The organism is Microvirga sp. jy35 (assembly GCF_056148915.1).
In genome coordinates, this window is record NZ_JBWBEW010000004.1 from 1 (window position 1) to 222749 (window position 222749).

Sequence of the window (222749 nt, forward strand, 5' to 3'; positions counted from 1 at the left end):
CGCATGCCCCAGCCTTGCATGTACACGGCTCAAAGGGAATCCTCAATCGGACTCTTCTGTCAGGCGGAAACCACTAGCTGTCGAGGGCCTCTCCATTCACGTCGTCACCGGCCTTGTGCCGGTGATCTCGTTTACAACGCCCACTATCCTCCTCCTGAGGAGGTCACTTAAGCGGCCGTCTCGAAGGAGGCTCCAGAGAGCACTGGACAATCCTTCGAGACGCAGCTGCGCTGCTCCTCAGGATGAGGACGAGCCAAGAAGGGCGTGGATGGCCGGCCCAAGGCCGGCCGTGACGAGCTCACTTTCGCTAGCCGATCTCCACCACCACCCGGCCCTTGATGCGCCCGGCGACGATTTCCTTGCCGGCCTCCAGCACCCCATCGAGCGGGATGGTCGAGGTCATGGCGGCGAGCTTGCCGTGATCGAGTTCGCTGGCGATTCGGCTCCAGGCCTCGAGCCGCAGCGCCTTGGGGGCCATCACCGAATCGACCCCGAGCAGGGACACGTTGCGCAGGATGAAGGGCGCGACCGTGGTGGGCAGGTCCATCCCGCCCGCAAGGCCGCAGGCCGCGACCGCGCCGCCGTACTTCGTCATGGACAGGACATTGGCCAGCGTCGTGGAGCCGACCGTGTCGACACCCGCGGCCCAGCGTTCCTTGGCGATGGGCTTGGCGGCTCCGGCGAGTTCGCTGCGGTCGAGGATCTCAGCCGCTCCCAGGCCCTTGAGGTAATCCGCCTCCTCGGGCCGCCCGGTCGAGGCGATCACGTGCCAGCCGGCTTGTGCCAGCAGCGCGACGGCCACCGAGCCCACCCCGCCGACGGCCCCCGTCACGATGGCAGGTCCCCGATCCGGACGCTGGCCGTACCGCTCCAGGGCCATGAGGCAGAGCATCGCCGTATAGCCGGCCGTGCCGACGGCCATCGCCTGCTGCGCAGACAGGCCTTGGGGCAGCGGGATGAGCCAGTCGCCCTTCACGCGCACCCTCTCGGCATAGGCGCCGAGATGCGTTTCCCCTAAGCCCCAGCCGTTGAGGACAACGGCATCGCCGGGCCTGAATTCAGGATTTGTGGAGGCTTCCACAATGCCAGCGAGATCGACGCCGGGGATCATCGGAAAGCGCCGCACTACCGGTGCCTTGCCGGTGAGCGCGAGCCCGTCCTTGTAGTTGAGCGTCGAATGCGACACGCGGACGGTGACATCGCCGTCCATGAGGTTCGCCTCGTCGAACTCACGGATCCCGACACTCTGACCAGCCTCGGCCTTCTCGATGACGACGGCTTTGAATGCGCTCATGCCGATTCCTCCCCGGACCATTTGTGGCGCGGCGGAGGATGAGGGCAAGCAGCGAGGGCTCATCCCTTCGCAGCAGGACGGGGCTTGAAATGCCTCATGCGGCCAACCCGAGCCTCACCCTGAGGAGCGTAGCGCCTCGAAGGACGAGGGGTGTTTTGTTGGATGCTCTTATTCCGCCGGCTGCAGCGCCGGGGCGCGGTCGACCGGCTGCTCCTTGATCGGCAGGTTGATCAGGGCCGAGGCAAGGCCGAGCAGGACGGAGAGCCACCAGACCATGCTGTAGTTGCCGTTGATCTCGTAGAGCAGTCCGCCGAGCCATACGCCGAGGAAGCCGCCGACCTGATGCGAGAAGAACGCGAAGCCGTAGAGCATGGCCATGTAGCGGGTGCCGAACATCAGCATCACCAGGGATGACGTGGGCGGCACGGTGGAGAGCCAGAGCAACCCGATGGAGATGCCGAACAGGATCGACGTGACGGGCGTGGCCGGCACCAGGATGAACGCCGCGATGGCCACCGATCGGCCGAGATAGATCCAGGCCAGCAGCCAGCGCTTCGACATGCGGGTGGAGAGCCAGCCCGACCCCAGCGAGCCCGCCGCATTGGCGAGGCCGATGACCGCGAGGGTCCAGCCGCCGACGGCCGCCGAGAGACCGGCATCCTTCAGGTAGGCCGGCAGGTGCACGGTGATGAAGGCGAGTTGGAACCCGCAGGTGAAGAAGCCGAGCACCAGCAGCACATAGGAGCGGTGCTTGAAGGCTTCTGCCAAGGCCTGACGGATCGACTGGTTGGGGAGCGCAGCCGGCCCGGATTGCGCGGAGTCGCCGGTCGGCCGGGTTGCGAGGGCGAGCGCCAGGGGCATCACGAGCAGGACGCTGCCGGCGAAGACCAGAAGAGTGTGCTGCCAGCCGAAGGAGTCGATCAGCACGTTGCCGATGGGCGGGAACAGGAACTGGCCGAAGGAGCCTGCCGCGGTCCCCGCCCCGAAGGCCATCGGTCGCCACTTCTCCGGCAGGATCTTGCCGAAGGCGCCGAGCACAAGGTTGAAGGAGCAGCCGGAGAGGCCGAAGCCGATGAGCACGCCGGCGCCGATATGCAGGACGCCGGGCGTGGTCGCATAGGCCATAACCACGAGACCGAGCGCATAGAGCAGAGCGCCCACGCAGAGCACCCGGAGTGCCCCGAACCGGTCCGCCACCGCGCCGGCGAAGGGCTGTCCGACGCCCCAGAGGAGGTTCTGGACCGCGATGGCAAAGCCGAAGGTATCGCGGCCCCAGCCGTATTCGGTGATCATCGGCAGCTGGAACAGCCCGGCGGAGGCCCGGGGGCCGAACGTGATCAGGGCGATGAGGCAGCCGCAGACGACGATGATTTCCGGGGAGACACGGGAGCGGGCGGGCGATGCGTGCATGGTCACGGCCTCAAGGGGCAGAACAGGGACGGCACCCTAGCCCAAGTCTTGCATCAGCAGAATTGAAAGTTTGTCGCGTTTGGTATGACGCTTTGTGATGGGTGAGGAGCGGCCCGCAAGCCGGGCCGCTCGCCGAGTGGCCGCCGCTCAGATGACGGCAAAGTCGTCGTATTTGAGGCTCAGGTTCTTCTTGAGCAGAGCGAACTCGACGGCCTGCCCCTTGCCGGAGCCATCGGCATCGTAGGACAGAACCCCCGTCTTCTTGTTGTAGATCAGGTAGTCGTCCTTGTCCTTGGCCTTGTCGCTGGCCTTGAAGAAGGATGACTTGAGCTTGGCCGGGCTCTTCTCCGAGCCCTTGCTCCCGAGCTTCTTGAAGATCTTGTTGTCGAGCCAGATCGTGTCGTCGGCCACCTTGAAGTCGGTGATCGTGTCCTTGTTCGTCCGCTTGTTGGGCGTGGTGTTGAAGACGAAGATGTCGAGGCCGCCCTTGCCGGTGAGCTTGTCGTTGCCGAGCCCGCCATAGAGCTTGTCGTTCGTGTCCTTGCCCACGAGAGTGTTGTTGCCGGCCGTTCCCCGGATCGGGTTGGCCCCGGTGCCGGTGACGACGCCGCCGGAGACCACCTTCACCCCATTGACGTAGACGTTCTCGATGCCGGTGCCGGCATAGTTGAAGGTCGCATAAACGGTGTCGTTGCCGCTCGTATCGACGACCACATCGTTGGCGCCGTCGATGTAGTAGGTGTCGTCGCCGGCTCCGCCCTCGAGCCGGTTGGCGGCGGAATTGCCGATCAGGGTGTCATTGCCGCGTCCGCCGATCGCGTTCTCGATGACGGCGCCGTTGGCGATGGTGAAGCCGCCGGCAACGCCGACCTCTCGCGAGAGGAAGCCGCCCGCATTGGGATCGCCGTTGGCCAGGGTGGCGGCTCGCAAGTCGATCGTCACGCTCTCGGTGGCAGTCTGGCCGCTGATCGTGTCGATGCCGCCCGCATCCCAGATGCAGGACCAGCCGGTAGCCCTGCCAACACCCCATACGCCATTCCAGCTATTCCACGTTGGCAGCTCATAAACATCGCCGGCAGTCGCCGTCGTCATGTTGGCGCCGTAAATCTTCTGCAGCGCGGCAATGTCGAAGGCCCCGAAGGTCTTCATGGAGCCCCATTCGCCCGAGGGCTCTCCTGAGCCCTGATGACTCCAGTTGGACGTCATGACCGTGAACGGCGCCTGATTAAGGCCGAGCGGGCCGGGGCCTCCTCCGCCCGCTCCGGGGAACTCAAGATGGGTCTGCTGTAGGCCGAGCGAGGCCCCGACCATGTTCAGGATCATGGTGAAACCCATCCCGCCCGGATGTGGAACACTCCAGGCCCCTTCATCCCAGGTGTTCAGGTAGAGCCATGATTGATTGCGGTTTGCTGAAAAGCTCTCCTGAGGCGAGTCGGCACTCGCCCAGACTGCACCCCCCTCCCAGTTCTCCAGATCGGTCTTCCAGACGACCAGATTTGCATCGCTTGCGGGTCGGAAACCGTCGCTAAAATCAAGATCGATGTCGAAGTTGACCTGCGCGACCAGACCAGCCTGAGCCAACGCGTTTGCAATGGTAGCCGCATCATCCGACCAGCTGGTGACCGTCCATGTATTGGGTCCAAAATCGTCCTGAAGAAGGTACGGCAATCCATCCGAGCCAATCTTCGGGCCAAGATTGCCGTGATATTCCGTCCACCCTGTTCGATCATGACGATAGCCGAACTCGAAGGTGATAGGCCCGGTGCTCATATCCCAAACCGCACCGCCAGCAATCAACGCATCGACATAGGCGCTGCCATATCCGGAGCCTGGAATTGTGCGAAAACCCGCCATCTTAGTCTCTCAAATCAGTTTCACCTAAGTTTATTATACGTAATTACGTTGCTTTCAAGAGGTGTTCTACGGCACATCTCGCAACAGCTGCAGATTCTCTATGGGTTGATCAGAGCTGCCATTGGGGCAGCGACGGGCGGACGCAAGGCAAGTCCGGCACCCAGCGCAACCGAGCCGTGCCGGGTGGGAGCCTTATCGAAAACGCCTGAATGAGAGCGACTTGTATCCGCGGCTGATCAGGCGCAACCCGTCTAGACCACGAAAAACTCGTTGTGGCTCATGGCCAGGCCCTTCTTGAGGGTCGCGACCTCGACCGGCCTGTACTTGGAGCCGGTGCCGTCCGCATCGTAGAGGAGCAGGCCCTTCTTCGCATCGTAGATGACGCGGTCTTCCTTGTCCTTGGCACGTGAGGCCTTGATGAACATGTCCGGGCTGAACTTCACCGGCTTGTCGTAGGAGCCCCGCCCGAGCTTCGGGAAGGCCTGGTTGTCGAACCAGATCCTGTCGGAGGGAAGGCTGTAGTCGAGGATCTTGTCCTTGTTCGCGACCTTGTCCGGCCTCGCGGCGAACACGAAGGTGTCCCGGCCGGCGCCGCCTCTGAGCACGTCGTTGCCGCCGTCGCCCCACAGGGTGTCGTTTCCCCCATGACCGATCAGCGTATTGGCTGCGGCATTCCCGTAAAGCTTGTCGCCGGAGCGTCCGCCCGTGGCGTTCTCGATCACCACGCCGTTCGCGATCGTGAAGCCGCCGGCGACCCCCGATTCACGCGAGATGAACCCTCCCGCATTGCGGTCCCCAGCCCTCAAGGTCGCAGCCCGCAGATCGATCTGGACCCCGCCCGATGCATTCGCCGCCGTGATCGTGTCCGTCCCGCCCGCATCCCAGATGCAGAACCACCCCCGTTCATCGGTGAACAGGCTCCATGTCGGCAAGGTGTAGATGTCCCTGCCCGTACCCATGGCCATGTTCGGTCCATAGAGGGCCTGCAGGGCCGCGATGTCGAAGGCCCCGAGCCCTGCCTGATTGCCGTGGGTCACGTCGTAGCCGGCCCGGTCCCAGCCCGTATTGTACGACATAACCGTCCAGATTCCCTGGTTCAGGCCGTGGGTTCCGGTCGAGGATCCGTCGGTGACGCCGGGGAACGTCGTTCCCCCCTCGTCCCCGCCATCATGCGGATGCGCCAGCCCCAGGCCATGCCCGAGTTCGTGCAGCACGGTGTTGAGGCCGTCTCCCCCGAAATGCATATTGCTCCAGGAGGGCGTGGAGGGATCGAAATACCCCCAGATCTGATCGCCGCTGGGCAATTCATGGATGCCGAGCGTGCTGTCGCCGATCGCTGTCTTCCACCAGACGATATCGGCCGCGCTCACCGTATCGACGAGCTGGAACCTGAGACCGCAGACGCTCCCGTAGACGGCGGCCGCGTAGTCGAAGACGTTTTTCTCCGCAGCGGTCCAGTTATGCGCCTGGGCCGCGCTGGTGAGGATCTCGCTGGCCCCATGGCGAGCACTGGCGGCGGCGAAGTCGCCGCTCTGGCCGAAATAGACCTTGATCGGCTCTGCGGTCGTGTCCCAGGCCGTTCCGCCCCAGATCAGGGAATCCACAAAGACATTCCCATAGCCGGCGCCCGGCACAGCGTTTCGGATCGTCGCCATCATCCCCTCGTCCCGAGACCGCATCGTCCAGGCGGACCTTCAGTTCCGCTCCGAACGATGCGCCAGCATAAAGCCTACGCATCCAATGGCTCCCAAAAGCGAAAGTCCACTTTCGGGTCCGATGCTCAAGCCTTAAGCTTCTACTACCCTATGACGCTTCTCCTAGTGCCGAAACGCACAAGCGAGGGAATTTCTCAGGTCTGTCCCGGTTTGAGCTTGTAGAAGATGTGTCGGCCGATCACGTCCATCTTCTTCAGGCGACGGGACCAGGAGGGACGAACGTAATCCGCATGGTAGTGGGTCGCGCCACCCACATCGGCCAGATAGGTCCTGCCCTCGAGCACGGCGCTCGCCACCCTGGTCGCCCGCTCCCAGGATTCGGTGTCGCGGATGCGAAGGGATTTGCCTTCGCAGGCGAAGGTGAACTGGCAGGCGAGATGGCGGTGGCGGTTCTGATAGACCACGCCGCAGATGGACGAGGGATAAAGCCCGCTCTTCACGCGGTTCAGGATCACCTGGGCGACCGCCGCCTGCCCTTCCACGGGCTCGCTGCGGGCCTCGAAATAGACCGCCTCGGCAAGGCAGCGCTGCTCCTTGTTCAGGTTGTCTGGATCGATCAGGTCGGCATAGCGCGGGCGGTCGGGATCGTCGCTCTTCGGCAGGATCGTCATCTCGCCCCGGTCGAGACGCGGCGATTGCAGCGAAACGGGAGCGGCCGCGATCTCCATGGGCGTCGCATCCATGGGCGCCGGCGTTGCCGAGGACAGGGTGACGGCCCGCTTGACCATCGGCGTGGTCGGGCTCGCCGAGGCTCCTGTTGAACCTGCCGCCGCGGCCGCCGGAGACTGCACCGAGGTGGCCTGTCGGGTGGTGGCGTATTCAGGCGCCTGCCAGGGCTCGAAAGCCTGCTCCATCTCGAACTCTTCGAGCTGCCCTTCCATGAGAACGGTAGGGGGCAGGAGGTTTTCGTCGCGGCTGTAGAGCAGCCTCGCGCTGCCGGCTTGATTGAGAACCGGGCGCAGCTGCTTGGCGCGGCGCGAGAGAGTCGCATGGGGCGCAACCAGCGGGTTCCCCTTCAGGGAGCGGTCGATGACCGCGTCGGTGGCTGCATGGGCCTTCCGGTCGGCCTTGAGAGGCTCGGAATCGGCTGTCTCATCCGGCAGGTCGTAACGCGGCAGGGAGCGGAGAATGTCGCGCTCGACCCCGAGCCTGCTCCCGGCCATGGAGGCGCCGGTGGGCGGAACGAGGGCGGTGTCGACGAGGCGGGCGGTGGCGCTGCGCGGGGCGAAGCTCACGCCGGAATGGAGGTCGTTGCTGGCCGAGGCGGTGAACGAGATCAGCAGGCCCGTCGCCAGGGCCCAGGGAGCCGTGGTGGCGCAGATCCATTTCACCCGAGATCGACGATACGGAAGACGCACGCGCAACACCCTGCAAAGACTCGACACAATCCGGAGCATCCAGCAGGAGGGCTCCGATGGCTTAAAGTTATCGCGGGTTAAGGTTGATGGGTGGTTAAGACGGAGCCCGACCTAGCGGGACCCGGCTGCGGCAGCCTGACGCTTTCCGGCCAGGCGCCGCAGCGCATCGGCGGTTTCCGCATCGGCCGGAAAGAAGGCCTCGATGGCGAGCTCCGACAGGGTCACGTCCACCGGGGTGCCGAAGATCGTGGTGGTGCTGAAGAGCGTCAGCACGCCCTCCTCCGTGGTGAGCTGCAGGGGCACGATGATCCCGGCATAGTCGTGAACCGCCCTCGGTCCACGGGCCGCAGCATCCGGCGTCGGGTAGGAGCGCAGCTCCTCGATCAGGGCCGCGAGCGTGGCATCGCCGGTCGCATCCACCTGCCGGTGCAGGCGGTGGACGAGATGGTTGCGCCATTCGGTGAAGTTGACGATGCGCCGCGCGAGCCCCGCCGGATGAACGCTCAGGCGCAGCACGTTCACGGGCGGCTTCATCAGCGCCGGATCCACATCGCCGATGAGCGAGACGAGCGCGTCGTTGGCCGAGACCAGCGACCAATGCCGGTCGACGGCCAGTGCCGGATATGGATCGTGCCCTCTCAACACGAGATCGACGGCCTGACGCATGCTCGCCAGCGCCGGATCGTCGAGGGAGCGTTCCGAATAGACCGGCGCGAAACCCGCAGAGACCAGCATGATGTTGCGCTCGCGCAGGGGCATGTCGAGCTTTTCCGCGAGCAGCAGCACCATCTCGCGGCTCGGCTGCGAGCGGCCCGTCTCGAGGAAGCTCAGGTGCCGCGTGGAGATCTCGGCTTCAAGCGCCAGGTCCATCTGGCTCATGCGCCGGCGCTGACGCCACTCGCGCAGGAAATCGCCGAGATGCGGGGTGCTGTTCACGGATTGGGGGCTCGCGGTTCTCATGAGGGGACCATAGCGCGGGGAGAATGCATCTTCCATGACCTCGGAGGTAATCGACGATGCTCCCTTCCGGCGCAATCCTGCATCCACGGTTGAGGCCCTCAGCCGACGAACCACAGGAGACAGCCATGATGAACATCCACTCCTCCCCGCTTCTTCGCCAGGCTCTCGTGGCCGATGCCGCCACCAGCGCCGCCTTCGGCCTGCTGATGCTGATCGGCGCCGGGCCGTTGAGCGGCGTTCTCGGACTGCCCGAGACGCTCCTGCGCATCGCAGGCCTCGTCCTCCTGCCCTATGCGGGCGTCATCGGCTGGCTCGGCGTGCGCGAGACGATCCAGAAGCCTGTCGCCTGGGCGGTGGTGCTGGGCAACGCGCTCTGGGCGGCCGACAGCCTCCTGCTCCTGGCGAGCGGCTGGGTTGCGCCCACGAGCGCGGGCTATGCCTTCGTTATATGCCAAGCGCTGGTGGTGCTGATGTATGCGGAGTTCCAGTATGTGGGCCTGCGCCGGTCAGCGGAAGCCGTGGCGTGAAGCATCGAGCGACCCCTCGTCATCCCGGACGGCGTCAGCCGATCCGGGATGACGCTTTGGTGCCCTACCCCCTTGCGTCCCGCCCATTGAACGGAATCGTCTCGATATCCGCGAGATCCACGGTCTCCAGGCAGCGCACATTGATCGCAGCCGTCGCCTCGCCGGTCGGCTGCTTGCCTTCCCCGAAGGTGGCCGCGCCGCAGGTGGAGCAGAAGCGGTGCTGAATCGTGTGCGTGTTGAAGGTGTAGGTGGCGAGATCCTCCTCGCCGCGGATCACGGTCAGCGCGCTGCGCGGCACGAAGGTGAGGAGATAGCCTTTCCGCCGGCAGATGGAGCAGTTGCACTCGATCACCTGCGCGAGATCCGTCTCGACCTCGTATGCGACCTTCCCGCAATGGCACGAGCCCTTGTGAAGCGCCATTCCTCTCCCCCCTTCGCTGTTATTATGCCATCGCCACCATTGCGGTCACGATGAGGCCCGCGCCGAGAACGGCCACGAAGCGGTCTCCCATGGTGAGCGGCTCCGCCCTGCCCTGCGCGGCCATCTGGCCAATGATCAGATCGAGCACCAGCGACACGGCGAAGGGCCAGGCCGCCGGCGGCACGATCAGCTCCTGCAGATGCGGCCGCGGTGCCACGATGAGGCCGATCACGATGCCGGAAACCAGCACCGCGGCGATGTAGAGCAGGCGCCCGCGCGACAGTGCCATCGGCGTCACGCCTGGCTCGCGGCCTTGCTGCCGAGCGCCGCCTGCGCGGCCGCAAGGCGCGCAATCGGCACGCGGTAAGGCGAGCACGACACGTAGTCGAGCCCCGTCGACTCGCAGAAGTGGATCGACGCCGGATCGCCGCCATGCTCGCCGCAGATCCCGAGCTTGATGTTCGGCCTCGTCTTCTTCCCGCGCTCCACCGCGATCTTCACCAGCTCGCCCACGCCTTCCTGGTCGATGGTGACGAACGGATCGGCAGGCAGCAGGCCCTTCTGCGTGTACGGGCCCAGGAACGAGGCCGCGTCGTCGCGCGAGATGCCGAGCGTGGTCTGCGTCAGGTCGTTGGTGCCGAAGGAGAAGAACTCCGCCGATTCCGCGATCTCGCCGGCCAGCAGGGCCGCGCGGGGCAGCTCGATCATCGTGCCGACCTGATACTCGATGGCGACGCCTCTTTCCGCCTTTACGGCTTCCGCCATGGCGACGATGCGCTCCTTCACCAGATCGAGCTCCGGCTTCGTCATCACGAGCGGCACCATGATCTCTGGAACGACGGGCTGGCCGGTCGTCTTGCCAGCCTCCACCGCCGCCTCGAAGATGGCGCGCGCCTGCATTTCGGCGATCTCAGGGTAAGCCACCGCCAGACGGCAGCCGCGGAAGCCGAGCATCGGGTTGAACTCGTGCAGTTCGCGAGCGCGATGTCTCAGCTTCTCAACGGGCGCGTTCATGGCCTTCGCCACTTCCTGCATCTCGTCTTCCGAATGCGGCAGGAACTCGTGCAGCGGCGGGTCGAGCAGGCGGATCGTGACCGGCAGGCCGCTCATGATCGTGAACAGCTCGGCGAAATCCTTGCGCTGCATGGGCAGCAGCTTGGACAGCGCCGCGCGGCGACCCGCCTCGTCGTCGGAGAGGATCATCTCGCGCACGGCGACGATGCGGTCGCCCTCGAAGAACATGTGCTCGGTGCGGCACAGGCCGATGCCCTCCGCTCCGAACGAGCGGGCGGTCTTGGCGTCGAGCGGCGTCTCCGCATTGGCCCGCACCTTCATGCGGCGCACCTTGTCGGCCCATCCCATGAGGGTGGCGAATTCGCCTGACAGCTCCGGCTGCAGCATCTTCACCTGGCCCAGCAGCACCTGGCCGTTGGAGCCGTCGATGGTGATGATCTCGCCTTTCTTCAGGGTCTGCCCCGCCACCGTGAGCGTCTGGGTTGCATAATCCACGCGGATCTGGCCCGCGCCGGACACGCAGGGCTTGCCCATGCCGCGGGCGACCACCGCCGCGTGGGAGGTCATGCCGCCCCGGGTGGTGAGGATGCCCTCGGCCGCATGCATGCCGTGGATGTCTTCCGGCGATGTTTCGACGCGCACGAGGATGACCTTGTGGCCGGCCTTCTTGGCGGCTTCCGCATCGTCCGAATTGAACACGATCTCGCCCGAGGCCGCGCCCGGCGAGGCCGGCAGGCCCGTGGCCAGGATCTTGCGCTCGGCCTTCGGATCGATGGTGGGATGCAGCAGCTGGTCGAGGGCCGCCGGCTCGACGCGGGTGACTGCCTCTTCCTGGGTGATCAGTCCCTCGCTCGCCAGCTCCACGGCGATGCGGAGCGCGGCTTTAGCAGTGCGCTTGCCGTTGCGGGTCTGGAGCATCCAGAGCTTGCCGGTCTCCACCGTGAATTCCATGTCCTGCATGTCACGGTAGTGCTTTTCCAAAATGCCGTAGATGCGCACGAGCTCGTTGTAGGCATCCGGCATCGCCCGTTCCATGGAGGGCTTGTCGGACCCGGATGCGACACGTGCCTTCTCGGTGATGTCCTGCGGGGTGCGGATGCCCGCCACCACGTCCTCGCCCTGGGCATTGATGAGGAACTCGCCGTAGAGCTCGCTCTCGCCTGTGGAGGGATTGCGGGTGAAGGCCACGCCCGTGGCGGAGGTCTCGCCCATGTTGCCGAACACCATGGCCTGCACGTTCACCGCCGTGCCCCAGCTCGCCGGGATCCCGTGCAGCTCGCGATACTTGATGGCGCGGTTGTTCATCCAGGAGCCGAACACGGCCCCGATGGCGCCCCAGAGCTGCTCCTGCGGCTCCTGCGGGAAGGGCCTGCCCAGCTCCTTCTCGACCAGCGCCTTGTAGCGCGGGAGCAGGGACTTCCAGTCCTGGGCGGTCATGTCCGTGTCGAGGCTGTAGCCCTTGCGGTCCTTGAGCTCGTCGAGGATCTCCTCGAAATGATGGTGCTCGATGCCCAGCACCACGTTGGAATACATGGTGATGAAGCGGCGGTACGAGTCATAGGCGAAGCGCTCGTCGCCGGCCCCCTTGGCCAGCGCCTCAACGGTGACGTCGTTGAGGCCGAGGTTGAGCACCGTGTCCATCATGCCGGGCATGGAGGCGCGGGCGCCGGAGCGGACGGAGACCAGAAGCGGGTTCTCGGCATCGCCGAAGGTGCGGCCCGTGAGGCGGCCAACGTAAGTGAGGGCTTTTTCGACCTGGGTCTTCAGCTCCTCCGGATAGGCGCGGCCATGATCGTAGTAGTAGGTGCAGACTTCGGTCGTGATGGTGAAGCCCGGCGGCACCGGCAATCCTAAGTTGGACATCTCGGCCAGATTGGCGCCCTTGCCGCCCAGCAGGTTCTTCATCCCCGCCTGGCCCTCGGCCTTACCGTCCCCGAAGGTATAGACCCACTGCGTCATCACTCGATCCCTTGGCTTAAGAAACGCCCTGCTGCCGCGCAGGTGTTGGCTTGAAACATGTGGAGCCCAAACGCAAGCTGAACAGCCACGGTTCCGGATTTTTATGGCGGGTAGACCTTAGGGTACCCTTAGGCTCCGCTCTTCCCCGTCATCCCCTGACTTGTTCCGGGGATCCACGTCTTTACCGGCGCTGAAGACGTGGATGGCCGGGACGAGCCCGGCCATGACGATGAGAACAAACAAAAGGCCGGGACATGCCCGGCCTTTCATAATCCTTTATAAGCTTGGTTTCAGACCCGGTAGCGCCCGTTGCGCTTCACGTAGACCGTGGTGCCCACGGGGACGCGCTCGTAGAGGTCGGCCACGTCCTCGTTGAGCATGCGTACGCAGCCGGAGGAGACCTGCTCGCCGATGCTCCAAGGCTCGTTGGTGCCGTGGATGCGGAAGAGCGTGTCGGCGCCGTTCTGGTGCAGGTAGAGGGCGCGGGCGCCCAGCGGGTTGTCGAGGCCGGCTTCCATGTAGCGCGGCAGGTCCGGCTTGATGCCGACCATGGTCCTGGTGGGCGACCAGGCGGGCCAGACGCCCTTGCGGCCGACCGAGGCGACCCCGCGCCAGGAGAAGCCCTGCTTGCCGACGCCCACGCCGTAGCGGATCGCCTTGCCCTCGGGCTGGACGAGATAGAGCATGCGCTCGTCGATATCGACCACGATGGAGCCCGGCTTCTCGGGGCCCTTGTACTCCACCGTCTGGCGGGCGTATTTCGCGTCCATCTTGCGGCGGTCGACCAGCGGAATGTTGTGCGGCTGATCCGGGATCGAGCCCACATACCAGTTGTCGTCGTCCACCGTGGCAACGGGCTGCTGGGCGGTCTGGCAGGCAGCCAGGGGCACGCTCAGGAGAGCGGCGATCAGGAGGCGTCGAATCATCATCGGTCTTCTGAATTGAATCGGTTGCCGCCTACCTAGAGCTCCGAGGCCGCCTTGGCTGTGCCCCTCAGGCAACACCTTAACCTGAATTAACCTGCGGGAGCTGCCCCATGCGCGTGGCGCAACCCTCGCGGTTTGCCAGGGCTTGGTTACCCCTCGATGCGGGAGAAATCCGCCACTGTGCGAGTCGCCTCGCGGATGCTGTTGAGGAGCCGCAGGCGGTTGGCCCGGAGCGCGGGATCCTCCGCATTGACGGTCACCTTGTCGAAGAAGCCGTCCACGGGTTGGCGCAGGCGGGACAGGGCCCGCATCGCCCCCTCGAAGTCCTCCGCCTCAACGGCAGCGGCCGCCTCGCGCTTGGCGCCGTCGAGAACCACGGCCAGCGCCTTCTCCTCGATCTGGCCCTGGTCGTTGACGATCTGGAGATCGGGCGCCTCATTGTAGGCGCGCCCGTCCTTCTTCTCCTCGATACGCAGGATGTTGGCCGCGCGGCGATAGCCCGCGAGCAAATTTTTGCCATCCTCAGTGTCGAGGAAGCGGCCGAGGGCTTCGACGCGGCGGACGATCATGAGCAGATCTGATGAACCGCTGAGAGAAAGTACAGCATCAATTAGATCGTGCCGCGCCCCTTGATCACGCAGAGCAACTTTTAACCTATCTGCAAAGAATTCAAGCAGGTCCTGAGTTTTGAAATACGAGAGATCGGGCTTTTCGGCCGGATCACCAATCTCCGCGAGCTTTGCCTTCGCAGCTTCTAGAGATTTTGGGTCAACAACGAAGATAGCTTCGAGCTTCTGCAGAGCGTTGTAGATAACACCACGCAATTGCAGGTTACTCTTGTTCTCAAGCAAGAGCCTAATCACACCCAATGCCGCCCTACGCAGCGCGTAAGGATCCTTCGACCCCGTCGGCTTCTCGTCGATGGCCCAGAAGCCCACGAGCGTGTCGATCTTGTCGGCGAGCGCGACAGTGACCGATACCGGATCGGTCGGCACGCGGTCTGACGGACCGAGCGGCTTGTAGTGCTCTTCGATGGCAGCCGCGACGGACGCATGCTCGCCCTGCAGCGTCGCGTAGTAGCGGCCCATGACGCCCTGCAACTCGGGAAACTCACCCACCATCTCGGTGACGAGATCGGCCTTGGCGAGACGGGCTGCGCGCTCCGCGAGTTCAGGGTCGGCGCCGACGATGGGAGCGAGCTCTTTGCTGAGCGCCGCGATGCGCTCCACGCGCTCGTATTGCGTGCCGAGCTTCTCGTGGAACACGATGGCTTTCAGCTTCTCCAGCCGGTCTTCCAGCTTCACCTGCTGGTCCGTCTTCCAGAAGAAGTTCGCGTCGGAGAGGCGCGCGCGCACCACGCGCTCGTTGCCGCCGACAATCGTCTTGCCGCCGTCGCTGGCGATGAGGTTGGAGGTCAGCAGGAACTTGTTGGCGAGCTTGCCGGTGTTCGGATCGCGCAGCACGAAGCATTTCTGGTTCGCCCGGATCGTGGTGCGGATCACCTCCGGGGGGATGTCGAGGAAGGCTTCATCGAAGGAGCCCATGAGCACCACGGGCCATTCCACGAGGCCGGCGACCTCTTCCAAGAGTCCCTTGTCCTCGACGAGTTCGAGGCCTTGCGCGAAGGCGAGGTCCTTGGCGTCGTGCAGGATCATGTCCTTGCGGCGGTCCGTGTCGATCACGACCTTCGCGCGCTCCAGGACCGGCGCGTAATCGTCGAAGCGCTTCACGCGGATCTCGTCCGGCGCGAGGAAGCGGTGGCCCTTCGTGACGTCGCCCGATCCGATGCCGTCCACATCGAAACGCACCACCTCCGGGTCCTCGGTCTCGGGGCCGAAGGTGCAGACGATGGAATGGAGCGGACGCACCCAGCGAAGCGAACCGGACTCGCGGGAGGCTGCGCCCCAGCGCATGGATTTCGGCCAGGGGAAGTTCTTGACTATGCCCGGGATGATCTCCGCCAGCACGTCCGAGGTCGAGCGGCCGGGCTTTTCGATCACCGCGACGTAGAACTCGCCCTTCTTCGGATCGCTCTCGATCTTCGCCTGCTCGATGGAGGATAACCCTGCCCCTTTCAGGAAGCCCTGGATCGCCGCATCGGGCGAGCCGACGCGCGGCCCTTTGCGCTCCTCGCGCACGTCCTGCCCCTTCACAGGCAGGCCCGCCACATGCAGCGCCAGCCGCCGCGGCGTCGCGAAGGCCGTGGCGCCCTCGTAGAGGAAGCCGCGCTCCACGAGCGCATCGGTGACGAGCTTCTTCAGATCCTCCGCCGCACGACGCTGCATGCGGGCCGGGATTTCTTCGGAAAAGAGTTCGAGGAGGAGATCGGGCATGGGAGAACTTTTTATCTGAGAGGGAGGGGAACGGGAGGGAGCAGCGATCAGGCCGCCACGCCTCCGCCCTCGGTCTTCAGCCATGCGGCGCCGCAGGCCTTCGCCAGTTCGCGGACGCGCAGGATGTAGCTCTGGCGCTCGGTGACGGAGATCACGCCGCGGGCGTCGAGCAGGTTGAACATGTGGCTGGCCTTGATGCACTGGTCGTAGGCCGGCAGCGCCATCAGGTGGCGCTGGTCGTTGGCGTCGGGCTTCGGCTCGCCGGCTTCCAGGTACTTGCGGCAGGCGGCCTCCGCGTCGCGGAAGTGCCGGAACAGCATCTCCGTGTCGGCATGCTCGAAGTTGTGGCGCGAATATTCCTGCTCGGCCTGCAGGAAGACGTCGCCGTAGGTGACCTTCTCGACGCCCTCGAGGCCGTTGAAGTTGAGGTCGTAGATCGACTCCACGCCCTGCAGGTACATGGCGAGGCGCTCGAGCCCGTAGGTCAGTTCGCCCGCTACCGGCGAGCACTCGAAGCCCGCCACCTGCTGAAAATATGTAAACTGCGACACTTCCATGCCGTCGCACCAGCATTCCCAGCCGAGGCCCCAGGCGCCGAGCGTCGGGCTCTCCCAATCGTCCTCGACGAAGCGGATGTCGTGGAGGGCGGTGTCGATGCCGATGGCCTTAAGCGAGCCGAGATAGAGCTCCTGCAGGTTTGGCGGGTTCGGCTTCAGGATCACCTGGAACTGGTAGTAGTGCTGGAGCCGGTTCGGGTTCTCGCCATAGCGCCCGTCCTTCGGGCGGCGGGAGGGCTGCACATAGGCCGCGCGCCACGATTTGGGGCCGAGCGCCCGCAGGGTCGTGGCCGGATGGAAGGTGCCGGCACCCACCTCCATGTCGTAGGGCTGGAGGATCACGCAGCCCTGTTCGGCCCAGTAGCGCTGAAGCGTGAGGATCAGGCCCTGGAAAGAGCGCGCAGGGTTCATATGCGCGGGTTCGCTCGTCATGTCGGCGTCCGGTTTCATCCAAAAATTTCAGGCGAACCCTTGGGATGACGGGCGCTTCAAGTCAAGCGTCGGGGGGCGCCTGCTGTCATTCCCGGCCGGAGCGGAGGGGAAGGGAATCCATAGCGTAGAGCCTGATCGTGGATCCCCTTCCCTCGCTCCGCTTGGCCTGAGGATGACAACCGCCTCATCATGGCCGTCCCCGGACTTGATCCGGGGATCAGTCCAGGCCATCCCGATGCTGTGAAGCTCCGTGCCTCAATCAGTCGGGATCACCGGCACAAGGCCGGTGATGACGGCGCTCTTACAGCCCCAGCCTGGCCCAGGCGGCTCTTTCCTCGAGGGCGCCGACGATCTCGCCCGGATCGATGAGACTGGATTCGCCGATCGCGCGGCGGCCGAGCAGGCGACCCAGCAGGGGCCGACGGGCGGGCTCGATCATGCGGAACTGCACCTTGTCGCCGAAGCGCTGGCGCATGACGGAGCGGATGTCGCCGAGCCCGTCGACGAGACCGAGATCCACCGCCTCGGCCCCCACCCAGAAGGCTCCAGAGAAGAGATCGTCATAGGAATCGTTGAGCTTTTCGCCCCGACGATCCTTCACGAGATCGGCGAAGATGTCGTGGATCCGGCGCTGGAGGCCTTTCAGGCGCACCACGTCGTCCGGGTTCTCGGGCCGGAACGGGTCGAGCATGGCCTTGCTCTTGCCGGCCGTATGAACCCGCCGCTCAATGCCGATGCGTTCGATGAGCTCATGGAAGCCGAAGCTCGCGGAAACCACCCCGATGGAGCCCACGATGGAGGCCGGATCGGCATAGATCTCGTCTGCCGCGCAGGCGATCATGTAGCCGCCCGACGCCGCCGCGTCCTCCACGAAGGCGATGACGGGAAGCTTCTTCTCCGCGGAAAGACTGCGGATGCGCTTGAAGATCAGGTGAGACTGCGCCGCAGAGCCCCCGGGCGAGTTGATCACGAGGGCCACGGCCTTGGCGCCCGGCACGGAAAAGGCCCGCTCCAGCAGGGGCGCCACGCTCGACATGGCGAGCCCCGATCGAAGCGGCATCACGGCGCCGATGGGGCCGGACAGGCGCACCACCGGCACAACGGGGCTGGAATAGGAGCGGTACTTGGCGGGCAGGAGGAACTGCAGGCGTGCGGGGAGCATGGAGGAGATGGATGTTTGAGCCATGACCCCTATGTAGGGTGCACGGCCCGGCTTCCCAAGATGAACATCCCGTTAGGGAATTTGTCGGCCTCCGTTCAGCTAAGACCCCTTAAAAGATCAGGTATGAAGCACAGCCCTGCCATGACCCCAACCAACCGGCGCCTGGGGCTGTCGAGGAGAGAAAATGCGTAAGCTGTTGTTCGGCCTTCTTGGCTTTGCGACCCTTGGCCTCGGTGCCCTCTCGGCTCAACCGGTCGAGGCCCAGCCCTATTATCGGGACTACGGATATGGCTATCGTCCCGTGGTCGAGCGCCGTTATGTTCGGCCTCGCCCGCGTCCGGTTTTCAGCGTCCAGATCGGCACCCCCTACCGCGCTTATCGCCCCTACCGGGCTTACCGGCCTGCGCCGGTCTATCGTCCGGTCCGCACGGTCCGGCGCTGCTGGGTCGAGCGGCGGAGGGTGTGGACCAATTACGGATGGGTCCGCCGCCCGGTGGAGGTCTGCCGCACGGTGCGCAGACCCGGCCGCTGGTAAGTCTGCCAAGGGCGCCGAAAGGCGCCCTTTCTCATAGGCGGATGGCTTCGCCCCGGTGCAGCGCCTCGGCCTCAGGGGTGAAGCGCCCGTCGGGGCCGTTCAGGACCACCGGCGGCAGGATAGTCAGGGGAGCCCGGCTGCCCTTGATGCCGGACAGCAGGAAGCGGATCGCGGGTCGGTCGGCGGACGGGTGGACGAAGCGAAGCTCCATCCTTCCGAGCCACCTTGCCGAGTGCCTGAGGCACTCGGCCACCCGGTCAGCCCGGTGGATGATCACCAGCCGCCCCTTGGGCTTGAGCAGCCCCGTACAGGCCTTCAGCCAAGCCTCCAGCCCGCCCGCCGGCAGGGCATGGGCCGCCGCCCGGCCCAGATCCGGCGAGATGCGGGCCTGCCCCTCCTCCAGGAAAGGGGGATTGGTCAGGACGAGGTCGGCGCTTTCCGGCTTCAGGCCGGCAGCCTGGCGCGAGGCCTTGTCCAGCACATCGGCGACCACGATGTCTGCCCGAACGTCGTTCTCGCGGCAGTTCCTATGGCAGAGCTCGGCGAGATCAGGATCCTGCTCCACGAAGACGAAGCGCCCTTCCGGCGCCCGGGCAGCTGCCATCAGCCCGACCGCCCCGGTGGCGGCGCCCACATCCACGACCACGTCGCCGGGTTTAACAGGCGCGGAGGCGGCGAGCAGAACGGCATCGGTGCCGGCGCGATGGCCCCTGGCCGGCTGGGCCAGATGCACGCGCCCGCCGAGCAGTAAATCCTGCGTGATTTCAATCATGCCGCAGCTCGGCTCCAAGACCGGCTTCGACAATGAGGCGGCGGGCCTGTGCCGCGTGATCGTCGGGCACCAGGATCCGGCGCGGGAAGGCGCCGATCATGCCTTCCAGGGCGCTCATGTGCCTGTCCGCCACCAGAACCGGGATATTGGCGTTTTCCAATAAGGACTGTAGGAAGCCGACCAGAACGAGATCGCTGCTTCGGACGATTTCGACCATCGGCCTGAGACCCTTTCCTCTGCGGTAAGCGTTTGCATTGCAGCATGGAAAGTGCCATGCCAGTTCATATTCCTACCGGCTTTTCCCGCCGGCAACCCGGGTCGTGAAAGTGGGCGTCGTCGTTCCGTTCGAAGACAAGCATCCCGAGAAGAATGCGAGCATCGAGAAGCTCGTGTCCCTTGTGGCCTCCGACATGGAACGGGTCAATGCGATGATCCTGTCGCGCACGGGATCCGAGGTCACGATGATCCCGGAGGTGGCGAACCACCTCATCTCCTCCGGCGGCAAGCGCCTGCGCCCCATGCTGACGCTCGCGACAGCCGGCCTCTCCGGCTACCAGGGCGACGGGCATGTGAAGCTCGCGGCCTCCGTCGAGTTCATGCACACCGCCACCCTCCTCCACGACGACGTGGTGGACGAGAGCGACATGCGCCGGGGCAAAATCGCCGCCCGAATCAAATGGGGCAACGAGGCGAGCGTGCTGGTCGGCGACTTTCTCCTCGGCCAGGCCTTCCGCATGATGGTGGAAGTGGGGTCTCTCCGGGCCCTCGATATCCTGTCAGCCGCCGCAACGGTAATCGCCGAAGGCGAGGTGATGCAGCTCGCCGCCGCCAAGAACACCGAGACGACGGAAGACGAATACCTCGCCGTGATCCGCGGCAAGACGGCGGAGCTCTTTGCCGCCGCCTGCGAGGTCGGCCCGGTCATCGCCGGACGACCCAAGGCCGAGCAGGCCGCCTGCCGCTCCTACGGCATGAATCTGGGCATCGCGTTCCAGCTCGTGGACGATGCCCTTGATTACGGCGGCAAGGCCGCGAACCTGGGCAAGAACGTCGGCGACGATTTCCGCGAGGGCAAGATCACGCTGCCCGTGGTGCTCTCCTTCCGCCGCGGAACGGATGAGGAGCGCGCCTTCTGGAAGCGGGTGCTCGAGCAGGGCGAGATCGCGGACAAGGACCTCGAACAGGCCATCGCCATCATGCGCCGCCACCGAGCGCTGGAGGACACGGTTGAGCGTGCCCGCCACTACGGCGCCATGGCCCGCGACGCGCTGGCCCTCTTCCCGGCAAGCCCCATGAAGCAGGCGCTGCTCGACGCCGTCGACTTCTGCATCGCCCGTGCTCACTGAGCATAGCAGGTTTGTTCTTTTTACAGAACGAAATGGTTGACGAAAAAATCAAACGGATTAAAACCATTCCTGCCCTGGGGCCGGCTTCGGCTGCCTCAAGGCCGCGGTGATTTGAGACGAGCAGCTTGCGCCGCGTGATCAAACGCTAAAGCGCCACGGGCGAATCATGCCTCGTGGTTCACGAGGATCGACGCATCATGATGCGCATGTGCCCCATCTCTGTCCGATGTCCGTAAGGGCGTACACCGCTCGACATCAGCCATCGCATCACCGCCTGAAAACTCAGAACTCCAGCTCGAACAACCTCACCGGCTTCATGTTGAAGCCGCAACGACCCCTTGTCTGAAAGAGACCTGTCATGTCCGTTTTCAACCGTCGCACCCTTTTGGCAGCTACCGTCGCGCTCGGCGCTTCTTTGACGGCCGCTCTGCCCGCGGCAGCCCAGCAGAAGAGCATCAAGGTCGGCGTCATGTCTGGCGCCGAGGAAGAGGTGGCACAGGTGGTCAAGAAGGTTGCGGCCATGAAAGGTCTGACCGTCGACCTCGTGCCCTTCTCCGACTACGCCCTCGTCAACGAGGCGCTGGAGCGCAAGGACCTCGATGCCAACGCTTTCCAGCACAAGCCCTATCTCGACGCGCAGATTGCCGCCCGCGGCTACAGGATCGCGCCCGTCGGCTACACCTTCGTGCAGCCGATCGGCCTCTATTCCAGCAAGGTGAAGTCGGTCGCCGACCTGCCCAGGGGCGCCAAGATCGGCATTCCGAACGATCCGAGCAATGGCGGCCGCGCGCTCAACCTCCTGGCCGCGCAGGGCGTGATCACGATCAAGGAAGGCCGGGGCCTGTCGCCGAGCCTCCTCGACATCGCCGAAAACCCGAAGGGCGTGAAGTTCTCCGAACTGGACGCGGCGCAGCTGCCCCGCGCCCTGCCGGACCTCGACGCGGCGGTGATCAACACCGATCATGCGCTGAATGCCGGCCTCGACATCCGCCGGGACACGATCGCGGTCGAGAAGCGTGAGGGCAACCCTTACGCCAACTTCGTCGCCGCCCGTCAGGGCGACGCACGTCCGGAGATCAAGACCTTCGTGGAAGCCTACCAGTCTCCCGAGGTCGCGAAATTCCTGGAAGAGCGCTTCAAGGGCGCCATCATCCCGGCTTGGTAAGAACCACTGGCAAACTTTGAATGTCATGGCCGGGCTTGTCCCGGCCATCTCGCTTTTGTGAGGCTGAGCGCTCCATTCCATCGGGATTACCGGCACAAGGCCGGTGATGACGTGGGGAGTTGAGCTATCGCAAGCTCGTTGCCTTCACCCACCAGTCCGGCCGGACATTCTTGACCGCCTTTGCCCCCTCAGCGGCCGCTTCGCAATCGTCGTAGAGCCCGAACACCGTCGCGCCCGAGCCGGACATGCGCGCCAGGCGGCAGCCATCCGTCCCGCGCACGAGGCCGAGCGCTTCGCCGATCACCGGCTGCACCTCGAGCGCGGGCGGCTCGAGATCGTTGCGGGTTTGCTTGAGCAGGGCGAGAAGCGCATCCGGCGACGATGCCTCAGGGGCGGGATGCGCAGCGGCTGTCAGCCCCTGCCCAGGCTGCAGGCCCAGCGCCTTGAACACGCTCGGCGTCTCCACCGGCACGCGCGGATTGACCAGCACGGCGAAGAGGCGCGGCAAGGCCAGCGCGTGCCCCAGCTCCTCCCCTGCCCCGCGCATCATCCGGGCCCTCGGCTCAAGGCACACGGGCACATCGGCGCCGGTAAGCCGGGCGGCCTCCAGCAAGGCCCGATGCGACAGCGGCAGGCCGTTGAGGCGGCCTAAGAGCCTCAGGGCCGCGGCGGCATCGGACGACCCGCCGCCGATCCCGGCCGCCACCGGCAGGCGCTTCGTCAGATGGAAGGTGCCGACCTTCAGGCCGTCCACACGCTCCGCGAGAAGGCGGGCCGCCTTCATGACGAGGTTGTCGGCATGGCTCCCGGCGAGCGGTGCCGTCGGGCCGGCGACCTCCAGGGACAGGGTTTCAGAAGGCTCGAGCCGCAGGTCGTCGCCTGTTCCGGCAAAGGCCACGAGGCTTTCCAGGTCATGGTAGCCATCGGCCCGGCGCCCGAGCACGTGGAGCGTCAGGTTGATCTTGGCGGGTGCGCGGGTGGCAAGCGGCTGGGGCATGGCGCTTCCATGCCCGAGAGCGGCGCGGATGGGAAGAGTGGCCAGTTATGCCCGCTGTCATTTCGGGGCGCCGGAGGCGAGCCCCGAATCCATAACCGCTGACGATGCAGAAAGAGGCGCAACGCTGATCGCTCTTTCTTGAGACGTCGTGTTTATGGATTCCGGGCTCCGCTGCGCGGCCCCGGAATGACAGTGGAAAACAGGCTCAAAAACAGAAATGGCCAGGACGAGCCCGGCCATGACGTAGAAATGTGAGAAGAGCTTACCCGCCGTTCTGCTTCGGCGCTTCCGGCTGAGGCACGGGCACGTTCTCCGCGGCGGTCGGCTTCGGATCCTCTTCGAGACCGTTGTCGATCTTCTTGAGGATCTTCACGAGTTCCTCGTGCTCCGGATCCGAGTTCTTGGCGTGGTCCCACTGGAACTTCGCCTCGAGCTTGCGGCCGACCTTCCAGTAGGCATCGCCCAGGTGGTCGTTGATGGTCGAGTCGCCCGGCTTCAGCTCCACCGCCTTCTCGAGCTCGCGCACGGCGTCCTCGTAGCGGCCCATGCGGTAATAGGCCCAGCCCAGGGAATCGATGATCATGCCGTCGCGGGGAGCGAGCTCGACGGCCTTCGTGAGCATCTTGAAGGCTTCGTCGATATTCATGTTCTGGTCGACCCAGGAATAGGCGAGATAGTTCATCACCTGAGCCCGGGCGGCGTTCAGGTTCTCCGGAACGAGCTCCAGGGCCTTCTTCAGGTCGGCTTCGCCCTTGTCCCACTGCTTGGAGCGCTCATAGGACGAGCCGCGGTAGAAGAACAGGATCCAGTGGCCGCGCTCGGGCTGACCGACGAGATTGATGGCCCTCGTATAGGTCTCGGCCGCTTCCGCGAACTTCTTGCGCGAGCGCTGCACGTTGCCCAGCGCCATGACCACGTCCACGTCCTCGGGGTGCTCCTTCATGAGCTTGTCGAGATGGGTGATGGCATCCTCGCCGCGGCCCATCAGCTCGTAATTGTGCCCGATGGAGATGTCGGCGCTCGTGCGGATCGGCGAGTCCTTGGGAATCCGCGCGAAGATCGCATTGGCGTTGTCGTACTGCTTCAGGCGCTCGTAGACGTCGCCGAGGGTCACGAGGGCCAGCGGGTGATCCGGCTTGAGATCGAGGCCGAGGCGCAGATAGATGATGGCGGTCAGCTCGTCGCCCTGGGAATTGCCCACGACGCCAAGACCGTAGAGCAGCTCCGCCGCGCCGTCCTGCGCGGTGGTGACGAGCGGCATGAGGGGCTTGCCCTCCTCCAGCGCCTTCATGGCGGTGCGCACGATGGGATGGCGCGGAGCCGCCTCGTCGAACGCCTTGTAGACCTTCAGGGCTTCATCCTTGCGGCCCCGCTTGGCCAGGAACCGGCCATAGGCGTCGACCACCTGCAGGGTGTTGCGCTCGCCCTCGTAGGCCGCCTTGAAGCGCTTTTCCGCCTCGGCCGCATTGCCGGTCACGTCGGCGATGAGAGCTGCATGGTATTCGCGGAATTGGTCGAAGGCGCGCTCGTTCTTGAGCTTGTCGACGGTGGCCAGCGCCTGCTTGCCGTCCTTGGAGCCGGCGAAGGTCCACGCGCTCAGAAGCGTTGCCGTGAGGTCCGCCTGGCGGCCGCGGATGCTCTTGGAGAGCCGGGCGCGGGCATCAGCGTATTTCTGGGTCTTGATGGCGCGGACGCTGAGCGCGAACTGCGCGAGGTTGTTCGATCCATCCTGCGCCGAGAGGCGCTCGGCCGCCCGGATCGCGTCCGGCATGGAGCCGTTGGCCAGGAAGGCCACGAAGGCGCGCTCCAGAAGCTCCTGATTGCGGGGATCTTCCTGGATGGCCTGACGGAAGAAGAGCGTCGCAGCCTCCGTGTCCCGCGCCGAACCTGCCACGTAGGCCGACAGGAAATTGCCCTCAAGGCTCTGAGCCGGCTGCAGAATCTCGTCCTCGGCGGCGTTCGCCACGGCTGCAGGGGCGGCCAGCAGGCCGGCAGCCATCAGGATCAGGGCAGACAAGCCCCTGCGGGACTTCAGGTTTTTCAAGGTGGGCACGAAGCGCGGCTCCAATCATCGCGACATCTCTTGAAGTGGAGATGTGCGCCAAATCAGGCCGGAGAATGGCGTCTCCCTCGGAGCGCCGCAAGGGGACAATTGCCGCTGGGGCGTAAAAGCCTCGTGAGAGGGAGGGATGAGCCGGAAAGGGCGAGGCGTCATCCTGGGGCTGCGGAGCAGAGCCCGGATCGTCGGATAGCCTAGCGCAGGAACCCTCCTCCCCCTTGTGGGGAGGAGTTGGAGGTGGGGGTGTTGGCGCTACCTTCTGAAATCTTAGCGCTCACACCCCCACCCTGGCCCTCCCCACAAGGGGGAGGGAAATCGCGCTTTATCCTGCACCCAATCCTGGAACTCCGCTGCGCTGCGTCCGGGATGACCGCGGAAGGGATTGCCCTCACATATTGACGTAGTTCGGCCCGCCGCCGCCCTCGGGCGTCACCCAGTTGATGTTCTGGTTCGGGTCCTTGATGTCGCAGGTTTTGCAGTGGACGCAGTTCTGGGCGTTGATCTGATAGCGCACGCCCCCCTCGCCCTCGACCCACTCGTAGACTCCCGCCGGGCAGTAGCGTTGCGAAGGCCCGCCATAGACGTCGTGCTCGGATCCCTTCTGCAGGCCCATGTCCCTCACCTTCAGGTGGACCGGCTGATCCTCCTCATGGTTGGTGTTGGACAGGAACACCGAGGACAGCTTGTCGAAAGTGAGCACACCGTCGGGCTTGTCGTACCTGATGGGCTTCACCTGAGACAGCGGCAGCAGGCACTCGTGATCGGGCTTGCCGTGGCTCATGGTGCCGAAGGGCGACCAGCCGAAGATCTCGGTGAGCCACATGTCGAGGCCGCCCAAGGCCACGCCGGCCGTGGTGCCGTATTTCGACCAGAGCGGCTTCACGTTGCGCACGCGCTTGAGGTCGTAGCCGATGGGCGAGGAGCGCCAGGCCTCCTCGTAGGACGCCACCTCGTCGTGCGCCCGGCCCGCTTGCAGCGCCGCGAACAGATGATCGGCGCAGAGCATGCCCGACAGGATGGCGTTGTGGCTGCCCTTGATGCGCGGCACGTTCACGAAGCCGGCCGAGTCGCCCACGAGGCAGCCGCCCGGGAACGAGAGACGCGGCACCGACTGCCAGCCACCCTCCATGATGGCGCGCGCCCCATAGCCGATGCGCTTTCCGCCTTCGAACACGTCGCGCACCATCGGGTGGGTCTTGAAGCGCTGGAACTCGTCGAAGGGCGACAGGGTCGGGTTCTTGTAGTTGAGGTGCACCACGAAGCCGACGGACACGAGGTTGTCGTCGAAGTGGTAGAGCCAGGAGCCGCCGCCGGAATTGTTCGGCAGCGGCCAGCCCATGGAGTGGCGCACGAGGCCCGGCTGGAAGTGCTCGGGCTTCACCTGCCACAGCTCCTTGATGCCGATGCCGTACTTCTGGTGGTCCTTGCCCGCATTCAGGCCGAAGCGCTCCACCATCTGCTTGGTGAGCGAGCCCCGCGCGCCCTCGCCGAAGATCGTGTACTTGGCGCGAAGCTCCATGCCGCGGGTGAAGTTGGCGTTGGGCTCACTGTCACGGCTGATGCCCATGTCGCCGGTGGCCACACCCACGACCTTGCCGTCCTCGATCAGCACTTCGGAAGCCGGGAAGCCGGGATAGATCTCGACGCCGAGCTCTTCCGCCTTGCGGCCGAGATAGCGGGCGACATTGCCGAGCGAGCCGATGTAGTTGCCGTGGTTGTTCATGAGCTTGGGCATGAACACGTTGGGCAGCTTCACGCCGCCGGCATGGCCCAGATACATGAACTCGTCGGCCGTGACCTCCGTCTTGAGGGGCCGGTCCGGATCGGAGCGCCAGTCCGGCAGGAGGCCGTCGAGGCCGATCGGGTCGATCACGGCGCCGGACAGGATGTGCGCACCGACCTCCGAGCCCTTCTCCACCACGACCACGGAGATGTCCGCGCCTACCTCGGCGGCCTGCTGCTTGAGCCGGATGGCGGCGCTGAGGCCTGCGGGACCCGCGCCCACGACGACGACGTCGAACTCCATCGATTCACGGGCGGGCAGATCGGCCATGGGCTTTCTCCTGATACGCGGCTTCAGCGCCTGATGAAGCAGACGGTTTACATATGAACAATCCGTCCGAATTCTCAAGCCATTCTAATCCACACACTCCTAGCTTTATTGAAGCACGGCTGAAAGTTCTCTTTCCGCATAAGGTTATGCCGAAATCCGATGATCGCCATCAGGTTTGAGGGGAATCCTTCGGCGTGACCAGGCAGGGCAATCGCCGGGATGGGGTGACCATCCCGAGTTGTTCAACAATGCCGGTAGGTTTACAAAGGAGCATGCAGGACCATCCGTCCAACCATGCGGCGTTCTACGCGCTGTTCGACACCTCCATCTGCCACTGCGGGCTGGCCTGGAACGAGCGTGGCGTGATCGGCTTCCAGCTCCCCGAGGACGATGCATCCAGAACCAGGGGCCGCATCGTCAAGCGCTTTCCCGGGATCGTCGAGGCCCCGCCGCCCCTGAGCAGTCGGGAGATCATCGCCGATGTGACGGCTCTGCTGCGGGGAGAAGCGCGCGATCTGTCCGCCGTGCCGCTAGACATGGAGGGCGTGTCCGACTTCGACCGCCGCGTTTATGAGATCGCCCGCAGCATCCCGCCGGGCCGCGTGGTGACCTACGGTGAAGTTGCATCCCGGCTCGGCATCAACAACGCCAGAGCCATTGGCCAATCTCTTGGGCGCAATCCGTTTGCCGTGATCGTACCCTGCCATCGGGTCGTCGCGGCGGATGGCAGGCTCGGCGGCTTCTCGGCCAATGGCGGCGCCACGACCAAGCGCCGCCTCCTCGCCATCGAAGACGCCAGACGCGACGAGAATCCGACCCTCTTCGACCTCATCTCGTGAGGACCAAGATCACTGGGGTTCTTCGCAAACCTGAGTTGTCCACAGGCCTGGGAATGCTTACATACGGATCATGCAGGATCTCCCTTCCGACCGCGACGCTCTCCAGGCGCTGCTCGACTTCCATGTCGAGGCGGGAGTCGATCTTGCGCTTGACGAAACCCCACACAACCGCTTCGCAGAGCCCAAGGCCGAGGCCGCCAAGCCCCAGTCCCCCAAGGCTCCCCCTGCTCAGCCGGCACCCTCCCCCCGAGCCCTGCCGAAGGCCGCCGCCAGCGCGCCCGAGGAAGTCGCCGGCATGGCCCGCGAGCAGGCACGCCATGCACAATCCCTCGAGGAGCTCGAGGCGATCCTGGCGGGCTTCGACGGCTGTGCCCTGAAGTTTTCAGCCAAAAACCTCGCCTTCGCGGACGGCAACCCGGAAGGTCGGGTGATGCTGGTGGGCGAGGCTCCCGGGGCTGACGAGGACCGGATCGGCAAGCCCTTCATGGGCCGCTCCGGCCAGCTGCTCGACCGCATGCTCGCGACCATCGGGCTCGATCGCACCCAGGTCTACGTAGCCAACATCGTGCCCTGGCGCCCGCCGGGCAACCGTACGCCGACGCCTCAGGAAATCGCGATCTGCAAGCCGTTCATCGCGCGGCAGATCGAGCTGGCGTCGCCGGAATTCCTGCTCTGCCTCGGCGGTCCCGCCGCTCAGAACCTGCTCGGCATCAAGGACGGAATCCTGCGCACCCGCGGCCGCTGGTTTACCTACAAGGCCGAGGATGGGCGCGAGGTCAAAGCCCTGCCGACCCTGCACCCGGCTTATCTCCTGCGCCAGCCGCTGCAGAAGCGCCTCGGCTGGCGGGACTTCCAGGCCCTGCGGCGGGCGCTGGACGGGCGCGAATAAGACACCTTTTCGGAACCGGTTCGTATGGTTACGCCTTAAGATCCTGCGGCACGCGGGCCGCTGCTTGTAGGTGAATCATGCGCTGGCAAGACTTTCGAACCTCGTCCAATGTGGAAGACCGTCGCGGCATCGGCATGGCGGGCGGCGGGGGCCTCGGAATAGGCGCGATGGTGATCCTCGGCCTCGTCGGCTGGGCGCTGGGCATCGATCCCCGCATCCTGATCGGGGGCGCCGAGATGATGACGGGCGGCGGCTCCGGCTACCAGCAGCAACAGCAGCAGGGCCGGCAGGGGGCGCCGCAGGACGAGGCCGGGCGCTTCGCCGCCGCGATCCTCGGCAATACTGAAGACGTGTGGAACACGGTTCTGCCCCAACAGGCCAATCGCCAGTATCAGGCGCCCAAGCTGGTGCTGTTCTCCGGCACCACCCGGTCCGGCTGCGGCGGCGCGCAATCCGCCATGGGGCCGTTCTACTGCCCGCTCGACCAGACCGTCTACATCGACCTGTCCTTCTTCGAGGAGATGAAGAGTCGCTTCCGTGCCGGAGGCGACTTCGCCTATGCTTATGTGCTCGCCCACGAGGTCGGCCACCATGTGGAAAACCAGCTCGGCATCCTGCCGCGCGTGCAGGAGCGCCAGCAGCAGGTCAGCAAAGCAGAAGGCAACCAGCTCTCCGTGCGCGTCGAGCTAATGGCCGACTGTCTCGCCGGAGTCTGGGCCCACCATTCCAACCAGCGCTGGAAGTCGCTGGAGCAGGGCGACATCGAGGAGGCGATCCGAGCGGCAGAGGCCATCGGCGACGACCGGCTGCAGAAGCAGTCACAAGGCCGCGTGGTGCCCGACAGCTTCACCCACGGCTCCTCCGAGCAGCGCATGCGCTGGCTCACGACCGGCTTGAAGAGCGGGACGATCCAATCCTGCGACACGTTCCGGGCCAGTCGGCTCTAAGAGCGCTGAACGGACCTGTCCCTGGATAAAGCCCGAGCCGCGAGGGCAGATGTGAGGATTGCCCTCCACGATGATCTCCTGGGCGATGCGCCTCAGTGGAGGTGAGCCGGGGATGAGAACGGCTTGGTCGCATCCACCACGAACAGCGCGAACTCCTTCAATTCGGCTGGGCCGCTGCTCGACACTTCCATAGGCACGTCGCCTCCATGACCTACCAGGGTTTGGCCGGCTGAGACGCGCGCCACGCCGTGCGGGGTCCGTTGAGTCAGTTCCCCGGCCAGTACGTAGAACGCCTCCGACCCTGGATGGGTATGCACGGACGTGACGCTGCCTGGAGGACCGCCTGCCTCGTTGATGCGGAGAAGATACTCCCCTGCCTTGACCTGAGGGAGCGGCCCGATCTCGGCGACGCGCTTGCCTCCCTTGGAGGCTTCCCCTGCGCGGCCAAGTTCGAAGAGCCAGATCTGACCTGCTGACTCGGCCACCAGTCCCAAGGGACCTGCGGCCGCCTGCGCCTGCTCCTTGCTGTCGAAGGTGTCGATGCGCCAGAACAGATCGCCTGCCGGCAGCTCCGTCACCTTCTTCTCGACCAGGGGCTTGACGGAGAAGGCCTGCTGAGCGGTTGCCAGCGAGGACAGGACGAACAGCCCTGGGACCAATGCTGCGATGAGCTTGCGTTTCGTCATACAACCTCTCCAAAGTTTGGACGTGCCATGGCACGAGTTCACGAAAGCCCCGGCAGGGCTCCGTTCGACTAAGTTGTACGCAATCGTCCGGCCGCGTTGCGGCCACGACCGGATGGCTTTCACGATGCGCCTTTTAAGCCTCGAAATCCAGATGAAATCAGCAGCTGGAGGCTCCGGCCTCTCGCTTCGCTCACGCCAAAATGACAACCCGAGAGTGGCGACCCGGCAGTAAGCCGGGTATGACAGGGACGCTGAATGCTTCTCCGAAGAACAGGCCCTTCTCCATGCCCGGCATCGACGACAGCCTTCCCTTCATCTCCCTCAGCATCGCCGTGCTGACCGTTTCCGACACCCGTTCGCTGGAGGAGGACAAATCCGGCGCCACGCTGGCGGAGCGGATCACGAAGGCGGGACACAGGCTCGCCGACCGCGCCATCGTGACCGACGACGTGGAGGCGATCCGCGGCAGGGTGCAGGGCTGGGTTGCCGATCCGACCATCGACGTGGTCGTCACCACGGGCGGCACGGGCTTTACCGGCCGCGACGTGACGCCGGAAGCCATCGAGCCCCTGTTCGACAAGCGGATGGAAGGCTTTTCCGCTGTCTTCCACCGAATCTCCTACGACAAGATCGGCACCTCGACGATCCAGTCCCGGGCCACCGCCGGCGTGATCGGCACGACCTTCGTGTTCGTTCTGCCGGGCTCGCCCGGCGCCTGCAAGGATGCCTGGGACGGCATTCTGGCCAACCAGCTCGATTACCGGCACCGGCCGTGCAACTTCGTCGAGATCATGCCGCGCCTCGACGAGCACCTGAAGCGAGGCAAGCTGAAGGCCTGAGGCCGAGAGATTTCAGCCTCACACCAGCGGGATGGTCTCTGCGAGCGTCGAGTCGAGAACGAGGTCGTCGCATGCTCCCATGAGCCACAGATGATCGACGGTGAACCGAAGGATCGTCCTGTCCCACCAGCTTTCGATCAGCGAAGCCAGTGCCGCCGCCTCGTCGGCATCGAGATCGTCCGTCAGGTTGTAGAGGCCGACGACATAAAGATCTGTCTCGCGACAGCCCAGACTGCGCTGAATGTGCCGGAAGACGTTCTCGCCCTGTCGGCTTTCGGGATAGGCCCGAAGGTAAAGCCTTCCGCGGTTCACGCTGCCGGAGAACAATCCGCGCAGCTCCACATGGACGGGTCCGATCCCGGCCAGTTCCTGCCGCTGCACGTCCTGGAGCACGGGCGGCTCTCCGGTGGAAAGCGAGCCGCAGATCGTTGCGTGCAGCTTGTCCTTGCGCCTGCCCAGCAGATCCCAGGCGATTTTGCGGGCGAACGGCGCCGCCCTTACGGCCTCGTTCAATTCACGATACGCCGGGGTCCGGAGCAGGAGATCGCCGGAGATCGGCAGCACGAGCGAGAACACCCGCTCATGCCGGCCCATGACGTAGGACGAGCCCTCCCGCATCCTGATCACGCGCGGATGATCCGGCGCGACGAGCGGCAGGTGCGCGAGACGATAGGTTTCATCGAGGGTGAGCCCCTCGCTGGAGGTGAACCGCGTCCGGCTGCGTTCGTAGCCGAGTTCCGCATCCTGGCAGAACACGTTGGCCTGGGTGGAATGATTCATGGATGGCTCAGCCGAAGGCAGGATCGCGCTCGATGGTGGCGGAGAGCCGCACGGGCATGCGGGCCCTCACCTCGTTCATCAGCACACGGCGGTGGACGAGATCGCCGCCGCGCACCTTTGAGCCCGCGAACAGATTGGTGAGTGCACCGCTCATGACGCCCGCCCGTCGACGCCGCATCCGCGCGAGCCCCTGCTCCGGACCGGACAAGGCCACGAATCGGTCGAGCACCCGGATCCAGCCCTCCTGCGGGATGTCGCCGTCGTCGAGGCACAGCAGCCAGTCGCGCCGCGCGGCCCGCGCCCCTTCCGTCCAGGAGCCTGCCGCTGCCGTCACCAGAGTTGCGCCGGCAGCATCCGCCACCTTTGCCAGGGCGTCGTCCGGCCTGTCGGCCAGGATCACGGCGTCGCCGACGAGGCCGGCGGCAACGGCTGGAACGAGGGCGCTCAAGGTGGCGGCCAGCGCCTCAGGCCCGTGGGTCACGCGAACGAGAACGGTAATCATGGGAATACTATAGCCTCTCCTGCCGGGCCCGTCGCCAGGGCATTTCTGACAATCCTGTCTTGATTTTGTTCCCGATTTGTTCTTAAGCTTGCGGCTTCCGACACCAGATTCGCCGAGGCTGCAATGACCGCTCGCGCCAAGGATCAAGCCCATGATCCTGCCCGCTCCAGGCCCGTGAAGCGCACCCCCCTGGAGGCGGCCGAAGCAGCCCGGCGGCGCATGGACGACCCGGCCTACCGGGTCGAGGTGGATCGCCGCCGGGGCCGCGGCGCCTCGGCCAACCCGTCGGGCCGCTACGAACCGGCGCAGCGCGAGGCCTTCGACGACGGCTGGGAGATCGACGAGGAACTTCCGACCCTCCCCACCGAAGTGATCGTCGAGAAGGCGCGCACCATCGTCACCAGGAACGACTCGCCCGACATCCTCTTCGAGAAATCGATCAACCCCTATCGTGGCTGCGAGCACGGCTGCGCCTATTGTTTTGCTCGGCCCACCCACGCCTATCAGGGCCTGTCCTCGGGGCTCGACTTCGAGACCAAGATCTTCGCCAAGCCCAATGCGGCGGAGCTTCTAGAGAAGGAGCTGCAGTCTCCGAAATATCAGCCGACTCCTATAGCCCTTGGCTCCAACACCGATCCCTACCAGCCGGTGGAGCGGCGCTTCCGCATCACGCGCTCGATCCTCGAGGTGCTGAACCGGATGAACCATCCGGTCGCCATCGTGACGAAATCGGCTCTCGTCACCCGAGACATCGATATTCTAGGCCAGATGGCCGCAAGGCAGCTCGCCAAGGTGGCAATCTCCGTCACCACCCTCGACCCGAAGCTCGCTCGCCGCATGGAGCCTCGCGCAGCCACTCCGCTCAAGCGCCTCGAGACGATCCGCAGGCTCACCGAGGCCGGCATTCCCGTGACGGTGCTGGTCGCCCCGATCATTCCGGCCATCAACGATCACGAGATCGAGGCCATCCTGAAAGCCTGCGCGGAGGCGGGCGCCCAGGAGGCCGGCTATGTGCTCCTGCGCCTGCCGCACGACCTCAAGGACCTGATGCGCGACTGGCTCGTCGATCACTACCCGGACAAGCTCAATCACGTCTTCTCGCTGCTGCAGGAGGCCCGCGGCGGCAAGGATTACGACGCCAACTGGAGCACCCGCCAGTCCGGCGTCGGCCCCTATGCCTGGATGCTCGGCCGGAGATTCGAGACGGCGGCCGAGCGGCTGGGGCTCAACAAGCGAAGCCTGCGCCTGCGCACGGACCTGTTCACGGTGCCGCCGAAGGAGACGGGGCAGTTGAGCTTGTTCTAGTCTCCTGCGTCATGGCCGGGCTTGTCCCGGCCATCCACGGTTTTGAGCGGGTTTAAGACGTGGATCCCCGGAACAAGTCCGGGGATGACGGCGCGGGTGTTCACACCGGCGGCATCATGTGCGGATGACAAAGCGGTCGCCTTCCCGCTTTCATCCTGCCCATGACCACCCTGATTCGCGCCTCCAAAACCTCCGGCCTTGGCCTTCAGCGTGAACTGACTGCCCGCGCCGAGGGCTACAGCTGCATCGCAGGCCTCGACGAAGTCGGGCGCGGGCCGCTGGCGGGACCCGTGGTGTCGGCGGCCGTAGTGCTCGATCTCGACAACGTGCCCCAGGGCTTGGCTGACTCGAAGGCGCTCACGGCAGCCAGGCGCGAGGCGCTCTTCGCCGAGATCCTGGCGACGTCGCAGGTGGGAATCGCTTCGGTGTCGCACCAGGAGATCGACACGATCAATATCCGGCAGGCCTCTCTGCTCGCCATGTGCCGGGCGCTCGCGGCGCTCCCCTGCACGCCCGACATCGCCTTCGTCGACGGCAACGATCCCCCTGGCCTCCCCTGCGCGACGGAAGCGATCGTCAAGGGTGATTCGAGCATCGCGTCCATCGCGGCGGCCTCGATCGTGGCGAAAGTGGTCCGCGACCGCATGATGACGAGGCTCGGACAAGCTTATCCTGCCTATGGTTTTGCCAGCAACGCAGGCTACAGCACCAAGGCGCATCTCTCGGCAGTGGCGAGCGAGGGTCCCTGCCCGTTTCATCGATTGAGTTTTTCGCCCCTGCGCCAAGGGTTACTGGATCTGTAACCTCCCTTAACGTTGATTAACGAAAAAAATCAATATTATCAATGCGTAGGCAAGTTTTGCCGATCCAAAATATTTGGATTTCATCGCGTTTGGAAACCTCCTCTTTACCCTATCGCCTCATGATCCTGAGTGTCAGTTGCGTAACCGGTGATCACCCATGGGTACCTCGCGTACCGGGGCTGCCGGCGCCGCCTCCCGGATCCATGTCTCGCGTACCGGGCGGTCTGCGCCGGCACCTCGGACGGGGCGTCAAACGCCCCTCTCCGTTCTGCCGCATTATCTTCCTCTCAATGAGATCCTTCTCGGCGACTGCATCGCCAATCTCGAGAAGCTTCCCCCTGAGAGCGTGGACGTGGTCTTCGCGGATCCGCCCTACAATCTCCAGCTCGAACAGGCGCTCACGCGCCCGGACCAGAGCCTCGTCGACGCCGTCGACGACGACTGGGACAAGTTCGCGAGCTTTGCCGATTACGACGCGTTCACCCGCGCCTGGCTGCTTGCCGTGCGCCGCGTAATGAAGAAGAACGCGACCCTGTGGGTCATCGGCTCCTATCACAACATCTTCCGCGTGGGCTCGGCCCTGCAGGATCTGAACTTCTGGATCCTGAACGACATCGTTTGGCGCAAGGCCAATCCGATGCCGAACTTCAAGGGCCGCCGCTTCACCAACGCGCACGAGACCATGATCTGGGCCTCGAAAAGCGCGGAATCGAAGGGCTACACCTTCCACTACGATGCGCTGAAAGCCGGCAACGAAGACGTGCAGATGCGCTCGGACTGGTTCATCCCGATCTGCACCGGCGACGAGCGCCTGAAGGACGGGAACGGCCGCAAGGTGCACCCGACGCAGAAGCCCGAGGCGCTGCTCGCCCGCATCCTGCTCTCCTCGTCCAATCCTGGCGATGTGGTGCTCGATCCCTTTTTCGGCTCCGGCACCACGGGTGCGGTCGCCAAGATGCTCGGGCGCAACTTCATCGGCCTCGAGCGCGATTCGACCTATGCCAAGGCGGCCCGCAAGCGAATCGAGGCGGTCGAGCCGCTCTCCGATGTGTCGATTGCGGCGGCCCCCGAGAAGCGCACGGAAGTGCGCGTGCCCTTCCTCTCCATCATCGAAGCCGGGCACGTGAAGGCCGGTGAGACCCTGGTGGACGAGCGCCGGCGCCACAAGGCCGTGGTGCGGGCGGACGGGACGCTGGCGCTTGGCGCCATCGTCGGCTCGATCCACAAGATCGGCGCGCTGACGCAAGGGTTCCCCTCCTGTAACGGCTGGACCTTCTGGAACGTGGAACGGGGCGGCAAGCTGGTCTCCATCGACGAGTTCCGCGCAAAGGTTCGGGCGGACATGGCGGCCTGAGGCCACCTGCGACATCGCAAAGCTGTGAAAGGGCCAGCCGCGTGCTGGCCCTTTTCGTTTGCTGCACTAAGCTTTTCGTCACAGAGGCGTCATCCAACACCGCTAGCGCGGGACAGCCTTACCGAAGAGAGGGACTGCCCCGTGTCCATGAAGCGCATTCTTCTTCCCCTTCTTGCAACCCTCGTGCCTGCCTTCGCGCAGGCGCAAGGCGCATCCGGCAATCTCGTGCTCTATACGAGCCAGCCCAATACCGACGCGCAGCAGACCATCGACGCCTTCAAGGCGAAGCATCCGGGGGTCAACGTCACGTTCGTCCGCGACGGCACGCCGAAGATCCTCGCCAAGCTCAGCGCCGAGTTCGAGGCCGGCCAGCCCCAGGCCGACGTGCTGCTGATCGCCGACAGCGTCACCATGGAGGGCCTCAAGAAGGAGGACCGCCTGCTCGCGCATGAGAAGGCGGATACTTCAGCCTATCCGGCCGGCACGCACGACCCCAAAAAGTTCTGGTTCGCCACCAAGCTGATCACCACAGGCATCGCCTACAACACGAAGGCTGCCTTCAAGCCGACCTCCTGGCTCGATCTCACGAAGCCCGAGGTCAAGGGCCAGCTCGTCATGCCGAGCCCCCTCACCTCGGGCGCCGCCCTCATCCACGCCGCGACGCTCACAGGCACCATCGAGGGCGGCTGGGACTACTACGAGGCGTTGAAGAGCAACGAGGCGGTTGCCGGCGGCGGCAACGGCGACGTGCTCAAGCAGGTGGCCGGCGGCCAGAAGCTCTACGGCGTCGTCGTCGACTACATGCCGATCCGCGAGAAGGCCAAGGGCGCGCCGATCGAGTTCGTGTTCCCGAAGGAAGGCGTCTCGGCGGTGTCGGAGCCGGTTGCCATCCTCAAGACCACCAAGAATCCCGAAGCCGCGCGCGCCTTCGTGGACTTCCTGCTCTCGAAGGAGGGGCAGGAGCTGGCGCTGAAGCAGGGTTACATCGCAGCGCACCCAGCCGTCGGGCTGCCGGCAGGCTATCCGCCGCGCGAGCAGATCAAGGTCATGGGCTTCGATGCCGCCAAGGCGCTTGCCGACGAGACCAAGAACAAGGCGGCCTTCGCCGACATCTTCGGCCAGTGAGACACCGCGAACACGCCAAGTCGTTCCTGGAGCGGGGAGGCCTCAGTCTTCTCGCTCCCATCGCTTTGGCGGTCGTGATGTTCGACCTGCTGCCCGCAGGCCGCCTGCTGCTGACGGCTCTTGCGCCCGGCGGGGTGTTCGATCCGGACAAGGCGCTCTCGGCGCTCGTCAGCCGCTCGGCCATCCGGGCCACCTGGGCCACGCTCGACACGGCCTTCTTCTCCACCCTGCTGGCGCTGCCCCTCGGCACGCTCATGGCGCTCGTGCTGGGCATCACCGACATCCGCAGGCGTCAGGTCGCGTCGTTCCTGTTCGTGCTGTCGCTGATGATCTCGCCCCAGGTGATCGCGCTCGCCTTCCTGCACCTCGCAGGCCCCGCCTCGCCGATCCTCAACACCCTGGGCCTGGCGCCGGAGGCGGGCAGCGCCAATCCGATGTTCGGCCGCCTCGGCATCATTCTCGTGATGGGGCTGCACCACGCGCCCCTCGTCTATGTGATCATGAGCGCGGGCCTGAAGCGCATTCCGCTCGCCGTGGTCGAGGCGGCGCGCATGGACGGCTCGCCGCCGCTCAGGATCGTGACAGATCATCTCCTGCCGCTGCTGCGGCCGCATCTCATGAGCGCGGGCCTGCTCGCCTTCGTGGCAGGCATCGGCAATTTCGGCATTCCGGCTCTTCTCGGCGCGCCGGTAAACTATCTCACCCTTCCCGTGCTCATCTATCGCCGCCTGTCGAGCTTCGGCACGGGCATCCTCGGTGACGTCGCGGCGCTCGGCCTGCTCGTCGCGGTCATCGCCATCCTATGCGTCGCGGCAAGCCAGTTCCTGACGCGCCGGGGCGAGGTACTGCTGGAAGAGGATGCCCCGCTCCAGCCCTTCTGGACGCTGGAGCGCGCAAGACCGGCGGCCGAGATCGCCGTTGCCCTGGTGATCGCCGTCACGCTCATCCTGCCGATGCTGTCGCTCTTCGTCGCGGCCCTCGTGCCGTCCTACGGCATGTCGCTGACGTTTTCGACGATCACCCTCGACAACTTCGTCGAGGTGCTGGCGCGGCAGGACGTCACCATCCGGGCTTTCGTCAATTCGCTCCTCTATGCAGGGGGCGCGGCCTGCCTGCTCGCGGTGTTCTCGATCCCGCTGGCCTACGGCCTCGTGAGGCTGATGGGACCGGCGAGGATCCTGGTGACGGCCGTTCTCGAAATCTCCTATGTGCTGCCCGGCATCGTGCTGGCCATCGCCTGCATCCTGCTGTTCCTGAAGCCGCTGCCGATCATAGGCGTGTCGCTTTATGGCACGCCGTGGATCATCGTCTTCGCCTATCTCGCCCGCTTTCTGGCCGTGGTGCTCAAGCCCGTTCTCGCAGGCATGATCCAGGTCGACTTGGCGCAGGAGGAGGCCGCGGCCCTTGACGGAGCACGGATCATGCGTCGCCTCATGGACGTGATCCTGCCCTCGCTTCTTCCAGCCGCAGTGGCCGGCGGCCTGATGGCGTTCCTGCTCGCCTTCAGCGAGCTCACCGTCTCGGCCCTGCTCTGGTCCGCCGGCACGGAGACCATCGGCGTGGTGCTCTACAACCTCGAGGAGGCCGGCCTCGCGAGCCAGGCCTCGGCCGTCGCGATCGTCATCGTCGCCGTCGTGACGCTTGCCATGCTGGCGCTGAATGCGCTCGCCCGGTACCTGCCCGCCGGCACCTTGCCCTGGCACTGCGAGGGGGAAGGCGCGGCGTCGTCAAGATATGAACAGGCTCGTGCTCTCCCGAGCGCTCGAAGGCTCGAACGGTCGCAGCCGAGACCCGTTCTCGGAACCTGAGCGTTGCCGCTTCACGCCGTGCGGCCTGCCGATCAGGCCATGGGATAGGCTTCCTGCTCATTCCGATGGGAGGGGGCGTTTTACGGTTGATGGCTTCCCGCCGCCATGAACACAATGTCACCATGAGAATCGCCGTTATCGCTGATATCCACGGCAACATCCTCGCACTGGAGGCTGTTCTGGCCGATTTTTCCAGGGAAAAGCCTGATCTGTTCGTCGATCTCGGCGACTGTGTGTCAGGGCCGCTCTGGCCCCGCGAAACGATCGAGCGTCTTGCCGATCTGAAAGCCTTGACGGTCAGAGGCAATCACGACAGGCAAGTCTCGACCCTGGCGGCAGAGGAGATGGGTGATTCGGATCGATATGCCTATGGAGAGCTTGACCCGGGGCAGATGGAGCATCTCAAGGCACTGCCCGCGAGCCTTCGAGTGACCCCAGACATACTGGCCTTCCATGCAAGACCTGATAGAGACGATCTTTATCTGATCGATACCATCGCCGAGAGGCGCCTCGCCCGTGCCGGCCTCGATGACATCGAGGAGCGTCTCGGCGGAGCGACCGCGCGGATCGTCCTGTGCGGCCACAGCCACAGACCCGACGCGGTTCGACTCCGCAACGGCAGCCTGATCGTCAATCCCGGCAGCGTCGGCTGCCCGGCCTACGACGACCCATCGCCTCCGGCTCATGTCTCGGAGTCAGGAACGCCGCATGCCCGCTACGCGATCATCGACATTCGCTCGAACGCCGAGGTCAGCATCGCGTTCAAGGCGCTGGATTACCGACATGAGACCGCAGCCAGACGCGCCGAGGGCAACGGCAGGCCGGAATGGGCCCATGCGCTTCGAACGGGATCGATGCCGCCTTTCCCTTGAGATGCGGCTCCGCTGCCGGTTCAGCGTGGTCGGCATGATGCCGACCACGTGACCTCATGTGTAAGGCTTATGCCCGCAGCGACAGCCACTGCAGCAGTTCCGCATCGAACAGAGCGCTCTCCTCGAACGGGGGCGTGTGCCCGCTCTTCTCGAATACGCGTACGGTCAGGTCCTTGAAGCGCTCCCGGTATGGAGCCCATGTGGAATAGGGTGCGACGAGGTAGTCGTATCGCCCGAGAGCGAGGAAGACCGGCACGTCGAGATGCTCCAGGCCTTTCGCGACATCGATGTCGCGAAAGGCCTCGCCCCAGAGGTGGTCGAATACCGGCATGTTCACGTGCACGCCCTCCCACAAGGGCGCGGCGTCGAAGGTGTGATCGTACCAGCTTCGCGCGCCCATCCTCACGCAGAAGGTGACGAAGCGTCTGTCGGGCGCGGCTTCGATCTCCGCCGGGAGCCCGGCGAGGTCGGCATCAAGCCTCGCCTTGCGCTCGGGGCAGACGGACTCCTGCCAGTATTGCTCCGTCGCCGCTTGATGCGCAGCGCTGTGGCTCGGGCCGGTGGCGATCATCACCACATGGGACACATGCTGCGGGTAGCGCTTGGCATATTCCAGCGCCATGTATCCATGGCCGGAATGGCCGACGATGATCACCTTCTCCAAGTTGAGATGCCGCCGCACGAGATCGATGTCGCCGAGCACGACATCCAGCGTGTAATCGGAGGCTGTGTATGCGCCCGTCGGCTGCGCGAAGCCGCGATGATCGGCGAAGACGAGCTTCATGAAGCGGCGCAAATTCCGCGAGATGACCCGCGGGTAATAGACCGCGCTTCCGATCACGAAAGCGAGGGTTCCCTCGCCCTCGATGGAATAGGCCAGTTCGAACGGGCCCGTTTGAATGGTTCCGCGCACGACGGCGCGATTGCTGTCAGACATGATGGTTCCTTCATCCATGCGTCATGATCCGGCCGAAACGGATGTTTCGGCGTAAAACCGGTCGTGGCTCCTTGGCCACTATGTTTTGTCGGATCGCGTCGCTAACGGATGAGGCGCATGGCGGATGTCCTTCGAGGGAAAGGCGGCTCTTTTCGCTCAAACGGAAGGGTTTGTGAAGACCCTGCCCCTCCTTCAGAACTGGACAGGTCTCCCACGCGCCTGACGGGCTGCGGGGCAGCGGCATATGAGCGATGGTGCGGCTTGTCCCCAGGCTGGAACATTCCCCTATGCCTAACCCGGTTCAGCGCTTTAGCATCCTCACATGGCTCCTTCGTCTCTCGATCCCTTTCGTCTCGCCTTCACCGAACCGTCCTGGGACGATCTTCGGATCTTTCTCGCCGTGGTGGCTCATGGATCGATGAACAGCGCCGCCAAGGCGCTGGGCCAGAGCCAGCCGACCATCGCGCGGCGCATCAAGGTGCTGGAGGAAACCTTCGGGCTCACCCTCTTCCAGCGCGGCCCCAACAATCTCGAACTGACGGAAGCGGGACACGCCGTTCTCGACGCGGCTGCTCCCATGGGCGAGGCGGCCGCCATCGTGTCCCGCACGGCCGCGGCCTACCGGCCCGACCCCGATGCTCCCGTGCGGGTGACGGCCACCGCCTCGGTCACCATGTTCCTGTCGCTCCATTCTGCGGAACTGCACGAGGCCGCAGCCCCGGTGGAGATCGCCTACATCCCGACCAGGCAGCGGCTCGATCTCGCCTCGGGCGAAGCCGATATCGGCCTGCGCATGCGCACCCTGCCGGAGGGCACGGACGATTTGGTGGCGCGCAAGATCGGCCAGATCGCGTTTGCCATCTATGCCCGAACGGAAAACCCCGCAGCCGTCATCGCGCCGCCGGAGGATCCGACCCTCTCGCGGCAGGCGGCGTATGTGGCCGAGTTCGCGCAAGGGCGCACCATCGCGGCCCGCATCGGCGACATGCCGATCCGCTACCAGGCGGCAAAATCGGGATTGGGCGCGGCCTTCCTCCCCTGCTGGCTCGGCGATTCGGACCCGGATCTCGTCCAGGTGATGAAGCCCGAGGGTGACCTGATCGAGGACGTCTTCCTCGTCATGCACCGCCGCAGCCGGAACCGGCCTAACGTAGGGCGAGTGGCCAATGCGCTGGCAGCGCTGTTCAAGCGCAATCACAAGGCGCTTGTGGGCGGGTGAAGTTCATCAAGTAAATTAGGACCTCCTCAGGATGAGGCTGTGGGTGAGCCTTGCGGGTGGCCTAGGTGCTCTTTGCCTGCTTCTGCCTCGACGCTTTCACATTCGCGCCCGGCAAATCGCCGAGCGCATGCGCGAGCACCTTCTTCATGGCGCCGGGCAGGGCCTCCTCGTGCAGCTGGAGGCGCGGGGTCCAGCGCATGTCGTCCGGCGCGGGCGTGCCCTTGGGGACCTTGGCAAAGAGCACTGTCAGTTCGAGGGGGAAATGGGTGAAGACATGGCGCACCGTGCCCGGCAGGCGCTGCCAGCGCGCCTCGATGGGAGCGTCGAGCACGGCGCGGGAGGGCTGATAATCCGGCACCCATTCGCTCGTCGGCGGCTCGACCATGCCGCCGAGAAGCCCCTGCGGCGGGCGGGTGCGGAGCAGGATCGTGTCGTCGGCGCGCAGCACCACGAAGGCCGCTCCCTTGCGCAGCTGACCGGTCTCCTTCTTCTGCTTTTTCGGAAAGCTCTCCTGCAGCCCCTCGGCGCGGGCGCGGCAGGGCTTCATCCAGGGGCACAGCGCGCAGGCGGGGCGCTTGGGCGTGCAGATGGTGGCGCCGAGATCCATCACGGCTTGAGCGAAGTCGCCCGGACGGTCCTCCGGCACCAGGGCCTCTGTGAGGCTCCGAATCAGGGGCTTGGCCTTCGGCAGCGGCTCCTCGACCATGAAGACACGGGACATGACCCGCTCCACATTGCCGTCCACCGCCGCGGCCTTCTCGTCGAAGGCGATGGCCGCCACGGCCGCGGCCGTATAGGCCCCGATGCCGGGAAGCTTCAGGAGTTGGGCTTCCGTCGGTGGGAAGCGCCCGCCGTGCTTGTCCACAACCGCCTTGGCGCAGGCATGGAGATTGCGGGCGCGGGAGTAGTAGCCGAGGCCGGCCCAGGCATGCATCACGGCGTCGGAGGGAGCCTCGGCCAAGGCCTCCACGGTCGGGAAGCGCTCCAAGAAGTTCAGGTAATAGGGTTTGACCGCCGCCACCGTGGTCTGCTGGAGCATGACCTCGGAAAGCCAGACGCGGTAAGGGTTTGCGGTCTCGCCCGCCCTGGCACGCCACGGCAAGTCGCGCCGGTGACGGTCGTACCAGACGAGGAGATCCTGCGGGTCGGGCTTGGTCGCGCTCGAAGCGGGCGTTAACATGTCACGTGGAATAACGGTCCTGATCGCATATTCCAACGCGGCTTTTGGACATTCAACATGAGACGACCGCGGCCCCTTGCCCGCCCCCTCGCCGAGTTTCTCGACGTCTGCCTGTCCCCAAGCCTGGCGGCGCAGGGCTTTGCCACGTCGGACATCATCATGGCCTGGCCCGAGATCGTCGGCGAGCGTCTGGCCGCCTTCACCCAGCCCCTCAAGATCGAGTGGAAGCGCAAAGCCCCCCATGCGGATCCGGAAACGCGGCCGGACCCCGCCACCCTGGTCATTCGGGTGGAGAGCGCCTTCGCCCTCGAGCTCCAGCACATGGCGCCCACCATCATCGACCGGGTGAACACCTATTACGGCTGGCGCTGCATCGGAAAGATCGTCCTGAAACAAGGACCCGTGCGGCGGGTTGAGAAGAAGCGCCCGGCCCCTCCCGTCCTCACCCCTGCGGACCGGGAGAAGGTCGACAGGGCCGTGGAGCCCATCGAGGAGGAGCACTTGAAGGCGGCTCTCGACCGGCTGGGGCAGGCGATCGTCAGCTCCGGTTCACGCACGAAAGCGTGACATGGGAGCGCTTGCCTCACAGGCCAAGGCATTCTACCGCAGAACGAAATCTCTTCAGGAGTTCCCTCACGATGATCACCCGGCGTCAGACGCTTCAGCTTCTCGGAACCGCAGCCGTCACGGCGTACCTCGCCGCGAGCCTGCCGGCCTTCGCCCAGAACGTGTCCGCATCCGATCTCGCGGTCCAGGGGCCCCTCGGCGACGTGGCCTTAGGCCCGGAAAACGCCAAGGTGACGATCATCGAGTACGCTTCGCTCACCTGCTCCCACTGCGCCAACTTCCACAAGACCACCTGGCCGGAGCTGAAGAAGCGCTACATCGACACCGGCAAGGTCCGCTTCGTCCTGCGCGAGTTCCCCCTCGACCCGCTCGCCACCGCCGGCTTCATGCTCGCCCGCTGCGACGGCGCCGACAAGTATTACCCGATCACGGACCTGCTGTTCGAGCAGCAGCGGAACTGGGCTTTCACCGACAAGCCCCTGGACGCCCTGCGCGGCCTGATGCGCCAAGCCGGTTTTTCACAGGAAAAATTTGACGCTTGCCTCAAGGACCAGAAACTATATGACGCAGTCAACGCGGTGAAGAACCGGGGTATGGAGCAGTTCCGTGTGGACTCCACGCCGACTTTCTTCATCAATGGTCAGCGTCATCCTGGAAGCCTGTCGATCGATGAGATTGAAAAGGTCATCAAGCCGATTCTCGGAGAGTAAGCTCCGCCACCCTGCTCTGACTGAGCAGGACGGGAAGGCGCGTCCATGAAGCTGACGCGCCTTCGCATTGCAGGCTTCAAGACCTTCGTCGAGCCCACCGACTTCCTGATCGAGCCGGGGCTGACCGGCGTCGTGGGCCCCAACGGCTGCGGCAAATCCAATCTCGTGGAGGCCCTGCGCTGGGTCATGGGGGAGAACTCCTTCAAGAACATGCGCGCCACGGGCATGGACGACGTCATCTTCTCCGGCTCCGGCGGCCGGCCCGCCCGCAACTGGGCCGAGGTGATGCTCACCATCGACAATGCGGAGCGCACGGCGCCCGCCGCCTTCAACGACAGCGATCTTCTGGAAATCTCGCGCAAGATCGAGCGCGAGGAAGGCTCGACCTACCGGGTCAACGGCAAGGAAGTGCGGGCCCGCGACGTGCAGATCCTGTTCGCGGATGCCGCGACCGGGTCCCGCTCGCCGGCCCTCGTCCGCCAGGGCCAGATCAGCGAGATCATCTCGGCCAAGCCCCAGGCCCGCCGCCGCATCCTGGAGGATGCCGCGGGCATCGCGGGTCTCCATGCCCGCCGCCACGAGGCCGAGCTGCGGCTGAAGGCCGCCGAGGACAACCTCGTCCGGGTCGAGGACGTGATCCGCGAGCTGGAAAGCCAGATCGAAAGCCTGAAGCGCCAGGGCCGTCAGGCCTCCCGCTACAAGAACCTCTCCGCCGAGATCCGCCGGCTCGAGGCCCTGATGTACGCCATCAGCTTCTCGGAGGCGCGCGAGCAGGCGGCCACTGCCGAACGCCAGGTCACTGAGGCCCTCAAGGCCGTGGCCGACGCCACCGAGGAGCAGACCCGCGCGGCAACCGCCCAGGCTGTCGCTGCCCATGCCCTGCCAGGCCTGCGCCAGGAAGAGGCTGCGGCAGCCGCCGCCCTGCAGCGCCTGACCCACGCCCGCAACGAGCTCGAATCGGAAGAGCGCCGCTCCAAGGAGCGCGTGACGGAGCTCGAACGCCATATCGGCGATCTCAACCGCGACATCGCCCGCGAGGCCGCCCAGCGCACGGACGCCGAGGCTACCATCGGGCGCCTCCAGTCCGAAGCCGCCGAGATCGCGCTGACCACAGACGGGGCCGACGATGCCCGCGCCGAGGCCGATGAACGCCTTCACAGCGCCGAGGCGGAGCTGCACGAGGCCGAGGCAGCCCTAGGGGCGCTACAAGCCCAGACCTCCGACCTCAACGCCCGCCGCGCCGCCCTGGAGCGCGCCGTGCGCGAGGAGATGGAGCGCGCTGCCCGGTTCCGATCCGAGAAGGAGCGGCTTGAGCGTGAGATCGCAGCCCTCTCCGGCTCGACCGAGGACGGCCCCTCGCTGGACGATCTTCGCGAGGAGATGGCGATCGCCGAGGAGAGCGCCCAATCGGCCGAAGAGGCTGTGATCGAGGCGCGCGAGACCCTTTCATCGGCGCGCGAGGCCGAGAACCGCCTGCGCCAGCCTCTGAATGAGGCCGAGCGCAAGGCGCAGCGGCTCGAGACCGAGGCGCTGACGCTCGCCAAGCTCGTCACCTCCGCCACCGGCGACCTCTGGCCCCCGGCCCTCGACCAGATCACGGTCGACAAGGGCTACGAGACGGCCCTGGGCGCAGCGCTGGGCGACGACCTCGAAGCCTCGACCAATCCTTCGGCCCCCGCTCACTGGGAAATGACCGGTGCCGGCGAGGGCGACCCCTCCCTGCCGGAAGGCGTCCGTTCGCTGGCCGATCTCGCCCGCGCTCCGGCCGAGCTGCAGCGCCGCCTGCGCCAGATCGGCGTGGTCGGCCGCGCCGACGGACTTCGCCTGCGCGCGCTCCTCAAGCCCGGCCAGCGGCTGGTCTCCCAGGAGGGCGACGTATGGCGCTGGGACGGTTTTACCAATGCGGCGGAAGCGCCCTCCCCGGCTGCCCGGCGCCTCGCCGAGAAGAACCGCCTCGGCGATCTGGAGCGTGAAGCGGCGGCAGCCCGCGAGCAGGCCGAACACCTGCGGCATGAGGCGGAAACGGCCATCGAGGCCGTCCGCCGGGCTGCTTCCCACGAGATGCAGGCCATCGAGGCCGCCCGCCAGGCCCGTCAGGCCCTCGACGCCGCCCGGACCCGATTGACGGCCGCAGAGCGCAAGGAGGCCGAACTGGGCCAGCGCCGCTCCGCCCTGCAGGAAGGCCTGACCCGCCTCGGGGAGAGCGAGGCGGAAGCCCTGGAGCGCGTGCAGGACGCTGAAGGCGCCCTGCAGGACCTCGCCCCCGCGCCGGATCTGGAAAGCCGCCTGCTCGAGGAGCGCACCCGCGTGGCCGAGCGCCGGGCCGCGGCCTCCGAGGCGCGGGCTGCCCTGCAGTCGCTCATGCACGAGGCCGAGCTGCGCCGCCGCCGGCAGGATGCGCTTGCGGCCGATATCCGCCTGTGGACGGAGCGCGCCGCCCGGGCGGCCAGGGCCTTCGAGGATCTGGGCGAGCGTTTGGAGCGGGCGCAGGACGAGCACCAGCGCCTGCTGGAGGCTCCCGACACCTATCTCCAGCGCCGCCGCGCGCTCATCAGTGAGGTCGAGGAGGCCGAGGCGAAGCGCAAGGAAGCCGCCGACCGCCTCGCCGATGCGGAAACGGGTCTCGCCGAGTCGGATCGCACCGCCCGTGCCGCCCTTGAGGCGCTGTCGGCTGCCCGCGAATCCCGCGCAGGCTCGCAGGCCAGGCACGAAGCCGCCGTGGCGCGCCTCGCCGAGATCACCCGCACCATCGCGGAAAATCTGGAGACGACCCCGGCCGGTCTCATCGAACTCGCGGGCCTGAAGGAGGCTACCGAGCTTCCGCCGCATGGGGAGATCGAGTCCAAGCTCCACTCCCTCAAGCACGACCGGGAGCGCCTGGGCGCCGTAAACCTGCGTGCCGACGAGGAGCTCTCCGAGCTTGAGGCCAAGCACAACAGCATCGCGGGCGAACGGGACGACCTTGTCGAGGCCATCAAGCGCCTGCGCCAGGCCATCGGCAGCCTCAACCGCGAGGGCCGCGAGCGGCTGCTCGCCGCCTTCGACGTGGTGAACGACCATTTCAAGCGCCTCTTCAGCACCCTGTTCGGCGGCGGCACGGCGGAGCTGACCCTGGTCGATTCGGACGATCCGCTCGAGGCCGGCCTCGAAATCCTCGCCCGCCCTCCCGGCAAGAAGCCCCAGAGCATGACCCTGCTCTCCGGCGGCGAGCAGGCGCTCACCGCCACGGCGCTGATCTTCGCCGTGTTCCTCACGAATCCCTCGCCGATCTGCGTGCTCGACGAGGTGGACGCCCCCCTCGACGACGCCAATGTGGAGCGCTACTGCGCCCTGCTCGAGGACATGGCCCGCCAGACCGAGACCCGGTTCGTGGTGATCACCCACAACCCCATCACCATGGCCCGGATGGACCGCCTGTTCGGCGTCACCATGGCGGAGCGCGGCGTCTCGCAGCTGGTCTCCGTCGACCTGCAGAGCGCCGAGCGCATTCTTGAGGTAGCCTAGCGCATCGTGCGGACCCAGCGGGCCGCGCCAGCGAAAAGTGGTCCCGGTTTTCCGCTCCGAACGATGCGCCAGCTAAGGAAAAAGGCATCGGATGGATCCCAAAAGTGGATTCCACTTTTGGGTCTGATGCCGTAAGGTTTTCAGGCTCTGCCACGCTTCGGCCCCAAAAACATGTGCGCTTTCCGCCTCAGCCTGCGCTGAACCAATCATAATATAGCAATATCAATTACTTAGTTCTTTTCAGACGGTTCTTGACAGGGGGGACCCCCGCTCATATGGTGCGCCCGGCTTTCGGGGCTGGTTTCCAGGCATTTTCCCGCAACGCTTCACAGGAGATCGCAATGGCGGACCCTCACGAGCGGAACGGTGAAAATGAGCGGAAACCGAGCAGCGCCGATGATGCCGACCTGTCAGCGAGACTGAAGTCACTCGATGCGCGGATCTCTCAAGCATCCGTTCAGCGAGCCGAGTCGGAACCTCGCGCCCGTCCGACGTCCAACTCCACTGCTCTTGGCCAAGCCTTCAGGCTCTCGGCCGAATTCGTTGCAGGAGTTGCTGCCGGCGGGATCCTGGGTTGGATCGTCGACTACCTGTTCGGATCTTCCCCTTGGGGTCTGATCGTTTGTCTGATACTCGGCTTCTGCGCCGGGATGCTCAATCTGATGCGAGCAGCCGGGGTGGTCAAACCCGCCCGGCATGACGACAAGCGGTGACGGACTGAGACTTCGAACGCCGAACGGCATTGGCAACAGCGAACTTTTGAGAGCGGATCATGGCGAGCCCGATCGAACAATTCCAGATCAAGCCCATTATTCCGGTCATCAACTTCACCAATTCGTCGCTGTTCATGATCGGCGCCGCCGCCGTGATCGTTGGCGGTCTCCTGTACGCCACCCGCAAGCGCGCCGTCGTTCCGGGCCGCGCCCAGTCGGTTGCCGAGGTCCTGCACGATTTCGTCGCGAACACCTTGGTCGATGCGACCGGCAAGGAGGGAATGAAGTTCTTCCCCCTCGTCTTCTCGCTCTTCATGTTCGTGCTGACGGCCAATCTTCTCGGCATGATCCCGGGCTTCTTCACGGTTACCAGCCACATCATCGTCACCTTCGCGCTCGCCATGCTGGTGATCGGCACCGTGGTGATCTATGGCTTCGTCAAGCATGGCACCCACTTCCTCGGCCTCTTCGTGCCGTCGGGCGTGCCGGTCTGGCTTCTGCCCTTCATCGTGGTGATCGAGCTCATCTCCTTCCTGTCGCGCCCGATCTCGCTGTCCCTGCGTCTCTTCGCGAACATGCTCGCGGGACACATCGCGCTGAAGGTTTTCGCAGGCTTCGTGGTCAGCCTCCTGGCGGCCGGCGGCGCCCTGACGATCCTCGCTCCGCTGCCGCTCCTCATGGCGGTTGCTCTCATGGCGCTCGAGTTCCTCGTCGCCGCCCTGCAGGCCTACGTCTTTACGGTGTTGACCTGCATCTACCTGAACGACGCGCTGCACCCGGGCCACTAGGTCTGCGCTGAGTTAACCTTCCCTCCCGATCACGTTATTCCCAAGGAGATCACAATGGATCCGGTTGCTTTCAAGTTCCTCGGCGCGGGCCTCGCCTGCATCGGCATGGGTCTCGCCGCCATGGGCGTCGGCAACATCTTCGGCAACTTCCTCTCGGGCGCCCTGCGCAACCCGTCGGCGGCCGACAGCCAGTTCGCCCGCGCCTTCATCGGTGCGGCGCTCGCGGAAGGTCTCGGCATCTTCTGCCTCGTCGTCGCTCTCGTTCTGCTCTTCACCTAATCTCAAAACGGTGATCGGGAGGCTGAGGCGCGCTCATGCGCTTCGCCTCGACAGGGGTGACGGCGGATTGAACCGCCGTCATTCATGTTTCCGGCGCATCGTGCGGAAAAGTGGTTCCGGTTTTCCGTCTTCGACGATGCGCCAGTCCAGGGATTAAGCATCGGCTGAATCCCGAAAGTGCATTCCACTTTTGGGCCGGTGCTAGGAACGTTCTTTAGGATCTGCTCATGGCTCAGGCTCAGACGACCAACGCCACAACAGAGGCCCACGGCGGCGCTCACGACGATGTCGGGTTTCCGCCCTTCGCGAGCGAAACATTCGGTGGTCAGCTCCTGTGGCTCGCCATCACCTTCGTGGTGCTCTACACCCTGCTTTCACGACTGGTCCTGCCGCGCCTGAGCGGAATCATCGAAAACCGCCGCGCGATGATCGCCAGCGATCTCGACGATGCGGCTGCCATGAAATCCCGCGCGGAAGAAGCAGGCTCCGCTTACGAGAAGTCGCTTGCCGAGGCGAAGACCCGCGCTCAGGTTCTGGCTCAGGAAACCCGCGCGAAGCTCTCCGCCGAGAGCGATGCCAAGCGCAAGTCCCTCGAGGCCGACCTCAACCAGCGCCTCGCAGAGGCCGAGGCCACCATCTCGGCCAAGAAGGACGAGGCCATGAGCCACGTGAACGCCATCGCCCGCGACACGGCGTCCGCCATCATCGAGCGCCTCACCGGCAAGGTTCCGGCCCCGCAGAAGGTCGAAGCCGCTCTCAACCAGATCAAGGCCTGATCGGGAGATCCGCATGTTAGAGAACACCAATTTCTGGGTTGCGGTCGCCTTCTTCATCTTCTGGGGCCTGATGTTCTATCTGGGCGTCCCGGGCATGGTGATGAACCAGCTCGACTCCCGCGGCAAGCGTATTGCCGACGAACTGGCCGAGGCCAAGCGCCTTCGCCAGGATGCCGAACGGCTCCTCAAGGAGTACGAGTCCAAGCGCGCCGCCGCCGAGCGCGAGGCCGCCGAGATCGTCTCCAATGCGCGCACCGAGGCCGAGCGCCTTGCCGCCGAGGCGCAGGAGAAGATGACCGACTTCGTGAAGCGCCGCACCGCGACCGCCGAAGCGAAGATCGCCCAGGCCGAGGCCCAGGCCTCGGCGGAGGTTCGCGCCGCCGCCGTCGACGCCGCCATCAAGGCTTCCGAGCGCGTCCTGCGCGACGAGATCACCGGCGCCACCGCCGCCTCCCTCGTCACGTCGAGCCTTAATGACGTGCGCACGAAGCTGCAGTGAGGCTTTTCGCATAAAGAGACTTTGCAAAGGCCGCCCTTCAAGGCGGCCTTTTTGCTGGAGGCAAGCCCATGCTGCTGATCTTCGACTGCGACGGCGTGTTGGTCGATTCGGAGGCGCTCGCCTGCGAGATCGATGCCCAGATCCTCACCCAGATCGGGCTGCCCTATTCGGCGGAAGACATCGCACGCAAGTTCGTCGGGGTCAGCTTCAAGGACATGGTGACACGCCTCGAGGCGGAGCACGGCTGCGTGCTTCCGGCCGATCTCGGCGCACAGCTGGACAGCGCCCTTTTCGCGAAGTTCGAAACGGACCTGAAGCCGATTGAGGGCATCCGCGAGGCCATCCTCTCGCTCCCCTACCCGCGCTGCGTGGCCTCCTCCTCCACGCCAGAACGAATCGCCCTGTCGCTGCGCATCACAGGCCTGGCGGATCTGTTCGATCACGTCTTCAGCGCCACACAGGTCGCGCGGGGCAAACCGGCGCCGGATTTGTTCCTCCATGCCGCAAAGAACATGAATGCCAATCCGCAGGATTGCATCGTGATCGAGGATTCAGCGGCTGGGGTTCAGGGGGCGCTTGCCGCCGGCATGCGCGTGATCGGCTTTGTCGGTGGAGCACATTGTGGGCCAGAGCATGCGGAGAAGCTAAGGCAGGCTGGTGCATCTGTGGTGATCGAAAGGATGGTGGAGCTGACCGGCGCTGTGCAGACTCCTAGATAATAAAATAATGATCCCAGACGGCGACAGCCGTCCGGGATCTGATGCAGGATTAGGCGCTCTCTTACCTCGCGATCCCAGATCTTCGCTACGCTCCGTCCTGGATGACGAATCTACTTAGGATGAAAAGAGAATGCCCGGCACTTGGCCGGGCATTTGCAGTTTGTGGCGCCTTACTCCGCCGCTTCCGCCACCGGCGCGGGCGGCGTCCACTTGAGCACCGGGCTGCGCGCGGCGCGGGTCTCGTCGAGGCGGCGGCGCGGGGCATGGTAGGGGGCGCCGGTGAAGCGCTCCTTGTCGCCGTTCTTGGCGGCCATGGCGAGGTCGCGCAGCATCGCGACGAAGAGGTCCAGCGACGCCTTCGATTCGGACTCCGTCGGCTCGATCAGCATGGCGCCATGCACCACCAGCGGGAAGTACATGGTCATCGGGTGGTAGCCCTCGTCGATCATGGCCTTGGCCACGTCCAGGGTAGTCACGCCCGTGTCCTTGAGCCACGCGTCGTCGAAGAGCACCTCGTGCATGCAGGGCTTGTTGCCGAAGGGCAGCGACATCAGGTCGGCGAGGCCCGCGCGGATGTAGTTGGCGTTGAGCACCGCATCCTCGGAGGCCTGCTTCATGCCGTCCGAACCATGCGAGAGCATGTATGACAGGGCCCGCACATACATGCCCATCTGGCCGTGGAAGGCCGTCATGCGGCCGAAGGGCTTCTCTGCAGCGTCAGATGCCTGCTCCACCAGCTCGAAGCCGTCCTGGCCGGCCCGAACGAACGGCACCGGGGCAAACGGCGCGAGGCGTGCTGACAGCACCACCGGGCCTGAGCCCGGACCGCCGCCGCCGTGCGGCGTCGAGAAGGTTTTGTGCAGGTTGATGTGCATGGCATCGACGCCGAGATCCCCAGGCTTCGCCTTGCCCACGATGGCGTTGAAGTTGGCGCCGTCGCAGTAGAAATAGGCGCCTGCGTCATGGATCGCCTTGGCGATCTCCGCCACCTGGGGCTCGAAGAGCCCGCAGGTGTTGGGGTTCGTGAGCATGATCGCCGCGACGTCGGGGCCGAGGCGCTCCTTCACGTCCTCCACGTGCACCCAGCCGTCCTCGCGGGCGGGCACCGGCTTCACCTTGAAGCCGATCAGCGCCGCGGTGGCCGGGTTCGTGCCGTGCGCCGAATCGGGCACGAGCACCACGTTGCGGGTCGCGCCCTCGCCCTTCGCCTCGATGGCGGCCTTGATCGCCATCATGCCGCAGAGCTCGCCATGGGCACCCGCCTTCGGCGAGAGCGCCACGGCGGTCATGTTGGTGAGCGTGATCAGATAGCGTCCGAGCTCGTCCATGAGCTCCAGGGCTCCCTGCACGGTGGAGACCGGCTGCAGCGGATGCACGTCGGAGAAGCCCGGCAGGCGCGCCATGCGCTCGTTGAGGCGCGCATTGTGCTTCATGGTGCAGGAGCCGAGCGGGAAGAGGCCCGTGTCGATGCCGTAGTTCTGCTGGCTGAGGCGCACGTAATGGCGCATGGTCTCAGGCTCGGAGAGGCCCGGCAGACCAATGGGCTCCTTGCGCTCAAGCCCGCCAAGGCGTGGCTTGAAATCCTCCGGCTCGTCGAGATCGACGCCGGTGGTGTCGTAGCGCCCGATCTCGAACAGCAGCGGCTCGATCTGCGCCAGCGCCTTGTTGCCGGTGAAGGTCGGGTGAGCCTCGGCGGCCGAGCCGGTAGCGCGGCTGGCATCGCCCTGCAGGCGAGCGGCCTGATTGCCCATGCCGGCGGCCGGATCGGACACGCCGTGAGCCTGAGGAGCGGAGGGGCGTCCCTGGCGGTTCAACATCACAGAACCTCCTTCAAGGCGGCACAGAAGGCCGCGCGGTCATCATCGGTGTTCACTTCGGTGGAAGCGACGAGCAGCAGGTTGTCGAGGCCGGCGCCAGGCAGGAGGCGCGACACGGGTACGCCGCCGAGCACACCCTTCTCGACAAGACGCTCCAGCACTTCGGCCGCAGGCTTTGAGAGCTTCACGGTGAATTCGTTGAAGAATGTCTCGTTGAGCACCTCGACGCCCGTCACGGAGGCCAGCTGATCCGCCAGCTTCACCGCGTTGGCATGGTTGATGCGGGCGAGGCGCGAGAGGCCCGCTTCGCCGAGCAGCGTCATGTGAATGGTGAAGGCGAGCGAGCAGAGACCCGAATTGGTGCAGATGTTCGAGGTTGCCTTGTCGCGGCGGATATGCTGCTCACGGGTCGAGAGCGTCAGCACGAAGCCGCGATTGCCGTCCGCATCCACCGTCTCGCCGCAGAGGCGGCCCGGCATCTGGCGGAGGAACTTCGACTGGGTGGCAAAGAGGCCCACATAAGGCCCGCCGAAATTCAGCGCATTGCCGATGGACTGACCCTCGCCCACCACGATGTCGGCGCCCATGCTGCCGGGAGACTTGAGCAGACCGAGCGACACGACCTCCGTGAACACGGCAATCAGAAGAACGCCGTGCTGGTGCGCCTTGTCGGCAATGGGCTTCAGGTCGCGCACGTTGCCGAACACGTCCGGCGACTGCACGACCACGCAGGACACGCTGTCGTCGATCCGGGACAGGATGTCCTCGGTGCCTCCCACGTCGGGCGCCATGGTGACGACGTCATCGCTCGACATCTCGGAGAGCGTCCTCACTACATCGGCGTAATGCGGATGCAGGCCGCCCGAGAGCACCGCCTTGCGGCGCTTGGTGACGCGATGCGCCATGAGCACCGCCTCGCCCGTGCCGGTGGAGCCGTCATACATGGAGGCGTTCGCCACCTCCATGCCGGTGAGCGCGGCAACTTGAGTCTGGAACTCGAAGAGGTACTGCAGCGTCCCTTGAGCGATCTCCGGCTGATACGGGGTGTAGCTCGTCAGGAACTCGGACCGCTGGATCAGGTGATCGACGGTTGCGGGCACGTGGTGCTTGTAGGCGCCCGCACCGACGAAGAATGGTACGCTCGAGGCGGAGATGTTCTTCACGGACATGCGGGAGAGGATGCGCTCCACGTCCAGTTCGCCCTTGCGGCGCGGCAGGTCCACCGGCTCCTTCAGGAGCAGGCTCTTCGGCACGTCGGCGAAAAGCTCATCGACGTGGTTGACCCCGATCCGTGCGAGCATCTCGCTGCGATCGGTGTCGGACAAAGGCAAATAACGCATCGCGAAAGAACCTTGTTTGTTAATGCGAGGGAATGCCCGCCACCACGATCTCCGTGAGCACGGAGTTGGCGATGAAGCATTCCTTATGGGCGAGGTGGTGCATGTCGACGATCTGCTCGGGCGTCGGAACCTTGTCGCCGGAGAATTCAATATGGGGGTCCAGGGTGACCTTGGAAACGAAGAGCTTGCCGTTCCCGTTCTTCGTCATGATTCCGAGCGCCTTGTCTTCATACGAATCGACGACAAAGCGCTTCTTGGCGGCGATCGACAGGAAGGTGAGCATATGGCAGCTCGACACGGCCGCCACGAAAGCCTCTTCCGGATCGACCGCATCCTCCCGTGAGAGGGGCAAGGGCACGACGGAGGGCGATGCGGAGCCAGGAACCTCAATGCCACCATCGAAGGACCACGTATGGCCGCGGCTGTAGCGGTTGTCGGAGAAGCTCTCGTCCTCTCCCCGCGTCCAGCGTATCGTCGCCCTGTATTCGTGCGTCATGGCCGTACCTGACTTAGAATGTCCAACTGAGCCTCACCCTGAGGAGGACCGTCAGGTCCGTCTCGAAGGGCGATGCGCCTCCAGTGCCCTCTGGAACCTCCATCGAGACGCCCACTGCATGGGCTCCTCAGGATGAGGGCAGAGGTTTGTTGACCGCCCGACCTTACGAGATCGACTTCACGAATTCCCCGTACTGCTCTTCGGTCATGAGGCCGTCGAGCTCGCTCTCGTTCGTGAGACGGATCTTCATGAACCAGCCGCGGCCGGCCGGGTCCTCGTTGACGGTGCCGGGAGACGCCTCGAGCTCGCTGTTGACCTCTACCACCTCGCCGGAGACGGGCGCATAGACTTCGCTTGCCGCCTTCACGCTCTCGACGACGGCCGCCTCGTCGCCCTTCGACAGGGTCTTGCCGACGCTGGGCAGCTCTACGAACACCACATCGCCGAGCTGGCCCTGAGCATAATCGGAGATGCCGACGATACCGGCATCGCCCTCGACGCGGATGTATTCGTGATCCTTGGTGTAGCGCGTGGTCATGATGAATTCCCTCTTGATAGTGATGTCAGCGCTTGTAGCGATGGGGAGCGAACGGCATGGCTGCAACCTTGGCCGGCAGCGGCTTGCCGCGAACGATGAGATGCAGGTCCGTGCCGGCGGCGGAGACGTCCTTGGCCACATACCCCATGGCGACCGGACCGTTGACCGTGGGGCCGAAGCCGCCGGAGGTGACGATGCCGACCTCGCGCCCGTCAGGGGTGGTGATGACGCTGCCTTCACGGGCAGGCGCGCGGCCCTCCGGCCTGATGCCGACGCGAACGCGCGAAGCACCGTCCTTGATCTCGCGCTGAACGCGCGCGGCGCCCGGAAAACCACCTTCCTCGCGGCGGCGCTTCTGGATCGACCAGATCAGGCCCGCCTCGATGGGCGATGTCGTGGTGTCGATGTCGTGGCCGTAGAGGCACAGGCCCGCTTCGAGACGCAGCGAATCGCGGGCGCCGAGGCCGATGGCCTTCACCTCCGGATCGGCGAGGAGCGCACGCCAGAGCTTCGCCGCATCCTCGGCCTTGCAGGAAATCTCGAAACCGTCCTCGCCCGTGTAGCCCGAGCGGGACACATGGCACCAGATGCCGTCGATCTGCACGTCGGCCGACATCATGAAGGAGAGCGCCGCGGCTTCAGGGGTAAGCTTCGCCAGAACGGCTTCCGCCGAGGGCCCCTGCAGGGCCATCAGGCCGAGCTCGTCCTTGCGGTTCAGGCTCACGCCCTTCGGCAGGCGAGCCTGGATGTGAGCGTAGTCCTGCTCCTTCATGGAGGCGTTCACGACGAGATAGAGCCAGCCCTCATGACCGGGAGCGCCGACGCGGGTCACCATCAGGTCGTCGAGAATGCCGCCGTCATCGGCCAGAAGCTGCGAATAGCGCTGCTGGTTCGGCTTGAGATTCACGACATCGGCCGGAATCAAGGCCTCGAGCGCCCTGGCGACGGTCTCGTGACTCTTGTCCTCGGCCACGAGGAAGGCCTGGCCCATATGGGAGACGTCGAACAGGCCCGCATGCTCGCGGGTCCAGTTGTGCTCTGCCATGATGCCGGTGGGGTACTGCACCGGCATGTCGTAGCCGGCGAACGGCACCATGCGGGCGCCAAGCGCCACATGCTCCGCGTGGAGCGGGGTTTTCAGGAGCGGCTCGTCGCTGTGCGCTGGCTCGGCCATCGGTGTCCCTCAAAGGTGCGCGTTCCATCGAGCCTTGCGGCCCGTTGCTCTGCGCCCCCTCTGTCCCGAGACCTGAGAGATTTCCCTTCAGCCGTCGAAGGCCGAGGTTACGCCCGTCGGTGGGCGACGCTTTCAAACGTCGCCGCTTTCCAGAGTGCCAGCTCCCGCGCGGTCCTTTGGCCTGAGCGTTTCCGGGGCGGTTGCGCCTTCGGCGCCGGACTGTCGTCCGGTCTCTTCCGCGGGGATCATCGGCTGGCCTAAGCTCTGAAGAGGAATTAGCCTCCTGTCAACAAAGCAGGACGGGCCTGTTCACCCTTTAATTGACGCCGGGCCCCTCAGGCTCCATCTTAAGGGCCATCTGTCACAGAAGGGGAGAAGCGCGGCCTGATCCGGTCAGCAGCTCCACGCATCGTTGCTCGAACTGATCATCGCTATCGCTCTCGTCGCCCTCAACGGCGTCTTCGCTCTTTCCGAACTTGCCATCGTGTCCGCCCGCCGGCCTCGCCTCAAGGCCATGGCCGAACAGGGCCGCTCGGGCGCCAGCACGGCCCTCACCCTCATGGAGGATTCGGGCCGCTTCCTCTCGACGGTCCAGATCGGCATCACCCTGGTGGGCATCCTGGCCGGCGCCTTTTCGGGCGCGGCGCTGGGCGGCAGGCTGACGGAGATTTTCCTGGCCCAGGGCATGCCTGAGGGCGCAGCGCGCCCCCTCGGCTACGGCATCGTCATCGGCATCATCACCTACCTGTCCATCGTGATCGGCGAGCTCGTGCCCAAGCAGCTGGCCCTGCGCCACCCGGAGGGCATCGCCTGTGCCATGGCACCGATGATGCTGGTCGTGTCGAAGGTCGCGGCCCCGGCCGTCTGGCTTCTGAATGCCTCCACCACCATGATCTTCAGCCTCTTCGGAACCAAGTCCGACGATTCCTCGACCGTCACCGAAGAGGAGATCAAGATGCTCGTGGGCGAGGCCGAGAGCGCCGGTGTGATCGAGGAGGAGGAGCGCCGCATGATCTCGGGCGTGCTGCGCCTCGGCGACCGGACGGTGCGCGGCCTCATGACGCCCCGGACGGACGTGGACTGGATCGATACCGAGGATGACGAAGACACGATCCGTGCCCTGCTGATCGAGACCCCGCATTCGCGCCTGCCGGTAAGCGAGGGCACCCCCGACAACGTGATCGGCGTGGTTCAGTCGCGGGAGCTTCTGGCCGCCATGCTGTCCGGCCAGCCCCTCGACATTCGCAGGCACCTGCAGCAGGCGCCGGTCATTCCGGACACCCTCTACGCCCTGGACGCCTTGGCAATCCTGAGGGACGCTGAAGTCCCCATGGCCCTGGTCCACGACGAATATGGCCATTTCGAAGGGGTCGTGACCCCGGCCGATGCCCTGGAGGCCATCGTCGGCGCCTTCCGGTCCGACGGCGAGGCACCAGAGCCCGATGCCGTCCGACGAGAGGATGGCTCCTGGCTGCTCGCCGGCTCCATGCCGGTGGACGAAATGGCCGAGATCCTCGGCGTGACCCTGCCCGAGACCCGGAGCTATCACACGGTGGGCGGCCTGGTCATCAGCGAGCTGCAGCACCTGCCGACCACGGGCGAACACGTGGAGACCCTCGGCTGGCGCTTCGAGGTCATCGATCTCGACGAGCGCCGGATCGACAAGGTGCTGGCTGCCCCGCTCAACCAGAGAGCGGGCGCCGCCGTTCTATACTGAGGCTTATCCGCGACGTCCTGCGGCTGAGCGGGCGCCGAGGCCGACCTCGATCTCGAAGCTGTCGACGGAAACCGCGGGAACCACGATGCCCTCCTCGACGATGGAGACGGTCGTCTGGGTCTGTCCGGCCGGGATCGCAGCCGCCACCCGGCGGGAGCGATTGGCGAAGACGGTCGAGCCGTCCTTGACGATGATCTGAACCGGAACGTCATAGCGGCCCGCCGATCCGCCGGTGCCGAGGAGCGCCCTGGCCTCGACGCCGACCCTCACCAGGGTGGTGCCGTCCGGCTGGCCGACGCATTCGCGGGCCAGATCGCCCAGGGCGATCTGGCTGCGGATGGAGCCCGCATCGCCGCCGCGGGCCTGAATGACCGCGCCGCCATCCATGACCTCCACGGTCGGGCAATACACGTCGCGGGTCTCGGCAGCCTGGCGCGGCGTCTGGGTCGTCCCTGCCGTGAGCAGCATGTCGCCCACGCCGAAGCCGCCCTCGCCCGGCGCTCCGCAGCCGGCCAAGCTCGAAACCCCGAGCACAACGAAGGCCCATCCGGCCCTGCGGTTCAATCCCTTGTTCATCACTGTCCCCCACCCTCTCTTCATTAATTACGGAAGGGCATCGAACCCGGCCGCGAACCCGTTCAGGGACACGGGAATCCCGATCCCCTCCTCGGGCGTCTGGAAGACGATGAAGGTGGCCTGCTGGCCGGTCTTCATCTGGTTGATCAGGTTGTCCTCCATCACCACCTCGGCAACGCAGCCCGATGCCAGGCAGCGCACGAACCCGGCGCGGCCGATATCCGTCTGGTCGATCTTCAGGCCAAGCCCCGAGGGCAGCAGAATACCCAGAGGCGCCACCACGCGCAGGAGGCGGCTTTTGCCATCAGCGGTTTTCAACATGATAATGACGAGGGTGACGTTGGGGCGATCCTCCGCAACAACGTTCTGCACAAGAGCGCATTGCTCGGCGGTCGCTCCGGCCGGAGTCTCGCAGCGCATCTGCCAGTCGCCGAAGGTGTTCTTGACCATGCCCTGAGCGCCGGCGCCGCTGGCGCCGAGCAGGGCTGCAAGTCCCAGGAAAGCTGCCGCGCCGTGGCGAACCCATTGCGATGCGCCCATCGGTTTCTCCATTCCGTAAGCCCCTGTCAAAGGGTCGCGGCGTGCCGCCGCTCCGATCCAACTTTGGCCGTTGGGACCATGGCAGGGGGCGCGATGTCAAGCGAGAGGGGCGATTTGAAGGGGCGAAAAGCTCTTTGGCGGTTATGACGCATAAATTGCGACGTCTGCACCGTTGCGCTTGGGACAATCCTGTGGTCTTTGACGCAGATCAAAGGTGATGGCGCAAGCCGGGCGCCGACATTCGCACGCCCGCGCCTTCCCCGATGCTTTCATGGCCCTGGGCCATCACATCTTTAGGAGCTTTGGAACGCCGATGCGGATCGAGACTGGACGTCGATCGGTGACCGCCCTCTCCACGGCAGCGGTCGCACTTGTGTTGGGCATAAGTGAGGCGTGGGCGGCCGCCGGGCAGCCCTCCCCTTGGGAAACCGGCATGCAGGAGATGGTGACCGAGTTGGGACAGAGCGTGTCCAACTTCCACACCTACCTTACTTGGCTTATGGCCGCGATCTGCCTCTTCGTGCTGGCGCTGCTCCTTGTGATCGTTGCCCGCTTCAACGAGAACAAGAACCCGGTTCCCTCGAAGACCACCCACAACACCTTGCTCGAAGTGGCTTGGACCATCGTCCCGGTCCTGATCCTCGTGGTGATCGCCATCCCGTCCTTCCGCCTCCTGCGCGAGCAGCTCGTGCCGCCGCAGGCCGATCTTGTGGTGAAGGTGACCGGCTATTCCTGGTACTGGGGCTACGAATACCCGGCCGATCAGGGCGGCGGCTTCAAGTTCGACTCGAACATGGTCACCGAGGATAGCGCCCGTAAGCCGGATCAGCCACGCCTGCTGGGAGCCGACAACGCGATGGTCGTGCCGGTGGGCAAGGTGGTTCGCGTTCAGGTCACCTCGGCCGACGTGATGCACTCCTTCACGGTGCCGTCCTTCTACTTCAAGGTCGACGCCATCCCCGGCCGCCTGAATGAAGTCTGGTTCAAGGCCGAGAAAGAAGGCGTGTATTTCGGCCAGTGCTCGGAGCTCTGCGGCAACGGCCATCCCTATATGCCCATCGAAGTCCGCGTCGTGAGCGAGCAGCAATATGCCGCTTGGCTGACCGAGGCGAAGCAGCGTTATGCTTCCACGGACAGCCCGGCTCCGACCAAGTTCGCGACCGCTCAATAATCTGAAAAGGACCACAGAGGTCTCATCATGGCACATGCAGCTGATGCCGCTCACGCGGATCACCACGATCACCTTCCGAGCTTCTGGCGTCGGTGGTTCTATTCCACGAACCACAAGGACATCGGCACGCTCTACATGATTTTCGGCTTCACGGCGGGTATCGTCGGCGGCCTTCTGTCCATCGGCATGCGTCTAGAGCTCCAGGAGCCTGGCCTTCAGTTCTTCTCGAACCCGCAAGCCTTCAACGTCTTCGTGACCGGCCACGGCCTCATCATGGTGTTCTTCATGGTGATGCCCACGCTGATCGGCGGCTTCGGCAACTGGTTCATTCCGCTCATGATCGGCGCGCCCGACATGGCCTTCCCGCGGATGAACAACATCTCGTTCTGGCTCACGGTCTCGGCCTTCGCCCTGATGCTCTGCTCGCTCTTCGTCGAGGGCGCTCCGGGCTCGCTCGGCTTCGGTGGCGGCTGGACCGTGTATCCGCCGCTCTCGACCGTCGGCCATCCGGGCCCCGCGCTCGACTTCGGCATCTTCGCCCTGCACCTCGCCGGTGCGGCGTCGATCCTCGGCGCGATCAACTTCATCACCACGATCCTCAACATGCGCGCTCCGGGCATGACGCTGCACAAGATGCCGCTGTTTGCCTGGTCCATGCTGGTGACCGCGTTCCTGCTGCTCCTCTCGCTGCCTGTTCTCGCGGGCGCGATCACGATGCTGCTCACCGACCGCAACTTCGGAACAACCTTCTTCGACCCGTCGGGCGGCGGCGATCCGGTGCTCTACCAGCACCTGTTCTGGTTCTTCGGCCACCCCGAAGTGTACATCATGATCCTGCCGGCCTTCGGCATCGTGTCCCACATCATCTCCACCTTCTCCAAGAAGCCGATCTTCGGCTATCTCGGCATGGCCTACGCCATGGTGGCGATCGGCGTGGTCGGCTTCGTCGTGTGGGCGCACCACATGTACACCGTCGGCCTCTCGCTTCAGACCCAGGCCTACTTCGTGTTCGCCACCATGGTGATCGCGGTTCCCACGGGGGTGAAGATCTTCTCGTGGATCGCCACCATGTGGGGCGGCTCCATCCGCTTCACGGCGGCCATGCAGTGGGCGGTGGGCTTCGTGTTCCTGTTCACGGTCGGCGGTGTCACCGGCGTCGTGCTGGCGAATGCTCCCGTCGACCGCTACATGCACGACACCTACTACGTGGTGGCCCACTTCCACTACGTGCTGTCGCTCGGCGCGGTCTTCGTGATCTTCGCCGGCATGTACTACTGGTTCCCGAAGATCACCGGCTACGTGATGCCCGAGTGGATCGGCAAGCTGCACTTCTGGGTCGCCTTCATCGGCTCCAACGTGCTGTTCTTCCCGATGCACTTCCTCGGCCTCTCCGGCATGCCGCGCCGCTATGCGGATTATCCGGACGCCTTCGCGGGCTGGAACATGGTGTCGTCGATCGGCGCCTACGTGTTCTTCGCCGGCCTGTTCATCTTCATGTTCGGCGTGGTCTATGCCTTCATCCGCAAGGAAAAGGCTGCCGCGAATCCGTGGGGTGAAGGGGCGACGACACTGGAATGGACCCTGTCCTCTCCGCCTCCGTACCACCAGTTCGAGACCCTGCCCCGCGTCATCGATACGGGCCACTGAAATCACCCGAGTGGGCGGCGTCACGCCGCCCGCTCCTCCCCAGAGGGCTTGGATCTCACAAGCCTTCCGGCGAGGAGCCGACCATCCGGAGGCACTTCTGGCCTCGTCACGGCATTTCGGAATTTTGCGATGAGCACCATGTCGAACAGTCTGGCCGAAACCCAAGTCGAGAGTCTTGCGACCGCAGGCATGTCTCAGGGCGACGTGTCCGACTTCTTCGCCCTGTTGAAGCCGCGGGTGATGTTTCTCGTCGTCTTCACGGCGCTCGTCGGCATGGTCGTGAGCCCGTCAGATGTCCATCCGATCGTGGCCTTCGTGTCGCTCCTGATGATCGCCGTCGGCGGCGGCGCCTCCGGGTGCCTGAACATGTGGTGGGATGCGGATATCGACGCAGTCATGACCCGCACCCGCAAGCGCCCGATCCCCGCCGGCAAGATCCAGCCCGGTGAAGCCCTGGCCTTCGGCGTGACGCTCTCCGTCGGCTCGGTCATCATCCTGGGTCTCGTCAGCAACTGGCTTGCCGCCGGCCTGCTCGCCTTCACGATCTTCTTCTACGTGGTGGTCTATTCCATGTGGCTGAAGCGCACGACGCCGCAGAACATCGTCATCGGCGGTGCGGCGGGGGCCCTCCCCCCGATCGTCGCTCAGGCCGCCGTTACGGGCCACGTGGCCTTGGACAGCGTGATCCTGTTCGCCATCATCTTCATTTGGACGCCGCCGCACTTCTGGGCGCTCGCCCTCGTGAAGTCCGGCGATTACGAGCGCGCCGGCATTCCCATGATGCCGAATGTGGCCGGTCCCGACGCCACCCGGTTCCAGATCCTCGCCTACACGATCCTCCTGGCCCCCCTGGGGATGGCTCCGGTGGCCTTAGGGTTCGGCGGCCTGGCTTACGCCATCATCTCGCTCATCGGCGGCTTCGGCATGCTGGCGCTCGCCGTGCAGGTGTACCGCCTGCGCCAGGGCGAGCCTGCCATGCGCGTGGCCCAGCAGCTCTTCGGCTTCTCGATCCTCTATCTCTTCCTCCTCTTCGCGACCCTGCTGGTGGAGCACGGGTTCGGCTTCTTCCGGCCGGTGTTCGGATAATTCCATGGCGGATCGCAAGACGCACCAGAGCCTGACCCCCGAGGAACAGAAGCGGCGACGTAAGCGTTCGCTTGCCCTGGCGCTTACGCTCGGGGTCCTCGTGCTGCTGTTCTACGTGGTCACGATCGCGAAGCTCGGACCGGGCGTCCTGCAGCGCCCCATGTGAGGTTTGGACATGGTTGAGAATCCACACATCCAACGCAAGATGCACCGCACGGCCTTCGCCTGCGTCGGCATCGTCGTGGGCATGGTCGGCCTCGCCTATGCGTCCGTTCCCCTCTACGACCTCTTCTGCAAGGTCACGGGCTTCGGCGGCACCCCGATAGCCGTCGACGGCAATGGCTCGCAGGTGATCAACCGGACGATCTCCGTCCGCTTCGACTCCAATGTGGCGCCCGGGCTGAACTGGCGCTTCTCGCCGGAAACGCCCGAGGTGACGGTCAAGCTCGGCGAGACCACGACGGTTCTCTACAAGGTCACCAACAGGGGCGACAAGCCGAGCACGGGCATTGCCACCTACAACGTGCAGCCCGACCTTGCCGGCACCTACTTCTCCAAGCTCGAATGCTTCTGCTTCACCGAGCAGACCCTGCAGCCGGGCGAGACCCTGGAATCCGCGGTCGTTTTCTACGTCGATCCCCGCCTGATGGAGGATCGCGACGTGAAGGACCTTACATCCATCACCCTCTCCTACACCTACTTCCCCTCCAAAGGGGGCAAGCCGGTAGCGGAAGTGACATCCTCCACCACACCCATCTCTCAATAAGACACGTGACAAGCTGGGCGGAAACGTCATAAAGCGAGTTCACCTTCGAGGCACGGAGACGACACGAAATGGCCGAGGCCCACGCCAAGAACCACGACTACCACATCCTTGAACCGAGCCCGTGGCCGCTCATCGGCGCGGTCAGCGCGTTCCTGCTGACCTCCGGGTTCGTGACCTGGTGGAAGGACATCGCCATCGCCGGAATGCACCTTGGTCCCATCGTCTTCGGCCTGGGCATCATCGGCGTTCTCTACACCATGCTGGCCTGGTGGACAGATGTGGTGAAGGAGGCCAATACCGGCTCGCACACCCGCGTGGTCCAGCTTCACCACCGCTACGGCATGATCATGTTCATCGCCTCCGAGGTGATGTTCTTCGCCGCCTGGTTCTGGGCTTATTTCGATGCGGCCCTCTATGCGGGCGACCCGCAGCTCTACTCCCGCGTCGAGGCACTCGGCGGCGTCTGGCCCCCTAAGGGCATCGAGACCTTCGATCCCTGGCATCTGCCGCTTCTCAACACCCTGATCCTTCTCACCTCCGGCACCACGGTCACCTGGGCGCACCACGCGCTCCTGCACAACGACCGCCAGGGGCTGAAGATGGGCCTGTGGCTCACGGTGATCCTCGGCTTCGTCTTCACCTGCGTGCAGGCCTACGAGTACAGCCACGCGGCCTTCGGCTTCAGCGGCAACATCTACGGCGCCACCTTCTTCATGGCGACGGGCTTCCACGGCGCGCACGTGGTCATCGGCACGATCTTCCTGGCCATCTGCCTGCTGCGCGCCTATCGCGGCGACTTCACGCCCCAGCAGCATCTCGGCTTCGAGTTCGCCGCCTGGTACTGGCACTTCGTCGACGTGGTGTGGCTCTTCCTCTTCGCCGCCATCTATGTGTGGGGCTACGGCGGAAGCGGGGCTGGGCACTAAGCCACACGTAGACCCGTAGACCGATAAATCGGCAGGGGGCGGCTTCACGGCCGCCCTTCGCATTTGGCGGCTCCGTCACCATCTGTCGGTCAGCCCTACCGGCCAAATCTGGAGAAAAGCCGTGGCTCATGATCCGTCCGCCCCCTCGCCCATCACCACCGGCCTCAAAGGGCTCTGCCCCCGCTGCGGCAAGGGGCATGTGTTCGACGGTTTCCTCAAGGTCCAGCCGAAATGCGAGGTCTGCGGCCTCGACCTTGCCTTTAGCGACACGGGTGATGGCCCGGCGTTCTTCGTCATGTCCTTCGTCGGCATCTTTGTCGTGGCCCTCGCCCTTTGGGTCGAGTTCACCTACGAGCCGCCGATCTGGCTCCATCTCGTCATGTGGACGGTTCTGAGCATCGTCCTGAGCCTCCTCCTGGTGAGGCCGCTCAAGGGCGTACTGATGAACCTGCAATACCACCACAAGGCCGAGGAAGGACGCTTCGAGAAGTGACCGCCTCCCGCCTGCACAAGGGCCGGTCCCTCCTCCTCCCGGGCCTCGCTACCCTGATCGCCCTTGCCCTCCTGATCGGCCTTGGCACCTGGCAGCTCCAGCGCAAGGCCTGGAAGGACGACCTGATCGCGCAGATCGAGACCCGCGCCTATGCCGATCCCGGCGCCATCCTGCCGGAAGCGGATTGGCCCACCTGGCGCGCCGATCAGGACGAGTTCCGGAAAGTGCGAGTGACCGGCACGTTCCTACATGAGTTCGAAGCCCCGGTCTATGGCCTCGCCCGCGGCGAGCGGCAGGGAGCGCCGATCCAGGGCTATTACCTGATCACGCCTCTCAGGCTCACGTCAGGCGCCATCGTGATGGTCAACCGCGGCTTCGTGCCGACGGACCTGCGCGATCCGTCGCGCCGCCCCGGGAGCCAGCCGGCGGGCGAGGTCACCGTTACAGGCCTCGTCCGGGCGCCGGAAATCCGAAATCCGTTCACGCCCAACGACGAGCCCGCCCGCAACCAATGGTTCGCCCGCGACCCTCAGGCAATGGCCGCGGCGCACGACCTCGAGCGGGTTGCCCCGTTCCTGATCGACGCCGATGCGAGTCCCAATCCAGGCGGCTGGCCCCGGGGGGGACAGACGCCGCTGACCCTGCCGAACAACCACCTGCAGTACGCCATCACCTGGTACGGCATTGCCCTGACCCTGATCGGGGTCTTCACGGCCTTTGCCTGGCGGCGCCTGAAGGAGCCGGGCTCAGACGAGCTGAAACTGGAAGAATAGGCCGAAGCCGAGAATGACGAGGCCGGCGCTGACGACCTTGGCGACGAACAGCCATTTGAGGAGCGCCTCGTTCTCCGCCCGGCGCTCCGCCTTCTCGGCACGGCTCATCGTCTCCTGCGCCTTGAACTGCTCGGCATAGAGCGAGGTTGTCATGGTGTGGCCCACGGCGCCGTCCTTCTCCAGCTCGATGCGCTGGGCCATGACGCCGATGATGAGGCCGAGAACGCCCAGGCCGATGAAGCCCGCAAGCAGGAACGACCCCACCACCACGCCTGCCAGCACACCCACCAGGATGGGGAGCAGGATCCAGTCGATCCGTGTCATGCGCATGAACCCGGCCCTCTCTGCGGAAGGCGAGCTTGGCTTTCGATCCTGCCTATTATACCATGTTTCACATGTTCGCGCTTCTTACGACCGTAACCCATCTCACCATGCGCCTTGCAGGGCGCACGGGAGAGGCTTTGCGCGTCTAGACGAGCATCGAGCATATCCCGAAGCCCTGCGGAGACGAGCAGGGCTTCACAAAGGTTCCGTTCGCCTCCGCCTTAATCCAAGGAGAGCGATATGAGCCTGCAACCCGAAGTTCACCCACCCAGTCCTGCCGACGACATCGTCATCCGAGCGGCGCGACCAGGCGACTGCGAAGGCATCGCGGCCCTGGGCAACATGCCCGTCTATCGCTGGGGCACCCTGCGCCTGCCCCACCAGACGCCTGAGGCCACCCGGAAATGGCTCGAGGGCATAAACCCGGCCAACAATGTCAGTCTCGTGGTCGAGCGGGCTGGGCAGATCATCGGCAACGGCGGCTTCGAGCGGCACCAGGGACGGCGCTCCCACGTGGCCTATCTCGGCATGGGCCTGCACGACGATTTCCACGGCCGCGGCATCGGCTCACGGCTGCTGCGCGAACTCATCATGATCGCCGACGACTGGCTGAACCTTCGCCGCATCGAACTGACCGTCTATGTGGACAACGCGCCGGCCATCGCCCTCTACAAGCGCAACGGTTTCGAAATCGAGGGCACCCACAGGGATTTCGCCTTCCGGGGCGGCGCCTTCGTCGATGCCTATGTGATGGCCCGGATAAAACCATGACCTCTGCGACCGGATGCGGCTTGCCGTGTCCGGTCCATATCCATAAAGCATCTTCCGGCGAAGTGGATGCCGGTTCGCCGATGAGAAGATGCGACCAATGACCCATTATAGCGGTTTGCAATTTCAAAATGATTGCAAACCGCTCTAATGTCCGGCCGAATTTCCAGGAGATCGACATTGCTCCATGTCTCGACCCGGGGGGAAGCCCCTGCGCTCGGTTTCGCTGATGCCCTGCTGACCGGCCTCGCCCGGGACGGCGGCCTCTACCTGCCGGAAAGCTGGCCGGTCCTGACGGCTGAGACGATCCGCGGCTTTGCCGGCAAGCCCTACGCCGAGGTGGCGAAAGCCGTGCTCGGGCCTCTGGTCGACGGCGACATCCCCGAGGCTGCGCTCGGCCGCATGATCGACGAATCCTACGCCTCCTTCCGCCACGCGGCCGTCTGCCCGCTGACCCAGATCGGCGACAATCTCTTCGTGCTCGAGCTCTTCCACGGTCCGACGCTCGCGTTCAAGGACGTGGCGATGCAGCTGCTCGGGCGCCTCATGGACCACGTGCTCAAGGCTCGCGGAGCGCGAGCCACCATCGTGGGCGCGACCTCCGGCGACACCGGCAGCGCGGCCGTGGAGGCCTTCAAGGGCCTCGACCAGGTCGACATCTTCATCCTCTACCCGCATGGCCGCGTGTCGGACGTGCAGCGCCGGCAGATGACGGCGGTGGCCTCGCCCAACGTTCATGCGCTCGCGGTCGAGGGCACCTTCGACGATTGCCAGAATATGGTGAAGGGTCTGTTCAACCATGCCCGCTTCCGCGACGAGCTGCAGCTCTCGGGGGTGAACTCCATCAACTGGGCCCGCGTGGCGGCGCAGGTCGTCTACTACTTCACCGCCGCCGTGGCGCTGGGCTCCCCTCACCGCCCGGTCTCGTTCTCCGTGCCCACGGGCAATTTCGGCGACATCCTGGCCGGCTGGGTCGCCAAGCGCATGGGCCTGCCGATCGACCGGCTGATGATCGGCACCAATGCCAACGACATCCTGGCACGCACGCTCGGCTCCGGCTCATATGAAATCAAGGGCGTGCATCCCACGACCTCGCCCTCCATGGACATCCAGATCTCGTCCAATTTCGAGCGGCTGCTGTTCGAATCCTACGGCCGCAACGGCGAGGCGATCCGCCGCCTCATGGCTAGCCTCCACCAGTCCCGCGCCTTCCTGATCGACGCGGAGCCGCTCGCCCGCATTCGCGAGGAGTTTGGAGCTCACGCCGTCGACGAGGACAGCGTCATGGCGGAAATGGCCGAGACCTATCGCAGCACCGGCATTGTGCTCGATCCGCACAGCGCCGTCGGGACCTGCGCCGGTCGCACCTTGCTCGAAGACAATCCTGAAGTGCCCGTAGTGGCTCTCTCCACCGCCCATCCGGCAAAATTCCCCGACGCGGTTGAGCGCGCGACGGGGGTTCGCCCCGCACTTCCGCCGCACATGGCTGATCTGATGACCCGCAAGGAGAGCTTCACAATTCTTCCCAACGACCAAGCTGCGGTCGAGCGCTTCATCCGCGAGCGCGCGCGGGCGGTCAAAGGCGCAGCCGCATGAACCAGCACTTCGTCCGAGAGAAGCGGATCGACATCACCACCCTGCCCAACGGCCTGATGGTCGCCACCGAGCGGATGCCCGAGATCGCCACCGCGACGCTCGGCGTCTGGGTCGGCACCGGCTCGCGTCACGAAGAGCCGCATGAGCATGGCCTGTCGCATCTCATCGAGCACATGGCGTTCAAGGGCACGGCCCGGCGCTCCGCCCGCCAGATCGCCGAGGACATCGAGAATGTGGGCGGCGACATCAATGCCGCCACCAGCGTCGAATACACGAGCTACACGGCGCGCGTTCTCGGCGAGAACGTGGATGTCGCCCTTGACGTGCTCGGCGACATCCTCATCCACTCGGCTTTCGACGCAGGCGAACTCGCCCGCGAGAAGGGCGTGATCCTGCAGGAATACGCCGCCGTCGAAGATACCCCTGACGACCTCATCTACGACGCCTTCATGGAAACCGCCTTTGCGGGTCAGGCCGTCGGCCGCCCGATCCTCGGCACGCCGGAGACCATCAAGAGCTTCGACGAAGCGACGATCCGCGCCTTCCTGGCGCGGGAGTATTCACCCGGCAAGATGGTGCTGGCCGCGGCCGGCGACGTGGAGCATGCCCAAATCGTCGACTTGGCCGAGCGGCTGTTCGGGGCCATGCCGGCCGTCGAGGCGCGGCAGCCGGAGGGTGGCCGCTATACCGGTGGCGAGCGGCGCATCCCCCGCAAGCTCGAGCAGGCCAATCTGGTGCTCGGCCTGCCCGGGCTCTCGTTCAAGGATCCCAATTATTACGCCGCCCATCTCTTCGCCCATATGCTGGGCGGCGGCCTGACCTCGCGGCTCTGGCACGAGGTGCGTGAAACTCGGGGCCTTGCCTATTCCATCGATTCCTTCCACTGGCCCTTTTCCGATTGCGGCCTCTTCGGCATAGGCGCCGGAACGGCGGGATCGGACGTGCGGGAACTTATGGACGTGACGCTCGACTGCATGGTTCAAGCCACGAAGGATATCAGCGAGGTCGAGTTGATCCGCGCCAAGGCGCAGATGAAGGTGGCCCTGCTCACGGCCCTGGAGACACCGGGTGGGCGCATCGAGCGCGTGGCCCGTCAGCTCCTGTCCTGGGGCCGGTTGGTCGGCAGCGAGGAAATCGTCCGGAAGGTCGACGCCCTCGAGGTGGAGCATGTGCGCGAGGCTGGCCATACTCTGTTGCAGGGTGCGCCCACACTGGCGGCCATCGGACCCATCAAGGCGCTCCCTCCGCTGGAGAGCATTGCCTCGGGGCTGCGGGGCTGATCTTTCTGCCGGATCTGCCCCAGGGGCATGCCAGATTGTCCTCAATCCCGCCGCAAACGGGCCCCATGGCCCGTTCTAAGAACAACAATGAGTCCTGCGGACAAGTGGGGGCCTTTTCGGGGCCCGCCTTGCTCTCAAGCCTCCTGACCGGTACCAATTCCTTTCCATTGTCCTAGTACCGGACGAAAGACCGAAGCATTGCGGATCGTATCTTTCGCCATAACCCTTCTTTTGGCGACATTCCTGGGGCTCGCCTCGCCGACATCCGGCTGGGCCGTCGAATCCGTGCGCGTCGACCCCAAGATGAAGGCCATCGACCTCACCCCGGCCATCGAGCGCTACAACTCGGACGGGGACGAGATCCGCATTTCCACGGCGCCCGGGCGTGACGGGATCGTCCGCCGCATCGCCGTGAAGGCGCGCGAGGCTGGCACCCGGCCGGACTGGATGGTCTTCGCGCTCACCAACGACACCGACGAGCAGATCGAGCGTCTCCTGGTCGCTCCGCATTTCCGCCTCACGGGATCCGGCGTGACCTGGCCCGATCTCGGCGCCACCCGCATCGCGGCAATCACCGCGAGCCAAGGCATCCGGCCCGAACGCGACGACAGCGAGGATGCCGATCTCTTCCTCATCACTCTCGACCCCGGCACCACCGTCACCTTCGTGGCGGAGCTGCGCTCCGACAACCTGCCCCAGGTTCATCTGTGGGATGCGGACGCCTATAAGGACCGGGTCAACGGCCTGACCCTCTACAAGGGCATCATCATCGGCATCGCGGGCCTGCTCGCCCTCTTCCTCACCATCGTGTTCGTGGTGAAGGGCGCACTGATCTTCCCGGCGGCCGCGGCGCTTGCCTGGGCGGTGCTCGCCTATGCCTGCATCGATTTCGGCTTCTTCCAGCGCGTCTTCCCGATTACCGAAGCCACCGAGCAGATCTACCGTGCCGGCGCTGAGGCGGTGCTCGCGGCAACGCTCCTGGTCTTCCTCTTCGCCTATCTCAACCTCAACCGCTGGCACGTGCGCTACAGCCACGTCACCGGATTCTGGCTCCTGTTCCTCGGGGGGCTGGTGGCGCTTGCCATCGTCGATCCTCCTGTCGCCTCGGGGGTGGCCCGCATGTCGATTGCGGCGGTGGCCGGCATCGGTTTCGTTCTCGTGATCCATCTGGCGACGCACGGATATGACCGCGCCGTAATGCTCGTCCCGACCTGGCTGCTCCTAGTGGCCTGGGTCACGGCGGCAAGCTTCACCGTCGTGGGCCAGCTTTCCTCCGATCTCGTTCCCCCGGCCCTCGTCGGCGGCCTCGTCCTAGTGGTCATGCTGATCGGCTTCACGGTCATGCAGCATGCCTTCGCCGGCGGCGCCTTCGCCCGCGGCTTCGTCAACGACACGGAACGCCGGGCGCTGGCGCTCACGGGAGCCGGCGACATCGTGTTCGACTGGGACGTGGTTTCGGACAACATCTTCGTCAGCCCCGAAGTCGAGCACCAGCTCGGGCTCAAGCGCGGCTCGCTGGAGGGCCCGGCCTCGGCCTGGCTCGACCTGATTCATCCCTTCGACAAGGACCGGTACCGGCTTGCTCTCGATGCGGTCATCGAGCAGCGGCGCGGCCGCCTGACCCAGGATTTCCGCCTGCGCTCGTCCACTGGCGCGCACCATTGGTTCCGCCTCAGGGCACGCCCGGTGATCGGCTCGGACGGCGAGGTGCTGCGCATCGTCGGCACGCTCTCGGACGTCATGGAGAGCAAGACGGCAGAGGAGCGCCTGCTGCACGACGCCGTGCACGACAACCTGACGAGCCTGCCGAACCGGCAGCTCTTCTATGACAGGCTGGAAGCGGCTTTGACTTTCGCCAGCCAGGACGAGGCCTTGCGCCCGACCGTCGTTGTCATCGACATCGACAAGCTGAAGGACGCCAATGCCACGGCCGGATATGCGGCGGGCGACTCGATCCTCCTGACCCTGTCCCGGCGCCTGAGCCGCCTGCTGAAACCACAGGACACGCTGGCGCGCATCTCGGGCGACGAGTTCGCCATCATCCTGCTCTCCGAGCGGGAAACCGACCGCATCATCTCCTTCGCCGACATGGTTCGGCGCGTGGTGACGACACCGTTCACCTATTCCGAGCGGGAGTTTTTCCTCACCGCTTCCATCGGCATTGCGCTTCACGATCCGCAGATCGCCGCGCGACGCGAGGAAGTGCTGCGGAACGCCGAAATTGCCATGGCCCATGCGCGGCGCAACGGCGGCGACCGGATCGAGGTCTTCCGCCCCACCATGCGCTCCGACCGCAGCGATCACTTCACCATGGAGACCGATCTTCGCCATGCCCTCGAGCGGGGCGAGATGAAGGTGCTGTTCAAGCCGATCGTGCGTCTCGAAGACCGGACCATCGCAGGCTTCGAGTCGATGCTCCGCTGGGATCACCCGCGGCTCGGACGCGTCGGACCAGAGGACTTCATGTCGATTGCCGAGGAAACCGGTCTTATCGTCAAGCTGAGCGTCTTCCTGCTCGAGCAGACGGGCCGCGAGCTCGCGGCCTGGCAGAATGCGCTCGAAGTCGATCCGCCGATCTTCGCCAGCGTGAACATGTCGAGCCACCACCTGCTGCGGCATGACCTGTTGCAGGACGTCAAGACGGTGATCGCCCGCTCGGGCGTCATTCCCGGCACGCTCAAGATCGAGATGACGGAAAGTCTCGTGATGGAGAACCCGGAATACTCGGCCCAGATGCTCTCGCGCCTGCGCGATCTCGGCGCCGGCCTGTCGCTCGACGATTTCGGAACGGGCTATTCCGCCCTCGCCTACCTGCAGCGCTTCCCGTTCGATACGATCAAGGTTGACGAGTCCTTCGTGCGCCAGATGGCGGCCGGCAGGCCCGTTATCTTGCGCTCCATCGTCAAGATGGCGCACGAACTCGGCATGGAGATCGTGGCCGAGGGCGCGGAGAGCGAATCCGAGGCGATCGAGCTCTACCAGCTCGGCTGCGAGTACGCGCAGGGTCCCGTCTTCGGCGAGCCCATGTCGACGCTCCAGGCGCGTCAGCTCGTGGGGGCTGCTCCCGCGGCGGCCTGATCAGTCCGCCGCGCCCGATCAGGCGTGGCCGGCTTCCATGGAGAGCATGGCCGGCTCGATCCCGATGCGCCGCAAGGCCATCTCGTAGCGCAGGTCCGCCGCCGTATTGAACACGAGCTCCGCGTCGGCCGGGGTGTTGAGCCAGCCATTGGCCTGCATCTCCATCTCCAGCTGGCCCGCGCCCCAGCCGGCATAACCGAGCGCCAGCACCGCGTTCTCGGGACCGCGACCGGCCGCGATGGCGCGCAGGATGTCGATGGTGGCCGTCAGGCAGATGCCGTCGTCGATGGGCAGCGTCGACTGGGTGAGGTGGAAGTCCGGGGAATGGAGAACGAAGCCGCGGCTCGTTTCCACCGGCCCGCCCATGAGCACCTGCATGGACCCGACCTTCTGCGGCAGGCGGATGCGCTCCACCTCGGGTACGATCTCAAGCTGGACCAGCAGATCGGGCATGGTCACATTGGCTGCGGGCCGGTTGAGGATGATGCCCATCGCTCCTTCGGCCGAATGGGCGCAAATGAAGATAACGGCCCTGGCGAAACGTTCGTCCATCATCCCCGGCATCGCCACGAGAAGCTGCCCGTCGAGAGAAGTTAATTCAGTGCCATACGGTGAAAGGTGAGAGCCCATATCCTACAATCTACCTTGCCGGGCCAGCCGCCCGATCACAGGATCGTGGATGGCAGACCCGAGAATAAACGCATAAGGGAAGTGCCTCAGGGAGGCGTCAGTTCCATGGCATCCATGTTCCGCGCCGCTTCGGTTGCGTTTTTTTTGATCCTGTCCTTTGCCGCCGTCGCGCAACCTGCCAAGCCCTCCGCCTCGACCCAAGGGTTCCATTCCCGGGCCCGCCTGATCGCAGGCGGCGAGATGGGAGAGCACTGGCTCGCCGGGATCGAGATCAGCCTCGACCAGGGTTTCAAGACCTATTGGCGCAATCCGGGCGATTCAGGCCTGCCGCCCCGCTTCGACTGGTCCGGATCGGAGAACGTGGCCAGCGCCGAAGTCCGGTGGCCGGCCCCCAAGCGGCATGTGGATGCGGCAGGGGTGGCCTATGTCTACGGCAAGCAGGCGGTGCTTCCCGTCCTCGTGAAGGCCAAGGACCCAGGCAAGCCCGTCAAGCTCGTCCTGGCCCTGGACTACGGCGTCTGCAAGGACATCTGCATCCCGGCGCATGCGGATCTCACCCTGGATCTCACCGGCGCCGTTCCAGAGCGCAAGGCCATCGAGGCGGCTTTGGCCAAGGTTCCTCTCCTTCAGGCCCTGGGCGACCAGGCGGACCTGTCGGTGGTCTCCGTTACCCCCCTTGCCCAGGACAAGCCGGCCTTTGCGATCACGATCCGCGCGCCGTCCGGCACGAAGCCCGCTCTTTTCCCCGAGGGGCCGGAGAACTGGTTCCTCTCGGCCTCCCATCCTGCCGACGGCGACCGCTTCACCATCACGGTCGAGGAAAAGCCCAGGGACGCATCGGGCCCGGTTCCCCTGCGCCTGACGCTGGTGGCTGGAGACAGGGCCATCGAGACGGAAGTGAGCCTCGACGCGAGCGGCCAGCCGCGCTAGGGATACAGCATTCAACGGTATAGCTTTGGAGAACCGCCCATGCCCATTCAGGTCGGAGAACGCCTGCCCCAGGTTACCTTCCGCGTCATGACCCCCGACGGACCCGTGGCGAAGACCACGGACGATCTCTTCAAGGGCCGCAAGGTGGTTCTCGTCGCCGTGCCTGGCGCCTTCACTCCCACCTGCCACCGCAACCACCTCCCGGGCTACGTGCAGAGGAGGGACGAGATCCTGTCCAAGGGCATCGACGCGATCCTCGTGACCGCGGTCAACGACGTGTTCGTGCTGGAGGCTTGGGGCAAGTCGACCGGCGCCGAGGGCATCGAGTTCATCTCCGACGGCAATGCGGATTTCGCCAAGGCCATCGGCCTCTCCATGGACGGTGCGGGCTTTGGCCTCGGTACCCGCTCCCAGCGCTATTCCATGGTGGCCGAGGACGGCGTGGTGAAGGCCCTGAACGTGGAGGATGCCCCCTCCAAAGCGCAGCATTCCGGCGCCGAGAACCTCCTGAAGGATCTCTGATCTTCTCAAGGCTCTGCTGGAATAATGATCTGCGTCATCACCGGCCTCGTGCCGGTGATCCCGATGCGAAAGACGCTGCGCTTCTCGTAATCGGGATGGCCGGGGCAAGCCCGGCCACGACATGGGGAGTTTGTCCCAGAAGGTCAAAAGCCGGCTCTTCGGCCCTGCTTCTTGAACGGCTGCATAGCAGCAACCGCCAGTTCGTCGACGCGGATGTTGATCGGATCGTCCGCATGGCCCTTGACCCAGTGCCAGGCGACGTCGTGGCGGGAGGCTGCCTCGTCCAGCTCCCGCCAGAGATCCTCGTTCTTCACCGGCTTGTTGTCGGCGGTGCGCCAGCCGCGCCGCTTCCAGTTGTGCATCCATTGGGTGATGCCCTGGCGGACGTACTGAGAATCCGTGAACAGGTCGACCGCGCAGGAGCGCTTGAGGGCATTGAGTCCCTCGATGGCGGCGCGGATTTCCATGCGGTTGTTGGTGGTGTGCGCCTCCCCGCCGGAAACCTCCTTCTCACGTCCATTGAAGAACAGGATCGCGCCCCAGCCGCCCGGCCCGGGATTTCCCGAGCAGGCGCCGTCCGTGTAGATCAGCACGCGTTCGGACCCGCTCATGCCTCAAGCCCATATTCGCGCGCGTGCTTCACATGCCGGTGGAAGTTGAGCTTGCGGTCGTATTCCAGCGGATCCTTGGGCTTCACCAGCGCGCCCGGCGGCACGTTGAGCCAGTCCACCAGCCGGGTCAGCATGAAGCGCATGGCCGAGCCCCGGCAGAGAATCGGCAGCGCCTCGATCTCGTCCGCGTCGAGGCGCCGGACGGCCTGGTAGCCCGCCAGCATCGCCTGGCCCTTGGTGAGGTTGAACGAGCCATCGATCTCGAAGCACCAGGCATTGAGGCAGATGGCAACATCGTACGCGAAGGCATCCGTGCAGGCGAAATAGAAGTCGATGAGGCCTGAGACCTCGGAGCCGATGAAGAACACATTGTCGGTGAAGAGATCGGCATGGATGATGCCAGTGGGCAGGCCACGCGGCCAAGAGTCCTCCAGGCTCGCCAGTTCCCGCCGCGTCCTCTGGCTGAGGCCCGCAGACACGGTGTCGGCTTGAGCCTCGGCCTGGGCGAAAAGCGGCGCCCAGGCCTCCAGCGACAGCGCATTGGGCCGGTGCATGGAAAAATCCTGGCCCGCCAGGTGCAGCTTCGCCAGTGCGCCCCCAAGGGCTCCGCAATGCTGGGCCTTGGGACGACGCACCGCGATGCCTTCGAGGAAGGTAATGATCACGGCGGGCCGCCCGGCGACTCTCCCCAAAGGCTCGCCCCTCCGGTTGTTCACCGGCAGAGGGCAGTTCAGCCCCTTGCGGGCCAGATGCTGCATCAGGCCGAGGAAGAAGGGCAGATCAGCCTCCCGCACCCGCTTCTCGTAGAGGGTCAGGATGTAGGAGCCTTGGGTCGTGTGGAGGAAATAATTGGTGTTCTCCACACCCTCGGCGATGCCCTTGTAGGAGAGCACGGTGCCGATGTCGTAGGTGTCGAGGAACGCCGACAGCTCCTCGTCGCTGACTTCCGTATAAACCGCCACCGTTTACTCCGCCGCCTGCTCACGCAACTCGCGCGGCAAAGGAAAGAACACGCTCTCGTCCGCCGTGGACACGCTCTGGACCGAGACCGCGTAGCGCTCGGCGAAGGCGTCGATGATCTCCTCCACCAGAATCTCGGGCGCCGAAGCTCCCGCCGTGATGCCGAGACTTCGGATGCTGCCGAACAGCGACCAGTCGATATCCTCCGCCCGCAGGATCAGGCGGACGACGGGGCAGCCTTCCCGCTCCGCGACCTCGCGCAGGCGCTGGGAGTTGGACGAATTGGGCGAGCCCACCACGATCATGGCGTCGACCTGCGGCGCCACCCGCTTGACCGCGCCCTGGCGGTTGGTGGTGGCGTAGCAGATGTCTTCCTTGTGCGGCCCGACGATGGTGGGGAAGCGCGCCCTGAGGGCATCCACCATGTCCTGCGTGTCGTCGACGGACAGGGTCGTCTGCGTCACGAAGGCCAGATTGTCGGGATTGGCCGGCTCGAGCCTGGCGATGTCGTCGACGGTCTCGACCAGGGTGACGGCCCCTTCGGGCAGCTGGCCCATGGTGCCAACGACCTCGGGATGGCCGGTATGGCCGATCAGGAGGATGTGGCGGCCCCGCTTGTGATGGACCTGCGCCTCGCGATGAACCTTTGTCACCAGCGGACAGGTGGCGTCGATGGCGAAGAGATTGCGGGCCTGGGCCGCCGCCGGCACCGACTTGGCAACCCCGTGGGCGGAGAAGATGACCGGCGCCTGGGTTTCGGGCACCTCGTCGAGTTCCCGAACGAAGATGGCGCCCTTCCGCTTCAGGTTTTCCACCACGTATTTGTTGTGCACGATCTCATGGCGCACATAGACCGGCGCTCCATGGATCGCGAGCGCCTTCTCGACGGCATCGATGGCACGGACGACCCCGGCGCAGAAGCCGCGCGGGGCACAGAGCAGAATGTCGAGGGGTGGCTTCGTCATGATGAGGCGATGTGGCGAGACGAGACCCTTCCTGTCAAGCGGGAGCGACGCTTATTCGCGGCGGGGACAACACCCGCCACGTCATGGCCGGACTTGTTCCGGCCATCCACGTCTTCGGAACCACGGCGGCGCAAAGACGTGGATCTCCAGGACAAGCTCGGGGATGACGGAGAGGTGAAGACGGAGCATCACCGAACTTGTGCGATGAGGCACGAAACGGGCGACTTCCTTTAAGAAACGCTCGCGCCCGCGCCGAAGAATCCCTACAACGGTGCAACTATCCCTCATTCTCCCTGATCCTCATGGCCTCAACCGCATCCCACGTCAGCTTTCTTCCTCCCATCCTGACCTTCTGCGGGGCGGCGGTCGTGGCCGTGCCGGTGTTCCGGCTCATCGGCTTGAGCGCGGTGCTCGGCTATCTGGCCGCCGGCGTGGCCATCGGGCCATCGGGCCTCAGCATGGTGGAGGATCCGCAGACGATCGCGACGGTGGCCGAGCTTGGAGTGGTGCTTCTGCTCTTCATCATCGGGCTCGAGCTCAAGCTGTCCCATCTCTGGGAAATGAAGCGGGACATTTTCGGGCTCGGCTTTGCTCAGCTGGCCATCACAGCCATTCTCCTCGGTTCTGCGGCCATGACCGTCGGCTTCTCGCCGCCTGCCTCCTTTGTCACGGGGGTGGCCCTGGCGCTCTCGGCGACCGCCATCGCTCTCCAGATGCTTGGGGAACGCAACGATCTGCCGACGCCGTATGGCCAGCGCTCCTTTGCAATCCTGCTGTTTCAGGACTTGTCCGTCGTTCCGCTCCTGGCGATTCTGCCACTGCTTGCCTCGCGGGTTGGGGACCAGGGGTCTCTTGCGGACAGCCTTCTAGCGGTTGGCGAGGCGCTTCTCGGGATCGCGGCGGTTGTGCTGATCGGCCGCTATGGGCTCAACCCCTTCTTCCGGATCCTCGCTCGGAGCGGCGCCCGCGAAGTGATGACCGCTTCAGCGCTGCTGGTGGTCCTCGGCGCAGCCCTTCTCATGCAGGAGGTCGGCCTGTCCATGGCCATGGGCGCCTTCCTGGCCGGGCTTCTTCTGGCGGAGTCCAATTTCCGTCACCAGCTGGAGGCCGATATCGAGCCGTTCCGCGGCATGCTGCTGGGACTCTTCTTCATGAGCGTAGGCATGTCGATCGACCTTGCCCTCGTCCGGGAGCAGTGGGTGATGCTCGCCCTTGCAGCGCCTGTCATCCTCGTCGGCAAGACCCTGATCGTTGCCGTCCTGTCGCGGCTGTTCGGCGCAAGCTGGCGCGACGGATTGCGCTCGGGAACGCTTCTCTGCACGGCCGGCGAGTTCGCGTTCGTGCTGATCCCGGTCGCGGCGGGCCTGGGCATCATGGCACCGGCGGAGGCACAGCCGCTCACGGCGCTGGCCGCCATCACCATGCTGCTGGGGCCTCTTCTGTCGACATTGGTCGAGAGGCTTCTCAAGAACCATCGTGGGAGCGCCGACGAACCGGACCTGCACGGGCTCCATGCCCCCGAGGGCGAACTCGAAAGCCGCGTCCTGGTGATCGGCTTCGGCCGCTTCGGCCAGATCGTGAACCAGGTCCTCTTGGCCCAGGGCATTCAGGCTACGGTGATCGACAGGGATGTGGAGCGCATCCGCGATGCGGGACGCTTCGGGCTTCAGGTCTATTACGGCGACGGAACCCGCCTCGACGTGCTCCGCGCAGCAGGCGCCGAGAAGGCCGAGATGATCTGCATCTGCATCGACGATCAGGAAGCGATGATGAAGATCATCGAGATCATCCACGAGAATTTCCAGAACGCCCGCAGCTTCGTGCGCGCCTTCGACCGCATTCATGCAATCGAGCTCATGAACCGGGATGTCGATTATCAGATCCGTGAGGTCTTCGAATCCGCCATCGTGTTCGGGCGTGCCGCGCTCGAGGAGCTCGGAACGGATCCCGGCACGGCCGCCGCTGTTGCCAACGATGTCCGCAAGCGCGACATTGCCCGCCTCGTTCTGCAAAAAGAGGTTGGTGCCATGGGTGGGGCGGAACTCGTGGTGGGTTCCAAGATTACCCCCGAGCCGCTCATGGCCCCCGCCGGCAAGGCGAGGGCTCTCAGCCCTGAGACACGCGACATCCTCGGCGAAGGGGTTATTTGATGGACGCAAGCCCTTCGACGGAAGAGCTCGGCCGGAAGGCCGATACGCCGCGCTTTGTCGCCGGTTCCACCATGCGTCATGTGCTCGTCATGACGGGAACGGGAGCGGCTGGCCTCGTGGCCATCTTCATCGTCGATCTGGTGTCGCTTCTCTACATCTCCTGGCTCGATGATCCGAGCATGACCGCGGGCGTCGGCCTCGCTACCGTCGTCATGTTCTTCACGATCTCGATCAATGTGGGCCTCATGATCCCTGTCGGAGCGCTCGTCTCGCGCGCGCTGGGGGCGCGAAGGCCGGATGATGCGCGCCGTCTGGCGACCTCTTGCAGCATCCTCATGACGGTGATCGCCGCTGCGATCAGCGTGGCCGTGCTGCTCATGCTCCCGATCATCCTCAAGGGTTTGGGTGCTCACGACAGAACTTACGATGTCGCTCTCAGCTTTCTCTGGATCGCGCTGCCGACCAATGCGGTGATGGCGCTCGGCATGGGGCTCTCGACTGTCCTGCGCGCGGCCGGCGATGCCAAGCGGAGCATGTATGCCACGCTGTCCGTCGCCGTCGTCACGGTCGCTCTCGACCCGATCCTGATCTTCGGCCTCGACATGCAGTCGGACGGCGCAGCCATAACGGTCAGCATCGCGCGGTTCGTCACCGCCTATGTGAGTTTCCGGTATGTGACGCGTATCCATAATCTGCTGGCCCTCCCCACCTGGAAGGGATTGCGGCACGATGCGCGCCCTTTCCTGGCCATCGCGATTCCGGCTATTCTGACCAACATCGCGGCCCCGGCGGCGAATGCCTTCTTCACAGGCGTCGTGGCCCGGTTCGGGGACGAGATCATCGCGGCCTCTGCCATCATCGATCGGGTCACGCCGGTTGCCTTCGCCGGGCTGTTCGCGCTCGCCGCCGCCATCGGTCCCGTACTGGGACAGAACTGGGGTGCGCAGCGCTACGATCGGATGAAGCAGATCCTGAAGGATGCCCTCACCGTCACGGTCATCTATGTGGCTTGCGTCTGGTTGATCCTGTTTCTGGTGCAGGTGCCGCTGACCCGGGCCTTCAATGCTCCCGAGCAGACGGCCGAGCTCGTGCAGTTCTTCTGCCAGCTCAGCGGCTTCATCTGGCTGTTCATCGGGCTCGTCCTGGTGTCGAACGCCTCCTTCAACAATCTGGGCTATCCCCTGCTGTCGACCTTCTTCAACTGGGGCCGTGCCACCCTCGGCATGATCCCGTTCGCCTATTTCGGCGCTCAGGTCGCGGGCCCCAAGGGAGCGCTCGTCGGGATCGGACTCGGCTCCGTTGCGTTTGGTATTGCGGCCATCATTACGGCGTTCTGGACAATCCGACGCTTGGAGAGGCAAGCTGTTCCGGCCGCTTGACCGTCAGACGCGGGCCATTTTTGCGAGGAGGCTGCGATGTTCAACTGGTTCGATCTGATGCGCCAGGCCCAGACCAGCGCAGCCCTGGATGCGCTCGCGCGGCAATTCAACCTTTCCGGCGATCAGCCCCAGAGAACCATGGCGGCCTTCATGCCGGCCTTCGCCATGGGGCTCCAGCACGCCATGACGTCGAGCGATCCGACCCGCGTGCTTCAATCCATGATGGGAGGGGGGTACCAGAACTTCTGGCAGGCTTCAGTCAATCCCTTCACCCCCCAGGCCGAACAGGAAGGCCGCAGGCTGCTCGATCAACTCTTCGGCTCCGACGAGGTGAGCCGACGCGTGGCGCACCAGGCCGCCGGCTACGCAGGCATCAATGCCGACACCATGCAGCAATTGCTGCCGGTGCTCGCCGGAATCCTGGCAGGCGGCACATCCCAGTGGATGATGGCTCATACGCAGGCATTCCAGAATTTTGCGCCCGCAAAGGACAATCAGCAGGCTCCGGCAGGAACGGCCAATCCGTGGGCCGATCTCTGGACGAACTGGATGGAGGCCGCGTCTCCCGAGAAGAAGCCGGCCAACCCCTTCGAGGAGATGTTCGCAGGCTTCTTCCAGATGCCTCCTCCGGCAGAACCGCCGAAACCGGAGCCACAATCGTCATCCACATCCCTCGATGAGATGATGGAGAAAGGACGCGAGATGCAGATGCAGTATCTCGCGTCCCTTCAATCAATCTTCTCTAGCGCCGATAAGAGTGGCGGCGACAAAACTTAGGCGCAGCGTTTGGCCAGCGGCACCATCGGCACGACCGGACGAACAGGCCTTACAGAACGATCAAGTCGTTCACTGCGCGAGTGTCTCTCGGCGCTTCGAACCAACACCCAGGACGGGTTCCGCAGAAGCGGCTCGGAGAGAGCGCACGACACGTCGCTGCGGGTGAGCCCGATGTCCTTGAGCATTCGGTCGTCGAACTCGGCGAGATGCCTGATCTCGCCGCGGTGCCGGAGGGCTCTGGAAAGGTCCGCGAGCGAACGAACGAACTGCCCCAGAGAGGTCATGCCGGTGATGGTCATTCTGGCTGGTATCGACTTGTTCATCGCTGTTCTCCTTGCTCTCACTCTCGATTTTTCGGCTTTGGGAGACGAGTGGTAGTCTTCCAGTGGCCTGCCGGTGACTTTCTGAGAGCAACTGCCAGTGATCTCTCAGCTAAGTCATTGATGTTGATGCGCTTTCATTTTCATGTGGTCGTTTTTACCAAATCTCTTTCATCACTTGAAACGATTGTTTGAGATATGTATCATCAACGCGATTGATGATGAGGTTCGCGCCATGCACCTGCTCGACATTGACCAGCTGAGAACGTTCGTCGCCATTGCCGATACTGGGTCGTTCACCCGCGCGGCGGAGATCGTGCACAAGACGCAGAGCGCGGTGTCCATGCAGATGAAGCGGCTGGAGGACCGGGTCGGCAAGGCGATCTTCGAGCGCGACGGGCGCCTGTCGAAGCTCACCGACGAGGGCGAGCGCCTGCTGGACTACGCCCGCCGGATCGTGCGGCTCAACGCCGAGTGCATCGCGTCCTTCAACGACAACGAGCTCACCGGCCGCGTCCGCCTCGGCCTGCCCGACGATTATGCCGACCGCTACCTGCCGGAGATCTTGGCCCGCTTCTCGCGCTCCAACCCGAAGGCCGAGGTGACGGTGATGTGCGAGCCCACGCACAACCTGATCGAGCGCATCCAGCACGGGGACATCGATCTGGCGATCATCACCCATGTGGACCGGCGCGGCCCGTCCGAGATCGTGCGCATCGAGCAGCTCCTGTGGGTCACGTCATCGCGCCACGGGGTGCACGAGGAGACGCCGATCCCCCTGGCGCTCGGGCGCCCCAACTGCGACTGGCGCCACTCGGCCACGGAAGCGCTCGAGAGCGCCGACCGGCCCTTCCGCATCGCCTATGTGAGCTGGCATTCCACGGCTGTCGGCGCGGCCGTGCTGGCGGGCCTTGCGGTCTCCGTGCTGCCGGAGAGCGCCGTGCGCCCCGGCATGCGGATCTTGGGTCCGTCCGACGGCTTCCCGGCCCTGCCCTCATGCAAGATCGGCCTCATCCGCGCCCGCGGCGAGGAGAACCCGCTGGCGGATGCGCTGGGCTTCCACATCAAGCAGTCGCTGGACAACCTGGGCTCCACCCGGACGGTGCAGCCGATCGCGGCCGAATAGCGCGCTGTCCGGCGAAGTGGGTACCGGTTCGCCGATAAGACAACGCGCCAGCAAAAATCGTTACTTGACGGCCGGCCGCCGCAGCACGAGCACGTTGCCCACAAGCGCCAGCACGACGCCGATCATAGCGAGCGGCGTCCACACATAGCCCTCGATCAAGGTCGAGACGGTGAGCGCCACGATGGGAAACAGCACCGTGGCGTAGCCCGCCCGCGCGGCCCCGAGCCGCCGCAGCAGGGTCAGGTACGACATGAAGGCCAGGACCGACGCGCCGATGGACAGATAGAGCAGCGAGCCCACGTACTTCAAAGTCGGCTCGATGATGAAGGCGTTGCCGCGCAGCAGGTTCAGGGCCAGCAGCACCGCGCAGCCATAGGTCATGCCCCAGGCGGTGGCGGAGAGCAGCGGCACGCCCCGGCGCTGCACCACCGTCGAGATCATGTTGCCCGAGCAGAAGAACAGGGTGCCCATCACGCAGAGCGCCAGACCCTTCAGCGCCGCCGCGTTGAAGCCGGCGCCCGTGATTTCCGGCCAGAACAGGAACACGATTCCCGCCACCCCGATCACGCCGCCCAGCGCCACCCTGGCCTCCGGCCGCTGCCGGAAGATCACGAAGCCGAGCACCAGGTTGAACACGGAGGCCAGCGAGAACACCACCGAGAGCAGGCCGGACGGGATGCTCAAGCCCCCGTAATAGAACGAGATGAAGTTGAACGAGAACAGGCAGCACCCCACCGCGGCAAAGCGCAGGTGATCGGCCATCGCGAAGCGCACCCTGTGGCCCGTGGCCAGCACCCAGGCCCACATGAGAACGGCCGCCAGCAGGAAGCGCCACAGCACCGACATCTCCGGCGCCACGACGCCGAGCTGCGCCCGGATCCCGATCCAGCTCACGCCCCACAGGGACACGGTGGCGGCGTAGAGCCCGAGGGTCGACCCGTCGATCCGGTTCAGGCTCTGGGCGGGCATGGCGGCGGTGGCGTGGCTCATGGATCTCGTCCTCTTGGGACGATCCGAATACGCCCGACGAGGCATCAGGACAAATGATGATATCTGATCGTTTTCCGTTGGAACGGTGATGGAACACGCCGACTCCGGGCTCCCGCCCTGGAACGCCCTTGGAACGCTCCTGGAACAAACCCTGGAACAGCCTGGAACAGCGTTCCAAGCCGTTACATCCCCAAGGGCAACCTCATGAACCTTGACAATCATCCCATGAACGACATAATGTTCTTCTTTTGTTCCAATTTGAAGAAGCCATTGCGATGCCGTTTTTGCCCTCTGCCCCTCTCCAGGCCCTGCCCTCCGGCCAGAACCCCGCCTCCGCCGGGTCGGGTGCCGCCGCACGGGAGCCGGGGCGGCTGCGCGACAAGCTGAGCCCCGAACAGGTGGCCCGGATGCGGGAGCTGGTGGAGGGCACCGACTGGCCCTACCGGCGCATCGCCGGAGAGCTCGGCCTCTCCATCGCCACCGTGTCCCGCTATGTGGCGGAAGGCGGCTGGCAGCGGCCGCCGGCCCAAGGGCCTTCTCATGCGCCCTCCCCAACGGCTACGGCCCGATCCCGGCAGCGGCTCACCCAGACCCTCTGGCGGCTGGCGGAGCGCCATGCGGAGGAGCTGGAGGACCAGCCGCTGGCCGTGACAGGCCGCGCCCTCCAGCCGCTCGCCCGCCTCACCCGGACGCTGGGCGAGATGGACAAGCACGCCCACCCGCCCTCAGCCCAGGGCAATACGAGATCGACAACCAGCCCCGCCGCAGCCTCCACGAGCTGCGCGACGAGCTCGTGGCCCATCTGGAGCGCGTCGAGCGCGAGGAGCGGGAATACGATGAGCGCTATCGATGGACGTTTGAGAATGGGGCAGGGATTTGAGGGAAGCTTAATGGGCGCAGGACAAAGGTGCCCCGGCCAAAAGGCCGAGGCACCCTGCTGGTCATAGGACCGCTAGATCACGAAGAAATCGCTCGCCGTGATGCTGGTCCTGTTGGTCAGTGTTGCAAACAGCGTCTGGTTGTCCCGAGTCCCGCCATCGGCATCAAAGAACAGGTTGCCTGTGCTCTGATCATAGACGATCCGGTCATCGGCCTCCGCGGCGGCGCTCGTGAGCGCAAACGCGTTGGCGCTCAGGGCACCATCCGTCAGCCCGACGAAGACAGTATTGTCGAGTCGCAGCGTATCGTCACTGGAGCGGAAGTCCCGGATCCTGTCGACATTGGCTGTCGGGTCAAGAGAAGCGTTGAAGATGAAGGCGTCATCGCCTGTTCCTCCGGTGAGCACGTCATTTCCGCCGCCGCCAATGAACGTGTCGTCGCCGCGACTGCCGCTGAGGCTGTCGCTGCCGGCACCACCCACCAGGAAGTCGTCGTCTCGCCCGCCTGTCACCCGGTCATTGCCCATGCCGGCGTTGAAGTAGTAGGCGTCGCCCGACTGAACGGCCTTGAGATTGTCAGCGCTTCTGGTGCCAAGGCTCACAACGTCGAACTGATCGCCCCGGGCTGCGCCCGAGACGAGGTCGCGTACGTCAAAGGTCAGTCCGGACCTCGCCGCATCGAACGTTATGCCTTCATCGTCGAAGCGGCTGATGGCGCCAACGAGATCGCCGGCACTATTCTCGGATTGGAGGCGAACCGCGAGGCCGCCATCCTGATTGGTCATCGTACCGGCATCAGTCGCCGTTCCATTGCCCACCTCCGCGCTTGTAAAGGTGAGACGAACCTGCCGCGCCGAGGAAGCGGTGACGCTGACAATGTCGGAGCCCGAACCGAGGTTGACGACATCCGATCCACCCGTCGAGACATTGAAGAAGGCGCGGTCGTTGCCCGTGCCGCCGAAGAGATGGTCATGACCCGATCCGCCGGACAATTCGTCATTGCCCGATCCGCCGACAAGATGGTCCTTGCCTGAGTTGCCGAACAGCCTGTCATGGCCCGAGCCGCCATCGAGGTAGTCGTCGCCGGAGCCGCCGTACAGCACGTCGCGGCCTGAGCCGCCGCTCAGGTAGTCATCACCCGCTCTACCGGACAAGACATCGTGACCGCCACGGCCTTGGAGGTTGTCGGCATTCCCCGTGCCGCGAAGCACATCGTTTCCGCCATCTCCAACAACAGCTTTGCGAACCTGAAGTGAGACCGAATCTTGAAACAACGCGAGGGCGCTGTTGTAGGAGAGTTCCCGGATCTCGCCGGAGGCAATCGGCAGTACGATCTTGTATTCCGCCGTCCCATTCACCTCGCCAGCCGTGCCCTGGCCGTGCCCTGCGAGAACCGACTTGCCGTGCAGAACGATCTCCCGCCTGTTGAGCGAAACGTCGTCCAACAACTTTGCGAGTTCCCCATTTCGTGCATCGGACAGGTCGTAGGTTTGGGAGAACAGGAACGAGGTACCAGTAGGGTTAGGGAAGCCTGAGTCGTCACCAGGAGGGGACGTGAGGTTGAGAAGAACAGGGCCGTAGGTGTCCAGCCCCTCCGCCAGTTCGATAAACCCATCCCGGTCATCGTCCTGAGCCAGCGTCGGCACGGTCGCGTTACTTCCATCCACAAACCCGTGAATGTGCTGCAGATGGGCTTTGCCGGCCTCGACGCCCCTTGCAGCCGTGATGACCGTGAGGCGGTCGCCCTTGAGCAGGAGCAGAGCCCCGCCTTCAGCCTCGGAATTGTTAAGCTCGTTCAAGTCCGCGAAGAACACGCGGTCTGCCCCGGCAAAGGCCTGAAGGGCGGCATTGAGGTTGGCGCTGTTCAGGTCCAGCGAACTGTGCGATCCGCTGGCTGCGCCAGAAGACAGTCCGCCGTGTCCCGTATGGTTTTGCTCAGTCATCGATGACTCCCATGGTTGGTAGCGAGTGAGCTTCAGGGGAGTGGCGTGGCCGTGGCCCTCAGACAGCCGCACGCAAGACAAGGAAGAAGCCCGCATTCACCCTGAGCAGTCGCTACACGGCAAATCAGCGATTGGATGCAGATTGCTCAAAATAATCTGATAAATATCCGCTAAGCTTAGCGTTTTTATATTTATCACTGGTGCTATTAATTTTGATTATCGACGAAATAACTGATGATATATTTTTGGTTAAGCTTGGTTTATTTATAACTTTACATCCGGCACCAGGAATCCATACACACAGTTTGATAGCACAGCAACTTATGCGCGAGTGTTTAAGCTTACACCTCTTAGGATGCTTCCGTAATTGAATATCCGAAGCCGATAAACAGGCACCATGGTCTAGCGAGGGGACATGAGATGACCCTTACGCTCTGTACCCTCCCTTGGTCCCTTAGATCCGTTCAGAATTGGTTCGCCTCATGTAACCCTGCGAAAAGCAGAACAGGCATAGGACTGCGGCTCTACTTCTAGTTCTCCCACCCCTGTGGATACATGTGAATAAACCCACTCATCGGCGGATATTCTGAGCTTCCTTTACGGAATCCACACCCAGCCAGCCGCCGATTGACGCCGCCTGCGTCCATGCTCTCCCTTTTTGTTCTCAAATCAGGGAGAGCAGAAGGTGCTGGCAGGCGTCGGTGACGGCGGGACGGTGTGCGTTCCGGTGATCGGTCATGGTGTGTGCGCGGGCTTCCCCTCCCCGGCCCAGGACGATGTGGAGGGCAACGTGGAGCTTCCACACTGGATGGCGCCCAGGCCAGCCTTCCGCCGGTCGATGCGGCAACGAGGTTCGAGCGGATCGACCCATGGGAAGGGTCTCGTCTCGAGCCACGCTGTTCACCTGACCGCGTCAGCGCTCGTCAAAGACCCTGCCGGTCACGGTGGGGTGCGTATCCGCGCCCCGTTCGGCCGTAATCCGGCACATCAGGTTCCCGGTTCTTCCTCTCGCCGTGGATCAGCCAGGCCAGTGCGTATCCGGCCGCTGCTGCCATGAACAGCGCGAGCAAGGGGTTTCCTGTCACCTGCTGCGTCACGGCTTGCTGGCCCTGGCGAACGTACCGCTCTGCCTCCGGGTATCGTTCGCGGGCCTGTCGGGCGTATTGCTCGCCGCGATCGTACATGTCGCGGGCAACGCCTGACGCTTGATCCGAGACCTCGTGCAGGGCGTCCCGCACCTGATTCAACATATGCTCGGTCGAGGCCTGGGGCGCATCGCCGGGTTGGTCGCCCGCCGCCGGGCGGCTGGGTTTCCCCTCGGGCTCGGGGCCTTTGGTGATGGTCACGGAGACGGGATCGCTCGTGGGAAAGGTCTCCTCGATGGCGTGGTCGAGCCTTGCATCGAGGTTTGCCTTCGAGTTCTCGGCGAGATCGTTGTCCAAGGGTTGCTGTGCAGATCTGTTCCCCTGACTTTCAGGAGCGGATGGGCTGCCGGCATGAGGGGGGTTCGCCATGTGAGTTCTCCACGGCGCTCCGGGTGGGCCCGTCGCGAACCGTCCTCCTTGTAACGCCAAGGCTGCAAAGGCTGTTCCGGCCCTGCTCGATGCGTGCAAGCAGCCTTAACCGAACGCGGCGTCCGCCCGGCGGGCCGCGGCCGGGATCGGCGTTGACCTGTCCCCTTCCGCGCCATGTAAACGCAACGTCCATCAGGGAAGGGATGAAATCCATGGCCGGCAAAGCGCGCACCCGACCCTCGTTCAAGAAGAATACCCGCCGCTACAAGGCGGTGGTCGCCCCGGCCAAGGTGCTCAAAGGACAGAGGAACCTCACGAAGAAACGCCGCTACGCCAGCCGCCACGGCTAGCTGAACGACAGGCACGGGAAGGATAGCGGGTCGCCCCGCCTCTTCAGGAACCGAGGCCATCGGCCAGGCCTCGGGCTGCCCCTTCAACCCGGCGGCAACAGCAGGCGTGGCGAAAGCTCATCGCTCTACTTCTAGTTCCCCCAACCCTGTGGATACATGTGAATAAGCCCCCTCGTCTGCGGATATTCTGAGCTTCCCTTACGGAATCCGCGTCCGGCCAGCCGCCGCCGATTGACGCCGCCTGCGTCAATATGTTCCCTCTTTGTTCTCAACTCAGGGAGAGCAGAAGGTGCTGGCAGGCGTCGGTGGCGGCGGGACGGTGAGCGTTCCGGTGATCGGTCATGTTTTGTGCGCGGGCTTCCCCTCCCCGGCCCAGGACTATGTGGAGGGCAACGTGGAGCTGCCGCGCTGGATGGCGCCCAATCCGGCCTTCACGTTTCTCTTCAAGGTGGGCGGCCACTCGATGATCAAGGCGCGGATCTTTCCTGGCGACCTGCTCATCGTCGACCGCAGCATCACGCCGGGAAACCGCCACATCGTCGTGGTGGACATCGACGGGGAGCGCAGCGTCAAGCGCCTGCTGCTGAAGGGCGGGCGCGTCAGGTTCGCGTTCGAGAACGACGACTTCCCGTCCTTCCCCATGGCGGAGCACACGGAGTATCTGGTCTTCGGGGTCGCCACGGGCATCTACCGCCGTCTCACCGAGGCCAAGCCCGAAGCCAAGCACGAGGGCCGGCGATGACCTTCGCGCTGATCGACGGCAATTCGTTCTACTGCTCGTGCGAGCGGGTGTTCGATCCGAAGCTCGAGGGCCGGCCGGTGATCGTCCTGTCCAACAACGACGGATGCGCCGTCGCCCGCACCGCGGAGGCGAAGGCCCTGGGCATCCGCATGGGAGAGCCGTTCTTCAAGATCCGCGACCTGTGCCGGCGGGAGAATGTGGCGGTCTTCTCCTCCAACTACACGCTCTACGGCGACATGAGCTGGCGCATGAACGAGGTCTATCGCCGCTTCACGCCGAACGTGGAGGTCTATTCCATCGACGAGAGCTTTCTGGATGTCTCCGGGTTCGACCGTCGCGATCTTGCGGCCTACGCCCGCGACCTGCGCGCGACCGTGCGGCAATGGGTGGGCATCCCGACCTGCGTGGGCATCGGCCCCACGAAGACGCTGGCGAAGCTCGCCAACCGGATCGCCAAAGGCATTCCGGAACTGGGCGGCGTGTGCGATCTCACCAACGAGGAGATCCGGGCCCATTGGCTGGTGCGCATGCCGGTGTCGGACGTGTGGGGAATCGGCAGGGCGTCGGCCGCAAAGCTCGAACGCCTGGGGCTGGAGAGCGTGGCGGACCTCATGGCCATGGACCTGCGCCAGGCGCGCCAGCTCCTGACCGTCACGGGCGAGCGCATCGTGCATGAGCTGCGGGGCGTGTCCTGCATGCCCCTGGAGCTCGTGCCGCCGCAGCAGAAGGGCTGCGCGGTCACGCGCATGTTCGCGGGGCGCATCACTGAGTTGCCCATGATGCTGGAGGCGGTCTCCACCCATGCGAGCCGCTTGGGGGAAAAGCTGCGTAGGCAGGGCCTCGGCACCGCGCACGTGACGGTCTTCTACCACACCTCCGCCCATGACGCCGACCAGCCGCAGCGGAGCGTCTCGACCACCGTGCAGCTGATCGAGGCCACCAACGACACCACGGTCCTGGTCAAGGCGGCCGAGGCGGGCGCGCGGCAGATCTGGCGCGACGGCTACCGCTACTCCAAGGCGGGGGTGGTAACCGTCGATCTCGTCGCTATGGACCGGGCGCCGCGCGCCCTCTTCGGGGGCTTCGATCGCGAGAAAGGAGACAGGCTCATGACCGCCATGGACGCGGCCAACGCCCGCTTCGGCCGGGGCACCGTCACCCTGGCGGCGGCCGGCATCAGGAAGCCGTGGGAGACGAAGTTCGAGAAGCGCTCACCGCGCTACACCACGCGCCTGAGCGATCTCCCCAGCCTGTAGAAAGGCCATACAGCGGCCCGTTTCCCCAGGGCGATCGTCACCGCCAGCCCATCGCCGGGGCGACATGCTTCAGGATGGCCTCGATCACATGGGCGTTGTAGGCGACGCCGAGCTGGTTCGGCACGGTGAGAAGCAGCGTGTCGGCTTCCGCAATCGCCTCGTCGCCTTTCAGCTCCTCCACGAGCCTGTCAGGCTCCGCCGCGTAGGAGCGGCCGAAGATCGCGCGCATGTTGTCGATGACGCCGATCTGGTCGTCGTCCTTGCCGCGTCCGAAATAGGCGCGGTCGCGGTCGTCTATGAGCGCGAAGATGGAGCGCGAGACCGAGACGCGCGGCTCGCGGGTATGGCCGGCCTCCTTCCAGGCCTCCCTGTAGCGGCGGATCTGCCGGGCCTGCTGCACATGGAAGGGCTCGCCCGACTCATCCTCCTTCAGGGTCGAGCTCTGGAGGTTCATGCCCTGCTGCGCGGCCCACATGGCCGTGGCGTCGGACGCGGAGCCCCACCAGATGCGCTCGCGCAGGCCTTCCGAATGCGGCTCGAGGCGAAGCAGGCCGGGCGGGTTGGGAAACATCGGGCGCGGGTTCGGCTGGGCAAAACCCTCGCCGCTGAGCACGCGGAGAAACACCTCCGTGTGCTGGCGCGCCATGTCGGCATCGCTCTGGCCCTCCTCCGGCGCGTAGCCGAAATAGCGCCAGCCGTCGATCACCTGCTCGGGCGAGCCGCGGCTGATGCCGAGCTGGAGGCGTCCGCCGCCGATCAGATCGGCCGCGCCGGCGTCCTCGGCCATGTAGAGCGGGTTCTCGTAGCGCATGTCGATGACGGCGGTGCCGATCTCGATGCGGCTGGTCTTCGCCCCGATGGCCGCCAGCAGCGGGAACGGCGAGGCGAGCTGGCGGGCGAAGTGGTGGACGCGAAAGTAAGCGCCGTCCGCGCCGAGCTCCTCGGCCGCCACCGCAAGGTCGATGGACTGGAGGAGCGTGTCGCGGGCCGAGCGGGTCTGCGATCCGGGCGAAGGCGACCAGTGCCCGAACGAGAGAAAGCCGATCTTCTTCATGAGGCGGTTCCTGTGCAAAGGCCTTCAGCCGGATCGACGCGTGAGCTGGCGGACGGGCTGTTCGCGATCAGGACCTCGTACGCCCGCCGCCGTGGCAGATCAACCGTCCGAGCAATCCGCCCTTACCGCAGCCAGGCAGGCGGCTCCTGTTGCGCCTTGCCGCTGCAGGCGGCCTCCACGCACGCGGCCATGCTGCCGAACCGGACCCCGCGTCCGACGAGGCCCGGCGCATAATGCGCGTACTTGCCGGAGTTGGTCATCAGCGTCCGGACCTCTGGGGGGATCACCGGCTCGCCGAGCATGCACCAGCATGTATCCGTCACGAACTGAACGCCGAAGGCTTCGGCCTCGGCCACATGCCCGGCCCGTGAGGCCGCCTCAAACACGGCCCGGCCGCAGGTCACGACCAGCGCAACGTCCGCGGACTTGGTTCGCCCCCGCACGAGCGCGGCCAGGCGAGCGCACTCGCTCAGGGAGAAGTGCGGATTGCCGAGGCTGACAAGCCCGACCTCCGGCAAGGCTGCCGTGTTCAGAGCCTCCCAGGCCTGCCGCAACGCGCTCAATGCGATGCGCATCTGGCGCTCCGGCTTTTGCCCGTCCGCCTCCGGGGTGATCCCGGCGATGTGAAACATCGGTGCGGCGGCAACCGTGGCAAAGGCTGCGCCAAAAGCCTTCAACGCGTCCGGCCCTGCGGCGCTCGTCTCAAGCCCGCGGATCAGAGGGATCTCGGTGCCGCAGACGGAGCCGCAGCAATAGCCGAGCAGCGGCCAGAAGCTGTCGTCGGTTCCTGCGGGCATTTCGACATCCAGGGCGAGCGTCGCCCGCCGTCCGGCATCGCGGTGGCAGCCCGCCAGCGGGGCACGCCCGGTCACGGCCATGCAGATGTCCAGGTAGTCCGGGTATTTCATCGTCCGGGCGCCGAGCACGCTGTTGGCATAGACCACCGCGTTCGACTCCGCCCAGCCCACCTGCTCGCCGAATTTCGGAGCGGTCTCGAGCAGGTACGGCGCACAGGTGAAGCTGGGCTCGGCGCCCATGGCAAGATAGGCGTCCGCCAGGGCGCTCGCCGGATTTCCCAAGTCGTCTGCCACGCCCTGTGCACGCCAGCGGCGCTTGTCCACCGAGATGGCGTTGAGGGTCGTCGGCACCCGCACGCGCGCTCCCCACGCGACCAGCATCTGCGCAAAGCGCAAGCTTGCCGGCCCGGTGTAGATGCAGCCGTCGACGTGCACCTGGGAGACATCCATGAAGGCCTCGGCCTCCTGAACGGCGGCCATGCGGAGCAGCAGGCGCATCGCAACCTGCGCCGCCTTGCCGTGCTGGCCCGAAAGGAACGCCTGGTCGATCGCATCCAATCGGACCGGCGTGTCCTCGTTGCCCCCATGCTGTGCCTGGCCGGGCTGCCAATCCTCGGCAGGCGGCTCATGGAGAAGCTGAAGACTGCCTTCTGCCACTCTGGCGTACCGGTACTCACCGATGTGTGCGAACACCTCCCGGTCCACCCGCAGCACCGGGATCGACCGGTCGAAGACCACCTCGGCGACCATTGCACCGAGGGTGAGGATCTCTTCGCGCTCGCAGATGACGATGGCCGCCGGCGCATGGCCGTTCAGGATCAGTTCGAGCAGCACGCCGCTTCCGGAGCAGGATCCACGGCCGCTCGGGATCGCGAGCACCCGCCCGGCCAGGCTCTGGTTGCGCAAGGGATGATGCTGATCGATGACGATCCCCGTTTGAGGATCCACGCCGCCCCAGAAGCTGAGACCCACCTCCGCGCCGAGCAGTTCACCCCCTGCTTCACCCGCTACCAATGTTCTGCCGTAACTTGTGAGATTCACGCGGTCGCTCCTGGCTCGACGGGATGTTCAGGCCGAAGCCTTTGTCCTGCGATCCGATACCTTGTGCAAGGCCGGTCCGGGCCGACAGCATGGCCCGGCACCTCGACGCCGACGGCTGGTGGTTTCTCCCCTACCGGGGCTGGTGGCACGCGGCGAACGGCAACATGGCCCAGACGCTCCCGCAGGCGGCGCGCATGAGGAGGCGGAAAAGTGGACCCGGTTTTCCGCACGATGCTCCAAGCGGCAAAAAGCGCGCACTCTTCGTACGATTTTACACTCTTCGTACGATTTCATGGGCCAAGAGGGACTTCTGGGCGTATGGTCTTTCATAGCCTGCTGGTTGATCCGGGCGTAGGCCATTGAGAGACACAATCGCGCTCCCGCCCCAACCGAGGGCGAGCCATGTCTCATCCCCCATTGCCTGTGATCCGCAACCGCCTGCTCCGGGCGCTCTCCCCGGACGATCTGGAGCGGCTCCAGCCCTTCCTTGAACCGGCGCCCCTGAACCGCCCGGATGTGCTGGTGGAGCCCAGCATCCCCATCGAGCACGTCTATTTCGTCGAGCAGGGTATCTGCTCCGTCATTGCCATCTCCCAGGACAACAAGCAGATCGAGGTCTCAAGCGTGGGCCGGGAGGGGCTGGTGGGCGTATCGGTCGTCCATGGCCTGGACAGCTCCATCCACCGGACCTTCGTTCAGGTGGCCGGATCGGCCCTGCGCATGAGGGCCCAGGATCTGCGGGAGGCGATAGAGTGCAGCCTGACGCTGCGCAAGCTGCTGACGCTCTACGCCCACACGGTCTGGATCCAGACTGCCCATACGGCTCTGGCCAACGGCCGCTTCACCACCAACGAGCGCCTGGCCCGGTGGCTCCTCATGAGCCACGATCGCCTGGACGGTGACGAGGTGCCGCTCACCCACGAATATCTCGCACTCATGCTGGGCGTCCGGCGGGCCGGGGTCACCGTGGGGCTGCAGATCCTCGAAGGGGAGCGCATGATCAAGGGGACCCGCGGCCTGATCCGGGTGCTCGATCGGGCCAAGCTCGAAGAGCGTGCCGGCGGCAGCTACGGCATGCCCGAGGCTGAATACCGGAGGGTCATCGAGACCAGGGCCGGGGCGACTTGAAGCCCGTTCCGCGTGAGGAGCGACACGCAGTTCGTGGACCGTTGTCTCACATGAGGGCGCGAGCCGTCCGGCGCACCGTCATGGCGACGTCCACGGTGAGGAGCAGGAAGCCATCCGCATCCCGGACCCGCACGCTGACTTTGGGTGCGCGACCCTCGGGCAGGACGTCATGGCCGATCTCGACCGCCGAGCGGGCGGCGTGATATTCGGCGACCGCCAGACTCTCGTAATCGATGCCCACATCGTCCCGGGTGAAATCGTCCCCGATGGATACGTCAAGGTAGAACCGAGGCAATGCAACTTCTCATGTTCTGGTCGATCATCAACAAGGGGAAGAGCCGCGCCCGGTCTTTCGATCGACCGTGTGCGCGACGCTTCGGTCCGTATTTTGCCCCTACGGAGTTCGCACCATATCGGTCTAAGAATAGGCACTCAATGTAGGAAAGAGGTCCATTCGAGAACCGTACCATACCGTACAATTTATCGACATGAAGGCGTGACAGAGGGCGTTCCTTGTGAATATATGATGTTCATCGGATCTCTTTATTTGCCCCTACGGATCCGACAACTTGAAGCGCCCTCTTCGGATGGGCGATTTTTTCTTGAAAACTCTACCTTATATTAGACCTACTTATGTCGTTTTCCGGAAATTACTAAGATTTTTGTCTCGAGCGGCGGGCGCGGACCGGTTCATCGTCATGAACCATTTGAGGCTTCCGGCTCGGGTTCGGTTCCGACAAACCCGACAAACTTATCGAGCGGTCAGGGGCGAACACCAGCAGGGTCCGGTCATGGCCCGTTCCCGGCCTGAATCCGACGGCACCGACAAGCCTGCTCCGCGTTGGTTGATCATGACGAATCCGCTCAAGCTCGTATCCGCGCCGTCCGAGGCTCCCCCCGGGGTGGTGGCCTCCGCCGTCTATGCCGGGGGCCGGCGCGTGGCCGAAATCCCCATCGGGGATGCCGGCGAATGGTCGAGGAAGCCCGGCCATGTGGTCTGGATCGGCCTGCATGAGCCAGGCCTCGATCTCCTGCGCCAGGTTCAGCGGGAGTTCAACCTGCATGACCTCTCCATCGAGGATGCGCTCAAGGCCCATCAGCGGCCCAAGCTCGAGCAATACGGCGAGGCGCTGTTCGTCGTTGCGCGCACGGCCCAGATGCTCGACGGGCGCATCACCTTCGGCGAGACGCACCTGTTCGTCGGGCAGGGCTACGTGGTCTCGGTCCGCCACGGCGCCTCGACGTCCTACACGCCGGTGCGCGAGCGCTGCGAGGCGGACCAGAAGGCGCTCTCGGAAGGGGAAGACTTCATCCTCTATGCCATCCTCGACTTCATCGTCGACAACTACATGCCGGTGATCGAGACGATCCAGGCGGAGGTGGAGGCGATCGAGGACTGCATCCTGGCCGAGACCGCATCCTCGACCCAGGTGCCGCGCCTCTACCAGCTCCGCCGGGACCTGCTGCGCCTGCGCAACGCCGCCGTGCCCCTGGTGGAAGTCTGCCGCCGCCTCGAACAGCCGGGGCTGCCGGGGGTCGACCCTGCCATGTTCCCCCTGTTCCGCGACGTGTCCGACCATATCCGCCGGGTGCAGGAGGAGATCGAATCCTTACGCGAGGTGCTGGCCTTCGCGTTCGAGACCAGCCTGATGACGGGCCAAGCGCAGCAGACCGAGATCACGCGCAAGCTCGCCGCCTGGGCCGCCATCCTGGCGGTGCCGACGGCGGTGGCCGGGATCTACGGCATGAACTTCGAGCATATGCCGGAACTGGAGTGGCAATACGGCTATGCCCTCATTCTGGCCATGATCCTCGCGGCGTGCGGCTGGCTGTACTGGCGCTTCCGCCGGAACCGATGGCTCTGACGGATCGGGGATCGCGAGGGGATCCGAGGAAGAGCCCTAAGGCGCGACCTCGCGTTCCGCGGCGGCCCTGAGGACCGAGACGAGCTCGTCCTGGTTGAACGGCTTCTGGAGGAAGGCGAGCGGCCCGGTTGCCTCAGCGGCCAGACGGGTCAGCGGTTCGCCCGAACCGGAAATGAACAGGTACGGGATGGCGCGCTCGCGCGCCGCGTGGGCGACATCGATCCCGGTCATGGGGCCCTTCAGCTTGATGTCCAGGATGGCGAGGTCGACCCGGTCCCGCTCCAGGGACTGGAGCGCCTTCTCGCCGGTCGCGGCGAAGCCCGCCACTTCGTGGCCGGCCTCCTCGAGCACATCGGCGATGTAATCCGCCACGAGAGCTTCGTCCTCGACGATGAGAACACGCAGCCTCCCGCTCAGAGTGGAACGCTGATCCGGCATAGGGCTCCCGCTTCGCCTCGCTCGAACGACACCTCACCCTCCATCTGGTCCGTCAGCCGTCGGATGAGGCGCATTCCGACGCCGGACGCCACAGACAGATCCAAATCCTCAGGGTATCCCGCACCGTCGTCGGCGATGGTCAGAACCGCCCGATCCGCTGACGCTTCGAGGGTCACCGACAACTGCCCGGTGCGATCATCCGGAAATGCATGCTTCAGGGAATTGGTGAGAACTTCATTGGCAATGAGCCCGAACGGCACGGCCAAGTCAACCGGCAACTCCAACGCTTCCAGCCGAAGAGCCAGTCGAACGCGCCCGCCTGACAGCCCGGCCAGGCTCCCGGAAAGCCGATCGACGAAGGCTGCAAAGTCCACCCGGCGAAAGTCCTCCGAACGGTAGAACTCCTCCTGGAGGGCGCTCAGCGCCTGGATGCGCCGCTGAAGGTCCGCGAGCTGCTCCCGGTCGCTCTCGTTCGTGATCGCCTTCCCGGTCATGCGCAGGAGGCTGATCACGATCTGAAGGTTGTTGTGCAGCCGGTGGTACAGCTCCTTGAGAACCAGGTCGCGGTTCTTGCTCAGCTCGAGCAGCTCCCGCCTGCGGTCATGGGCCGAGCGAACCGCCATGGCGAGGCGGCGAAGCTGCTTGGACCCCTTGACCACGTAGTCGTCGAAGCCGTGCTTGAGAGCCTGAACCGCCAGCTCCTCGTTGCCGGTGCCCGTGAACATGACCGTGCAGCAGAAGGGATTGACCGCCTTGACCTTGTCGAAAACCGCGATCCCGTCCGACCAGCGCAGGTCGTAATCGGTGACCAGGATGTCGGGTGCCTGCTCCCGCAGGATGTCGTCGAGCCCGTTCAGATCGGGGGCCTCTCGGACGTCGGCGTCGGGGAACTCCTGGGCGACGGCCCGAATTGCCAGCACACGGGTATCGGGGTCGTCGTCGACAAAGAGGATGAGCATGGGACCATTCAGGCAAGAAACGACGGATGAACTGGTGCACGAGGCCGCAAAGGCAACGAACGGGAAGCTCCGTTGATCCTGTCCGCCGATAGCCCAAGGGCACGAGCGGCCGTCGAGACCCCGCCGGCGCATGACCCTGGTACGTCGGGACCTTCCCGCATGAGGCTGTTTCCCGGCTCTGCGGCCCTTGCGGTTGCCGGGGCGCTGCTGGTGGCCAGCGCGATCACGCTGAACGTGTTTCTCCTGAGCCTGTCGGAGGCCCGAGCCCTGGTTCTGCGCGCGAGCTCCATCCTCCAGGGGGTGGCCGAACTGCACGTGGACGTTCGCGCCGCCGAGACGGGCCAGAGGGGCTACATCCTCACCGGGGAACGCCGCTACCTTGCTCCCTACGAGCAGGCGATCGGACGTGTCTGGAGCAGCTTCCAGCAGCTGGAGCGCGGTGTGCTGGATCCAGAGCAGGTGAACCGCCTTCGCCGTCTTCGCCCTCTCGTCCAGGCAAAGCTGGACGAGCTCGCCCGAACGGTCGAGCTTCGGCAGCGCAGCTTCGAGGAGGCCCTGGCATTGGTCCGGACGGATGAAGGGCAGAGGCTGATGGAGGAGATCGACGCTGCCATCGTGGCGTTCGAGCATGCCGAGCGGGACATCATGGTCTCCCGCACCCAGCGCCTGGAGCAACAGGCCGTCTGGACCAGCCGGGTCGCCGCGCTCACAGGCATCCTGGCGCTGGTCAGCACCATCCTCGGCGTGATCTGGATCGCACGCCAGCGCGCCAACGCCCGGCTCCTGAATGCGGAGCGAGGCTTCCGGCAGAACCTCGAACGGCAGGTCGAGGAGCGCACCCTCCAGCTCACCCAGGTCAACCGGGAGCTCGATGCCTTCGCCTACACGATCTCCCACGACCTGAGGGCGCCGCTGCGCGCCATGCACGGCTATGCCGACGCCCTCGTGGAGGATTACGGCCCGGTCCTGCCGCAGGAGGGTCATCGCTTCGCGGGTCGCATCGTTGCCGCGGCCGATCGCATGGAAGAACTGATCCGGGACATCCTCACCTACAGCCGTCTGGCCCGGGAGGAGGTGAGCGTGCGCCCGGTTGCCCTCAAGACCACGGTGGAAAGGGTGATCGCCGATGCGGAGCTGCAGATTCGGGAGAAGAAGGCGGTGGTAGAGGTGAAGCATCCGCTGCCCGACGTCATGGCTCATCCGCCCACGCTCGTTCAGGCCGCGGCGAATCTGCTGTCGAATGCCATCAAGTTCGTCCCGCTGGAGCGGACACCCCGGATATGCATCAGGGCCGAAGAGCGGGACGGGCGGGTGCGGCTCTGGGTCGAGGACAACGGCATCGGCATCGATCCCGCCCATCAGGAGCGCGTGTTCCAGCCTTTCCAGCGTCTCCATGGCGTGGAAAGCTACGCGGGGACGGGGATCGGCCTGGCCATCGTCAGCAGAAGCCTTGAACGCATGGACGGCCACAGCGGCGTGATCTCACATCCAGGAGAGGGAAGCCGCTTCTGGATCGAGCTCAGGTCGGCACGGAAGGAGAGGCCGGAATGAACCCTACCGACGACCTGATCCTGATCGTCGAGGACAATCCCGACGACCGGGACCTGCTCGCCCGGGCCTTTCGGAAGGCGAAGGTGGAGACCCCCCTCCATTTCGTGGTGGACGGCGACGAAGCGCTGGCGTTTCTCGATGGAGCCGGCAGCGTTCCGGACCGGCCGCGCCCGGTGGTCGTTCTCCTGGATCTCAAGCTTCCCCGCCGATCCGGCTTCGAGGTGCTCGAGTGGATCAAGGGGCACCCGATCCTTCGGGGCGTTCCCGTGATCATCCTGACCTCCTCGCGGGAGAACATCGATCTCAAGCGGGCCTATGATCTCGGGGCGAACTCGTACCTGGTGAAGCCGGCGCGCCCGGATGAGCTGTTGCGCATGGTCGAGCAGATCGATGCCTATTGGCTGGGCCTCAACGAGACCTTTCGAGCAGCCATATGAAGGATCGGTGTCGTCGCCGCGCATCGATGGTTTTCCCGCACCGGGATGACGAAGGCTCGTCGGGCCGGTGACCGTCGCGGATCCCACCCACTCGAGCATCGCCCATCGCCCGTGAATTTGACCCGGGGCCGATCCTCGTTGATATCTTGGCGGCGAACATTCGCATCAGTGATATGTGAGTCGGCGCGGCGCCGAATGGTCGGCGTGCGCGGCCGGTCCGTTGACAAGGAAATGGGCCCGTCTAATTAAAGGGCCTGCATAGCAAAGCTGGCGCCCGCTGCCGTCAGCAGGTGGCACCCATTCACACCATCTGCCTGGTCTTTGGCCTCCACGGAGATCTCATGTCTGCCGTTCTCAAACGTAACAACATCAAGGTTCTGGGGCGCGGCCAGCAGCCCATGATCTTCGCCCATGGCTATGGCTGCGATCAGAACATGTGGCGCTTCATCACGCCGGCCTTCGAGGACAGGTACAAGATCGTTCTCTTCGATCATGTCGGGCATGGGCAGTCGGATGCCGCCGCCTTCGACCAGGCGAAGTACGCCTCGCTCGACGGCTATGCCGACGACGTGCTGGCGATCTGCCGGGAACTGGACCTGAAGGATGTGATCTTCGTCGGCCACTCGGTCAGCGCCATGATCGGAGCACTCGCGGCCATCAAGGAGCCGGATCGGTTCGACCGGCTGGTCCTGATCGGCCCCTCGCCGCGCTACATCAACGACGGCGATTATGTCGGCGGGTTCAAGCAGGAGGACATCGAGGGCCTGCTCGACTTCCTCGACAGCAACCATCTCGGCTGGTCGAGCACCATGGCTCCGGTGATCATGGGCAACCCGGAGCGCCCGGAGCTTGGCGAGGAACTGACCAACAGCTTCTGCCGCACCGACCCGGACATTGCCAAGCACTTCGCCCGCGTGACGTTCCTCTCGGACAATCGGGCCGATCTGCCCGGCGTGAAGACCAGGGCGCTCATTCTCCAGTGCTCTCAGGATGCCATTGCTCCCGAGTCCGTCGGGCGCTACATGCACCAGAACCTTCCGGGCAGCGCGTTCGTTCAACTCAGGGCCACGGGGCACTGCCCGAACCTGAGTGCGCCTGAGGAGACCATCGCGGCCATGGAAGCGTTCCTGGGCGATCCGGCTCCGGCAAAGGCTGTCGCATAGTGAAGATGGACCTAGGGTCGCTGATCGAAACGGCTGAGGAACTCTACGAGGGCGCCCCCTGCGGCTACCTGTCGACCCTGCCGGACGGCACGGTCATCAGAGCCAACCAGACATTTCTGACCTGGATCGGCATGGACCGGCAGGACCTCGTCGGCAACAAGTGCTTCCAGGATTTCCTGAGCGTCGGCGCCAAGATCTTCTACGACACGCACCTGACGCCGCTCCTGCGGATGCAGGGCTTCGTGAACGAGATCGCCTTCGATCTGGCCTGCGCCGATGGACGTCCCCTGCCGGTTCTGGCCAACATGGTCCAGAAGCGGGATGCGAACGGCCGCCCGCTGGTTCACCGCATCACCCTCTTCAATGCCGCCGACCGGCGCAAGTACGAGCGCGAGCTGCTCCTCGCCCGTCAGAAGGCCGAGCGGGCGACCGAGGAGCTCAGGCGCCTGAACGAGACCCTCGAGGAGCGCGTAACCCAGGAGGTCGCCGAGCGCCTGAAGGCCGAGGAGGCCCTGCGGCAGGCCCAGAAGATGGAGGCCATCGGCCAGCTCACCGGCGGCATCGCCCACGACTTCAACAACCTGCTCACCATCATCGTCGGCAACATCGAGCTCCTCCAGCGCCGCCTGCCCGAGGGGTCCGACCGCCTCCAGCGGGCCGCCACGCACGCCATGGAGGCGACGCGCCGCGCCGCCACCCTGACCCAGCGGCTGCTGGCCTTCTCCCGGCGCCAGCCGCTCGATCCCAAGCCCATCGACGTCAACAAGCTCGTCTCCGGCATGTCGGACCTCCTGCGGCGGACGCTCGGCGAAGTGGTGGTGCTGGAGACGGTTCTCGGCGGCGGTCTCTGGCGCTCCCAGGCGGACCCGAACCAGCTGGAAAACGCGATCCTCAACCTGGCGGTGAACGCCCGCGATGCCATGCCGGAGGGCGGCAGGCTCACCATCGAGACGGCCAATGCCCGTCTGGACGAGGCCTATGTGGAGGCACTGGCCGAGCCGGTGCCGCCCGGGCAGTACGTGCTCGTGGCCGTTTCCGACACCGGCACCGGCATGGACAAGGCCACGATGGAGAAGGTGTTCGAGCCGTTCTTCACCACCAAGGAAGCCGGCAAGGGAACGGGGCTGGGCCTGAGCCAGGTCTACGGCTTCGTCCGGCAGTCCAATGGCCATGTTAGGATCTACAGCGAGCTGGGCGAAGGAACGACGATCAAGATCTACCTGCCCCGCCTGATCGGCTCCGATGAGGAGCCTGCCGAACTGCCGGCAAAGGCCCCCGCCATGGTGCGAGGTGCCGGCGAGACCATTCTGGTCGTGGAGGATGAGCCTGATCTGCGCACCTACACCACCGAGGCCCTGCGGGATCTCGGATACCGGGTCCTTGAGGCCGGCGACGGTCGGGGGGCTCTGGAGATCGTCGAGCGGCATCCGGAGATCCAGCTCCTCTTCACCGATGTCGTTCTGGCCGGCGGGATGAACGGGCGCGCGCTCTCGGATGAGGTGTCCCGGCGCAGGCCGGGGCTGCCGGTTCTGTTCACGACGGGCTACACCTCGAACGCCATCGTCCACCACGGTCGCCTCGACCCCGGGATGCATCTGATCGGAAAGCCCTTCACCTATGCGGAGCTGGCCGCCAAGGTGCGCCGCATGCTCGATGGGGATCAGGTGTAATCGCCGCTGGCCTGCGCGCCAGCGCTTGGACTTGCCGGTCGACAGAGGTCGCGGCGGAGCTCTCTTCCTCAAAGCCGTTCGATGCGGCGGGCCTCTCGGTGAGAGGCCCGGCGCCCCTCACCGCCTTTTCATGACCACATAGAGACCCGGCACCGGACGGCCTGCTTCGAGCCGGATGGTGCTCTCCATGGTCTCCAGGACGACGAAGTCGGTGGCCCTTGTCTTAAGATGGTCGAGGGAGTGGGCAAAACGGCCGGAGGGCTGCAGGGTGAAGCCGTCTCCTGCGGCAAGCTCAATGCTCAAGGCGAAGAGTCCTCCCGGCGCCAGGGCGCCGGCGGCGGCGCGCATCAGGGGCTTGAGATCGCCGAAATAGATCAGCGAATCCGCCGCGAAGATGAGATCGAAGCGGTGGGGTGTGGCCTCCAGATAAGCGACCGCCTCCGCCTTGACGAGTTCGGTGTATGGGCCGCGCTTTTGCGCCTGTGCCAGCATCCCCGAGGACAGATCGACCCCGATCAGGTCCGCGCCGAGCGCTTGCAGTTCCGCGGCCGCGAGACCCGTGCCGCAGCCCAGATCGAGCATGCGCGCGAAGCCGGTCCGGTGCCCGGCCACGAGTTTGGCTATCTCGCGCGGGGCATTGTACTGCAGGGTCTCGACGAGCCTGCTGTCGAACTGGGGCGCGAACTGATCGAAGGTGTGTTCGATATAGTCCGTGGGAGCGGCATCCATGCTCCGCCCGAGGACGGCGTCGAGGAGATAGCGCCGGACCGGATCGTCGGGTTGCTCGGCAAGCCGCATCCGGCCGATCTCAGTGGCGGCTTCCAGATGGCCGGATGCGCTGAGCACGGAAAAAGCGTCGCGCGCGATGATGTCGAGATCCTCGCGGTCCTCGCCGGCGATGGCCGCGTAGTCGCGAAGGGCTTCCTGCACGCGGCCTTCGATCATGGCCTGGAACGTCAGGGCGCGGGCCCGCTTCTGCCGGGTCGGCGGATCGAGCTCCAGGGTGAGCCGGGCGGCCTCGTCGAAGGCGTGCGCGCAAGCAGCGAAATCGCACGCGATGAAGGACAGGTGGCCGAGGGCGAAATGCGCCAGGCCGTTGACGGGATCGAGCGCCACGGAGGTGCGCACGGCAGCCAGCGCCTCCTGGTAGTGCTTCTTCCTGAACAGCAGCAGGCCGAGCCCGAGATGGGCCGCGGGCGCCTTCGGGTCGAGGGCGACCGTGCGCCGATAGGCGTCCTCCGCCATCTCGGCATCGTCGAGCCGGTCGGCGATGCTGGCAAGGGCCTGCCAGGACGGGGCGCTGTGCGGATCGAGCTCCAGGGACGTCCGGATCGCCGTCAGGGCCTGCTCGTCGCGGTCCGAGGCGCTGTAGACGCTCGCCAGATCGCGCCAGAGGTCGGGATCCTCGGGGGCAAGAGAGAGCGCGGCCTCGAAGGTCCGGCCGGCCGTCTCGAACCGCCCGTTCTCCCAGTGCATGAGACCAAGCTTTCGCAGAGCCGGGGCCGGATGCCCGAACCGATCGACGATCCGGCCGAAATCCGGCAGGCTCGCCTGCAGGCTGGCCACCAGGGCCATGGTGACGCCGACGTCGGGAAGGTGGATGTTCGTCATGGTCAGGATCCGCATGCCTCGTGTGCCTGAAGTCAGGTCACCTGGTGCAGGGATACACGCGTTAGCTTTGCTGAGCCTTGCCGGGCCCCGGAGCGATGCCGTCGAGCAGGAAGTCGAGGCCCTTCCTGAAGGCGCCGTCCCAGTCATCGTCCAGCAGAAGACGGGAGCGCTCGATGGTCGGATAGCGTTGGCTGAGGTCCGTCAGACGGCGCTGAGCGGCGGCCCTGTCGTCGTCCGAGAGGTCGAAACTTCCCCGGGTGACGGTGGCGCCCATCACATGGTTCCAGAGCGACCATATTCCGGCGTTCAGATCCGCGTCCGCGACACCGGCTCCGGACAGGGTCCTGCCCAGCAGCTCCAGGCGGCCGAGGATGTTCGGGCCGAGCGCCCGGCGCGGCAGCAGCGATGCCGACCAGGGATGGCGCAGCATGCAGGCGCGCCAGTCCTCGAGCATATGGACGACGTCCGCGCGCCAGTCTTCGACCCCGGCTGTTCGCTGCGGCCCACGGTATTCGAGAACCGAGTCGAGCGCGAGATCGAAGACTTCCTCCTTGCCGTCCACGTGCCAGTACAGGCTCATCGCCCCTGAGCCCAGCCGGTCGGCCAGCCGGCGCATCGTCAATCCGTCGATCCCTTGGGTGTCCAGCAGTTCCACCGCGGTCGCCACGATGCGGTCCAGGGAGAGGGACGGTGCACCGGCCGGCTCCTGCACGGATGTCGGGGACGCCCCTGTCCGTCGAGATCCCCTGCTCCCGGGGCTGCTGCGTCTGTCTGCCATCCGTCTTTTCCTGCCGATCGGAACGCCGATCTATGCCGACGACGCGGGGAATGTCGATCCTGGACGATTGACTCGTACAGCGTACGATGGCATCTCGTCGTACAGCGTACGAGTCAATCGTATGCAGCACGGGTGAAAGGTCAATCCTGCCGGCCGCAAGGGTCCTTTGCTCCCGGTCGTCGGAGACGGGAGACGATCATGTCACGCGCCATCAAACATCTGCTCATCGGAGGGTTCATCATCATGACCATGGGAGTTTCCAAGGGGGCGGCAGCGGACGAGAGCGCTCGCAAGCTGACCATCGTCAATCCGAAAAACCTCTACGATCCGTCGCCGAACGGCTACAGCACGGCGGTGATCGTGCCCGCCGGAGCCAGAGTGGCCTATATCTCGGGCCAAGGCGGCCAGGACGGCACGGGAGGCCTGTCGCCCGACTTCGCCGTCCAGGTCGAGCAGGCCTATGCAAACCTGCGCAAAGCCATCGAGGCGCTCGGGGCAAGGCCGGATCAGGTCGCCAAGCTCACGGTGTTCGTGGTCGACCACGACATGTCCAAGCTCGAGGTGCTGACCAGGACCGTCAAGGCCATGTTCGGCGAGGCGCTGCCGGCCCAGACCCTGGTTCCCGTCCCCAAGCTCGCCATCGACCCCATGCTGTTCGAGGTCGAAGCCGTGGTCGTTCTGGAATAGGGGGCGGCAGAGCCAGGCTGCTCGGTTGCCGAATCCACGCGAGGGCGTGTAAGGACCTGCCCTTGCCAAGCTGAGAGTCGGTTCATGCAAGAACAGGCAGCCGTCGAAAACCAGCCGCTCGCGGGACGTCGCGAGTGGATCGGGCTCTGCGTTCTGTCGATCGCCTGCCTGATCTACTCGATGGACCTGTCCGTTCTCTTTCTGGCGATGCCCGCCATCGTGGCGGATCTCGATCCATCGGCATCGGAACTGCTCTGGATCAACGACATCTACGGCTTCATGGTCGCGGGCTTCCTCGTGACCATGGGCACCCTCGGCGACCGGATCGGCCGCAGGCGCGTGCTGCTCATCGGGGCCTTCGCTTTCGGTCTGGCCTCCGCGCTCGCGGCGTTTTCAGGCACGGCGCAGCAGCTCATCATTGCGCGCGCGCTGCTAGGCGTCGCCGGCGCGACGATCGCGCCGTCGACCCTGTCCCTGGTGGTCAATCTGTTTCAGAACGAGTCTGAGCGGAACCGGGCGATCGGCATCTGGGGCACCGCCTTCGCCTTGGGCGGGCTCGTGGGGCCTCTCATCGGCGGGGTGCTGCTGCAATACTTCCACTGGGGATCGGTGTTTCTGATCAACATCCCCATCATGCTCGCCCTGCTGATCATCGCGCCTTTCCTGCTGCCGGAATACAGGAACGAGGGCGGCGAGAGGCTCGATCTCATCAGCGTGGCGTTGTCGCTCGGGACCGTGCTGCCGATCATCTACGGCTTCAAGCACATGGCCGCGGACGGCTTCGCGCCGCGCCAGCTGGTGGCTATCGCGGCCGGACTGCTGGTCGGCGTGGTGTTCGTGCGCCGACAGAAAAGCCTCGCGCATCCGCTGATCGACCTGCGCCTGTTCCGCATCCCCGCATTCACCGCCTCGCTGATCGTCAATCTGGCCGGCATGTTCTTCGTGTTCGGCGTGTTCCTGTTCCAGAACCTGTTCCTGCAACTGGTTCTCGGCCTGTCGCCCCTCGAGGCGGCCTTGTGGTCCGTGCCGTCCGCCCTCGTGTTCACCATCATGTCGTTGCAGGCTTACCGGCTCACGAACCGGCTCGGGCCGGTCAAGACCGTCCTCCTCGGCCTCGTCGTCAATGCCGCCGGCGTCTCCGCGATGGCAGCCGCCGCCTATGCCGAGAGCCTGGTCGGCGTCCTTGGCGCGAGCATGCTGGTCGGTCTCGGCTTCGTGCCGGTCGTCCTCACCACGACGGGCCTGATCGTCGGGACCGCGCCGCCGGAGCAGGCAGGCTCCGCCTCCGCCATCTCCGAGACGAGCGCGGAGTTCGGCGGAGCGCTCGGCGTCGCACTGCTCGGAAGCCTCGGGACCCTCGTCTACCGCATGACGATGGACGGGGTGGACCTGAGCGGACTGAACGCCGCTCAGCAGCTCGCCGTCTCCACCACGCTCGCCGGAGCGGTCGAGACCGCCAAGGCCATGGGCCAGACCGCACCGGCATGGCTGGAAGCGGCACGCAGCGGCTTCTCGCTGGGCTTTGCGACGTGCTGCGCCCTCGCGGCGGTCACGCTGCTCGGCCTGGCGGTTCTTGCGCGCAAGATCTATTCCAGCGCTCATATCGATGAGAAAGCGGCGATGCCTCATTAGGGGAGTTCACGACGGATGCCATTCCGACGGCAATTCCGGGGATGATCCGGAACTGATCGCGCCCGGCCTGATTGGCCTCTCACCACTCAAGCTTCAGGGACACCCATGCCACGCTACTTCTTCAACGTGCATATCGGCGGGGACGCCCTCCCCGATCCCGAGGGGCAGGATCTGCGCGATGCGGATCAGGCCTGGGAGGTGGCCAAGGCGATGGCGCAGAACCTGATGAGCACCGAGTTCGAGCAGCCGGTCAACTGGGCCTCGTCGCATATCGAGGTGAAGGACGATCTGGATGAGATCGTGCTGGAATTTCCCTTCCTCGAGGCTGTTCAACTCAACCAACGGTCCCACTGAGGGGTTCGGGCAGCCCGTGAATGCCCGGGGCCGGACGGAGAGGCACACCCGCCCCTGCCCGCCGGGAACGCGAGCTGGCCTTTACACGGCTGCACTGTCCGTCCCATCCTGACCCGAAGCGGACAGCGACGCTCCCGGTCTGCTGCCTGCGATGAACGCCCGCGAGAACCGGCCCTGTCCGGCGTGGAGACATGCGGTCCGCTGCCTCCGTGGGAACGGCTGTGTGGAGAGGCCCGAACATCGGCTTCAGAGCGAAAGGAGCACGCAATGGCAAAGAACACCATCTGCCTCTGGTACGACAAGGACGCCGAGACTGCCGCCCGGTTCTATGCCGAGACCTTTCCCGACAGCGCGGTGCATGCGGTGCACCGCGCCCCCGGCGACTATCCGGCCGGCAAGGAGGGCGACGTGCTGACGGTGGATTTCACCGTTGCGGGCATTGCCTGTCTCGGCCTCAACGGAGGCCCCGCGTTCAAGCACACGGAAGCCTTCTCGTTCCAGATCGCCACCGACGATCAGGAGGAGACCGACCGCTACTGGAATGCCATCGTGGGCAACGGCGGCCAGGAGAGCGCGTGCGGCTGGTGCAAGGACAGGTGGGGCGTGTCCTGGCAGATCACCCCGCGCGTGCTGACGGAGGCGCTGGCGGCCGGCGGCACTGAGGCCAAGCGCGCGTTCGATGCGATGATGGACATGACCAAGATCGACGTCGCGGCAATCGAGGCCGCGCGGCGCGGCTGATGCTCCCTGGGGTATGGCGGCACAAGCGCCGCCATACCGGCCGGATCAGCAACCTGAATCTGCGACGCCCGATCGGCCGGTTACGTGCTCTTGAGCGCGCCGTTCATCCCCTTGGGATAGAAGCCGCCACTATCCGCGCCCGCCTTGTCGGTGAGGCAGACGATGCGGAGCACCTTCTGAGGCGTCCGGCGGAAAACCATGCCGTCCGGCGTTGCGGGAACGATGTTGGCTTTGCCGTTGCGCTCGATGCCCTGATCCTTGTCGCCGGAGCCGTCGAGCCTGTTGCAGGCTGCCAGGAGTTCAATGCGCGACGGGTTCGGCAGCGCCTGACCCCTGTCGTGGCGATACGTCCTGGCGGCACGACTTTTCGGCCGACGGCACGCGGGAGCCTCGGACCTTCAGAACGAGGATGACCATGCTCAGGACCAACCCGAGCGCACTGAAGACCAGGATCGGCAGAGAGCCGAGGGCAAAGCCGTAGACGGTCCAGAGCAGGAGTCCCAAGATGCGCACCGCGAACATGCGCAGCGAAATGGCCGCCACATCGCCGGTGCGGCAGCATTTCACGACCTGCGGCACGAGACTGTAGAGGCCGATGCAGCCTGCCGCAACGCCGAGCAGGGTGGAGAGGGTTGCCTGCATGGTCAGCGCGCTCCTGCGGATCTGAGGCTCCGCAGCTTCAGGGTCAGAATGGTGCCCGCGAAGACGACGTTGATCACGTTGAACAGGACGACCGGCACGCTGGCGATCATCAGCCCGTGTCCGATCCAGAGGCCGTATGCGATGAGCGAGGCCACGTACATGCGCTTCGAGATCGCCTCGGTGTCGCCCTCTCGCCAGGCCTTGAGCACCTGCGGCACGAAGCTGAGGCTGGTGCACAGCCCCGCCGCAAGGCCCAGCACCGTCAGCCACCACGTCTGCATGTCCCGCTCCTGTCACATGAGCGTCATCAACCGGCTCGCGGGAGGCATGTTCCGGCGCGGGCGCTCATGACGCACCGACATGGGTGTCGCGGACACAGGAATGCCATTCGGAACTTACGCTCAGCCCCCCGGTTCACCCAGGCGCCCCTTTTCACGATCCAAGACGCCGCTCTGAAAGAATGTTCGCGCGCATTCCCTTGAGGCGTCGCCTGATGGAGGCCTATATGCGGAAAGCCCTCATACTAGCAGCGGGACTGGCCCTGATAGGAACGTCGGCCTGGAGCCAGAGCCCCTCGCGGGACGACGACGATGACCGCCAGGGGCGGTGGTACGACAGCCGCGACGGATGGGATGGGCACAGGGATCGCGGCGACGACCGGGGCGACCGTCGCCGGCGCGCCATGCGTGACGACGATGACGATCGTCGTGGCGGCAGCGCTCATTTCTTCGTGCGGAGCGGTGATACGCAGCTTCGCGTCGTCTGCAGCGACCGGGAATCGACGCAGGCCTGCGTCGACGCGGCCCTCCGGATGTTCGATCGGGTGCAATCGCAGCCTCGCGCGGCAACGAGCGCGCCCTCGCCGACTCCGGCAACACCCCAGTAGGATCTCAAGGCCGGCGGTCGCCCTCGACCACCGGCCTCAACGGGCTACTCTTCGCAAACCCGGTACCGCCGGACGATGATTTCGCCGAAACGGTTCCGCTCCCGCCGGGTCTCGTAATAGCAGTCGCGATCCCGCCGAACCCTGTCACGCTCCCAACCGCGATCGCGATCGCGGTCCCGCCAGTCTCTGTTGCGCTCCCAGCCACGATCGCGGTCCTGCCAATCGCGGCCATTATCCCAGTCGCGATCCATCCTGGGCTGCGCGGCAACACCCGTGGCGAGGCTGCTGGCGAGAATGCATCCTGCAAGAACAGCCGATAAGCGTCTAAGCTTCGTCATGGCCAACCTCGACCTCCTCATGAACATGGAGGTCAACAGAGATGATCAGGTCTCGTTCCTGTGGCGCCCGACCTGCCTGCCCGGCTCCCTTGGAACGGCGGCGGCCTTCCCGGTTTGGCACAGACCCGCCATGTCGGATATCCTGCAGGGCGCGAACGAGGTTCATTCGCACAAGCCTCCGAAGCAACAGCCCATGGGGAGAGAGACATGTCGAGACCACCAGGAGGACGCAGGCCCACGGATCCCCTGAGGGCGGCCGAAGCTGCCTTCAAGAAGGTTACGACCAAGCCCATCGAGGGACCGTCGCAGGCTCCGTCCATCCCTGGCGTGAAGGAGAGCGTCACCCTGCGGATCGACCAGGATGTGCTCGAACATTTCCAGCAGGATGGTCCGGGATGGCAGGACCGCATCAACGCGGCCCTGCGGAAGGCGGCCGGCAAGTAGGAGATGGGCCCGGGGCCGGCTCAGGGCATCTGCATGAACAACGCCGCCTTGACCAGGCGGTCGGGACCGAGATCCTCCTGCGCATCGAGAGCCAGGAGTTCCGCCAGGCGGGTGCGGGCGCGGTTGATGCGGCTCTTGATCGTGCCGAGATTGGTGCCGCAGATCTGCGCCGCCTCCTCGTAGGACACGCCTTCCGCGCCCACCAGCAGCAGCGCCTCGCGCTGCTCGACGCTGAGCTTGGCGAGAGCCACCTGCATGTCGGAGAAGTCCAGGCGCGCGCCCTGCTCCGGCATGACCGCGAGCTTGCCGGCGAGCGCTCCCTCCGGATCGTCCACCTCCCGGCGGCTGCGGCGCATGTCCGTATAGAACTGGTTGCGCAGGATGGTGAAGAGCCAGGCCTGCATGCTCGTGCCGGGCTGGAACTTGTCGAGGTTCTCGAGCCCGCGCAGAAGCGCCGCCTGCACCAGGTCGTCGGCATAGGTGACGTTGCCGGTGAGCGAGATGGCGAAGGCGCGCAGGTGCGGAATGGCGGAGAGCATCGCCTGACGGACCGGATCCTCACTCGCCATCTTGGTCGCTCCGTCTCCCGTCCAGTTGCGCGAGGAGCTGAGCGAAGCGATCGGGCACCGGCTCGCTCATCAATTGGGCGTAATAGGCCTGGAGCTGCTCGCCCAGGAAGCTCGCCACATGGGGCGGCAGGGTCGGTTCCGGACCAGGATCACTGTTGAGGTTCAGAAGGTCCTCAAGGGCCTCCGGCTCTGACAGAACGGTGCCATTGTTGAGTTTGTTCGTGGACACGCCCGCTTCTCCAGACACAGCCAGGATGCCCTGCTCGCCGGGTGCGTGCGGGGACACCCTCTGCCTTATCCGACCCGAGGAGGGCTGCCATTAACCTAAGCTAACCCTAGCCCTACAGGAGCGGCAGGAACCCCTCTGCCACAACTTCAAGGTGCTTTCGGCCTGGCCTTGCGCCATTGGACATGGGGTTGGTATCAGCTGGACATGGGGCTGGCAGCAGCCAAGGTCCTTGCCTTTCGCGACCTGTCACCCATAACGCTACAGTCGGCACAACAAAGGCTGGATCATGCCCCGCTCCCGAGACGCTTTCCCGGTGGCTCCGTCCCACCCGGGATGGATTCTGCGCGACCGGGTTCTGCCCGGCCTCGGCCTCTCCGTCAGCCAAGCCGCCCGCGAGCTTCGCATCGCCCGCCAGACGCTCCACAGGATTCTTGCCGGCAAGGCGGCGGTCAGCCCGGACATGGCGACCCGCCTCGCCCGCCTCTCGGGCACGACGCCCAGCTTCTGGCTCGAGCGGCAGCAGCAGCACGACCTGTGGCATGCGGAGCAGGCGCTCACAGGGGTCCTTCGGCTGATCCCGACCCACACGCTTCCGGCCGCTCTGCAGGCCGAGATCGGACTTCATCATGACTGCTAAACCTCAACCCGCTCCGAAAGCCCGGACCGGGGTCGAGGGCCTGGACGACATCCTCGTCGGAGGCCTGTCGCCCGGCCACGTCTATCTGCTGGAGGGCAGCCCCGGCACCGGCAAGACCACAATCGCCCTCCAGTTCCTGCTCGACGGGGCCAAGGCCGGAGAGACCGGGCTCTACGTCACCATGTCGGAGACGGAAGCCGAGCTGCGCGACGGCGCGGCATCGCACGGCTGGAGCCTCGGCGACAGCGTTCACGTGTATGAGCTCGTTCCGCCTGAGAACCTGCTCGACGACGAGCACCAGCAGAGCCTGCTCTACTCGTCCGATCTCGAACTCGGCGAAACCACCAGGGCCGTGTTCGCCGCCATCGACAGGACGAAACCGGTCCGCATCGTGATCGACAGCCTGTCGGAGATCCGCCTTCTGGCGCAGAGCTCCCTGCGCTATCGCCGCCAGATCCTGGCCATGAAGCACTACTTCGCGCGCCAGGGCGCGACGGTTCTCCTGCTCGACGACCTGACCACGGACACCAACGACAAGACGGTTCACAGCCTCGCCCACGGGGTGATCCGCCTGGAGGGGCTGACGCCCAATTACGGCGCCGAGCGTCGCCGCCTGCGGGTGATCAAGTATCGCGGCCAGTCGTTCCGGGGTGGGTTCCACGACTACATCATCGTCGAAGGAGGCGTTCAGGTGTTTCCGCGCCTGGTCTCCGGCGAGCACAAGACGGGCTTTGCCCGCAACGTTCTCACGAGCGGGGTGGCCGAACTCGACGCGCTCCTCGGCGGCGGCATCGAGCAGGGCTCGAGCACGCTGGTGATGGGGCCGGCCGGCACAGGCAAGTCCCTCCTGACGGTGCAGTTCGCCATCTCGGCGGCCGCGCGGGGCGAGAAGGCGGCCCTGTTCATCTTCGACGAGGAGCTCGGTCTGCTGATCGACCGATGCAAGCTGGTCGGCATCGATCTGAAGGCGCTGTGCGATTCCGGCAACCTGTTCATCGAACAGGTCGACGCCGCCGAACTCTCACCTGGCGAATTCACCGACCGGGTGCGCACCAAGATCCACCGCTACGGCGTGAAGACGGTGGTGATCGACGGCCTCAACGGCTATCAGGCCGCCATGCCGGAGGAGCAGTTTCTGACCCTCCACATCCACGAGCTGCTGCAATACCTGAACCGGCAGGGCGTCTCGACCTTCCTGACGGTCGCGCAGCACGGTCTCGTGGGCGACATGAAGTCCCCGGTCGATGTGACCTACCTGGCCGACACCGTGATCCTGCTGCGCTACTTCGAGGCCTTCGGTCAGGTCCGCCGGGCGATCTCGATCGTCAAGAAGCGGTTCGGGTCGCACGAGAACACGATCCGCGAGATGCGCATCACCAACCGGGGCATTTCCCTCGGCGAACCTCTGGAGGGCTTCCAGGGCATCCTGCGCGGGACCCCGGTCTTCACCGACGGCGACCGCGCGCAGCTTCTCAAAGACCGCTGAGGATGAGCGACGTTCTTCACTCACATTCGGAGCGTGCGATCATCCTGGCGCCTCATGGGCGGGATGCGATGATCGCCGCAGACATTCTGAGAAGCGCGGGGATCACGTCGGAGATCTGCCTCGACATGGCGGCGCTCGTGCGCGAGATCGCGCAGGGCGCGGGTTTCGCACTCGTCACCGACGAGGCGCTGCGCACCGCGGACCTGAAGGATCTCTCCCACTGGCTGTCGGATCAGCCCGCGTGGTCGGATTTCGCCTTCGTGCTCCTCACCCTTCGCGGCGGGGGCATCGAGCGCAATCCGGCCCTGGCGCGTCTCTCCGAGGTCCTCGGCAACGTCGTGTTCCTGGAGCGCCCCTTCCACCCGGGCACGCTCGTGAGCGTCGCCCGGTCAGCCCTGCGCGGGCGGCGCAGGCAGTACGATGCCCGCGCCAGGCTCGATGATCTGCATCGAGGCGAGGAGCGCCTGAGGGCCGCTCTCGACAAGGAGAAGCGCGCCGCCGAGCACCAGCGGCTGCTCATCGACGAGTTGAACCACCGGGTGAAGAACACCCTGGCGACGGTGCAATCCATCTCGGCCCAGACCTTGCGCACGTCGGACACGAAAGAGGACGCGCGCGATGCCCTGGAAAGGCGGCTTCTCGCCCTCTCCCGGGCGCACGACGTGCTCACCCGTGAAAGCTGGGATGGAGCCGACCTGGTGGAGGTCATCGAGAAGGCTCTCGAGCCCTATCAAACCTCCGGCGAGAACCGGTTCCGCATCACCGGTCCCCATGTGCGCGTGACGCCCCGCATGTCGCTCGCGCTGGCCATGGCGATGCACGAACTGGCCACCAACGCGGTGAAGTACGGGGCGCTGGCGAACAAGACCGGCACCATCGATGTGTCGTGGAGCGTGAGCAACGGCACCGCACCGCCCAGGCTGTCCCTGCGCTGGACGGAGGTCGGCGGGCCGCCGGTGGTCGCTCCTCGCCGGCGGGGCTTCGGCTCCCGGCTGATCGAGCGCAGCCTGGCCAACGATCTCGATGGCCAGGTGGAGATCGCATTCGCTCCCACGGGGGTCGTCTGTAGGGTCGATGCTCCCGTCGCCTAAAGCATCGGACCCAAAAGTGGATTTGCACTTTTGGGAGCCATCCGATGCTTCATCCCTTATGAGAGCATCGTCTCAGGCGGAAAACCGGATCCACTTTTCCGAACGATGCTCTAACCTGCCGCAGGGAATACAGCCGCCGGCCCGGTGCCCCTCGCCTTCCCCGGCGGCAATCTGCCCCGAGGGCATCCTGCGCTCATGCGGCTGAACCGGCGACGCGTGTCCGGGCCGCTCGCCAGGACCACTGACCGGTCATGAGGTTCGAGGGCCGGAGAGCGGGTTCGACGAGCCCTGCGCCGCACCGGACGGCCCGGGTTCGGCTTTTTTCCCTAAAGGAAGCCCGGTCCGGGCAAAAGTTAACGGAATAACCACACCTCCGGGCAGATTGTGGCGCAGATCGTCGCTCACAGGCCTAATCGAAACCCGTTGTGCCCGCCTCCCTGATCATCATCCTCGGCCTCGTTCTCGCAACGGCTCTCATCGTCGGCATCGTGCTTCTCCTGGTGCGGGGCTACACCGACGATCTCGCGCGCGCAGAGGGCGATCTGGCGAACCTCGCGCTGGCTCTTCAGGAGCGGACGGACGGCATCTTCCAGTCCATCGAGGGCGTTCTGCGCGACCTGGTCGACCGCATCCCGCAGGCGAGCCTCCGCGCGGGGGAGTTCGACGGCTTTGCCGCGTCGCAGGCCACGAAGGCCGTTCTGGTCGGGGCGTCCTGCGCCCTGCCCCAGATCGTGCGCATCGATCTCGTCAACGCCCGGGGGCGGCTCGTCGGCACCTCGAACCCGCGCCCGATGTCCGATCCCATCTATCTTTCGGGTACATCCTATCACCAGGCCCTCACGGCGGATCCGACGCTCACCTCGTACCTGAGCGAGCCCATGCGGATCCGGGCTACCGGCAAGAAGGTTCTGTCGCTCGCGCGCAGGATCAACGACACCGAAGGCAACCTCCTCGGCATCGTCGTCTCCACCATCGACCTCAGCCATTTCGAGGCGCTCTACAAGGAGCATCTCAAGAAGCCCTCGTCGGCGGTCACGCTCTACCGGCGCGACGGCATCGTTCTGGCGCAGATGCCGAACTCCGAACGGGCGCTCGGCCGCAGGATCTGGAAGCCCGACACCCCGCTGCAGCGGATGATCGCGAAAAACAGCCCGACGCTCATTCGCGACGTGAGCTGGATCGACCGGCAGGAGCGGCTGTTCGCGCTTCATCCGCTCGCGCATTATCCGGGGGGCATCGCCGTCAGCCGCACCGTGGCGGAGCTCATGGCCGGACAGCGCCTCGAGGCGCGGGTGATCGGGCTCATCGCCTATCTCATGGGCGTGGCGGTCGACACCGCCAGCCTGATGGGCTTAAGGCATGTGAGAACCGGCATCCTGAGGGCCGCAAGCGAGAGCTACCTGTCGCGCCACGATGTCCTGACCAGGCTTCCCAACAGGCCGTTCTTCATCGAGGAGCTGAAGCGGACCACTCTCGCCTCGCAGCGATCCGGCACGGATTTCGCCCTGCATCTCCTCGATCTCAACCGGTTCAAGGACGTCAACGACAATCACGGCCATGGCGCGGGAGACGAGATCATCCAGACCGTAGCGCGCCGCCTGCGCGAGCGTCTGCGAAAGAGCGACTTCATCGCCCGCATCGGCGGCGACGAATTCGCCATCATTCAAAGACCGGTCAGGGGCCGGCAGCAGGTCACGGATCTGGTCACGGCCATCCAGGCCGCGATGAAGATTCCCTGCACGGCCGGCAACACGGAGATCGATGTCGGGCTCTCCGCCGGCATCGCGATCGCCTCCTCCGACGGCAAGACATCGACGGAACTGCTGCGATCGGCCGATGTCGCGCTCTACGCGGCAAAGTCCGACCCCGACAGCAGCTACCGGTTCTACGACCCGAACATCCAGGATTCCCGCGCGGAACGCCGCGCCCTCGAGGGAGCCCTGAAGAGCGCCCTCGACAACCGGGAGTTCGAGCTGTTCTACCAGCCGATTCTCGATCTGGCGACGAACCGGATGTGGGGCTGCGAGGCCCTGGTGCGCTGGAAGCATGCGACGAAGGGGATGATCCCGCCCCTGCAGTTCATTCCCACCGCGGAAGACTCGGGCCTCATCGCTCCGATCGGCGACTGGATCCTCGAGGAGGCCTGCGCGACGGCCATGACCTGGGATCTCCCGCTGAAGGTCGCGGTCAACCTCTCCCCGGTGCAGTTCAAGCGCCGGGACGTTTTCGCCAGCGTCACGAAGGCCCTGACCCTCTCCGGCATGCCGGCTCACCGCCTCGTCCTGGAGATCACGGAATCCGTCAAGCTCACCGAGGAAGCGACCGCGGCGCTCAGGCGGCTGAAGGGCCTGGGGGTGGGGATCTCCCTCGACGATTTCGGCACGGGCTATGCGTCGATGAGCTATCTCAGGAGCTTTCCGTTCGACAAGATCAAGATCGATCAGTCGTTCGTGCGCGGCATGATCGAATCGGCGGGCAGCCGTGCGATCATCAAGGCCACGATCGGCCTCGCCAACGACCTGAAGATGAGCACGACGGCCGAAGGCGTCGAAACGCACGAGCAGCTCAATGCCCTGCGCATGGCCGGGGCCTCGCAGGCCCAGGGCTACCTGATCGCCAAGCCGATGCCGCGCGACGCCATCGCGGCTTTCATCGCGGAAACCCAAGGCCCTCCGCAGCCAATGCGGGCCATCGCCTGAACCTGCGCGCCCGGCAGCAGGCCTCGCTCAGGCGGCCTGCGGCCATGAGTGCCGCCTCTCGGCCTCGAGGAGTTGCTCGGCCCTGCGGGTGAATTCGTTGCCGGGCAGTCCCGGCTGGATCGGATCGAGATAGGACACCGAGATGGTCCCTCCCCTCTTGACGGACTGGTCCAGCCCCCAGAAATGGCCGGAATTCAGAGCGACGGGAAGGACCACACGGTCGAGCTTCGCGTAGAGAAGCTCGACGCCGCGCTTGAACGCGATGGGCTCGGACACGGACTTGCGGGTGCCCTCCGGGAAGATCAGAACGGAACGCCCCTGGGCGAGGGCAGCCCGACTCTCGTCCACCATTTTCCGAACCGCCTTCGAGCCGCTCTCCCGGTCGATCAGGATCATCGGCGACTTGCGCAGGAACCACGAGAAGATCGGGATGGTCAGCAGCTCCTGCTTCGCCACGATGGCCACATCCGGGAAAAGCGCCAGGAAGGCCAGGGTCTCCCAGGTCGATTGATGATTGGCGATGATCAGGCAGGGCTCGTCGGGGATGTTGTGAAGCCCGCGCTCCGCATAGGTCAGGCCGACGATCCGGCTCAGGCCCGCCAGGATGCCGCGCGCCCAAAGGCGCGATGCCAGGCGCACGCCGCGCTCGGGAGAGCCGCACAGCCACAGCACGGCCAGAACAGGCGCGAAGAGGCCGGTCCAGAGGGCCAGATAGACGTCGAAGAGTTTGGAGCGGAGGAGCTGCATGACAATGAGATGCTTCAGGTGAAACGGTGCTCGATCCGCGCCACGATCGGCCGCGATGCCGGATCGACTGTCGATGAAAGACGAAGCGGCGCGTGATTCATCATGCGCCGCCTGGGAACCTGACAAAGGCGCCTTGCGCCTGAAAGCGGAGCATCGGACCGAAAGTGCAAATCCACCCTCGGGCCCGATGCGGTCGGCTTTACTCTGCGGCCTCTGGGCGAGGCGCCGCGCTTGGAGCCGCCATCGGGCGACGAGCGCCGGCAGCGCCGGGACGGGGCTTCGGCTTGGGAGCCGCAATCAGCCCTTCCCGGATCGCCTGCTTGCGGGCGGCCTTGCGACCGCGCCGGACGGCTTCGGCCTTCTCGCGGGTCTTCCGCTCCGAAGGCTTCTCGTAGGCTTTACGCGCCTTCATTTCGCGGAAGATGCCTTCGCGCTGCATCTTCTTCTTGAGCACCCTGAGGGCTTGATCGACGTTGTTGTCGCGCACCAGAACCTGCAATGGATGTCCTCTCTTATATGTTGGTGTGTTGCTCCGCCCCGGCCTGCGCCTGGCGGATTGATAAACGAGGAGTTCGAGGCACGGGCGCCTAGGCGCTCCGAATTTCGCCCTCGCGGACGGCCCTCTCGATCACGCCCGACTTGATCCGGTACGACACTTCGCCGGTCTGATCGGCCGGCATGAGCCGTACAACCTCATAGACGTTGCCGGAACTCGTCCGTGTATCGGAAAATCCGGGCTGTGTCAGCCGAACCATCTGTCGAACTTTGAACTTGTGAGACATCGCTTGATCTCCTCCTTGTTTCAGCCGGATCGGACGCGATCGTCAGGATGCGCCGGGCCGAGCCGCTACTTGCGGGCCTTGCGGGCCGCATAGCGGGCATCGCGGGCCGCCTTGCGCTCGACCTCGAGCCTTGCGTCGTCCGCGACCTTCTCGGCAGCCATCCGCTCGTTCTGCTCCGCTTGAAGCTTGTCCTGCTCCGCCTGCTCGGCCGCGCGGGCTTCGCGCTCGGCCGCCATGCGGGCATCATCGGCGAGACGCTGGGCCTCGCGCTCAGCCAACCGGGCCTCGCGCGCGGCGCTCACCGAGGCCCGAGCAGCCCGTCGCTCAGCAACCGCCGGGTCGTCAGGTCCCGGGCGCTGCCGGAACTTTGCCGCCATGGCCTGCTTCGCGTTCTTGGCCGCACTGAGCCGCTCGCCGAAATTCTGATGCTTCATTCCGCTCATTGATCCTGTCTGCCGTCTCGTTCAACCGAGGCCGATTACCGAACGCGCCGGATGCTGGCGATGTCGCCGCCCGGGAGAGTGCCCTGTTCCTGCTGGGCTCGCGCGATCAGCCCGACAGCGCGGGGATCGCTGGCTTTCCCGGGGTTGTCGACCCAGAGATAGGCCCTGCGGGCATCGGAATAATCCACCACGAACATCACGGATTTCGCAGGAGAGGCTTTTCGAAAGGTATTCATCGCGTCCTCGCCGGTATCGCCATCGGAAGATGGCGTTTCACAAAGCAGAAGCCGCCCCACGGGGGGCGGCTTCATATTCATCAGGCGCTGTGTGACGCGCCCGTCATTCTCAGGCCGTCTGGATGTTGTTGACGGCGACCTTGCCGGAACGGCGGTCCTCGGCGGTGTCGAAGGAGACCTTCTGGCCTTCGCGCAGGCCGCGGATGCCGGCACGCTCGAGAGCCGTGGCGTGGACGAACACGTCCTTCTCGCCATTGTCCGGCTGGATGAAGCCGAAGCCTTTTTGATCGTTGTAGAACTTAACGGTGCCCGTCATCATGGCAGTATTCCTTGAGTGTATGCATCAGTGCACGTAAGCCAAGGGCACGTGCGAAAGCACGACCTCAGGCTCGGGTTCGTCGAAGTTTGGGAAGAGCGTCTGAACGTGCGCCTGGCATGCCAAGGCGTAACGGCCCAATTGTCCGGCCAAATGTCGATAGGCTTCATATAGAGCTCACTTGCGGCCAATACAAGGCCGTCCTGCGAGAGAATTTCGCCGCCCGGAATAATCCTGATCTTCGAAGAGGCCACGCTTTTCTTGGAAAACGTCACTTGGCCATAGTTCGGCGATGTTCATTACTTTTCGGAGCCGGTCGACCTTGTCCGGTACTGCAAAGTTTTATCTTGCCATGAGCTGGCGAATGCCCCATATTGGTCTTACCCAACCGAGATGTTCGGCCTGCTCTCCCTAGCTCGTGATCGAGCCGCCGAGCCCGCTTACCGTTCCCATCGTTTGTTACCCCAGCCCCTTCGGGCGGAATCGTGCCTGTCGCTGCATTGCGCCGACGGCCCTACTCACAACTATGCTGCCCGGGCTTCATCCGGTGCGGCCACAGGTTTATCATGTCGACTGCCATTCACTCTCAGAATTCGAAAAAGTCCCCCCAGCATGCCAAGGCTCTCCTGCAGGCCAAGTCTGCGCCGAAGCCGCAATCATCCGGCCTGTCCCGGGAGGAAATCCGCCAGATCGTCCTCGAGATGATCGGCTGATCGCCCGGCTCCCAGGCATCGGAAGCGGGCCGTCCATAAGGTTCCCGCTCTAAACATGAGGCCGCCCGCCTTAAAGGAGAGCCGGCCCTGAAGGCCGGTTTGTGTATTCCACCGCCATGTGCCCTACATAACCCGGAAGCGAGCGTATCTGGGGAATGAGGTTGCCGTGAGAGTTATCGTCTGTGGTGCCGGACAGGTCGGCTCGACTATAGCCCGGCATCTCGCCTCCGAGGGCATCGACGTGACGGTGGTGGACATCTCACCCGATCAGGCCAGACGGGCGGACGAGAGCTACGACGTCCGCGGCATGGTCGGCCATGCCTCTCATCCCGAAGTTCTCGAGCGGGCGGGCGCGCGGGATGCGGACATGCTCATCGCTGTGACCCAGTCCGACGAGATCAACATGGTCGCCTGCCAGGTGGCCTATTCCCTGTTCAATGTTCGCCGGCGCATCGCCCGTGTCCGCCATCATGGCTATCTGGAGCCGATCTGGAAGGGTCTCTACGCCTCCGACCAGCTTCCCATCGACGTGATCATCTCGCCCGAGGTGGAGGTCGCCAACGGCATCGTGCGGCGCCTCAGGACGCCCGGCGCCTTCGATACCGTGCCGCTGGCCGACGGCCGGATCCAGCTTCTGGGCGTCCACTGCAACACGGGCTCATGCTCCCTGGTAGGGCGGCGGATGAGGGAGCTCGCCACCTCCGGCGGCTCCGGAATTGTCGTGGGCGTCATCGTGCGCAACGGTCAGGCCTTCGTGCCGCGGGCCGAGGATCAGGTGCAGCAGGGCGACGACGTCTACGTCATCACGGAGACCGCCCGCGTGGATAATGTCATGGCCTTCCTGGGCCACGAGGAGCAGGTCGCCCGCCGCATCGTGATCGTGGGCGGCGGCAATGTCGGCTTCAACCTGGCAACCAGGATCGCCCGCCATGCTCCGTATGTCTCGCTGAAGATGGTCGAGCATTCACGGGAGCGGGCCGAGTACATCTCCCGCGAGCTCCGCGATTCCGCCGTGGTGATCCAGGGCGATGCGCTCGACAAGGAGGTGCTGCTCGAGGCCAATGTCCAGAGCGCCGAGACGATCATCGCCGTGACCAACGACGACGAGACTAACATCTTCGCCTCCGTGCTCGCCAAGCGCGAGGGCTGCACGCGGGCCATCACTCTGGTGAACAAGACCTCCTACGAGCACGTGCTGCCGGCGCTGGGCATCGATGCGGTCGTGAGCCCGAGCGCCATCACCATCTCGACTATCCTGCGCCATGTGCGCCACCGCTCGATCTCCGCCCTCTATACGCTCCGCGAGGATTTCGGCGAGGTGATCCAGGCGACGGCTCAGGAAGGCTCCCGGCTGGTGAAGGGCACCCTGCGCGAAGCCGGCATGCCCGACGGCATGCTGATCGGTGCCATCGTCCGCAACGGCGAGGTGATCATTCCGACCAGTTCGTCCCGGGTGCATCCCGGCGACAGCATCATCGCCGTGGTGGCCTACCGGGCCCTGCGCAAAGCGGAGGCGATCCTGGCCGGTCCGTCGACCGGTACAGGAAACTAGGGCCGACCGATGCGCGAGAGATCGTTTCCGGGCGGTTGGGCCCCACCCTACATCCGTCCGGTCCTTCACCTGACAGGGCGCATGCTCCTTGCGCTTGCGGCGGCCATGCTGCTGCCCGCAGGGGTGGATGCCCTCACGGGCGATCCGGACTGGAGAGCCTTTCTCATCGGCAGCTTCATCACCTTCGCCTGCGCCGCAGCACTGACCCACGTGACCCGCTGCCGGCTGTCCGGGGGGCTGACCCTGCGCCAGGCTTTTCTCCTCACGCCGGTCGCCTGGACGACCATTGCCCTGTTCGGGGCCATCCCCCTCTACATTTCCGATTACGCCCAGCTGAGGGACCACTTCACCAACGCATTCTTCGAGTCCGTATCCGGCCTGACGACGACCGGCGCCACGGTCATCGTCGGTCTCGACGACGCTCCCAAAGGGATTCTTCTCTGGCGGGCGCTCCTGCAGTGGCTGGGCGGCATCGGCATCATCGGCGTCGCCATCTCGATCCTGCCCGCCCTCGGCGTCGGCGGCATGCAGCTGTTCCGCACGGAATCCTCCGACCGATCCGAGAAGGTGATGCCGCGCGTGCGGGAGATCGCGACCGGCATCGTCCTGATCTACACGGCCCTCACGGTAGCCTGCGCCCTTGCCTATTGGCTCGTGGCGATGACGCCGTTCGATGCCGTCGCCCATGCGCTGACGACGGTCTCGACGGCCGGGTTCTCCACCTCCGACATCTCGATGGCGCACTGGAACAGCCCCGCCCTGCACTGGATCGCGACCCTGTTCATGCTCTCGGGCGCCGTGCCGTTCGTGCTTTACCTGCGGCTGTTCCAGGGACAGAGCGACGCCCTGCGCGACAGCCAGGTCCGGTTCCTGGCGACGCTCCTGGTGGTCCTGATCATCGCGGTTGCAGCATGGCTGATCCTGGTGACCGGGCATGAATTTGCCGATGCCCTCCGGCTGGCCGCCTTCAACGTGGTGTCCGTGGTGACGACGACCGGCTATGCAACGGCCGACTACACGCTCTGGGGCAACCTGATGGTCGGCCTGTTCTTCGGGCTGATGTTCGTGGGCGGCTGCACGGGATCGACCACTGGCGGGATGAAGATCTTTCGCTTCCAGGTGATGATCCGCATGCTGCAGAGCCAGTTCCTGCGCCTGCTTTATCCCCGGGGTGTGTTTCCGCGCATCTATGCGGGCCGTCTGCTGCCGGACGACGTGATCGGGTCGGTGGTGGTGTTCTTCTCGCTCTACTTCATCTGCTACAGCGCGCTCACCGTGGCCCTGATGGCATTCGACCTCGATTTCCTCACCAGCGCCAGCGCGGCCGTGTCGGCCCTGTCGAATGTCGGCCCGGGCCTGGGCCCGATCATCGGCCCGGCCGGCAACTTCGGCACGCTTCCGGATGCCTCCAAGTGGCTCCTGTGCTTCGGCATGCTCCTGGGACGGCTGGAGCTGTTCACGGTGCTGATCCTGTTCTTTCCCCAGTTCTGGCGCGGGTAAGGCCGGCGGCGCAGCGAAGACAGGTACAGGCGATCAGCGCCGGGGAGCCTTCTTGGCCGCCTCTTCCATTCCGCGAGGGTTCTTCTTCACGCCCTCCTGGAGCACCTTGGCGGCGGCGTCCTGCTCCTGCTCCGGAGGGGCTGAAACCGGCGCTGTGTCGCCGCGGGCCTCGAGACCTTGATCATCGGGCTTCCGGCTCCCCGCCTTGGCGGCCGATTTCAGGGAGCGCAGAGCCTCGGGCTGTTGACCGTCCTGCATGCGGTTGGGCATCGGGCAAACTCCTCCAGGGGCGGCCCCGTGGCCGCCTCCAAGGCAATTCCCGGCCCGCCGAGGCGTTCCATCCCTGCGGCCCGTCGGCGGCGCCGGAGAGCGCTCTCCTTTGATCCGGTCTCTCCGCGAAGGCTCGCTACGTGGAATCCGCATTGCGCTCCCCCTCCCCCGTGGGTCAATAGGCCATGTTCGATCCGTCTCCGTGGCTCATGCTCTCGATCGGCCTGACCTTCTTCCTTGCCGGCATGGTCAAGGGTGTGACCGGCATGGGTCTGCCGACGGTGGCCATGGGAGCGCTGGGCGCCCTCATGTCGCCCGTGGCGGCGGCCGCCTTGCTGATCGTCCCGTCCTTCGTCACCAACGTGTGGCAGTTAGCGACCGGACCGAGCTTCACGGCGCTGATCCGGCGGTTGTGGCCGATGATGCTGGGCATCGTGCTCGGAACGGGGCCGGCTCATTCGTTCTGGCCGAGGGCGACACCCGATGGACCACGGCGGGCCTGGGAGCAGCACTTGTCGCCTATGCCGGGTTTACCCTGCTGGCCCGGCAGCTTTCCGTCCCGGCTCGCTGGGAGAACCTGCTGTCGCCCCTGGTTGGCCTGACGACAGGCATCGTCACGGGAGGCACGGGCGTCTTCGTCATCCCGGCCGTTCCCTATCTGCAGGCCCTCGGCCTGCGCAAGGACGACCTGATCCAGGCCCTGGGATTGTCCTTCACCGTATCGACGGTCGCCCTTGCGATCGGACTGGGATGGCGTGGAGCGTTCCGGCTCGATGGCCTGGCCCTCTCGCTTCTCGCGATCGCGCCCGCGCTCGCCGGCATGTGGCTGGGGCAGGTTGCCAGGCGCAGGGTCAGCCCCGAGACGTTCCGGCAATGGTTTCTTGTCGGCCTGCTGCTTCTTGGCGCTGAACTCGTGTTGAAATCGGCTCTCCAGGCTTGAGGGCGGCTGAAGCCTGCCGACCATCCCGATACATCCTTGGGAGTACTCCGAATCCCCCCCTGGTCCATAGCCGCCTCAAGGGTGAACCGAGTTGCCGCAGATGAACGCTTAAGGATAATCTTCGAAACAGACGCTCCTGCAGAGAGCGGCGTCTGATCGGAAGAACAAAGGTCGTCTGCCCCAATAGCACCAAACAACAAGAAGAACGGCACACCATGACCCCGTGCCGGATTGTGTTGGAGGTCACTCCAACGGGAGGGATCGTGTGCGCAGTCATGAGGGCAAGATCGACGGGTATGAGCTCAAGAGCTTCCTGCGCATAAAGCACGGGCTAAAGCGGCAGTTCACCCTTGTAGCGGCAGCGGCGCTCGTCGTGGCCATGATGGTTCTCGGCACGTGGGTTTCGAAAAAGATCGAAACGGGCGTTTCCGAGATCGCCGGCGCGTCGGCCGCCCTCTACATCAACACCTTTCTCACGCCGCACCTTCAGGAACTCGCTGATGGCGACACCCTGTCGGAGGCCAGCATCCAGGCTTTGAACGAAGCCCTGGTCCAGCCCGCCGTTCGAGCCCATGTCCTGAAGATCAAGATCTGGAAGCAGGACGGTCACATCGTCTACAGCAGCGACCGTGATCTCGTCGGCAAGAGATTTCCCCCCAGTCCGCACCAGCTCGCAGCCTGGTCCGGTGCGGTGGGCACGGAGGTCGATCATCTCTACCACGAGGAGAACGAGGGAGAGCGCGCCATCAGCATTCCCATGCTGGAGGTCTATGCTCCCGTCCGCGACATCCGCAGCGGAGAGGTGATTGCGGTTCTTGAGTTCTATGAGGATGCTCAAGCGCTCAAAGAGCAACTGTCCCATGCCCACTGGCAGAGCTGGGCGGTGACGGCGCTGGTCGCCATCGCGATCATCGGAGCGCTCTTCTCCATCGTGTCGGAAGGCAGCAAGGCCATCGACCATATGCGTGGCTCGCTGTCGCACAGGATCATGCAGCTCAAGGAATTGCTGCGCCAGAACGAGGTCCTGCGCGCACGGGTCGAACGTTCGGGCCGGGATCGACCCGATGGCAATGCGGACTTCATGCCCCGTGTCGCCTTGAACCTGCGCGATGGCCCGGGGCAGTCCATCAGCCTTGCTCTTGTGCAGCTGAACACCCTCGATCGACAATTTCCGACAGGGGCGGAGCTGCCGGCGGTCCGCGATGCCCTGTCGAAGGCGCTGTGCGACATCTGGGATATCTGCGCAGGGCTTCAGCTGCCGGAGGTCAAGAACCTGTCGCCTGCGGATGCGATGCAGAAGATCGTCAGCGATCACGAGGACAGATCACGCATGACAGTTGATTGCAGGATCGACATCCCGGCGCCGTGCGCCATCCCTGACTTCATCAAGATCTGTGCATCCCGGTTTGTTCAGGTCTGCCTCGACAGCACGGACCGGGACGACACCATCAGAAGCGCATTCGTCTCCGCGCGCTCCGATTCCGATGCGCTCCACGTCGTGGTGACGGCGGATGCCCCCGCATCGGGCGATCTGGAATCGGTGGAAAACGCTCTTCATCTCGGCCTCTCGGGCCTGTGGGATCAGATCGAGAGCATCGGCGGCACGATCGCCGTGGAGGCGGAAGCAAACGAGAGGATACGGCTGATGGCTTGGCTGCCGTTGGCACGGAACGGCAGCCGCCAGATGTAGGATGAACCGGTATGCTGCGCGAATCCGAGAGGCTCCGCGCAGCCGCCCTTCAATGCGTGGCCCTTGCCGGGCCCCTGCCCTTCTTTGACGCAACGCAATTAACATGAAGCCGGCAAGGCGGTCGTCCCTGGCACCCGCCTTGCCGGCTTTGAGAAACCGGGTCTATGCGCCGGACACAAACGAAGGAGGCGCTTTACGCGCGCTCCTCCCAGACACGCGCGAGTTCGACGATGGTCTTCACCGCCTTGTCCATGTCCTGGCTGCTGACGAATTCCAGCGGAGAATGGAAGGCGTGGCCGCCGGCGAAGATGTTGGCGCAGGGCAGGCCCATGAAGGACAGGCGCGAGCCGTCCGTGCCGCCGCGGATGCTGTCGCGCCGCGGCTCCATGCCGGCGCGCCTGATCGCCTCCACGGCGTGTTCGATGATCTCCGGGTGCCGGTCGAGCACCTCCTTCATGTTGCGGTACTGCTCCTTGACCGCGAAGGTGTAGCTGGAGTTCGGATAGGCCTTCATCACCTCGCGGGTGATGTCCTCCAGGAGAGCCTCCTTGGCCTTGAGGCCCTCTTCCGTGAAATCGCGGATGATGAAGCTCAGATGCGCCTTCTCCATCACGCCCGAAGCACCGGTTGGATGGATGAAGCCGTCGCGGCCCTTCGTGGTCTCGGGCGCCATGTCCCTCGGCAGGCGCGCGATGATATCGCCCGCAATCCTGATGGCGTTCTCCATTCGTCCGTAGGCCTGGCCCGGGTGGATCGCCACGCCCTTGATGGCGATCTCCACCGCATCCGCCGAGAAGGTTTCGTCCTCGATGCTGCCGGCGACTCCGCCATCCATGGTGTAGCCGAAATCGGCCCCGAGCTTCTTCAGGTCGACCTTGTCGACCCCGCGGCCGATCTCCTCGTCCGTGGTGAAGAGGATGCGGATCGTGCCGTGCTTGATGTCCGGGTTGTTGATCAGGAACTCGGCGGCGGCCACGATTTCGGCGATACCTGCCTTGTCGTCCGCACCCAGCAGCGTGGTGCCGTCCGACGTGACGATGTCGTGGCCAATCAGATCCTTCAGAACCGGATGGTCAGAGACGCGGATGACCTGGCTGGGATCGCCCGGCAGCCGGATGTCGCCGCCCTGGTAGTTCCTGACGATCTGCGGCTTGACGTTCGTGCCGGAGTAGTCCGGCGCCGTATCCATGTGCGCGCAAATGCAGATGACCGGCACGCTGTTCTTCGGCGTGTTCGACGGAATGGTCCCATAGACGTAGCCGTGCTCGTCCAGATGCGCGTCGGAGACGCCGATGGACAGGAGCTCATCGACCAGCAGGCGGCCGAGATCCTTCTGCTTCTCGGTGGAAGGCTGGGTTTTCGAGGAGGCGTCTGATTGGGTGTCGATGACGACGTAGCGGAGGAAACGGTCGGTAACGCTGGCGGCCATAGATTGGAATCCAATTCGCGAAGAGACGATGGACTCTTAGCCGGGAATGGTTGCCACGGGAATGGGGTGCCCGAAAATCGACAGGATGGCTGCCCCAGGCCGAAGCATCCGTTCGGCCTGGGACTTCTTATGGTTTGCTTTTAAGCGGCCTTCACGTCCGTGAGGAAGCTCTGCACCTCGCGGCTGAGATCGCTGGAATGCCGGGCCAGCTGCTGGGCTGCGCCAAGCACGCGGCTTGCGGCCGTGCCTGTCTGCTCGGCTCCCTGCCTCACGTCCATGATGCTGCCGCTCACGGACGCGGTGCCGCGGGCGGCCTCCTGCACGTTGCGAGCGATCTCGCCGGTCGCAGCGCCCTGTTCCTCGATCGCCGCGGCGATCGCCACGGAGGTCTCGGACATCTGGCTGATGGTGCTGCCGATGTTCTGGATCGCGCTGACCGCCTCCCGGGTCGCCTGCTGGATCTCGACGATCTGAGCCGAGATTTCCTCCGTGGCCTTGGTGGTCTGGTTCGCCAACTCCTTCACCTCCGAGGCCACGACCGCGAAGCCCTTGCCGGCCTCCCCTGCCCTTGCGGCCTCGATGGTGGCATTGAGCGCCAGCAGGTTGGTCTGTCCGGCGATGGTGTTGATGAGCGCGATCACGGCGCCGATCTTCTCCGCCGTGCTGGCCAGAGCCTGAACGGTGACGTCCGTGCGCCGCGTCTCCTCGACGGCAGCGCCTGCGACCCTTGCCGACTGGGAGATCTGGGCAGCGATCTCGCGGGTGGAGATGGACAGCTCCTCGGTGGCCGCAGCCACGGTCTGCACGTTCAGGGATGCCTGCTCGGCCGCCGTCGCAACGGTCTGGGACTGCACGTTGGTCTGCTCGGCCGTGGCCGCCATGGTCTGGGCCGTGCCCTCCATCTCGGCCGCTGCGGTCGAGAGAATCTGGGTCAGGGCTGCGACATTCGCCTCGAACTGGCGGGTCAGCTGATCGAGGCGCTGCGCCCGGCGCGCCTGCGCATCGGCATCCACCGCATGGACCTTGTCCGCCTCGTCCTTGGCGATCAGCGTGTCCCTGAACACCTGAACCGCATGGGCCATGGCGCCGAGTTCGTCGCTGCGGTTCCGGGCCGGCACATCGATCTGCCGCTCACCCTCTGCGAGGGAGCGCATGACCTGCCCGAGGGCCAGGATGGGCCTGGTCACGCCACGGCCGATGAAGGTTGCGACCACGCCGATGATCAGGACGATGACGGCCACGCCGGACAGGAGCTTCAGAGCCGTGCTCCACACCTTGGCGGCGGTGTCGTCCGTGTAGACGCCCGAGCCGATGATCCAGCCCCAGGGCTTGAAGCCCTTCACGTAGGAGATCTTGCCGACGGGCTCCTGCGCGCCGGGCTTGGGCCACAGATACGGCACGAACCCGGCGCCGCTCTCCTTCACCTTGTCCACGAAGGCGACGAACAGGCGCAGACCCGTCGGATCCTTGTTCTCCGTCAGGTCGGCACCGACGAGTTCCGGCTTGATGGGATGCATCACCATCTTGGGATGCATGTCGTTGATCCAGAAGTATTCCTGGGTGTCGTAGCGCAGGACCCTGATCGCGTCGGCTGCCGCCTTCTGGGCGGCCTCGCGGGTCAGGCGGCCGGCACGCTCCTCCGCCTCGTAATGCGCGAGGATGCCATAGGCCGACTCGACCACATGCTGGGTCTTGACCATCTGCGCCTGAGTGATTTCCTCACGCAGATGAAACAATGCGACGCCGATAATTGCAGCGATGCCGACCAGAGCCGTCAATGTAATGGAGTGGATTTTCGTCCCGATACCGAATTTCATGCGCATGCAGTCCCCCAGAATCTGCAGTTCTTTTGGTTGTCGTGATGTTCTGCCCAATCCGACGCGGAAGAACCTTCCGTCAGCTTCATCTGAATTCTTGCGGGAGCAGAGAAAGCTATAAGTTGTTGTTCTTGGTTAAGAAGTGGTTCATGCAGCACGGAACGGGGCGCATTTTGATTGAAAATGATGCGCTGCTCCCGCCTCAACGCGGCATTCTATGGACCCGCACCGGCCATTGCGCATAACCTGGGGATTGTTCCCTATGGGCGAGCCGGTCTCACGGCTTGGAGGTTTCGATGAAGCGAGCGGACAAAGTCATCATCAGCTGCGCGGTCACCGGGTCGATCCACACGCCCAGCATGTCGCCCTACCTGCCGGTGACGCCGCAGCAGATTGCCGAGAGCGCCATCGCGGCGGCAGAGGCCGGTGCCGCGATCCTTCACCTGCATGCGCGGGACCCGCAGACCGGCCGCCCGACGCAGAGCCCCGAGGTGTTCCGGCAGTTCCTGCCGGCCATCAAGAACGGCAGCAGTGCCATCGTGAACATCACCACCGGCGGCGGACTCGGCATGAGCCTCGACGAGCGCCTCGCCGCGGCGAAGTGGGCTCAGCCCGAGATCGCCTCCATGAACATGGGATCGTTCAACTTCAACATCTCCGGCGCCGGCGGACGCATCGCGTCGTTCAAGAACGACTGGGAAAAGCCCTACCTGGCGATGACCAAGGACTTCATCCTGTCCAACACCTTCACGCAGATCGAGCGGGGCATGACCGAACTCGGCGCGCTCGGCACCCGCTTCGAATTCGAGTGCTACGACGTGGGCCACCTCTACAACCTCGCCCATTTCGCCGACCGCGGACTCGTGCAGCCGCCCTTCTTCGTGCAGGCCATCTTCGGGATCCTCGGCGGCATCGGTCCGGAGCCCGAGAACCTGATGCACATGAAGGCGACAGCCGACCGCCTGTTCGGGAACGACTACTATCTCTCCATTCTCGCCGCCGGCCGCCATCAGCTGCCGTTCGTGACCATGGGGGCCATCCTCGGCGGGCATGTGCGCGTGGGCCTGGAGGACAACCTCTATCTGGGCAAGGGCGAGCTCGCGCCGTCCAATGCGGATCAGGTTCGCAAGATCCGCCGCATCCTCGAGGAGCTCTCCCTCACGGTCGCGACCCCGGACGATGCGCGCCGCATGCTGCAAACGAAGGGACCGGAGAACACAGCCTTTTGAACAATGGAGAGTGCCACGCTGCAGACGGGCTACCGCCGTCGTCCGGCTTTCCAATCCTTTGCAGGCATGCCTAAGATGGCTGTCCTAAAAAAACGGGAGGAAACAATGAAGACACGTTATGTTCTCAGCGCCCTGGCCGCCTTGGCCATGACAGGAGCGGCGCAGGCGCAGACCTCGGTCAAGCTGGGTGTCCTGAACGACAGGTCTGGCGTTTACTCCGACCTCACCGGCGAAGGATCGGTGATCGCGGCCCGCATGGCCGCAGAGGACTTCAAGGCGGCCGAGAAGGGCATCAAGGTCGACATCGTCGCGGCGGACCACCAGAACAAGCCGGATATCGGCGCCAGCATTGCCCGGCAATGGTACGATCAGGAAGGCGTCGATGTCATTCTCGACGTTCCGACCTCCTCGGTGGCGCTCGCCGTCAATGGCATTGCCCGCGAGAAGAACAAGATCCTGATCAATTCAGGCGGCGGCACCTCCGATCTGACCGGATCCCAGTGCTCGCCCAACACGGTCCACTGGACCTACGACACCTGGGCGCTTGCGAACGGCACCGGCGGTGCCATGGTGAAGCGCGGAGGAAACACCTGGTTCTTCGTCACGGCGGATTACGCCTTCGGTCACGCCCTGGAGCGCGACACCTCGGCCCTGGTGACGAAGGCCGGCGGCAAGATCGTCGGCACCGTGCGGCATCCCTTCCCCGGTCAGGACTTTGCCTCCTTCCTCCTGCAGGCACAGTCCTCTGGCGCCAAGGTGATCGGCCTTGCCAATGCAGGCGGTGACTTCACCAACACCATGAAGCAGGCGGCGGAGTTCGGGATCGTCCAGGGCGGGCAGAGCCTCGCGGGGCTCCTCGTGTTCATCACCGACGTTCACTCCCTGGGCCTCCAGGTGGCCCAGGGCTTGGTCATGACCGAGGCCTTCTACTGGGATCAGAACGACCAGACACGCGCCTGGTCGAAGCGCTTCGCCGACAGGAACGGCGGCAAGATGCCCACCATGGTGCATGCGGGCGTCTATGCGGGCGCGCTGCACTACCTCAAAGCCGTCGAGGCCCTGAAGGGCAAGGATACCGCGCAGGTGATGGCGAAGATGAAGGAGATGCCCACCGACGATCCGCTGTTCGGCAAGGGCATGGTCCGTCAGGACGGCCGCAAGATCCACGACATGTACCTGTTCGAGGTCAAGAAGCCGGCCGAGTCCAAGGGCCCGTGGGATCTCTACAAGCAGCTCGCCACGATCCCGGCCGATCAGGCCTTCCGGCCTCTCAACGAAGGCGGCTGCCCCCTCGTGAAGGGCTGATCGCGATCGACAACGATAGGGCCGGGTCCGCCCGGCCCTATCTCTTGTGTGGTGAAGCGACGGAAAGAGTCTGTCATGGATTTGGCCATCCAAGGTTTGCGCGTTCTCGCGACGGCCGGTGCCGCCGGCATCGGCCTGGAAATCGCCAGAAGCTTCGTGCGCGAGGGTGCAAAGGTGCATGTCTGCGACGTCGATGACGCGGCGCTCGCCTCCCTGACGACGAGCGATCCGGATGTCACCCGCTCCCGTGCCGACGTTGCGAACCGGCAGGATGTGAGCCGCCTTTTCGACGAGGCTCTACAAGAGCTCGGCGGTCTCGACGTTCTCGTCAACAATGCGGGCATTGCCGGCCCGACCGCCCGGGTGGATGAGGTCGAGCCTGAGGACTGGGACCGAACGCTCGAGGTCAACATCACGGGGCAGTTCAACTGCGCCCGCCTGGCCGTCCCTCACCTGCAGAAGAGCCATAACGCTTCCATCATCAATCTATCGTCCGCGGCAGGGCGCTTCGGCTTTCCCCTTCGCTCCCCCTACGCGGCGGCGAAGTGGGCGGTCGTGGGCTTCACCAAGACCCTTGCCATGGAGCTGGGACCGCTCGGAATCCGGGTCAACGCCATCCTTCCGGGAGTCGTGGAAGGCGAACGGATCCGCCGCGTGATCGGCAGCAAGGCTCAGGCTCGCGGGGTCAGCTACGAGGAGATGGAGAGCGAGTTCCTCCGGCATGTCTCCTTGCGAACCGCCGTGACGCCGCAGCAGATCGCCGATCAGATCGTGTTCCTGTGCTCGCCGCGTGGACGGACGATCTCCGGTCAGGCCATCGCCATCGACGGAGACACCCAGTCCCTCGCGTGACCGTGACGGACATGGGCCCTGAGATGTTCGATTCGTCCAATCTCCTGCTTGCTTTATCCATTGGCCGCGCGAGTATCCTTGTTCATCCTGTGCCATAAGACAGCCAAGAAAAACGATGGGAGGACCAACGATGCACCGCAGAACGCTTATCCTGGCCGCAGGCGCCGCCGCGCTCATGGCCGCCATCTCGGGCGCGCAGGCGCAGGAGACCGTCAAGGTCGGGCTGATCCTGCCGCTGACCGGGCCCTTCACGGCCATCGGGCGCCAGGTCGAAATGGGCGCCAGGCTCTACATGCAGCAGAAGGGCAATACGGTCGCGGGCAAGACCATCGAGTTGCTCGTCAAGGACGATGGCGCCGTCGCGGACGCGACGAAGCGCACGGCCCAGGATCTCATCGTCAACGAGAAGGTGAACGTGCTGGCGGGCTTCGGCCTCACGCCGCTGGCGCTCGCCACCGCGCCGCTCGCCACGCAGGCCAAAGTTCCTCAAGTCGTCATGGCGGCGGGAACGGCGACGATCACGGAAGCCTCGCCCTTCATCACGCGCACCAGCTTCACCCTGCCCCAGGCGACCGAGCCGATGGCGGATTGGGCCGCCAAGAACGGCATCAAGAAGGTTGTAACGCTGGTCTCCGATTACGGTCCAGGCATCGACTCCGAAAAAGCTTTCTCCGGTGTGTTCACCAAGGCCGGCGGTCAGGTTGAAAACCTGCGGGTGCCGCTGGCAAACCCCGACTTCTCGCCCTTCCTGCAGAAGGTGGCCGACGCCAAGCCCGACGCGCTCTTCGTGTTCGTGCCCGCAGGCCAGGGCGCGCAGTTCATGAAGCAGTTCGTGGAGCGCGGCTTCGACAAGAGCGGCATCAAGCTGATCGGGCCCGGCGACGTCACGGACGACGAGGTGCTCAACAACATCGGGGATGCCGCTCTCGGCGCCATCACCACGCACCACTACTCGGTCGCGCACGACAGCCCTGAGAACAAGGCCTTCGTGGAAGCCTTCAAGAAGGCCAACAACAACATGCGTCCGAACTTCATGGCGGTGGGCGGCTATGACGGCATGCACCTGATCTACGAGGGCCTGAAGAAGACCAACGGCCAGGGCGGCCAGGCGCTGATCGACGCCATGAAGGGCATGAGCTGGACCAGCCCGCGCGGTCCGGTGTCGATCGATCCGCAGACCCGCGACATCATCCAGAACATCTATGTGCGGAAAGTGGAGCGCAAGGACGGGGAGCTCTACAACGTGGAGTTCGCCACGATCCCCAACGTCAAGGACCCGGTCAAAGCCGCCAAGGCCAACTGATCCCGCCACGTCACGAGAAGCGCCGCACCCCTCATGCGGCGCTTCTTACGCAAGGTTTCCTGGATTAACGTGCCGCCTGCCTTCGAAGCAGGTGCCTCAGCGGCCTTGGCAGGAGCAGGTCCGTGTCGAGGAATTCGCGCTGTTGACGGGCGCTGAAGTGCGGGGCTTGCCGTCCCTACTGCACCTTGATCTGATCCTTGATCTTCTCGAAGACCGGGCGGCGCACAACTTTCTTCTTCACCAGATCATCGACGGACCTGTAAGGCCGGCCCTTGATGATGGCCCGGCCGAGGGCGCCCGCGCCCTTCAGGGAGTTCAGCTGCTCGAAGGAGGCCCGGTTGAGATCGACCAGATCAGCGGCAGGGCTCTCAGGAGGCGCAGGTCCGGCAAGGCTCGCATGTCGGGCGACCGTGCCTGTCATGTCGATGTCGGCGGGAGGAGCTGACACCGTCTGCGTCTGCTGGCCGAAGGCTGCTCCAGCCGGCTCCGGAGCGGCGGAGGCCTGCTCATTGGCAGGAGGCGACGGGTTGGCCGCCATGGGAGCAGGGACGGAGTCCTGCAGGCCGGACGCAGGCACGTAAGCCGCTTCCGCCGGCGGGCCCGAGGCCGCCATGGCCGCGGCAGGATCCGCATTGGCCACCTGCACGCGCTCGGTGCGCTGCAGCTGCTCCACGAACGGCTGGTCGCCTGCCAGGATCTGGGGCGGCGCAGCGGTGACCATCCCGCCCATGGAAGCGCTGCTGCCTGCGGAGAGCCACAGGGCCAGCGATCCGCCGGCCATGAGGCCAATCACCAGAAGGACGCGCATCGCCTGCCGGGTTGCGCTGTCGCGCCGCTCGAGTTGATGTTGGGTTCGTGACAAGTCGCCGATCTGCATGGGGTCCTCGCACCTTTACTCGCGGTGGATGCTCCACTCTTGGATGAGCGTGCGTGCAGGAGACCGGGTTGGTCTTTGCACTCAGTGCCAGGGCTAGAGGCGGGATGTGGCACTGGCGTGGCAAACTGCCGGGATCCGGCCGGATCAACGGCAATTCGGGATAGATGCTCGGATTTTGCGTGGAATGACGATCTTTTCCGAAACGTCATCACCTTTCGAAACGATGTCTCTCAGACATCGCGCACGCGTGCCGGAGCGCCGAAGGCACATTCGAGAGCGGCGCGATCCCAGCGGCCGGCATCGGCCGCCGCCGCATAGGTGGACGACAGAAAGTCGAGCAGCATCGCATCGGGATCGGGCGCCTGGCGCAGAACGTCGTAGCGCAGGATGAACTCACCAAGCGCAGGATCAAACTCCGCGCCCTCAGGGATCGCCGCGTCGCGAAATCCCGGTGGTTCGGGGTATGCATAGGAATAGAAGGCAGCCTGAGGATATGCATCGCTGCCGGGCCAGAAGCCCGCGCTCGAGACCTCGTGGGAATAGGCCTCACGGGTGACCGCATCCGGCAGGCCGGGCACGCCTCCGGCATGGAGCGGCGCCTCGCGCCCGGAAAAGCGCGTCACCGCAAGATCGAAGCTGCCCCAGAAGAAATGCACCGGCGAAACCTTGCCCAGGAAGCCGCTGCGAAAGAGCTTGAACACCCGGTCGGTCTGTACCAGCACGCGCCAGAAACGATGGGCCGCATCGGCATCGTAGGACGCATGCTCGTGGTCCTCCGAGAACCGGACGGGGTTCGGCACCTCGTTCGGCATGTCCCTGATGGAAACCCCGATGCCGATCTCGTCGAGGAGGCCAAGAAGGCCTGAGTAGAATGCCGCGACGCTCTGCGGCCGGAGCGGCAGCATGCGCTCGTCGCCGCGGCTGGTGCGCACGAGCAGGCGATGAGCGATGAAGTCGAACTCGATCTCCAGGATCTCGCGGCCGACAGGCATGGGCGAGGTGGTGAGGCCCCGCGCGGACACATACAGCGGCACATGCCAGCCGTGATTGAGCCAGGGCGTCAGCGCGAGCCGGATCTTGCCGACGATCTGCGTCCAGAGCTGCAGGGTCGCAGCCGTCTCGCGCCAGGCAGGATAGGAGAGTTCAGGCCAGTCACCGTCATCCATGAAGCACCTCCGGGCGGAGCGGGATCGCGGATGGCCAGTATAGGGGCAGGATCGCAGGCTGGACAGCGCAGCCTGCGATCACGTTTTGTCATGCGGCCGGGCGCAAGCCCGTCAATGCAGCAGGAATCTCGATGTCGACTTCCAGGGTCGACACGGAGGCGCCCCGATCCATCTTGATCTGCACCTTGTCCTGCGGCACCGCCAAGTGCTTGGCGATCACGGCCATGATCTCCTCGCGCAGGATCGCCACGAGATCGGACTCGCCGCCTCCGACGATGGTGCGCTCATGCGCCAGCAGGACCTGAAGACGCTCGCGGGCCACCGGAGCGGACGTGGTATTTTTCTTGAAGAAGCTGAAGAGGCTCATGCGGCCCTCCTGGCGAAGAGTTTGCTGAACAGGCCGCGCTGCTTCTGCACCTCGACGATCGTCTCGCCCTGCAGCTTCCGCACGGCATCGAGATAGGCGCGCGCCGGTGCGGAGTTCGGGCTGCCCAGGGTGACCGGGGCGCCGAGATTGGAGGAGCGCAGCACCTCGGTGCTTTCCGGAATGATCGCCAGAAGCGGAATCGACAGGATCTCGAGCACATCCTCGACCTTGAGGATCTCGCCGCGCTGCGCGCGGGCCGCGTCATAGCGGGTAAGCAGCAGGTGCTTCTCCACCTGCTCGCCGTTCTCCGCTTTCAAGGTCTTGGAGTCGAGCATGCCGATGATGCGGTCGGAATCGCGGATGGAGGAGACTTCCGGATTGGTCACCACCACGGCCACATCCGCGTGGCGCATCGCGAGCGTCGCGCCGCGCTCGATGCCGGCCGGGCTGTCGCAGATGATCCAGTCGAACTTTTCGCGCAGACCCTCGATGACGCGGGCAACGCCCTCGTCCGTCAGATTGTCCTTGTCGCGGGTCTGGGAGGCCGGCAGCAGGTGCAGGGTCTCCACGCGCTTGTCGCGGATCAGCGCCTGCTCGATCTTCGCATCGCCCTTGATCACGTTGATCAGGTCATACACCACCCGCCGCTCGGCACCCATGATCAGATCGAGGTTGCGCAGGCCGACATCGAAGTCGATCATCGCCACCTTCTGTCCCGACTGGGCCAGCGCCGCGCCGAGGGCCGCCGTGGAGGTCGTCTTGCCGACGCCTCCCTTGCCCGATGTCACCACAAGAACTTTCGCCATCCTTTGTTCTCCTACCCTTCAAGACTGTTGTAGCGACGGCATCACCAGCAGGTTCTCCGGGAAACCGTAGAACATGTTCGGAGAGCGGAGGCGGATCGAGCTGTCGCGATTTCTTACGCAACGGAATGAAATCTATTCGGCGCCAGTTATGGTTACCGGCTGGTTAATATTTCGGGTGGAAGGGGAAGTTTTCGGCGAAAAACAAAGGTTTTTCACGGATTCTGTCGGGTGCCGCTGGGGAAGAGGGAGCGGAAGCTGCGGAGCGAGGCTGGCTCACGCAAGCCTGAATATGGCACCGCCCGGATGGTTGTGACGCGCTCGGCGCCAAAGGGAGCATACGGGATTGCCTCGTCCTGCCGGATGCATGCCGAGCATGGAGAAGGCCTCGCGCCCCGCGCGAGGCCCTTAGGGTGTTAGTGCCCGTCGCGCTTCAGCGATCGTGAATCCGCCGCGCCCGTCTGGGCACCGCCGGTGCCGATTGCGCCGGCTGACGGCGCGGGACCGCCGGCCGGCAGTGTCCCGCCCGGCTGCAGCGGCGTCGAGAGCCCCGAGGGTGCGCGGGGCGGATGCGCCGAGGAGAAGGAATTGGCGTCAGAGGGGCTGCCGCCCGCCGCCGGAGAGGATCCGCCGGCGCCATGAAGCAGCGCATCGTCAGCCTGTGCGCCGCCCTGCCCCGACTGGCCGGTTAATCCTGTGGAGGGTCTCGGTGCCGCCGCGGCAGCACCCCCTGCCGAGGACGAGCCAGCGGCGGAATATGCCCCGGCCCTGGGAGACGTCTGCCCTGTCATGCCGCTCATGCGGCTGCGGCGCGAGCCTTCGAGGCTGCGGTCGATGACGCCGGGCTCGAGCGGGAACGGCGGCTGCGGACGGCGCGGGGCTGCGCGCAGATCTCTGTTCTGCCGCGACCCTGTGGAGCCGGACCGGTTCATGCTCCACAGAAGGGCTCCGGCGCCGACGGCCATCATGCCGGCGAGCACCCCGAAAACGGTGCCTGTGGGCAGGCCGTAGCGGCTCGGCATCATCGCCTGAGGCATGTGCCAGCGGCTGGATTCGTACGATGCGATCCGCTCGCGCTCATAATCCCGCTGCAGGCTCTTGAGCTCGCTGGGAGAGAAGACGCCGCGGGCGACGATCATCACCCCGTTCTCCTCCAGGGTGAACGCATGACGGATGGAACCGGTCAGATCCTTGAAGTCGACAGCCCAGTCGTGGCTGTCCTTGTCGGGCCGGGCGGCCAGCTCGTCGACCTGGCGCAGGATTTCATCCTGCTTGCGCTCCAGATCGGCCACATAGACGGCTGTGCGTTCGTGATGGGCCAGAGCGGGATAGAGCACATTCTGCTGCGCTGCGATGTGCCGCTCGAGCTCGTCCTGCAGATCGTCGTAAAGCTCGGAGCGGCTGTTGGGCCCGGAGCCCGTGGCCTTCAGCACCTCGCGGCAGAGTTCCTCGATATTCGCGTGGTCGGACACCACCATTTGCCATAGGTCCATGGGAAACCTCCTCCTGAGCCTTTGCCTTGATCACAGTGAACGGCTTGGACGGACGGCCGTTCCGGCGGGAGCTCCGCTTTAGGCGATCCGGGAGCCGCAGGCGTGCAATCCCTTACTGACAAGGATCCCCTGGAATTGCTATGGAAAGGCCATGGCCGGATCCTGCCCTGCAGGGGCGGCGACGTGGCGATTCGAGAACGTCTGGGAGCATGGATACCCGATGAACGCACAAGCACAGCAGGACATCCTTCGCTCCATCCCGCCGGGGCTTCCCACCTATGACGACGTGCTGTCGGCGGCCCGCCGGATCGAGGGCGCAGCACACCGCACGCCGGTTCTCACCTCCCGCACCGCCGACGACCGGACGGGCGGAACGCTGTTCTTCAAGGCCGAGAACTTCCAGCGCGGGGGCTCCTTCAAGTTCCGAGGCGCCTACAACGCCATCGCGCAACTGTCCCCCGAGGCGAAGAAGCGCGGCGTCGTGGCCTTCTCGTCCGGCAACCACGCCCAGGCCATCGCCTATGCCGGGCAGCTTCAGGGCGTGCCGACCGTCATCATCATGCCGCAGGATGCGCCGGCCATGAAGGTGGCCGGCACCAAAGGCTACGGCGGCGAGGTCGTCCTCTACGACCGGTACACGGAAGACCGCGAGGCCATCGGGCGCAGGCTCTCGGAGGAACGCGGCCTCACCCTCATCCCGCCCTACGACCATGAGCACGTGATCGCAGGACAAGGCACAGCCGCCAAGGAGCTGTTCGAGGAAGTCGGCCCCCTCGACATGCTGTTCGTCTGCACCGGAGGCGGCGGCCTGCTGGCCGGATCTGCCCTTGCCACGAGGGCGCTCTCGCCCGAGTGCCGCATCTATGGCGTCGAGCCTGAAGCAGGCAACGATGCGCAGCAATCGTTCCGCTCAGGGAGCATCGTGAAGATCCCCGTCCCCGCCACCATCGCCGATGGGGCGCAGACCACCTATGTCGGCGCCAAGACCTTTCCGATCATGCGGGCGCTCGTCGACGACATCCTCACCATCTCGGATGCGCAGCTCGTCGACACCATGCGGTTCTTCATCGAGCGCATGAAGATCGTGGTCGAGCCCACGGGCTGCCTGTCGGGGGCCGCGGCGTTGAACGGGCTCGTGCCCTGCAAGGACAAGCGCGTCGGCGTCATCATCAGCGGCGGCAACGTGGACCCGAGGGCGCTGGCGGGCTTCCTCGCAGGGTAGGTCTGCCAGACAGCCTGAGTTTCAGTGTCGTTCCCGGCCGGAGCGTAGCGGAGGGGAAGAGAATCCACCCACAGGCTCAGTGCCATGGATCCCCTTCCCGCACTTCGTGCGCCGGGGATGACACCCACCACGTCATGGCCGGCCTTGTGCCGGCCATCCCGCTACGGATGAGCGCTACGCCTCTCTTGATCGTGATCACCGGCACAGGGCCGGTGATGACGTGGAGGATATCAGGTCACTCATTGCCCTGCCCGCACCACCACAGCCATGCCGTCGTGGTCGCCCGTAGTGAGCTTGGGATCGTCGATGAGCGCGTTGCCCAGACTGACGAAGCCGCTCACCTTGTAGGACGTGCTGCGATCGAGCCTCTGCGTGAAGTCGTCCCGCGCCCGATTGAACGAGCCGTACTGGTGCGGCGGGTCGCGGAACGGATCGACCTCCTCGCGGCTGAAGGCGCCGGTGAACAGATAGGCTTGTCCGACCATATGCGGCCCGAAGATGCGGCCGTGATTGTTGCTCACCTCGAACAGGTCGTTGGAGAAGGCATCGTCCCTGCCCTGCGGCAGTTGGCGGTAGAGCTGTCCGCCGATGAAGCCCTGATAACCGGCCGAATGTCCGAAGCGGACGGGATAGCCGGCGCGTGCGGCGGCGGCGAGCAGTCTCGCCTTCGCATCCTCCGCGCTTGAGGCTCCCTCGTCGACGATGATGACGTTGATCGGCTCGCGCAGGTTCTTGCCGCGGTAGACCTCGCCGAGCCAGTCCGACGGAACTCCCTTGGCCGTCAGCATCCATTTGCCGATGGCAGGCAGCCCCGCCGGCGTGGTGGCATCGGCATCCTGCTGCGCCCAAGTGGGAGGCACCGGTGTGAGCAGGATGCAAAGCGCAAGAGTTCGGCAGCGGCGTCTCATTCCCGGTCCTGATCGAGGTTCCGCACAAATCAGGAGAGCACGGTTGCGACAGGCAGGCCAGGGCTTTTCAGGATAAGGCCTTCACCGCGAGGACGGCGTAGCGGTGCTGCGTCGCGCGCTCGAGACCCTTGAGCAGCGGCAGGTTTTTGGCCTGCGCCCGGTGGATCGGCTTGAGGTTCCGGTCGATGGTGACTTGGGCGAAGCCGGCCTCCCGCAGCAGGGCCGCCACGTCTTCAGCCCGCGCCCCCTTCGAGAAGTAAACTCGCCTCAGGATCCGCTCATGGGTCTCGCGAATGGCGTTGGGCGCATGCGGGGCGCTGGCCAGCCCCGGCACGAGCCTCTCGACGAGCCGGATCATGCGTTTGACCAGGGTATCCGCTACGAAGTCGCCGTCCACGATGAGCAGCCGACCGCCGGGCTTCAACAGGGAGTGCCATTCCCTGAAGGCCGCCTTCGGGTCGACCAGCGTCCACACCAGATGGCGCGTGACGAGCGCGTCGTAGCTTCCCGGCTGCTCAAGCGTGCGCTCGGCATCCCCCATCACGAAGCGGATGTCGGCACCGCGCCGGCCTGCCTTCGCCCGCGCCTGGTTCAGCATCGCGTCCGACCAGTCGAGGCCGGTGACGTCGAAGCCGAGGCCGTGCAGCAGATGGGAGATCACGCCCGTGCCGCTGGCGAGATCGAGTGCCCTGCGCCCCTCGCCCGGCCCGAGATGGCGCAGGAACAGATCGCGCCATGCCTGCCGTTCCGCCTCCGAGAAGATCTCGTGCCCCACCTGCTCGTCGAAGGTTGCCGCGCGTGCCGACCAGTAATCCCTGATCTCGTCCCGGAGCGTGTAGTTCGCGTTCATGAGAAGTCCATGGCAGGAAGTGAATTCCGGCGCCCATCTAGGGAATGAATCGCAAGAGGTCAAACTAGAACTGTTTTAAACTGTAGAATAGAATTATTAAAAACTGGAGTTTTACTGTTTCTAATTAAAGTAATTCTAAAAGATATCGCTTGCGTGACTATCGGATCGAACCTAGGAGAGGCCCGCTTTCTCAATTGCTGCGAGGCGCATCATGCAACTCTCCAAACTGGTATTCGGTGCCGCCCTGGCACTCGTCGGGCTACTGCCCGCTCCTTCTCATGCCGCCGACAAGATCACCGTGACGGACATCACCGGCCGCAGGGTCGAGGTGCGGGCGCCGGTCGAGAAGGTCATCCTCGGCGAAGGCCGGCAGATGTATTTCGTCGCCACCCTCGACACGGACCAGCCGTTCAAGCGCGTCGTCGGCTGGCGCGACGACCTGCAGAAGGCCGATCTCGACGGCTACAAGGATTATCTCGCCAAGTATCCGCAGATCGAAAAGATTCCGACCTTCGGCGGCTTCAAGGAAGGCACCTTCGACGTGGAGCAGGCGGTCGCGCTCAAGCCCGACGTGATCCTCCTCAACATCGAGGCGAAGACCGCCACCGACGACGCCAAGCTCATCGAGAAGCTCGCCAAGATCGACATCCCGGTGGTGTTCGTCGACTTCCGCGAGAAGCCCTTCGAGAACACCGATCCGAGCATGCGCCTCATCGGCAAGCTGTTCGGCAAGGAGGCGCGCGCTGAAGAGTTCATCGCGTTCCGAAAAGCACAGATCGATCTCGTGACCGAGCGCCTCGCCAAGGCCAATCCCGCAAAGCCTCTGGTGATGGTGGAGCGCGCCGGCGGCTATTCGGACGATTGCTGCATGTCCTTCGGCAATGAGAACTTCGGCAAGTTCGTCGAGGTGGCCGGCGGCCAGAACATGGCTGCCAAGATCATCCCCGGCACCTTCGGGGTCGTGAACCCCGAGCAGATCATCGCGGCCAATCCCGATCACGTCATCGTCACGGGCTCGAACTGGGAGCTTTATGTGCCCGGCGGCGCCTGGGTCGGCGTCGGCTCCGGCGCGGACAAGGCGAAGGCGAGAACCAAGCTCGCCGGCCTGATGAAGCGTCCCGCCTATACCGGCGTGAAGGCCGTGAAGGACAACCGGGTCCACGCGATCTGGCACCAGTTCTACAACAGCCCGTACCAGTTCATCGCCATCCAGGCCATGGCCAAGTGGCTGCACCCGGAGCTGTTCAAGGATGTGGACCCCGACGCAACCATGAAGACGCTCTACGAGCGCTTCCTGCCCGTGCCCTACAAGACCGGCTACTGGGTCTCCCTCTCCGACAAGGAATAGGCTCTTGGCCCACTCCCCTGCCATTGCCGTGGACAAAGGACGCGGTGCCTACCGCGTCCTCGTGCACCGCAAGAAGCTCGTGCTTCTTGCGCTCGCCGTCGTTCTCGTTCTCTCCGTGATCGCCGATCTGGGTCTGGGTCCCGCACGCTATTCCATGCACGAGGTCGTGCTGGCCCTGATGGGTTCGGCGGAGGTCTCGCAGCAGATCAGCGTCGTGATCTGGGACATCCGCATGCCGGTGGCGCTCATGGCTGTTGTGGTCGGCGCAGCGCTCTCCGCGGCCGGCGCGCAGATGCAGACGATCCTCAACAATCCGCTTGCCAGCCCCTTCACGCTCGGCATCTCGGCAGCCGCGAGCTTCGGCGCCTCGGTCGCCCTCGTGTTCGGCATCGGCTTCCTGCCATGGGCCATCGACTACGTGGTGTCGTTGAACGCATTGCTCATGGCGATGGCAGCGGCCCTGTTCATCCATTTCATGAGCCAGCAGCGCGGCGTCACCGTCGAGACCATCGTGCTCCTCGGCATCACCCTCGTCTTCACCTTCAATGCGCTTCTGGCCCTGGTGCAGTATCTCGCCTCGGAGCAGGCTTTGTCCGCAGTCGTCTTCTGGACCATGGGGAGCCTGACCCGCGCCACCTGGCCGAAGCTTGCCATCACCACGGCCGTCGTTGCTGTGTCCCTCCCCCTCTTCATGCGCCGCGCCTGGGCGCTCACCGCATTGCGCCTCGGCGACGACAAGGCGGCGAGCTTCGGGGTCAATGTGCGCTGGCTCAGGCTCGAGACCATGATGATCATCAGCCTGCTCGCCGCCGTGCCGGTGGCGTTCGTGGGCACCATCGGGTTCATCGGGCTCGTGGGCCCGCACATCGCCCGCATGCTGGTGGGCGAGGATCAGCGCTATTTCCTGCCTGCTTCCGTTCTGTCCGGCGCGGCGATCCTCTCGCTCACCTCGGTCGTCAGCAAGTCCATCGTGCCCGGCACGATCTTTCCCATCGGCATCATCACGGCGCTTGTCGGCGTGCCGTTCCTCTTCAGCCTGATCATGTCCACCCGGAGGCGCGCATGGTAGCGACCCTGCAACTCACCGATGTCGGCGTTCTCTACGGCAAGCAGGAGGTGCTCTCCGGCGTCACCACGCCGGCGCTGAAAGGCGGCGAGGTCACCGCCGTGATCGGGCCGAATGCCGCCGGCAAGTCGAGCCTGTTCCGGCGCATCGCCGGCCTGCTCGACGGACCGGGCGACATTCGCGTCGACGATGGTGCATCGAGCGCGCACGCGAGCCATGTCTGCTACATGCCGCAGGACACCTCCGTGAATACGGTTCTGACGGTGTACGAATCCGTTCTGCTCGCGCGCAAGCAGGGTACGCCGCGCAAGGTCACGGACGAGGATCTGCAGGAGGTCGACCGCGTCCTCTTCAACCTGCGGATCGAGCCGATTGCCTTCAAGGGCCTCAACGAGCTCAGCGGCGGTCAGCGGCAGCTGGTGTCGCTTGCCCAGGTCCTTGTGCGCGAACCGAAGATCCTCCTGCTCGACGAGCCGACGAGCGCCCTCGATCTGCACAGGCAGGTGGAGGTCCTGGCGCTGATCCGCTCGCTTGCCCGCGAACGGGAGATCTGCGTGGTGCTCGCCATCCACGATCTCAACCAGGTGCTGCGCGTCGCCGATCGGGTCATGGTGATCGATGCCGGCACCATGGTGACCTGCGGCCCGGTGGACACGGTGATCACCCCCACCCTCCTGCAGAACATCTATCGGGTGGACGGGCGGATTGAGCGCTGCTCGCGCCTGTGCCCGCACGTGATCATCGACGGGCCGCTCGGGCACGCGTGAGATGTGGCGTCATCGATCGATAGGGCGGGCGGGAACTGGATAGCCTCGCGCCAGCCCGCCTGCTTATAACGGATCCCTCACGAATCATGGGATCCCGTGCATGACCCCTGGAATGCCTGAACGCCGATCGGACGAACGCTTCGCCACCGTGCTCGCAGGGTGGATCGGCGATCCGGACCGGAAGACCCGCATCGAGTGCTCCGTCTGGGACCTGTCGCAATCCGGCGTGCGCCTTGTGATCTCCCCTCCCGCCGATATCCCCCTGGAATTCGAGCTTCAGATCCCCGATGCCGGCGCAACAGCCAAGGCGCGGCTGATCTGGACGGATGGAACTCACTACGGGGCGCGGTTTACAAGTTGAGGGAGCGGCTTCGCTCAACGCTCTCTTCACCTCTTGATGCCATGCTGACCGCATGACCTACTCCCGTGACACGACAGCCATCTCCGAACTCACCGGCCAGCCCGTCAGCACCTGGTCCGAGGAGTGGCGGATCGAGACGGAAGCTCGGACCCTGCTGAAGATGTCCAAGGAGCAAAGGGACGCCTTCTTCAACGGCAGGAAGGATGCGGATGGAAAAACGATGGATCGCGGGGTCATCGCCATCCGAGGACCGAAGGCGGCCGAGGACATCAAAGCCACCATGGAGCGGCTGCAGGCGATGCGAAGCGCGCCCAAGTAACGGACCCTATTCCTAGTAATAAAAAGAAAAGGGCCACGCCCAGTCCTATTGTTTGACTGTGTTCGCGACCCTTGCAACCGTATTTGCCCCTACGGTTAACCCGGGATAAACCATCATCCGGGGCCAATCAAGGCCTAATAGTTCGCAAATAAACGATCATTTGCGTCAGAATATCACATATGCTCTCTTGACATGCTCAATTGGCGCAACGATTGGTCACACTTTAGCCGGATTACTCTACGAATAGAGAGGCTCACGACCTTTATTTGCCCCTACGGGTCGGACCTTGAAGCGCCCCTCTCAAGAGCGGGCGCTTCCTTTTTGGGCCTGCCTATGATTCGTGATTCGACAGGACGCTCGTATCGGGCCGTTCGTCGGGAGTTCCTCTACGAGGCACCCTGCGGAGCAAAGAAGCAGATAATGGCCCGGGTCCTCGGCTCTTCGCAGAGGTGGAACTTGGCATCCGGCGACATCTTGGCATGCTCGCGGCCGATGAGGCGCCCGTCCCAGAGCCGCCAGCCATCGGCGGTTTCCGTCACCGTCTCTCCCCGGGCTTCGATGAGTTCACGGCAATCATGCTCGCCGCAGCACCATGCCGGATACCAGTCATGAGCGAAGGCCGGCCCGGCGAGCATGCAAGCCATCGCAACGATACCTAGAGCCTTCGCAGAGGCCATTCAGGACAAGCCTTTCCGAGGCTCCGGCCCCTATTGACGACTTGATCCTCATCTTGGGGCGCGCGCTATGGCGCGTCTAGCCCTGCCCCAACGGCAGGGCTAGACACGCGAATGCCTATTCCTGGGTCTTGAGGTAGGGCTCGACCTTGCCCTTGAGCTTGATGGTCATCGGATTGCCGAAGCGGTCCTTCGCAGCCCCGGCGGTGACCCGGACCCAGCCCTCGCTCACGCAGTACTCGTCCACATTGGTCTTCTCGGCCCCGTTGAAGCGGATGCCGATCCCCTTCGCCAGCAGTTCCTCGTCGTAATGGGGGCTGTCCGGGTTGGAAGACAGGCGGTCGGGAAGCGTGGCGGTCATGCGAGAGTCTCTCCATGAGGGATCGTTCAGGGGCGGCAACCTACCGCCTCAGGGGCGGAAAGCCAATTCCGGGTAGAGCATCGTGCGGACCCAGAGGGCCACGTCAGTGAAAAGTGGACCCGGTTTTCCGCCAAGAACGATGCTCTCATTTATGAAAGAAGCATCGGATGGATCCCAAAAGTGCATTCCACTTTCGGGTCCGATGCTTTAGCCGACGTGACAAGCCCGCTGCAATGTCCTACTTTCGTTGTAGGCCCCTACGGCAGGACGATAATCCGCATCGAAGCGGAAGACATCAGGGAGAGAAAGACTTGTCGGCAGCGACAGACGGGATCCACACCGATTTTTCCGAAGGGATGAGCTATGGAGACTATCTCCAGCTCGACACCCTCCTCTCCGCCCAGTCCCCCTTGACCTCCGAGCACGACGAGCTCCTCTTCATCACCATCCATCAGGTGATGGAGCTGTGGCTGAAGCTCCTGAACCGGGAGCTCGACACCGCACTGGCTCATATCCGGGCCGACGAGCTCCAGCCCGCCTTCAAGTGCACGGCCCGCATCAACCGGATCCAGGAGCAGCTGATCCAGGCCTGGACGGTGCTCTCCACCATGACACCCTCGGACTATCTCAGCTTCCGGCCGGCGCTCGGCAAATCCTCCGGCTTCCAGTCCTGGCAGTACCGGCTCGTCGAGTTCAAGCTCGGCGCCAAGGACGCGGTGAAGATGGCGCCGCACCGGCACCGGGGCGACCTCGCCGAGCAGCTCGAGGCGGCCTATCGGGCGCCGGGCCTCTACGACGAAGCCTTACGCCTGCTGGCCCGCCGCGGCTATTCCGTTCCCGCCGAGGTGCTGGAGCGGGACGTGACGCAAGCTTACACGGCGCATCCCGGCGTCGAGGCGATCTGGGAGGAGATCTACCGCCACGCGGGCGAGCACTTCGATCTCTACGAGCTGGCCGAGGAGCTGGTCGATCTGGAGGACGCGTTCCAGCAATGGCGCTTCCGGCACATGAAGACGGTCGAGCGCATCATCGGCATGCGCAGCGGCACCGGCGGCAGCAGCGGCGTCGGCTACCTGCGCAAGGCGCTGGAAAGATACTTCTTCCCTGAACTCTGGTCCGTGCGCGGCAAGCTTTAATCAGGTTGAGAGCACCATGCTTGATCTTCGCTCCCAGTTCTCCCGCTTCCTCAACACCGAGCCCGACCGCCTGCATTTCGCGGCCCACAGCCATCATCCCTGGCCCGACGTGACGCGCGAGGCGCAGCTGCAGGCCTGGGACGATGCCGCCCGCCTGATGGACGACAAGTGGGAGCACATTCTGGGCCCGGTGCTCGACGAGTTCCGCGGCCATGTGGCCGGGCATCTCAACCTGCCGGATCCTTCCACCATCACGGTGGCGCCGAACACGCACGAACTCCTGAAGCGCATCCTCTCCTGCTTTCCCGCCGATCGCCCGATCCGCATTCTCACCTCCGACGGCGAGTTCCACTCCTTCACGCGGCAGATCGCGCGGTTGGAGGAAGAGCGGCTCGTGTCCGTCACTCGTGTGCCGGCAGAGCCTTTCGCCAGCTTCGAGGATCGCTTCCACGCGGCCGCTCAGGCGGGCTACGATCTCGTCTTCGTCAGCCAGGTGTTCTTCAATTCCGGCTTCGCCCTGGACGGGCGCCACCTCGCGGAGTGCAACCGCGACGGCGCGATGATCGTGATCGACGGCTATCACGGCTTCATGGCTCGGCCGACGGATCTCGGCAGCATCGCGGATCGCGTGTTCTACATTGCCGGCGGCTACAAATATGCCATGGCCGGCGAAGGCGCGTGCTTCATGCATTGCCCGCCCGGCTGGGGCGTTCGCCCGCGCGACACCGGCTGGTACGCCGCCTTCGGCAACCTCACGAACGCGCAGGGCGGACAGGTGGGCTACAGCGAGGACGGCTGGCGCTTCATGGGCGCCACCTTCGATCCCACAGGCCTTTATCGCTTCAACGCCGTGATGCGCTGGCTCGCGGACGAGGGCATCACGCCGGGGATCATCCATGCCCATGCCAAGGCGCTGCAGCAGCATTTCCTGCGCCGCGTCGGCAGCTCGGCCCTGTTCGAGCACGCCTCGCCCCTGGTGCCGGCAGACGAGACGCGTCGCGGCAATTTTCTCACCTTCCAGACGTCCGCCGCGCAAGCCATCCATGACGACCTGAAGCAGCTGCGCGTGGTGACCGACGTGCGCGGCCAGCGCCTGCGCCTTGGCTTCGGCATCTACCAGACCGAGGAAGAGGTGGACGATCTCGTCCGCCGCATCGACGAGGCCGGAGCGCTGGAGTCCCTGTCCGCGAACGCCTCGTCGGCGGCGTGAGGATCAGAGCCCCAGCATCCGCATTCCAGGCTCGGGATAGCGCGTTCCGGCCGCCGCACCCGGCGGGATGATGCGGCCGATGCGTGCGAGATCATCCTTCGTGAGGCTCACGTCGAGAGCCCCCGCATTCTCCTCCAAATAGGGGCGGCGCTTGGTGCCGGGGATCGGCACGATGTCGCTGCCTTGTGCCAGCACCCAGGCGAGCGCGAGCTGAGAGGGCGCGCAGCCCTTCTCGCGCGCCATGGCTTCGATCTCGCGCACGAGGTCGAGGTTCTTCTGGAAATTGTCTCCTTGAAAGCGCGGCGAGTTGCGGCGGAAATCGTCCTCCGCGAGATCGTCCACGCTTTTGATCTGCCCGGTGAGAAAGCCGCGGCCGAGCGGCGAATAGGGCACGAAGCCGATGCCGAGTTCGCGCACGGTGGGCAGGATCTCATCCTCCGGGTCGCGGCTCCACAGCGAGTACTCCGTCTGCAACGCTGCGATCGGGTGAACCGCGTGAGCGCGGCGGATGGTCTGGGGCCCGGCTTCCGAGAGGCCGAGATAGCGCACCTTGCCCTGGCGCACGAGATCCGCCATGGCGCCGACCGTGTCCTCGATCGGCGTCTCTGGATCGACGCGGTGCTGATAGTAGAGATCGATCACGTCGACCTTCAGCCGCTTCAAGCTCGCCTCGCAGGCCTGACGCACGTAGTCGGGCTTGCCGCTGATGCCGAGGCGCTCGCCATTGGGTCCGCGCACGTTGCCGAACTTGGTGGCGAGCACGACCTTGCCGCGCCGGTCCGCGATGGCGCGGCCGACCAGCTCCTCGTTGCGGCCCACGCCGTACATGTCGGCGGTGTCGAGGAAGGTGACGCCGAGCTCGATCGCGCGGTGGATGGTGGCGATGGACTCAGCCTCGTCGCCGCTGCCGTAGAATTCCGACATGCCCATGCAACCCAGACCGAGGGCCGACACCTGCAACTGACCGAGCTGACGCTGCTGCATGGAGATCTCCGATTGAATGCATGAGGATGCCGCCGCACATATGGCGGGGTGGGACATCAACTGGACCTGCTCCGCTCGGTTTCAAGCGCTGAGGATCGTCACACGGCCGCTTCGGCCAGCATCAGGACGATGCCGAGCGCAACGAGCGCGATGCTGGGCCAGTGGTGCTTGGGATGAAAGGCGCGCACCCGTCCTTGCGGCTCCAGGGTGGTCCCCGCACCTGCCGAACCCATCCGGTGCGCATCGCTCAGGCGTCCCTTCCGGAGCACCTGGCCTGCCGCCACCACAATCCCGGCGATGATGAGCAGAGCGCCGATCCAGATGAGGACCATGCCTGATTGCATGGAACCCTCCCCGATGTAAGACCCGATGCTGGACAGCATAGCACGACCGGAGCCATGAGCCCAGAAATGGAGCGCTTGGTCAGCGGACGGTAAGGGCCGAGCGGTTGAAGAGAAGTGCGTCCGGATGGTTGCGCATCGCCTCTTCCGTGCAAGCCTCGGGTCCCAAGCGGCCGCTGAGGGCTGGATAGCGTTGCGCCAGGGCGTCCAGGCTGACGTTCTCCGCAATACGCGGATGCGCCACGCAGAGGGCGCCGCTCCTGCCCCAGGCTGCCTCGAACGGCAACGGGTCGGTGGCTTCCGGCATCTGGATTCCGAAGCGGTCATAGACGTCGATGATCGTGCCGTCACGGGTGGTCGCATGATCGTCGCCGCCGTAATCGGCGCGCACCATGTGAACACAGGCGGCATGAAGGTCCCGCATCGGCACATCGGCTCGGACATCCCAAGGCCGGTAGCCCATCAGAATGCACTTGCCTTCCGCGCCGCTGGTGCAGGTGAAGGCGATCCCTGCTCCCTTGAAGAGCGGCAGCCCTAGGCGTCGCCCGCGGGAATCGGGCTTACAAACATCATACGGTGCATGACCATCAGCCTCCTCCACGAGAAGCCGGTAGAGCACGAGCGGCTCCTGTGAGACCGTCTTTTCCTCCTGTACGGAGTCGATCAGAACCTGAACGGTCTGCCCTCCGCTGTCGATCACCACGCGGGCGCCGACAAGAGCCTCACGGGCGAGCACGCGCCCATCCTCGAGGCGCAGACGGAACTCGCCTCCATCGACCTCGAGGCGGCCGCCCGCGGCCTGCGCGACGTCAGGCATGAGGAAGATCCCCAGAGCCGAGATGAGGAAGCTAAACGGTTCGAACACGATGGGGAGTCCCCGATGAAGACCCCCGCCTGCTGGCAGGCGAAGGTCCTCCCTTTGGGATTGTTTGAGGGTGACACGCTCGCCATCCTTCAGGATGACGGTGGTGGCATGGCCGACGGTGTCATCAAGGGCTGTTCCATTGAACGCGAGACCATTGATATTCCGGCCATTCATGTTGCGCCCATTGAAGGTGAGACCATTCAGGTTTCCTCCATTCAAGCCGCCGCCGTTGATGTTGCGGCCATTGATGTTCCGGCCATTGTCCAGCGTCAGTGCGTCGGCCTCCGGGGAGGCAAGAAGTCCTGACGCCATGACGAAGGGCAGAGCGTAGAGAGTCTTCATCATCGAATGCTCCTCTAAGCCCCCATTGTCGAAGGTGTCCTTACTGGATCTTGTCATTGCAACTTTATATCAATGAATGGCATGCCGACCTCAATGAACCTTGGGTTGAAAAGCTTCCTATCGGAAAGGTCCTGTGTCCTGGCGCACATGCAAGGGATTGAGGCCTCGGCGGCCTAGATCGGCCGCGCAAAGCCGGATGCCCGCGTCGAGGGGCTCAACCGCGGCCGCAATCGTGCTATCCTCGGGCCATGCTCTCGCCAGCCGTCACGCTCCGCCGCCTCAGGCCAACAGACGTTCCCATTCTTCGCAGGCTGAACGCCTTGTTCGGCGAGGCTTTTGCTGACCCCGAGACCTACGCGGGGGAGCAGCCTGACGATGCCTACCTGGAGGGGCTGCTCGCGAAGGAGCACGTCTTCGCCGTGGTGGCGTTGGCCGGGGAAAATGTCTTGGGGGGGCTCGTGGCCTATGAACTCGACAAGTTCGAGCAGGCGCGGCGCGAGGTGTACATCTATGATCTTGCCGTCAGTGCGGAGCATCGGCGGCAGGGCATCGCGACCGCTCTCATCGAGCACCTGCGCGGGATCGCCGCGGAGCGTGGCGCATGGGTGATCTATGTGCAGGCGGATTACGGCGACGACCCGGCCATCGCGCTTTACGAGAAGCTCGGGACTCGCGAAGAGGTGCTGCAGTTCGATATCGCGACGGAACCCGCATCCCGCTGATGCGGCAGGAACTGGCGCAGACGTCAGGCCGCCTGGCCCGCGCACCAGCCCGAGGACCAGGCCCACTGGAAATTGTAGCCGCCGAGCCAGCCGGTGACGTCCACCACCTCGCCGATGAAGTAGAGGCCCGGCACCGCCTTGGCTTCCATGGTGCGGGAATCGAGCTCGCGGGTGTCGACGCCGCCCAGCGTCACCTCGGCGGTGCGGTAGCCCTCCGAGCCCGCCGGCTTGAAGCGCCACCGGTTCACCGCCTCCTCGATGGCGCGAAGGCGCTTGTCGGAATAATCCGCCAGATTTGCCAGTCCCTTCTCGCTCTCGGCGATGAGCTGCGCCAGGCGCTTGGGAAGGAACGCCGACAGGGCGGTCTGCAGGGCCTGCCGCCCGTTCTGCGCACGCGCGGCGCGCAGCTCCTCGAACAGGTTCACGCCCGGCAGCATGGTCAGGGCGATCTCGTCGCCCTCGCGCCAATAGGAGGAGATCTGCAGGATGGACGGGCCGCTCAAGCCGCGGTGGGTGAAGAGCAGCGCCTCGGCGAAACTGGTCTTGCCGCAGACTGCAACGGCGTCGACAGCAACACCTGCGAGGGGCGAGAGCCGCTCCAACAGGGTGGGCTCCAGGGTCAGGGGCACAAGCGCCGGCCGCGTCTCGACGAGCTTCAGGCCGAATTGCTGTGCGAGCTCATAACCGAAGCCGGTGGCGCCCATCTTCGGAATGGACTTGCCGCCGCTCGCCACCACGAGCGAACGGCACTGCACCGATCCCTGCGAGAGCCTGAGCGAAAAACCTTCGGGTGTCTTCTCGACGGATTGCACGGAGGTGGAGAGGCGAAGCTCCACGCTGGCCTGCCGCATCTCGTTGAGCAGCAGCTCGACGATCTGCTTCGACGAGCCGTCGCAGAACAACTGCCCAAGCGTCTTCTCGTGATAGGCGATGCCGTAACGCTCGACCAGGGCGATGAAGTCGGCTTGAGTGTAGCGGCGCAGCGCCGAAATGGCGAAGCTCGGGTTCTGCGAGATGAACTTCGCCGGCGCCGCATTCAGGTTGGTGAAGTTGCACCGTCCGCCGCCGGAGATGCGGATCTTCTCGCCGGGCTTGGCGGCATGGTCGATGACCAGCACGGATCGCCCGCGCTTGCCGGCCTCCGCCGCGCACATCATCCCGGCGGCGCCCGCGCCGATCACGATAACGTCGAACTGATCCAAGGGAAATCTTCCTGAGGGCCTTGAAGGCTGCAACGAAACGGTTCAGCCGATTGCCTTCGGCGTCACAATGAGCCGTAGGTATTCAGGTTGGCGGATCGATGCAAGCGGCTCACGATTGCGCCAGCGCGGGAAGCATGCCAACGCTCCTAGAGCATCGGACCCAAAAGTGGACCCACTTTTGGGATTCTATCCGATGCTTCAACTCTTGGCTGGCGCATCGTTGAATGCGGAAAACCGGATCCACTTTTCCGCACGATGCGCTAGCGTTAGGCCCTCACGCTGCTTTTCCCCACCGGTCATCCTGCCTCATGCCGCATCTTGCCGAACACGGCGCCCTGTTCGCCGCCGCCTTCCTGTCGGCCACGATCTTCCCGTTCCAGTCGGAAGCCGTACTGTTCGCGATGCTCGTGGCCGAGCACTACACCTGGTGGGTGCTCATTCTGGTGGCGAGCGTGGCCAATATTTTAGGATCCGTCGTGAACTGGTTTCTCGGACGCTTCTTCGCCCATTTCGAGGATCGGCCCTGGTTTCCGGTGAAGCGCCACCAGATGGCCAAGGCCGAGGCCTGGTATCACCGCTACGGACGCTGGACCCTGCTGCTGAGCTGGGTGCCGGTCATCGGCGATCCGCTCACCATCGTTGCGGGGCTGCTGCGGGAGCCCTTACGGGTCTTCATCCCGCTCGTGGCGCTGGCCAAGACCGGACGGTATCTCGCCGTGGGGGCCTTGAGCCTGGGCTGGGTTTAAGGCCCCTGCAGGCTCGACCAGATCTCTTCGAGATGCCGAGGCCCCAGCACGGCGCCTGAATTGGCGCGGATCACCGCTTCCATTCCGGCCGGCGCTTCGTTGTTCATGGCCCAATGCACGGCCTCCCGCAACGTCTTGAACTCTCGTACATCGCTGGGGTGGCCCTGGCCGGCCGTGCCGATGGGCTCGTATTGCAGATGGGCCGGGGCATCGAGTTCGTCTTTGGTCAGCATGGCGCGGTCCTGCTTTGTGAGGATGGGCTCAAGCAGGACAACGCACCTCAAGCTTCAGGCGTTTCAGCCCGGTGTTCCGCGCGAGCCTCTTCCCAGACCTCCCGCGCCGCATCGGCATTGATCGCCGCGATGCCGAGACCGACGATCAGGTCGGGCCACGCGGAGAGGGTGGCCGCCGTCACCAGCCCTGCGGCGACGATCGCCACATTGGCGAAGGCATCGTTGCGGGCGGACAGGAAGGCCGCCTTCGTGAGGCTGCCGCCGTGATAACGGTAGCGGGCGAGCAGGAGCGCGCAGGCGAGGTTGACCGCGAGAGCCCCTGCCCCGGCCAGCGACAGCGGCAAGGGCTCGGGTGGCACCGGGGCCTGGAACTTCTCCCAGGCCATCCAGAGGGTGGCAAGCCCTGGCACGAGGATGATGGCGGAGAGCAGCATCCCGACCCGGGCCCTCATCCTTGCCGTGAAGCTCAAGGCCAGGAGGATGAGGAGGTTGATGGAGGCGTCCTCCAGAAAATCGATGCTGTCGGCAAAGAGCGACACCGATCCGATGGCGAGCGCCACCGCGAACTCGATTCCGAAATAGCCAAGGTTGAGAGCCGCCACAATGGCGACCACCCGACGCAGGGATGGAATGGAGTGGTCGACGTTCATAGCGTCTTCGCTCCTGGGGGATACGGATCAGACGCCTTAGCCATAGGGGAATGTGTTTTGCAAGGCTCACCCGTCATGGCCGGGCTAGTCCCGGAGATGACCGCGTGAGCCTTATCAAGGACGGGAGCAGCCTTCAGCAATTCCATTGCGGCAATGCAGGCGCGACCACAAGGAATGGCAAATTTTCTTGCAAATTGCGCAATTTCAGATGAACAAGGCGCCACAGAATTAGGGGAAGTCATGCCAGCCTATCGTTCTCGCACCACCACCCACGGCCGCAACATGGCCGGCGCCCGCGGCCTCTGGCGGGCCACGGGCATGAAGGATTCCGATTTCGGCAAGCCGATCATCGCCGTGGTCAACTCCTTCACCCAGTTCGTGCCGGGCCACGTCCACCTGAAGGACCTCGGCCAGCTGGTGGCGCGGGAGATCGAGAAGGCGGGCGGCGTTGCCAAGGAGTTCAACACCATCGCGGTGGATGACGGCATCGCCATGGGCCACGACGGCATGCTCTACTCTCTGCCCTCCCGCGAGCTGATCGCGGATTCCGTCGAGTACATGGTCAACGCCCATTGCGCCGACGCGATGGTGTGCATCTCGAACTGCGACAAGATCACCCCCGGCATGCTGATGGCCGCCATGCGCCTCAACATCCCGGTGGTGTTCGTTTCCGGCGGCCCGATGGAGGCGGGCAAGGTCGTGCTCAACGGCGTGACCAAGAAGCTCGACCTCGTGGACGCCATGGTGGCGGCCGCCGACGACAAGATCGCCGACGAGGACATCGAGGCCATCGAGCGCGCCGCCTGCCCCACCTGCGGCTCGTGCTCAGGGATGTTCACGGCCAATTCCATGAACTGCCTCACGGAGGCGCTCGGCCTGTCGCTGCCGGGCAACGGCTCGACGCTCGCCACCCACGCCGACCGCCGCCGCCTCTTCGTGGAAGCCGGCCACCTGATCGTCGATCTGGCCCGCCGCTATTACGAGCAGGACGATGCGAGCGTTCTTCCCCGCTCCATCGCCACCTTTGCGGCTTTCGAGAACGCCATGACCCTCGACATCGCCATGGGCGGATCGAGCAACACGGTGCTCCACCTCCTGGCCGCCGCCCACGAGGCGGAAGTCGATTTCACCATGGCGGACATCGACCGCCTGTCGCGCCGGGTGCCGGTGTTGTGCAAGGTCGCGCCCGCCATCGCCAACGTGCACATGGAGGACGTCCATCGCGCCGGCGGCATCATGGGCATCCTTGGTGAACTCGACCGGGCCGGGCTGCTCGACACCTCCATCCCGACCGTTCACGCGGAAAGCATGAAGTCGGCGCTCGATCGGTGGGACGTGCGGCGCACGAACTCCCATTCCATTCACGACTTCTTCCGCGCGGCCCCCGGCGGCGTGCCCACGCAAGTAGCCTTCAGCCAGGAAAGCCGCTACGACAGCGTCGACACGGACCGCGCCTCCGGCGTGATCCGCGATGCGGAGCATGCCTTCTCGAAGGATGGCGGCCTCGCCGTGCTCTCGGGCAACCTCGCCCTCGACGGCTGCATCGTGAAGACGGCGGGCGTCGACGAGAGCATCCTGGTGTTCTCCGGCCCGGCCATCGTCTTCGAGAGCCAGGACGACGCGGTGAGCGGCATCCTCAACGGCAAGGTCAAGGCCGGCGACGTGGTGGTCATCCGCTACGAGGGTCCGCGCGGCGGGCCCGGCATGCAGGAGATGCTCTACCCTACGAGCTACCTGAAATCGAAGGGCCTCGGAAAGGCCTGTGCGCTCATCACCGACGGGCGCTTCTCGGGCGGCACCTCGGGCCTGTCCATCGGCCACGCCTCGCCGGAAGCGGCCGAAGGCGGCACCATCGGCCTCGTGCAGGACGGCGACCGGATCGAGATAGACATTCCGAACAGGCGCATCCACCTGGCAGTGGACGACGCCGAGCTCGAGCGGCGCCGCACCGAACAGGAGGCCAAAGGCTGGCAGCCGGCCGCGCCTCGCAAGCGCAAGGTGTCGGCAGCCCTCAAGGCCTATGCCATGCTGGCGACCAGTGCTGCCAAGGGCGCCGTGCGGCAGATCTGATCGAGGGGCGCCCGGCCGTGGCAAGGCCGGGCTCCTCCTTCCGTTGATCGGCTTCCCTTGGAAGCCGTATTCGGGAGAAGTTTGCGCCGCCAGCTCTGGACTGGCTCCGGACGTCAAGCTCCACCGATTTCCGAGGCGGTCTAAGAATCAGGTCGATCATTCATGTGCGGAAACGCACATTGTTGGATGATCACCATCATTTTCTTTCCTGAGAATCATTTTCCTCCCTGAACGAAGAGTATTCGGACTGCAGGCTCCTCCTAGCTGAACCCGTTACACAATAACGGGTGGGAGGATGCGACATGTCGGACCGAGGCGACGCAGGGTCGGTTGTTTCAATTAGCCAGCAGCGGCCAAGCGCCGGTTCGGCCGAACCGGCAATCCCTTCTCTCTGCTGGCCATCCGCAGCAAGCGTGCTGGCCTTGACCCTTGCCGCAACGGCGTTCTCCGGTTCGGCGCATGCGGCCTGCACGTCGAGCGTCTCGGGCGGTCAGACGCGCGTGGTGTGTTCGGGCGCAACGACCAATCATTACTGGGCGACGGAGAACACGCCGTCCTCGGTCGATGTGCAGGCTGACACCGTAATGCAGACCAGCGAGACGGCCATCCGCGTGGAGGGAAACAGCACCGTCACGATCGCCAACGGCGCAACCATCACCGTCACCGGCGGCAATGGGGATCAGGCCTTCAACGCGATTTATGCGGAGGATAACGGCAGCACGATCACCAACAACGGCGCGGTCTCGACCACCCAGAACTCGGTGGACGGTCTCGAAGCCACGGGCAGCAGGAACACCCTCGTCAACACGGGGACCGTCTCGACCCAGGGGCGGTCATCGGAAGCGCTGATCGCGCGCGGCAACAGCAATACCCTGCGCAACAGCGGCACCCTCGAGACATCGGGCTCCTCCGCCCGAGGCATGATTGCGGAAGGCCACGACAACAGCTTCGTCAATTCAGGCACGATCCGCACCACAGGCGCCGGCGGTGAGGGCATCCGCGCCGATGGCGGCGGCACCACGTCACCCGCAAACAACGCCACCATCACCAACAGCGGCACCATCACGACCAGCGGCTACACGGCCGACGGCATCCGGCTGATCGGCAACGGCGGCACGGTCACGAACGAAGGCACGATCACCGCATCGGGGCTCGAGGCGCGGGGCATCAAGGTCGAGGGCAACGGCAACCGGGTCGAGAACCGCGGCACTGTGCAGGGCTTGGGCAGCGACGGCGAAGGTCTCTACATCATCAGCAATGCCGGTCAGACAAACACGGTGATCAACCGGGACGGCGGCACGATTGAAAGCCGTGACGAGGTGGCCGTGCGCGGCCGGCACGGATCGGAGGCCGTCGAGAATTTCGGCACGATCCGCACGCAAGCCGCGCAGGGCACGGCGGTCGACCTGGCTGGCGGCAACGACTCCTTCCTCATCGGCGCGAGTTCGAGGATCGAAGGCCATGTCCGCGCAGGCGCGGGCACGGACACGTTCCAGCTCGGCGGCCGGACGAATGCGACCTTCGACGTGCGCGAGATCGGCGCCACCGCCAGGTACCGTGAGTTCGAGCGGTTCGAGAAGGTCGACACCTCCACCTGGACTGCGCAGCACGACAACAACGCCGCCATGCCCTGGGCCGTGCGCGAGGGCACGCTCCTCGTGACCGGCAGCATGAGCGGATCGGACATGACCGTGCATCGGGGCGCAACGCTCGGCGGCACCGGCACCGTCGGCAGCATCGATGCGCTGCCGGGCAGCATCCTGTCTCCTGGCGTCGACGGGGCTGCGACCCGCGCAGGAATCGGCGACATCCGCACCCTGAACGTCAGGGGAGACGTGAACATCGCCGCCGGCACCACCTACCGGGTCGACCTCAACAACCGGTTCGAAAGCGACCGGATCGTGGCCGATGGCCGCGCCAGCATCCAGGGCGGCACGGTCGAAGTCCATGCGGAGCGGGCGACCTATTCGCCGGGGCGCTGGACGATCCTGACTGCGAGGCAGGGCGTGACAGGTCAGTTCAGCGACGTGGATGATCTGATCTTCTTCCAGCCGCTTCTGACCAAGGACGCCAACAACGTTTATCTCGAACTCCTCCCGATCTTCGGGCCCGGCCCCAATCCGGATCCCGGGCAGGACCCTGGAAACCCTAATCCCCGACCCGCCCCTCCCCTGCAGCCCGAGACCACGCCGCCGATCACGATCCTGCATCATGAGAACCTGTTCCGCGCGGCCATCCTCTGCCGCCTGCGCTGCTCGTCCTCCGATGCCATGGGGGCGGTTCCGTCCTTCGTGGCGATCGACTCGGTGCCGGTTCAATACACGGCGGACCTGCCCGGGCGGAACGCCCCGGCGGCTGCGCCGGTCGTGACGGCTCCGGCCTCGCGGGGAACCGGCTGGGGCGTATGGGGCAAGGTCCTCGGCTCCATCGGGCGCACCGATGCAACCCCGACCTCCGCCGCCATGGAGCGGACCACGGGCGGCATCGTAGTCGGGGTGGATGGCGGCCTCGGCACGCCCTATCGCCTCGGCATCGCGGCCGGATATCTTACTACGTCCTTCGACATCGACGCGGCGTCCGCTTCCGGCAACATCGACAGCTTCCACATCGGCGCCTACGGATCTGCCGCTTTCGGGGCCTGGACGCTGCGCGGGGGCGTGGCTTACGCCCACCACGAGATCGACCTTGCCCGTGGCGCCGTGGCCGGCCGCTTCCGCGGCGGCGAGACGGACACCTCCGCCGATTCCGTGCAGATCTTCGGGGAGGTCGGCTACACGTTCCGGCTGTCCGACCGCGTCACCCTGGAGCCGTTCCTGGGGCTCGCCCATGTGCATGTGAGCGGCCACGACATCGTGGAGAACGCGTCCCCGTTCCGGGCTACCGGCGAGGTGGCCTCCTTCGACACCACCTATTCCACCCTCGGTGCACGGGTTGTCGCCACGATGCCGACAAGCGCCGGGACCGTGACCTTCAAAGGCATGCTCGGCTGGCGCCATGCCTTCGGCGACGCTGCCCCCGAGGCACGCTTTGCCGTACAGGGCTTCCCCACGCCGTTCCTTGTGGTCGGCGCTCCCATCGACCGGGACAGCCTCGTGGTGGAGGCGGGCCTGAACTGGCAGGTGAGCGAGAATGTCACCGTCGGCCTCATGTACGACGGCGCCATCGGGCATCGCGACCAGGAGCATACGGTGCGCGGCAGCCTGAGCGTGAGGTTCTGAAGACCTGGGCAAGGCTGCGGTGGAAGAATCCGCCGCAGCCAAAAGCCTCAGGGCGCCGATCCCGCCTTGACGAAACAGTGTCGCCTGGAGTCCAGTCGGAGGGGCCAAATCAGCCGCAGGATCCCGATGACCCGCTTTCTATGGACCGCCAGCTTTCTTCTGCTCACGGGCCCGGCCCTGGCCCAGGGCACCCCTGAGGACAAGCCGCTCCGGCTCACGGTCCGCCCGTCCGGCATCGAGCCGGAGGTCAACGAGGCGATCGAGCGGCAGCAGAAGCTCCTCAAGCGCCTGGAGCGGAGCAACCACATGGTGCGGTCGATCTGCGTCAATTGCGGCGACGAGTGGAAGCACCAGATCTACACCCCGTTCGACCCGTATGCTGCCCTGGGCCGTACAGCCCAGCCTCCCGAGGAAGCCGGTAAATAAGATGAGAGGCAGACCTTTGGCCGCGCCTGGATTTTGTTGAGAAGGTTTTCCGGACCCTCTATATCCGAGGAGGTCGAGGACGACCTCGCCTTCATGACACACGGTAGGGACGGCCCTGCCTATGACGGAGGTCCTGTCATGGCATGGACTTGGCTTGCCCTTGCGGGTCTTTTTGAGATCGGATGGGCCATTGGCCTGAAATACACCGAGGGCTTCACCCGGCTGGTTCCTTCGGTTCTCACGGGCCTCAGCATGGTGGTCAGCGTCCTGCTCCTCGGCCTTGCTCTCAAGACCCTGCCGGTCGGAACCGGCTACGCGGTCTGGACGGGAATCGGCACCGTTGGGACTGCCCTGCTCGGCATCCATCTCTTCGGCGAGCCGGCAACGGCGATGCGTCTGGTCTGCATAGGCCTGATCGTCTCCGGGATCCTCGGCCTGAAGTTAGCCTCAGGCTAGCTTGGGCCGGTACGGTGGGAGCATCATGACCGCATTCGCTCAGGAAAAGCCGAGATCCTCGGCACGAGGCCTCAGGGTCTTCGTGCTGGTGGTCTGCCTTGCCATCCTGGGCCTCGAGGGATGGCGCGACTGGCATGAGCGGGATCACGAGATCAATCGGATCCGGGCCGAGACCCTGAACCTGGCGAAATCCCTGACCCAGCACGCGCAGGACACCTTCGAGCTCGCGGACGCGCTCCTGGTGGATGTGGTGGACCGGGTCGAGACGGGGGGCACGCTGCCGGATGCCATCACGCGCCTGGACGATTTTCTCGTCGAACGGGTTCAGCCGCTGCAGCGCATCAAGGCCCTGACGATCTATGGGGAGGACGGAACCCTCCTGAGCAGTTCGCTGCCCGGCCACCGCGGGCGCGTGAACATCGGCGATCTCGCCTTCTTTCAGCACCACAGGACAATGACCAACGGCGAATGGTTCGTCGGGCCCTTGATCCGCGATCCGCTCGGAGGCGATTGGATCCTGACCCTCTCGCGGCGCTTCAACAAGCCCGATGGAAGCTTCGGAGGCGTTGTCCAGGCGAGCATCCCGCCCCGCTATTTCGGAAACTTCTTCGGCCGCTTCGATGTCGGTTCGCAGGGCACCATCACCCTCATTCACCAGAACGGCACGATCCTGTCGCGCTATCCCTATATCGAGCGTGCAATCGGGTCCAACGTCCTGATCGACCCGCAATTCAGGAATGCGAGAGGTTCCGGCAACTACGATTACGTGTCTCCGATCGATGGACTGACGCGCATCGGCGGCTATCAGCGCAACCACATCTTCCCTGTCGGGGTGATCGCTGCCGTCGGACGGGACGAGGCTCTCGCGCGATGGAACGAAGAGTTCGTCTTCCGCGGCAGCATCATCGGTCTGCTCATCCTCACCATCGGTTCGCTCGGCTGGACCCTTGCAGGAGCCCTTCGACGACGGGAGCATGCAGAAGCGGAACTCGCCGTCCTGGCCACCACCGACGGCCTGACGGGCCTGGCCAACCGCCGGACCTTCGACAGGCAGCTGGAACTGGAATGGCTCCGCGCCGCCCGCCAGAAGACTCCCGTGTCCCTGCTCCTGATCGATGTGGATCAGTTCAAGGCCTACAACGACATCTATGGGCATCAGGCGGGTGACGAGTGCCTGCGGACGATCGCCAGCACCGTTTCCGGAGCAGCCCGCCGGCCCGGGGATGTGGCGGCGCGCTACGGCGGCGAGGAACTGGCCATTCTCCTGCCGGGAGCAGACGAGGCCGATGCGGCGACCATTGCGGAGGACCTGCGTGCGAAGGTCGAGTCTCTTCGCGTGCGACACGAGGCCAACCCTCCGGGCTGCATCCTCACGGTGAGCATCGGCAGCGCGACCCGGATTCCGAGCTTGGATCGCTCCCGCATCCGGCCGGACGATCTGATCACGCTGGCGGACGCCGCCCTCTATCGCGCCAAGCAGAGCGGGCGCAACCGCGTGGCGAGCGAGAAAGCCGCCTGACCACGGTCTGCCCGATCACCGGTCGGCGGCTCAGGCCACCGCGTCTCAGATGACGAAGAAATCCTTGTGGTCGATGGCAGCCTTGAGCTTGGCGAACAAGACCGCTTTGCCCTTACCCGAACCATCGGCATCGTAATACAGGAGGCCCTTGGCCTTGTCGTAGACGATGAAATCGTTCTTGTCCTTGGCCTTGGGTCCGATGGTGAAGAAATCCTTTTTCAGGGCGCCGGTCTTGGTCAGCTTCTTGAATATCTTGTTCTCGAGCTGAATCGTATCGTCCCTGCGGTTGAAATCCGTGATCGTATCCACGTTCTTCATCTTGCTCAGGGCGCTCTTGAAGATGAACGTGTCCTTTTCCCTGCCACCGGTCAGGCGATCGTTGCCGTATCCGCCGTCGAGCCTGTCGCTCCCGGAGCCGCCGACGAAAACCTCATGTGCGGCCGTGCCCACGACAATCTCCCTGTCTTCATCGCTCACTTCGATGGTGAAGGATTTCTCGAAGGAAAGTCCGCCCTGATCGGTCACCCGAACCCGAATGGTGTGGGATGTGTTCTGCTCGTAGTCGAGCAGGGTTCCCTTGTTGACCACGAGCTGACTGCCGTCGATCCTGAAGCGCCCGCCCGCGCTGTCGATCAGCTGATAGGTGAATGTATCGCCCGGAGTGTCGACGGCCGAGAGATCGCCGATCCAGTTCCCGTTCGGAGCTAGTTCTCGGATACTTTGAACGTTGAGCCCGACATCGGTTGGAGCGGCATTGGCGGTCAGATCGACCGTGATGGCAACGGTCATCTCCTCGCCGCCGATATCCTTCAAGGACAATTCGACACTGCTCGGTTCGTCAGCCGTGCCTGACATTTTGGTATAGGTTAAGGCATGAATGAGCTGCTGAACGAGAGGAGTTGTTGCTTCACTGGTGAATTCAAAGGTGGCGCTGTACGTTTTTAGACCGGACACATAGGCGATTGGGATGCCACCGACTTTTACAGTGAAACGGGGCCCTGTATCAAATACGATCTGAACCCCGCCCTCCTCCTGAACCCCTATTTGCTCCATGAAATCGGAGGTCCCGACCACACGAACGGACAGGGATGAAAGGCGGTTGTCAGCGGTCAGCAGCGCATCCTGACCGCTGTCGAGAAAGACCGTCGTGCCGATGGGAGCAGCAATGGTGCCACCGAACGCTGCGATGTTCAGAGCAGCCATGATGTTCTCCTGATCGTTGTTCCTGGCTCAAGCACACCGGATCAGCAGCTTCGCTGCTAGAGGCCAGATTGTTATTTGTTATAACATATAGTGATCGGCGTACAGCCTCTCTAGCCCTCGTGTTCATGAAGGCGAGCTAACTGCCGCAACGGCACTATCGCGTCCGGAAGTAAACGCCAGACCTAGAACATATATTCCGTGAAAGCGGGAAGGACCGATCCACCCCAGGCGCCGTGATAGCGCTCCAGCAGGCGCTCCGCCTGTGTGCGGCCCGAAGCCACAATCTCTTCCGCATAAGCGAGATGGCGCGCCTCATCCTGGCCAGTCCCGTCGAGACAGGCCCGGCGCTGGAGGCCGGCGCGCGACAGGGCCAGGGCGTCGCGGGCGACATCCTGGACGGTGCGACCGGCGATGCTCGCCCTGAGCGCGAGCTTCGGCACGTCGGCGCGCACCTGCTCGCGCTGCTCCGCTCTCCACGCCTTCACCAGTTCCCAGGCCCCATCGAGGGCCGTCTCGTCGTAGAGGATGCCGGTCCAGAAGGCCGAGAGCGCAACGATGTGCTCGAGATTGCCCACATCCGCGCCGCGCATCTCGAGATAGCGCTTGAGACGCACCTCAGGAAAGAGGGTGGAGACGTGGTTCGCCCAGTCGGAGCGGGTGGCGCGCTCGCCCGGCATTTGCGCGAGCTTGCCGGCGAACAGATCGCGGAAGGATGCCCCCGCCACATCGTGATAGATCGAGTCGCGCTTGACGAAATACATCGGCACGTCGAGCGCCCAATCCACATAACGCTCGTAGCCGAAGCCCTCTTCGAAGGCGAAGGCCATCATGCCCGTGCGGTTCCGGTCCGTGTCGAGCCAGATGTTGGAGCGCATGGACAGATAGCCGTTGGGCTTGCCGTCCGTGAAGGGCGAGTTGGCGAAGATCGCCGTCGCGATCGGCTGCAGCGCCAGCGAGACGCGCAGCTTTTTCACCATGTCGGCCTCGGAGGCGTAGTCCATGTTCACCTGCACCGTGGAGGTGCGGTACATCATGTCGAGCCCGAGGGTGCCCACCTTCGGCATGTAGTTCGTCATGATGCGGTAGCGGGCCTTCGGCATCACCGGCGTCTGATCCCTCGTCCACAGCGGGCTCATGCCGAGGGTGAGGAAGCCGATTCCGAGCTTGTCGCCCACAGCCTTCACGTCGGCGAGGTGCTGCGCCGTCTCGCGGGCCGTGTCATGGAGGTTGGCGAGGGGAGCGCCGGACAGCTCGAACTGCCCACCGGGCTCCAGGGAGATCGCCCCGCCGCCCTGGTCGTCGGCAAGGCCGATCGGGTGGCCGTCCTCCATGATCCGCGCCCAGCCGGTGCGCTCCTGCATACCCTCCAGGAGCGCGCGAATGCCTCGGCCGCCGTCATAGGGAACGGGCGAGAGATCGGCTCTGTAGAAGGGAACCTTTTCGTGCTCGGTGCCGAGCAGCCAGTCCTCGCGCGGCTTCTCGCCGGAGGCGATCCAGTCCACGAGCTCCGACCGCGCACCGATGGGGGTCGTATCGGATACGTCCCGCGCCATGCATCACCTCATCAAAAAGCGCGTTCAAGGCGCGCCGACTCAGGGTCGGGATTCCATAAGGGGCTTAACGCCAAGGTGCAATGCGGGACCTATGCACAAAACGATGAGGGCTCTGCGCCCCTGTCAATGCCGGAACGCCGGCTCCCCCATCGTCTCCGCGCTGAGCCAGTCGACCACGCCGGCCAGGGCATCCCGGTTCGACAGGCCGCGGCCGACCGCTTCGGTAAACAGGGTCAGCTGCTGGTCGGCACTGGTGCCGCGGGCGACGATCCAGCGGGCGAGGTCGAGCTCGCGCTGGCAGCCGAGCTCCTTTGCATCCTCGGCCACGAGGTCCAGGGTCTCGTCGAGGAGTTCGCGGACGGGCTTGGCCGTGCGGTTCTTCTCGTCGACGAAGCTGCCGTGGATGCCGTAGCGCTGAGCGCGCCAGCCATTCTCGTCATTGATGGCGCGGGAGGCGCCGGTCTGGCCGGAATTGAGCTTCGTGTCGAGGCTCAGGCGGCGCACGAGGCAGCGATAGAGCGCCGCGATCGCGATGGTGTCGTCGACCCTCGTGCAGCTATCGGCCACGCGCAGCTCCAGGGTCGGATGCTTCAGGGACGGCCGGATCACCCACCAGACATAGCTGGAATTCTCGATGGCGCGGGCGGCCACCAGCGTATCGATGTAGCGCTGATAGTCCTGTGCGCTCTCGAACAGGTCGGGGAGGCCCGTGCGCGGCAACTCGCGATAGGCCGCCAGCCGGTAGCCGAGAAGGCCCGTCCGCTGCGCCTGCCAGAACGGCGAGGAGGTGGAGAGCGCCAGCAGTAGCGGCAGATAGGGCTGGATCCGGTTCATGATATCCACGCGCATGCCCAGATCGGGCACCTCCACATGAACATGCATGCCGCACAGCACGTTGCGGCTTCCGAGCATCTGCAGGTCGTGCATCACCTTGCCGTAGCGCGGCTGCGCCGTGGGGCGCACCCGCGACCAGACGGCGAGCGGATGAGTGCCGGACGCCATGATGGACAGGTTGAAGTCGCGGGCGACCGCCCCGACGGAGGCCCTCAGACCGGCCAGTTGTGCACGGGCATCGGCGAGTTCCAGGGAAGGCTTGGTGGCGATTTCGACCTGCGGCTCCAGCATTTCGGGCTGGATATCGCCCGAAACCCGATCCCGGCAGGCAGCAAAGAACTCCTTGATCTTGCCCTTGGCGATATCCCGTCTGGGCGCATCGTTGAGGAAGTACTCTTCCTCGATGCCGAACTTGAAATCCCAGCTCATTTCCTCGTGTCCTTCTTTATTCTTCAGAAATGATCCTCGCCCATGCGGACCGGCCTGCGGCGATCGCCCAAACTCCGGCTCAATGGGGCCGGAATGGGGCGAAGCGGCGTGAAACTGCTAAGCTTTTGAGGCTAGAGGCAGATCGGCTTGAGCCGTCGTCGAACGATGAGATCAGTTCCAATCGCCGAGCACGGACTGAACGATTGCCAGTGCGGCCACAGCGGCGGTGTCGGCACGCAGGATTCGGGGCCCCAACGATACGCAAACACATCTTTCGCGGGCAGCGACAAGCGCTCTCTCCTGATCGGTAAAGCCCCCTTCGGGTCCCACAATAACAACCAGACCAGCTTGAATGTTCCCAAGCTTGGCCAAAGCCTCGACCGGGTTGGAAACGGGCGCATCCTCGTCGCAGAAGATCACCAGGCGCTCCCCGTCCAAGTTCTTGAGAAAGCGCTCTAAATCATCTTCCTCGCGCACTTCCGGTATCCACAGGATGCCGCACTGCTCGGCCGCCTCGATGGCATTGCTGCGCATCCGGTCCAGGTTGACCCGTGAACTCTGGGTCCGCTGCGTGAGAATGGGGTGGAGAACGCCTGCCCCCATCTCCACGGCCTTCTGGACCATGTAATCGAGACGGGCGTGCTTGAGGGGCGCGAAGGCATAGATGATGTCGGGTGCCGGGCTCTGCTCGCGGGTCCGCTCCATGCACACCAGATCGGCGGCCTTGCGCCCCTCCGGGGACACTTCGGCGCGCCACTCCCCGTCTCGGCCGTTGAAGATCAGGACGGAATCCCCGCCCCTCAGTCGCAGCACATTCAGCAGGTAGTTGGCCTGCCCTCGATCCAGGGCGATCCTGGCGCCGCCCTGAAGGGGCATGTCGACGAAGAGCCGGGGTGCGTTGAAATCGTATTCAGCCATGACAACCTTGCGCTGAGCCGCCCAACCTGTATCAACTTCCTCTGCCTCCAGGGAGAGGGGCGGCCGCTTTGGTCACGGGAAATTCAGGTGCCGAATGGCACAGCTTGAGCCTGAGGCGACCATTCGCCTCTTGGCCTCATGGGCCTTCACCTGATAACAGAGCGCAGGCATGCGAGACGTCGCAGGCTTTTCGAGGGAATTTTGGGCATGACGCTTATCCGTTCGCATCTTCTGGCTGCGTTTGCCGTTGCCGGCTTTTTCATGAGCACTCCTGCCTTCGCGCAGTCGAACGTCTGCCAGGAAGGGCAGAAGATCCTGCAGGAGCGGCAGAGCCTCGTGCAGCAGATCAACAAGCTGACCGACGGCGGCAAGAAGAAGCAGATCGACCCGCGCTCCGCCTGCACGGTCTTCTCCAAGCTCGTGACCAACGGCAATGCCGGTCAGAAATGGATGACCGACAACAAGGACTGGTGCCAGATCCCTGACCAGGTGGTCGAAGGCTTCGGCAAGGACCACCAGCGCTCCCAGGAGATCAAAGGCCAGGCCTGCCAGGCAGCAGCCAAGATGGCCGAGATGGAAAAGCGCGCCAAGCAGCAGGCCCAGCAAGCTCAGCAAGCCCAGCAGGGCGGCTTGGCAGGCAAGATGGGCGGCGGCCTGACCGGCACCCTCAGCGTTCCGAAGGGCGCTCTCTAAGCCTCGCACCCGACTTCCATGGAGCGCCCTACCGCACCCTCCCTGCCTGATGCCGTCAGAGGCCATTGGGCCGAGCGGTGGGCGCCGCCGTCGCTCAAGCCGTACCTGCGCCTCGCCCGGATCGAGCGCCCCATCGGCTGGTGGCTGCTGCTCCTTCCCTGCTGGTGGTCGGCGGCGCTTGCGGCGCTTCACGCGGGCCGGCCATGGCCCGATCCGCTCCATTGCCTGCTCTTCCTGATCGGGGCGGTGGCCATGCGCGGGGCAGGCTGCACCTACAACGATATTGTCGATCGCGATCTCGACACGAAGGTCGAGCGGACACGCCAGCGCCCCCTCCCCTCGGGTCAGGTCACGCTCAAGGGCGCCCTGGCCTTTCTGGTCCTCCTGGGACTCGTCGGCCTGATCGTTCTGCTCCAGTTCAACGGCTTCGCCATCGCCACCGGCTTCGCCTCGCTCGGCATCGTCGCCCTTTACCCGTTCATGAAGCGCTTCTTCTGGATGCCGCAGATCGTGCTGGGCCTCGCCTTCGCCTGGGGCGCCCTGATGGGCTGGGCCGCCGCCTTCGGGTCCTTGGATTGGGCGGCAATCCTGCTCTATCTCGGCAGCATCAGTTGGGTGGTGGGCTACGACACCATCTATGCCCTGCAGGACATCGAGGACGACGAGGTCGTCGGGATCAAGTCCTCCGCCCGCTTCTTCGGCGAGCAGGTGAAGGGTGGCATCGGCATCTGCTACGCCCTTACCGCAATCTTCCTCGCTGCCGCATTCGTGCAGGCCGGGGCGGGAATCGTCTCGTTCGCAGGCTTAGGCTTGTTCGCCCTTCACCTGGGGCGGCAGGTCGTCCGCATCGATCGCCGTGACGGCACGGGCGCGTTGCGCCTCTTCCGGTCGAACCGGGATGCGGGCCTGATCCTGTTCGCAGCCATGACCCTGGACTGCATGATCCAGCTCCCAAGACCGTTTTAAAGCATCGCACCTACCGCTCTGGAAAAGTCCGGGAATGGCAGGTGAGATATGGTATCTCCCGCCTGGAGTTCCCATCTCAGGTTCGATGCTGTCCCCTTCACCCCTTTCTCTCTCGGCCCTCGCTCCGGCCGTGCGTGATGCCGCCCGCAGGGCGGGAGACCTGGCCTTGCCCTTCTTCCGCGCCGGTGAGCAGACGGCCGCCAAGCTCTGGTACAAGGGGCAAAGCTCCCCTGTGACCGAGGCGGACATCGCCCTCGATACCTTCCTGAAGAACCGCCTCTGCGAGCTGCTGCCCGAGGCCGGCTGGCTTTCCGAGGAAACGGCCGACGATCCGGCGCGGCCCGAGCGAAGTTATGTGTGGATCGTCGATCCTATCGACGGCACACGGGCCTTTGCCTCGGGCCACCCGGACTGGGCGATCTCCATTGCCCTGGTGCGGGACGGCAAGCCCGTCCTGGGCATCCTGCATGCTCCGATCCACGACCGTCTCTATGAAGCAAGGCTCGCTGAAGGCGCATGGAGCAACGGCGTGAGGCTGCGGCTGCCCGAGGCGGCGGCCTTTCCGGGCGCGGCACGGGTGGCAGGCCCCAAGCCCCTCGTCGACCGGCTCGAGCGGCATATCAATCCCGTCGAGCGCCTGCCCAAGGTTCCGTCGCTGGCCCTCAGGCTCGCCCGGGTGGCGGACGGCTCCATCGATGTGGGCCTCGTCTCGGCTCATGCCCAGGACTGGGACATAGCCGCCGCCGATCTCATCCTGCAGGAGGCGGGAGGCCGCCTGACCGGGCTCGACGGTTCGATCCCCGTCTATAACAAGCCGACGCCCTCCCACGATGAGATGATTGCCGTTGCGTCACGGTTGCATCCTCGTGCTATTGGAGCCATGAGAGCCTGAAGCATCCTGGCTCCGTCAGCCTCAATCGTTACAACCCTCGTCAGAAGAGCCCTATCACCATGACCGACACGCCTGGCAAGCAGCTCCTGCATCTGGTTTTCGGCGGCGAGCTCACCAGCCTCGAATCCACCGAGTTCAAGGATCTCTCCAAGCTCGAGATCGTCGGGGTCTTCCCGAACTACGCCTCGGCCCATGCCGCCTGGAAAGCCAAGGCCCAGGCGACCGTGGACAATGCGCAGATGCGCTACTTCATCGTCCACCTCCATCGCCTGCTGGATCCGCAGCAGGGCTGACCCGGACACGATGGGTCTCGTCAAGCGCATCACCCGCTCCCGTGCGGTGCAGGAAGCCATCGGGTTTTTGGTGGCGGCCTATCTCAAGCTCGTGCAGCGCACGAACCGGTTCGTCATGGAGCCGGCTGATGCCTATGACCGGATCGACATGCCCGTGATCGCCGCCATGTGGCACGGGCAGCATTTCATGATCCACTTCGCCAAGCGGCAGCAGGACAGGGCCGCAAGCCTCGTCTCCCGCTCAGGGGACGGCGAGTTCAATGCCATTGCCCTGCGCCACCTCGGGGTCCGGGCCATCCGCGGCTCGGGCGCGCGCGGCCGGGACATCCGCAAGAAGGGCGGCGCCCAGGCCCTGCGCGCCATGCTGCGGGCCTTGAGCGAAGGCGAGATGGTGGTGATGACCGCCGACATCCCGAAGATTTCCCGGGTGTGCGGCCAGGGCATCGTCACCCTCGCGCAGCTGTCCGGACGGCCGATCGTGCCCGTGGCCGTGGTCACGAGCCGCCGCATCGATTTCAACAGCTGGGATCGGGCCAGCATCGGCCTGCCCTTCGGCCGGGGCGCCATTGTGCTGGGCGAACCTGTCCCGGTACCAAGGGACGCGGACGAGCACGCGCTCGAGCGCCTGAGGCAGCTTGTTGAGCGGGAGCTGGATCGGGTTCACGAGCGAGCCTATGCCCTTGTCGGCTCCAGAGATCCGGGAGCCAAGGCCAGCACCATGCTTGCGGGAGGCTCCCGGGCATGAGCCTGCCGTTCGTTTTCAGGACCTATCGCACCCTCGTGTCCATCCTGGAGCCCGCCGTTCTGGGCCTCCTCTATTGGCGTCAGAGCAAGGGTCGCGAGGACAAGACCCGGCTCGGCGAGCGCCAGGGCCATCCCAGCAGGCAGCGGCCCAAGGGCCACCTGATCTGGGTCCATGGGGCCAGCATCGGCGAAACCCTGTCCCTCCTGCCGGTCGTGGAGCGCATGACGCAACGCGGTCTCTCCGTCCTGGTGACCTCGGGAACCAAGACCTCGGCCGCCCTGATCGCCCGGCGTCTCCCGCCTGGCGCCGTGCATCAGTTTGTGCCTCTCGACGTGCCACGTTATATAAGGCGCTTTCTGGATCACTGGCAGCCGGACTTGGCCCTTATCGCTGAATCGGAAATCTGGCCCAACACGATCATGGCGCTCTCGGAGCGGGACATCCCGCTCGTCATGGTCAACGGCCGCATGTCGGATCGCTCATACCGGCGCTGGCAGAAGATGCCAGGCATCATCAGGGGGCTTCTGGAGCGCTTCGCCCTCTGCCTGACCCAGACCGCCGAGGATGCGGAGCGGCTGGCGCGGCTGGGCGCGCCCCGCGTGGTCGTGACCGGCAACATCAAGTTCGATGCCGCCCCACCGCCCGCCGATCCGCGGGTGGTGGCGCAGCTCTCAGGACTGATCGCAGGACGCCCGGTCTGGCTTGCCGCCAGCACCCATCAGGGCGAGGAAAGCGCCATCATCGCCGTTCACCGCGCCCTGGCGAAACGCCACCCCCATCTCCTGACCATCATCGCTCCGCGCCATCCGCACCGGGGACCCGAGGTTGCTGCCCTCGCGGGTCAGTCGGGTTTGCGGGCGGGGCGCCGCTCGCAAGGGATTCATCCCGACCGGGCGACGGACGTCTATGTGGTCGACACCGTGGGCGAGATGGGGCTGTTCTACCGGCTCTCCCCCATCGTCCTTGTGGGCGGAACACTTGTGCCGATCGGCGGGCACAACCCCATCGAGCCCGCCAAGCTGGGAGCCGCCATCCTGCACGGCCCCCATGTTCATTCGGCTGTCGAGATCTACGACGCCCTCGACCGGTCCCGCGGCGCTCTCATGGTGAAGGACAGCAGCAGCCTGGCGCGGGCGGTGAGCGAAATGCTCGGCAACGCCGCCCTGACCCGGGATATGGCCCGCGCCGCCGGAGATGCGGTGCAGGCGCTGGGCGGTGCTGTGGATCGCACGATGCAATCCGTCGAGCCCTTCATCGTGCAGGCCAAGCTTGGAGCCCGCCGCTGATGCGCGCTCCGCGCTTCTGGTGGCAACCCTCCCCTTCGCTGCAGGCGAACCTGCTGCGCCCGGTCGGCCTGATCTACGGTTCCGTTGCGGCAGGCCGGATGAAACGGCGCGGAGAGCTGGCGGAACTGCCCGTCATCTGCATCGGCAACTTCACGGCCGGCGGAGCCGGCAAGACACCGACCGCCGTTGCGGTTGCTGCGATGCTGGATGCGGCGGGCGAGAGTCCGGCCTTCCTGTCGCGAGGCTATGGCGGCCGTCTTGCGGGGCCGGTCAGGGTCCAGCCGCAGCACGGGTCTGCCGATATAGGCGACGAGCCTGTTCTTCTGTCCCGAACGGCCAGGACGATCGTGTCCCGCTCCCGCCCGGCCGGAGCGCGGCTCGCCTACGAGATCGGCGCGACGGTCGTCATCATGGACGACGGGCTCCAGAACCCGTCGCTGATCAAGGACTGCGCCATCGCGGTCGTCGACGGAGCTACGGGAATCGGCAACGGGCTGCCCCTGCCGGCCGGACCTCTGCGGGCGCCCATGGAGACTCAATGGCCTCTGGTCGATGCCGTGGTGGTGATCGGTGACGGCGAGCCGGGACGGCGGACAGCCCTGGAGGCTGACGAACATGGCAAACGCGTCTTCACGGCATCGCTCGAGCCGACGCCGGAAGCCGCCGAGACGCTCAGGGGCCGGAGGGTCATGGCCTTTGCCGGCATCGGGCGGCCGGAGAAGTTCTTCGACACCCTTCATGCATGCGGTGCCATCGTGGACGTGACGCATGCCTTTCCCGACCACCATCCCTTCAAGCCTGAGGAGGTGGCCGCCTTGCGGCAGGAGGCTGAAACTCTCGGGCTCCTGCCCGTCACGACGGAAAAAGATCTCGTGCGGATTGCCGATCCTGCGGCTGCATGGCCGAACCTGATGGCGCTGCCGGTGCGGCTCCGGATCGAGAACGAGACGGGCCTTCGCAACCTGCTCATGCGGCGCATCAACGAGAGGCGCCTGCGGGTTGTGTGACGCGCGCCCTACTTCCCGGCCGCGTCCTGCCCGGTGATGCGCATCATCACCGCCTCGGGCGAGGCATAGGCCTCCTGGCGCTCGACACTCCAGTACTTCAGTTCGTCCAGGGGGATCTGGGCCCCCGTCACCGCGCAGCGCACATAGGCTCCGGGCTTCACCACCCGAAGATTGCTGTCGAGGTATTGCACGACGGCCTCGCCGCCGCTGCGTTCGAACTTGTTCAACATGAATGACATCGAAGAAATGCGTTGCGCTTGTCCCTCACATAAGGACTGCGCCGGCGGATTGCCAACCTTATTCAGAACAGGGCGCCCTGCTCCTCCGCCACCACGATCCTCGACTTCACGGGTCGCGGACGCGACCCGAAGCGCCCGCCGGTGGCATCGGCCTTGCCGTCGGCGAATTCGATCACCAGGGACTGACCGTCCTGCACGGTCTCGGCGGAATTCATGGGCCGCCCTTCCGCATCGCGCACGAGAGCAAAGCCGCGCTTGAGCACGGACTTGTAGCTCAGGCTCTCAAAAAGCTTGGAGGCTGCATCGAGCTGCTTGGCCTTGCGGGTGATCTGTCCCTCGAGAGCCGGCCCGAGCCGCTCGGCGAGGCTCTTCATTACCTCATTCATCCGAGCGATCCGCGTTCGCTCGGTGCGCAGCAGAGTCTCACGGGAGACCACGAGACGGCGCCCGATTTGCTTGAGGCTCTCCTCGCGCAGGAGGATGGAGCGGCAGACCGCATTGTGGGGGCGCGGTCCCACCGCATCGAGGCGGGCGCGCATGCGGGCCACGTTCGCCACCGGCGACACATGGGCGAGCTGGCGCGCCACCTTGAGCAGCCGCTCCTCGTGCCCGCGGGCATTGCGGGAGAGCGCCGGATAGAGCTTGGTGGCGGCGAGGTCCAGCCGCTGGCGCTTGGGCGAGAACAGCGCCTCCGCGCTGGGCATGGCCCGGGTCGTGGCGCGCAGGTCAGAGCGCCGCCGCTCGACGAGCCTGAGCGCCGCCTCCACGTGACGGCGGGACAGATCGTTGACGGCTGCCATGAGCTCGACGCGCACCGGCACCACCATTTCGGCAGCCCCGGTGGGCGTCGGAGCGCGAACGTCGGAGGCATGGTCGATCAGCGTGGTATCGGTCTCGTGGCCGACCGCCGAGACGAGCGGGATGGCGCTCTCGGCGGCGGCGCGCACCACGATCTCTTCATTGAAGCCCCACAGGTCCTCGATGGAGCCGCCGCCGCGGGCGACGATCAGCACGTCGGGGCGCGGGATCCGTCCGCCCGGTTCGAGCGCGTTGAAGCCCCGGATGGCGGCGGCGACCTCCGCCGCGCAGGTCTCGCCCTGCACGCGCACCGGCCACACCAGCACGCGGCGGGGAAACCGGTCCTCCAGCCGGTGGAGGATGTCGCGGATCACGGCACCCGTCGGGGACGTCACGACGCCGACCACCTGCGGCAGGAACGGCAGGCGCCGCTTGCGCTCCGGAGCGAAGAGCCCCTCCGCATTGAGCTTGCGGCGGCGCTCTTCCAGCAGCGCCATGAGCGCGCCGATGCCTGCAGGCTCCAGGCTCTCGACCACGATCTGGTACTTGGACGAGCCCGGGAAGGTGGTGATTCGCCCGGTGGCGATGACCTCCATCCCCTCCTCGGGCCGGATCCTCAGCTTGGAGAAGGCCCCCTTCCAGATCACCGCATCGATGCGGGCATTCTGGTCCTTGATGCAGAAATAGGCATGGCCCGACGAATGCGGCCCCCGGTACCCCGACACCTCGCCCCGCAGGCGCACATGGCCGAACGCATCCTCCAGGGTGCGCTTGAGGGCGCCCGCGAGGTCGGACACCGACCATTCCTGGGCATTCGAGGGGGCTTTGTCTGCGAACATGACGTGAACCTACCCCGTGCCGCGGGGGCCTGCCAAGGGCACGGGCGCAACAGGCGGCGCCAACGGCACGCTATCCACTGTGCATTTCGCCGCGCCCTGCGAAAGACCCCAGGCTGCGCAGTTTCCGGGTAGGCGAAGAGCTTGAGAGCCGCTAAGAGCGCGGGCACCACAGGGAGGCAAGCCCATGAACATTCTTCTCATCGGTTCCGGCGGACGGGAGCATGCCTTGGCCCGCAGCCTCCAGGCGAGTGCTCTCTGCGACAAGCTCCTCATCGCCCCCGGCAATCCCGGCACGGCGCAGCACGGCACCAATGCGGCCCTGGACGTCACGGACCATCAGGCTGTGATCGATTTCTGCCGGGTGATGAATGTCGGTTTCGTGGTGGTCGGGCCTGAGGCACCCCTCGTGGCAGGCCTCGTGGACGACCTGAAGGCCGCCGGCATCAAGGCCTTCGGGCCGAGCAAGGCCGCCGCCCAGCTCGAGGGCTCCAAGGCCTTCACCAAGGATCTCTGCGCCGCGTTCGACATTCCGACCGCCGCCTACCGGCGCTTCACCGATGCGGAGATGGCGAAGGCCTATGTGCGCAGCTACGGCGTGCCGATCGTGGTGAAGGCTGACGGCCTTGCCGCCGGCAAGGGCGTGGTGGTCGCCATGTCGTTCGAGGAGGCGGAGGACGCCATCGACATGATGATCGGCGGCGGTCTCGGTGCTGCCGGAGCCGAGGTGGTGATCGAAGCCTTTCTCGAAGGCGAGGAGGCAAGCTTCTTCGCCCTCTGCGACGGCACCCGTGCGATCCCCTTCGGCACGGCCCAGGACCACAAGCGCGTGTTCGATGGCGACAAGGGCCCGAACACCGGCGGCATGGGCGCCTATTCGCCCGCCGCCGTGCTGACGCCGGAGCTGCAGGCACGCGTCATGCGGGAGATCATCGAGCCGACCCTTGCGGGAATGAAGGCTCGCGGCATGCCTTACACGGGCATTCTCTATGCCGGGCTGATGCTCACCAAGGATGGGCCGCAGCTCATCGAGTACAATGCGCGCCTCGGCGACCCGGAGACCCAGGTGCTGCTGCCGCGCCTCAGATCCGACCTCCTCCCTGCCCTGCTGGCCGCCTGCGACGGCATGCTGAACAGCATCTCCCTGCAATGGTCTGATGCGGCGGCGCTCACCGTCGTGATGGCGGCGAAGGGCTATCCGGGCGCGGTCGAGAAGGGCTCGGAGGTCAGGGGCATCGACCGGGCCGAGGAACTCAACGACGTGATCGTCTTCCATGCCGGCACGAGGCAGGACGGTGACCGCATCCTTTCCAGCGGCGGCCGGGTGCTCAACGTGACTGCGCTCGGCTCCACCATCGCCGAGGCCCAGAAGAAGGCCTATGAGGCCGTGGATCGGATCGACTGGCCCGAGGGATTCTGCCGCCACGACATCGGCTGGCGGGCCGTGGAGCGCGAACGGCAATAGCTTGCTACCCCTATTGACTGATGACGTTAGGTAAGTTTTCTCTCGTTAGGGTTGCGCCCCATTTTCCGGAGCCAACCCATCAATTTCGAGGATCGGCGCTCTAGCTTAATGTCGGGGCCATTCCACAACACACGAGCGGCTGACCATGAGCGACGATCTCTTTCCCGGTTTCGAGAGCCACTGGATCGACACTGAGGTCGGACGCGTCTTCGCGCGCAGCAAGGGCACCGGACAGCCGCTGGTCCTGCTGCACGGTTTTCCGCAGACGCACGTCATGTGGCACCATCTGGCGCCGGCGCTCGCCGAGACCCACACGGTCGTGTGCATGGACCTGCGCGGCTATGGCTGGTCCACGGCACCGAGAGGCGATGCCAAGCACGAGACCTATTCCAAGCGCGCCATGGGCCGGGACGTGATCGAGGTCATGGAAGCCTTGGGCCATGTGCATTTCGCCGTAGCGGGACATGATCGCGGCGCGCGCGTCGGCTACCGGCTCGCCCTGGATCATCCCGGTCGGGTCGAGCGCCTCGCGCTCCTCGATATCCTGCCGACCTACCATGTGTGGGAGCAGATGCGGGCGGGTGCGATTCCCGAGGCCCACTGGGGCTATCTCTCGCAAGCCCAACCGGAGGAGGAGATCGGGCGCGATCCGATCCCCTACTTCGAAGGGCTGATGCGGCTGTGGTCTGCTGCGGGCGACCTCGGTGCCTTCGATCACCGCGCGCTGGAATCCTACTGGCAGAGCTGCAACGAGCCCACGCGCATCCACGCCTTCTGCGAGGATTACCGCGCTGGCGCCACGCGCGACATCGAAGCCGATGAGGCCGACCTTGCAGCCGGCAAGACGATCACCTGCCCGACATACGTGATCTGGAGCGACTTCTATCTCGTCAGCGGCCCGATGGGGCAGAACCAGAAGCCTCTCGATGTCTGGCGCCGGAGCTTCGCCCCGAAGGCGAACGGCATCGGCGTGACGTCAGGGCATTTCGTGGCGGAGGAGAACCCGAGCGCGACCCTGGAGGCGCTGCAGGCTTTCCTGCAAAGCTGAAGTCCAACGATCGCATCGACCCGTCAGGCATTGCGGGAGGAACCTGTCATGCAAGCGGCACGTTCACCGCTGCATACGGGATCCCTTTCATGGCCAAGCATATCTCGGACCAGCCGAACTCACAGGACCTATCCTCCGAGACGGAAGTCATTCCGATCGTGGAAGAGGAGCTGCGCCTCGACAAACGAATGGTCACAACAGGCAAGGTTCGCGTCCGGACAAGCGTCGATATCGAGACGGAAATGGTCAAGGCCACGCTCGAGGGCGAGACTGTCGAGGTGACTCGCGTTCCCATCGACCGGATCGTCGATCACGCTCCCGACATCCGCACCGAGGACGACGTGACGATCATTCCCATCCTCGAGGAAGTCCTCGTCGTCGAGAAGCGTCTCGTCCTGAAAGAGGAACTGCACGTCCACAGGCGCAGAACCACTGAAGATGTCGAAACTCCGGTGGAGCTTCGCAAGCAGCGCGCCGTGATCGAGCGCGTGCCGGCCGAGGATGGCACGGACTCCACATCGTGAATTTGCGCCGTGAGCATCGCGTTGTTGGGAACGAAGTCTACGAGCAGCAATTGATAGGTCAATGCGTCTGATGCCGCGATGTTTGCAGTAATGCGGCACAGCTGCCCTGAAGCACCTGAAACGCATAGCAACCGTGCCGTTCTACGCGGCCCATGGAGATTTTGTGCAATGGCCAAGACCGTAACCTGCCTTTTCGGCAGCGACTCTCAAGCTTCATCCATCGTCCGCGAGCTGGAGCAATCGGGCATCTCGCAGGGCAAGATCTGCCTGTTCACGGCTTCCGGCGACAATCGCACGTGGGACGGCGCCAGCAGCTTCGACGAGAGCTCCAGCGGATCGCATCACGACCGCGTCGAGAACTACCTGACCACGAACGGCGTGCCGCACGATGACGCCCGCGCCTATGCGGAAGGCGTACGCCGCGGCCACGCCCTCGTTGCCGTGCGCTGCGATGATGACGAGGTCGACCGCGTGGTCGACATCCTCGACGACGACGATGTTCTCGACCTCGACGAGCGGCAGGATGCCTGGCGGTCGGAAGGCTGGAGCCACCAGGGTTCGGGCGTCGCCGATCTGGGAGGCACGGCAACGACCTCAGCCGGCATGCTGGGCACCGGCCAGACCGGCAGCAGCGCCATGACCGGTCGCGAAAGCCTTCAGGATGATCGCATGCACGCTCAGGGCCGCAGCTCGGAGGGCGACGAGGTCATTCCCATCGCCGAGGAAGAGCTGCATGTGGGTAAGCGCGAGGTCAGCCATGGCCGCGTCCGCATCCGCTCCCACGTGACCGAGCGCCCTGTGCAGGAGCAGGTCTCTCTCAGGGAAGAACACGTTTCCGTCGAACGCCGTCCGGCCGAAGGCACCCTGCGCACCGGCTCGGTGAACGATGGCGACCTCTTCCGTGAGCGCTCCATTGAGATGGAGGAGCGGGCCGAAGAGGCTGTCGTGTCGAAGGAAGCCCGTGTGGTCGAGGAAGTGGTGGTGCGCAAGAACGCCGATCAGCGCACGGAAACGGTCTCCGACACGGTGCGCAAGACCGAGGTCGAGGTCGACGACGACCGCAGCACCGGCGTCACGCGCACCGGCACTACGGATAAGAACCGCTAAAACTGACCTAAGGTAAGGATCAAAGCCCGGAGCATCCCGCTTCCGGGCTTTTTCTTCGGCCTCCTGTCCTATGACTGATCGCATGAGGTCTGAAGGAAAACGGCACCCTCCCAAGTGGGTAAAGCACGCCCCCGTGCGCCATCGCACAGCGCTTTAATGTTGCAGCAATATATGACGAAAGATACGCTATACAGTTGCTGACCACTTAGGATAGGGCGGAAAATGGGAAACAACATCGACAGCTATATCAACCTGAGGTCCACAGGGAACAGCGGCGCTCTCACCCACTACGCCGATGGCCGCTTCCTGTCGGTATGGACGGATTTCGACAGGAGCGGCGGTGCCTACGTCTACGGCAAGCTCTTCAATGCTGATGGCACAGCCGCGGGCAACCACTTCCTGATCGATCACGCTGCGAGCGCGTCCTATCGCGAGATTACCGCCGAAACCCTGTCCGATGGTCGGACCATCGTGGCCTGGGTGAAGAGCGATGGCTCAGGTTCGGCAGTTGTCGGCAAAGTGTTGAGCACAAGCTTCGCACCCTCCAGCACCCTGCTGACGCTCAGCCCGAATGCGGAAGCAGAGGACGCTCCTCAACTCCACGCCTCACCAGACGGCGGTTTCGCCGTGCTCTACCGTGGATCAGCTACTTTCGAGGGACAGCCTTTCACCGGAGTGATCGGACATTCTCTTGCTCCTGAAGGTGCGAACTGGACAACGACTTATCATGGCGGATTGAACGATCTACCGAACAATGGGAGCAACGCCACGACGGTCCTGGGAGATGGAACATGTGTCATTGCCTTGTCGGTTCCGATTGATAATGGAACCGGAACCAATGTCGGCGTTCTCATTCCCGGGAATGACGGAAACTGGACTCCAGTTCTGATCGATGATGTTCCGGGAGTCGTGAGTGGGATCAATCCAGCCATTGGCGCCATTGGCACGAACCGGTTCGTCGTAGCGTGGGAAGATGTCGAGGGACAAAACCGTGTCATGCGCGCGCAGGCGATGGACAGCACGGGCACGAAGATCGGGAATCCCATCACGTTCACCAAACCTCCTGGCACGCTTGAGGGCACTCCCGTCATCAAGCAACTCGCCAATGGCGGTTTCGCGATCGCATTCGTCGTCGAGACAAATGGCGACGAGAACCTGTACGCCGCTGCTGCCAATGCTAACGGCGAAATCACTCTGCAAACGACGAGCGTCGGCACCAACACAGCCGGCGACCAGTGGGATCCGTCCATCACTGCTTTGTCAGGCAATACATATGCGGTGAGCTGGCAGAGCAATGGCGAGAGCGGCCACAGTAATCAATACATGGTCGAGGTAATCGGCCGGGAAGCGCAGGATGTCACGACCGTGATCACTCCCGGGGGTGGCGGCGAACCGCCACAACCTCCCCTTCCTCCATCCCAGCCCTCCACCACCTGGACCGGCACGGAAGGCAATGATACCCGCATCGGCGGCGCCTCGTCCGAAACATTTTATGGCCTGGGCGGCAAGGACAACATCTCTGGCGCAGGCGGCAACGACAGCATCGATGGCGGCAAAGGCAACGACAGGATCCGTGGCGGGTTGGGCAACGACACGCTGAAGGGCAGCGAGGGGTTCGACGTCTTCATCTTCGACACCAAGCCCAACAAGTCCACGAAAAAGGACAAGATCTTGGATTTCCACTGGGCCTTCAACAGCATCTGGCTCGACAACAAGGTCTTCACCAAGCTGGGCAATAAGGGATCGGAGAAGAGCCCGGCACAGATGAAGAAGTCGTACTTCGCCATGGAGAAGGCCAAGGACAAAGACGACTACATCATCTACAGCAAGAAGAAAGGTGTCATCTATTACGATGCCGACGGCTCAGGCTCGAAGTTCAAGGCGGTTGAAATCGCCGCCCTGAAAGCGGGTCAAAAGCTGATCTGGGACAATTTCTACGTGATCTAGCGCCGGCCCTCGAAGAACTCCCGCAGCAGCACAGCCGCCTCGCTTTCGCGGATGCCGCCATAGACCTCCGGGGCGTGGTGGCAGGTCGGCTGGTCGAAGAAGCGCACGCCGCTGTCCACCGCGCCGCCCTTGGGGTCGTGCGCGGCGTAATAGACCCGCCGGATGCGGGCAAAGGAGATCGCTCCGGCGCACATGGTGCAGGGCTCGAGCGTGACGTAGAGATCGCAGCCGGTGAGCCGCTCGTCGTCGAGGGCTTGGCAGGCCCGGCGGATGGCGAGCATCTCGGCGTGGGCGGAAGGGTCGCGCAGCTCTCGCGGTCGGTTGCCGGCCGAGGCGACGATGCGCCCGTCCCTGACGATGACGGCCCCGACCGGCACCTCCCCGCGCGCGGCAGCGGCACGGGCCTCGTCGAAGGCCACGCTCATGGGATCGGCCTGTTCCGGATCAAGCGGCTTGTGATCGGCGTTGTCCATCAGTCTCGTGGTTCCCATTGCTTTCGTTGATTCCTTGGCCCTCGCTTCTCTTGAGCACCTCTGCTATCAGGCTCCCATGACCGACAGCAACGACGATAATCGCAGGGGCCGTCCGCCGGGACGCTCCGACCGTGGCCGCCCCTCGTCCGGCGACCGCCCGCGCAAGCCCCGCGAAGGCGGCGAGCGCCCCTTCCGCGCCCGAGGCGACGACGACCGCCCGCGCAAGCCTCGTGACGCCGGAGACAAGCCGTTCCGCAGCCGCGATGGGGACAAACCCTTCCGTCCAAGGCCTGAGGGCGGCGCCCGTCCCTTCCGCAGCCGGGACAGCGACGACCGTCCGCGCCGTTCCGAGGGCGGCGACAAGCCGTTCCGCGCCCGCAGCGCCGGGGACAAGCCGTTCCGCCCGCGCGGCGAAGGTGGCGACAAGCCCTTCCGTCCGCGTCGTGAGGATGGTGACCGCCCCTTCCGGGGCCGTGGCGGCGACGAGCGTCCGCGCCGCTTCGACCGCTCCGCTGAGGATCGCCCGCGCCGCGCCCGCGAGGAGCAGCCCGCCGTTCAGGCCGAGCCTCAGGAGCCGGTCGAAGACCGCATCGCCAAGGTGATCGCCCGGGCGGGCATCGCTTCCCGCCGCGACGTGGAAGCGATGATCGCGGAAGGCCGCGTCACCCTCAACGGCAAGGTGCTGGACTCTCCTGCGGTCAACGTGACGGCGGCCGACATGATCACCGTGGACGGCGAGCCCCTGCCCGCCAAGGAGCGCACGCGCCTGTGGCTCTTCCACAAGCCGCGCGGCCTCGTGACCACGGCCAAGGACCCGGAGGGACGCCCCACGGTGTTCGACAACCTGCCGGAGGATCTGCCCCGCGTGGTGGCGATCGGGCGCCTCGACATCAACACGGAAGGCCTGCTGCTGCTCACCAATGACGGCGGGCTGGCCCGCGTCATCGCCCACCCGGACACCGGCTGGCTGCGCCGCTACAAGGTGCGCGCCCATGGCGAGGTGAACCAGGCGGATCTGGACAAGCTTCGCGACGGCATCTCCATCGACGGGATCGACTACGGCCCCATCGAGGCGCGCCTCGACCGGCTGCAGGGCGACAACGCCTGGATCACCATGGGCCTGCGCGAAGGCAAGAACCGCGAGATCAAGCGCATCCTGGAGCATATGGGCCTGCAGGTGAACCGCCTGATCCGCATGTCCTTCGGCCCGTTCCAGCTCGGCGATCTCGAGGTCGGCCTCGTGGAAGAGGTGCGCACCAGGGTGCTGAAGGATCAGCTCGGCGAAGCGCTGGCTACCGAAGCCGGTGTCGATTTCGAGAGCCCCGTGCGCGAGCCCATCGCGCCCTTCGGCTCCTCGAAGAAGGAACAGGAGCGCGACGAGCGTCCTGCTCGGTCCCCGCGCGGCCGCGATGACGAGCGCCCGCGCCGCCGTCGCGACGATGACGAACGGCCGTTCCGCGCCCGTGACGGCGAACGTCGCGGCCGCGACGAGGAGCCCGAAAAGCGCCCCTCCCGCCTCGACCCCAAGCGCAGCGTGTGGCGCGCCGGCGAGACCGACGAGGATGCACCAAGCAAGAAGATGCCCCGCCGGGGCGCCGATCCGCGCGAAGCCCGTGCTGTGTCCGGGGAGCGTCAGCGCGAACGTGTGGGCGCGATTACCTCCAAGGAAGGCCGCAAGGTCCGGGTGGAGCGCCTGGTGCGCCAGCCGCAGGAAGAGGAGGCACCCGCTCCGCGCAGGGGTCGTGGCGGTGCTGGCAGCGAGGAGCGCCCTCGTCGCCGTGACGATCGCGATGCGGCTCCGGCCCGTCGCGGGCGTGAGGCCGCAGCCCGTCCAAGCCGCGACGACGACCGCCCGCGCCGTCCGGCAGGCGACAGGCCGTTCCGCTCCCGCGACGAGGGTTCCGAGGATCGTCCGCGCAGGCCCCAGGGCGACCGCCCCTTCCGTTCGCGCGAAGGTGGCGCGGACCGCCCTGGCAGGCCGCAAGGAGATCGGCCGTTCCGCTCCCGTGAGGGCGGCGATGACCGCCCTCGCCGCTCCGAGGGAGACCGTCCGTTCCGCGCCCGCGGCGACGATGACCGTCCCCGTCGCGGCCCTCCGTGGGGCGATGGTCCCTCGCGCGGCGGGCCGAGAGGCGGCGCCGGCGGCGGCTTCAAGAGCGGTCCCAGGGGCGCCTCCAAGGGCGGTGCCTCGAAGGGCGGCTTCAAAGGCGGTTCCAAGGGCGGCCCGCGCGGTCGCCGCTAAGGGAGCATGAGGAAAAACCGACCTCGCCCTGAGAAGCTGCGTTAGAGGCCTCAAGCCGGGCTGGCTCCCTATGCGGCCTTGCCCCAGGCCCTCATCCTGAGGAGGTCACGGAAGTGACCGTCCTGAAGGACGAGGGCGCCTCCAGCACGCACTGGATCCTCCTTCGAGACGCAGCTTCGCTGCTCCTCAGGATGGGGGCGGTGCGTTACAATCCAGACCCTTAGAATGAGGCTCAATGTGAGCTTTGCGAGACTCTCTTCATGAGGTTTGAACCATGAGAATCGTGGGCGGGCGCTGGCGCGGCCGCTCGCTGAAGGGGCCGAGTTCGGACGCCATCCGCCCGACCTCGGACCGCCTGCGCGAGACGCTCTTCAACATCCTCCAGCATTCCTACGACGACCCCATCGAGGGCGCGCGCGTGCTCGACCTGTTCGCCGGCACCGGCGCCCTGGGGCTGGAGGCGCTCTCCCGCGGTGCCGCCTTCGCACTTTTCGTCGATGACGGCGCGCAGGCCCGCGGCATCATTCGCGAAAATGTTGAGGCCCTGGGCGCCGGCGGCGCCACCCGCCTCTTCCGCCGCGACGCCACCCGCATGGGCGAGGCCGCGCCCAACGCGCCCTTCTCCGTGGTGTTCTGCGACCCGCCCTACGGCAAGGACCTCGCACCCAAGGCGCTCCGCTCCTGCGCAGACGGCGGCTGGCTCGTACCGGATGCGCTCGTCATCGTGGAGGAGGCGCAGGGCGTCGAGGTCTCGCTGCCGGAGCGCTTCGAGGGGATCGAACGGCGGGATTACGGGGAGACGAAGGTGGTGTTCGGGCGTTTCAGGGGTTGAGATCGCCTGCCCACGCTCCTGCAACAAGACGGTTGTCCTATTGCTGATTTTGCATAACATTGCGTCACCACGCCATGAGGCACTATTCTTGCACTCACAATGGGGGCTGCGATGGCAAAACCGTTTTTCTGGGGCTCTCAGATCCCGTTTTCGTCTGCCGTTGGCAACCCTCATGTGACGGCGCTCAGCAACGGCACCTTCCTTGTCGTTGGCAAGACAGATCCAGCGACGCCGAACATGAAGATGAGGGCCTGGATCTACAATGCGGATGGCTCACTGAAGGAAGAGAAGATTCTTGAGTCCGCATATTATCCAGGCTTCTGGGAGAACCTGGTGCATGGCGCGAGCAGTCATTCTGTCGTAGAACTTCCAGACGGCCGCATTGCCCTGAACTGGTCGATCGTATCCAGCGCTCCCGGACACACCGGAGCATGGATGGGACTCTATGGAAGCGATTTAAAGCCGATTGGAAAGCCCATTCCTGTTGCCGGCATCCATGGCGATCCCCAAAGCCAGGGTGGAGAGTACAAAGCGGACGATGCCATCGGTCTCAGCGACGGAAGCGTCATTGTCACCTACCGCAGCCTGGGGGGCGATGCCTTTCTGCGCATCCTAAGCCCCACTGGCGTTGTCTCGGAGCCCTATCCCTTCGCACAGACTCCCTTCTCCACGCGCACAGAAGGTTTTGGATCCGTCGTTAGCTTGGCTGCCCTCTCCGATGGAAAGGTTGCCATTGCCCTTCGTAACAGCGATACGAGCTTTCAAGTTTTCATCCTCGATCCCGCGAACGAGACCGGCCCTATCCCTTTAGCGCCGATCTTCAGCGGCACGGCAGCCAACATTAGAGAACGCGATATCAAGATCACCGCTCTGAAGGAGGGCGGGTTTGTTGTGGGCTGGACTGAAATGGGCAACCTCGATCAGCCTGCATACATCCCGTACGTGCAAGCCTTCAATGATCAGGCGAAGCCTATAGGCAGTAAGATCCCTGTTGCCGCTGGTTCGTACGATTGGGCGGCCCTGCCGGATGTGGTGGCCGTGCCCAATGGCGACTTCGCTGCCGCATATAAAAAAGCGACAAGAATCGATGGAGGCGTTGCGGTCTCCGACGTTTATCTCTCCATCTTCAACCCCGAAAAGGGGCGTATCAGTGAAGAGATGATGCTGAACGAGGCCGTGACAGCGGGATCGTTCGACCTCCAGGGCCTATCCGTGTTGAGGGATGGACGGATCGTTGTTCAATTCTCCGGAGGCATTCAGATCGTCGACCCGCGGCAGGCTGGCCAAGCTGTGATCGGCACCGGCTCTGACGATCAGTATATCGGCTCCGCCTTCGGAGATGCCATGAGCGGGGCGGCTGGATCGGATCGCCTGCGCGGCGAAGGCGGCAACGACACGCTGGATGGCGGCGCAGGTGCCGACATCCTGAACGGCGGCGACGGCTTCGACTTTGTATCGTTTGCCAGCTCCGTTGCGGGCGTGAGCGCCAGCCTTGCGGATCCCTCCGGGGATGGTGCCGGCGACACATGGATTTCCATCGAAGGCATTATCGGTTCGAACCATGCCGATATCCTGACAGGCAGCGGCGCCGCACAGCTGCAAGGCGGCGCGGGTCATGACGCCTACAAAGTGCGATCAGGCGACGTGGTAGCGGAGAGTGCAGGCGGCGGACGTGACACGGTGCTGGCCTCCTCGTCCTACACCCTATCAGCTTCTGCCGAGGTGGAGGTGCTCAAGCTCTCTGGCGTATCGTCCAAGAGGTCAGCCAACCTGACCGGCTCGGACAGTGACAACGAGATCACAGGCCACACGGGCAAGAACACGCTCAAGGGCCAAGGCGGCAACGATGTGCTGAAAGCCTCTTCCGGCAACGATGTGCTGAAAGCCTCTTCCGGCAACGATGCTTTGTATGGCGGCTCAGGCTCCGACAAGCTCTACGGCGGCACCGGCAACGACAAGCTCTATGGCGGCACAGGCACGGGCAAGGACGTGTTCGTGTTCGACACCAAGCCCAGCAAGAGCACAAATGTCGATCGGATCTACGACTTCAACACGAAGTACGACTCGTTCCAGCTCGAGGACAAGATTTTCACGAAACTCGGCAAGGGATCGACGAAGGGCGTGAAGTTCAAGTCCGACATGTTCGTGAAAGGCAAGGCCGCGCAGGATCTGGAGGACCGGATCATCTACGACAAGGAAACCGGCGCGCTCTACTACGACAAGGATGGAACCGGCTCGGCCGCGCAGGTGAAGATCGCCACCCTCAACAAGAACCTCAAGATCTACTCTCACGATTTCTACGTAATCTGAACGGCATGGAGTGCAGTCCCTCACATCCCAGGCCGTCATCCCGGGGCCGCGCAGCGGAGCCCGGGACATAACCGCCGACGGTGCATAATGAGGCACAAAGCTGATCGCCTCTTCTTGAAATGTGATGTTCATGGATCCCCGCCTTCGCGGGGATGACAGGGGGAGCGCCAGGTCTCCTCCCGCGTCATTTGCCCTCCCCTGCCCCGACCGCTATACCGCCGTTGTCCCATCGCGGAGGAAGGGCTCATCATGAAAGCGGTACTCTTCGAGCAGTTCGGCCAGCCGCCACGCGTGCAGAACGTTCCGGATCCGACGCCTTCAGCGGAAGGGGTTGTGATCAAGGTGGAGGCAACGGGCCTTTGCCGGAGCGACTGGCACGGCTGGATGGGGCATGATTCCGACGTGGTCCTGCCGCATGTGCCAGGCCACGAACTCGCCGGCACGGTGCTTGCCGCTGGCAGGCAGGTCACGCGCTGGAAGAAGGGCGACCGCGTCACGGTGCCGTTCGTCGGCGGATGCGGCCACTGTCATGAATGCAATTCCGGCAACCATCAGGTCTGCGAGCAGCAGTTCCAGCCGGGCTTCACGGCCTGGGGATCCTTCGCGGAATACGTGGCGGTGGATTTCGCCGATACGAACCTTGTCATGCTTCCCGAGGAACTCGACTTCGCCACTGCCGCGAGCCTCGGCTGCCGGTTTGTCACCTCGTTTCGCGCGATTGTCGACCAGGGGCGCGTGAAGCCTGGCGAATGGGTGGCCGTGCACGGCTGCGGCGGCGTCGGCCTGTCGGCGGTCATGATCGCAACCGCCATGGGGGCCAACGTGATCGCCGTCGATCTTACTGAGGAGAAGCTCGCCTTCGCGCGCGGGATGGGCGCGGTGGCGACCGTCAACGCCCGTGATGCCGCCGATGTGGTTGGCGCGGTAAAGGAGATCACCAGGGGCGGCGCGCATGTTTCCGTCGATGCTCTGGGCAGCCCGGTGACCTGCTTCAACTCCATCGCCAATCTGCGCCGCCGCGGACGCCATGTGCAGGTCGGTCTGATGGTGGGCGATCATGCCCGCACGTCCGTGCCGATGGCGCAGATCATCGCCCATGAGCTCGAGATCTACGGCAGCCACGGCATGCAGGCCTTCCGCTATCAGGACATGATGGAGATGATCCGCGCTGGAAAGCTCGCGCCCCAGAGGCTCATAGGCAAGCACCTGAGCCTGGAGGAGGCACCTGCCGCTCTCATGGCAATGGACCGGTTCGAAGGACTCGGCATCAGCGTCGTCACGCGGTTCTGAGAATGACCTGCGCCTGCCACAGCCACCATGCCGTCACCGGCCTTGTGCCGGTGATCTCGGTTCGTGAGGCGCCACGCACAAGCGGATCGGGACGGTCGGGACGAGCCCGGCCATGACGTGAAGGCCGCAACACGGTCATCGCCCCATAGGGCAATGGAGATGGCGATCAGGCCTTCGGTCCTGCATTCACGGTGTTGAATGCAGGTAAGGCGCGCTATGTAAGTCGTCTGCCCTGTTGCCGCGCTGGAGATTTCGATGGCCTACCTGCCCGCCGCCAACCGCTATGATGCGATGACCTACAACCGGTGCGGCCGCAGCGGGCTGATGCTGCCGGCGATCTCGCTCGGGCTCTGGCACAATTTCGGCGAGGACAAGTCGGCCGCCACCGCACGGGATATCTGCCGTACGGCCTTCGATCTCGGCATCACGCATTTCGATCTTGCCAACAATTACGGCCCTCCTCCCGGATCCGCCGAGACCCTGTTCGGTGAAATCCTCCGGCACGACTTCCATGGCCTGCGGGACGAAATGGTGATTTCCACCAAGGCGGGCTACCGCATGTGGCCCGGCCCCTACGGCGAGTGGGGCAGCCGCAAGTATCTTCTCTCCAGCCTGGACCAGAGCCTCAAGCGCATGGGGCTCGACTATGTGGACATTTTCTATTCCCACCGGTTCGATCCGGACACGCCCCTGGAAGAGACCATGCTGGCGCTCGACTCGGCGGTGCGGCAGGGCAAGGCTCTCTATGCAGGCCTCTCCTCCTACAACAGCCAGCGCACCCGCGAGGCGGTCGGGATCCTGCGTGAGCTCAAGACCCCCTGCATCATTCATCAGCCGAGCTATTCCATGCTCAACCGCTGGATCGAGGAGGACGGGCTCCTCGACACGCTCGACGAGGTCGGCGTGGGATCCATCGTGTTCTCGCCGCTGGCGCAGGGCATGCTGACGACGAAGTACCTGAATGGCGTCCCCGAGGAGAGCCGCGCCGCCCAAGGCAAGTCCCTGCGCACCTCCTTCCTGAGCGAAGAGAACCTTGCCCGCATCCGCGGCCTCAACGGCATCGCCGAGCAGCGCGGGCAGACGCTGGCGCAGATGGCGCTCGCCTGGGTGCTGCGCGGCGGGCGCGTGACCTCGGCGCTCATCGGCGCGAGCCGTCCAGAACAGGTCGTCGACTGCGTGGGCGCGCTCGGAAACCTGTCGTTCACTCCGGAGGAGCTCGCCGAGATCGATCGGTTCGCCGGCGAGGGCGACCTGAACATCTGGGCCGCTTCGGCAGAACGGAAGGGACCTTCCCGTTAGGTCGAGGCACAATCCCCATACTCTTCCGGGATACCTCTTTCGAGGGACTTGAGAAGCCGGTTAACAAATGGTTAATGCAAAGCTTCATTGGCCATTTGCCTCAGGTCGCTTCCATGATCCCCGTCACTGCCTCCGACAACCGCCGGCACGCCAGGCGCTTTCCTGCCCATCACCCGGCGCAGATCATGCTCGGGCCGGATGCGATGATCCCCTGCGTGGTGCGCGACATCTCGACCGGCGGTGCCAGGATCGCCCTGAAGCCCCAGATGGACCTGCCCGAGACCTTCGATGTGTTCATCGCAGCCCACGACCTGCAGGTCCGCCGGGCGCGGGTGTGCTGGCGCAAGGGTGATTTCGCCGGGATCGCTTTCAGCTCCGACGAAGACGATGCCGTCATGACCGTCGAAGCGCCCCGCACGCTCACCTTCGAGGATTGTCTCGATCGGGCCGCCATGCCGGCTCATCTCGCGGCCAAGCCGGCTCGCAAGAACCTCAAGCTCTATCAGACCAGCATCTGACCATCGTGTGAGCTCCTCCATGGGTGAGGGGCTCCATCAGGCACACGTCAGCGCCGTCCGAACAGGCGCTCGATGTCGCTCAGCTTGAGCTCGACATAAGTGGGCCGCCCGTGATTGCACTGGCCCGAGAGCGGCGTCACCTCCATCTCGCGAAGAAGAGCGTTCATCTCCTCCGGACGCAGACGCCGCCCGGACCGGATCGAGCCGTGGCAGGACATGCGGGAGAGAACCGCATCGAGCCGCTCCTCCAGCGGGTTTGAAGCGCCCTGCCCCCATTCGGCGAGCGCATCGGCCACGTCCTGCACCAACGCCTTGATGCGGCCTCCCGCCAGAGCCGACGGCACCTCGCGCACGAGAAGCGCGCCATGGCCGAACGGCTCGACCACGAGGCCGAGGCTCTCCAGCGAGGCCGCCTCCGCAAGCACCCGGTCAGCATCCACAGGGTCGAGATCGACCACCTCGGGGATGAGCAGCATCTGCCGCGCGATCCCTGACGAGGCGCGCTCGCGCTTCAGGCGCTCATAGACGAGGCGTTCATGCGCCGCATGCTGGTCGACGATGACGATGCCGTCCTGCGTCTGCGCCACGATATAGGTTCCGTGAAGCTGCGCGCGGGCCGCACCGAGCGGCGCCTCCTCGGCCTGCGGCTCCATCTCGCCAAGCGTCGCGCGGCTGTCGGCGGAGGGCGCGGAGAGATCGGGCAGGCTCGCCTGCCGTTCTGCAAGACCGTGGCCCGGTGTGTAGGATCCTTCGGGAGGATCGAGCGGAGCCTGCCAGTTGGCGAAGGCCCCTGTGGGGCGGACGGCATGCGTGCGGTGCGGGTAGGCGGGACGCAGGGGCGTCGCGCCCTGAGGGCGCAGGCTCTCGAGCGTGCGCGTGCCGCCGGTGGACGAGGCCCGGAAGGCATAGCGGGTGATGGCTTCCTTCAGGGCCGCCACCACGAATCCGCGCACGAAATTCGGATCGCGAAAGCGCACCTCGGTCTTCGCCGGATGCACGTTCACGTCCACGGCGTGTGGATCGAGGTCGATCATGATGGCAAGCACCGGGTGCCGGTCGGAGGCCATCACATCCGCATAGGCGCCGCGCACGGCCCCTAACAGCAGCTTGTCGCGCACGGGCCGTCCGTTGACCACGAAATGGATCGCGGTGCCGGTGCCGCGATGATAGGTGGGCAGGCTCGCGAAACCGTTCAGCCGCACGCCCTCGCGCTCGACCCCGATCATCATGGCGTTCTCGTGGAACTCAGGTCCCAGCACCCGCGAGAGGCGGCGCAGGAAACCATGCTCGCCGGGCTCTTCGGGCGGATAGGTGAAGCCCGTGATGTGCTCGCCCGAGAGGGTGAAGCGGATCGTGGGGTGCGCGATGGCAAGCCGCTTGACGATCTCCGCCACCGCCTGGGCTTCCGAGCGGTCGCTCTTCAGGAACTTCAGGCGCGCGGGCGTGGCGGAAAACAGGTCCGTCACCTCGACCCGGGTGCCCTTGGGCGCGGGCGCGGGCCGCACCGGGCTCTTGACCCCCGCCTCCACCACGATGGCGCTGCCGGTCTCGGCCTCGGCAGTGCGGGACACGATGGACAGCCGCGCCACCGCCCCGATGGACGGCAGGGCCTCGCCGCGGAACCCGAGGGTGTTGATGGCGAACAGGTCGCCGTCCGGGAGCTTGGACGTGGCGTGGCGCTCGACCGCGAGCTCCAGATCCTCGGGCGTCATGCCCCGACCGTCATCGACGATGCGGATGAGGCGGCGGCCGCCCGCCTCCACGGTGATCTCGATGGAGGCTGCCCCCGCATCGACGGCATTCTCGACCAGTTCCTTCACGGCCGCGGCCGGGCGCTCCACGACCTCGCCCGCAGCGATGCGGTCGACAAGGATGGGATCGAGGCGGCGGACATGCATGAGGATTGCGGATCTCAAGAATTCGGAATCAGGGGAAGATAGGCTCTCGCAGCTCCGGAAACCAGAACGGACGACGTTATTCCCCCGCCCGTTTCGACCCCGCCAGCGTCATGGCCGGGTCCTGTCCGGAGCTGACCACCCTGCAAGGAGCGCCTCGACAGGCTACCGGCTTGTAAAAACAGTGACACCCGTCTTGTCACAGACCCGGGACATCTGCGGCCTCCGTACCTCGTCAGGGCGGCTTCACCTTTAGGATGAACGATCGTCGATAAGGATCAACAGATTAGAGGGCGCGAAAGCATCAGCATGGCAGTCCGCCAGGAATATCAACAGCTTGGCAGCATCCAAAGAAATCCCGGAGTTGTAAATAATTTACAATTTGACTCTGCCTATCTTGTAAAGCTTGACACCTGAACCTTAACTCGCCTTCACGGCCTCGAACGCTCCCGGTACTTCCTCGTTCAACCTTCACAAAAACGAGGAACACGACCGTGGCTTACCAAGATCAGATCACACAGGCTCAGATCCTTATCGAGGGCCAAAACACCTGGAACGGCATCGATCCCGAGTCGGTCGCCCGCATGCGGCTGCAGAACCAGTTCAGGACCGGGCTCGACATTGCCCGCCATACGGCCAAGATCATGCGCGAGGACATGGCGGCCTACGATGCCGATCCGTCCCTCTACACCCAGTCGCTGGGCTGCTGGCACGGATTTATCGGCCAGCAGAAGATGATCTCGATCAAGAAGCATTTCGGCTCCACCAAGCGCCGCTACCTCTACCTGTCGGGCTGGATGGTGGCTGCCCTGCGGTCGGAATTCGGCCCGCTGCCCGACCAGTCCATGCACGAGAAGACCAGCGTTCCGGCCCTGATCGAAGAGCTCTACACCTTCCTGCGCCAAGCCGATGCCCGTGAGCTCGGCATGCTGTTCCGCGATCTCGACGGCGCCCGCAAGAGCGGCAACATGGTCAAGGAACGGGAGCTGGTGAATGCCATCGACAATTACCAGACGCATATCGTCCCGATCATCGCCGACATCGATGCGGGCTTCGGCAATGCCGAGGCGACGTATCTTCTCGCCAAGAAGATGATCGAGGCCGGCGCCTGCTGCCTCCAGATCGAGAACCAGGTCTCGGACGAGAAGCAGTGCGGCCATCAGGACGGCAAGGTCACCGTTCCGCACGAGGACTTCCTCGCCAAGATCCGGGCCATCCGCTACGCGTTCCTCGAGCTCGGCGTCGATGACGGCCTGATCGTCGCGCGCACCGACTCGCTCGGCGCCGGCCTCACCAAGCAGATCGCCTTCAGCCGCGAGCCGGGCGACATCGGCGACCTCTACAACGGCTTCCTCGACTGCGAGGAGATCACGCCCGAGAACTGCACCAACGGCGACGTGGTGATCAACCGGGGCGGCAAGCTCCTGCGTCCCAAGCGGCTGGCGAGCAACCTGTTCCAGTTCCGCCCCGGCACGGGCGAGGACCGCTGCGTGCTCGACTGCATCACGGCGCTGCAGAACGGCGCGGATCTCCTGTGGATCGAAACCGAGAAGCCGCATGTGGACCAGATCGCCGGCATGGTCGACCGCATCCGCGAGGTCATTCCGAACGCGAAGCTCGTCTACAACAACTCGCCGTCCTTCAACTGGACCGTCAACTTCCGCCAGCAGGTCTTTGATGCCTGGGAGAAGGCCGGCAAGGACGTGTCGCAATACGATCGCGCCAAGCTGATGAGCGTGGATTACGACGACAGCGAACTCGCCGGGGAAGCCGACGAGCGCATCCGCACCTTCCAGGCGGACGGAGCCAAGCGCGCCGGCATCTTCCACCACCTCATCACCCTGCCGACTTATCACACGGCGGCGCTCTCCACCGACAACCTGGCGAAGGAGTATTTCGGCGAGCAGGGCATGCTGGGCTATGTGCGCAACGTGCAGCGGCAGGAGATCCGTCAGGGCATCGCCTGCGTGAAGCACCAGAACATGGCCGGCTCCGATATCGGCGACGACCACAAGGAGTATTTCGCCGGCGAGGCCGCGCTGAAGGCCGGCGGCGCGCACAACACCATGAACCAGTTTGCGGCTTGAAAGATCAGCGGGCGGGGCATTCTGCGCCCCGCCCGACACAACGCGGCTTGCGGATGTCGGATCGCAAGCCGCTCTTGCTTGTGATGGCTATCCCTGCGCGAGATACTGCTTGGCGAGGATCTTGCCCTCTTCCACCGCCGGCTGGTCGAACGGATCGACGCCGAGCGCGTAGCCGGCGAGGATCGTCTCCAGCATGAAATGCATGAGCAGTTCGCCCACCGCGCGCTCGTCGAGCGTCTCGACATGGATCTGGCGGGTCGGGCGGCCGTTCCGAGCCAGCGTATCGGCCGTGGCGCGCCCCTGCGCGGCCACGAGATCGCCGATATGCTTGCCGCCGAAGCCCGGCTCGCCGGCCCGCTTGGCGAGCTTCTCGTCCATGAGTGGCCCCTTGCCCGCAACACCCGTGGTCATGACCGTGAAGAGCTTGTCGTTGGGGCCTGCAAGATAGAGCTGGAGCTGGCTGTGCTGGTCCACCGGCCCGATGGCGGCGACCGGCTGGGTGCCGTGGCCATCCTTGCCGATGCTCTCGGCCCAAAGCTGCACCCACCAGCGGGTGAAGCGTTCCATGCGGTCCGCATAGGCCATGGCGACCGTGATGCCCTTGCCGTCCCTGGCCATGGCCACGTTGAGTGCGGCCCCGAGCGCGGCCGGCGCGTCCTTGGCCGCAGCGCCGCTGCGGAAGGGCTCGTATGCGTCCGCCGCACCCTGACGGATCGCCGCGATGTCCAGGCCGAGCACCGCTGCCGGCAGCAGGCCCACATTGGTGAGCACCGAGTATCGTCCGCCGATGCCAGTGTGGTGCTCGAGAAACCGCACGCCCTCGGGCTCCAGCAGATCGCGCAGCGCGTTTCTGACGCCGCTCTTGCGCGGCTCCGAGAGGCCGAGGAAAACGTCCTTGGGATGCGCGCTCAGGCCCGCCTTCTCCAGGGCCGTGAGCACGGCGATCGTCTGCATCAGGGTCTCGCCCGTGCCGCCGGATTTCGAGATCGACACGAACTTGGTCGAGGAGAGCGGCAGCTTGTGCAGCACCCGGTCGAGGGTGACCGGATCGAGATTGTCGAGGAAATGGACGCGGGGGCTCTCGGTGAAGCGCCCGGCACCCGGCACCGCATAGTCCTTCAACTGTGCCAGGGTCTGGCCGCCGAGGCTCGATCCGCCCGTGCCGAGGAACACCACGTCGGTGGCATCGTCGCGCAGGAAGGTCGCCGCCTCGCGCACGCTCGCCAGGTCGTCCGTGGTGCGGGGCATGTGGAGCAGCGGCAGCCGCCCCGAAGAATCGTCCTCCGCCAACCGCTTCATGGCCTCGCCCACGAGCGCGAGCGCCTCGTCCAGCGCCGCCTGCGGCAGACCGCCCTCCCCGATAGTGGCATCCAGGGCAAGATCGATCGATTGCTGCAGGGGCATAGGCGTACTCCGACTCGCTTCAAAGAGGGAGCCAAGATTAGGGCAGAGCGGAGGCTGAGGCTAGAGTCGCGGCACAGAACCTGGATCTCTGGCCTGAGAGGCTGGCCGAAAACTTATCCCCTCGTCATCACCGGCCTTGTGCCGGTGATCCCGATGCGGTGAGGCGCGGCGCTTCTCAGTATCGGGATGGCCGGGACTGATCCCCGGATCAAGTCCGGGGACGGCCATGACGTGGTGGGTGTCATTCCCGGCCATACTTGCAGGATACTGTGGGATGGATAACCGACTCACACCCCGGTCGGCCGTCCCGCGATCACGGTCAGCATCCGGCCGTCGCCGAAGATGCGCTCGGCAGCCTTGCGGATATCCGCTTGGCTCACCGCACCGACAAGCGCGTTGCGGCGGGCGATGTAGTCGATGCCGAGGCCCTCGAAGGCGATCTGGGCCAGGGTGTGGGCGATCTTCGTCGAGGTGTCGAACCCAAGCGCATAGGAGCCGATGAGATAGTCCTTCGCCTTCTGCAGTTCCTCGTCCGAGGGCCCTTCGCTCGTCAGCTTCGCCATCTCGCCGGCGATCACATCGAGAGCCTCGACGACGCGCTCGTTCTTGGTGGCCGTATAGCCCCAGGTCATGGCGGCGGAGCGGTAGCTCACCAGCGATGTGCCGACGCTGTAGGCAAGACCGCGCTTCTCGCGGACCTCTTGGAACAGACGGGACGTGAAGGCGCCGCCGCCGAGAATGTGGTTGAGCACATAGGCCGGGATGAAGCCCGGGTCGCGCCAGGCGATGCCGTTCATGCCGAAGCGGATGACCGATTGCGGCACGTCGAGATCGACCACGATGCGCGAGCCGATCATCTGCAGCGTCGCCGGCTCGATGACGCTCAAGGGCTTGGCTTCCGGAAGGGAGCCGAACACCTTGTCGAGCAGGGCCGAGAGATTGTCGCTCCCGATGGCGCCCACCACCGCGACCTTGACGCGGCCGCGGGCGATGATCGCCCGGTGCATGGCCACGAGGTCGTCCCGCGTGATCGCAGCGACGCTTTCGGGCGTACCGGAGGTCGGGTTCCCGTAAGGATGGCCTGCAAAGCCTTCTTCGAAGAAGCGGCGCGTGGCCATCACGCCGGGATCGTTCTGCTGGTATTTCAGACCTGCAATCGTCTGGGCCCGCACGCGCTCGATGGAATCCTGATCGAAGCGCGGCGCTGCGAGCGCCAGGCGCAGCAGCTCGAAGGCCTCGTCCGCATGCTTGACCAGCGTCTTCAGTGAGCCGCCCAGGGCGTCGTTGCCCGCATTGAAGGACAGCTCGATGGCACGGGCGGCCAGGCGCTCCTGGAACGCGTCGGAATCGTATTCGCCAGCGCCTTCGTCGAGCAATCGGGCGAGCATCTGCGCCACGCCAGGCTTGTCCACCGGATCATGGGCCGAGCCACCCTCGAAGATGAACGAGACGGCAATGAGCGGCACCACGTCGGATTCGACGTGCCAGACCTCGACGCCGCCCGGGGAGGTCAGCGCCTTCACCTGGGTCGGGGACGAGGACAGGGTTTCGACAGAAGCTGTCATTATGACCTCAAATTCTGGGCAGGCGGCTCAAGCGACCGACTTCTGCAGGTAGCCCGTCACGGAACGGCGGGGGATGAGATAGCGCTCGGCGGCGAAAGCCAGGTCGTCCTTGAGGACGGTTTCGATCTCGACCGGCCAACGGCGCACCTCCTCGATGGTCTCGCCGATGGCGAGCGCCGAACCGTAGATGCGGGCGAGGGAGGACTGGCTGTCGGTGGAATAGATGGTCTCGGCCACGAGGCGCGTCTTGGCACGGTCGATGGAATCCGCATCCAGAGCCTCGGACGGAATCGTCTTCAGCACCTGATCGACGGCCTCTTCCAGCGCCTGGAGCGACACGCCCTCGGACGGGACGGCATAGACGCAGAAGCGGGTATCCTCCATGGCGGACGACATGTACCAGGCGCCCGCATTGACGGCGATGCCGCGCTCCATGACGAGCTTGCGGTAGAGATACGAGGTCGGCCCGCCGCCGATCACCTCGGCGAGCAGTTCGAGCGAATAGCAGTCGCGCTGCGAGGCGGTGCGGCAGGACGGCACGAGATAGAGCCGCTGCATGGTGGGCTGCTCGACCTTGGGATCCGCCACGGTGATGTGGCGGGCCGCCACCGGCTCCGGCTCGCGCGGGCGAACGCGGATCGGACGTTTGCCCTGCGGAGCGATGCGCCCATAGGTGCCGTCGGCGAGGCGCCGAACCTCGTCCTCGGTCACATCGCCGGCGACCACGAGGATGCCGTTCTCAGGCGTGTAGAAGCGGCGGTAATAGTCGAGGGCGTGCTCGCGGTTGAGGGTCTCGATCTCGTGCATCCACCCGATGATCGGAATGCCGTAAGGATGGTGGACGAAGAGCGAGGCCGCCATGGCCTCGGACAGCTGCGCCGAGGGATCGGTCTCGACCCGCATGCGGCGCTCTTCCAGCACCACGTCCCGCTCAGGAGCGATGACGGATTCCTCCAGGAGGAGGTTCGTCATGCGGTCGGCCTCGAACTCCATCATGGTCTTGAGGTTCTCGCGGGCGACGCGCTGAAAGTAAGCCGTGTAGTCGAAGGACGTGAAGGCATTCTCCTGGCCGCCGAGGCCGGACACGACCTTGGAGAACTCGCCGGCCGGGTGCCTCTCGGTGCCCTTGAACATCAGGTGCTCGAGGAAGTGCGCGATCCCCGACTGGCCGATCGGATCATCCGCCGAACCGTTGCGGTACCAGATCATGTGGGTGACCACCGGTACGCGGTGATCCGGGATGACCACCACATCGAGGCCGTTGTCGAGGGTGAAGGAGGACAGGTTCGGACCACTGCCTTCCGTCCGCCCGAAGGAGGCGGCGTCGGCGCGAAGAATGGGCTTAGAGGCAGTGTCCATGACGTTTCAACCTTGGCGACATCAAATCGTTTCGCAGGATCAGACCTACGGGAATAGTCGAATTGGGGGGGTACGCAAGCGAGGCTGCGAAACTTTCCGGCAGGGAGACGGTTCGCGCCCGGAGGCGAAACCGAACTTGGCCTTTCAGGACCCCCATAACGTTTTCAGGCGAAGCGGGGGGAGCCCGTTCGCCTGAAAAAGAGATGAAGAGTGGGTGGCTATCGCCGACGCTCTTGCTGCTGGCGGATGAAGGCTTGGGGGCCCTCGGGATCGCCGTTCACCACCGGATCGGCAGACGCCTTGAGGCGGCCGCCGCCCTGGGCCTTGAGCAGCGTGCCCGGAGGATCGCTGAGGTAACGGCGCTCGATGCCGTCGCCTGCAAGCTCGACCTTTTCGTCCTTGCCGAAAGAGCGCAGTTCATCCGGGGTCATGCGGCTCATATCGGCCTGCGCACCGGAGCGAGCGGGGGCGGTAGTGGCGATGTTGTTCGGGTTGCGCCCTGCACGCATCTCCTCGATGGAGAGGCGGCGGCCTTCACTGAGTTTGTAGGCTTCGGTGCTGGTCCAGGGCGTCCGGGCATCGGCCGCCGCCTTGCGGCGAGCCGCGACGTCGGGGTCCTTGGGCCAGTTGCCGTTGCGCGCCTCGGCGCCGCCGCCGGGCGCGGGAGCGGGCAGGTTCATGCTCGGCGGGAGCACGAGAGGAGCACGCTCGTTATAAACGATGGGGTCCTTTTCCTTGGGAATGATGCCGATGCTGCCGAGCAGGCTCTTGACGGTTTCGCCCTCCTGCGCCGAAGCGCCGGTAGCGGCGACCAGAAGCGCCAGAGCCCCCGCGCACCCTACGATTTTCATTCCCTTCATGGCACCCACCATTGGTTTGTCGTTGTGGCCGGAAGGCCTGATCGCTCATTCTGGCGAACATATGGCAGCCGGGCGCTGTAGAATATCATTTCTTCGCCCGACGCCCTTCCAGGACGAAGGAGTCATAGAGCAAACCGACCACCCCCGCAACGATGGCCGCATCTGCCACATTGAACACGTACCAGGACCATGACCCGACGTGGAACTGGATGAAATCGAACACGGCGCCATAGGCCAGCCGATCGATGACGTTGCCGACGGCTCCGCCGACGATCAGACCCAGGGATGTCGCCAGGAGCTTGGCCGCGGTGCGGCGGATCCAGACGGACAGGCCTATGGCGGCCAGGATCGAGACCACAATCAGGGCCCAGCGGCCGAGATCGGAATTCTGCTGGAACAGCCCGTAGGAGATACCCCGGTTCCACACCACGATGAGGTTGATGAACGGGGCGAACTCCACCGGCTCCTTCACCGGCAGGTCGAAGACGAACAGGGTGTAGAGCTTGGTCGCCTGGTCGAGGACGAGGGTGATCAGCGCGGCGGAAAAGCCGAGGATCGCAGCCGCCGAAAGCCCCTTGGGCACCGAGCGGCCCTTGCCTGGGCTCTTCGGGCTGCGCGGACGGGCCGCAGCGCGGGAACGCTGCGGGCCGGCTTGAGCGGCCGCTCCGGCCTCTGGAACAGGCGCACCTGACTCATCCGCCTTGCTCATTCGGCCGCCGCCCTGAGCTGATCCCACTCGCGCAGGGCCGCCGCATCGCGGAGCGTTACATCGGGATAGTCGGGATCCGTGCCGACGTCCGGCGTCACCTTCCACGACCGTGCGCACTTGCGACCCTGGGCCGGAGCAGGCACCACGGCCACGCCCTTCACGTCCTCGAGGCGGAAGGCTTCCGCCGGCCCCTCGCCCTGCACCACCTGGATGCCGGACGTGATGGAGATCTCGGCGAGGTCGAGGCCCTGCACGGCCTGGAGCAGGCTCTCATCCGCGATGTGGACGACCGGCGCGGCCTCGAGGCTCGCCCCGATGCGCTTCTGGGCGCGCTCGATCTCCAGCGCGCCTGTGACGACCCGGCGCACCCGGCGCACCTTTGCCCAGCGCTCGGCCAGCGCCTCGTCGCGCCACTCCGCCGGCACGGCGGGGAAGGTTTCAAGGTGCACCGACTCGGCCCCCGGATAGCGCTCAAGCCATGCCTCCTCCGCCGTGAAGGCAAGGATCGGCGCGATCCAGGCCGCCACGCAGCGGAAGGTCTGGTCGATCACGGTGAGCGCACTCTTGCGCACCTTGCTCGAGATCGGATCGCAGTAGAGCGAGTCCTTGCGGATGTCGAAGTAGAATGCGGACAGATCCGTAGTCATGAACGAGTTGAGGAGCGCGATCACCCGCTTGTAGTCGAAGCTGCCGTAGGCTTCGCGCATGTCGCCATCGAGTTCGGCGAGTCGATGCAGCACGAAGCGCTCCAGCTCCGGCATCTCGTTGAACGTAACCTTGTCGGCCTCTCGGAAATGCGCCAGCGAGCCCAGCATCCAGCGGATCGTGTTGCGCAGCTTGCGATAGGTTTCGACGAAGGTCTTCAGGATCTCCGGACCGATGCGCAGATCGTCCGAGTAGTCGGAGGCCGCCACCCAGAGGCGCAGGATGTCGGCACCGGAATCCTGGATCACCTTCTGCGGCGCGACCACGTTGCCGAGGGACTTGGACATCTTCTGACCCTTCTCGTCGAGGACGAAACCGTGGGTCAGCACGATGTCATAAGGAGCCCGGCCGCGCGTGCCGCAGCTCTCCAGCAGCGATGAGTGGAACCAGCCGCGATGCTGATCGGAGCCTTCGAGATACATGACCTGATCGGGGCCGCCGTCGACCTTGCGCGTCACCTTCAGGTCCTCGCGCTTCTCCAGCGCGAAGGCATGGGTGCAGCCTGAGTCGAACCACACGTCGAGGATGTCGTTCACCTTCTCGAAGTCGCTCAGATCGTATCCGCCCGCCTTCAGGAAGCGCGACCCGTCATCGGCATACCACGCATCGGCGCCCTCCTTCTCGAAGGCCTCCGCGATGGCATTGTTCACACGCTCGTCCTTGAGGATTTCGTTGGTGCCCTTCTTCACGAAGACCGCGATCGGCACACCCCAGGCGCGCTGGCGCGAGACAACCCAGTCTGGCCGGTTCTCGATCATGCCGTTGATGCGGTTCTCGCCGGTCTCCGGCACCCACTCGACGGTCTTGATGCCGTGGAGCGCACGCTGACGAAGGGTGTCGCCCTTGTCGTCCAGCGGCTTGTCCATGGAGATGAACCATTGCGGCGTGTTGCGGAAGATCAGCGGACCCTTGGAGCGCCAGGAATGGGGATACTGGTGCTTGAGGCGCCCGCGCGCGATGAGCGCGCCGACCTCCACGAGCTTCCTGATCACCGCCTCGTTGGCGCCTGCATCCTTGCCCTTGTCGTCGTAGATGCGCTCGCCCGCGAAGAACGGCACGTCGGGGAAATAGGAGGAATCGGGGGAAACCGTATGCGGCACCTCTTTCGTGCCGCAGGCCGCGAACACGTCGCGATGCTTCACATAGGTGTTGTAGTCGTCGGCGCCGTGGCCCGGAGCCGTGTGCACGAAACCCGTGCCCGCATCGTCGGTCACGTAATCGGCCGGCAGCACCGGCACGCCGAAATCCCAGTAGCCGTTGGCACCCTCGAGCCCGCGGAACGGATGCGCGCAGCGCTCGAGCATCACCGGCAGCACGTCCTTCACGCGCTCATACCCGGCGACGCGCGCAGCCGCGAAGACTTCCGCCGCGAGCTTGTCGGCGATCACGAGTCGGTCGCCCACCTTCGCCCAGTTGTCGTCGGCGGCCTCCGTGACCGTGTAGAGGCCGTAGGCGATGTTCTCGCCATAGGCGATGGCGCGGTTGGCCGGGATCGTCCAGGGGGTCGTCGTCCAGATGACAACCGAGGCGCCGTCGAGATCGCCGTCGAGGGTGTTGGTGACCTTGAACTTCACCCAGATCGTGGTGGAGGTCTTCTCGTGATATTCGACCTCGGCCTCGGCCAATGCGGTCTTCTCGACGGATGACCACATGACAGGCTTGGAGCCGCGATAGAGCTGATCGCCCGTCGCGAACTTGATGATCTCACGGGCGATCTGCGCTTCCGCGTCGTAGGACATGGTCTGATAGGGGTTGGACCAGTCGCCCTCGACGCCAAGGCGCTTGAACTCCTCGCGCTGCACGTCGATCCATTTCTCGGCGAAGGCCCGGCACTCGCGGCGGAACTCGACGATGTCCACATCGTCCTTGTTCTTGCCCTTGGCGCGGTATTCCTCCTCGATCTTCCACTCGATCGGCAGGCCATGGCAGTCCCAGCCCGGCACGTAGTTGGAATCGAAGCCCAGCATGCCCTGGGAGCGGACCACGAGGTCCTTCAGGATCTTGTTGAGGGCATGGCCGATATGGATGTTGCCGTTGGCGTAGGGAGGCCCGTCGTGGAGCACGAAGCGCGGGCGGCCCTTCTGGACCTCGCGCAGGCGCTCGTAGAGCCGGTTCTCGTTCCAGCGCTGCAGGAGCAGCGGCTCCCGCTGCGGCAGGCCGGCCCGCATGGGGAACTCGGTCTGGGGCAGGAACAGGGTTTCGGAATAGTCGCGGGTGGCGCGCTCTAGCTTATCGGTCATGACGGTCAATCAGGTCTTGTGTGGCCCGGGGACAGGCGGGCGCAACAGGCTTCTCTCGAGGGCGAACGGCTAGGATCCCGGACCTTCGCAGGTCATGCGAAAGCCGGGCCGATAATTCGCGCCGCGCCTATCCGGGCCGCCGGCAGGGCCTGAGAAACCATGGACATGGTGAGCCTTTTAGCAGCGCCGGGCCGGATAATAAAGCGTGGTGATTCCCGGACCTGATGCCTATTTATGAGCAGGAACCGGCCCTACACTATCCAACAGGCGACGGGCAGGAAGGAACAGACCATGGCAGACTCGACCACCACGGCCGAACGACGTTCTCGTGCGGGCTTCGACCTCTCCCCGCCGACCTCCGAGCAGTTCCGAGCGCTCGTGAACAATCTCGACGACGAGGAGCGCCGCGTGCTCCTGGAGCACGGCACGGAGCGTCCCTTCTGCGGCATCTTCAACGAGGCCAAGGAGAAGGGCACCTATTGCTGCCGCCTGTGCGGGCTGCCGCTCTTCCATGCCGGGACCAAGTTCGAATCCGGCACCGGCTGGCCCAGCTTCTTCGATCCCATCGACCGCGCACACGTGGCCTTCGTGCGCGACACCAGCTACGGCATGGTCCGCACGGAGATCCGCTGCGCCCGCTGCGAGGGCCATCTCGGCCACGTGTTCAATGACGGCCCGCCTCCCACGGGCGAGCGCTACTGCATGAACTCGGTTTCCATGCGCTTCGTGGCCGAAGGCGATCCGCTGCCGGACGAACTGGGACGGGGCGCGCCGGAGGGCGAGGTCACGGGCTGAGGACCCCATGGAGCCAGGCCATCAGGGAGCAGACGATGGGACGGGCGCCAATTTCTACGCCCGCCTGCCGGTCTTCGATCATTTCTCCGACCTGACCGATCCTGGGCGCTACATGCCGGTTCCGGACGATTGGGTGCTCGGCCTCAGCGACATCGTCCGCTCCACCGCGGCGATCCAGGCGGGACGCTACAAGGAAGTCAACACCGCCGCCGCCGCCGTCATCGCGGCGGTGGCCAACAAGCTGGGCACCAGCGAATTCCCCTTCGTGTTCGGCGGCGACGGCGCGAGCTTCGCCCTGCCGGACTCCCAGTTCGACCTCGCACGGGACGCGCTCGCCGCTGTCGCGGCCTGGGTGCGGGATGCCTTCGGCTTCGAACTCCGCATCGCCCTTGTACCGGTCTCGGATATCAGAGCCCAGGGCCACGATGTGCGCATTGCCCGTTTCTCCGCCTCGCCGGACGTGTCCTATGCCATGTTCGCGGGCGGCGGCCTGGCCTATGCCGAGCGGCAGATGAAGGAAGGCACCTTCGCCATTCCGGCGGCTCCTCCGGGCACCCTGCCCGACCTCACCGGCCTGAGCTGCCGGTTCGACGAGATCACCCCGGAGCGCGGCGTCATCCTCTCCCTGATCATCCTGCCCATTCTCACAGCAGACCCGGAGGCTTTCAACGCGCTCATCAGCAAGGTGCTCGTCCTGGCGGACAGTCAGGAAGCCGGTCGCCCACTGCCGGACAAGGGACCTCCGCTCGCGTCCCCGTTCAAGGGGTTCGGGATAGAGGCCAAGACGGTCGGGACGGGCGGCTTTCGCCTGTGGCCCCTGATGCGGCTCGCGGCCGGGCGTTTGGCCGCGTTCACGATCTTTCGGACAGGCCGCTCGTTCGGCGGCTTCGATCCCGCCCAGTATCGGCAGCAGCTGGTCGAGAACACGGACTTCCGCAAGTTCGATGACGGCCTGCGGATGACGCTCGACTGCACGCCGGCCCTCGCCGACAGGCTCGAAGCGCTCCTGCAGGAGTCGGAGAGGCAGGGCATCGCGCGCCATGGCCTGCACCGGCAGGAGGCAGCTCTCATGACCTGCTTCGTCCCCTCGCCCACCCGCAGCGACCACATTCACTTCGTCGACGGGGCCATGGGCGGCTACGCCATGGCCGCTCAGGCGCTGAAGCCTGCGGCATGAACGTGTCATCCCGGACGGCACAGCCGATCCGGGATCGCGTGCAGAAAAAGGCTCTGAACCTCAACACTGTCATCCCCGCGCAGGCGGAGATCCATAAACACGACGTCTCAGGACAATGCGAACCGCATCGCGCGCTCTTCTGCACTGTCAGCGGTTATGGATCCCGGGCTCCGCTAACGCGGCTCCGGGATGACAGTGCTGGACTGGTTTGCACGATCCCGGATCGGCTTCGCCATCCGGGATGACGCTAGCGAGATGATCCAATCATCGAAACCGTCTTATCCTCGGCGAGCATTCGCTTCGCCTCAATGGAATCATGGTCCATCTGGGCGATCAGCGCCTCGATGCCGTCGAAGCGCTCCTCGCCGCGGATCCAGCCGATGAACTCCACGTCCAGAATCTGGCCATAGAGATCACCGGCAAAGTCGAAGAGATGCACCTCGAGGAGCGGCGCGCCATTGTCGAAGGTCGGGCGGCGGCCGAAGCTGGCGACGCCATCGACGAGCCTGCCGCTGACCGATGCCCGCACCGCATAGATCCCGTGCCGCAGGCGGCAGTCGTCGGACAGACGCATATTGGCCGTCGGGTAGCCCAGGACCCGCCCGCGCTTGTCGCCGTGGCGCACGTCGGAGCGGACGAACCAGCGATAGCCGAGGAGCCTGTTGGCCGTGGCGATGTCGCCCGCTTCCAGGGCGACCCGGATGGCGCTGGAGGAGACCGGCTCCGTACCCTCGACGACAGCCGGAGCCACGAGGCAGTCGAGTCCCCGTTCCCGGCACAGCTCCATCATGCGCTCCGGATTGCCCTCGCGGCCGCGGCCGAAGTGGAAGTCGTGGCCGATCACCACGCCCGACAATTCCAGGTCCTTCGCCAGCAGGTCCGCGAAGCCCGCGGCCGTCAGTGCGGCGAGCGCTCCATTGAACTGCCTCTGGAAGACACCCGCCAGACCAAGGCGCGCGAAGATCGCCAGCTTCACCGGCTCCGGCGTCAGGCGAAACAGGGGCCTGTCGGGCTGGAAGAAGGTGCGCGGATGCGGCTCGAAGGTCACGACCGCAGCGGACCGTCCGGAGTTCAACGCCATGGTCAGGAGGTGCCGGTGCCCGCGATGCACCCCGTCGAAATTGCCGATAGCCGCAACAGCTCCCTTGAGGCTCTCGGGCACAGGCTCGCCATCGCGGCAGATCGCGAAGGAGGTGGGCATCAGGGAAGAACCTCGGAACTCATCTGGGACAGGTCGGTGCCGCGCGACCCTGTCGAAATCCATGCGGCGGGTCAAGGGAGGTGCGACGTCGACCTCCGCTGTCTTCCCGGCCGAAGCGCAGCGGAGGGGAAGGGAATCCACTCATACGCCCCGCACCATGGATCCCCTCCCCGGTCCTGCGGATCGCGGGGATGACAAGGCGGAAGGCGGTTTACCAGGACAGCACTTCCGTAAAAGCCGTCGGCTGAGCCGGCTGCCGGCCCACCCAATCCTGCACGTGATCGGAAACCAGAGTCCCCCCGTGGAGGCCCAGCTCCTCCGCATGGATGCCGCGGGCGATCATCAGGGCGTCGATGCCGAAGCCCACGGCGCCGGCGATGTCGGTGCGGATCGCGTCTCCGACAGCCAGCACCCTCTCCTTGGGAATCGGACGTCCGGCCAGGTCGGATGCCACGGCAAGAGCCCGCTCGTAGACCGGGCGGTGGGGCTTGCCGGCATAGAACACCTCGCCGCCCATCTCCTCGTAGGCGAGCGCGATGGTGCCCGCGCAGGGCAGAATCAGGTGGCCGCGCTCGACCACGAGATCGGGATTGGCGCAGACCATGAGCAGGTTGCGCCGGCGCATGGCCTCGAGTTGGGGGCGGTAGTCCTCGACCGTCTCCTCCTCGTCGTTGTCGAAGCCGGAGCAGACCACGTAATCCGCCTCCTCGATGGAGCCGAAGCGCACGTCGATCCCGTTGTAGATCGGCATGTCCCGGGCCGGGCCGATGTGGTGCACGATCCTGTCGATGCGCTCCTGGATCGCGAGCCGGGTCAGATCGCCCGAGGTCACGATGGCATCGTAGGCCGAGCGGGGCACCTGGAACCCGTCGAGCTGCGTTCCCACCGAGGCGCCGGGGCGTGGCGCGTTGGAGACGAGGACCACCCGTCCGCCCTTGGCGCGGAAGCGCGTCAGCGCGTCGCTCGCGGCCTCGTAGGCTTTGACGCCGTTGTGCAGCACGCCCCAGACATCGCAGAGGATGAGATCGTAGCTGTCGGCGAGAGGCTGCAGCCCCTCGACGTGAAGGGGACGGGACAGGGCGGTCATGGAGTCTCACTCGCGCATCGTGCGGAAAAGTGGACACGGTTTTCCGGTCCACACGATGCGCACGTCAAGATGATGAGCCCGGCGGGTAGGCCCTCGCGCTTCCTAAGTCAACCGGCGCGCCGCAGGCGGGTTGGCGCATCCTCCAGGCCGAACGGCCGCGGAAGATCCTGCTCCCCGGCGATCTCCGGCTTGACCGGGCGCGGCGCCGCGAAGGCGAAGCCCTGCGCCAGCGGGACACCGAGATCCTCGAGAACCGGCACCATCCCGTCCTGATCCACCCGCTCGGCAATCAGGCGGATTCCCTGGCGGCGCAGCGCCGGAGCGAAATCCCGCACGTCGAGCTCCGGCCCGCCGTAGCGGCCGTCCGCCCGCTCGGCGGCCTTGATCAGCAGATCGGCCGGAAGCTTCATGAAGCGCACACCCAGATCCGCGAGAGCCTGCGGATCGAACCGGAGATCGGCCGCGCGGTCGAGGGAGAACGGCACGCCGCGCTCCCGCAGGGTCGCCAGCGCCGCCTTCAGGTCGGCATCGAGGTGGCGCCAGCTGTGCTGGGGCAGCTCCAGGACGATCCTGCCGAGGATTTCGGGTGAGGAATCCAAGAGACCCGCGAGCGACCACAGGAAGCCCGGCTCGGCGACGGCATGGGCCGACAGGTTCACCCCCACGATGGCTTCGCTGCCGCGGGCCATGAGGTGGCGGGCAAGAGCCATGGCGCGGATCAGGATCCGCCGGTCGAAGTCGGAGGCGCGGCCGGAGCATTCCAGAACGGGCAGGAACTCCACTGGCGCCAGTAGGGTCCCATCCGCCAGACGCAGCCGCGCCAGAACTTCGTAGAAGCGGATCCTGCGCTGTGGCAGCGACACGATGGGCTGGAGGTGCAGCTCGATGCGGTCCGCCTCGAAGGCCTGCGTGACGAGCCTGATCCGGCTCGTCTCATCGGCCGAAAGCCTGCGGACGGAAGGCAGCAGGGACGGTTCGGGAAACCGTTCAGCCCCGACCACCGAGCCTACCACGAGGGCCAGGGCAGGCCTGGAGCGCAGCCCCGGGACAGGCTGTGCGGCACTCTCCGGCGTATCCGCAGCTTTCGCGAGTTCCCGCAGAAGACCTGCCGGACATGTTCCCGCGATCCTGGCCCGCCTCAGCACGGGCGGAGCGGCAGGTCTTTGCGCGTGCTCCTGCCCGTTCTGCCGGTCGGATGCAGAACGGCGGTCCGCTTCGTCCTGGTGCCGGAGGATGAAGAAACCGCCGATCACCATCGTGATCAGGAAGGCGAAGACCGGCATGACCAAGCCTGCCTCCATCGGCACATAGGCCGAAGCGGATGCTGTCAGAATGGCTGGAGTGAAGGCGAGCAAGGCCGCCTTCCGGTCCTTCAGGACCAGATTGATTTTCTTGTTGGTGACCATGGGTGCCCCCGCTCCCCTGGCTCGGCGCAGATGCCGAATCAGCGTCTCAACCGACAGTGAATCAAGGCGAATCGCCAGGCAAGTTTCGCATTCCCGCAATGGACATTTTCACGCAACCGCGCGTTGCTCGCTCAGTGTCTATGGAACATCAGGAAAGGGCCCATCGATGGAAGAACCCCGCAAGGATCTGCTCATGCAGGTTGAGGGAATGACCTGCCAGGGCTGCGTCAATTCCGTCACCAAGGCGATCCAGCGACTGGATCCCGGCGCCAAGGTCGAGGTGGATCTGGATCATGGGCGCGTGCATGTGGTCACCACGGCGCAAACCCTTGAGGTGGCCCAGGCTCTCGACGCCGCCGGCTACGAGGCGACAGCCATGACCATGTAGCGCGAGGGTTGCGTCCCGCTCATGGCTTGGCGCAAAGTTCCTTTTGCCGCGTCCGGAAACGGCTGCTAGGCTCCCGGCCAGCCATTTCCGGGGACATGCCATGACCGCCCAGATTTCCAGAGCCGCCAACGACTCCCTCGCACCCAACGACCTCGAGGCCTGGTGGCTTCCGTTCACGGCAAACCGCTCCTTCAAGCAGCGGCCCAGGATGATCGCCAGGGCCAAGGGCATGTACTACTACACGCCCGAGGGCCGCGAGGTGATCGACGGCGCCGCCGGCCTCTGGTGCTGCAACGCAGGCCACAACCGGGACGAGATCACCCGGGCCATCCAGGCTCAAGCCGAGGAGCTCGACTATTCGCCGGCCTTCCAGTTCGGCCATGCGGGCGGCTTCGCCCTCGCGTCGCGCCTTGCCCAGCTCGCGCCCGGCGACCTGAACCACGTGTTCTTCTGCAACTCGGGCTCGGAGGCCGTGGACACGGCGCTGAAAGTGGCTCTCGCCTATTGGAACGCGAAGGGTCAGGGCAGCAAGACGCGCCTCATCGGCCGCGAGCGCGGCTATCACGGGGTCGGCTTCGGCGGCATCTCGGTGGGCGGCATCGTCAAGAATCGCCAGTTCTTCGGTTCGCTGCTGGCCGGCGTCGACCACCTGCCCCACACCTACAACCGGGAACAGCAGGCCTTCTCGCGCGGCGAGCCCGAATGGGGCGCGCATTTGGCGGACGAGCTGGACCGCATCGTGGCCCTGCACGACGCCTCCACCATCGCGGCCGTGATCGTCGAGCCGATGGCCGGCTCCACCGGCGTGCTGGCGCCGCCCAAGGGCTATCTCAAGCGCCTGCGCGAGATCTGCGACAAGCACGGAATCCTGCTGATCTTCGACGAGGTCATCACCGGCTTCGGCCGCCTCGGCACGGCCTTCGCGGCCGAGCGCTACGGCGTCATCCCGGACATGATCACCTTCGCCAAGGGCGTGAACTCCGGCGCCGTTCCCATGGGCGGCGTGATGGTGAGCGACCGGCTCTACGACACCTTCATGAAGGGTCCGGAGCACATGATCGAGCTGTTCCACGGCTACACCTATTCCGGCCATCCGCTGGCCTGCGCGGCGGCGCTCGCCGCCCAGGACATCTACCGGGACGAGAAGCTGTTCGAGCGGGCCAAGGCCCTGGAGCCGGTCTGGGCCGATGCGATCCACGGCCTCAAGAGCCTGCCGAACGTGCTCGACATCCGCACCATCGGCATCGTGGGCGCCATCGACCTCGCCTCGCGCCCCGACGCGGTGGGCGCCCGCGCCTTCGAGGCCATGGACCGCGGCTTCCAGGAGCACGGCATCATGATGCGCGTCACCGGCGACACCATCGCCCTCTCGCCGCCGCTGGTCATCACAGAGGAGCAGATCGGCGAGATCGTCGAGAAGCTCACCAAGGTGATCAAGCAGGTGGCTTAAGACTGAACGTCCTCAGGCATCCTATATGCCGTCGTCATGGCCGGGCTTGTCCCGGCCATCTCGTTTCGAAGAGTGCCGCGCCTTTCCAATCGAGATCACCGGCACAGGGCCGGTGATGACGTCGAAACGTAACCCAACCCTTGCCCCTCCCCTCCGCAGGGAGTAGGACCGCAGCACGTTTTTCCCATTCCAACGGCTGCCGTAAAATCCATGTCCAAGGCCGACACCATCAAGGCCCGCGCCCCGCGCGGCTTTGCCGACCGCACTCCCGCCGATCTCGCCGCCACCGAGCGCATGCTCGCGGCGATCCGCGAATCCTATGAGCTCTACGGCTTCGAGGGCGTGGAGACGCCCTTCGTCGAGTACACCGACGCGCTCGGAAAATTCCTGCCCGACCAGGACCGCCCGAACGAGGGCGTGTTCTCGTTTCAGGACGATGACGACCAGTGGCTGTCGCTCCGCTACGACCTGACCGCGCCGCTGGCCCGTTACGTAGCCGAGAATTTCGATGCCCTGCCCAAGCCCTATCGCAGCTACCGGGCCGGCTGGGTGTTCCGCAACGAGAAGCCGGGCCCCGGCCGCTTCCGCCAATTCATGCAGTTCGATGCCGACACGGTGGGCGCCGCCTCCGTCGCGGCGGATGCGGAAATCTGCATGATGGCCGCCGATACGATGGAGCGGCTTGGTCTCAAGCGCGGCGACTTCATCATCAAGATCAACAACCGCAAGGTTCTGGACGGCGTCCTGGAGGCCATCGGCCTCGGCGGCGAGACACAAGCCGGCCAGCGCCTCACGGTGCTCCGCGCCATCGACAAGCTCGACCGGCTCGGGCCCGAGGGCGTCAGCCAGCTCCTGGGAGCCGGCCGCAAGGACGAGAGCGGCGACTTCACGAAGGGTGCGGGCCTCGAGGCTGAGGCCATCGAACGCGTGCTCGCCTTCACGGCCGCCAAGGGCGCGGACAATGCGGCGACGGTCGAGAGCCTGCGCAAGGTCGTCGGCTCCTCCGCCCGAGGCCTGGAAGGCGCGAACGAGCTCGCCGAGATCGCCTCCCTCGTCGCCTCCTCCGGGTACGAGGACCGCGTGACCATCGATCCCTCCGTGGTGCGCGGTCTCGAATACTACACCGGCCCCGTCTACGAGGCCGAGCTGACCTTCCAGGTCCAGGACGAGGACGGACGCCCGGTCCGCTTCGGCTCGGTCGGCGGCGGCGGGCGCTATGACGGTCTCGTGGGCCGCTTCCGCTCCGAGCCCGTTCCCGCCACCGGCTTCTCCATCGGCGTCTCGCGCCTGCTCTCGGCCCTGCAGATGGTGAAGAGCCCGATCGTATCGGGCTCCGAAAAGCCCGGGCCGGTGGTGGTGCTCGTCATGGACCGCGACCAGATCGCCGCCTACCAGCGGATGGTCTCGACCCTGCGCCAGGCCGGCATCCGCGCCGAGCTCTATCTCGGATCCTCGGGCATGAAGGCGCAGATGAAATATGCCGATCGCCGGCAGAGCCCCTGCGTGGTGATTCAGGGCTCCAACGAGCGCGAGCGCGGCGAGGTCGAGATCAAGGACCTGATCGAAGGCGCCAGGGCGGCTCAGGCCATCGCATCCAACGAGGAGTGGAAAGCCGCCCGTCCGGCGCAGTTCTCGGTAACCGAGGACAAGCTGGTGGAGGCCGTGCGCGAGGTTCTGGCCCGCCATTTCGGATAGGCTTGGCCGTTCGGGAACCCCTGTGGTTCCATCGGGGTTGTCTGGCAAGCTTGACCATCAGGAGATGAACATGGCGAAGGCCAAGGACAAGAAGACCCCATCCAAGTCGAAGAAGGATTCCGGCAAGAGCACCAGCACGAAGCTGGCGAAGTCGGCGAAGAAGTCGGGCCTCATGGACCTGATCAACTCGGATCTCGGCCGCGAAATCCTGGCCGACGCCCTGATCGCCGCAGCCGGCGCAGCCGCGACCGTCCTCACCCGGACCCGCGCGGCCAAAAAGGCGGGCGCGGCCGTCGCCGATGCGGGCTCGCAGACCGCCGACCTGACCCAGACGGCCGCCGGCGCCGTCGCCAGCGTCGTGACGGAAGCTGCCCGCCATTTCCTGCCCCCCAGCCTCATGGGTGAAGAGGGCGGCTCGGACAAGGGCGGCAAGGCGGAGCCCAAGAAGGTCAAGTACGTGAACCGCTCCAGCGATCACAGCAAGCGTAAGACGGCCAAGCCGAAGATCGACACGACCGAGAAGCGCTGAGGTCTAGGTCCTCAACCTATTTCCATCGTCATGGCCGGGCTAGTCCCGGCCATGACGGTGCGGGTGAGGCATGTTCTCACTTTGTTCTTGACAGCTGGTGCAAGCTGAGCTATATCATTGCTCATCCTCGCCCGACGAGGGGCGCGCTCGCGAGGCGTCGCAGATGCGGGGCAAGGAGCGGTCCCGCCGCAGGTCTCGCAACCCTGTGCTCGCGGGTGGCCGATCTGGCATGCCTCCAGGTCCGCTGAAACAAACCGCGCGTGACGAGCAGCTTGGCTCTCACTTCCCACCACACCCATCGAGCCGGGCTGCACGACGCGCCACCCTCGACCGACCTTCAGGCTCGCAGCACACGCTGCGGGCCCGAAGGCGCTGGCTGTTTGAGACGTCAATAGAACCGCACTTCCCTGCGCCCGGGACGCATGGACCTGCCTAATCCCGCGCCCATTCGGTCGCGAGGACGATATGGGTCGTGGCGGTGGCCACCCCTGGCACGGAGGCCACGACGTCCCGGATCCGGTTGAGGGTTGCGTTGGAATCGCAGGCCACGTTGACCATCAGGTCGATGGAGCCCGTCAGGGAATGGCAGGCAACCACCTCCGGAATGCCGGCAAGGCGAGGCACCACCTGCTTGCAGCGGAAGCCGGGCTCGAAGGTGACGGCGATCATGGCCCTGACGGCGGGATCCTGGGCCGAGGCCAGCTCCACCGTATAGGCCTTGATGACGCCCTCCCGCTCCAGGCGGCGCATCCGCTCCTGGGTGGCGCTGCGCGACAGCCCCACGCTGCGGGCGAGGCCCACGAGACTCTCCCGGGCATTCCTGCGCAGGGCCGCAATCAGGATCTTGTCTTTCTCGTCCAGCACCATGCCCCGATTGCCGCCCCCTCAGTCCTGCGACCGACACTTAGCCGGTCGACCGGTCATCTTGTCTAGTGAAACCGGCAGCACAACGCGCGAAGACATGAGGGACAAGGAGATAGCCCCATGACCTTCGCCCAGACCGTTCTTCTGCCCGTCGACATGCAGCAGGCCTTCGACAGCCCCTCCTGGCCGCGCCGTTGGAACGGCGACGTCGACCTCAACGGTCAGGCCATCCTCGGCGCCTGGCGAGCCCGCGGCCTTCCGGTCATCCATGTGAAGCACGACTCGGTCGAGCCCGGATCGACGCTGGCGCTAGGCCAGCCCGGCAATGCCTTCCGGCCGGGCTTCGAGCCTCACGACGGCGAGCCCGTCGTCTCGAAGAGCGTCAATTCCGCCTTCATCGGCACCGATCTCGACCTGCGCCTGAAGCGGCTCGGCGTCCGCAAGGTCGTGGTCTTCGGCATCACCACCGACATGTGCGTGTCCACGACGGTGCGCACGGGAGCCAATCTCGGCTACGAGATGATCCTCGTGGAGGATGCCTGCGACTGCTTCGACCTGCCTGACGGGCAAGGCGGCACGATCCCGGCCCGGACGAGCCATCGGGTTCACGTGGCGACGCTGGGCTTCGAGTTCGCCAAGGTGCTCACCACGCATGAGATCGTCGAAGCGCTCGGCAGTCCGGCAGCCGCCGCTGCCTAAACGCTCCTCTTTTCGTCATGGCCGTCCCCGGACTTGATCCGGGGATCAGTCCCGGCCATCCAGATTAGGAAAGCGCCACGCCTCGGTCGTCGGGATCACCGGCACAAGGCCGGTGATGACGAAGGTGCGTTCGGGGCAAGCTCAGCCCTTCGGCAGCATGTCCTTCACGAGGCCGCTCGCCTTGGCGAAGTCCATGCGGCCGGCATACTTGGCGCGGAGCGCTCCGACGACCTTGCCCATGTCCTTCATGGAGGCGGCGCCGGTCTCGGCGATGGCGGCCTCGATGGCCGACTTCGTCTCGGCCTCGTCCATCTGCTGCGGCAGATAGGAGGTGATCACCGCGACCTCGTCCTTTTCCTGCTGAGCCAGCTCCGTGCGACCGCCCTGCTCGTACATGGCGATCGATTCCTGGCGCTGCTTCACCATCTTCTGCAGGAGAGCCAGGATCTCGTCGTCGGAGAGCGGCTCCTTGCCGGCGCCTCTCGCCTCGATGTCCTTGTCCTTGAGGGCGGCCTGGATCAACCGGATGGCACCCAGGCGCCCCTTTTCCCCAGCCTTCATGGCCTCCTTCATGTCGGCCGTGAAACGTTCGCGCAGCATGGATATCTCCTTGGTTTTCGGTCGCTTGAGCGTTGACTGACGGCAAACGGCCCCTTAAGTCACGCAGGACAGTTCAAGGGCGGCCCGGATGCGGCCCGCTCAAGCACGGCCCGTTGGCCTCGGACTTACAAGAGATCATGACGATGCTGCAAGACAAAGACACCACCGGGTCCTCCTCGGTCGGCTGGACCGAGCCGCGCGCGACGGCCGTGCTCGTGCTCCAGGACGGCACGGTTCTCGAGGGCTTCGGCATCGGCGCCGTGGGCGAGGCGACCGGCGAGGTCTGCTTCAACACCGCCATGACCGGCTACCAGGAGATCCTGACGGACCCTTCCTACGCCGGCCAGATCATCACCTTCACCTTCCCGCATATCGGCAACGTGGGCACCAACGAGGAAGACATCGAGAGCGTCAATGCCGCCTCGTCCTCGGGCGTGCGCGGCGTCGTGCTGGCGGCCTCGATCACCGAGCCGTCCAACTGGCGCGCCTCCCGCGACCTCGATGCCTGGCTGAAAGCGCGCCAGATCGTGGGCCTCACCGGGGTAGACACCCGCGCGCTGACGGCCCTGATCCGCGACCGCGGCATGCCCAATGCAGTCATTGCCCACGAACCTGAAGGCAATTTCGACATCGAGGCCCTGAAGGCCAGGGCCGCCGCCCTCCCGTCCATGGACGGCCAGGATCTCGTGCCGCTGGTCACCAGCGGACAGCGCTTCGACTGGGACGAGACCACCTGGTACCGGGGCGAAGGCTACGGCCATCAGGACGGCTCGCATAAGCACCACGTGGTCGCCATCGATTACGGGGTGAAGCGCAACATCCTGCGGCTGCTGGCCCAGGCCGGCTGCAAGGTCACGGTGGTGCCCGCCACGGCCACGGCCGAGGACGTGCTGGCATTGAAGCCCGATGGCGTGTTCCTGTCCAACGGCCCCGGCGACCCGGCCGCCACCGGCGAATATGCCGTTCCAGTAATCCGCAAGGTGCTCGACGAGAAGATCCCGACCTTCGGCATCTGCCTCGGCCACCAGATGCTGAGCCTGGCCGTGGGCGCCAAGACCAAGAAGATGCACCAGGGTCATCACGGGGCGAACCACCCGGTGAAGGACCGGACCACCGGCAAGGTCGAGATCACCTCCATGAACCACGGCTTCGCGGTGGATCCGGAGACCCTGCCGACAAACGCGGTGGAGACCCACGTCTCCCTGTTCGACGGCTCCAATTGCGGCATTTCCCTCACCGACCGCCCGGCCTTCTCGGTGCAGTACCACCCGGAAGCCTCGCCCGGCCCGCAGGACAGCCACTACCTGTTCGACCGCTTCGTGCAGCTGATGGACGAGAAGAAGACGCAGGCCTGACAAGCGAAGGCTGGCGCCGCGACAAACGGGTCGGTTGCGCCAGCCACCCAAATCACGGTAACCGATCATTAACCATAAAACGAAAATGATCTGAGCCTTGATTTGGGGGTATTTCATCCATGGATTTCGATGACGATTCCGGCGAATTCAGCCGTCTGCACAACCTGTTCACGTTCCATCTCGGCATCGCCGTCTCGCTCTCCTGGCTGACCTCGCTCTATGCCGCCCTCTATGCTCCGTGGGTGCGCAACATCCGCCCGCTGATCGATCCGTCCAATGTGGGCCCGGTCGAGAGCACCTGGTCCTACCTCTTCATCTTTCCGGTGGTGCTCACCGCGGCCTGGCTGATCTCCATCTTCGGCCAGAACCTCTTTGCCCAGTTCCGGGTCTTCAAGAACCAGATCATCGAGTTCGCCTTCGCCGCCATGGTAGCCTTCGGCATGTTCTACCTGTCCATCGACCGCGCCCTCGCGGCGATGCTCATCGGCATGTAGGAAGCGGCAGGTTTCCAACGGCCCCGCTCGATCTTTCGTCTGCATCAGGCGTTCCCTTCCCGATTTCAAAGGGAGAGACGCATGGCGCAGGCGAAAGGATATGGCGATCCTCGGGGCTACAACGCACCGCTCGGGACGGACACTTACGTCTTCCGCAGCAACGGCATCGTGCCGAACTCATCGCTGCCGCTGATCGTCCGCCGCGGGGCGATCCCGCCCTCTCAGGATGATCCGACCAAAGCCTTCAAGGCGACGTTTGCCAAGAACGGCTGGACGAATGCCTGGCTCGACAGCATCCACGATTATCACCACTACCACCCCAACACCCACGAGGTGCTCGGCATCGTGTCGGGCTCGGGCCAGATCCGCTTCGGCGGTGAGGACGGCGACCTCGTTTCCGTCACCATGGGGGACGTGATCGTCGTTCCGGCCGGGGTCGCCCACGCCCTGATCAATGCGAGCGACGACTTCGCCGTGGTCGGCGCCTATCCGAACGGGTCCGATTACGACACCGTTCGCGACGATCCCAAGGCGCTGGCCTCCTCACAGCAGCGCATCGCCCAGGTGCCCCTGCCGGGCGCCGATCCCGTGGACGGCTCCGATGGACCGCTCATGAAGCTGTGGACCTGAACGTGAAAGGGCCCCCTGCCCGTCAAGGCAGGAGGCCCTCGCCCCTACGGCATTGTCGTTGATTCTCAGACCGACAGGGTGACCTGCACGTTGCCGCGGATGGCGTGCGAGTACGGGCACACCACATCTGCTTTCTGCACCAGATCCGTCGCCTGTTCCTGGGAGAGACCCGGCAGGTTGGCCTTCAGCTCGACCACCAGTCCGAAGCCGGCACCGTCATCCCGCTTGCCGATGCCGACCTTCGCCTCGACATGAGCATCGGCCGGGAGCGCGACCTTGTTCTGAGCGGCTACGAATTTCAGCGCCCCGAGGAAGCAGGCCGAATAGCCGGCTGCGAAAAGCTGCTCCGGGTTGGTCCCCTCGCCGCCCGCGCCGCCGAACTCCTTCGGCGTGGAGAGGCGAACCTCCAGCTTTCCGTCGCTAGAAGCGGCGACGCCTTCGCGTCCGCCTTGGGCTGAGGCATGGGCTGTGTAGAGAGGGGTCATCGGGAAACTCCTTGATTGACACGAATGATTGCCCGTCCGCAGATTGGATGCTTCCAATTCAATCGCGTGCAATCTAAATAGGGGCATAGGCCGTATTTCAATTGTGTGCAACCTATTTTTGGTAAGTGCGTTTCAGGTGGAGGTGACGATGACAACGCAATCCGGGGCTCTGGCACTCAGCAATCAGCTGTGCTTCGCCTTCTATTCCGTCTCCCATGCCTTCAACCGAGCCTATCGCCAGTTCCTGGACCCGCTCGGCCTCACCTATCCGCAATATGTGGTTCTGCTGGTGCTCTGGGAGCAGGACGACCTTACCGTGAAGGAGATCGGGAACAGGCTCTTTCTCGATTCAGGCACCCTCACTCCTTTGCTGAAGCGCCTTGAGAAAGCCGGCCATGTCCGCCGCACGCGGGACAGGAAGGATGAGCGGCAAGTCAGGATCGCCCTGACCCAGACCGGCCGCGCTCTGCGGGACAGGGCCGAGGAGATCCCGCAGCAGGTCGGGTGCGTGCTGGGCCTGCCCCTCGACGAAGTTCGAGCGCTCACCGAGCAGGTTGCGAAACTGCGCAGCAGGCTTCATGACTCGTCCTCGCCCCCCGCGAGTTCTTGGGTTGGGTGAGGGAAAGCTTCTTCGATGAACTGGCGCGACTACTGGAACCAGGATACCCCGATCTATACGGGCGAGCGGCACAAGCTCCTCCACTATCGGCTGATCGCCAACGACATCATCGGCCTCATCCCCTCCCCGGATGCGGCGGTGCTCGACTATGGCTGCGGCGAGGCGCTGTTCGCCGACAAGATCGCGGCGAAATGCGCCCGCCTTGTCTTGAGCGATACCGCGCCGATGGTGCGCGAACGCCTGAACGAGCGGTTCAGGGGCAACGAGCGGATCACGGTGCTCTCGACCCATGACGTCGCCAACCTGCCGGACGCCTCCTTCGACCTCATCGTGGTGAACTCGCTGGTCCAATATCTCTCCCTGGACGAATTCCGCGCCCTCCTGAAGCTCGCCCGCGACAAGCTGAAGGAGGACGGCAGGCTGATCCTCGGCGACATCATTCCGCCGGACATCAGCCCGATCACCGACGCCAGGGCACTGCTGTCCTTCGCCTGGCAGGGCGGCTTCCTGCGCTCCGCGCTCACCGGCCTCGCCCGCACGGCCTTCTCCGAGTACCGCAGGATCCGCGAAGAGGTGGGGCTTGCGCAGTACGGCGAGGACGAGATCGTCGATCTCCTGGAGGATGCCGGGTTCAGGCCGGAGCGCGCCGCACGCAATCTCGGGCACAATCAGGCCCGGATGACCTTCGTAGGACGGCCGGTCTGACCATCAGGCGAAGGTCCACGCCTTGTGCGCCATGAAGCTCCACACCATCACCACGCCCGTGGTGACGATCTGGGACGCCAGATAAGGTCCTGCGAGCCAGACCGTGAAGGCGTGCATGAGGAACCAGGTCACGAGGAAGCCCACGAAGGCCACGACGGCGAAACGCCATGTCGCCTCCCGGTGCGGCCGCTCGCTGCCATAGGTGTGCCGACGGTTGAGCACATAGGATACGAGCCCTCCCGCCACATAGCCGGCAAGGGTCGCCGGGACCGGATGCAGGCCTGCGCCTTCCACGAGGCCGATCAGGAGCCCGTAATGGACGACGGCCGCGACGAGGCCCACGCCGAAGAAGGCGGTGAACTGGCGGGCGAGGCGATGAAGGGGATGGGAGGAGGTCACGGTGCTTCGATAGCGCCTTATGCCCCGTCCGTCACTTCATTCCCTGAATGAGCCCGGCGAACCGGCGTGACATGAAGCGCGGCATGAACTTGGCCCCGATGGCGCCTGCCCGGTTCCGCGCACCCGGAATGACGATGGCCCGGCCCGCCTCGTAGCCCTCAAGTCCGATGCGCGCGACCTCAGCCGAGGACATGAGGCCGGCATCAAAGTACCGTGAGTCCTTCGGGCCTGCCGTATCAGAGAACTCACTCTGTGTGGCGCCCGGGCAGAGCGCCGTCACAGTCACCCCGTGGGGCTTGGCCTCATCGTGCAGGGCTTCGGACAGAGACAGAACGAAGGCCTTGGTGGCATAGTAGACCGCCATGTAAGGCCCGGCCTGGAAGGCTGCGACGGAGGCGACGTTCAGGATGCCGCCCCGCCGGCGCTCGATCATGCCGGGCAGCATCAGGCGGGACAGGGAGGTCAGCGCCGTGACGTTGAGGTCGATCATGGCCAGCTGCTTCTCGTAAGGAAGCGACGTGAAGGTGCCCCGCAAGCCGAACCCGGCATTGTTGACCAGAGTATGAACAGCGATTCCCCGCTCCCGGAGCATATCAGCCAAGTCCTGGGGTGCCTCCCGGTCCCCGAGATCGAGGGCCATGACCTCGACCGGAACTCCATGTGACCGGCGGATCTCGTCGGCCAGCGCCTCCAGCCGCTCGTGCCGCCGGGCTGTCAGGACGAGCGCGTATCCCCGGGCCGCGAACATACGGGCGAGTTCCGCGCCAATTCCGCTCGAGGCTCCCGTCACGACGGTCCAGCGCGGTTCTTCTGCCGTAGCCATGTTTTCCCAACTCCGTTGCCGACTCTTTCCCGCCGGATCGTACCTCACGGGCATTGGCTGTCTAAATCACGGCCAGCGCATCGTGCGAAAAGTGGATCCGGTTTTCCGCGCTCAACGATACGCCAGCCAAGAGTTGGAGCATCGGATTGGATCCCAAAAGTGGGGCCACTTTTGGGTCCGATGCTCTAAGGCCTTTGAATTTGCTCAAGGTCCGTGTAAGAGCCTCCCTCAACCTATAATCCGATCACATCCCGGCTGCGCTCGAAGCGCCGTAGCTCTACGGCCGCGCGGCTGGACACGCCTGGGTGGCCCAATGCCGAAGCGGACAGACATCTCCTCCATTCTCATCGTCGGCGCCGGTCCGATCATCATCGGCCAGGCCGTGG

At 65.0% G+C, this 222749-nt stretch carries 215 protein-coding genes, 2 pseudogenes and 1 riboswitch (1 of these 218 running past the window's edge); of the genes and pseudogenes, 119 read left to right on the forward strand and 98 right to left on the reverse strand.

The genetic code is table 11. From position 1 onward, the window contains the following. Window positions 1-307: 307 nt before the first annotated feature. The 6 genes from acuI to AC0QTX_RS04850 all read right to left on the reverse strand — a co-directional run bounded on the left by acuI (window position 308) and on the right by AC0QTX_RS04850 (window position 8591). Window positions 308-1294 carry an acrylyl-CoA reductase (NADPH) gene (gene acuI / locus AC0QTX_RS04825; RefSeq protein WP_474602697.1) on the reverse strand — a complete coding sequence of 329 codons (987 nt, stop codon included), beginning with the start codon at window positions 1292-1294 and terminating at the stop codon, window positions 308-310. A gap of 168 nt (window positions 1295-1462) precedes the next feature. Beyond that, on the reverse strand, window positions 1463-2704 hold the full coding sequence (locus tag AC0QTX_RS04830; protein ID WP_474602698.1) for an MFS transporter: 1242 nt from the start codon (window positions 2702-2704) through the stop codon (window positions 1463-1465). 147 nt (window positions 2705-2851) lie between these two features. Then, window positions 2852-4558 carry a M10 family metallopeptidase C-terminal domain-containing protein gene (locus tag AC0QTX_RS04835; RefSeq protein ID WP_474602699.1) on the reverse strand — a complete coding sequence of 569 codons (1707 nt, stop codon included), beginning with the start codon at window positions 4556-4558 and terminating at the stop codon, window positions 2852-2854. 251 nt (window positions 4559-4809) lie between these two features. Continuing rightward, the gene (locus tag AC0QTX_RS04840; protein ID WP_474602700.1) at window positions 4810-6216 is read right to left on the reverse strand and encodes a M10 family metallopeptidase; all 1407 of its coding nucleotides are present in this window, start codon (window positions 6214-6216) and stop codon (window positions 4810-4812) included. Window positions 6217-6407: 191 nt separating this feature from the next. Beyond that, window positions 6408-7661 carry a cell wall hydrolase gene (locus AC0QTX_RS04845; protein ID WP_474602964.1) on the reverse strand — a complete coding sequence of 418 codons (1254 nt, stop codon included), beginning with the start codon at window positions 7659-7661 and terminating at the stop codon, window positions 6408-6410. 81 nt (window positions 7662-7742) lie between these two features. Then, complete coding sequence (locus AC0QTX_RS04850; RefSeq protein WP_474602965.1) at window positions 7743-8591, reverse strand: MmyB family transcriptional regulator; 849 nt, start codon at window positions 8589-8591, stop codon at window positions 7743-7745. Between the two features lie 125 nt (window positions 8592-8716). Between AC0QTX_RS04850 and AC0QTX_RS04855 the strand changes: the two genes are divergently transcribed. After that, window positions 8717-9118, forward strand: a complete 402-nt coding sequence (locus AC0QTX_RS04855; protein WP_474602701.1) for a hypothetical protein — start codon at window positions 8717-8719, stop codon at window positions 9116-9118. Between the two features lie 64 nt (window positions 9119-9182). On the opposite strand, the gene AC0QTX_RS04860 is transcribed toward AC0QTX_RS04855, so the two are convergent. The 7 genes from AC0QTX_RS04860 to AC0QTX_RS04890 all read right to left on the reverse strand — a co-directional run bounded on the left by AC0QTX_RS04860 (window position 9183) and on the right by AC0QTX_RS04890 (window position 17946). Then, window positions 9183-9539, reverse strand: coding sequence for a GFA family protein (locus tag AC0QTX_RS04860; RefSeq protein ID WP_474602702.1), 357 nt, complete (start codon window positions 9537-9539; stop codon window positions 9183-9185). Between the two features lie 22 nt (window positions 9540-9561). Further along, window positions 9562-9837 (reverse strand): hypothetical protein, encoded by a 276-nt coding sequence (locus AC0QTX_RS04865; protein ID WP_474602703.1) that lies wholly within the window; start codon window positions 9835-9837, stop codon window positions 9562-9564. Continuing rightward, window positions 9834-12512: a pyruvate, phosphate dikinase gene (gene ppdK, locus AC0QTX_RS04870; RefSeq protein ID WP_474602704.1), complete on the reverse strand. Its 2679-nt coding sequence runs from the start codon at window positions 12510-12512 to the stop codon at window positions 9834-9836. The genes AC0QTX_RS04865 and ppdK overlap by 4 nt, the downstream gene beginning before the upstream one ends. A 290-nt stretch (window positions 12513-12802) precedes the next feature. Next, on the reverse strand, window positions 12803-13441 hold the full coding sequence (locus AC0QTX_RS04875) for a L,D-transpeptidase (RefSeq protein WP_474602705.1): 639 nt from the start codon (window positions 13439-13441) through the stop codon (window positions 12803-12805). 146 nt (window positions 13442-13587) lie between these two features. Continuing rightward, the gene (gene glyS / locus AC0QTX_RS04880; protein ID WP_474602706.1) at window positions 13588-15771 is read right to left on the reverse strand and encodes a glycine--tRNA ligase subunit beta; all 2184 of its coding nucleotides are present in this window, start codon (window positions 15769-15771) and stop codon (window positions 13588-13590) included. 47 nt (window positions 15772-15818) lie between these two features. After that, a complete protein-coding gene (locus AC0QTX_RS04885) occupies window positions 15819-16760 on the reverse strand; it encodes a glycine--tRNA ligase subunit alpha (protein WP_474602707.1) in 942 nt (313 codons plus the stop codon). A gap of 301 nt (window positions 16761-17061) precedes the next feature. Then, on the reverse strand, window positions 17062-17946 hold the full coding sequence (locus AC0QTX_RS04890) for a S49 family peptidase (protein WP_474602708.1): 885 nt from the start codon (window positions 17944-17946) through the stop codon (window positions 17062-17064). A 160-nt stretch (window positions 17947-18106) separates the two neighbouring features. Between AC0QTX_RS04890 and AC0QTX_RS04895 the strand changes: the two genes are divergently transcribed. Continuing rightward, a complete protein-coding gene (locus tag AC0QTX_RS04895; RefSeq protein ID WP_474602709.1) occupies window positions 18107-18457 on the forward strand; it encodes a hypothetical protein in 351 nt (116 codons plus the stop codon). A gap of 31 nt (window positions 18458-18488) precedes the next feature. On the opposite strand, the gene AC0QTX_RS04900 is transcribed toward AC0QTX_RS04895, so the two are convergent. Continuing rightward, window positions 18489-19229 carry a tRNA1(Val) (adenine(37)-N6)-methyltransferase gene (locus AC0QTX_RS04900; RefSeq protein WP_474602710.1) on the reverse strand — a complete coding sequence of 247 codons (741 nt, stop codon included), beginning with the start codon at window positions 19227-19229 and terminating at the stop codon, window positions 18489-18491. After that, window positions 19222-19446 (reverse strand): putative signal transducing protein, encoded by a 225-nt coding sequence (locus tag AC0QTX_RS04905; protein WP_474602711.1) that lies wholly within the window; start codon window positions 19444-19446, stop codon window positions 19222-19224. Before AC0QTX_RS04905 ends, AC0QTX_RS04900 begins: the two co-directional genes overlap by 8 nt. A gap of 109 nt (window positions 19447-19555) precedes the next feature. On the opposite strand from AC0QTX_RS04905, the gene AC0QTX_RS04910 reads away from it, so the two are divergent. Both AC0QTX_RS04910 and AC0QTX_RS04915 read left to right on the forward strand, forming a co-directional pair. Beyond that, on the forward strand, window positions 19556-20575 hold the full coding sequence (locus AC0QTX_RS04910; RefSeq protein WP_474602712.1) for a polyprenyl synthetase family protein: 1020 nt from the start codon (window positions 19556-19558) through the stop codon (window positions 20573-20575). A gap of 358 nt (window positions 20576-20933) precedes the next feature. Further along, window positions 20934-21740 carry a MetQ/NlpA family ABC transporter substrate-binding protein gene (locus tag AC0QTX_RS04915; RefSeq protein ID WP_474602713.1) on the forward strand — a complete coding sequence of 269 codons (807 nt, stop codon included), beginning with the start codon at window positions 20934-20936 and terminating at the stop codon, window positions 21738-21740. Window positions 21741-21864: 124 nt separating this feature from the next. Here AC0QTX_RS04915 and AC0QTX_RS04920 read toward each other — a convergent pair whose 3' ends face one another. The 3 genes from AC0QTX_RS04920 to AC0QTX_RS04930 form a co-directional block, all read right to left on the reverse strand. Further along, window positions 21865-22737 (reverse strand): 4-(cytidine 5'-diphospho)-2-C-methyl-D-erythritol kinase, encoded by an 873-nt coding sequence (locus tag AC0QTX_RS04920; protein WP_474602714.1) that lies wholly within the window; start codon window positions 22735-22737, stop codon window positions 21865-21867. 262 nt (window positions 22738-22999) lie between these two features. Next, a complete protein-coding gene (locus AC0QTX_RS04925) occupies window positions 23000-24790 on the reverse strand; it encodes a tetratricopeptide repeat protein (protein WP_474602715.1) in 1791 nt (596 codons plus the stop codon). 394 nt (window positions 24791-25184) lie between these two features. Further along, complete coding sequence (locus AC0QTX_RS04930; protein ID WP_474602716.1) at window positions 25185-26849, reverse strand: electron transfer flavoprotein-ubiquinone oxidoreductase; 1665 nt, start codon at window positions 26847-26849, stop codon at window positions 25185-25187. A gap of 272 nt (window positions 26850-27121) precedes the next feature. On the opposite strand from AC0QTX_RS04930, the gene AC0QTX_RS04935 reads away from it, so the two are divergent. The 3 genes from AC0QTX_RS04935 to ypfJ all read left to right on the forward strand — a co-directional run bounded on the left by AC0QTX_RS04935 (window position 27122) and on the right by ypfJ (window position 29524). Beyond that, on the forward strand, window positions 27122-27688 hold the full coding sequence (locus tag AC0QTX_RS04935; protein ID WP_474602717.1) for a methylated-DNA--[protein]-cysteine S-methyltransferase: 567 nt from the start codon (window positions 27122-27124) through the stop codon (window positions 27686-27688). Between the two features lie 70 nt (window positions 27689-27758). Then, a complete protein-coding gene (locus AC0QTX_RS04940; protein WP_474602718.1) occupies window positions 27759-28577 on the forward strand; it encodes a uracil-DNA glycosylase in 819 nt (272 codons plus the stop codon). A 77-nt stretch (window positions 28578-28654) separates the two neighbouring features. After that, the gene (gene ypfJ / locus AC0QTX_RS04945) at window positions 28655-29524 is read left to right on the forward strand and encodes a KPN_02809 family neutral zinc metallopeptidase (RefSeq protein WP_474602719.1); all 870 of its coding nucleotides are present in this window, start codon (window positions 28655-28657) and stop codon (window positions 29522-29524) included. Window positions 29525-29616: 92 nt separating this feature from the next. On the opposite strand, the gene AC0QTX_RS04950 is transcribed toward ypfJ, so the two are convergent. Then, window positions 29617-30210, reverse strand: a complete 594-nt coding sequence (locus AC0QTX_RS04950) for a cupin domain-containing protein (protein WP_474602720.1) — start codon at window positions 30208-30210, stop codon at window positions 29617-29619. Window positions 30211-30494: 284 nt separating this feature from the next. Between AC0QTX_RS04950 and moaB the strand changes: the two genes are divergently transcribed. Next, window positions 30495-31049: a molybdenum cofactor biosynthesis protein B gene (moaB, locus tag AC0QTX_RS04955; protein WP_474602966.1), complete on the forward strand. Its 555-nt coding sequence runs from the start codon at window positions 30495-30497 to the stop codon at window positions 31047-31049. A gap of 18 nt (window positions 31050-31067) precedes the next feature. On the opposite strand, the gene AC0QTX_RS04960 is transcribed toward moaB, so the two are convergent. Then, entirely contained in the window at window positions 31068-31829 is a 762-nt protein-coding gene (locus AC0QTX_RS04960; protein ID WP_474602721.1) for a hypothetical protein, read from the reverse strand. Between the two features lie 7 nt (window positions 31830-31836). Beyond that, the gene (locus tag AC0QTX_RS04965; RefSeq protein ID WP_474602722.1) at window positions 31837-32331 is read right to left on the reverse strand and encodes a glycosyltransferase family 2 protein; all 495 of its coding nucleotides are present in this window, start codon (window positions 32329-32331) and stop codon (window positions 31837-31839) included. 123 nt (window positions 32332-32454) lie between these two features. Here AC0QTX_RS04965 and AC0QTX_RS04970 point away from each other — a divergent pair, with 123 nt between their 5' ends. The 6 genes from AC0QTX_RS04970 to AC0QTX_RS04995 all read left to right on the forward strand — a co-directional run bounded on the left by AC0QTX_RS04970 (window position 32455) and on the right by AC0QTX_RS04995 (window position 39598). Further along, on the forward strand, window positions 32455-33636 hold the full coding sequence (locus tag AC0QTX_RS04970) for a PA0069 family radical SAM protein (protein ID WP_474602723.1): 1182 nt from the start codon (window positions 32455-32457) through the stop codon (window positions 33634-33636). A gap of 161 nt (window positions 33637-33797) precedes the next feature. Next, window positions 33798-34439 (forward strand): ribonuclease HII, encoded by a 642-nt coding sequence (locus tag AC0QTX_RS04975; RefSeq protein ID WP_474602724.1) that lies wholly within the window; start codon window positions 33798-33800, stop codon window positions 34437-34439. Between the two features lie 157 nt (window positions 34440-34596). Beyond that, window positions 34597-35793 (forward strand): DNA methyltransferase, encoded by a 1197-nt coding sequence (locus tag AC0QTX_RS04980; protein ID WP_474602725.1) that lies wholly within the window; start codon window positions 34597-34599, stop codon window positions 35791-35793. A gap of 147 nt (window positions 35794-35940) precedes the next feature. Beyond that, a complete protein-coding gene (locus AC0QTX_RS04985) occupies window positions 35941-36918 on the forward strand; it encodes an ABC transporter substrate-binding protein (protein ID WP_474602726.1) in 978 nt (325 codons plus the stop codon). Beyond that, window positions 36915-38726 carry an ABC transporter permease gene (locus AC0QTX_RS04990; RefSeq protein WP_474602727.1) on the forward strand — a complete coding sequence of 604 codons (1812 nt, stop codon included), beginning with the start codon at window positions 36915-36917 and terminating at the stop codon, window positions 38724-38726. The genes AC0QTX_RS04985 and AC0QTX_RS04990 overlap by 4 nt, the downstream gene beginning before the upstream one ends. Before the next feature lie 122 nt (window positions 38727-38848). Beyond that, the gene (locus AC0QTX_RS04995; RefSeq protein ID WP_474602728.1) at window positions 38849-39598 is read left to right on the forward strand and encodes a metallophosphoesterase family protein; all 750 of its coding nucleotides are present in this window, start codon (window positions 38849-38851) and stop codon (window positions 39596-39598) included. 67 nt (window positions 39599-39665) lie between these two features. On the opposite strand, the gene AC0QTX_RS05000 is transcribed toward AC0QTX_RS04995, so the two are convergent. Further along, a complete protein-coding gene (locus AC0QTX_RS05000; RefSeq protein WP_474602729.1) occupies window positions 39666-40535 on the reverse strand; it encodes an alpha/beta fold hydrolase in 870 nt (289 codons plus the stop codon). Window positions 40536-40857: 322 nt separating this feature from the next. On the opposite strand from AC0QTX_RS05000, the gene AC0QTX_RS05005 reads away from it, so the two are divergent. After that, window positions 40858-41754, forward strand: a complete 897-nt coding sequence (locus AC0QTX_RS05005) for a LysR family transcriptional regulator (RefSeq protein WP_474602730.1) — start codon at window positions 40858-40860, stop codon at window positions 41752-41754. A 61-nt stretch (window positions 41755-41815) separates the two neighbouring features. Here AC0QTX_RS05005 and mutY read toward each other — a convergent pair whose 3' ends face one another. Continuing rightward, a complete protein-coding gene (gene mutY, locus AC0QTX_RS05010; protein ID WP_474602731.1) occupies window positions 41816-42934 on the reverse strand; it encodes an A/G-specific adenine glycosylase in 1119 nt (372 codons plus the stop codon). 57 nt (window positions 42935-42991) lie between these two features. Between mutY and AC0QTX_RS05015 the strand changes: the two genes are divergently transcribed. The 9 genes from AC0QTX_RS05015 (at window position 42992) to AC0QTX_RS05055 (ending at window position 51489) form a co-directional block, all read left to right on the forward strand. Next, window positions 42992-43501, forward strand: a complete 510-nt coding sequence (locus tag AC0QTX_RS05015; protein ID WP_474602732.1) for a DUF721 domain-containing protein — start codon at window positions 42992-42994, stop codon at window positions 43499-43501. Window positions 43502-43572: 71 nt separating this feature from the next. Continuing rightward, window positions 43573-44211, forward strand: a complete 639-nt coding sequence (locus tag AC0QTX_RS05020; protein ID WP_474602733.1) for a DsbA family protein — start codon at window positions 43573-43575, stop codon at window positions 44209-44211. 45 nt (window positions 44212-44256) lie between these two features. Further along, window positions 44257-47715 carry a chromosome segregation protein SMC gene (gene smc, locus AC0QTX_RS05025; RefSeq protein WP_474602734.1) on the forward strand — a complete coding sequence of 1153 codons (3459 nt, stop codon included), beginning with the start codon at window positions 44257-44259 and terminating at the stop codon, window positions 47713-47715. A gap of 341 nt (window positions 47716-48056) precedes the next feature. Further along, window positions 48057-48428 (forward strand): AtpZ/AtpI family protein, encoded by a 372-nt coding sequence (locus tag AC0QTX_RS05030; RefSeq protein WP_190844924.1) that lies wholly within the window; start codon window positions 48057-48059, stop codon window positions 48426-48428. A gap of 59 nt (window positions 48429-48487) precedes the next feature. Further along, complete coding sequence (locus tag AC0QTX_RS05035) at window positions 48488-49216, forward strand: F0F1 ATP synthase subunit A (protein WP_474602735.1); 729 nt, start codon at window positions 48488-48490, stop codon at window positions 49214-49216. A gap of 54 nt (window positions 49217-49270) precedes the next feature. After that, entirely contained in the window at window positions 49271-49495 is a 225-nt protein-coding gene (locus tag AC0QTX_RS05040) for a F0F1 ATP synthase subunit C (protein ID WP_134494401.1), read from the forward strand. A gap of 227 nt (window positions 49496-49722) precedes the next feature. Continuing rightward, window positions 49723-50271, forward strand: coding sequence for a F0F1 ATP synthase subunit B family protein (locus AC0QTX_RS05045; RefSeq protein ID WP_474602736.1), 549 nt, complete (start codon window positions 49723-49725; stop codon window positions 50269-50271). A 13-nt stretch (window positions 50272-50284) separates the two neighbouring features. Beyond that, entirely contained in the window at window positions 50285-50770 is a 486-nt protein-coding gene (locus AC0QTX_RS05050; RefSeq protein ID WP_474602737.1) for a F0F1 ATP synthase subunit B family protein, read from the forward strand. 68 nt (window positions 50771-50838) lie between these two features. Then, entirely contained in the window at window positions 50839-51489 is a 651-nt protein-coding gene (locus tag AC0QTX_RS05055) for an HAD family hydrolase (protein ID WP_474602738.1), read from the forward strand. Window positions 51490-51659: 170 nt separating this feature from the next. Here AC0QTX_RS05055 and gcvPB read toward each other — a convergent pair whose 3' ends face one another. The 5 genes from gcvPB to gcvT all read right to left on the reverse strand — a co-directional run bounded on the left by gcvPB (window position 51660) and on the right by gcvT (window position 56854). Continuing rightward, complete coding sequence (gene gcvPB / locus AC0QTX_RS05060; RefSeq protein WP_474602739.1) at window positions 51660-53306, reverse strand: aminomethyl-transferring glycine dehydrogenase subunit GcvPB; 1647 nt, start codon at window positions 53304-53306, stop codon at window positions 51660-51662. Next, on the reverse strand, window positions 53306-54646 hold the full coding sequence (gcvPA, locus tag AC0QTX_RS05065; RefSeq protein WP_474602740.1) for an aminomethyl-transferring glycine dehydrogenase subunit GcvPA: 1341 nt from the start codon (window positions 54644-54646) through the stop codon (window positions 53306-53308). Before gcvPA ends, gcvPB begins: the two co-directional genes overlap by 1 nt. Window positions 54647-54665: 19 nt before the next feature. Beyond that, window positions 54666-55142, reverse strand: coding sequence for an OsmC family protein (locus AC0QTX_RS05070; protein ID WP_474602741.1), 477 nt, complete (start codon window positions 55140-55142; stop codon window positions 54666-54668). A 163-nt stretch (window positions 55143-55305) separates the two neighbouring features. After that, window positions 55306-55680, reverse strand: a complete 375-nt coding sequence (gcvH, locus tag AC0QTX_RS05075) for a glycine cleavage system protein GcvH (RefSeq protein WP_036357800.1) — start codon at window positions 55678-55680, stop codon at window positions 55306-55308. 25 nt (window positions 55681-55705) lie between these two features. Then, the gene (gene gcvT, locus AC0QTX_RS05080) at window positions 55706-56854 is read right to left on the reverse strand and encodes a glycine cleavage system aminomethyltransferase GcvT (RefSeq protein WP_474602742.1); all 1149 of its coding nucleotides are present in this window, start codon (window positions 56852-56854) and stop codon (window positions 55706-55708) included. Window positions 56855-57013: 159 nt separating this feature from the next. Then, window positions 57014-57103, reverse strand: a riboswitch (glycine riboswitch). A 163-nt stretch (window positions 57104-57266) separates the two neighbouring features. On the opposite strand from gcvT, the gene AC0QTX_RS05085 reads away from it, so the two are divergent. Continuing rightward, window positions 57267-58571, forward strand: a complete 1305-nt coding sequence (locus AC0QTX_RS05085) for a hemolysin family protein (protein ID WP_474602743.1) — start codon at window positions 57267-57269, stop codon at window positions 58569-58571. A gap of 3 nt (window positions 58572-58574) precedes the next feature. Here AC0QTX_RS05085 and AC0QTX_RS05090 read toward each other — a convergent pair whose 3' ends face one another. Both AC0QTX_RS05090 and AC0QTX_RS05095 read right to left on the reverse strand, forming a co-directional pair. Further along, the gene (locus AC0QTX_RS05090) at window positions 58575-59147 is read right to left on the reverse strand and encodes a hypothetical protein (RefSeq protein WP_474602744.1); all 573 of its coding nucleotides are present in this window, start codon (window positions 59145-59147) and stop codon (window positions 58575-58577) included. A 27-nt stretch (window positions 59148-59174) separates the two neighbouring features. Further along, a complete protein-coding gene (locus tag AC0QTX_RS05095) occupies window positions 59175-59687 on the reverse strand; it encodes an invasion associated locus B family protein (RefSeq protein WP_474602745.1) in 513 nt (170 codons plus the stop codon). A 313-nt stretch (window positions 59688-60000) separates the two neighbouring features. Between AC0QTX_RS05095 and coxB the strand changes: the two genes are divergently transcribed. The 8 genes from coxB (at window position 60001) to AC0QTX_RS05135 (ending at window position 66549) form a co-directional block, all read left to right on the forward strand. Further along, window positions 60001-60858, forward strand: a complete 858-nt coding sequence (gene coxB, locus AC0QTX_RS05100; RefSeq protein WP_474602746.1) for a cytochrome c oxidase subunit II — start codon at window positions 60001-60003, stop codon at window positions 60856-60858. Between the two features lie 27 nt (window positions 60859-60885). After that, the gene (gene ctaD / locus AC0QTX_RS05105) at window positions 60886-62505 is read left to right on the forward strand and encodes a cytochrome c oxidase subunit I (RefSeq protein WP_474602747.1); all 1620 of its coding nucleotides are present in this window, start codon (window positions 60886-60888) and stop codon (window positions 62503-62505) included. Window positions 62506-62634: 129 nt separating this feature from the next. Next, entirely contained in the window at window positions 62635-63591 is a 957-nt protein-coding gene (locus AC0QTX_RS05110) for a heme o synthase (RefSeq protein WP_474602748.1), read from the forward strand. Between the two features lie 4 nt (window positions 63592-63595). Beyond that, window positions 63596-63757 carry a hypothetical protein gene (locus tag AC0QTX_RS05115; protein ID WP_474602749.1) on the forward strand — a complete coding sequence of 54 codons (162 nt, stop codon included), beginning with the start codon at window positions 63596-63598 and terminating at the stop codon, window positions 63755-63757. Between the two features lie 9 nt (window positions 63758-63766). Continuing rightward, window positions 63767-64357, forward strand: a complete 591-nt coding sequence (locus AC0QTX_RS05120; protein ID WP_474602750.1) for a cytochrome c oxidase assembly protein — start codon at window positions 63767-63769, stop codon at window positions 64355-64357. A gap of 68 nt (window positions 64358-64425) precedes the next feature. Further along, the gene (locus AC0QTX_RS05125; RefSeq protein WP_474602751.1) at window positions 64426-65283 is read left to right on the forward strand and encodes a cytochrome c oxidase subunit 3; all 858 of its coding nucleotides are present in this window, start codon (window positions 64426-64428) and stop codon (window positions 65281-65283) included. A 121-nt stretch (window positions 65284-65404) separates the two neighbouring features. Then, window positions 65405-65776 (forward strand): DUF983 domain-containing protein, encoded by a 372-nt coding sequence (locus AC0QTX_RS05130; RefSeq protein ID WP_474602752.1) that lies wholly within the window; start codon window positions 65405-65407, stop codon window positions 65774-65776. Then, window positions 65773-66549, forward strand: coding sequence for an SURF1 family protein (locus AC0QTX_RS05135; protein WP_474602753.1), 777 nt, complete (start codon window positions 65773-65775; stop codon window positions 66547-66549). The genes AC0QTX_RS05130 and AC0QTX_RS05135 overlap by 4 nt, the downstream gene beginning before the upstream one ends. On the opposite strand, the gene AC0QTX_RS05140 is transcribed toward AC0QTX_RS05135, so the two are convergent. Then, window positions 66523-66879, reverse strand: a complete 357-nt coding sequence (locus tag AC0QTX_RS05140) for a hypothetical protein (protein WP_474602754.1) — start codon at window positions 66877-66879, stop codon at window positions 66523-66525. The two genes, AC0QTX_RS05135 and AC0QTX_RS05140, sit on opposite strands and share 27 nt — an antisense overlap. A 234-nt stretch (window positions 66880-67113) precedes the next feature. On the opposite strand from AC0QTX_RS05140, the gene AC0QTX_RS05145 reads away from it, so the two are divergent. The 4 genes from AC0QTX_RS05145 to AC0QTX_RS05160 all read left to right on the forward strand — a co-directional run bounded on the left by AC0QTX_RS05145 (window position 67114) and on the right by AC0QTX_RS05160 (window position 73595). Further along, complete coding sequence (locus AC0QTX_RS05145; protein WP_474602755.1) at window positions 67114-67644, forward strand: GNAT family N-acetyltransferase; 531 nt, start codon at window positions 67114-67116, stop codon at window positions 67642-67644. 177 nt (window positions 67645-67821) lie between these two features. Then, the gene (gene thrC, locus AC0QTX_RS05150) at window positions 67822-69237 is read left to right on the forward strand and encodes a threonine synthase (protein ID WP_474602756.1); all 1416 of its coding nucleotides are present in this window, start codon (window positions 67822-67824) and stop codon (window positions 69235-69237) included. Next, entirely contained in the window at window positions 69234-70517 is a 1284-nt protein-coding gene (locus AC0QTX_RS05155) for a M16 family metallopeptidase (protein ID WP_474602757.1), read from the forward strand. The genes thrC and AC0QTX_RS05155 overlap by 4 nt, the downstream gene beginning before the upstream one ends. 198 nt (window positions 70518-70715) lie before the next feature. Then, window positions 70716-73595 carry an EAL domain-containing protein gene (locus tag AC0QTX_RS05160; protein ID WP_474602758.1) on the forward strand — a complete coding sequence of 960 codons (2880 nt, stop codon included), beginning with the start codon at window positions 70716-70718 and terminating at the stop codon, window positions 73593-73595. Between the two features lie 18 nt (window positions 73596-73613). Here AC0QTX_RS05160 and AC0QTX_RS05165 read toward each other — a convergent pair whose 3' ends face one another. After that, window positions 73614-74225 (reverse strand): YqgE/AlgH family protein, encoded by a 612-nt coding sequence (locus tag AC0QTX_RS05165; RefSeq protein ID WP_474602759.1) that lies wholly within the window; start codon window positions 74223-74225, stop codon window positions 73614-73616. A gap of 105 nt (window positions 74226-74330) precedes the next feature. On the opposite strand from AC0QTX_RS05165, the gene AC0QTX_RS05170 reads away from it, so the two are divergent. Both AC0QTX_RS05170 and AC0QTX_RS05175 read left to right on the forward strand, forming a co-directional pair. After that, the gene (locus AC0QTX_RS05170) at window positions 74331-75155 is read left to right on the forward strand and encodes a protein-disulfide reductase DsbD domain-containing protein (protein ID WP_474602760.1); all 825 of its coding nucleotides are present in this window, start codon (window positions 74331-74333) and stop codon (window positions 75153-75155) included. Window positions 75156-75194: 39 nt separating this feature from the next. Next, entirely contained in the window at window positions 75195-75677 is a 483-nt protein-coding gene (locus tag AC0QTX_RS05175) for a redoxin family protein (protein ID WP_474602761.1), read from the forward strand. A gap of 143 nt (window positions 75678-75820) precedes the next feature. On the opposite strand, the gene rnhA is transcribed toward AC0QTX_RS05175, so the two are convergent. The 3 genes from rnhA to ispH are packed head-to-tail and all read right to left on the reverse strand — an operon-like array spanning window position 75821 to window position 78213. Further along, the gene (gene rnhA / locus AC0QTX_RS05180) at window positions 75821-76288 is read right to left on the reverse strand and encodes a ribonuclease HI (RefSeq protein ID WP_474602762.1); all 468 of its coding nucleotides are present in this window, start codon (window positions 76286-76288) and stop codon (window positions 75821-75823) included. Further along, window positions 76285-77250, reverse strand: coding sequence for a homoserine kinase (locus AC0QTX_RS05185; protein WP_474602763.1), 966 nt, complete (start codon window positions 77248-77250; stop codon window positions 76285-76287). The genes rnhA and AC0QTX_RS05185 overlap by 4 nt, the downstream gene beginning before the upstream one ends. A 3-nt stretch (window positions 77251-77253) precedes the next feature. Continuing rightward, entirely contained in the window at window positions 77254-78213 is a 960-nt protein-coding gene (gene ispH, locus AC0QTX_RS05190) for a 4-hydroxy-3-methylbut-2-enyl diphosphate reductase (protein ID WP_474602764.1), read from the reverse strand. A gap of 302 nt (window positions 78214-78515) precedes the next feature. Here ispH and AC0QTX_RS05195 point away from each other — a divergent pair, with 302 nt between their 5' ends. The 3 genes from AC0QTX_RS05195 to AC0QTX_RS05205 are packed head-to-tail and all read left to right on the forward strand — an operon-like array spanning window position 78516 to window position 82519. Continuing rightward, window positions 78516-80363, forward strand: a complete 1848-nt coding sequence (locus AC0QTX_RS05195) for a monovalent cation:proton antiporter-2 (CPA2) family protein (RefSeq protein ID WP_474602765.1) — start codon at window positions 78516-78518, stop codon at window positions 80361-80363. Further along, a complete protein-coding gene (locus AC0QTX_RS05200) occupies window positions 80363-81742 on the forward strand; it encodes an MATE family efflux transporter (RefSeq protein WP_474602766.1) in 1380 nt (459 codons plus the stop codon). The genes AC0QTX_RS05195 and AC0QTX_RS05200 overlap by 1 nt, the downstream gene beginning before the upstream one ends. Before the next feature lie 36 nt (window positions 81743-81778). Further along, window positions 81779-82519 carry a DUF937 domain-containing protein gene (locus tag AC0QTX_RS05205; protein ID WP_474602767.1) on the forward strand — a complete coding sequence of 247 codons (741 nt, stop codon included), beginning with the start codon at window positions 81779-81781 and terminating at the stop codon, window positions 82517-82519. Here AC0QTX_RS05205 and AC0QTX_RS05210 read toward each other — a convergent pair. Beyond that, window positions 82516-82842, reverse strand: coding sequence for a DUF1127 domain-containing protein (locus AC0QTX_RS05210; RefSeq protein ID WP_474602768.1), 327 nt, complete (start codon window positions 82840-82842; stop codon window positions 82516-82518). The two genes, AC0QTX_RS05205 and AC0QTX_RS05210, sit on opposite strands and share 4 nt — an antisense overlap. Window positions 82843-83074: 232 nt before the next feature. Here AC0QTX_RS05210 and AC0QTX_RS05215 point away from each other — a divergent pair, with 232 nt between their 5' ends. Continuing rightward, window positions 83075-83965 (forward strand): LysR substrate-binding domain-containing protein, encoded by an 891-nt coding sequence (locus AC0QTX_RS05215; RefSeq protein WP_474602769.1) that lies wholly within the window; start codon window positions 83075-83077, stop codon window positions 83963-83965. Between the two features lie 60 nt (window positions 83966-84025). Here the strand turns inward: AC0QTX_RS05215 and AC0QTX_RS05220 are convergent, their stop codons facing one another. Further along, complete coding sequence (locus tag AC0QTX_RS05220) at window positions 84026-84955, reverse strand: DMT family transporter (protein ID WP_474602770.1); 930 nt, start codon at window positions 84953-84955, stop codon at window positions 84026-84028. Window positions 84956-85230: 275 nt separating this feature from the next. Between AC0QTX_RS05220 and AC0QTX_RS05225 the strand changes: the two genes are divergently transcribed. Beyond that, a complete protein-coding gene (locus AC0QTX_RS05225; protein WP_474602771.1) occupies window positions 85231-85902 on the forward strand; it encodes a hypothetical protein in 672 nt (223 codons plus the stop codon). A 5-nt stretch (window positions 85903-85907) separates the two neighbouring features. Here AC0QTX_RS05225 and AC0QTX_RS05230 read toward each other — a convergent pair whose 3' ends face one another. Both AC0QTX_RS05230 and AC0QTX_RS05235 read right to left on the reverse strand, forming a co-directional pair. Next, on the reverse strand, window positions 85908-87776 hold the full coding sequence (locus tag AC0QTX_RS05230; protein ID WP_474602772.1) for a calcium-binding protein: 1869 nt from the start codon (window positions 87774-87776) through the stop codon (window positions 85908-85910). A 923-nt stretch (window positions 87777-88699) separates the two neighbouring features. Beyond that, window positions 88700-89290: a hypothetical protein gene (locus tag AC0QTX_RS05235; RefSeq protein ID WP_474602773.1), complete on the reverse strand. Its 591-nt coding sequence runs from the start codon at window positions 89288-89290 to the stop codon at window positions 88700-88702. A 212-nt stretch (window positions 89291-89502) separates the two neighbouring features. Between AC0QTX_RS05235 and AC0QTX_RS05240 the strand changes: the two genes are divergently transcribed. The 3 genes from AC0QTX_RS05240 (at window position 89503) to AC0QTX_RS05250 (ending at window position 91638) form a co-directional block, all read left to right on the forward strand. After that, on the forward strand, window positions 89503-89640 hold the full coding sequence (locus AC0QTX_RS05240; RefSeq protein ID WP_474602774.1) for a hypothetical protein: 138 nt from the start codon (window positions 89503-89505) through the stop codon (window positions 89638-89640). Between the two features lie 289 nt (window positions 89641-89929). Continuing rightward, window positions 89930-90382 (forward strand): LexA family protein, encoded by a 453-nt coding sequence (locus AC0QTX_RS05245; protein ID WP_474602775.1) that lies wholly within the window; start codon window positions 89930-89932, stop codon window positions 90380-90382. Then, complete coding sequence (locus AC0QTX_RS05250; protein ID WP_474602776.1) at window positions 90379-91638, forward strand: Y-family DNA polymerase; 1260 nt, start codon at window positions 90379-90381, stop codon at window positions 91636-91638. The genes AC0QTX_RS05245 and AC0QTX_RS05250 overlap by 4 nt, the downstream gene beginning before the upstream one ends. Before the next feature lie 37 nt (window positions 91639-91675). Here the strand turns inward: AC0QTX_RS05250 and AC0QTX_RS05255 are convergent, their stop codons facing one another. Continuing rightward, window positions 91676-92692, reverse strand: coding sequence for an LLM class flavin-dependent oxidoreductase (locus AC0QTX_RS05255; RefSeq protein WP_474602777.1), 1017 nt, complete (start codon window positions 92690-92692; stop codon window positions 91676-91678). Between the two features lie 122 nt (window positions 92693-92814). Further along, window positions 92815-94530 (reverse strand): cis-3-hydroxy-L-proline dehydratase, encoded by a 1716-nt coding sequence (lhpI, locus tag AC0QTX_RS05260; protein WP_474602778.1) that lies wholly within the window; start codon window positions 94528-94530, stop codon window positions 92815-92817. 402 nt (window positions 94531-94932) lie between these two features. Here lhpI and AC0QTX_RS05265 point away from each other — a divergent pair, with 402 nt between their 5' ends. Next, window positions 94933-95658, forward strand: coding sequence for a Crp/Fnr family transcriptional regulator (locus tag AC0QTX_RS05265; RefSeq protein WP_474602779.1), 726 nt, complete (start codon window positions 94933-94935; stop codon window positions 95656-95658). Between the two features lie 46 nt (window positions 95659-95704). Here AC0QTX_RS05265 and AC0QTX_RS05270 read toward each other — a convergent pair whose 3' ends face one another. Continuing rightward, entirely contained in the window at window positions 95705-95953 is a 249-nt protein-coding gene (locus AC0QTX_RS05270) for a DUF6894 family protein (RefSeq protein WP_474602780.1), read from the reverse strand. Window positions 95954-96509: 556 nt separating this feature from the next. Here AC0QTX_RS05270 and AC0QTX_RS05275 point away from each other — a divergent pair. Beyond that, window positions 96510-97523: a magnesium and cobalt transport protein CorA gene (locus AC0QTX_RS05275; protein WP_474602967.1), complete on the forward strand. Its 1014-nt coding sequence runs from the start codon at window positions 96510-96512 to the stop codon at window positions 97521-97523. A 36-nt stretch (window positions 97524-97559) separates the two neighbouring features. On the opposite strand, the gene AC0QTX_RS05280 is transcribed toward AC0QTX_RS05275, so the two are convergent. Both AC0QTX_RS05280 and AC0QTX_RS05285 read right to left on the reverse strand, forming a co-directional pair. Next, entirely contained in the window at window positions 97560-97961 is a 402-nt protein-coding gene (locus AC0QTX_RS05280) for a response regulator (RefSeq protein ID WP_474602781.1), read from the reverse strand. Beyond that, window positions 97937-98920, reverse strand: coding sequence for a sensor histidine kinase (locus tag AC0QTX_RS05285; protein ID WP_474602782.1), 984 nt, complete (start codon window positions 98918-98920; stop codon window positions 97937-97939). Before AC0QTX_RS05285 ends, AC0QTX_RS05280 begins: the two co-directional genes overlap by 25 nt. Before the next feature lie 159 nt (window positions 98921-99079). On the opposite strand from AC0QTX_RS05285, the gene AC0QTX_RS05290 reads away from it, so the two are divergent. The 4 genes from AC0QTX_RS05290 to AC0QTX_RS05305 all read left to right on the forward strand — a co-directional run bounded on the left by AC0QTX_RS05290 (window position 99080) and on the right by AC0QTX_RS05305 (window position 103741). Beyond that, entirely contained in the window at window positions 99080-100471 is a 1392-nt protein-coding gene (locus AC0QTX_RS05290; RefSeq protein ID WP_474602783.1) for a sensor histidine kinase, read from the forward strand. After that, entirely contained in the window at window positions 100468-100908 is a 441-nt protein-coding gene (locus AC0QTX_RS05295; RefSeq protein WP_474602784.1) for a response regulator, read from the forward strand. Before AC0QTX_RS05290 ends, AC0QTX_RS05295 begins: the two co-directional genes overlap by 4 nt. Window positions 100909-101249: 341 nt before the next feature. Then, on the forward strand, window positions 101250-102071 hold the full coding sequence (locus AC0QTX_RS05300) for an alpha/beta fold hydrolase (protein WP_474602785.1): 822 nt from the start codon (window positions 101250-101252) through the stop codon (window positions 102069-102071). 5 nt (window positions 102072-102076) lie between these two features. Beyond that, window positions 102077-103741 carry an ATP-binding protein gene (locus AC0QTX_RS05305; protein WP_474602786.1) on the forward strand — a complete coding sequence of 555 codons (1665 nt, stop codon included), beginning with the start codon at window positions 102077-102079 and terminating at the stop codon, window positions 103739-103741. 117 nt (window positions 103742-103858) lie between these two features. Here the strand turns inward: AC0QTX_RS05305 and AC0QTX_RS05310 are convergent, their stop codons facing one another. After that, a complete protein-coding gene (locus AC0QTX_RS05310) occupies window positions 103859-105352 on the reverse strand; it encodes a methyltransferase domain-containing protein (RefSeq protein WP_474602787.1) in 1494 nt (497 codons plus the stop codon). Between the two features lie 61 nt (window positions 105353-105413). Next, the gene (locus AC0QTX_RS05315; RefSeq protein ID WP_474602788.1) at window positions 105414-106130 is read right to left on the reverse strand and encodes a TetR/AcrR family transcriptional regulator; all 717 of its coding nucleotides are present in this window, start codon (window positions 106128-106130) and stop codon (window positions 105414-105416) included. A gap of 198 nt (window positions 106131-106328) precedes the next feature. On the opposite strand from AC0QTX_RS05315, the gene AC0QTX_RS05320 reads away from it, so the two are divergent. From AC0QTX_RS05320 to AC0QTX_RS05335, 4 genes are all read left to right on the forward strand, one after another. Then, window positions 106329-106817, forward strand: coding sequence for a RidA family protein (locus AC0QTX_RS05320; protein WP_474602789.1), 489 nt, complete (start codon window positions 106329-106331; stop codon window positions 106815-106817). 84 nt (window positions 106818-106901) lie between these two features. Further along, window positions 106902-108449, forward strand: a complete 1548-nt coding sequence (locus AC0QTX_RS05325; protein ID WP_474602790.1) for an MFS transporter — start codon at window positions 106902-106904, stop codon at window positions 108447-108449. A gap of 105 nt (window positions 108450-108554) precedes the next feature. Continuing rightward, window positions 108555-108803, forward strand: coding sequence for a DUF6894 family protein (locus tag AC0QTX_RS05330; protein ID WP_474602791.1), 249 nt, complete (start codon window positions 108555-108557; stop codon window positions 108801-108803). Between the two features lie 267 nt (window positions 108804-109070). After that, on the forward strand, window positions 109071-109544 hold the full coding sequence (locus tag AC0QTX_RS05335; protein ID WP_474602792.1) for a VOC family protein: 474 nt from the start codon (window positions 109071-109073) through the stop codon (window positions 109542-109544). Window positions 109545-109624: 80 nt separating this feature from the next. On the opposite strand, the pseudogene AC0QTX_RS05340 reads toward AC0QTX_RS05335, so the two are convergent. From AC0QTX_RS05340 to AC0QTX_RS05350, 3 genes and pseudogenes are all read right to left on the reverse strand, one after another. After that, a pseudogene (locus AC0QTX_RS05340) lies at window positions 109625-109834 on the reverse strand (ferritin-like domain-containing protein); the annotation flags it as partial. A 10-nt stretch (window positions 109835-109844) separates the two neighbouring features. After that, window positions 109845-110186, reverse strand: coding sequence for a SemiSWEET family sugar transporter (locus AC0QTX_RS05345; protein WP_474602793.1), 342 nt, complete (start codon window positions 110184-110186; stop codon window positions 109845-109847). A gap of 2 nt (window positions 110187-110188) precedes the next feature. Beyond that, a complete protein-coding gene (locus AC0QTX_RS05350; RefSeq protein ID WP_474602794.1) occupies window positions 110189-110467 on the reverse strand; it encodes a SemiSWEET family sugar transporter in 279 nt (92 codons plus the stop codon). A gap of 224 nt (window positions 110468-110691) precedes the next feature. Between AC0QTX_RS05350 and AC0QTX_RS05355 the strand changes: the two genes are divergently transcribed. After that, window positions 110692-111072 carry a hypothetical protein gene (locus tag AC0QTX_RS05355; protein ID WP_474602795.1) on the forward strand — a complete coding sequence of 127 codons (381 nt, stop codon included), beginning with the start codon at window positions 110692-110694 and terminating at the stop codon, window positions 111070-111072. A gap of 44 nt (window positions 111073-111116) precedes the next feature. On the opposite strand, the gene AC0QTX_RS05360 is transcribed toward AC0QTX_RS05355, so the two are convergent. Continuing rightward, entirely contained in the window at window positions 111117-111410 is a 294-nt protein-coding gene (locus tag AC0QTX_RS05360) for a hypothetical protein (protein ID WP_474602796.1), read from the reverse strand. A 207-nt stretch (window positions 111411-111617) separates the two neighbouring features. On the opposite strand from AC0QTX_RS05360, the gene AC0QTX_RS05365 reads away from it, so the two are divergent. Continuing rightward, the gene (locus AC0QTX_RS05365) at window positions 111618-111854 is read left to right on the forward strand and encodes a BrnA antitoxin family protein (protein ID WP_474602797.1); all 237 of its coding nucleotides are present in this window, start codon (window positions 111618-111620) and stop codon (window positions 111852-111854) included. A gap of 20 nt (window positions 111855-111874) precedes the next feature. On the opposite strand, the gene AC0QTX_RS05370 is transcribed toward AC0QTX_RS05365, so the two are convergent. Further along, window positions 111875-112423 (reverse strand): sigma-70 family RNA polymerase sigma factor, encoded by a 549-nt coding sequence (locus tag AC0QTX_RS05370; RefSeq protein ID WP_474602798.1) that lies wholly within the window; start codon window positions 112421-112423, stop codon window positions 111875-111877. Further along, window positions 112413-112652 carry a NepR family anti-sigma factor gene (locus AC0QTX_RS05375; protein WP_474602799.1) on the reverse strand — a complete coding sequence of 80 codons (240 nt, stop codon included), beginning with the start codon at window positions 112650-112652 and terminating at the stop codon, window positions 112413-112415. Before AC0QTX_RS05375 ends, AC0QTX_RS05370 begins: the two co-directional genes overlap by 11 nt. A 286-nt stretch (window positions 112653-112938) precedes the next feature. On the opposite strand from AC0QTX_RS05375, the gene AC0QTX_RS05380 reads away from it, so the two are divergent. The 4 genes from AC0QTX_RS05380 to AC0QTX_RS05395 all read left to right on the forward strand — a co-directional run bounded on the left by AC0QTX_RS05380 (window position 112939) and on the right by AC0QTX_RS05395 (window position 118565). Then, complete coding sequence (locus tag AC0QTX_RS05380) at window positions 112939-113289, forward strand: HigA family addiction module antitoxin (RefSeq protein WP_474602800.1); 351 nt, start codon at window positions 112939-112941, stop codon at window positions 113287-113289. Next, window positions 113279-114775, forward strand: a complete 1497-nt coding sequence (locus AC0QTX_RS05385) for an ATPase domain-containing protein (protein ID WP_474602801.1) — start codon at window positions 113279-113281, stop codon at window positions 114773-114775. The genes AC0QTX_RS05380 and AC0QTX_RS05385 overlap by 11 nt, the downstream gene beginning before the upstream one ends. 2 nt (window positions 114776-114777) lie before the next feature. Further along, entirely contained in the window at window positions 114778-115866 is a 1089-nt protein-coding gene (locus tag AC0QTX_RS05390) for a sensor histidine kinase (RefSeq protein ID WP_474602802.1), read from the forward strand. Between the two features lie 425 nt (window positions 115867-116291). Next, complete coding sequence (locus tag AC0QTX_RS05395) at window positions 116292-118565, forward strand: bifunctional diguanylate cyclase/phosphodiesterase (protein WP_474602803.1); 2274 nt, start codon at window positions 116292-116294, stop codon at window positions 118563-118565. Window positions 118566-118592: 27 nt separating this feature from the next. Here the strand turns inward: AC0QTX_RS05395 and AC0QTX_RS05400 are convergent, their stop codons facing one another. The 6 genes from AC0QTX_RS05400 to AC0QTX_RS05425 all read right to left on the reverse strand — a co-directional run bounded on the left by AC0QTX_RS05400 (window position 118593) and on the right by AC0QTX_RS05425 (window position 121092). Beyond that, a complete protein-coding gene (locus AC0QTX_RS05400; RefSeq protein WP_474602804.1) occupies window positions 118593-119312 on the reverse strand; it encodes a lysophospholipid acyltransferase family protein in 720 nt (239 codons plus the stop codon). 199 nt (window positions 119313-119511) lie between these two features. Beyond that, window positions 119512-119811: a 30S ribosomal protein S21 gene (gene rpsU, locus AC0QTX_RS05405; protein WP_474602805.1), complete on the reverse strand. Its 300-nt coding sequence runs from the start codon at window positions 119809-119811 to the stop codon at window positions 119512-119514. An 88-nt stretch (window positions 119812-119899) separates the two neighbouring features. After that, entirely contained in the window at window positions 119900-120094 is a 195-nt protein-coding gene (locus AC0QTX_RS05410; protein ID WP_474602806.1) for a hypothetical protein, read from the reverse strand. 65 nt (window positions 120095-120159) lie between these two features. Continuing rightward, complete coding sequence (locus AC0QTX_RS05415) at window positions 120160-120528, reverse strand: DUF6481 family protein (RefSeq protein ID WP_474602807.1); 369 nt, start codon at window positions 120526-120528, stop codon at window positions 120160-120162. Between the two features lie 44 nt (window positions 120529-120572). After that, window positions 120573-120773: a hypothetical protein gene (locus AC0QTX_RS05420; RefSeq protein WP_474602808.1), complete on the reverse strand. Its 201-nt coding sequence runs from the start codon at window positions 120771-120773 to the stop codon at window positions 120573-120575. 109 nt (window positions 120774-120882) lie between these two features. Next, on the reverse strand, window positions 120883-121092 hold the full coding sequence (locus AC0QTX_RS05425; RefSeq protein ID WP_036357668.1) for a cold-shock protein: 210 nt from the start codon (window positions 121090-121092) through the stop codon (window positions 120883-120885). Between the two features lie 563 nt (window positions 121093-121655). On the opposite strand from AC0QTX_RS05425, the gene AC0QTX_RS05430 reads away from it, so the two are divergent. The 3 genes from AC0QTX_RS05430 (at window position 121656) to AC0QTX_RS05440 (ending at window position 124854) form a co-directional block, all read left to right on the forward strand. Continuing rightward, complete coding sequence (locus tag AC0QTX_RS05430) at window positions 121656-121802, forward strand: hypothetical protein (protein ID WP_474602809.1); 147 nt, start codon at window positions 121656-121658, stop codon at window positions 121800-121802. A 166-nt stretch (window positions 121803-121968) separates the two neighbouring features. Then, entirely contained in the window at window positions 121969-123354 is a 1386-nt protein-coding gene (trkA, locus tag AC0QTX_RS05435; RefSeq protein ID WP_474602810.1) for a Trk system potassium transporter TrkA, read from the forward strand. A 9-nt stretch (window positions 123355-123363) separates the two neighbouring features. Further along, on the forward strand, window positions 123364-124854 hold the full coding sequence (locus AC0QTX_RS05440; RefSeq protein ID WP_474602811.1) for a TrkH family potassium uptake protein: 1491 nt from the start codon (window positions 123364-123366) through the stop codon (window positions 124852-124854). 33 nt (window positions 124855-124887) lie between these two features. Here the strand turns inward: AC0QTX_RS05440 and AC0QTX_RS05445 are convergent, their stop codons facing one another. Further along, on the reverse strand, window positions 124888-125124 hold the full coding sequence (locus AC0QTX_RS05445; RefSeq protein WP_474602812.1) for a hypothetical protein: 237 nt from the start codon (window positions 125122-125124) through the stop codon (window positions 124888-124890). Between the two features lie 185 nt (window positions 125125-125309). Between AC0QTX_RS05445 and AC0QTX_RS05450 the strand changes: the two are divergent. Further along, window positions 125310-126064: pseudogene (locus AC0QTX_RS05450) on the forward strand (sulfite exporter TauE/SafE family protein). 265 nt (window positions 126065-126329) lie between these two features. Next, window positions 126330-127754 carry a sensor histidine kinase gene (locus tag AC0QTX_RS05455; RefSeq protein ID WP_474602813.1) on the forward strand — a complete coding sequence of 475 codons (1425 nt, stop codon included), beginning with the start codon at window positions 126330-126332 and terminating at the stop codon, window positions 127752-127754. Between the two features lie 193 nt (window positions 127755-127947). On the opposite strand, the gene pepT is transcribed toward AC0QTX_RS05455, so the two are convergent. Both pepT and AC0QTX_RS05465 read right to left on the reverse strand, forming a co-directional pair. Next, the gene (pepT, locus tag AC0QTX_RS05460) at window positions 127948-129183 is read right to left on the reverse strand and encodes a peptidase T (protein WP_474602814.1); all 1236 of its coding nucleotides are present in this window, start codon (window positions 129181-129183) and stop codon (window positions 127948-127950) included. Window positions 129184-129323: 140 nt separating this feature from the next. Continuing rightward, window positions 129324-131006, reverse strand: a complete 1683-nt coding sequence (locus AC0QTX_RS05465; protein ID WP_474602815.1) for a methyl-accepting chemotaxis protein — start codon at window positions 131004-131006, stop codon at window positions 129324-129326. A 290-nt stretch (window positions 131007-131296) separates the two neighbouring features. Between AC0QTX_RS05465 and kce the strand changes: the two genes are divergently transcribed. The 4 genes from kce to AC0QTX_RS05485 all read left to right on the forward strand — a co-directional run bounded on the left by kce (window position 131297) and on the right by AC0QTX_RS05485 (window position 135689). Continuing rightward, window positions 131297-132229, forward strand: coding sequence for a 3,5-dioxohexanoate:acetyl-CoA acetone transferase (kce, locus tag AC0QTX_RS05470; protein WP_474602816.1), 933 nt, complete (start codon window positions 131297-131299; stop codon window positions 132227-132229). Between the two features lie 105 nt (window positions 132230-132334). Beyond that, on the forward strand, window positions 132335-133534 hold the full coding sequence (locus tag AC0QTX_RS05475) for an ABC transporter substrate-binding protein (protein ID WP_474602817.1): 1200 nt from the start codon (window positions 132335-132337) through the stop codon (window positions 133532-133534). Window positions 133535-133609: 75 nt separating this feature from the next. After that, window positions 133610-134386, forward strand: a complete 777-nt coding sequence (locus AC0QTX_RS05480) for an SDR family oxidoreductase (protein ID WP_474602818.1) — start codon at window positions 133610-133612, stop codon at window positions 134384-134386. A gap of 130 nt (window positions 134387-134516) precedes the next feature. After that, window positions 134517-135689 (forward strand): ABC transporter substrate-binding protein, encoded by a 1173-nt coding sequence (locus AC0QTX_RS05485; RefSeq protein WP_474602819.1) that lies wholly within the window; start codon window positions 134517-134519, stop codon window positions 135687-135689. A gap of 175 nt (window positions 135690-135864) precedes the next feature. Here the strand turns inward: AC0QTX_RS05485 and AC0QTX_RS05490 are convergent, their stop codons facing one another. The 5 genes from AC0QTX_RS05490 to AC0QTX_RS05510 all read right to left on the reverse strand — a co-directional run bounded on the left by AC0QTX_RS05490 (window position 135865) and on the right by AC0QTX_RS05510 (window position 140395). After that, entirely contained in the window at window positions 135865-136566 is a 702-nt protein-coding gene (locus tag AC0QTX_RS05490; RefSeq protein ID WP_474602820.1) for a ComEA family DNA-binding protein, read from the reverse strand. A gap of 230 nt (window positions 136567-136796) precedes the next feature. After that, on the reverse strand, window positions 136797-137732 hold the full coding sequence (locus AC0QTX_RS05495; protein WP_474602821.1) for a DUF5996 family protein: 936 nt from the start codon (window positions 137730-137732) through the stop codon (window positions 136797-136799). A gap of 88 nt (window positions 137733-137820) precedes the next feature. Beyond that, on the reverse strand, window positions 137821-138099 hold the full coding sequence (gene minE / locus AC0QTX_RS05500; protein WP_036357629.1) for a cell division topological specificity factor MinE: 279 nt from the start codon (window positions 138097-138099) through the stop codon (window positions 137821-137823). Then, a complete protein-coding gene (minD, locus tag AC0QTX_RS05505) occupies window positions 138096-138905 on the reverse strand; it encodes a septum site-determining protein MinD (protein ID WP_474602822.1) in 810 nt (269 codons plus the stop codon). The genes minE and minD overlap by 4 nt, the downstream gene beginning before the upstream one ends. A gap of 413 nt (window positions 138906-139318) precedes the next feature. Next, the gene (locus tag AC0QTX_RS05510; RefSeq protein ID WP_474602823.1) at window positions 139319-140395 is read right to left on the reverse strand and encodes a hemerythrin domain-containing protein; all 1077 of its coding nucleotides are present in this window, start codon (window positions 140393-140395) and stop codon (window positions 139319-139321) included. Window positions 140396-140615: 220 nt separating this feature from the next. On the opposite strand from AC0QTX_RS05510, the gene AC0QTX_RS05515 reads away from it, so the two are divergent. Next, window positions 140616-141617 carry a threo-3-hydroxy-L-aspartate ammonia-lyase gene (locus AC0QTX_RS05515; RefSeq protein WP_474602824.1) on the forward strand — a complete coding sequence of 334 codons (1002 nt, stop codon included), beginning with the start codon at window positions 140616-140618 and terminating at the stop codon, window positions 141615-141617. Window positions 141618-141856: 239 nt separating this feature from the next. Here AC0QTX_RS05515 and AC0QTX_RS05520 read toward each other — a convergent pair whose 3' ends face one another. Both AC0QTX_RS05520 and AC0QTX_RS05525 read right to left on the reverse strand, forming a co-directional pair. Next, entirely contained in the window at window positions 141857-142525 is a 669-nt protein-coding gene (locus AC0QTX_RS05520; protein WP_474602825.1) for a hypothetical protein, read from the reverse strand. Between the two features lie 67 nt (window positions 142526-142592). Continuing rightward, window positions 142593-143375, reverse strand: a complete 783-nt coding sequence (locus tag AC0QTX_RS05525; protein ID WP_474602826.1) for a class I SAM-dependent methyltransferase — start codon at window positions 143373-143375, stop codon at window positions 142593-142595. Window positions 143376-143586: 211 nt separating this feature from the next. Here AC0QTX_RS05525 and AC0QTX_RS05530 point away from each other — a divergent pair, with 211 nt between their 5' ends. The 5 genes from AC0QTX_RS05530 to AC0QTX_RS05550 all read left to right on the forward strand — a co-directional run bounded on the left by AC0QTX_RS05530 (window position 143587) and on the right by AC0QTX_RS05550 (window position 147236). Then, window positions 143587-144723, forward strand: coding sequence for an ABC transporter substrate-binding protein (locus AC0QTX_RS05530; protein ID WP_474602827.1), 1137 nt, complete (start codon window positions 143587-143589; stop codon window positions 144721-144723). A 4-nt stretch (window positions 144724-144727) separates the two neighbouring features. Then, window positions 144728-145792, forward strand: a complete 1065-nt coding sequence (locus AC0QTX_RS05535) for a FecCD family ABC transporter permease (protein ID WP_474602828.1) — start codon at window positions 144728-144730, stop codon at window positions 145790-145792. Continuing rightward, a complete protein-coding gene (locus AC0QTX_RS05540) occupies window positions 145786-146556 on the forward strand; it encodes an ABC transporter ATP-binding protein (RefSeq protein WP_474602829.1) in 771 nt (256 codons plus the stop codon). The genes AC0QTX_RS05535 and AC0QTX_RS05540 overlap by 7 nt, the downstream gene beginning before the upstream one ends. Before the next feature lie 112 nt (window positions 146557-146668). Next, window positions 146669-146917, forward strand: coding sequence for a PilZ domain-containing protein (locus AC0QTX_RS05545; protein ID WP_474602830.1), 249 nt, complete (start codon window positions 146669-146671; stop codon window positions 146915-146917). Window positions 146918-146969: 52 nt separating this feature from the next. Further along, complete coding sequence (locus AC0QTX_RS05550; RefSeq protein ID WP_474602831.1) at window positions 146970-147236, forward strand: DUF7696 family protein; 267 nt, start codon at window positions 146970-146972, stop codon at window positions 147234-147236. A gap of 386 nt (window positions 147237-147622) precedes the next feature. Here AC0QTX_RS05550 and AC0QTX_RS05555 read toward each other — a convergent pair whose 3' ends face one another. Continuing rightward, window positions 147623-147880, reverse strand: coding sequence for a hypothetical protein (locus AC0QTX_RS05555; protein WP_474602832.1), 258 nt, complete (start codon window positions 147878-147880; stop codon window positions 147623-147625). Between the two features lie 148 nt (window positions 147881-148028). After that, window positions 148029-148271, reverse strand: coding sequence for a DUF3297 family protein (locus AC0QTX_RS05560; RefSeq protein WP_474602833.1), 243 nt, complete (start codon window positions 148269-148271; stop codon window positions 148029-148031). Window positions 148272-148582: 311 nt separating this feature from the next. Here AC0QTX_RS05560 and kynA point away from each other — a divergent pair, with 311 nt between their 5' ends. After that, a complete protein-coding gene (kynA, locus tag AC0QTX_RS05565; protein ID WP_474602834.1) occupies window positions 148583-149407 on the forward strand; it encodes a tryptophan 2,3-dioxygenase in 825 nt (274 codons plus the stop codon). Window positions 149408-149423: 16 nt separating this feature from the next. Then, window positions 149424-150617: an aminotransferase class V-fold PLP-dependent enzyme gene (locus AC0QTX_RS05570; RefSeq protein ID WP_474602835.1), complete on the forward strand. Its 1194-nt coding sequence runs from the start codon at window positions 149424-149426 to the stop codon at window positions 150615-150617. 3 nt (window positions 150618-150620) lie between these two features. On the opposite strand, the gene AC0QTX_RS05575 is transcribed toward AC0QTX_RS05570, so the two are convergent. From AC0QTX_RS05575 to AC0QTX_RS05585, 3 genes are all read right to left on the reverse strand, one after another. After that, the gene (locus AC0QTX_RS05575; RefSeq protein ID WP_474602836.1) at window positions 150621-151601 is read right to left on the reverse strand and encodes an aldo/keto reductase; all 981 of its coding nucleotides are present in this window, start codon (window positions 151599-151601) and stop codon (window positions 150621-150623) included. A 98-nt stretch (window positions 151602-151699) separates the two neighbouring features. Then, a complete protein-coding gene (locus AC0QTX_RS05580; RefSeq protein WP_474602837.1) occupies window positions 151700-151945 on the reverse strand; it encodes a hypothetical protein in 246 nt (81 codons plus the stop codon). A 79-nt stretch (window positions 151946-152024) separates the two neighbouring features. Further along, the gene (locus tag AC0QTX_RS05585) at window positions 152025-153152 is read right to left on the reverse strand and encodes an ADYC domain-containing protein (protein WP_474602838.1); all 1128 of its coding nucleotides are present in this window, start codon (window positions 153150-153152) and stop codon (window positions 152025-152027) included. A gap of 245 nt (window positions 153153-153397) precedes the next feature. Between AC0QTX_RS05585 and AC0QTX_RS05590 the strand changes: the two genes are divergently transcribed. Next, a complete protein-coding gene (locus tag AC0QTX_RS05590; protein WP_474602839.1) occupies window positions 153398-153871 on the forward strand; it encodes an AAC(3)-I family aminoglycoside N-acetyltransferase in 474 nt (157 codons plus the stop codon). Window positions 153872-153894: 23 nt separating this feature from the next. On the opposite strand, the gene AC0QTX_RS05595 is transcribed toward AC0QTX_RS05590, so the two are convergent. After that, window positions 153895-155073: a BaiN/RdsA family NAD(P)/FAD-dependent oxidoreductase gene (locus AC0QTX_RS05595; RefSeq protein ID WP_474602840.1), complete on the reverse strand. Its 1179-nt coding sequence runs from the start codon at window positions 155071-155073 to the stop codon at window positions 153895-153897. A gap of 308 nt (window positions 155074-155381) precedes the next feature. On the opposite strand from AC0QTX_RS05595, the gene AC0QTX_RS05600 reads away from it, so the two are divergent. After that, window positions 155382-155819 (forward strand): YqaA family protein, encoded by a 438-nt coding sequence (locus tag AC0QTX_RS05600; RefSeq protein ID WP_474602841.1) that lies wholly within the window; start codon window positions 155382-155384, stop codon window positions 155817-155819. On the opposite strand, the gene AC0QTX_RS05605 is transcribed toward AC0QTX_RS05600, so the two are convergent. Both AC0QTX_RS05605 and AC0QTX_RS05610 read right to left on the reverse strand, forming a co-directional pair. Continuing rightward, on the reverse strand, window positions 155816-156052 hold the full coding sequence (locus AC0QTX_RS05605) for a hypothetical protein (RefSeq protein ID WP_474602842.1): 237 nt from the start codon (window positions 156050-156052) through the stop codon (window positions 155816-155818). The genes AC0QTX_RS05600 and AC0QTX_RS05605 overlap by 4 nt on opposite strands. 47 nt (window positions 156053-156099) lie before the next feature. Next, window positions 156100-156702 (reverse strand): cation efflux transmembrane domain-containing protein, encoded by a 603-nt coding sequence (locus AC0QTX_RS05610; protein WP_474602843.1) that lies wholly within the window; start codon window positions 156700-156702, stop codon window positions 156100-156102. A 240-nt stretch (window positions 156703-156942) separates the two neighbouring features. On the opposite strand from AC0QTX_RS05610, the gene ilvD reads away from it, so the two are divergent. The 5 genes from ilvD to AC0QTX_RS05635 all read left to right on the forward strand — a co-directional run bounded on the left by ilvD (window position 156943) and on the right by AC0QTX_RS05635 (window position 164391). Beyond that, window positions 156943-158772: a dihydroxy-acid dehydratase gene (gene ilvD / locus AC0QTX_RS05615; RefSeq protein ID WP_474602844.1), complete on the forward strand. Its 1830-nt coding sequence runs from the start codon at window positions 156943-156945 to the stop codon at window positions 158770-158772. A gap of 413 nt (window positions 158773-159185) precedes the next feature. Continuing rightward, window positions 159186-161990 carry an autotransporter family protein gene (locus AC0QTX_RS05620; RefSeq protein WP_474602845.1) on the forward strand — a complete coding sequence of 935 codons (2805 nt, stop codon included), beginning with the start codon at window positions 159186-159188 and terminating at the stop codon, window positions 161988-161990. 126 nt (window positions 161991-162116) lie between these two features. Then, window positions 162117-162416: a hypothetical protein gene (locus AC0QTX_RS05625; RefSeq protein WP_474602846.1), complete on the forward strand. Its 300-nt coding sequence runs from the start codon at window positions 162117-162119 to the stop codon at window positions 162414-162416. A 138-nt stretch (window positions 162417-162554) separates the two neighbouring features. Next, a complete protein-coding gene (gene sugE, locus AC0QTX_RS05630; RefSeq protein WP_474602847.1) occupies window positions 162555-162872 on the forward strand; it encodes a quaternary ammonium compound efflux SMR transporter SugE in 318 nt (105 codons plus the stop codon). A gap of 25 nt (window positions 162873-162897) precedes the next feature. Next, window positions 162898-164391, forward strand: coding sequence for a sensor domain-containing diguanylate cyclase (locus AC0QTX_RS05635; protein ID WP_474602848.1), 1494 nt, complete (start codon window positions 162898-162900; stop codon window positions 164389-164391). A 45-nt stretch (window positions 164392-164436) separates the two neighbouring features. On the opposite strand, the gene AC0QTX_RS05640 is transcribed toward AC0QTX_RS05635, so the two are convergent. The 4 genes from AC0QTX_RS05640 to AC0QTX_RS05655 form a co-directional block, all read right to left on the reverse strand. After that, complete coding sequence (locus AC0QTX_RS05640) at window positions 164437-165594, reverse strand: hypothetical protein (RefSeq protein ID WP_474602849.1); 1158 nt, start codon at window positions 165592-165594, stop codon at window positions 164437-164439. Window positions 165595-165776: 182 nt separating this feature from the next. Then, complete coding sequence (locus AC0QTX_RS05645) at window positions 165777-167147, reverse strand: glutamate--cysteine ligase (protein WP_474602850.1); 1371 nt, start codon at window positions 167145-167147, stop codon at window positions 165777-165779. Between the two features lie 123 nt (window positions 167148-167270). Next, entirely contained in the window at window positions 167271-168410 is a 1140-nt protein-coding gene (locus tag AC0QTX_RS05650) for a carboxylate-amine ligase (protein ID WP_474602851.1), read from the reverse strand. Window positions 168411-168581: 171 nt separating this feature from the next. Beyond that, entirely contained in the window at window positions 168582-169328 is a 747-nt protein-coding gene (locus tag AC0QTX_RS05655) for a 16S rRNA (uracil(1498)-N(3))-methyltransferase (protein WP_474602852.1), read from the reverse strand. 207 nt (window positions 169329-169535) lie between these two features. Between AC0QTX_RS05655 and AC0QTX_RS05660 the strand changes: the two genes are divergently transcribed. From AC0QTX_RS05660 to lpxK, 7 genes are all read left to right on the forward strand, one after another. Then, window positions 169536-170021: a hypothetical protein gene (locus AC0QTX_RS05660; RefSeq protein ID WP_474602853.1), complete on the forward strand. Its 486-nt coding sequence runs from the start codon at window positions 169536-169538 to the stop codon at window positions 170019-170021. A gap of 18 nt (window positions 170022-170039) precedes the next feature. Continuing rightward, a complete protein-coding gene (ubiA, locus tag AC0QTX_RS05665) occupies window positions 170040-170987 on the forward strand; it encodes a 4-hydroxybenzoate octaprenyltransferase (protein ID WP_474602854.1) in 948 nt (315 codons plus the stop codon). 85 nt (window positions 170988-171072) lie between these two features. Then, window positions 171073-171879 (forward strand): inositol monophosphatase family protein, encoded by an 807-nt coding sequence (locus tag AC0QTX_RS05670; protein ID WP_474602968.1) that lies wholly within the window; start codon window positions 171073-171075, stop codon window positions 171877-171879. Window positions 171880-171938: 59 nt separating this feature from the next. Then, complete coding sequence (locus AC0QTX_RS05675) at window positions 171939-172172, forward strand: DUF4170 domain-containing protein (protein ID WP_190844795.1); 234 nt, start codon at window positions 171939-171941, stop codon at window positions 172170-172172. A 10-nt stretch (window positions 172173-172182) separates the two neighbouring features. After that, complete coding sequence (locus tag AC0QTX_RS05680; protein WP_474602855.1) at window positions 172183-172917, forward strand: lysophospholipid acyltransferase family protein; 735 nt, start codon at window positions 172183-172185, stop codon at window positions 172915-172917. Beyond that, window positions 172914-174203 (forward strand): 3-deoxy-D-manno-octulosonic acid transferase, encoded by a 1290-nt coding sequence (locus AC0QTX_RS05685; RefSeq protein ID WP_474602856.1) that lies wholly within the window; start codon window positions 172914-172916, stop codon window positions 174201-174203. Before AC0QTX_RS05680 ends, AC0QTX_RS05685 begins: the two co-directional genes overlap by 4 nt. Further along, window positions 174203-175210, forward strand: a complete 1008-nt coding sequence (lpxK, locus tag AC0QTX_RS05690; RefSeq protein WP_474602857.1) for a tetraacyldisaccharide 4'-kinase — start codon at window positions 174203-174205, stop codon at window positions 175208-175210. The genes AC0QTX_RS05685 and lpxK overlap by 1 nt, the downstream gene beginning before the upstream one ends. Window positions 175211-175218: 8 nt before the next feature. Here the strand turns inward: lpxK and AC0QTX_RS05695 are convergent, their stop codons facing one another. Further along, complete coding sequence (locus AC0QTX_RS05695; RefSeq protein WP_474602858.1) at window positions 175219-175440, reverse strand: DUF2093 domain-containing protein; 222 nt, start codon at window positions 175438-175440, stop codon at window positions 175219-175221. Window positions 175441-175511: 71 nt separating this feature from the next. Continuing rightward, a complete protein-coding gene (gene xseA / locus AC0QTX_RS05700) occupies window positions 175512-177086 on the reverse strand; it encodes an exodeoxyribonuclease VII large subunit (RefSeq protein ID WP_474602859.1) in 1575 nt (524 codons plus the stop codon). 184 nt (window positions 177087-177270) lie between these two features. Here xseA and purD point away from each other — a divergent pair, with 184 nt between their 5' ends. From purD to AC0QTX_RS05725, 5 genes are all read left to right on the forward strand, one after another. Then, window positions 177271-178548 carry a phosphoribosylamine--glycine ligase gene (gene purD, locus AC0QTX_RS05705; RefSeq protein ID WP_474602860.1) on the forward strand — a complete coding sequence of 426 codons (1278 nt, stop codon included), beginning with the start codon at window positions 177271-177273 and terminating at the stop codon, window positions 178546-178548. Between the two features lie 145 nt (window positions 178549-178693). Continuing rightward, window positions 178694-179596 (forward strand): alpha/beta fold hydrolase, encoded by a 903-nt coding sequence (locus AC0QTX_RS05710; RefSeq protein WP_474602861.1) that lies wholly within the window; start codon window positions 178694-178696, stop codon window positions 179594-179596. Window positions 179597-179685: 89 nt separating this feature from the next. Then, the gene (locus tag AC0QTX_RS05715) at window positions 179686-180120 is read left to right on the forward strand and encodes a YsnF/AvaK domain-containing protein (protein ID WP_474602862.1); all 435 of its coding nucleotides are present in this window, start codon (window positions 179686-179688) and stop codon (window positions 180118-180120) included. 168 nt (window positions 180121-180288) lie between these two features. Then, entirely contained in the window at window positions 180289-181227 is a 939-nt protein-coding gene (locus AC0QTX_RS05720) for a YsnF/AvaK domain-containing protein (protein ID WP_474602863.1), read from the forward strand. A gap of 222 nt (window positions 181228-181449) precedes the next feature. Next, window positions 181450-183174, forward strand: a complete 1725-nt coding sequence (locus tag AC0QTX_RS05725) for a calcium-binding protein (RefSeq protein ID WP_474602864.1) — start codon at window positions 181450-181452, stop codon at window positions 183172-183174. On the opposite strand, the gene AC0QTX_RS05730 is transcribed toward AC0QTX_RS05725, so the two are convergent. Further along, window positions 183171-183647, reverse strand: coding sequence for a nucleoside deaminase (locus AC0QTX_RS05730; RefSeq protein ID WP_474602865.1), 477 nt, complete (start codon window positions 183645-183647; stop codon window positions 183171-183173). The two genes, AC0QTX_RS05725 and AC0QTX_RS05730, sit on opposite strands and share 4 nt — an antisense overlap. Window positions 183648-183723: 76 nt before the next feature. On the opposite strand from AC0QTX_RS05730, the gene AC0QTX_RS05735 reads away from it, so the two are divergent. From AC0QTX_RS05735 to AC0QTX_RS05760, 6 genes are all read left to right on the forward strand, one after another. Beyond that, entirely contained in the window at window positions 183724-185889 is a 2166-nt protein-coding gene (locus AC0QTX_RS05735; RefSeq protein ID WP_474602866.1) for a pseudouridine synthase, read from the forward strand. A 274-nt stretch (window positions 185890-186163) separates the two neighbouring features. Then, window positions 186164-186721 carry a 16S rRNA (guanine(966)-N(2))-methyltransferase RsmD gene (rsmD, locus tag AC0QTX_RS05740; protein ID WP_474602867.1) on the forward strand — a complete coding sequence of 186 codons (558 nt, stop codon included), beginning with the start codon at window positions 186164-186166 and terminating at the stop codon, window positions 186719-186721. A gap of 111 nt (window positions 186722-186832) precedes the next feature. Then, window positions 186833-189031, forward strand: coding sequence for a calcium-binding protein (locus AC0QTX_RS05745; protein WP_474602868.1), 2199 nt, complete (start codon window positions 186833-186835; stop codon window positions 189029-189031). Between the two features lie 249 nt (window positions 189032-189280). Beyond that, entirely contained in the window at window positions 189281-190321 is a 1041-nt protein-coding gene (locus tag AC0QTX_RS05750) for a zinc-dependent alcohol dehydrogenase family protein (protein WP_474602869.1), read from the forward strand. Between the two features lie 255 nt (window positions 190322-190576). Continuing rightward, the gene (gene mgrA / locus AC0QTX_RS05755) at window positions 190577-191620 is read left to right on the forward strand and encodes an L-glyceraldehyde 3-phosphate reductase (RefSeq protein ID WP_474602870.1); all 1044 of its coding nucleotides are present in this window, start codon (window positions 190577-190579) and stop codon (window positions 191618-191620) included. Window positions 191621-191733: 113 nt separating this feature from the next. Further along, window positions 191734-192138, forward strand: coding sequence for a PilZ domain-containing protein (locus tag AC0QTX_RS05760; protein WP_474602871.1), 405 nt, complete (start codon window positions 191734-191736; stop codon window positions 192136-192138). A 47-nt stretch (window positions 192139-192185) separates the two neighbouring features. Here the strand turns inward: AC0QTX_RS05760 and mutL are convergent, their stop codons facing one another. Beyond that, window positions 192186-194036 (reverse strand): DNA mismatch repair endonuclease MutL, encoded by a 1851-nt coding sequence (gene mutL, locus AC0QTX_RS05765; protein ID WP_474602872.1) that lies wholly within the window; start codon window positions 194034-194036, stop codon window positions 192186-192188. Between the two features lie 491 nt (window positions 194037-194527). Between mutL and AC0QTX_RS05770 the strand changes: the two genes are divergently transcribed. Next, complete coding sequence (locus AC0QTX_RS05770; RefSeq protein WP_474602873.1) at window positions 194528-196120, forward strand: isocitrate lyase; 1593 nt, start codon at window positions 194528-194530, stop codon at window positions 196118-196120. A gap of 87 nt (window positions 196121-196207) precedes the next feature. Here AC0QTX_RS05770 and AC0QTX_RS05775 read toward each other — a convergent pair whose 3' ends face one another. From AC0QTX_RS05775 to ileS, 6 genes are all read right to left on the reverse strand, one after another. Continuing rightward, the gene (locus AC0QTX_RS05775) at window positions 196208-197524 is read right to left on the reverse strand and encodes a glucose-6-phosphate isomerase (protein WP_474602874.1); all 1317 of its coding nucleotides are present in this window, start codon (window positions 197522-197524) and stop codon (window positions 196208-196210) included. A gap of 287 nt (window positions 197525-197811) precedes the next feature. After that, complete coding sequence (locus AC0QTX_RS05780; protein ID WP_474602875.1) at window positions 197812-199089, reverse strand: M16 family metallopeptidase; 1278 nt, start codon at window positions 199087-199089, stop codon at window positions 197812-197814. Window positions 199090-199116: 27 nt separating this feature from the next. Next, on the reverse strand, window positions 199117-200448 hold the full coding sequence (locus AC0QTX_RS05785; protein ID WP_474602876.1) for a M16 family metallopeptidase: 1332 nt from the start codon (window positions 200446-200448) through the stop codon (window positions 199117-199119). A 218-nt stretch (window positions 200449-200666) separates the two neighbouring features. Continuing rightward, the gene (locus AC0QTX_RS05790) at window positions 200667-201308 is read right to left on the reverse strand and encodes a hypothetical protein (RefSeq protein WP_474602877.1); all 642 of its coding nucleotides are present in this window, start codon (window positions 201306-201308) and stop codon (window positions 200667-200669) included. A gap of 85 nt (window positions 201309-201393) precedes the next feature. Beyond that, on the reverse strand, window positions 201394-201864 hold the full coding sequence (gene lspA, locus AC0QTX_RS05795; RefSeq protein ID WP_474602969.1) for a signal peptidase II: 471 nt from the start codon (window positions 201862-201864) through the stop codon (window positions 201394-201396). Between the two features lie 149 nt (window positions 201865-202013). Then, complete coding sequence (gene ileS / locus AC0QTX_RS05800; RefSeq protein ID WP_474602878.1) at window positions 202014-204962, reverse strand: isoleucine--tRNA ligase; 2949 nt, start codon at window positions 204960-204962, stop codon at window positions 202014-202016. 291 nt (window positions 204963-205253) lie between these two features. Here ileS and msrB point away from each other — a divergent pair, with 291 nt between their 5' ends. Both msrB and AC0QTX_RS05810 read left to right on the forward strand, forming a co-directional pair. Beyond that, window positions 205254-205757 carry a peptide-methionine (R)-S-oxide reductase MsrB gene (msrB, locus tag AC0QTX_RS05805; protein WP_474602879.1) on the forward strand — a complete coding sequence of 168 codons (504 nt, stop codon included), beginning with the start codon at window positions 205254-205256 and terminating at the stop codon, window positions 205755-205757. A gap of 7 nt (window positions 205758-205764) precedes the next feature. Continuing rightward, a complete protein-coding gene (locus AC0QTX_RS05810) occupies window positions 205765-206934 on the forward strand; it encodes a DUF3095 domain-containing protein (protein WP_474602880.1) in 1170 nt (389 codons plus the stop codon). A 247-nt stretch (window positions 206935-207181) separates the two neighbouring features. On the opposite strand, the gene AC0QTX_RS05815 is transcribed toward AC0QTX_RS05810, so the two are convergent. The 3 genes from AC0QTX_RS05815 to AC0QTX_RS05825 form a co-directional block, all read right to left on the reverse strand. Next, window positions 207182-208135, reverse strand: coding sequence for a bifunctional riboflavin kinase/FAD synthetase (locus AC0QTX_RS05815; protein ID WP_474602881.1), 954 nt, complete (start codon window positions 208133-208135; stop codon window positions 207182-207184). Between the two features lie 211 nt (window positions 208136-208346). Next, window positions 208347-209222: a TIGR01459 family HAD-type hydrolase gene (locus tag AC0QTX_RS05820; RefSeq protein WP_474602882.1), complete on the reverse strand. Its 876-nt coding sequence runs from the start codon at window positions 209220-209222 to the stop codon at window positions 208347-208349. 107 nt (window positions 209223-209329) lie between these two features. Beyond that, entirely contained in the window at window positions 209330-210628 is a 1299-nt protein-coding gene (locus AC0QTX_RS05825; RefSeq protein WP_474602883.1) for an EAL domain-containing protein, read from the reverse strand. Between the two features lie 166 nt (window positions 210629-210794). Between AC0QTX_RS05825 and AC0QTX_RS05830 the strand changes: the two genes are divergently transcribed. From AC0QTX_RS05830 to AC0QTX_RS05845, 4 genes are all read left to right on the forward strand, one after another. After that, window positions 210795-211016, forward strand: a complete 222-nt coding sequence (locus AC0QTX_RS05830; RefSeq protein ID WP_474602884.1) for a heavy-metal-associated domain-containing protein — start codon at window positions 210795-210797, stop codon at window positions 211014-211016. A 100-nt stretch (window positions 211017-211116) separates the two neighbouring features. Then, window positions 211117-212466: an omega-aminotransferase AptA gene (gene aptA / locus AC0QTX_RS05835; RefSeq protein WP_474602885.1), complete on the forward strand. Its 1350-nt coding sequence runs from the start codon at window positions 211117-211119 to the stop codon at window positions 212464-212466. A gap of 210 nt (window positions 212467-212676) precedes the next feature. Further along, on the forward strand, window positions 212677-214161 hold the full coding sequence (hisS, locus tag AC0QTX_RS05840) for a histidine--tRNA ligase (RefSeq protein ID WP_474602886.1): 1485 nt from the start codon (window positions 212677-212679) through the stop codon (window positions 214159-214161). A gap of 70 nt (window positions 214162-214231) precedes the next feature. Beyond that, complete coding sequence (locus AC0QTX_RS05845) at window positions 214232-214690, forward strand: hypothetical protein (RefSeq protein WP_474602887.1); 459 nt, start codon at window positions 214232-214234, stop codon at window positions 214688-214690. A 432-nt stretch (window positions 214691-215122) separates the two neighbouring features. On the opposite strand, the gene AC0QTX_RS05850 is transcribed toward AC0QTX_RS05845, so the two are convergent. Continuing rightward, a complete protein-coding gene (locus AC0QTX_RS05850; RefSeq protein WP_474602888.1) occupies window positions 215123-215557 on the reverse strand; it encodes an Lrp/AsnC family transcriptional regulator in 435 nt (144 codons plus the stop codon). Between the two features lie 117 nt (window positions 215558-215674). Between AC0QTX_RS05850 and AC0QTX_RS05855 the strand changes: the two genes are divergently transcribed. Further along, window positions 215675-216253 carry a cysteine hydrolase family protein gene (locus tag AC0QTX_RS05855; protein WP_474602889.1) on the forward strand — a complete coding sequence of 193 codons (579 nt, stop codon included), beginning with the start codon at window positions 215675-215677 and terminating at the stop codon, window positions 216251-216253. Between the two features lie 141 nt (window positions 216254-216394). Here the strand turns inward: AC0QTX_RS05855 and AC0QTX_RS05860 are convergent, their stop codons facing one another. Continuing rightward, complete coding sequence (locus tag AC0QTX_RS05860; protein ID WP_474602890.1) at window positions 216395-216853, reverse strand: GatB/YqeY domain-containing protein; 459 nt, start codon at window positions 216851-216853, stop codon at window positions 216395-216397. 143 nt (window positions 216854-216996) lie between these two features. On the opposite strand from AC0QTX_RS05860, the gene carA reads away from it, so the two are divergent. From carA to AC0QTX_RS05875, 3 genes are all read left to right on the forward strand, one after another. Next, the gene (carA, locus tag AC0QTX_RS05865) at window positions 216997-218208 is read left to right on the forward strand and encodes a glutamine-hydrolyzing carbamoyl-phosphate synthase small subunit (protein WP_474602891.1); all 1212 of its coding nucleotides are present in this window, start codon (window positions 216997-216999) and stop codon (window positions 218206-218208) included. Between the two features lie 119 nt (window positions 218209-218327). Then, on the forward strand, window positions 218328-218702 hold the full coding sequence (locus AC0QTX_RS05870; RefSeq protein ID WP_474602892.1) for a hypothetical protein: 375 nt from the start codon (window positions 218328-218330) through the stop codon (window positions 218700-218702). Between the two features lie 81 nt (window positions 218703-218783). Continuing rightward, window positions 218784-219332: a cupin domain-containing protein gene (locus AC0QTX_RS05875; protein WP_474602893.1), complete on the forward strand. Its 549-nt coding sequence runs from the start codon at window positions 218784-218786 to the stop codon at window positions 219330-219332. A gap of 65 nt (window positions 219333-219397) precedes the next feature. Here the strand turns inward: AC0QTX_RS05875 and AC0QTX_RS05880 are convergent, their stop codons facing one another. Continuing rightward, window positions 219398-219817, reverse strand: coding sequence for an organic hydroperoxide resistance protein (locus tag AC0QTX_RS05880; protein WP_474602894.1), 420 nt, complete (start codon window positions 219815-219817; stop codon window positions 219398-219400). 148 nt (window positions 219818-219965) lie between these two features. Here AC0QTX_RS05880 and AC0QTX_RS05885 point away from each other — a divergent pair, with 148 nt between their 5' ends. Together AC0QTX_RS05885 and AC0QTX_RS05890 are read left to right on the forward strand one after the other, a co-directional pair. Continuing rightward, window positions 219966-220436 carry a MarR family winged helix-turn-helix transcriptional regulator gene (locus tag AC0QTX_RS05885; protein WP_474602895.1) on the forward strand — a complete coding sequence of 157 codons (471 nt, stop codon included), beginning with the start codon at window positions 219966-219968 and terminating at the stop codon, window positions 220434-220436. Window positions 220437-220451: 15 nt separating this feature from the next. Next, window positions 220452-221141 carry a class I SAM-dependent methyltransferase gene (locus tag AC0QTX_RS05890; protein WP_474602896.1) on the forward strand — a complete coding sequence of 230 codons (690 nt, stop codon included), beginning with the start codon at window positions 220452-220454 and terminating at the stop codon, window positions 221139-221141. A gap of 3 nt (window positions 221142-221144) precedes the next feature. On the opposite strand, the gene AC0QTX_RS05895 is transcribed toward AC0QTX_RS05890, so the two are convergent. Next, the gene (locus tag AC0QTX_RS05895; protein ID WP_474602897.1) at window positions 221145-221540 is read right to left on the reverse strand and encodes a GtrA family protein; all 396 of its coding nucleotides are present in this window, start codon (window positions 221538-221540) and stop codon (window positions 221145-221147) included. 31 nt (window positions 221541-221571) lie between these two features. Continuing rightward, the gene (locus AC0QTX_RS05900; RefSeq protein WP_474602898.1) at window positions 221572-222363 is read right to left on the reverse strand and encodes an SDR family NAD(P)-dependent oxidoreductase; all 792 of its coding nucleotides are present in this window, start codon (window positions 222361-222363) and stop codon (window positions 221572-221574) included. A 313-nt stretch (window positions 222364-222676) separates the two neighbouring features. Here AC0QTX_RS05900 and carB point away from each other — a divergent pair, with 313 nt between their 5' ends. Further along, window positions 222677-222749, forward strand: the 5' end (the start) of a protein-coding gene (gene carB, locus AC0QTX_RS05905; RefSeq protein ID WP_474602899.1) for a carbamoyl-phosphate synthase large subunit. 3398 nt of this gene lie beyond the right edge of the window; 73 of the gene's 3471 nt are visible here — the first part of the coding sequence; its start codon is at window positions 222677-222679; its stop codon lies off the right edge, out of view.

Bases quoted from the DNA above. Each gene is read 5' to 3' on its own strand.
- AC0QTX_RS05785 (WP_474602876.1), bottom strand. From the start codon at position 200,448: ATGGACACTGCCTCTAAGCCCATTCTTCGCGCCGACGCCGCCTCCTTC.
- AC0QTX_RS05475 (WP_474602817.1), top strand. From the start codon at position 132,335: ATGAAGACACGTTATGTTCTCAGCGCCCTGGCCGCCTTGGCCATGACA.
- AC0QTX_RS05225 (WP_474602771.1), top strand. From the start codon at position 85,231: ATGCCGTTTTTGCCCTCTGCCCCTCTCCAGGCCCTGCCCTCCGGCCAG.
- AC0QTX_RS05685 (WP_474602856.1), top strand. From the start codon at position 172,914: ATGAGCCTGCCGTTCGTTTTCAGGACCTATCGCACCCTCGTGTCCATC.
- AC0QTX_RS05860 (WP_474602890.1), bottom strand. From the start codon at position 216,853: ATGCTGCGCGAACGTTTCACGGCCGACATGAAGGAGGCCATGAAGGCT.
- lpxK (WP_474602857.1), top strand. From the start codon at position 174,203: ATGCGCGCTCCGCGCTTCTGGTGGCAACCCTCCCCTTCGCTGCAGGCG.
- AC0QTX_RS05360 (WP_474602796.1), bottom strand. From the start codon at position 111,410: ATGACGAAGCTTAGACGCTTATCGGCTGTTCTTGCAGGATGCATTCTC.
- AC0QTX_RS04915 (WP_474602713.1), top strand. From the start codon at position 20,934: ATGTCCGTTTTCAACCGTCGCACCCTTTTGGCAGCTACCGTCGCGCTC.
- hisS (WP_474602886.1), top strand. From the start codon at position 212,677: ATGTCCAAGGCCGACACCATCAAGGCCCGCGCCCCGCGCGGCTTTGCC.
- AC0QTX_RS05635 (WP_474602848.1), top strand. From the start codon at position 162,898: ATGACCGCATTCGCTCAGGAAAAGCCGAGATCCTCGGCACGAGGCCTC.
- AC0QTX_RS04830 (WP_474602698.1), bottom strand. From the start codon at position 2,704: ATGCACGCATCGCCCGCCCGCTCCCGTGTCTCCCCGGAAATCATCGTC.
- AC0QTX_RS05350 (WP_474602794.1), bottom strand. From the start codon at position 110,467: ATGCAGACGTGGTGGCTGACGGTGCTGGGCCTTGCGGCGGGGCTGTGC.
- AC0QTX_RS05680 (WP_474602855.1), top strand. From the start codon at position 172,183: ATGGGTCTCGTCAAGCGCATCACCCGCTCCCGTGCGGTGCAGGAAGCC.
- AC0QTX_RS04965 (WP_474602722.1), bottom strand. From the start codon at position 32,331: ATGATTACCGTTCTCGTTCGCGTGACCCACGGGCCTGAGGCGCTGGCC.
- AC0QTX_RS05070 (WP_474602741.1), bottom strand. From the start codon at position 55,142: ATGACGCACGAATACAGGGCGACGATACGCTGGACGCGGGGAGAGGAC.
- AC0QTX_RS05235 (WP_474602773.1), bottom strand. From the start codon at position 89,290: ATGGCGAACCCCCCTCATGCCGGCAGCCCATCCGCTCCTGAAAGTCAG.
- minE (WP_036357629.1), bottom strand. From the start codon at position 138,099: ATGAGCCTCTTCAGCTTCTTCAAGAAAAATACCACGTCCGCTCCGGTG.
- kce (WP_474602816.1), top strand. From the start codon at position 131,297: ATGAAGCGAGCGGACAAAGTCATCATCAGCTGCGCGGTCACCGGGTCG.
- AC0QTX_RS05695 (WP_474602858.1), bottom strand. From the start codon at position 175,440: ATGTTGAACAAGTTCGAACGCAGCGGCGGCGAGGCCGTCGTGCAATAC.
- AC0QTX_RS05650 (WP_474602851.1), bottom strand. From the start codon at position 168,410: ATGAGCTGGGATTTCAAGTTCGGCATCGAGGAAGAGTACTTCCTCAAC.
- AC0QTX_RS05490 (WP_474602820.1), bottom strand. From the start codon at position 136,566: ATGCAGATCGGCGACTTGTCACGAACCCAACATCAACTCGAGCGGCGC.
- AC0QTX_RS04970 (WP_474602723.1), top strand. From the start codon at position 32,455: ATGACCGCTCGCGCCAAGGATCAAGCCCATGATCCTGCCCGCTCCAGG.
- AC0QTX_RS04900 (WP_474602710.1), bottom strand. From the start codon at position 19,229: ATGATTGAAATCACGCAGGATTTACTGCTCGGCGGGCGCGTGCATCTG.
- ileS (WP_474602878.1), bottom strand. From the start codon at position 204,962: ATGACCGATAAGCTAGAGCGCGCCACCCGCGACTATTCCGAAACCCTG.
- AC0QTX_RS05600 (WP_474602841.1), top strand. From the start codon at position 155,382: ATGCCGCATCTTGCCGAACACGGCGCCCTGTTCGCCGCCGCCTTCCTG.
- rnhA (WP_474602762.1), bottom strand. From the start codon at position 76,288: ATGAGCGGGTCCGAACGCGTGCTGATCTACACGGACGGCGCCTGCTCG.
- AC0QTX_RS05280 (WP_474602781.1), bottom strand. From the start codon at position 97,961: ATGCCGGATCAGCGTTCCACTCTGAGCGGGAGGCTGCGTGTTCTCATC.
- acuI (WP_474602697.1), bottom strand. From the start codon at position 1,294: ATGAGCGCATTCAAAGCCGTCGTCATCGAGAAGGCCGAGGCTGGTCAG.
- AC0QTX_RS05880 (WP_474602894.1), bottom strand. From the start codon at position 219,817: ATGACCCCTCTCTACACAGCCCATGCCTCAGCCCAAGGCGGACGCGAA.
- AC0QTX_RS05590 (WP_474602839.1), top strand. From the start codon at position 153,398: ATGCTCTCGCCAGCCGTCACGCTCCGCCGCCTCAGGCCAACAGACGTT.
- AC0QTX_RS05730 (WP_474602865.1), bottom strand. From the start codon at position 183,647: ATGGACAACGCCGATCACAAGCCGCTTGATCCGGAACAGGCCGATCCC.
- AC0QTX_RS05525 (WP_474602826.1), bottom strand. From the start codon at position 143,375: ATGAACGCGAACTACACGCTCCGGGACGAGATCAGGGATTACTGGTCG.
- AC0QTX_RS05110 (WP_474602748.1), top strand. From the start codon at position 62,635: ATGAGCACCATGTCGAACAGTCTGGCCGAAACCCAAGTCGAGAGTCTT.
- AC0QTX_RS05125 (WP_474602751.1), top strand. From the start codon at position 64,426: ATGGCCGAGGCCCACGCCAAGAACCACGACTACCACATCCTTGAACCG.
- AC0QTX_RS05425 (WP_036357668.1), bottom strand. From the start codon at position 121,092: ATGATGACGGGCACCGTTAAGTTCTACAACGATCAAAAAGGCTTCGGC.
- AC0QTX_RS05855 (WP_474602889.1), top strand. From the start codon at position 215,675: ATGACCTTCGCCCAGACCGTTCTTCTGCCCGTCGACATGCAGCAGGCC.
- AC0QTX_RS05735 (WP_474602866.1), top strand. From the start codon at position 183,724: ATGACCGACAGCAACGACGATAATCGCAGGGGCCGTCCGCCGGGACGC.
- AC0QTX_RS05780 (WP_474602875.1), bottom strand. From the start codon at position 199,089: ATGACAGCTTCTGTCGAAACCCTGTCCTCGTCCCCGACCCAGGTGAAG.
- AC0QTX_RS05790 (WP_474602877.1), bottom strand. From the start codon at position 201,308: ATGAAGGGAATGAAAATCGTAGGGTGCGCGGGGGCTCTGGCGCTTCTG.
- AC0QTX_RS05530 (WP_474602827.1), top strand. From the start codon at position 143,587: ATGCAACTCTCCAAACTGGTATTCGGTGCCGCCCTGGCACTCGTCGGG.
- AC0QTX_RS05640 (WP_474602849.1), bottom strand. From the start codon at position 165,594: ATGGCTGCTCTGAACATCGCAGCGTTCGGTGGCACCATTGCTGCTCCC.
- rsmD (WP_474602867.1), top strand. From the start codon at position 186,164: ATGAGAATCGTGGGCGGGCGCTGGCGCGGCCGCTCGCTGAAGGGGCCG.
- AC0QTX_RS05810 (WP_474602880.1), top strand. From the start codon at position 205,765: ATGGAGCCAGGCCATCAGGGAGCAGACGATGGGACGGGCGCCAATTTC.
- AC0QTX_RS05580 (WP_474602837.1), bottom strand. From the start codon at position 151,945: ATGCAATCAGGCATGGTCCTCATCTGGATCGGCGCTCTGCTCATCATC.
- AC0QTX_RS05585 (WP_474602838.1), bottom strand. From the start codon at position 153,152: ATGATGAAGACTCTCTACGCTCTGCCCTTCGTCATGGCGTCAGGACTT.
- AC0QTX_RS05095 (WP_474602745.1), bottom strand. From the start codon at position 59,687: ATGGGCGCATCGCAATGGGTTCGCCACGGCGCGGCAGCTTTCCTGGGA.
- AC0QTX_RS05250 (WP_474602776.1), top strand. From the start codon at position 90,379: ATGACCTTCGCGCTGATCGACGGCAATTCGTTCTACTGCTCGTGCGAG.
- AC0QTX_RS05055 (WP_474602738.1), top strand. From the start codon at position 50,839: ATGCTGCTGATCTTCGACTGCGACGGCGTGTTGGTCGATTCGGAGGCG.
- AC0QTX_RS05300 (WP_474602785.1), top strand. From the start codon at position 101,250: ATGTCTGCCGTTCTCAAACGTAACAACATCAAGGTTCTGGGGCGCGGC.
- pepT (WP_474602814.1), bottom strand. From the start codon at position 129,183: ATGGCCGCCAGCGTTACCGACCGTTTCCTCCGCTACGTCGTCATCGAC.
- AC0QTX_RS05720 (WP_474602863.1), top strand. From the start codon at position 180,289: ATGGCCAAGACCGTAACCTGCCTTTTCGGCAGCGACTCTCAAGCTTCA.
- AC0QTX_RS05175 (WP_474602761.1), top strand. From the start codon at position 75,195: ATGCCCATTCAGGTCGGAGAACGCCTGCCCCAGGTTACCTTCCGCGTC.
- AC0QTX_RS05120 (WP_474602750.1), top strand. From the start codon at position 63,767: ATGGTTGAGAATCCACACATCCAACGCAAGATGCACCGCACGGCCTTC.
- AC0QTX_RS05115 (WP_474602749.1), top strand. From the start codon at position 63,596: ATGGCGGATCGCAAGACGCACCAGAGCCTGACCCCCGAGGAACAGAAG.
- mutY (WP_474602731.1), bottom strand. From the start codon at position 42,934: ATGTTAACGCCCGCTTCGAGCGCGACCAAGCCCGACCCGCAGGATCTC.
- AC0QTX_RS05485 (WP_474602819.1), top strand. From the start codon at position 134,517: ATGCACCGCAGAACGCTTATCCTGGCCGCAGGCGCCGCCGCGCTCATG.
- AC0QTX_RS05400 (WP_474602804.1), bottom strand. From the start codon at position 119,312: ATGCAGCTCCTCCGCTCCAAACTCTTCGACGTCTATCTGGCCCTCTGG.
- AC0QTX_RS04920 (WP_474602714.1), bottom strand. From the start codon at position 22,737: ATGCCCCAGCCGCTTGCCACCCGCGCACCCGCCAAGATCAACCTGACG.
- AC0QTX_RS05725 (WP_474602864.1), top strand. From the start codon at position 181,450: ATGGGAAACAACATCGACAGCTATATCAACCTGAGGTCCACAGGGAAC.
- AC0QTX_RS05015 (WP_474602732.1), top strand. From the start codon at position 42,992: ATGAGACGACCGCGGCCCCTTGCCCGCCCCCTCGCCGAGTTTCTCGAC.
- AC0QTX_RS05875 (WP_474602893.1), top strand. From the start codon at position 218,784: ATGGCGCAGGCGAAAGGATATGGCGATCCTCGGGGCTACAACGCACCG.
- AC0QTX_RS05900 (WP_474602898.1), bottom strand. From the start codon at position 222,363: ATGGCTACGGCAGAAGAACCGCGCTGGACCGTCGTGACGGGAGCCTCG.
- AC0QTX_RS05885 (WP_474602895.1), top strand. From the start codon at position 219,966: ATGACAACGCAATCCGGGGCTCTGGCACTCAGCAATCAGCTGTGCTTC.
- AC0QTX_RS05655 (WP_474602852.1), bottom strand. From the start codon at position 169,328: ATGGCTGAATACGATTTCAACGCACCCCGGCTCTTCGTCGACATGCCC.
- AC0QTX_RS05520 (WP_474602825.1), bottom strand. From the start codon at position 142,525: ATGAGACGCCGCTGCCGAACTCTTGCGCTTTGCATCCTGCTCACACCG.
- AC0QTX_RS05575 (WP_474602836.1), bottom strand. From the start codon at position 151,601: ATGCAGCAGCGTCAGCTCGGTCAGTTGCAGGTGTCGGCCCTCGGTCTG.
- AC0QTX_RS05355 (WP_474602795.1), top strand. From the start codon at position 110,692: ATGCGGAAAGCCCTCATACTAGCAGCGGGACTGGCCCTGATAGGAACG.
- AC0QTX_RS05020 (WP_474602733.1), top strand. From the start codon at position 43,573: ATGATCACCCGGCGTCAGACGCTTCAGCTTCTCGGAACCGCAGCCGTC.
- AC0QTX_RS04875 (WP_474602705.1), bottom strand. From the start codon at position 13,441: ATGATGATTCGACGCCTCCTGATCGCCGCTCTCCTGAGCGTGCCCCTG.
- AC0QTX_RS05555 (WP_474602832.1), bottom strand. From the start codon at position 147,880: ATGGCTTGCATGCTCGCCGGGCCGGCCTTCGCTCATGACTGGTATCCG.
- AC0QTX_RS05610 (WP_474602843.1), bottom strand. From the start codon at position 156,702: ATGAACGTCGACCACTCCATTCCATCCCTGCGTCGGGTGGTCGCCATT.
- AC0QTX_RS04960 (WP_474602721.1), bottom strand. From the start codon at position 31,829: ATGAATCATTCCACCCAGGCCAACGTGTTCTGCCAGGATGCGGAACTC.
- AC0QTX_RS05370 (WP_474602798.1), bottom strand. From the start codon at position 112,423: ATGGCGAGTGAGGATCCGGTCCGTCAGGCGATGCTCTCCGCCATTCCG.
- AC0QTX_RS05745 (WP_474602868.1), top strand. From the start codon at position 186,833: ATGGCAAAACCGTTTTTCTGGGGCTCTCAGATCCCGTTTTCGTCTGCC.
- AC0QTX_RS05335 (WP_474602792.1), top strand. From the start codon at position 109,071: ATGGCAAAGAACACCATCTGCCTCTGGTACGACAAGGACGCCGAGACT.
- AC0QTX_RS05775 (WP_474602874.1), bottom strand. From the start codon at position 197,524: ATGCCCCTGCAGCAATCGATCGATCTTGCCCTGGATGCCACTATCGGG.
- AC0QTX_RS05195 (WP_474602765.1), top strand. From the start codon at position 78,516: ATGGCCTCAACCGCATCCCACGTCAGCTTTCTTCCTCCCATCCTGACC.
- AC0QTX_RS05330 (WP_474602791.1), top strand. From the start codon at position 108,555: ATGCCACGCTACTTCTTCAACGTGCATATCGGCGGGGACGCCCTCCCC.
- AC0QTX_RS05440 (WP_474602811.1), top strand. From the start codon at position 123,364: ATGCGCGAGAGATCGTTTCCGGGCGGTTGGGCCCCACCCTACATCCGT.
- AC0QTX_RS05515 (WP_474602824.1), top strand. From the start codon at position 140,616: ATGAACGCACAAGCACAGCAGGACATCCTTCGCTCCATCCCGCCGGGG.
- AC0QTX_RS04855 (WP_474602701.1), top strand. From the start codon at position 8,717: ATGATGAACATCCACTCCTCCCCGCTTCTTCGCCAGGCTCTCGTGGCC.
- AC0QTX_RS05675 (WP_190844795.1), top strand. From the start codon at position 171,939: ATGACCGACACGCCTGGCAAGCAGCTCCTGCATCTGGTTTTCGGCGGC.
- AC0QTX_RS05050 (WP_474602737.1), top strand. From the start codon at position 50,285: ATGTTAGAGAACACCAATTTCTGGGTTGCGGTCGCCTTCTTCATCTTC.
- glyS (WP_474602706.1), bottom strand. From the start codon at position 15,771: ATGCCCGATCTCCTCCTCGAACTCTTTTCCGAAGAAATCCCGGCCCGC.
- AC0QTX_RS04905 (WP_474602711.1), bottom strand. From the start codon at position 19,446: ATGGTCGAAATCGTCCGAAGCAGCGATCTCGTTCTGGTCGGCTTCCTA.
- AC0QTX_RS05140 (WP_474602754.1), bottom strand. From the start codon at position 66,879: ATGCGCATGACACGGATCGACTGGATCCTGCTCCCCATCCTGGTGGGT.
- AC0QTX_RS04835 (WP_474602699.1), bottom strand. From the start codon at position 4,558: ATGGCGGGTTTTCGCACAATTCCAGGCTCCGGATATGGCAGCGCCTAT.
- AC0QTX_RS04985 (WP_474602726.1), top strand. From the start codon at position 35,941: ATGAAGCGCATTCTTCTTCCCCTTCTTGCAACCCTCGTGCCTGCCTTC.
- AC0QTX_RS05480 (WP_474602818.1), top strand. From the start codon at position 133,610: ATGGATTTGGCCATCCAAGGTTTGCGCGTTCTCGCGACGGCCGGTGCC.
- AC0QTX_RS05540 (WP_474602829.1), top strand. From the start codon at position 145,786: ATGGTAGCGACCCTGCAACTCACCGATGTCGGCGTTCTCTACGGCAAG.
- AC0QTX_RS05000 (WP_474602729.1), bottom strand. From the start codon at position 40,535: ATGTCTGACAGCAATCGCGCCGTCGTGCGCGGAACCATTCAAACGGGC.
- AC0QTX_RS05605 (WP_474602842.1), bottom strand. From the start codon at position 156,052: ATGCTGACCAAAGACGAACTCGATGCCCCGGCCCATCTGCAATACGAG.
- AC0QTX_RS05845 (WP_474602887.1), top strand. From the start codon at position 214,232: ATGGCGAAGGCCAAGGACAAGAAGACCCCATCCAAGTCGAAGAAGGAT.
- AC0QTX_RS05040 (WP_134494401.1), top strand. From the start codon at position 49,271: ATGGATCCGGTTGCTTTCAAGTTCCTCGGCGCGGGCCTCGCCTGCATC.
- AC0QTX_RS05430 (WP_474602809.1), top strand. From the start codon at position 121,656: ATGTCGACTGCCATTCACTCTCAGAATTCGAAAAAGTCCCCCCAGCAT.
- purD (WP_474602860.1), top strand. From the start codon at position 177,271: ATGAACATTCTTCTCATCGGTTCCGGCGGACGGGAGCATGCCTTGGCC.
- AC0QTX_RS05255 (WP_474602777.1), bottom strand. From the start codon at position 92,692: ATGAAGAAGATCGGCTTTCTCTCGTTCGGGCACTGGTCGCCTTCGCCC.
- AC0QTX_RS05850 (WP_474602888.1), bottom strand. From the start codon at position 215,557: ATGGTGCTGGACGAGAAAGACAAGATCCTGATTGCGGCCCTGCGCAGG.
- AC0QTX_RS05005 (WP_474602730.1), top strand. From the start codon at position 40,858: ATGGCTCCTTCGTCTCTCGATCCCTTTCGTCTCGCCTTCACCGAACCG.
- AC0QTX_RS04895 (WP_474602709.1), top strand. From the start codon at position 18,107: ATGCGTAAGCTGTTGTTCGGCCTTCTTGGCTTTGCGACCCTTGGCCTC.
- msrB (WP_474602879.1), top strand. From the start codon at position 205,254: ATGGCAGACTCGACCACCACGGCCGAACGACGTTCTCGTGCGGGCTTC.
- AC0QTX_RS05445 (WP_474602812.1), bottom strand. From the start codon at position 125,124: ATGCCCAACCGCATGCAGGACGGTCAACAGCCCGAGGCTCTGCGCTCC.
- mgrA (WP_474602870.1), top strand. From the start codon at position 190,577: ATGGCCTACCTGCCCGCCGCCAACCGCTATGATGCGATGACCTACAAC.
- AC0QTX_RS05625 (WP_474602846.1), top strand. From the start codon at position 162,117: ATGACCCGCTTTCTATGGACCGCCAGCTTTCTTCTGCTCACGGGCCCG.
- AC0QTX_RS04980 (WP_474602725.1), top strand. From the start codon at position 34,597: ATGGGTACCTCGCGTACCGGGGCTGCCGGCGCCGCCTCCCGGATCCAT.
- AC0QTX_RS05570 (WP_474602835.1), top strand. From the start codon at position 149,424: ATGCTTGATCTTCGCTCCCAGTTCTCCCGCTTCCTCAACACCGAGCCC.
- AC0QTX_RS05285 (WP_474602782.1), bottom strand. From the start codon at position 98,920: ATGCTCATCCTCTTTGTCGACGACGACCCCGATACCCGTGTGCTGGCA.
- AC0QTX_RS05215 (WP_474602769.1), top strand. From the start codon at position 83,075: ATGCACCTGCTCGACATTGACCAGCTGAGAACGTTCGTCGCCATTGCC.
- moaB (WP_474602966.1), top strand. From the start codon at position 30,495: ATGCCCGGCATCGACGACAGCCTTCCCTTCATCTCCCTCAGCATCGCC.
- AC0QTX_RS04940 (WP_474602718.1), top strand. From the start codon at position 27,759: ATGCAGGATCTCCCTTCCGACCGCGACGCTCTCCAGGCGCTGCTCGAC.
- AC0QTX_RS05145 (WP_474602755.1), top strand. From the start codon at position 67,114: ATGAGCCTGCAACCCGAAGTTCACCCACCCAGTCCTGCCGACGACATC.
- AC0QTX_RS04840 (WP_474602700.1), bottom strand. From the start codon at position 6,216: ATGATGGCGACGATCCGAAACGCTGTGCCGGGCGCCGGCTATGGGAAT.
- AC0QTX_RS05710 (WP_474602861.1), top strand. From the start codon at position 178,694: ATGAGCGACGATCTCTTTCCCGGTTTCGAGAGCCACTGGATCGACACT.
- AC0QTX_RS04935 (WP_474602717.1), top strand. From the start codon at position 27,122: ATGCAGGACCATCCGTCCAACCATGCGGCGTTCTACGCGCTGTTCGAC.
- AC0QTX_RS05820 (WP_474602882.1), bottom strand. From the start codon at position 209,222: ATGACCGCCCTGTCCCGTCCCCTTCACGTCGAGGGGCTGCAGCCTCTC.
- AC0QTX_RS05210 (WP_474602768.1), bottom strand. From the start codon at position 82,842: ATGAACAAGTCGATACCAGCCAGAATGACCATCACCGGCATGACCTCT.
- AC0QTX_RS05170 (WP_474602760.1), top strand. From the start codon at position 74,331: ATGGCATCCATGTTCCGCGCCGCTTCGGTTGCGTTTTTTTTGATCCTG.
- coxB (WP_474602746.1), top strand. From the start codon at position 60,001: ATGCGGATCGAGACTGGACGTCGATCGGTGACCGCCCTCTCCACGGCA.
- AC0QTX_RS05315 (WP_474602788.1), bottom strand. From the start codon at position 106,130: ATGGCAGACAGACGCAGCAGCCCCGGGAGCAGGGGATCTCGACGGACA.
- gcvT (WP_474602742.1), bottom strand. From the start codon at position 56,854: ATGGCCGAGCCAGCGCACAGCGACGAGCCGCTCCTGAAAACCCCGCTC.
- AC0QTX_RS05545 (WP_474602830.1), top strand. From the start codon at position 146,669: ATGCCTGAACGCCGATCGGACGAACGCTTCGCCACCGTGCTCGCAGGG.
- AC0QTX_RS05495 (WP_474602821.1), bottom strand. From the start codon at position 137,732: ATGGATGACGGTGACTGGCCTGAACTCTCCTATCCTGCCTGGCGCGAG.
- AC0QTX_RS05305 (WP_474602786.1), top strand. From the start codon at position 102,077: ATGGACCTAGGGTCGCTGATCGAAACGGCTGAGGAACTCTACGAGGGC.
- AC0QTX_RS05240 (WP_474602774.1), top strand. From the start codon at position 89,503: ATGGCCGGCAAAGCGCGCACCCGACCCTCGTTCAAGAAGAATACCCGC.
- AC0QTX_RS05220 (WP_474602770.1), bottom strand. From the start codon at position 84,955: ATGAGCCACGCCACCGCCGCCATGCCCGCCCAGAGCCTGAACCGGATC.
- AC0QTX_RS05045 (WP_474602736.1), top strand. From the start codon at position 49,723: ATGGCTCAGGCTCAGACGACCAACGCCACAACAGAGGCCCACGGCGGC.
- AC0QTX_RS05890 (WP_474602896.1), top strand. From the start codon at position 220,452: ATGAACTGGCGCGACTACTGGAACCAGGATACCCCGATCTATACGGGC.
- AC0QTX_RS04885 (WP_474602707.1), bottom strand. From the start codon at position 16,760: ATGACGAGCGAACCCGCGCATATGAACCCTGCGCGCTCTTTCCAGGGC.
- AC0QTX_RS05035 (WP_474602735.1), top strand. From the start codon at position 48,488: ATGGCGAGCCCGATCGAACAATTCCAGATCAAGCCCATTATTCCGGTC.
- aptA (WP_474602885.1), top strand. From the start codon at position 211,117: ATGACCGCCCAGATTTCCAGAGCCGCCAACGACTCCCTCGCACCCAAC.
- AC0QTX_RS04860 (WP_474602702.1), bottom strand. From the start codon at position 9,539: ATGGCGCTTCACAAGGGCTCGTGCCATTGCGGGAAGGTCGCATACGAG.
- AC0QTX_RS05670 (WP_474602968.1), top strand. From the start codon at position 171,073: ATGCTGTCCCCTTCACCCCTTTCTCTCTCGGCCCTCGCTCCGGCCGTG.
- AC0QTX_RS05320 (WP_474602789.1), top strand. From the start codon at position 106,329: ATGTCACGCGCCATCAAACATCTGCTCATCGGAGGGTTCATCATCATG.
- AC0QTX_RS05165 (WP_474602759.1), bottom strand. From the start codon at position 74,225: ATGGGCTCTCACCTTTCACCGTATGGCACTGAATTAACTTCTCTCGAC.
- gcvH (WP_036357800.1), bottom strand. From the start codon at position 55,680: ATGACCACGCGCTACACCAAGGATCACGAATACATCCGCGTCGAGGGC.
- ypfJ (WP_474602719.1), top strand. From the start codon at position 28,655: ATGCGCTGGCAAGACTTTCGAACCTCGTCCAATGTGGAAGACCGTCGC.
- carA (WP_474602891.1), top strand. From the start codon at position 216,997: ATGCTGCAAGACAAAGACACCACCGGGTCCTCCTCGGTCGGCTGGACC.
- AC0QTX_RS05465 (WP_474602815.1), bottom strand. From the start codon at position 131,006: ATGCGCATGAAATTCGGTATCGGGACGAAAATCCACTCCATTACATTG.
- AC0QTX_RS04890 (WP_474602708.1), bottom strand. From the start codon at position 17,946: ATGGCTCAAACATCCATCTCCTCCATGCTCCCCGCACGCCTGCAGTTC.
- AC0QTX_RS05200 (WP_474602766.1), top strand. From the start codon at position 80,363: ATGGACGCAAGCCCTTCGACGGAAGAGCTCGGCCGGAAGGCCGATACG.
- ilvD (WP_474602844.1), top strand. From the start codon at position 156,943: ATGCCAGCCTATCGTTCTCGCACCACCACCCACGGCCGCAACATGGCC.
- AC0QTX_RS05205 (WP_474602767.1), top strand. From the start codon at position 81,779: ATGTTCAACTGGTTCGATCTGATGCGCCAGGCCCAGACCAGCGCAGCC.
- sugE (WP_474602847.1), top strand. From the start codon at position 162,555: ATGGCATGGACTTGGCTTGCCCTTGCGGGTCTTTTTGAGATCGGATGG.
- ispH (WP_474602764.1), bottom strand. From the start codon at position 78,213: ATGACGAAGCCACCCCTCGACATTCTGCTCTGTGCCCCGCGCGGCTTC.
- AC0QTX_RS05830 (WP_474602884.1), top strand. From the start codon at position 210,795: ATGGAAGAACCCCGCAAGGATCTGCTCATGCAGGTTGAGGGAATGACC.
- AC0QTX_RS05390 (WP_474602802.1), top strand. From the start codon at position 114,778: ATGAGCGACGTTCTTCACTCACATTCGGAGCGTGCGATCATCCTGGCG.
- ubiA (WP_474602854.1), top strand. From the start codon at position 170,040: ATGGAGCGCCCTACCGCACCCTCCCTGCCTGATGCCGTCAGAGGCCAT.
- minD (WP_474602822.1), bottom strand. From the start codon at position 138,905: ATGGCGAAAGTTCTTGTGGTGACATCGGGCAAGGGAGGCGTCGGCAAG.
- gcvPA (WP_474602740.1), bottom strand. From the start codon at position 54,646: ATGCGTTATTTGCCTTTGTCCGACACCGATCGCAGCGAGATGCTCGCA.
- ctaD (WP_474602747.1), top strand. From the start codon at position 60,886: ATGGCACATGCAGCTGATGCCGCTCACGCGGATCACCACGATCACCTT.
- AC0QTX_RS05410 (WP_474602806.1), bottom strand. From the start codon at position 120,094: ATGTCTCACAAGTTCAAAGTTCGACAGATGGTTCGGCTGACACAGCCC.
- AC0QTX_RS05645 (WP_474602850.1), bottom strand. From the start codon at position 167,147: ATGGCGCGGGACGTATCCGATACGACCCCCATCGGTGCGCGGTCGGAG.
- AC0QTX_RS05815 (WP_474602881.1), bottom strand. From the start codon at position 208,135: ATGCCCACCTCCTTCGCGATCTGCCGCGATGGCGAGCCTGTGCCCGAG.
- AC0QTX_RS04930 (WP_474602716.1), bottom strand. From the start codon at position 26,849: ATGGCCGATCTGCCCGCCCGTGAATCGATGGAGTTCGACGTCGTCGTC.
- gcvPB (WP_474602739.1), bottom strand. From the start codon at position 53,306: ATGTTGAACCGCCAGGGACGCCCCTCCGCTCCTCAGGCTCACGGCGTG.
- AC0QTX_RS05550 (WP_474602831.1), top strand. From the start codon at position 146,970: ATGACCTACTCCCGTGACACGACAGCCATCTCCGAACTCACCGGCCAG.
- AC0QTX_RS05365 (WP_474602797.1), top strand. From the start codon at position 111,618: ATGTCGAGACCACCAGGAGGACGCAGGCCCACGGATCCCCTGAGGGCG.
- AC0QTX_RS05325 (WP_474602790.1), top strand. From the start codon at position 106,902: ATGCAAGAACAGGCAGCCGTCGAAAACCAGCCGCTCGCGGGACGTCGC.
- AC0QTX_RS05715 (WP_474602862.1), top strand. From the start codon at position 179,686: ATGGCCAAGCATATCTCGGACCAGCCGAACTCACAGGACCTATCCTCC.
- smc (WP_474602734.1), top strand. From the start codon at position 44,257: ATGAAGCTGACGCGCCTTCGCATTGCAGGCTTCAAGACCTTCGTCGAG.
- AC0QTX_RS05295 (WP_474602784.1), top strand. From the start codon at position 100,468: ATGAACCCTACCGACGACCTGATCCTGATCGTCGAGGACAATCCCGAC.
- AC0QTX_RS05155 (WP_474602757.1), top strand. From the start codon at position 69,234: ATGAACCAGCACTTCGTCCGAGAGAAGCGGATCGACATCACCACCCTG.
- AC0QTX_RS05310 (WP_474602787.1), bottom strand. From the start codon at position 105,352: ATGACGAACATCCACCTTCCCGACGTCGGCGTCACCATGGCCCTGGTG.
- AC0QTX_RS05275 (WP_474602967.1), top strand. From the start codon at position 96,510: ATGACGAATCCGCTCAAGCTCGTATCCGCGCCGTCCGAGGCTCCCCCC.
- AC0QTX_RS04850 (WP_474602965.1), bottom strand. From the start codon at position 8,591: ATGAGAACCGCGAGCCCCCAATCCGTGAACAGCACCCCGCATCTCGGC.
- AC0QTX_RS05510 (WP_474602823.1), bottom strand. From the start codon at position 140,395: ATGGACCTATGGCAAATGGTGGTGTCCGACCACGCGAATATCGAGGAA.
- AC0QTX_RS04995 (WP_474602728.1), top strand. From the start codon at position 38,849: ATGAGAATCGCCGTTATCGCTGATATCCACGGCAACATCCTCGCACTG.
- xseA (WP_474602859.1), bottom strand. From the start codon at position 177,086: ATGTTCGCAGACAAAGCCCCCTCGAATGCCCAGGAATGGTCGGTGTCC.
- AC0QTX_RS05760 (WP_474602871.1), top strand. From the start codon at position 191,734: ATGATCCCCGTCACTGCCTCCGACAACCGCCGGCACGCCAGGCGCTTT.
- ppdK (WP_474602704.1), bottom strand. From the start codon at position 12,512: ATGACGCAGTGGGTCTATACCTTCGGGGACGGTAAGGCCGAGGGCCAG.
- AC0QTX_RS05345 (WP_474602793.1), bottom strand. From the start codon at position 110,186: ATGCAGGCAACCCTCTCCACCCTGCTCGGCGTTGCGGCAGGCTGCATC.
- AC0QTX_RS04950 (WP_474602720.1), bottom strand. From the start codon at position 30,210: ATGACGAAACGCAAGCTCATCGCAGCATTGGTCCCAGGGCTGTTCGTC.
- AC0QTX_RS05230 (WP_474602772.1), bottom strand. From the start codon at position 87,776: ATGACTGAGCAAAACCATACGGGACACGGCGGACTGTCTTCTGGCGCA.
- AC0QTX_RS05870 (WP_474602892.1), top strand. From the start codon at position 218,328: ATGGATTTCGATGACGATTCCGGCGAATTCAGCCGTCTGCACAACCTG.
- AC0QTX_RS05265 (WP_474602779.1), top strand. From the start codon at position 94,933: ATGTCTCATCCCCCATTGCCTGTGATCCGCAACCGCCTGCTCCGGGCG.
- AC0QTX_RS05385 (WP_474602801.1), top strand. From the start codon at position 113,279: ATGACTGCTAAACCTCAACCCGCTCCGAAAGCCCGGACCGGGGTCGAG.
- AC0QTX_RS04975 (WP_474602724.1), top strand. From the start codon at position 33,798: ATGACCACCCTGATTCGCGCCTCCAAAACCTCCGGCCTTGGCCTTCAG.
- AC0QTX_RS05420 (WP_474602808.1), bottom strand. From the start codon at position 120,773: ATGAATACCTTTCGAAAAGCCTCTCCTGCGAAATCCGTGATGTTCGTG.
- AC0QTX_RS05825 (WP_474602883.1), bottom strand. From the start codon at position 210,628: ATGGTCACCAACAAGAAAATCAATCTGGTCCTGAAGGACCGGAAGGCG.
- AC0QTX_RS05415 (WP_474602807.1), bottom strand. From the start codon at position 120,528: ATGAAGCATCAGAATTTCGGCGAGCGGCTCAGTGCGGCCAAGAACGCG.
- AC0QTX_RS05660 (WP_474602853.1), top strand. From the start codon at position 169,536: ATGACGCTTATCCGTTCGCATCTTCTGGCTGCGTTTGCCGTTGCCGGC.
- AC0QTX_RS05380 (WP_474602800.1), top strand. From the start codon at position 112,939: ATGCCCCGCTCCCGAGACGCTTTCCCGGTGGCTCCGTCCCACCCGGGA.
- AC0QTX_RS05750 (WP_474602869.1), top strand. From the start codon at position 189,281: ATGAAAGCGGTACTCTTCGAGCAGTTCGGCCAGCCGCCACGCGTGCAG.
- AC0QTX_RS05290 (WP_474602783.1), top strand. From the start codon at position 99,080: ATGAGGCTGTTTCCCGGCTCTGCGGCCCTTGCGGTTGCCGGGGCGCTG.
- AC0QTX_RS05030 (WP_190844924.1), top strand. From the start codon at position 48,057: ATGGCGGACCCTCACGAGCGGAACGGTGAAAATGAGCGGAAACCGAGC.
- mutL (WP_474602872.1), bottom strand. From the start codon at position 194,036: ATGCATGTCCGCCGCCTCGATCCCATCCTTGTCGACCGCATCGCTGCG.
- AC0QTX_RS05090 (WP_474602744.1), bottom strand. From the start codon at position 59,147: ATGAACAAGGGATTGAACCGCAGGGCCGGATGGGCCTTCGTTGTGCTC.
- AC0QTX_RS05560 (WP_474602833.1), bottom strand. From the start codon at position 148,271: ATGACCGCCACGCTTCCCGACCGCCTGTCTTCCAACCCGGACAGCCCC.